Raw genomic sequence first — 222,309 nt, forward strand, 5'->3', positions numbered from 1 at the left:
GCCATCCTCGACCACGGCGATGCCCGGGTTGGTGCAGAACTGGCCCGCGCCCATCGTCAGCGAGCCTGCCCAGCCGGCGCCGATCTCGGCGCCGCGCGCCTTTGCGGCCTCGGGCAGCAGGAACATCGGGTTGACCGAGCCGAGCTCGCCAAAGAACGGGATCGGCTCGGGACGCTGCGCACACAGATCGAACAGCGCACGACCACCGCCCAAGCTACCGGTGAAGCCCACGGCCTTGATCAGCGGATGCTGCACGAGCCCTTGACCCACGTCACGGCGTCCGCCCTGGATCAGGCTGAAGACGCCCTTGGGCATGTTGCATTTCTCGACTGCGGCCTTGATCGCCTCGGCCACGATTTCGCCGGTGCCGGGATGGGCGGAATGGCCCTTCACGACGACCGGGCAGCCTGCGGCCAGCGCGGCGGCGGTGTCGCCGCCGGCCGTCGAAAACGCCAGCGGGAAGTTCGACGCGCCGAAGACCGCGACCGGACCGATCGGACGCTGCATCATCCGCAGATCGGGGCGCGGCAGCGGCTGGCGATCGGGGAGCGCCTCGTCATGGCGGCGGTCGAGATAGTCACCGTTGCGGATGTGGCTCGCAAAGAGACGCAGCTGGCCCACGGTGCGCTCGCGCTCGCCATTCAGGCGCGCCTCGGGCAAACCGCTTTCCTGCGTGCCGATCTCGGTGATCGCCTCGCCGCGTGCGTCGATCTCGTCGGCGATAGTCTCGAGGAATTTGGCGCGGGTCTCACGGCTCGAATAGCCGTAGTCCCAGAACGCCTCTTCGGCTGCCTCGCAGGCGGCGTTCACCATCTCGACCGTGCCGACGCAGAACTCATGGCTCGGCCCATGGGCTGGTTCGGAAGAGAACGTTTTGTCGGTGCCGATCCATTCGCCGGCGATCAGGTGTTGTCCGTGCGTGGTGAAGGTCATGATGTCTCCTTGTTAATTCGTCACCGGGCCCGACGCAGAACGGCGTCGCAGAGACCCTTCGTTCAATGCGCGCGGTTTCAAAGAACCGCCGTCATGCCGCCGTCGATGTAGAGGATTTGTCCGTTCACGAAATCCGAGGCCGACGAGGCGAGAAATACCACCGCGCCCTGCAATTCCTCGGGCTTTCCCCAGCGCCCGGCGGGTGTGCGCCCGCGGACCCAGCTGTCGAAATCCTGATCTTCCTGAAGCGGGCGCGTCATGTCGGTCATCATGTAGCCGGGTCCGATGGCGTTCGCTTGAATGTTCGAGCCGGCCCACTCCGCCGCCATCGACCGCGTCAGCATTTTGACGCCCCCTTTGGCGACCGTGTAGGGCGCGACCGTGACGCGGGCGAGGTCGCTCATCAGCGAGCCGATATTGATGATCTTGCCGCCCCCTTTCGCGATCATCCGCGAAGCTGCTTCGCGGCCACAAAGGAATGCAGAGGTCAGGTTGGTATCGAGCACGCGCTGCCAGTCCGCCGCGCTCAGTTCCAACATCGGACGGCGCAACTGGATACCGGCATTGTTCACCAGAATGTCCGGGGTGCGCCCCTCCGCGTCGAGCCTCTCGAACGCCGCGCGCACGGCGGCCTCGTCGGAGACGTCGAAGGCCGCGGCGCTCACGTCGTAGCCTTGTTCGATCATTTCCTTTCGAGTCTGCTCGAGCCGTGCGGCATCAAGCCCGTTGAGCACCACGTGCGCGCCCGCGGCCGCCAGCGCCTCCGCGAAGGTTCTGCCCAGACCGCGAGACGAGCCGGTGACCAGTGCGGTTTTGCCTGAGAGATCGAATGTGTTCATCGCCCTATCCTCGTGTCCGTGTCGTGACCAAAAAGGGAGAGGCGGGCCGGAGGACATGGCCCGCCTCTTGATCCGCCCGAGGGAATGGGCGGATCAGCTTGAGACTACATTACGCAGCCTCAGTTGCTGCTCGCTTTCTTCTCGGAGCGAAGCCCGTCGATCGTCTTCTGCACCCGATCGATGACGTCGCCACCGATTTCGTCGCGGTGCTTGTCGTAGACGACCTGCGACTTCTCACGCATGCGAGCCAGCTCTTCAGGCGAGACTTTGTTGAACTTGATCCCGGCCTTTTCCATCTTCTCGAGCGATTTCTTGTTGAGATCCTGGATCACGTTGCGCTCGACTGAGCCGCCCTTGACTGCACAGGTGCGCAGCGCATCCTGTTCGTCGGGATCGAACGTATCGAAGATCGGCTTCGAGAACAGGAAGAGGAAGGGCGTATACGCGTGCTTCGTCTCGCTGATATATTTCTGCACTTCGTAGAACTTCGAAGTGTCGATCGTGACATAGGGGTTTTCCTGTGCATCGATCGCGCCGGTCTCCAGTGCAGAGAACACTTCGCCGAAGGCCATCGGCGTCGCGTTGGCACCGAGATTGTCGAAGGTGTCAAGGAAGATATTGTTCTGCATCACGCGGATCTTGATGCCCTTGAGGTCTTCCCACTTGGTGATCGGACGCTTCGAGTTCGACACGTTACGGAACCCGTTCTCCCAATAGGCGAGGTTGACCAGCCCTTTGTCGGCCAGCTTGTCATTCAGGAACTTGCCGAAATCGCCATCCATGACGGCGTAGGCTTCCTCGTTGGTCTGGAACAGGAACGGCAGATCAAACACACCGAGCGCTGGTTCGATCCCGACAAGCGGCGAGGACGAGGTCACCACCGCGTCGAGCGTGCCCGAGCGAAGCGCCTGGGTCGCCTGAAGGTCGCCGCCAAGCGAACCGCTCCAGTAAGCCTGAAGCTTCATCTTGCCGCCGGTCTTGTCGTCAAGACACTGCTGCATCGCATCGACGCCATTATGCACCGGGTGGTTCTCAGCGACACCGTTGGAAATCCGGATCGTGCGGTCGTGGAATTCGGCTGCGGCAGGGCTTGCGACCGCTACCATCGTGCCAAGCAGAAGCGCTGCTTTAATTGCCTTGGTTTTCATTGTTTCCTCCCTTTGGAAATTAACGTTGGCAAATGTTGACCCGTGACCGGTCAGTAGAACCAATGTGCCGGAACGAGCACGATCTGCGGAAAGGCCACGAGAACGAAGAGCACCAGGATCTCGGCCACGAGGAAGGGCCAGACACCGATGATCACACGGCCAAGGGGGATCCTCCCGACCCCGCTGACCACGTTGAGGACGACACCGACAGGCGGCGTCAGAAGTCCGATGCAGCAGTTCATGATGAACATCACACCGAAGTAGATCGGATCGATCCCCGCCTTCTGCACCAGCGGCAAGAGCACCGGGGTCAGGATCAGGATCGTCGGCGTGAGATCGAGGGCGGTGCCGACCATAATAATCAGCACCATGATGAAGGCCATGAGCAGCTTCGGATGCTCGATCAGCGGTTCGATGATGCTGCCGAGCTCGGCGGGGATATTCGCCATCGTGATGAGCCAAGCCGAGACCAGCGCGGCACAGACAAGGAACATGATCGCCGCCGTTGTGCGACCTGCCGCGATGAACACGCCCGGCAGGGACTTCAAGGTGAGTTCGCGATAGACGAAGAGCCCGACGAAGAGCGCATAGAAGGTCGCGATCACCGCAGCCTCGGTCGGGGTGACGACACCGAACTTGATACCGCCGAGAATGATCACCGGCATGCCAAGCGCCCAGATTGCGCGCATCCCTGCCCGGCCTTTCTCGCCCCAGCTGGCACGCGGCAACGTCTCGGCCTTGTCCTTCCGGGCAACGAAGAGCCAAGTGACGATCAGCACGGTCCCCATCAGGACACCAGGTGCGATGCCAGCCATGAACAGCTTGGAGATCGAAAGGTTGCTCGCGACGCCGAAGATAATGAAGGCCATCGAGGGCGGGATGACCGGCGCGATCACGCCACCTGCGGCGATCAGGCCGGCGGAACGCGGCACGTCATAGCCGGCGCGGCTCATCATCGGCAGCAAGATCGCAGCGAGTGCGGCACTATCGGCGGCAGCCGAGCCAGAGATCGAGGCGAGGATCACCGCCGCCATGATGGCGACGATGCCCAGACCGCCGCGGATATGCCCGACGCAGGCGATCGCGAAGTCGATGATCCGGCGCGAGAGCCCGCCGGCATTCATCAGTTCGCCTGCGAGAATGAAGAACGGGATCGCGAGAAGGGTGAAGGTATTCGCGCCGATCGCCATATTCTGGGCGATGATCTGGGTGTTGAACATCCCCAGATATTCCATCAGCGCGATGCCACAGAAGATCAGAGCGAAGGCAACAGGAACCCCGATGGCCATGGCGCCGATGAGCGCGACAAGAAAGACAACGAGGGTCATGATGCACGCCCCTCGATATCTTCAGCGTCATGATGTTGGCCTGCGAAGCGGGCGAACTCGGCGTCGCTCATACGACCGGTCAGCAACCGGAAGAGCCGCTCGAGCGAGATGAGGATGATCCCGGCACCCGTGAACAGCCCGGTGCCGTAGACAAAGCCCATCGGCATCATCGTTACCGGAGCGCCCATCGTCATGTTGATCGGCAGCTGCTTCCATGTGCCGATAAAGAGCACCGCCGAACAGCCGATGATCACGATCTCGCTCAGCCCCATCAGGACCATGCGTCCGCGACGACCGAAGGCCGCGACCACCGTCTCCATGCCCATATGCATATGGTGATGGTGTGCGACGACGGCGCCGATGAAGGTCAGCCAGACGAAGAAGAAGCGCGACATTTCCTCCGAGACGGCAATGCCGCTATCGAACGCGTAGCGCAGGATGACATTGAGAAAGACCATCAGAGCCATCCCGGCGAGCAAAAGCGCCAGCAGGATGTCGAGGCCACGGTAGAAGAGTGCGATAAGTTTCTGCATCCGCTTACACCCTGTCGCCGAGGCCGCGGGCGACCAGGTTGGCAATCAGCGCGCGGCTGCCAAAGACCCATTCGGGACAGGCATCACAGCGAGCGACGCGGTTCACCAGAGCCCCGAGCCGCGGCGAAGCAATCTCGACCTCGTCGCCGGTCTCGTGGGTGAAGCCCTGCCCCGGCGCACGGCGATCCTGCACCGGCGCGAAAAGCGTGCCGAGGAACAGGACCGCGCCGTCGGGATATTGGTGGCTGCGATTGAGCATCTGCCGGGCGAGCTCGGCGGGCGACCGGCTGATCGCCTCCATGCGGCTCTCACCCGCCATCTCGAACCCGTCGGTGCCGCGCACGCGCAGAGTGACGACCGCGGTCTCGACATCGGCGAGCGTGAAATTGTCGTCGAAAATCCGCAGGAATGGCCCGATCGCGCAGGAGGCATTGTTATCCTTGGCCTTGCCGAGCAGGAGCGCCGAGCGGCCTTCGACGTCGCGCAGGTTTACGTCATTGCCCAACGTCGCACCGAGGATCGTGCCATCCGAGCGGATCGCCAGCACAATCTCGGGCTCGGGATTGTTCCAGTCCGAAATCGGGTGGATGCCGATCTCGGCACCGCATCCGACAGATGACATGGGCTGGGCCTTCGTGAAGATCTCTGCGTCCGGACCAATGCCGACCTCGAGATATTGCGACCAGAGGCCCATCTCCTGCAGCAGTGCCTTCACTTTCGCAGCAGCTTCCGATCCGGCAGAGATATCGCGCAGGTTCTCACCGATCACCGGAGCAAGCTTGGCGCGAATGTCCTGCGCGGCCTGAAGGTCGCCGCCGGCGCGTTCTTCGATCACGCGCTCCAGCATACTTTCAGCGAAGGTGACGCCCGCGGCCTTCACCGCCTGAAGATCGATCGGGGCCAAGAGATGACCGGCCGCCCCGGACAGAAAATCCTTGAGTGAGCCGAGCACCGGCAGATCGTCGCGCCGCAGAATTGCGTGCAAATCGTCGCATTCCAGAAGCCCGGAAACCGTCGCTGCGATATGCGTAAGATCGTACAGGATTCCGTTGCGCAGAACGGTTACGCAGGGCCCGCCTTCCGCCTTCGACCAGACCCGGCCGACCAGCAGGGCGCGTGCGTCATCCTCGGGCAAAATACGGCCCGTTTCCAAATTGAGCATAGGTGCCAATTCCCCCTCCATGTTGTCGGGCGCAGTATCTCCTCATACCGCACTGACATATGATGTCAGACAACACTACAACCTAAAATACAACCCCTATTCTGCGCCGCCTATGCGGCTCAAGCGTATGTGATGCTCAGCTTACTCGACGAATTCGAACTGCAGGCCGACACGTTCCGCGGAGTTGACCAGATGGCGCTGCATCGCGGCCCGTGCCGCGGCGGGATTGCGCGCTCGAATGGCCTCGCAAATCGCCCCGTGCTCTTCGATCGTCCACGCGATCACATCGTCGAGCTGCCCCTCGGCGCGCGCAATCGTAATGACATGGCTGATCCGCTCCGAGATCGCGGTGACGAATTGCACGAAATAGTCATTGCCCGTCGCCTCGGCGATGATGCGGTGGAAATCGAGGTCGGCGGTGACGCCCGACTTGCCCCAATCACGAATACCCGACAGCCCCATCATCGCGGCGTCGAGCGCCGCCATCTGGGCCTCGGTGTGGTTCACTGCTGCGAGTGCAGCCGCTTCCATCTCCAGCGGCACGCGCACCTGATAGAGATCGTTGAAGGCGTGCCGGTCCATCTTCTTGCCATCCTCGAGACGGATCTGGCGTGCTTTGCGCTCCACCACGAAGGCACCGACACCCTGTCGCGTCTCGACCAGCCCTTCGTTGCGCAGTTGCGCAATCGCTTCGCGCACGACGGTGCGGCTCACGCCGAAGGTCTTGGACATCGCATGCTCTGTCGGCAGCTTGTCACCGGCTTTCAGCACGCCATCATAAATCCGCTTGGCGAACTGCGTGGCGATCCGCGTTGGCAGGTGATCCGCGCGGGCAATCTGCTCGAACTCATTATCCATCACTCATTCCTCGTCTCGTCCCAAGTCCGTCAACTTTCGAGGTCGATCAGACACCCAGGGTTCATCGTCAAATTTGGATCGATCGCCCGCTTGATCCGCCCCAGCAGATCATGCTGAACCGAAGACGCGCGCGCGGCGAAGTCGGCCTTCTTGAGACGTCCGACCCCGTGCTCTGCGCTGATCGAACCGTCATAGCGATCCAGGACCCCGTTGAGAACTGTTTTAGCTCGAAAAATCTGCTGATCGAGCGCCTCCATGCCCTCCGGGTCTGGCAGCACGTTCAGATGCACATTGCCATCCCCCACGTGACCGTAAGAGACGCAGACCGCCCCGGGCAAGGCTTCTCCGACCGCCGCCTCGGCCTCAGCAACGAACGCAGCCAGTTCTGAAAGCGGCACCGAGAGATCCGTGCGCAGATGTTTTCCGCGCCGCGCCTGCCCCTCGTTCATCCCCTCACGCACCAGCCAGATATTCCGCGCCTGAGCTTCCGACTGCGCGACCACGCCGTCGCGCACGAGCCCCTCTTCCATCGCCAGTTCGAGGAATTGAGAAAGAAGAGCCTCGATATCGACGAGACCCGAGCCCGAAAGCTCAACCAGCGCATAGGCGCGATGTGCGGGCTCAAGCGGCAGCGAAAGATCGGGAATACCCTCGCGTGCGAGCGTGAATGCCTCGGCGGGCAGGAATTCGAAGGCCGACATGAGGTCACAGCACTGGCGACGGGCGAGACGGTAAAGCTCGATCGCATCTTCTAGCGAGTCGAGCGCCAGCAACGCGGTCGAGACTTGGTCGGGTGCGGGCATCAGCTTGAAGGACACGGCCGTGACGATGCCCAGCACCCCTTCGGCTCCGATGAAAAGCTGCTTGAGATCGATCCCGCGATTATCCTTGCGCAGCCGACTGAGCCGATCGAGCACGCGACCGTCCGGCAGGACGACCTCAAGCCCGAGCACCAGCTCGCGCGTCATTCCATAGCGCAGGACGTTCACCCCGCCCGCATTGGTCGAGACATTGCCACCGATCTGGCAGGTGCCTTGCGCGCCGAGCGCGAGCGGGAAGTAGAGACCGGCCTCGGCCACTTCTTCCTTGAACGACTCGAGCACGACACCAGCTTCGACAACCGCCGTGAAATCCTGTGCGCTCAGGCTGCGGACCCGGTCCATACGCTCGAGCGACAACACGACCTGAGACTCAGGCGCATCGGGCACCGCGCCCAGAGCAAGTCCGCTACGCCCCCCCTGTGGCACAACGCCGAGCCCGAGCTTTGCACAGGCTCGCACGGCGCGGGATACGTCTTCGGTGCTCCGCGGTCGCAAAAGCGCAATGGCAGAACTGGTGATGTCGCCGTGCCAGTCCTGGCAATGGCGCGCGATCAGCCCGGCATCGGTCGAGACCATGTCGCCGCCCAGCATCGTGCAAAGTTCCTTCGCCGCCTCACCTTTCTGCATGCCTATCTCCCCCACTCTTGTTCTTCGTGCTCGCCCGTCGCCCCATCTCGACCAGCTGGACAAAAATGATTTGCATCCCGCATATATCTGGTTATCAGACAACATTACAACATCTTTGATGCTGGACTGCGAATTTCTCAGGGAGGAGACACGTTATGCACGCACTCATTGTCGGCGCGGCGGGAATGGTTGGCCGAAAACTCACCGATCGAATCGTCCGAGGAGCGCCCCTTCAGGGCAAAGCGGTCGGCCACCTGTCGCTGGTCGACGTAATCGCCCCGGAAACGCCGGAGGGATACTCAGGCACCACCGATTGCCTTCAAGCCGACCTGTCCGAAGCAGGCACGGCAGAGAAACTGATCGCCGCGCGGCCTGATGTGATCTTCCACCTAGCCGCGATCGTTTCGGGCGAGGCCGAGAAAGATTTCGAAAAGGGCTACCGGATCAATCTCGACGGCAGCCGCGCACTCTTCGAGGCAATCCGTCACGCGAACCTCGCCGATGGCTATCGTCCGCGGGTGGTCTTCGCCTCTTCCATCGCGGTGGTGGGCGCGCCCCTGCCCTATCCGATCCCCGACGAGTTCCACGCGACGCCCCTGACCAGCTACGGCACCCAGAAGGCGATCTGCGAATTACTGCTGTCGGACTATTCGCGCCATGGTTTCTTCGACGGGATCGGCATCCGCCTGCCCACGATCTGCATCCGTCCGGGCAAACCGAATGCCGCAGCGTCAGGCTTCTTCTCGAACATCCTGCGCGAACCCCTGGTGGGTCAGGAAGCCGTGCTTCCGGTGCCCGAGACGATCCGGCACTGGCACACCTCGCCGCGCTCGGCAGTGGGTTTCATGCTGCACGCAGCCGATATCGATCTGGATGAGGTCGGGCCGCGCCGCAACCTTTCGATGCCGGGTGTCAGCGCCACAGTCGGCGAGCAGATCGAAGCCTTGCGCCGAGTTGCAGGACAAAACGCTGTCGCCCTGATCCGGCGCGAGCCAGACGCGATGATCACCAAGATGTGCGAGAGCTGGGCCGCAGGCTTCGACGCGACCCGCGCCCGCCGGCTCGGCTTCACCTCGGAAGACAGCTTTGACGCGATCATCCAAGCGCATATCGAGGATGAACTGGAAGGTGCCGCGTGACACAGCCGCTCCCCAATATTGCATTTCTGGGCACAGGTCTAATGGGGACGCCGATGGTTCGGCGTCTCCTCGGGGCGGGCTATTCCGTCACCGTCTGGAACCGCGCCGCCGAAAAGGCCCGCGCGCTGGTCGCCGCCGGGGCCGAGCAGGCGGGGAGCCCCGCCGAGGCCGTCGCGAAGGCGGATATCACCTTCACTATGCTTTCTGATGGCGCAGCGGTGGCCGACGTGCTGTTTGCGCAAGGCACAGCCGAAGCCCTGCGCCCGGGCAGCGTGCTGATCGACACCTCGTCGATCGCGCCGGACGTGGCGCGCGATCATGCCGCCCGGCTCGAAGAGCTTGGCGTGACACAGATCGACTGCCCTGTCTCGGGCGGCACTGCGGGCGCCGAGAGCGGAACGCTCGCTTTGATGGCGGGTGGGCCGAAAGAGACGATCGCGCGGATCGCGCCCGTGCTCGAACCACTTGGGCGAATGACCCATGTCGGCCCTACGGGCGCCGGTCAGGTCTGCAAACTGGCCAATCAGCAGATCGTCGCGATCACCATCGGCGCGCTCGCCGAGGCGATGATCCTCGTGAGAGCGGGCGGCGCAGATCCCGCGAGATTCCGCGACGCGATCCGCGGTGGCTTTGCCGAAAGCCGCATCCTCGAACTGCATGGCGCGCGGATGATCGCCCGCGATTTCACCCCAGGCGGCCCGTCGCGACTGCAGCTGAAAGACCTTCGCGGCGTCGAGACGCTTGCGAACGCGAACCATCTCGAGCTCCCGCTGACCGATACCGTGCGTGCGGCCTACGAGGCCTTCGTCGCCGCTGGAAACGGCGACGTCGATCACTCCGGGCTGCTGCTTCATCTTGAGACGCTCAACAGCGCGTCCCTTCTCGAGGAAAGATCATGACCAAAACCGAACGCCGCCTGCGCTCGCAAGACTGGTTCGACAATCCCGATCATGCCGACCTGACTGCGCTTTATCTCGAACGCTTCATGAATTACGGCACGACGCCTGAAGAGTTGCGCGCGGGCAAGCCGATCATCGGGATCGCCCAGTCGGGCAGCGACCTGAACCCATGCAACCGCCACCATCTGGATCTCGCCAAGCGCGTGCGCGACGGGATCCGCGATGCAGGCGGCATCCCGATCGAATTCCCGACGCATACGCTCTTTGAGAACTGCAAGCGTCCGACCGCCGCGCTCGATCGCAACCTCGCCTATCTGGGTCTTGTCGAACTGCTTTACGGCTACCCGTTCGACGGTGTCGTGCTGACCACGGGTTGCGACAAGACCACCCCGTCGGCCCTGATGGCCGCGGCGACGGTCGACCTACCCGCGATCGTTCTGTCCGGCGGGCCGATGCTCGACGGCTGGCACGAGGGAGAACTCGTGGGCTCGGGCACGGTGATCTGGCGTTCACGCCGCAAATACGCCGCGGGCGAAATCACCCGCGACGAGTTTCTCGAAACCGCGCTCGACAGCGCCCCCTCGATTGGCCACTGCAACACGATGGGCACGGCCTCTACCATGAACGCCATCGCGGAGGCGCTGGGTATGTCGCTCACCGGCTGTGCGGCGATACCGGCGGCCTATCGCGCCCGCGGCCAGATGGCCTATCGCACCGGGCGCCGTGCCGTTGAACTGGTTCACGAGGACATCCGGCCCTCGAACATCCTTACCCGCGAGGCCTTCCTGAACGCGATTAAACTGAACGCGGCGATCGGCGGCTCGACTAATGCCCAGCCGCATATCATGGCAATGGCGAAACATGCGGGCGTGACGCTCGATCCGTCGGACTGGCAAACGCATGGCTACGACATCCCGCTGCTGGCCAATGTGCAGCCCGCCGGGAAATATCTGGGCGAACGGTTCCACCGCGCGGGCGGTGTCCCTGCGATCCTGTGGGAACTGCTGGAGGCGGGACAGCTGAACGGCGATTGTCCCACCGTCACCGGTCACAGCATGGCGGAGAACTTAGACGGGCACGAGAGCACCGATCGCGAGGTGATCTACCGTTTCGAGAAGCCGATGATGGAGCGCGCGGGCTTCTATGTCCTCTCTGGCAATCTCTTCGACTTCGCGATCCTGAAAACCTCGGTGATTTCGCCGGAGTTCCGCGAGCGTTATCTCAGTGAGCCGGGCCGCGAGGGAATTCTCGAGGGCACGGCCTTCGTCTTCGACGGCTCGGAAGACTATCATGCCCGCATCAACGACCCCGCACTCGAGATCGACGAATCCTCGATCCTCGTGATCCGGGGGGCGGGTCCGCTCGGCTGGCCGGGCTCTGCGGAAGTGGTGAACATGCAGCCGCCGGATCGCTTGCTGAAGCGCGGCATCACCAGCCTGCCGACGATCGGTGACGGGCGACAGTCGGGCACCTCGGACAGCCCCTCAATTCTGAACGCCTCACCCGAGAGCGCGTCAGGCGGCGGGCTGGCATGGCTGCGCACGGGCGATACGATCCGGATCGATCTGAACACCGGGCGCTGCGACATGCTCATTGCCGACGACGAACTGGCAGCGCGCAAGGCTGGCGACCTGCCGCCGATCCCGGAGGCAGCGACCCCGTGGCAGAAGCTCTACCGCGAGACCGTCACGCAGATGGCCGACGGTGCGACGATCCGCGACGCCGAGCAATTCCGCCAGCTTGCGAAGAGACTGCCGCGGCACAATCACTGAGGCGCAGGAACGCCCCATGCATGGGCCAATACCGACTCATTTGAAGCCTTTGGCCCATGCAACCGAGCGCGGCGACGCTCAGCCTGCGCGGCGCTGAGATCCGAAGAGAAACGCCGCCAACTGCGAAGTCGGCACTGGCTTGGTGAGCATCTCGACCTGCGCTGCCGCAGCCATCTTGCGCAACTCTTCTGAACGATCCGCAGTAACCAAGCGCATCGGAACGGAGCCGATCTTTTGACGCAAGGCGGCAATCAGCTGCAGTCCATCCATTCCATCGCCGAGTTGATAGTCGATAAGGCAGGCGTCCGGCTCTAGCCCCGTTGCCTCGAGAAGTTCCAGCCCCGCTTCGCCGCTATCGACATCGAGAACCGTCGCTCCCCATTTCTCGAGAAGTTGCGTCATCGCGCGTGAGAGATCCGCGTCGTTCTCGACCAGCAACACGACGATATCGCCACCCTCGGGGTCGCGCACCGGTGTCACCACGTCATTTTCGGCCCGTGCTGCCCCTCCAAGCGCGGGCTTCAGGCCCAAAGTGAAGGTTGAACCGCGCCTCGGTGCCGAGCGCAGCGTCAGCGGGTGCCCCAGGACCGCTGCAGCACGTTCCACGATCGCGAGCCCCAGCCCCATGCCTTCCGACGCGGACGCCTTCGCGTTCAGGCGATGGAATTCGTGGAAGATTTTATCCTGATCATCTTCTGCAATCCCCGGGCCGCTATCGCGCACTTCGATCACAAGCTCATCTCGGCGGTGGCGCAAAGCCATCAATACGCCGCCGGTCTCTGTGTAACGGATCGCATTCGAAATCAGGTTCTGCAGAATTCGCCGTAGATAAGCGCGATCCGAGACAACGACAGCGTCAGTCGACACGATACGGAAATCGAGCCCCTTGAGACGGGCATGCATGGCGAATTCATCGCGCAGCGCCGCGAATATCGGGCCCAGCGCAACGGGCCCCAGATCGACCGAGACGTGGCCCGATTCCAGCCGAGAAATATCGAGCAATGCGCCGAGAATGCCTTCCACCGACAAGAGTGCGTTTTGTGCCTTCTCGACGGTTCTCGCTGCGATATCTGACGTTTTCTCTTCGCCCAGCGATGCGAGATAGAGTTTTGCTGCCGACAAGGGTTGGAGAAGGTCGTGGCTTGCGGCGGCCACGAACCGGGCGCGCGATGCGTTGGCGCGTTCGGCACTGGCAAGCGCATCCTCCAACTCCAGCGTGCGCTCGGTCACGCGCGCCTCCAGCGTCTCGTTCACGCGGCTCAGCCCTTCGATCGCGTGCCGCTCCGCCGAGACATCGGAGAGCGACATGACAAAGCCACCGTCAGGCAATTCCTGCGCAAAGATCTCGAAGACCTTGCCGCCCTCCCGCGTCACCTCGACCTCGAACTGGTCGCGGCGCAGCGCACGCCGCACCCAATCCCCGAGACGATGCGCAGAGAGTCCGTTGGGAAAGGTGAACTGGTCGCGAACCTGTTCCAGGATCGCGTCGAAATGCATCCCTTCGCGCAGCCGGTTGCGCGGCAGAAGAAGAAATTCGCCAAGCCGCGCGTTCCAGCCCAGAAGCTGCAACCGCGAGTCGAAGATGCAGACGCCGAGTTTCAGGTGCTCCAGCGTCGCGCGCAGGATTTTCGCCTGATCGTCGAGGAGCCGCCCCCGTTTCTCCCTTTCGGCGCGGATCAGATCCGTCACCTCCGTCTGCAAGATAACCGTCCCGCCATCATGCGTGCGATGTTCGCTGACCTGCATCCAGCGGTCGTCTCCCATCCGCTGGTTCAAAATGAAGTGGTGCTCGGCATGGCGCGCGCAGCGCATTGCGATCCAGTCGCCACGGCTCATCCCGTCGGACATGTGCAGATGCGTCGATCCCGCCACGAGTTCGAGGTAGTCGTCAAACTGCATCCCCGGCACGATCTCGTCACGCACGTCATCAAGAAGCGCGTTGAAACGCGAATTGGCCATCACGAGCACGTCCTGGGCGTCGAATAGCGCAAACCCATCCTGAACGGTCTCGATCGCCGCGGCGAGGTTTTGCCGCGCGGTTTCGGTCTCGCGGTTCGCATCGGCCAATCGCGCATTCGAAACGTTGAGAAGATCGAGCGCCCGTTCCAGATCACGCGTGCGCGCGCGGACCTGTTCTTCGAGCATTGCGGCGCGCTGGAACTGGGCGAAGGCGGCTCCCCGGTCCTCGTTCATCTCCTCGGAATGTTGGATCAGCGCCTCAGCGATGGTCAGAAGTTTCGCGTTCTGACGCTCCAACGTATCGCCGGGATCGAGCAGCGAAGCGGCCAGGGACTGCCTCATGGCTCCATCCCCGATGGTTCAGGCGGGAAGAAAGCCACGCCAGTCATGGTCTGGTTCACATGCATTGCGCCGATCTGTTCGCCATAGGTCGAAAAACCGACCACGCCATGGCGCGCCAGCGTATCGGAAACTGCGCGGGCGCATTGCTTGCCCTCAGCTTCGAAGCGGCGAAAGATGCAATCAAATCCCAGCACGGCCGAAGGTCTGCGACTGGCCGAGAGCGCGTCAAGTTCGCGCGCCAAATGAGCGGAGATATCGTCAGGGCGGCCCAGGGTCAGGACCAAGCCGGCATCGATCGCGGCGAAGAATATCAGCGATTCTCCCGGCCCGACTTGCTGGATCGAACGCGCGTGATAACGCCCGCCGACGCGCACGAGGATCGGGTTCGCGGCAAAGACTGTCGGCGAAAGGTCGGCGACGCTGAGCCCCAGCAGCCTCGCGTATTCGCGGGCTGCCGGTTCGTCATTGATCCGCAGCACCGAACGCGCGCCGGGATCGGCCATTGTCACCACCATTCGCGAGGAGGTGGGCTGCAAGTGGTTAAATGAAAACAGCTTCACCTCGCAGGCGGAACGGACAAGCGTCAGGATTCCTGCATTCTCGAAACGCCGTCCGCGGGCAAACAACTCGGCACGCTCGAACTTGTTGCCGTCCCCCGCCGACCCCCCGAACACTGGCACCGGCCCGAGCCCACCGGACAGTGCGGAAACCAGCTGGTCCTCCTGCCCCGAAAGGCCGTCAACCAACAGGATCGCGAATTCATTCGCCCGCTCGAACGCGAGACGCCCGAGGCTTTGCCGGGCGCGCAACAGCTCGGACACCAGCGCTTTCGTATCAAGCCGGTCTAGATCTTCGATGATCAAAGTCTCAGTGGAAAATCCCTTCACCGGTAGCGCGAAGCCCACTATCTGGCCTTCATCGTAGCCGTTCCCGGTGATCTCTCCGGCAGTGGTGCAGCCGACGACTTCAGCGCCAGGGAAGAGCGCGCGACCTTCTTGCACGAGACTGTCGAGATCGGCGCCGGGATCAACGAAGAGAAAAACCTGAGCAAACGGGCCTTCACCCAGGTCTTCCGCGATCCGGCGCAGTGAATCCGGCGCCTGCGCAGGCGCATAGGCAGAGCGCGGACAGCCTGGGCCGGCGCGCGAGTCGTGAATATCCAGCATATCTCCTCCCTGAACGGAAAGATTAGCCTGCCCTCCAGCCTTCGGGCAATCCCGTCATACTCTGCGCCTCGCGCGCGATCAGGACTGCCTGCGTGCGCGAGCAAACGCCGAGCTTGCGCATGATCGCGGTCACATGCGCTTTCACGGTGGTCTCGGCAATATCGAGGTCGAAGGCGATCTGCTTGTTCATTTTGCCTTCGCAGATCTGCTCGAGGATATTCGCCTGTTGCCGGGTGAGCTGGCTGAGACGTCGGATCGCCTCGTCCTGAGGAGAAATACCGTTGCCCCCGGCCAGCGCCTCGCCACTCGTCTCCGGCACGAAGACCTCACCGCGGCTGATTGCGGCGAAAGCGGCCCTGAACAACTCGCGCCGCGAATGTTTGGGCACGAAACCTGCCGCACCCGCGAGGATCGCCGAGCGGATCACCCGCGGTTCGTCGAGCGAGGAAACGACGACGATCGGTTTGTCCGGGGCAGCCTGTTTGAGCCGCATCAACCCGTCGAGCCCGTTAACGTCCGGCAGGTTCAGGTCGAGCACGATAACGTCCAGTGCGGCCCCCTCTTCAATCATTTGTATCGCGTCGCCCAGACGCTCCGCCTGTGCGACTGTCTCGATTCCCGCAACGGCCTGCAGGGTCATAGCCAGCGCGTCGCAGAATAACGGATGATCTTCGACGATCATCGCCGCATTGAATTCGACCCTCTTCGGACTGACAGCGCGATCCTTCATAATGCGTCCTTCGGCATGGCGTGGCGGAACCTCGCCCGCCTTTTCTTTAGCTTATCGCGCCCCTCTGACCTGTCATACTGGCAAAAAGTCTTATCCCGCCGAAACGCGCGACAGAGTCGGCATGGAACGTGAAAGGGCGCGAAGGTTTCCCTTCGCGCCCAGGCATTTCGTTGATGATCAAGCAATCAGTTAGCCGAGGCCAACTGCTTGGGCAGGCGGAACGTCCAGACCATGCCGCCTTGATTGAGATAGTTCACATGCTTGGCCACCTCGCCACCCCAGAGCGGCACCGCGCCGCCCCAGCCGGACATGACGGAAACATATTGCTCGCCATCTTCTTCCCAGGTGATCGGCTGACCGACAATCCCAGAGCCGGTCTGGAACGACCAAAGCTCTTCGCCGGTCTCGTCGTCGAGAGCCATGAACTTGCCCTCGGGGGTGCCGAAGAACACGAGACCGCCCGCGGTGGCCATCGTGCCACCCCAGAGCGGCGCGTCATTCTTGTATTCCCACTTCACCTCACCGGTCGCGGGGTCCATCGCCTTGAGCGAACCGATGTAATCCTCGAAGAGCGGCTTGATCGTGAAGCCCGCACCCAGATAGGCCGCGCCCTTCTTGTAGGAGATCGGCTCGTTCCAGATATCCATGCCCCATTCGTTCGAGGGCACATAGAACAGGCCGGTCTTCTGGCTGTAGCTCATCGGCATCCAGTTCTTGCCACCGAGGAACGAAGGCACCGCGAAGACCTGCTGACCTTTGCCATCCTCCGAGCTGGTGTTCGGCGCACCGGGGCGCATTTCCTCATTATAGATCGGGCGACCGTTCTCATCGATGCCCTTCGCCCAGTTGATATCCTTCACGAAAGGATAGGCCGCAATAAATTTACCATCGTCGCGGTTCAGCACGTAGAAGAAGCCGTTGCGATCGGCGGTGGCGAAACGCTTGTTGCCGTCCTTGTCCGTGAAGGCCACGACTTCGTTCACGCCGTCGAAATCCCAACCCTCGCGCGGAGTGGTCTGGAAGTGCCATTTGATTTCGCCGGTCTTTGGGTCGATGCCCAGACGCGAAGCCGCATACAGGTTGTCGCCGCTGCCGTCATTCTTCTCGCCAGCATTGCGCAGCCAGGAGTTCCAAGGCGCCGGGTTGCCCGCCCCGAAGATGAGCGTATCGGTGTCGGCGTCATAGGAACCGCCAAGCCAGGTCGCGCCGCCGCCGGTTTTCCACATGTCGCCCGGCCAGGACGCGTTGAGCGTGCCGGTCATGGTGCTCTCTTCACCATTGAGCGTGCCCATGTGGCCTTCGATTGTCGGACGCGTCCAGACCAGCTCGCCGGTCTCGGCGTCTCGTGCCTGCACCTCACCGACGATGCCGAACTCGCCGCCAGAATTGCCGGTGATGACCATTCCGTTAACGATCAAGGGCGCGGCGGTGTAGGAATACCCTTCCTTGTAATCGGCGATCTTCTTGTTCCAGACCGTCTTGCCGGTCTTGCGGTCGAGCGCCACGATGCGCGCGTCGAGCGTGCCGAAATAAATGTTGTCGCCATAGATCGCGGCGCCGCGGTTGATCACGTCACAGCATGGCAGGATGCCTTCGGGGAGGCGCGCGTCATATTGCCAGATCTCCTCGCCGGATTTCAGGTCGATCGCCCACATACGCGAATAGGAACCCGTTACATACATGACCCCGTCATAAACGAGCGGCTGGCTTTCCTGACCGCGCTGCTTCTCGCCGCCAAGGCTGAAGGCCCAGGCCGGAACGAGGTTCTTCACGTTGTCCTTGTTGAGGGTTTCCAACGGCGAATAACGCTGCAGATGGCGCCCCATCCCGTTGGTGAGCACGTTATCGGTGCTGGTCTGGTCATTGGCCAGATCCTCCTCGGTCACACCGGCGATCACAGCCGTTCCGAGACAGGAAATGGCAACGACGGCTGCCAATACAAATCTGTTCATCATGTCCTCCCTTTGGTCTCCCGCCCGTGGTGCGACGCGGGGGTCACGCGCACTCACGATGCATCACGGCTCAAGTATCGACGGCGGGATCGCGGCGTATATTGTCCATTGGTCTTACGCCCTGTGCGACCCCGCCCGGACCGAACCGGACCGTCAAAGCCACCGCGCGGCCGGGAGGAACGACGACGCGGAAGAGATCAATTCAACGATGTCAGATAGGTGACGATGAAATCCTGCACTGTCGGATCCTCGATCCCGACATGGCGCATCTTGGTGCCGGGGACGAATTTGTCATTGTCCTCCATCCAGGCGCGCAGCGCGCCGGGCGTCCAGACAAAGCCCGCAGCCTTCAGCGCCTCGGAATATGGATAGCCTTTATAGGTGCCCGCACGACGACCGACGACACCGTTCAAGAGCGGGCCGTAGCTCGCCTTGTCGGCATCGACCGAGTGGCAACGCATGCAGGAGGTCTCGAATAGAGCTCCACCAGCATCTGTCTTGACCTTCTTATAGGTCTCGGCAGCGGCCGGAAGGCTCAGGCAGATCAGGACGGTGGCGGCCAGGACGGGGCGAAACATCGGAGAACCTCTTCTTCATTGCGACTGTCTTTCGCCCCGCACAATGCCCCTGTCTCCGAGCGGCGGGCTTGATCCGCATCAAGCTCCCCCCCCTACCTTGGTCGTAGATCACACTGGTTCGGACAGCCGGGTCGCGTATGGGAAGAGGAAGACCCGGCCGCCGCCCGCATCCGGTCAAGAGACCGGCGCGTATTTCCAATTGTCGGCATCGGGCGTGACTTCATCGAGGTCGTAACCCGCTCCCTGAAGCCGCTGCGCCGTGGGAAGACCTGCCTTTGCCGCGCGATCCACGAGTGCCCGCCCCGCCGCCTCGTCGCGCGCGACGCCGCGTCCGCGCATCAGGTCGAGCCCGCGATTGAACATCCCCACCGGGTCGCCCAGATCGGCGGCGCGCTTGTCCCAGTCAGCGGCTGCGCCCGGATCGAGGGGGCCACCCAGACCGTTGTCGTCGAGCTGGCTCATCCACGTCATCGCCCCTGTCCAACCGTCGCGCGAGCATCGCTCGAAGAGCTGACGCGCTTCGGCATGACGGCCCGACTTGGTGATCAGGTAGCCCATCGCGCAATTGGTCATCGAGGTCTCACCTCGCCCGACGTCGCGCAGCGCCCGGTCGAGCGACAACTCCTCGGGGTTCAGGTCCCCGTGGAGATCTCCGCCTTCATCCGATTGCTGGGCCACGGCACCAAGGGGCACGCTCACCACCAGAATAGCCGTGCAGATCATCGCGCGCATCGCATTCCCCTCCTGCTCCGATGAAACCTTCCTTCGCACGATCCTAGCATAGCCGCGGCGAGTGCGCCCGCAGGTGCGGCTTATACCTTGGTCGTATTGCACCTTGCACCTCCGCTTCGCAGCATGGCGTTGCCGGAGGAGTCCGGCATGGGAGGAAATCTTTGCGAATCCAATGGCTCATCGGGGTTTGTGCCGCGCTGCTCCTTGGCGCGCCTGCGTCATCGGAAACGTTGCGCATCGACTGGCTGGAGCATCAGGTCACGCCGCCGCCGATTCTCTCGAACATAGCGGCGGTTCCCGAGAGTCTGGGTCTCGACGGCACGCGGCTTGCGATCGGCGACATCCGCACGACCGGGCGCTTTACCGGGCAGGATTACGCATTGAACGAAACCGTCATCGCCCCCCAAGACGATTTTCTGGGTGCCGCGAAATCCGTGCTGGCTAACGGCGCGAAGGTGCTCGTCGTCAAAGCCCCTGCCCCGGACCTGCTGGCGTTAGCCGACCTGCCCGAAGCAAAGGACGTGCTTATCCTCGATGCCTCGACGCAGGACGATGCGCTGCGTGGTGATGACTGCCGCGGGAACGTGCTGCATACTGCGCCGAGCTATGCGATGCGCGCGGATGCGCTGGCGCAGTTCATCCTTTTCAAGAAATGGCGCAAGCTGGCCCTGATCTCCGGGCAATTGCCCGAGGACCTGGCCTTCACTGCCGCACTGAAACGCGCGCTCACCAAATTCGGCCTGACGCTCGCGGGCGAGAAGGAATGGGCCTTCGATGCCGATATGCGCCGGGCGGCTGCTGCCGAGGTGCCGCTCTTTACGCAGGACCTCCCCGATCACGACCTCCTTCTCGTCTCCGACGAGCCGGGCGATTTCGCGCGTTACATCGCCTATAACAGCTGGCTTCCGCGCCCGTTGGCGGGCTCCGAAGGGCTGAAGCCCGTGGGCTGGTCGGGCGTGGTCGAGCAATATGGCGCGGCGCAGCTGCAAAACCGTTTCCGCGAAGCCGCAGGCCGCGAGATGGCGCAGGGCGATTTCGCCGCTTGGGTCGCGGTTGCGGCTGTGGGTGAGGCTTTCACCCGCACGCAATCGACGGACCCTGCGACCCTGCGCCGCTACCTGCTCTCGGACGAATTTCGCCTCGCGGGTTTCCTCGGCCGACCGCTCTCGTTTCGCAACTGGAACGGTCAGCTGCGTCAGCCGATCCCGTTGGTGACCGAGCGTGCGCTGACCGCGCTCGCCCCGCTCGAGGGCTTTCTGCACCAAACCAACGAGCTCGACACACTGGGCATCGACGCCCCCGAATCCACCTGCGCCGCCTTCGGAGACAGCCAATGATCCGCGCCCTTCTTCTGACGACCCTGCTCGCGAGTCCGGCCTTCGCAGACGAAATCTGGGTCACCAACGAAGCTGACGACACGGTCTCGGTGATCGATGCATCGACCTTCAAGGTGCTGCACACCTACGAGACCGGGGAACGTCCACGCGGGATCACATTCAGCCGCGATTTCAAACGAGTCTATATCTGTGCCTCGGACAGCGACGCGGTGCAGGTGATGGACCCCGATACCGGCGAGATCCTGCACGATCTGCCTTCAGGTGAAGACCCCGAGCAGTTCGTGATCGCCCCGGACGACCGGCTTCTCTACATCGCGAACGAGGATGACGCGATCACCACTGTGGTCGACACCCAAACCCGAAAAGTGGTGGCGCAAATCGATGTCGGCGTCGAACCCGAAGGCATGGGTATTTCGCCCGACGGGAAGGTTCAGGTGACGACCTCGGAAACGACCAACATGGCGCATTGGATCGACACCGAAACGCATAAGATCATCGCCAATTCTCTGGTTGACCCGCGCCCGCGCCATGCCGAGTTCAGCCCTGATGGCGCGCAACTCTGGGTCAGCTCCGAAATCGGCGGCACGGTCGCGATCTTCGATACCTCGGACCACAGTGAGATCGGCAAGATCTCGTTCGCGCTCAAAGGCGTGCGCCCCGAGAAGATCCAGCCCGTCGGCATGCGGTTCTCGCCCGATGCGTCGAAGGTCTTCATTGCGCTCGGGCCGGCGAACCATATCGCGGTGGTCGACGCCAAGACCTTCGAGGTCGAGAAATACATCCTCGTCGGGCGCCGGGTCTGGCATATGGCGATCTCGCCGGATCAGACGAAACTGTTCACGACGAACGGTGTCTCTGGCGATGTGACGGTGATCGATATCGCCACGCTCGAGCCTATCGACACCGTGAAAGTCGGCCGCTTCCCCTGGGGCGCAGCCGCACGCCCGACCTCCAAATGAGGAGGCTTTCCATGTTTTCAAAAATTCTGAAAGTCAGTTTGATCGCCGCGCTCTGCGCCGGTCCCGCCTGGGCCGATGACGATGCGGCCCCGTTGGCGGGCCTTCTGTCGGGTCACAACAAGGAAGACCTCCCCGAAGTGACCCTCTCGGTGGGCGAGCCGCTGGGCGGCCCCTGGACGCTGCAATCGGGTAGATATTACGAGGTCGAGATCACCGCCGACGGGTCAGGCGAAATCGGGCTCGAAAGCGACGGCTTCTTTCGCGCGATCTGGGTCGACGAGGTGGTGATCCGCGGGCTGGAGGTCCGCCCGATGGGTCTTGCCTCCATCGAGTTCGACCGCGCAGGCACGATGGAGATCGGGTTCATCGCGATCAAGCCGGGGCGCTACGACCTGCACATACCCGGCTCGACCGGTGAGGATCAGCGTCTGGAGATCGAGATTGAGTGACGCGCCTGCCCTGCATGTTGCGGGTCTCAGCCATGACTGGGGTCGCAAACCCGCGCTGCGCGATGTGGGGTTCCGCGTCGAGAAGGGGCGCTTCTGCGCACTGCTTGGCCCCAACGGCGCAGGCAAATCGACGCTGATGTCGGTTTTGACCGGACTGATCCGGCCCGCCCCCGGCGTGGTCACGATCTCCGGTCACGACATGGCACGCGCCCGGCGCAAGGCGCTGGCTGAGATCGGCGTCGTCTTCCAGCAGCCGACGCTCGATCTCGATCGCTCGGTGCGCGCAAATCTACGCTATTTCGCAGCGCTACACGGGCTCGGCAGCAAACTCGCCGATCGTCGCATCTCGGAAGCGCTCGACCGTCTGGGCATGGCCGAACGTGCCGAAGAAAAACTACGCGCGCTTAATGGCGGGCACCGGCGCCGGATGGAGATCGCCCGCGCGCTGCTTCATCGGCCCCGGCTCCTTTTGCTCGACGAGCCGACGGTAGGTCTCGACGCGCCTGCCCGCAGCGCGATCACCGCCCATGTCCATCAACTCGCCCAAGACGGAATAGCCGTGCTCTGGGCCACCCATCTCGCCGATGAATTACGCCCGGAGGATCTGGTCGTGGTGCTACAGAAAGGTCAGGTGAAAGAGCAAGGCGACGTCCGGGGCTTGAGCAAGAACAGCCTCCTAGCTGACTGGTTCTCCCAGGCGATGGGCGAAACGGCATGAGCGCGCTCTCCGCCGCCTCCGCCATCGCCTCGCGCGAACTCGCTCGCTTCTTCACGCAACGCGAGCGGTTCCTCGCAGCTCTCGTGCGCCCGCTCGTCTGGCTCTTCATCTTCGCGGCGGGCTTTCGGGCGGCACTGGGCTTGTCGATCATTCCCCCCTACCGGACCTATATTTCCTATGAGACCTATATCCTGCCCGGTCTCTGCGCGATGATCTTGCTGTTCTCCGGAATGCAAAGTTCTCTCAGCCTCGTCCACGATCGCGAGAATGGTGCGATGAGGCTGATGCTGACAGCGCCTCTGCCGCGATGGTTCATGCTTGGCGCGAAACTGCTCGCCGGCGCGCTGGTCGGGATGGTGCAGGTCGCGGCCTTCCTTGCAATAGCGGCGCTCTTCGGATTGCGCGCACCGTCGACGGGATATGTGACCGTCGTCCCCGCGCTTTTGCTTGCGGCAATCATGTTGGGAGCGCTTGGCTTGCTCCTGTCCTCGCGCATCAGACAGCTGGAGAATTTCGCAGGGATCATGAACTTCGTGATCTTCCCGATGTTCTTCTGCTCTTCGGCACTCTACCCGATATGGAAAATACAGGAGAGCTCTCCGCTTCTCGCCAGGTTATGCGAGATCAATCCCTTCACCCAAGCAGTCGAATTGATCCGCTTCGCGCTCTACGGCCAGCTGAACCTCGCAGCTCTCGGTTGGACCGCATTGGCGAGCTTAGTGTTCTTCGCCGTTGCGATCTGGGGTTACGAACCCGCCCGCACCCGCTCTTGAACGAGCCGTGCCGGGCGTCCCTCGACCCGGGCAAACCGTGTGGCCAGCGCATCGAGTTCGCCTGCCGCATGGCTCGCAATCACCACCGCCGCATGGGTTTCCGCGATCAAGCCAGCGGTCAGTTCCAGCAGGCCTTCCACCCTCGCATCGTCAAGCGAGGCAAAGGGCTCGTCCATTAACAGCACATCGGGGCGCATCACGAAGGCCCGGGCCAGCCCCACGCGCCGCGCCTGACCGACCGAAATCTGCCCGGGCCAGTGATCCTCAAGGCCGGCCAGCCCGACCCGATCAAGCATCGCACGCGCCTGTGTCTCGGTGGCTGAAGTCGGCAGCGTCACATTGTCGATCACGCGGCGCCAAGGCATCAGCGTCGGGTTCTGAAACACCATTGCGCGGCGACCCTCCACTCTGAGGCTTCCCTCGAAGCGATGGTCGAGCCCAGCCAGCAGTCGCAACAGGGTTGTCTTGCCTGCACCTGACGCTCCCGATAGCCCCAGCACCTCGCCGCGCGCGACATCGAGCTTCATAGGTCCAAGCACAGGTATGCCACTGAAGGATTTCTCTGTCAGCTCCAGCCGGATCATCTTTGTCTCCAGCGTGCAGCGCGTCGCGCAAGCGGCGCAAGGAGACCCCATTCCACCGCGAGCATCACGGCGACGAAGGCAAGCGCATTCGCGAGCACACCCGCGATATCGAACATCTGAAAATCAAGATGAATGCGGAATCCGATCCCGTTGGATCGGCCGAGAAACTCGACGACAAGCACGATCTTCCAGATCAGTGCCAACCCCGCGCGCGCCGAAGCCATGATATGCGGCGCGAGCTGCGGGATCAAAATGTGGCGCAGCCGGGCGAACCAGCCCATGCAGTGAAGTCGCGCCATGTCCGACAGGTCGGTGTCGCGCGCCACCATCCCTTCGCGCAGCATCACCGCGACCATTGGGATCTTGTTCAGCGACACAGCCGCGATGGCCGCCCACTCATTCAGCCCGATCCAGAGATAGCAAAGCACGATGGTCACCAGCGCCGGAATATTCAGCGCGACCGTCAACCAGGGCCCAAACCAGCGATCCGCACGACGGCTGCCGCCAAGTGCAATCCCGATCGCCACGCCGAAGCCCATCGCCAGCCCGAAGGCTGCCGTCACCCGTGTGAGCGTGGCGCTCAGGTCTGGCCAAAGGTCACCGCTCACCAATGCCGTCCAGAGAGTCGGGAAAACTATCTGTGGTCCGGGAGCAAGCTGCGGATCGGCCAACCACCAAGCGAGACAGGCCCAGAGCAGAACGAGCGCCATGAGCGAGGCAACGACCACAGGAAGGTTGGGCCAGAGCCGGGCGCGGTTTCGCAGAGCGAAGCTGCGCCCGGTCTCCACGCCAGATCTCTTCCCTTGCGTGATCAAAATTGCGCCCATCGCTCAGTTCGTCAGGAATGTGCCCTCGGGCAGCGATGTCGCGCCGCCCACCAGCTTCTCACCGCCCAGTTTCGCCATGAGACGCAGCATCTTGTCGGCAGCCGCCTCATCGACCGGGCCGGGTGCCGGGACGCCAGCGAGCCATCCCGCCTTGAGCGCCGCGAATTGGGCGTTGCTTTTGGCATTCATGATCGGGCGAAGCCGCGCAAAGGCCTCGTCGTCGGTGGCGAGTTTTTCTTTGGCCGCACGCGAGGCGGCGACCAAACCCGAGGCTAGCTCCGGTTTCGACTCCACCAAGTCCCCCGACAGAACATAGCCGAGCAGCGGTGTCTCAGGAGAGAGACCAAGCGCGCGCGCGGCATCGCCGACGCTCACCAATTCGCGCATCCCTGCGGCTTCCATCTTCGCACCGAAATGCCAGAAATTGATCGCGCCATCGACTTCGCCCGAAAGCGCCGCTTTCATGATAAGGGGCGGCGCGCCGAAAACCTGCTCGGTCTTGCCCGCCAGATCAAAGCCATCGGCCTGCTCGGCATAGGCCCGCAGTATGAGCCAACTCTTGTCGAGCGGCCCGCCTGCGATGCCGATTTTCTTTCCGTCGAGATCGGCCAGCGTTTTTGCCGGACTGTCCTGAGCGACCAAAAGCCCGCCCACTGCTTTCGAATAAGGAATGAAGCGGTAATCTTCGCCCGTTGCGCGCATCCGCGCGACCCAGAACCAGTCGGTTACGATGGCATCGACCGCCCCGCCCTGCAGCATGATATCGGAGCCCGACTTCCCTGCGACGGGGACCACCTCGAGAGTGAAGCCGTTCTCTCGGTCCAGACCGTAGTGCTTGATCGTGTCCAGCTCCCAATTCACGGTTCCGCCTTCGAGCGCGGCCACCTTCAGCACTGGCAGGTCCGCCGCCCATGCGCTTGCACTCATTGCGAGAGCTGCAATCGCCGCGCCCGCTGCGCGGCTCAATCCGTCAAAAGCCATCTGTTCCTCCCATCTGCGCCCCCGCCGCTCCTCCGGCGATCACGCATTTGCGACCACAGTATCAGGTCGCGACGGCGCGCCTATTCGACCAAAGGACAATGCCCCTTCCCGCCAGCGGGACCGCGATTGATACCAAGGTCGAATGGTGGCCCGACGCAGCCTCGCGTTATCCAGAAGACAAGCGAGATCTTTTTGGGAGGTTTAGATGCTCTACACCCGTAAGGGCCTGATGGCCGCGCTTCTGGCGCTGGCACTTGCGCCGGTTACCGCCTTTTCGCATGGCGACGTGACCCCACAGCCCGTCAACACCGATGCCCTGCCCGACGTTGGCGAGGAATGGCTCAGCGAGAACCCCTATCGCGCCGCGGCGGCCGGTGATGAGGTGTGGGCCAAGGCCGTCCAGATCGGCGACAGCGGCTTCAATCAGAACTGTGCGCGCTGCCACGGGCTGGGTGCGGTTTCGGGCGGTCTGGCGCCGGACCTGCGCTATCTCGAAGCCGAGGAATATGGCGACGAATGGTTTGTTGAACGCTTCCGCCATGGGATGACCCAGAACGGGACCACCAAGATGCCCGCCTTCGGGGAAATCCTCGGTCAGAAAGCAGCCTGGGCAATCCGCACCTATATCGAGACGCGACCTGACGATGGTGCATTGGAGCCCTACTCGGATGAGCTTCACAAGATCCGCGATCAGCTTGCCGCAGGAGAGGCCGACGTCCCCACCGTGATTGCGACGCTCGAGGATATCTCCGGCAAGGTCGATACCGCTTCCGGAGCACCTGTCGCCGACAGCGCTGCGTCCCGCGCAGCACATGAGCTGGAGAAGGATCCGAGCAAGCAGAAGGAAGCGGCGGATATGCTTTCGATCGGCATATCGGCTGCGGAATGATGAGCGTCATCGCACAGGCCCGCGCGGGGCTTGGCGTGCTGGCATTTCTGGGCGGGATGGTCGGAGCCATTCCCGCCTTTGCCGCATGCGAAGGCGTGGCCCCAGAACAGAAATTGCAGAATACCTCGCCACAGGATATCGGGCGCGATCTCGATAGGATTGCCACGGACGGCTATATCGAATTCGCTGTCTATGACGACTATGCGCCCTGGTCCTTCGAGAACGCCGGAAAAGCCGAAGGGATCGATATCGAGATCGGCAAGATTATCGCGGGAGCTCTGGGCGTCGAGCCGCGCTTCCGGCTCGTCTCCGCAGGTGAAACGCTTGACGCCGATTTGCGCAATTATGTCTACAAGGGCGCTGTCGTAAATGGCCGCGTCTCCGACGTGATGCTGCATGTTCCTTATGATGTGGATTACGCCTGTCGCTTCGATCAGGTCGTTTTCACCGGCATTTACGGCGAGGAACATATCGCCATCGCCTATGACGCCGCGAGCTATCCCGATAAGGGGCCGACCCCGGCGGTCTTCCGTTATGATCCTATCGGTGTCGAGAATGACTCGATTTCCGATTTCTACATGACCGACGTAACCCGTGGACCTTCGGCGGACAAGGTGCATCGCTACCGCAATACCGTGCTCGCGATGAAGGCACTGGCCGATCACGAGGTGATGGCGGTGATGGGCCCGCGTGCCGAGCTGGAAGCCGCGCTTGCGCCCGGCACCGACATCCACGAACCGCCGCTCGGATTGACGCGCTCGAAATGGGCGATCGGCGTGGCGCTCTCGATGCAGCATCGTCGTCTTGGCTATGCGGTCGATGACGCGATCGCAGCTGCGCTGGAAGACGGGCGGATCGCCAAGGCCTTTGCCGATTACGGCGTGGGATTCACCCCACCGACGCGGTGATCTGCGCGTTCGGGCCGCTTTCGATCTCGCGATCAGAGCGGCCCGTAATTCCCATCGAAATCCACCAGATGGACGGCATCGAGGCCAAGACGGGCCGCGCTACGTGCGATCTCGTCGCGCTCCATAAGCACGAATGCAGTCGAGGCCGCATCTGCGAGCGCCGCGCTCTTTGCCTCGACCGTAACCGTTGACCAGCGCGGGAGCTGCCCTTGGGGCCCCAGGATATGCGAGCCACCCGGCAAAGCGAGCGCTCCCGGCGACGAGGTCGCCATCGCCCGCCCGTCGCGCAGCTGCAGGCGCGCAAGCAATCCAGCGCTTGGATCCAACACCCCAAGATCGAACGGACCGCCGATCGCCGCGAACTCGCCCATGTCGACCAGCACGTCGGAATAGCCCCGCGCAACCAAGAGGTCCCGGACACGGTCAGCCGCATATCCCTGCACGATCCCGTTCAACGTCAGGGCTTGCCCCGGTCCGAGTCGAATGTCCGCCGCAACTCTTACGGTCTCAAAGCCGATTTTCGCACGCAGCGAAGCGCCGCTATTGCCATTTGCCAAGGCATCCCAAAGCGGCTGCACCGTAGGATCGAACGCGCCCAACGTCGCCAGATGCACCCGTCGCGAGAGCGCGAGAACCTCCGACATCGCAGCAGACGGTCGGCAGCGGCCTGTCGCGTTGAGGCGCGTCAATTCGCTTTCGCGATACAAGGAGAACGTGTTCTCGATCTCTTGAATTTCGTCCCGGATCGCGCGCATGTCCTGCCGGTTCCTGACCCCGCCCCTGAGATCGAGCGCGATCTCGGCACCAAATGCCTGTCCAGTCCAGGTCCCTGCCTGCGCGCGGGCTCCGGCACATAGCGCCGCCGCCGAAATTTGCAGGAAACGGCGCCGTTTCATTCTGCTGCCTCCCTCAGGCCGGGGCCGCGTTTTCCCTTTTTCGCGGCTAGCACGAGAGGCACGCAAAGCTTTGGATCGTCATGAATTTTCACGCAATCGAGGCATTGGAAACACTCTGAATACCGTATCTGGCCGGTCTTTGCGATTGCCCCGTAATTGCATCGCACCTTGCACAGCTGACACGGCGAGCCGCAGTCGGCCCGACGCGGGATCCAGCTTCGCAGTCGTAAGAGGCCGCCGAGCCGCATCGCGGCCCCCAAGGGGCAGACGGAGCGGCAAAACCCCTTGAACCAGACCATCGAGACCGCGATCCACCCCGCCGCCCAGAGCACATAGGGCCAGGGTCTGGCGAAATGGGTGGTGATAGCAGTCTTGAAAGGTTCGACCTCGACGGCTTTCTCGATGTGATCGGGCGTGACAAGTGCAATGCCGGTCAGCACAGCCAACGCCACCGGCCCGGTCCAAAGGAGCGCTCGGGCAAGTGACCGTGGCGGCTCCCATTTCGGCAAGTTCAGGAAGCGTCCGATGTGATGCGCGAATTCCTGAATTGCCCCGTAAGGGCAAAGCCAGCCGCAGAAAAATCCGCGCCCCCACAGGAGGAAACCGAGGATCGCCGCCGCCCAGATCAGAAGCGAGAACGGGTCATAGAGGAGCACCTCGAGCGAGCCGTTCCCGGTGAGCGCCCGGATCACCGCGATGGGCGTCACGATAGAGAGTTGCCCCTGCCCCCAATAACCGACGAAGCCGATCGTGATCGCGAGAATCGCAAGCCGCACCGGGGTAAAAAGCCTGAGCGCCGCAAGCCGCGATTGCAGCAGCAGCGCCCCAAACAGCAGCACGAGGAACCCGCTGAGAACCCACAAATCCGTTGCCCGATTGCGAAGCGCCTCACGCCATGGCGGCAAGGCCTCCGGCACTTGCGGGAAAACGAAGAACCGCTCGGGTGTCTTCATCGTGAGACTGAATTTCGCCTCTCCCGCTTCGGGCTGAAACATCCCATGTAGACGAACCGCCTGCGCGGTCAGCTCCCAATCGCGGGAGGGATCGAAACCGAGACGGCGATCCAGCCGGACCACCATCTTCGTCGCGTCCTCAAGCGTCGCCGGGGCATCTTTGGCCAGTTGCGCCAGAATGTCCGCATCGCGCAGCGCCAGCGGCAATCCATCTTGCTGCGCAGAGATCCGATCCGGTGCCGTGTTCCGGACGAAGTCTTCGCTCACCAGCCCCTGTCGGCCGGCCTCGATGAGCAGATAGAGCTCGTCATCCGGCGCACGAGACAGGAAGCGTCGCGTTTCGGCATAGGTCTCGGGAGAAAGCGCAGCTTTTGCAATCGAGCCCGGGCCGAGGTCGATAGCATAGAGATCGAGATAAAGCCCGTTCGGGTCGCTATCGACCGTCGCATCATCGGCGGCCCATTTCGTATTGTCGAACGCCGCGTCTTCCTCTGCGTTCGTGACGCGGAGCCGCCCCACCAGTCCCGCCTCGATAAGGCCTTGCCAGTCAAGCTGCTCGCGATGGTCTGGATCAGGCTTCGGCGGCGGACCGGATTGGATTCCCTTCATCTTCTCACGCGCCACCGCGAGCGTCGCCGCCAAGATTGATTCATGCGCGATCCGCACGCTCGCGGTCGCCTTGGTCACACCATCGAGATAAACGAGATCCGAGCCCGACCCGGCACCGCCATAAGGCGTGCCGACGACGATCGGCTCGTTGATGGAGTGGCCGCGATACTGTTCGAGAAATTCCCGAAATGGCGCTTCTCCCAGCCCAGACACGAAAACCGGTTCGTGTTGACTGATCAGTTTCACGTCTATGAAGCGCCCTTCCAGATCGAGCATGACCAGCATGTTGATCGGTTTGCCGGAAAAACCCGGCAACGGCGCCAATTCGCCGGTCTCAAAGACATAACCCGCCTCGCCGCCCCCGGAATTGCGGAGCTGCCAGACGCCCTTTTCATTGATTTCATCGCCCACCGCATAAGGCGCAACGACGATATCGGCCACCTGCTCGCGCGACAGGCTCGCCGCGAAAGCGGGCAACGCCAGAAAGAACCATAGGATGAGCGCGCGCAACATGCGGCGAGTCTAACGATCAGATGGCGCGGCGATATTCGACCTTCGTAGCGAGACGATGAGGTTCCGGTTGCGCTCGGCGCGGCAAGCTCAACCGTCTACCAGGCCGAACTGGTCGCTCGCGACAGATACCGCCCGGTCCTGCCTTGCTCTAGAACCTCTCCGCCGGCGGCGATTGTCTTGCCGCGCAGGATCGTGCGGACCGGCCAGCCTTCAATCTCCATGCCCTCATAGGGCGTGTAATCGGCACCGTGGTTCAGGGTCACTTGAGAAATAACCGCTTTACGTTCCGGATCCCAAAGCGTGATATCGGCATCGGCGCCGATCACGAGCGCGCCTTTTTGCGGGTATAGGCCATAGAGCTTGGCAGGGTTGGTCGAGGTGAGCGCCACAAAACGCTCGATGCTGATCCGCCCCTTTCGCACCCCCTCCGAGAACAGGATCGGCAGCCGCGTCTCCACGCCTGGGATGCCGTTGGGCACCCATTTGAACGAGGTGCGCGCGCGGGGATTGTCCTTGCCGGTCTCGTTGGCGCCCTCGAAATAGAATGGGCAGTGATCGGAGGAAAAGACATCGAAGGTGCCGTCGCGCAGCCCCTCCCAGATCGCGTCTTGGCTGTCTGTGTCGCGCGGCGGCGGCGAGCAGACATATTTCGCGCCCTCGAAATCCATGTTCAGCCCTTTGAGATCGTCTCGGGTCAGGACGATGTATTGCGGGCAGGTTTCGGCGAAGACCTTCATGCCGCGCTTCTTCGCCCATTGGATCTGCTCCATCGGGTCGCGGCCCGAGACATGCACGATCATCACCGGCACGTCAGTCAGCTGCGCGTGGCTTATCGCGCGATGGGTCGCCTCGCGCTCGGCGATCTGGTGATGCGCCAAAGCGTGGTAATAGGGCGCGGTTTTTCCTTCTTCCTCGAGCCTGCGGGTCATGTGCTTGATCGCATCGTGGCCTTCGGCATGGACCATCACCAGCGCGCGCTCGCGCCGGGCCACGTCGAAGACTTCGAGAAGCTCCGCGTCGTTCAGCACCAGATCGTCATACGTCATGAAGACCTTGAACGAGCTGTAGCCGTCGCGCACGAGCGCCGGGAGTTCCTGCCCCAGAACCTGCGGCGTCGGGTCGGATACGATCAGATGAAAAGAGACATCCGTATAGCACGCGCCTTCGGCCTTCTCGTGATAGGCCGTCAGACATTCCCGCAGAGAGCTGCCTTTGACCTGCAGCGCGAAAGGCAAAACCGTGGTATTGCCCCCCGCCGCCGCCGACCGAGTTCCCGTCAGGAAATCATCGGCCATCACCGTGCCATCCGAGGTGGGCTGCGCGAGATGGACATGCGCATCGATCCCGCCCGGCAGCACCATCAGACCGGTCGCGTCGATCTCTTCGCGCGCATCCGTGATCTCCGCCGCGATTTCGACGATCTTGCCGTCACGAATGCCCAGATCGGCGCGGAACTGATCCGAGGCGGTCACCAGCGTGCCGCCCCGGATCGCGAGATCGCAACCAGCCATCACGACGCCATCCGCATCTGGGAGGTGATACTCGCAAGCGCCTCGGTCAGCGCGTCGACCTGCGCCACCGAATTGTAATGAACCATCGAGACGCGCAGGCAGCCGCTCTGCCCGGTTTCATTCAGATCCTCGACCAGACGACGCGAATGGAAGTCGCCAAAGCGGATAGCGATGCCGAACGTGTCCATCTCGCGGGCCACCATCTCCGAGTTCAGATCGTCGAACTTGAAGGCGATCGTGGGAACCCGCCCTTCCTCCATCGCGCGTCCGATTATTCGGCAGTCGTTTCGCGCCTCAAGCCAGGAAATCAGGCGACCGGTCAAGACATCCTCCTGTCGGGAGATACCCGTAAAGGCTGCCTCAAGGCGCACCCGATCACTGCCCTCGCCGCCCAGATGGGTGCCGAGAGCGATCAGGTAATCGACGACGCCGACGGTGCTGTAGGCCAGCTCGTAATTCGGGTTGCCAGGCTCGAGCTTGCCCGGGATTTTGTCCTTGCCATAGAAATAGTGATACTGTCCGTCGAGCTCGCCAAGCAGATCATATTTGCCATACATGATCGCCATATGCGGCCCATAGCACTTGTAGATGCTGAAGATGTAGTAATCGACATCCCAGTCCTGCACGTCGATCGCGCGATGCGGTGCATAGGCGACCCCGTCAACGCAGATGCGCGCGCCGCGCTCATGCACGAAGGCCGCGAACTCCTTCACCGGGTTGATCGAGCCGAGAATGTTCGAGACGTGATGAATGCAGACGAGCTTGGTGCGCGGGCTCATCAACGGCTCGAGATCCTCGAGACGCATCGACATCGACGCCTGATCGAGCGGCCAGTTCTTGATGACGATCCCGAATTCGCGCAGCGCATCCCACGGCCCAATATTGGACTCGTGATCCGCATGACTGACGATGATCTCGTCACCGGGCTGCAACTGGCCGCGCATGGCCGAGGCGAGCGTGCGCACGAGTTGCGTGGTCGAGGGGCCAAAAACGATCTCTTCGGGGCGCGCGGCATTGACGAGGGTCTTCGCGGCTTCGCGCCCCATCATCAGCCCTTCGGCCGCCTCTTTGGAGATCGCGTAACTACCACCGGTCTGCACGTTGCGATGGATCAGGAACTCGCTGATCTTGTCGACCGCGCCCTGAACGATCTGGCTCCCGCCCGCATTGTCGAAAAATACCCAATCGGCGGCGAGCCCCGGAAAATGTCCCCGAACGAAGTCGAGATCGATCGCGTCCTGCGCTGTGTTCATCTTGCTATCCTACTCTTTGATCAATGGCTCAGCACAGCGCTGAGAAAATTCTGTGTGCGGACTTCACGCGGCGCGCCAAGCACCTGTTCGGGCGTGCCGGTCTCAATGACCTCGCCCCCATCCATGAAGATCACCCGGTCGGCGACCTGACGGGCGAAGCCCATCTCATGCGTGACAACGATCATCGTGACACCGGTGCCGGCGAGCGACTTCATCACATCGAGCACCTCGCCCACCATCTCGGGATCGAGCGCCGAGGTCGGCTCGTCGAAGAGTAGCACCTGTGGCTCCATTGCGAGCGCCCGGGCGATTGCCACCCGCTGTTGCTGCCCGCCCGAAAGCTGGCCCGGATACTTCTCCGCCTGCTCGACGATGCCGACCCGGCGCAAAAGGCTCTCAGCCTGCGTCGCGGCATCGGCGCGGGAGGTGCGACGCACGCGGCGCGGTGCCAACATCACGTTCTCGCGGACGGTGAGATGCGGGAAGAGATTGAAGCTCTGGAACACCATACCGACTTCGGCGCGCACCTTCGCCAAGGCCCGCCCCGGAAGAACCGGAATGCCATCGACGCGAATTTCGCTCGCGCGGTCGAAATCCTCCAAGCGGTTGATGCAGCGGATCAGCGTTGACTTGCCCGACCCCGAGGGGCCGATCACGCAGACAACCTCTCCTTTTTCGATCTCCAGATTGATCCCGCGCAGCGCTTCGTAAGTGCCGTAATGCTTGCGCAGATCGCGGATGCTCACATAGCCCGTCATACGCGCCTCCCGGAATTGAAACGGTTTTCCAGACGCGACACCAGCAGCACCGCCGGCCAGAGGAAAACGATATAGATCAGCGCGGCGCCGATCAGCGGCGAGGGGTTCGCCGCGAGCGCCTGCGCCTGTGTCGCCTGTTTCAGAAGGTCCGGCATCGCGACCACGGAGGCGAGCGCGGTGTCCTTCATCACGTTGATCGAATTGTTGGTCAGCGGCGGTATCACGATCCTGATCGCCTGCGGCAAGATCACGTCGACCATCGTCTGGCGGTGGCTCAGGCCCAGCGCCTCGGAGGCTTCGAATTGCCCGTTCGGGATCGCCTCGATACCGGCACGGAAAATCTCGGCCGTATAGGCGCCCGACACCAGGGTCAGCGCCGTCATCGCCGAGGCGAAGGAAGACAGGCGGACGCCAAGGAACGGCAATGCGTAATAAACGACGATCAGCAGCACCAGAAGCGGGATCGAGCGGAAGACGTCGATATAGATCTTCGTCAGAATTCGCACCGGCGCGACCCCATAAAGCCGCAGCATCGAGAGAAACAGGCCGAGGATCAGCCCCGCGACGATGCTCGCTACGCCCAGCTGCAGCGTCAGCCATAGACCGCTGAGCAGCATTGGCAGGCTTCGGCTCAGCACATCGGCGTTGAGGAAGGTATCAAGGAAGGTCATAGGTGTCTTTCGGGCAGCGACGCGCCCCCGACATGCGGAAGCGCGCCCGATTGCGTTACTTCAGCGTGGGCATGTCCATGACGGTAACGGTCGAGGTGTCCGCCTCGGGCGCGACCCCGAACCACTTCTCGTGAAGCTTGGCGATCGTCCCGTCTTCCTTGAGACTGGTGATGATATCGTTCACCTCATTCGCAAGCGGTGCGTCCTTGGCAAACATCATCGAGTATTTCTCGCCCGTCGCGATGCGCTGAACCACTTTCAGGTTCGGCTTGTCCTTGACGTAGTAGAGCAGTGCAGGAATGTCGGAGATATAGCCGTCGATGCGGCCCGCCGCGAGGTCGAGCATCGCAGGCGCCAGCCCTTCGTAGCGCTTGATCTCGGAGAAGCCATATTCTGCATTATGCTCGGTCGCCCACATGTCGCCGGTAGAGCCGGTATCGACGCCGACGATCTTGCCCTTCATTTCGTCCAGCGATTGCGGCCCGCTCGCGAGTGCGGTCAGCGACTGGTCGCTATCGTAATAGGGCTGCGCGAAGGAGACGGATTTCAGACGCTCATCAGTGATGGTGATCGAAGAGATCGCCGCATCGATCCGGCCCGACTGCACGGCCGAGAAGAGACCGTTGAAGGGGATATTCACGATCTCGACGTCGCGCCCGAGTTTCGCGGCCACCGCATCGACCAGATCGACCTCGAAGCCCACGTTCTTGCCGGTCTCGTCCTGAAACTCCCACGGCACGTTTCCGATATTGGCACCGACCGTGAGTGTTTCCGCCCAGGCGCTCGTCCCGAAGGCAGTCACCGCCACGAGGGCCATCGCGGCGATCTTTCCAAATTTTCCAGACATGTTCGTTTTCCCTGTTGATCGTCGTTTTATTTTGCTTAACTGGCATGACCGGTCAGACCGGTCTGACCTTTTGAAACATGCTTTCCCGGATCTGACAAGGAACTTCTTTGATGTTGGCGGGCGCGGAGGGCTATAGACTTGGTAACTGCCAGCTTAAGAGGCGCCAGATGGACTACACGAACGACAAGAGCCCCGTCACACAGACGGTCGCGCGCCAGCTGCAAGAGATGATCCGCACCGGAGCGCTGAAAAAGGACGAGCGCCTCCCCTCGCAGCGCGTGCTGTCAGAGCAGCTTGGCGTGTCGCGAGCATCCCTTCGCGAAGCCCTGCTGACGCTGGAAACGATCGGCCTCGTGCGCACCTACCCCGCCCGCGGCACTTTCGTGACCGGCGCCCAGTCAGGCAAGTCCGCCGCGATGGATCAGTGGCGCTTCGAGGAACAGTATTCGATTCTCGATGTCTTCCAGTCCCGCCTGCTGATCGAAACAGAACTCTGCCGTCTCGCCGCCCCCCATGTGACGCCCGAGATTGCGGATAAACTGCGGCATGCGACTGAGGAATTCGAGCAGGCGTGGCGCAAGGAAGATCTCGTGACCCATGTCGAAGCCGATCTCACCTTCCACAACATCATCGCGCGGACCTGTCCCAACGCCATGCTCCGCCGCCTGCACCAATCTGTGCGCGACCTTCTGACCGAGACCCAGCGCGTGCCGATACCAAACACTGAGGTCGACCGCATGAACACCTCGATCAAAGAGCACCGGGCGATCCTGGAAGCCCTCACCCGGCAGAATGCGAACGACGCGGCGAATGCGATGCGAGAGCATATCCGAAATACCGCGCAATGCGCCGGGGTAGAGATTTAAGGGGGACGAGGCGCCTCTGCCTGCGCTTGCGTTCTTAAATCCGCCCCGTTCGCGGAATCCTGATGCACGTCGGGGTGTCAGCGCCCCCGATTCCTTCCACAAAGCATTGCAAAATATAAGTTCCAGAGGTTCTGGATGTCGCAAATTGAGCACCCCGATGTGGCCGGACACCTGGAGCCAGATGACGCGCCGAGCGCGCCAGGCCTCACGCGCCTTCCAACAGACCGTCGAGATAGGTTCGGATCGCGAGGATCTGCGGCAACCCACCCTCAATGGCTGTCTCGACCGGACGGCGGCCGCCAAACAAGTGACCCGTATTCGGGCGCGTGAACCAGCTTCTCGCCAGCGGCTCGGAAAAATAGAGTTCGAGCGCCTGGTAGATGCCCACCACCGCGCTCAGGCGCAGGAGCTGATCCCGTGTCAGTTCACCCGCGAAATCAGACTTCCTGGCACGCGTCCACTCGCTCTCGGAAATATCCGCGAGGCCGGCGGCCTCTTTCTCGCTGAGACCCCAGGACGCGGCGACGCGTGCAAAAGCTTTCAGCGCGACAGTGGCGATCTTGGCCGGATCTTGAGCTTTGCCATTCGTCTGCATTTCGGCCTCGCTTACTCACCATGAGGATCATAGGGCGCCGCGCCAACGGTCAAAAGCTCCATTTGAGAGCCTCTCCCGGGAAAGGCCATGCGGGTTGGCATGATTCCCCTTGGCGGGCCGAGGGTATCTTGCAGCAAGCGCCCAGGATCACCCCATTCCCGGTCCGTCAAACTCCTCATCGCGCACCGGCTGCAGCGCACCAACGCCGGTCTCTACGGCTTGCACCAGAAGATCCAGAATACCCTGGATCATCCGGTCTTCGTCGCTCTCGCCAAGCGCCTTGAGGCAGTGCGGCAAATCCTCCATCACGACAGCGCCATTCGAAATTTCAGCACGGCCTTCGGTGAGCGCGGTTATGACCTCACCAACGGCGGCCTGCTTTTCCTCGAACGCCCGGCCTCTGCGATCAAGCTCCCTGGATCGTTGATCTACCCGCGACCCGATATCCACGAGCCCACGCATGGGTCGCAAGAGCCCCATTCGCAACTCCTCCGGGAGCGCCCGTAGAAGAGATGCATCCTTCATCATGAGCTTACCCGTCTTTGTGTCGCGCCGCAGGGTTCCACCTGCAATTTCCGCCAGAGCGCCCTCCATCGCCGCAAGCGCGGCACCATAGGTCGACTGAGTTTCCTCGGCCTCAGCGCACGCCGCCTTGACCGCCTCCTCTCGCTTGACAAGTTGGTCTGCGGCTAGAAGGTGCGTCTGTTGCTCCCTGGCAAGATCTGCCTTGTCTTTGATGACACTCGCCTCGCGCCGGTCGAGCCCATCTTCGCGCTTTTGCTGGCTGTCCTCACGCGTCCGAACATCCGCATCCCGCGCATCGAGATCCCGCGCGCGGGCCTCCATTTCCGTTTTATGTGACGCCAAGGCAATCCGCTCGGTGCGTTGCTCCTCGCTCAGACGAGCGAGTTTTTTGCGCCCCTCATCGATCGAGGCCAGCAACTCTGTTTTGGCAACCTCCAACGCCGCGAGTTCTGCTTCCCGCTCTTCGATCTCCCGCGGCAGGTCTTGGTGGAGAGCCCGGACACTCCGATGTAGTGTCTCGACATAATTCGCTCCTGCGGCAAGGCGATCGAGCTTGCGATGCCCACGCTGGATTCCCGGGCAGAAGCACGCGAGCACGCGGTGCGTGAGATCCTGGATCGAGGCGGTGGCATCGCGCTTGATATTGTCGCTGAGCGGGTGGCCGGAATGATCGTAGGCGCGCAGCATGAAATGCGCGTGGATCGTCGTTTCATCGAGATGAACGACCAGTGACTCCACCCTTGTGGCGAACTTCTTGGCGAGGCTCCGGGCGAGCTTTCTAAATGCCCTGTTCTGACGCTTCGGCGAAAGCTTCATGAAATCTCGTGCGGCAAGCACGCCGAAGGCGATCACTCCTATCATGACCACGGCCGCGTTCGATTTCATCTTGCGCTGCCGACCGGCCTGTTCGCGAAGCCGCGCATTCTCGGCGCGCACCTGTGTAACCGGACGCAACCGGATCAGCACGCGGTTGTCGCGCAGTTTCGTCTGGTCGACATAGGCGGGGATGCGCCCTAACCGATAGTCATGCATGCGCTGACTCTTCGCCTTTGAGAGGGTGCAGGTTTGTATATGGGTGGACGCGGCCCGAGGATTGGAGCGCGCCAGATCGGCGGGAGAGTTTGCAAGATCTTTCATGGGACCAGTGTCCCTCGCCGACCTGAAAATTCCGGTCTGAAAATTTCAGGAAAATTCCATGCTCAATGTCGGAGAAAGTTTGGAGTGGCTGACCTACTAGGGATAACTTTCCCAGAGAGGCGAATTTCGCACTGCTCCCTTTGGGAAACGAACCGCCACGATCAGTCCGAGCGCTGGCCGGTCTCCGGTCTCACGCAATCGTTCTGGATGCGCCTGCGCGCGAAGCGCGCGCAGGGCTTTAGATGAGGTCGGCTTTGAGCACTCAGCCGCCGAAGCGCGGCTCCGGCACGCCTTTCACGCCGAGACCGCGGATCGCGAACAGGCTGCCGCGCTGAACACCGTCGTCGGGGAAACGCGGCAGCGGGGGCTTTGCCATCGACGTGACGTAGAGCACGTCGAGATCGGGGCCGCCGAACTGGACGCTCGTGACCTTCTTCACTGGCATAGGGATTTCCATGTCGAGTGTGCCGTCCGGTGCGAAGCGACAGATCCGCCCGTCATAGACCAGCGCCATCCAGTAATAGCCCTCCGCATCGACCGTCGCCCCGTCCGCGGCGCCGCCGTTCGAGGTGTCGGCCTTCGCGAAGGTGCGACGGTTCGAAATGCCGCCGGTCTCGATATCATAGTCATAAGCCCACATCTCACCGGTCCAGGTATCCGTGAAGTAGAAGGTCTTGTCGTCCGGCGAGAAGCAAGGCCCGTTCGAGCAGATGATCCCCTCCTCGAGCTTGGTAACGCTCAGGTCGGGATCGACGCGGTAGAGTGCGCCCAGCGGCCCCTCCTCCTGCATATCCATCGAACCGGCGAAAAACCGACCGCGCCGATCGCATTTGCCGTCATTGATACGGGTCGTGGCGAGGTTGGCCTCCGGGTCGTGCAGCAACTCGCAATCGCCGCTGTCGAAATCGAGCAACCAGAACCCCTTGTCGAGCGAGACAATGGCGCCCTTGCCGTCCTTGCGCACCGCCATCGAGCCGATCTTGCCCGGCACATCCCAAGCGCGTAGCTCGGTGCCGTCCGCAGTGCAGCGAAACACCCGTCCATCCATCGAGTCGATGAAATAGAGCCGCTGGCTTTCGACGTCCCAGACCGGGCCCTCGCCCAGTGTCGTCTTCACGTCGAGCAGAATATCGATCTGCATGTTGGTCTCCTCCCTTGGTATCCGGTTCAGAAGTTCACGGCGTCGCCGCCCTTGAGCGCGAGCATCTCGCGTGCCTCGTCCGGCGTCGCGAGCTCGAGGCCCAGCCCCTCGACGAGGGCGCGCGCCTTGGCGACCTGTTGGGCGTTGCTCTCTGCAAGTTTGCCGCGCGAGATCCAGATGCTGTCCTCGAGACCGACGCGGATATTGCCCCCCATGCTCAGCGCCTGTGTGGCGATGCGGAATTGGTCCTTGCCGGCCCCCAGAACCGACCAGCGGAAATCCTTTCCGAAGAGACGGTCTGCCGTGCGCTTCATGTGCATGACATCCTCGGGATGGGTGCCGATCCCCCCCAGCAGGCCAAAAACGGACTGAACGAAGAACGGCGGCTTCACGAGGCCACGGTCCGCGAAATGCGCGAGGTTGTAGAGATGCGAGATATCGTAGCATTCGAACTCGAACCGGGTGCCGTTGTCGTAACAGGTCTCCAGCACATATTCGATGTCCTTGAACGAATTGCGGAAGACGAGGTCACGCGACCCCTCGAGATGCTCACGCTCCCATGCGTGCTTGAACTCCTTGTATTTCGCGAGAAGCGGGAAAAAGCCGAAATTCATCGACCCCATGTTGAGCGAGGCGACCTCGGGCGCCCATTGCGCCGCGGGCTTCGTGCGCTCGTCCACCGTCATGTAGGGCGAACCGCCGGTGGTGATATTCACCACCGCGTTCGTCGCCTGCTTGATCCGGCCCAGGAACGGCGCGAAGGCCTCGGCCGACTGGTCGGGCTTTCCAGTTTTCGGGTCACGGGCATGCAGGTGCAAGATTGCGGCCCCCGCCTCGGCCGCCCCGATCGCGGCTTCGGCGATCTCGTCGGGCGTGATGGGCAGGTGGTCCGACATCGTCGGCGTATGAATGGCGCCGGTCACGGCGCAGGTGAGGATGACCTTGTCTGGCATTCTATCAATCTCCGATTTCGTCTGTTGCGCGGCGCTTGTGAGCGGCGAGCGCCATGAGGCGCCGGTCTCGCCACGCCTGCCGCTGAGCAAGCTCGTCTGCGGGAAGCGCCGCACGGCGCTCCGCCTCGATCCGGTCCAGCACGGGGCCGCGCCAGTCCGCCGCGGGTTGCCCCGCCATGCCGTCGTAAATGCCGCCATAGCGCGTCACATATTGCCGCACGCCCTCGGGCGCGTTGAGGTCGATGGTCTCGAACGGGCCGATGAAGGACCAGCGAAGCGCCAGCCCTTCGCGCAACCCGATATCGACGTCTTCAGTGCTGGCATATCCATCGGCCACAAGCCGGAACGCCTCATGCAGAAGGGCGCCCTGAAGGCGGTTCATCACGAAGCCGTCGATTTCCTTCTGCATGACGATCGGGCGCATGCCGGCCTCGCGCAGAAGATCCGCTGTGCGCTCAAGAAGCGCGGGATCGGTCCAGGGCGCGGGCACCAACTCTGCGGCGGGCACGAGATAGGCAGGATTGATCGGATGATTGACCATGACCCTGTGACGCCCCGCGAGCCCCTCGGAAATGGCCGAAGGCAGCAGAGCCGACGACGAGGAGGCGAGCACGGTATCGGGCCCGGCAATCGCGTCGAGACGTGCGAAAATTTCGCGCTTCACTCCGATTTCCTCGAAAGTGCTCTCCTGCACGTGCCGCGCGCCCTCGAGCGCCTCTTCGAGCGTGGCGACCGGCTCGATGCGCGCGAGGGCTTCCTCGGCGGTTCCGGGGATGAGGCCCAGACGCTCCAGTTCCGGCAGCATCTCGGCGGCGAAGTCGCGCGCGGCCTTTGGCGCGGCGGGAACCTCGTCCCACAGCCGCACCGGATGACCGGCACGGGCGAACACGATGGCCCAGGCACGCCCGATAAGCCCCGAACCGACGCAGGCGACAGGCTCTTTCATCACAAGGTCTCCACATTGCCATCGACGGGGAAGCTCTGCCCCGACAGGTTGCGCCCGGTCTCAGCGATCAGGAAGGCGGCCATGTCCGCCACGTCCTCGGGCGGGGTCATCCGGCGCAGCGAGACGTTCGACAGATACCGCTCGGTCATCTCTTCATGGCTGATCCCGGTCTGCTTCGCGCGAGCTGCGATCACGCCTTCGATCCGCGGCCCTTCGATAATGCCGGGCAGGATCGCATTGGCACGGATATTCTCGGGACCGAGCTCTTTCGCCAGGCTCTGGGTGAACCCGATCACCCCCCATTTCGCCGAGGCGTAGGGCGTGCGGAACGCATAGCCGAACTTGCCCGCCGAGGAGGAGATGTTGACGATCGCTCCGCCCCCTGCCGCGCGCAGCATCGGCACCGCTTTCCGGGTGCATAGGAACTGACCCGTCAGGCCGATATCGAGGCAGCGCCGCCAATCCTCGGGCGAGATTTCGTCGACCGAGCCGGTGGGCCCCGCAATGCCGGCATTGTTGACCAGCGCATCGAGCCCGCCGAGGGTGTTGCCGATCGCTTCGAAGAAAGATGCCACCGCAGCTTCATCCGAGACGTCGGCGCGCAGGGCCACTTCGGCGCCCAGCTCCTGCGCGGCCCGTTCAAGCGCGGCCTCATCGATGTCGCAGATAGCCATCCGCGCGCCTTGCCGAGCCAGTTCCCGCGCGATGCACAGACCGATGCCGGAAGCGCCCGCCGTGACCGCAACGCGTTTGCCCTCGAGGCCGGGCAATTTCATCCTGGATGTATCACTCATCGAAATCTCCTTGGTTATTTGCGCAATGCGATCACGGCCATCAGGATGACGAGCCCGAAGAACACTGAGCGGAATGCGAAGGGCAGCGCGGTGCCGGCAAGCAGGGTCTGCATCGCGGTCAGCAGCAGTGCGCCCCCCAGCATGCCCGCGTAATGCCCGCGGCCACCGGTGATCAGCGCCCCACCCACGACGACGACCGCGATCGAGGGCAGAAGGTAGTCATCCCCCATCCCGAGGCTCGCCTGTCCGGAAAAGCCCGCCAGCAGAACGCCGACCAGCGCCGCGCAGAGCGCCGAGAGGATGTAGACAGAGATGATGACCCGTCCTGTGCGCACCCCCGAGAGGCGCGCCGCCAGTTCGCTGTTGCCGACCGCGTAGACCCGGCGCCCGAACCCGGTGCGTCCCAAGAGGACGATCGCGAGAGCGACGAAGGCGGCCATGAAGATGATCACCGGGGTCACGCCCATCAGCTTGCCGGTCATCAGCCAACGCAGCGAGGGCGGTGCGAACCCGGCGGGCGTGCCGCCGGACCAGATCAGCGCCGCACCCTGAAGAATGCCGTTCATCGCGAGCGTCACGACGATCGGCGACAGGCCCAGCGCCACGACGCCCAGCCCGTTCGCGAGCCCGATCAGCGCAGCCACCGCGAAGACGACCGGCAGCGCCGTGAGCAACCCCATGTCTTGGCCGCCAACGAGCCCGGTCAGCATCACGCCCGACAGCGCGATGCTCCAGGGCAACGACAGGTCCAGCCCCCCGGTCAGGATCACCGCGCCCTGCCCCAGAGCGAGAATCGCGAGGAAGCTCGAGAGCACAAGGAGCGAGTCCCAGTAGCGCCAGCCGCTGAAGACATTGCCCAGCACCAGCTGCGTCGCGATCAGGACCACCACGAGGCAGATCCAGGCGGGCAGAACGTGGCGCAGCGTATGGCCGTGACGTTGCAGGAAAGTTTGCGCGGGGGCGGTCTCTGCCGGTCGCGTGAAAGCCAACCTGTGATCCTCACCCGAGCGCTGGCCAACAAGCCATCCGCGCCGTCGGGCGCCGATCGCATCGGTGACTTCGCGCAGGCGTTGCGAAAGCGTGCTGTCACGGCGCAGCGAGCCCGCGAGCACCGCGATCAGGAGCACTGCGCTTTCCGCAATGGTCGAATAGTAAGCCGAGACGTTGAGCGACAGCAGAAGGTTCACCACGATCATCAGGATATAGGCCCCGAGGATCGTGCCCAGCACGCCGCCTTTGCCACCGCCAAGACGGGTGCCGCCGATCACCACAGCCGCGAAGGTCGGCAGCAGAAGCGAGTTCCCCACCAGCGGGTCGCCGCTGCCGGTCTGGGCGCTCACGAAAACACCGGCGAGCCCGTAAAGCCCACCTGCGAGCACGTAGGTCGCGAAGGTAACGGTGCGCGCGTGAAGCCCCGTCGCGCGAGCAGCCTCGGCATCGCTGCCCACTGCATAAAGCGTGATCCCGTAGCCCGTGCGCTTGAGCCAGAGCCACAGCGCCACCAGCACCAGCATCAGCGTGATCGGTGCGGGGAGAAGACCAGGGATCGTGTCACCAAGATAGACGGATGCGAGCGAAGGCGCGACGAAGCCGCCCGGCATCGCCATCACAAGGAGCGTCAGCCCTTGCACGATGAACATCACCGCCAAGGTGACCACGATGGGCTGCAGGCGCACCACAGCCACGAAAAAGCCGTTCACCGCGCCCACGGCCATGCCGATACCGATCCCGATCGCGGTCCAGAGCGGCACGGAGGCCTGCATGTTCGCCGGGTCCATCGAGGTCGCAAGCACCGCGTTGACCAGCGAGACCACCGCGCCTGCCGACAGGTCGAAGCCGCCCGACAGGATAACCAGTGTCTGCCCCGCCGCCGCGATCGCGGAGGTCGCCCCGCCACTCGCGAGGAAAGAAATATCGAAATAGCTCAGCGGATAGGGGCTCAGTCCCGCGTTCAACGCCATGAGGCCCGCCAGCACCAGCGCCGCGACGATCACGGCCTGTCCGTGACGCAGGCTGCGTAGCCAGTTGGAGGACTTGCGCCGCGGCGCGGCCCCGGATGATAGGCTTTGGTCACTCATGCCCGGACCTCCTGTTTCGGATGTGTCGTGTCTCCCTTCAGCGGTGCGTTCCCGCCGAGCGTGGCCTGCATGATCGCGTTCTCGCTCAATTCTTCACCCTCGAGCCAACACGACAGCCGACCCTCGTAGAGGACGCCGACACGGTCGCACAGATACACGAGCTCAGGTATTTCGGTGGAATGGAGCAGGACCGATCCGCCTGCATCCGTATAGGCGCGCAGCAGCGCATAGATCTGCTCTTTCGTCCCGACATCGATGCCGCGCGTCGGATCGAAAAGGAGCAGAATCCGGCTCTGCGCCACGAGCCACTTGGCCAGCACGATCTTCTGCTGATTGCCGCCCGAGAACGCGCCCGCGGGCAGATAATGCGCGCGCTCGTCCACCTCCACGGCGGCGAAGGCTCCCGCAGCGGCACGCGCCTCCGCCCCGTCATCGAGGACCGGTCCCCGGTGGAACCGGGAGAGCACGGGCAGGCTGGCATTCTGCCGCCCGCTGAGTTCCAGGAACAAACCTTGCGTCTTGCGTTCCTCGGGCACGAGCCCGATCGCGACCGACGGATGCAGCGCGTCGGCCGGGGCGCGCAGATGGAGGGGCGTCCCGTCCAACTCGATATGGCCCGCGCGCAACCGCTCCTGTCCGAAAAGGGCGGAGAACAGTGCCTCCTGCCCCATACCTTGCAGCCCGGCAATCCCGAGGATTTCTCCCTTATGTAGAGAAATTTCGGCCTTGCGCAGCTTCGGCCCCGCCGACAGCGCGCGAGTGGCGAGAACCGGAACCTGCCCCGCGATCTCCTTCGGGGCGCGGCGCGGCGGGAAGGCGTTCTCGACCGAGCGGCCCACGATCATCTCGACCACTTCGGCATCACTGACATCCGCGACCTTCGCCGAGGTCACGGACCGTCCGTTGCGCAAGATGGTGAGCGTGTCGCAGAAGGCGCGCACTTCGGGCAAGCGGTGCGAGATGAACAGCACGGTAATCCCTTGCGCGGCCGCGTCCGCGATGATCCGGCCGAGCCAATCGACATCGCTGCCAGAGAGCGCCGATGTCGGCTCGTCGAGCAAAAGGATTTCGGGCTGGCGGTAAAGAGCGCGGGCGATCTCGATCTTCTGGCGCACAGCCAGGGTCAGCTCCTCAGCCAACGCATCGAGATCGACTTCGAGGCCCAGCGCCTCGAAATGTGCGATCACCTCGCGCCGCGCACGGCTGCGGTCCAGCGTGCCGATGATCGTCCGGCGCGACCGGCCCAGCAGCATGTTGTCGAGCACGCTCAGGTCCGGCACCAGCGTCAGCTCCTGAAAGGCGGTCTGGATCCCCGCGGCATGGGCATCGCGCGCATTGCGCAAGCTAACGTCGCGGCCGCCTATTCGGATCGTGCCAGAATCTGGCCGCACGAGCCCCGAGAGCAGTTTCATGGTGGTCGACTTGCCGGCGCCGTTTTCGCCGAGCAGGGCGTGGACGCGGCCGCGAGCGACGGAGAAGCTGACCTTGTCATTGGCGACGGTGGGACCGTAGGCCTTCGATAAGTCGTGAACTTCCACCGCAGGCGCTGAATCGGCGATGCGTGACATGCAATTCTCCGGAATGCGTATGTATGGTGCGGTCTGCGCCCGGCGGCGGAAAGCCCCCGCCGCCGGGCGTGTGACCTCAGTTCTCGGGCTGGCCGACGAGCGCGGCGTTCAGACCAAGCTGCGGCAGATCTTCCGAGAAGATCGAGGCGAACCAGCCGGGGTTCGACACCATCGAGGGCTGGAACACATTGCACCCCGCCTTTTGCTCATCCCAGCTGCCCGTCTCGCAAAGCTGCACGGTGTCGTTGGTGACCAGGGGCAGCGGCAAGGTGGTATGCTTCGGGATGTCCTTCCCTTCGAGCTTGTCGACCGCGAGCTTCAGGGCCAGCGCGCCCGAATAGGGCGGCGAGGCGTAGGAAATCCGGGGGGCGCCCATCGGCGCATAGGGCTTGCTCGCCCCTTCGACCGCTGTATCTGCCGGAAGCATCTGGATGCGCCCGCCATTCGATCCCTCACCTGCACAGGGCAGCAGCTCGGAAGGATCGCGTCCCGCTTCGAGCTGCATGGAATCCGCCGTGTAGCAGCCAACCTGCATCCAGAGCCCGTTGATATCGGACCAGTCGCGGGTGGCCATCAGCTTGTTGAGTTCAGTCCGGGCCACCGCCTGGCTCCACATGCCCACGGCCTCGCCGACGATATTGATGCCGTCATGCTGGGCGAAGACTTCTTTGGCCGCCTTGGTCCGGGCGGTATCCACGGACGTGCCGGGCACACCTGTCACCATCACGACATCGCCCTTGCCGCCCATCTTGTCGACCAGCCATTCCGCCGTCTTTCGACCGGCCTCCTCTTGGTCGATCGTCACGTTATAGGCACAGGGCTCCGTGATCTCTGCATCATAGGCGATAACCGTCACACCACGCGAGCAGGCGCTCTTGACGACGCTGTTCAGCGCAGTGGGCGAGATCGGGTAGACGACGATCGCATCCGCACCGGCCTGCACCATCGCGTTGATCTGCTGGATCTGGCGCTGGGCGTTCGGCCCGGCGACCTGAACCTCGAGATCCACCTTGTCGGCGTAGTCCTTTGACGCGGCGAGCGCCTTGACCATGTTCGAGGCCTCGGCCTGCCAATCGTTCCCGATATAGCTCATCGAAAGATAGACTTTGTAAGGCCCGTCGCTCTGCGCTTGGGCGGCTCCAGCCACGAGACCAAGGGCGCAGGCGGCGCCCGCGATATAGCGTTTGATCATTTCTTCCTCCCATGTCCGGCGACTCTCCCCGGTCGCCTCACGGAATTCACGATCCGATATCTTTGATCAAAAGTCAAAACGTGTTTTATTCTTTTTCGAGCCGGCGTAGTTTGGGCCGTGAAATGAAAGGTCTGACCATGTTCGAAAGCGTCACGCCGCTAAAGCGCGAAACCCTGCAGACGCTGGTGCATCAGCGGCTTTGCGATCTGATTCTGCAGGGCGAGATCGCTCCCGGCGAGTCGATCACTGTCGCCAGCATCGCCAAGGCGCTCGACGTCAGTCCGATGCCGGTGCGCGAAGCAATTTCCCGGCTTATGGCCCTCGGAGCCCTGACCATCGTGTCGGGACGATCCATCGGCGTGCCGCGTCTTGGGGCAGACGAACTCGCCGACTTGCGCAAAGTCCGCTCGGAGATCGAGACCACCGCGGTGGCCTGGGCAGTCGAGCGCCGCGATCCCGAGTTCATCGCCCGACTGGAGAAAGTCCTCTACGCGATGGAAGCTGCGGAAGCCGCAGGCCAAGTGCGCGAATTCATTCATGCGAATTACGACTTCCACTTCACGATTTACCGGCAGGCAGGTTCCCCCCTGCTCCTCGAGATCATCGGCAATATCTGGCTGCGGATAAATCCGCAGTTCCACCTGTTGCAACGTCATGGCCACTACCGCGTTTCCAACAAGCAGCACCGCAGGCTGTTCGAAGCGATCCGGGACGGCGACAGTGCAGCGGCCATCGCAGCCCTGCGCGAGGATATCGACAGCGCCTACGAGGTCATCCTCGCCAGCCTCAAGGAGAGCGAAGCCGAGCGCGGGTGAACGGACTGACCGGCGATGCCGGGCGGAGCGGGCAACGCCGGCCCGGAAAAGCTACCTATATGACAGACTATAGGTAGCTTTCTCGAACGGTTGGATTGCGGGACGGCGCGACAGCGCCGTAAAGGGGCGTATGGAAACGCGCGTCTTTATCGCCTCCGCACCATGGTTATGGTCTCACCCTCAGCCACTTTCACCGAGACTGAGACCTCACCACCAGAACCGGACTGTCTCGGCGCGTGCTCTCGCTGGGACGAATATCGTTGGGCGCCTATCGTAACGGGCCGTCACGCGCCGCCAGCCTTTAGACCACCGAACACTCGGACAGGCAGACGTCCACCGGCCTCCTTTCCGCTTCGGTCTTTTCGTCCGCATTCCCTTACTGCGTTGATGAAAAAACTTGCGACTGACGCATCGCGGGCCAACTCACGCGTTTGTGATTGAATCTATGCGTATAGATATGATCAACATGACGGATACAAAAAATCACGACAGGGAAAGACCATGATCACAAGACGCAAGTTTCTGGCGACTTCCGCTCTCGCCTCAGGAGCCCTCGCGATGCCCGGGCTGTCGGGACAGGTTCTGGCGCAAGGCCAAGCCATCACGCTCGCCGTGCCGGTGCCGATCTCGGGCGCCTTCGCGGCCAATGGCAAATACGCCGTGATCGGCGCCAAGCTGGCGGCTGAAGAGGTCGCTGCGGCGAAGGGCATCGAGGTGAACACGCTCGATCTCGACACCGAGGGCAAGCCCGCGACCGCCGTGCGCAAGGTGCAGGACTCGGCCGAGCAGAACGGCGCGAAGCTATTCGCCGGCGGCATCCTGTCCTCCGTCTCGCTGGCGATGGGCAAGGAAGCCGAGCGCGCGGGTGGCGTCTTCATGACCACCGCGGGTGCTGACGAAATCACCGGCAAGGACTGCAACAGCGCGACCTTCCGCTGGTCGGTGCCGACCTATGGCGCGATCAACGAGACTGTGCGCCCGCTGATCGACATGCTGCCCGATGCAAAGAAATGGTATACGATCACCCCGCAATATGTCTTCGGCGAAGGGCTTCTGAGCGCCGCCAAGGACGTATTCGAGGAAAAGGGCATCGAGCATGTCGGCAACAGCTACCATTCGCTGAGCGAACGTGAATTCTCGGGCTACCTGACCAACGCGATGGCCGCGCAGCCCGACGTTCTGCTGCTGCTAAACTTCGGCTCACAATCCTCGGCCACGTTGCGTCAGGCAATCTCCTTCGGGATGAAGCAGCGTATGACTATCGTCATCGCGTGGGCGTCGGGTCTCGAGCAGTTCGAGGAGCTGGGCGCGGATACCTGCGAGGGCGTCTATTTCGGCGCGCAATATTGGCATCAGGCGGACACGCCCGCGAACAAGGCGCTCGTGAAAGCCGTGCAGGAGAAATACGGCTACAACCCGAACTATTCGCTGGCGGGCTCCTACATCATCTCGAAACTTCTGCTCGAAGCTGCCGCCGAGGCTGGCAGCACCGAGGGCGCAGAGGTGGCCAAGGCGCTCGAAGGTCGGAAATACGACGGCCTCACCGGGCCGGAAGAAATCCGCGCCGCCGATCATCAGGTGATCAAGAACTACTACCTCCTGAAGGGCAAGGCGAAGGCGGATATGCAGGACAAGGACGATTACGCCGAGATCATCAATTCCGGCCAGTCCTTCCTCGATCCGGAAGCTGCGGGCTGCAAGTTGCCGGCCTGACCAGCCGACAGACCGTAGCCATGCCGATCCGCCGGGAGCTCCCCCCGTCTCCCGGCGGGTCCCCTCTACTGCCTTACTGGGAGCGTGTGCCCGTGATCTACCTATTCCAGATCCTCAACGGCATCGGGCTGGGAATGCTATATTTCCTGCTCGCCGCCGGGCTGAGCATCATCTTCGGCCTGCTGCAATTCGTGAATTTCGCCCATGGCGCCTTCTATCTGCTGGGCGCCTATCTGACCTATGATCTCGTCGAGCGGGGCGTGAGCTTCTGGATCGCGCTGCCGGTGGCGACACTGATCGTGGCGATCGTCGCTGGCGCGATCGAAGCGCTGCTGCTGCACCGGATCTATAAGCTGCCGCACACGTTCCACATCCTCGTGACGGTGGGCATCGCGTTGGTCTTCCAGGAGCTCGCGATCATCATCTGGGGGCCGATCGGCGGCTCCGTCCCCACGCCTGACGGGCTGGGCGGCGTCGTGATGCTGGGCAACTTCATCTACCCGCAATACCGGCTGTTCACGATCATCGTGACGGCGGTGATGGCCGCGGGGCTGTGGTGGCTGCTGGAGGGCACGCGGCTGGGGGCAATTGTGCGCGCGGGCTCTGAGTCGGCGTCGAACATGGCGCTTCTCGGCTACAACACGATGCGCATCAACACCGCCGTTTTCGCCTTCGGCGCCGGGCTGGCCGGCCTTGCCGGCGCGCTTGCCGCGCCGATCCGCGGCGTCGAACCCTTCATGGGCGCCGAGGCGCTCTCGGTCGCCTTCGTCGTCGTCGTGATCGGCGGCATGGGCAGCTATACCGGGGCGTTGGTGGCGGGGTTGCTGATCGGTATCATCCAGAGCCTGATGACGACGATCTGGCCACAGGGCGCACAGCTCTTCATCTATATCGCGATGGCGGCGGTGATCGCGATCCGCCCACGCGGTCTGTTGGGGAGGGTCTGAGCGATGCATGTCCTCGATACTGCCAAGGTGCAGATCTGCCTCGCGCTGGCGACCGTGTTGATCCTGCCATTCGTGCTCAGCTCGGGCATCCTCGCGACCGAGATCCTGATCTACGCGATGGTCGTCGCGGCCTGTAACCTACTGCTGGGCTATACCGGGCTTCTGTCTTTCGGGCAGGGCATCTTCTTCGGGCTCGGCACCTATGTCGCGGGCGTTCTGACAACGCGTTGGGGTGTTCCGATCCCGCTCGTGCTGCTGGGCGCAGTAGTGCTGGGCGGGCTGGTGGCGACCGTCGTCGGCTGGTTCACGATCCGTCGTCAGGGCGTCTATTTCGTGATGCTGACGCTGGCCTTCGCGCAGATGTTCTATTTTCTCGCCTACACGTTCAGCGACATCACCGGGGGCGATAACGGCCTCCTCGGCGTGCCCCGCCCGCAGATCATGGGACAGGTGCTCGACGGGCCTTGGGCCTATTACACTTTCGTCGCGGTGTTCTTCCTCGTGATCTTCGGGCTGCTGCTGATGGTCACGCGCTCCACTTTCGGGCGCACGCTGCTCGCGATCCGTGAAAACGAAGGTCGCGCCGCTGCGATCGGCTTCCCGGTGCGGCTCTTCAAGATCGAGGCCTTCGCGATCTCGGGTGCGATCACGGCCCTCGGCGGCGCACTGCATGCGCTGCTGATCGGCGTCGCACCGCTCGAGAGCATCAACTACCACACCAGCGAGATGATCCTCGTGATGACGATCATCGGCGGCTCCACGAGCCTCTTCGGGTCGGTCATGGGCGCCGGGTTCTACCTGCTGCTGGCGGATACGCTCTCAGTGATCTGGCCGCGCTGGCTTTTGCTGCTGGGACTTGTGTTGGTCACAGTCGCGCTGTTCTTCCAGCGCGGGCTCTGGGGGCTGGTCGAGCGCGGCTGGGACGCGCTGGTCGAACGACGCAAGGTGACGCGGAAGGAGGCTGGCGATGTCTGATATTGCCCTGCAAACCCACAGGCTCGGCGTCCGCTACGGCACCTTCGATGCGCTGAGCGACGTCGATCTCAGCGTGAAGCGGAACTCCGTTCATTCGATCATCGGGCCGAACGGCGCGGGCAAGACGACGATGTTCCACGCGCTCACCGGCACGGTTGCTGCCAGCAGCGGCCGGATCGAGCTGGAGGGCCGTGATGTGACGCGCGCTTCCGACGATGACCGGGTGCGCCTCGGCATCGCGCGCTCGTTCCAGGTCACCAGCCTCTTTCCGGAACTGAGCCTGCGCGAGAACCTGCGGCTGGCCGCGCAAGGACGCACGCCGTGGCAGGCACTGATCCCGTGGCGCAGCGCGGAGGCCAGCAAGAGCGTGCTAGAGACCGCCGACGCGGTGATCGAACGGCTCTCTCTAAGCCATGTCGCGACCCGCGCGGCGGGGGAGCTGTCACACGGCCAGCAGCGCCGCCTTGAGGTTGGCATGGCGATTGCGGCGCGCCCGCGCGTGATCCTGCTCGACGAGCCGACTTCCGGCATGGGGATCGACGATATCGAGGGGATGAAGACCCTGATCCGCGATCTCGGCCGCGACCACACCGTGCTTTTCATCGAGCACAACATGGGCATCGTGATGAACATCTCGGACACGATCACGGTAATGCGACTCGGCCGCAAACTGGTCGAGGGGTCGCCCGCCGAGGTGCGCGACAATGCAGAGGTCAAGGCGGCCTATTTGGGCAACATGATCACGGGAGACATCGCATGACGGCGGCGCTTCGACTGACGGATCTGCACAGCTATTACGGCAAGAGCCACATTCTTCAGGGCGTCTCGCTGGAACTGGGAGAGGGCGAAATCGTCACGCTTCTGGGCCGCAACGGCGCAGGCAAAAGCACGACATTGAAAACCGCTGTGGGTGCGGTCGCGCCACGCTCGGGCCGGGTAGAGCTGGCCGGGCGTGACGTCACCGGCCAGCCCGCACATCGAATCGCCAAAGCCGGTGTGTCGCTGGTGCCCGAGGATCGCGGTATCTTCCAGTTGCTGAGCGTCGAGGAAAACCTGCGCATCGCGGTCAAACGCGGTTCGCCTTGGGCCATTGCGGATATCTACAAGATCTTTCCGCGGCTCGAAGAGCGCCGGCGCAACGGTGGCGGACAGCTTTCGGGCGGTGAGCAGCAGATGCTGTCCATCGCGCGCGCCTTGCTGGGTGGACCGAAAGTGCTGATGCTCGACGAGCCGGTCGAGGGTCTCGCGCCGATCATTGTCGAGGAGATCGTCTCGCAAATCGGGCTGATCCGCGACGCGGGCGTGCCGATCCTTCTGGTCGAGCAGAACCTCGCCGTGTGCCGCGCTCTGGCCGACCGTCACTACATCCTCGAGATGGGTCGGATCGTCCACGAGGCCAGTGCGACAGAGTTCGCCAGTGATTCCGAGACGATAGATCGCTATCTTGGAGTGAAGGCCTGAAACGGGTCACGGACATAAGGGAACAACGCAGCAGGCGCTTGCGCGCGGCGCAGAGCGTTGGTCAGGGAGCGGATGAACAAGAACGAAACCCGAGCCAGCGGCGGTCGATTGTCGCGGATCAAGCTGTCGGACCAGATCACCGAGGATATCCGCCGACGCATCTCGCGCGAGGGACTGCATCCGGGAGATCGGCTGCCGAACGAACGCAGCTTGATGGAATATTACGGCTGCTCGAAAGGGACGATCCGCGAGGCGCTCAAAGCGCTGGAGGTGGAAGGGCTGTTGCGCATGGTCTCGGGCCCCAATGGCGGACCCGAGGTGCAGGCGGCCTCGATCGACATCGTAACCCAGCAACTGCGCCGCTATCTGCATTTCCAGAAGCTCGATTTCGCGCAGGTCTACGAACTGCGCGAGACGCTGGAGGTGGTTCTGGCGCGCAACGTGACTCCGCGACTGACCGAGGAGCATCTGGCGCGACTGGAGCAGAACATCGCGGATTGCGATGCGGCCAACGCCGCGCAGGACCGCGAGCGGGTGCGCGCGCTCGAGACCGAATTTCACGACATTCTCTGCGAGGCCTCGGACAACGTGATGCTGATCTTCATGTGCCGCTTCCTCAATTCGATGCTGCGCGATCTGGTCAGTTACCGCTCCGAGGCGATGCCCGAGCACGAGGATTTCGGCGAACACAATGTCGATGCGCATCGGCAACTTCTCGCGGCGTTCCGGGCGCGCGATGCCGATGCGGCGGCGCGACTGATGGGCGAGCATATGGCCTGCGCCGCCTCCTTCATGGGCAAGCTCGACGCCTCCTTCCACATGGATCGCATGCTGTCGCGCTGACCGAACCCCGCAGTTTGCATCCCCGCATGGCTTGCCGCTTCGGCACAGCTCCGATGCCCTATTTTTCAAGACTGGAGTTTCCGAAATGAACGACACCGCCGAACCCGCTCTCTGGTCCCTGGGCGCCACGCAAATCGCGGCTCTCGTGCGGTCGCGTCAGGTCAGTGCCCGCGAGGTGGCGCAGGCTGGACTTTCACGGCTTGAGGCGGTGAATCCCGCGATCAACGCCGTCGTCGAATGCCGACCCGAGGAGACGCTGGCCGCGGCAGAGGCGGTCGATGCCCGTATCGCGCGCGGCGAGGATCCGGGGCCGCTGGCCGGGGTGCCGGTGACGATCAAGGTGATCGTGGACCAGCGCGGCTATGCGACGACGAACGGGCTCACCTCGCAGAAGGATCTTATCGCGAAGACCGACAACCCGGTGGTTGCGAACCTGCTGGGCGCGGGGGCGGTCAGCCTCGGGCGCTCCAACACGCCCGCTTTCAGCTATCGCTGGTTCACCAACAACCTGCTGCATGGCCACACTTACAATCCGCGGCGCAAGGATTTGACGCCGGGCGGCTCGTCGGGCGGTGCTGGCGCTGCGGTTGCGGCCGGGATCGGAGCGATCGCGCATGGCACGGATATCGCGGGCTCGGTCCGCTACCCGGCCTATGCCTGCGGCGTGCATGGGTTACGGCCGAGCTTCGGGCGTATCGCGGCGCATAATTCCAGCGGGGCGGAGCGCGATATCGGCGGACAGCTGATGGCGACCTCCGGGCCGCTCGCGCGCTCAGTCGGGGATCTGCGGCTCGCTTTCACCGCGATGGCCAAGCCCGATCCGCGCGACATCTGGTCGGTGCCCGCGCCGCTGCACGGATCTGCGGTGGATCGGCGCGCGGCGCTGTGCCTGCGGCCCGATGGCGCGCGGACCGATCCGGCGCTGGAACAGAGCCTCCTGCAATCCGCCGAGAAGCTTCGCGCCGCTGGCTGGATCGTGGACGAGCTCGACGCGCTGCCGCCGATTGCCGAGGCCGCGCGGATGCAGGTCACGCTTTGGCTGGGCCACGACTATCCCGGCAAGCTTGCGGCGGCGCAAGCCGAGGGTGATCCAGGTGCGCTTCGCGTGCTGGAAGGCCAGGCCGAGTTCATCCGCTCCCTCGCCCCCGATGCGATCCCGCGCGCGCTGATCCGCCGGGCCGAAATCGCGCGGGAATGGGCGCTCTTCCTTGAGCGCTACCCGCTGGTGCTGCTGCCGCCGAGTTCGGAATTGCCCTTCGCCGACAATCTCGACTTGGGGAGCGATGCTGATTTCCGCCGCGTCTGGGACGCACAGAACGCGATGGTGGGCCTGCCAATCACCGGGCTGCCGGCGCTTTCGCTGGCCACTGGGGCCACGCCCGAAGGCGCGCCGCTGGGTATCCAGATGGTGGCAGGGAGGTTCCGCGAAGACGTGCTCTTCGACGCCGCGACAGAGATCGAGGCGCGCTCCGCCCCGGTCGAGATCGCGCTATGTTAACCGCGGGATAGATGGCTCTTTGCGCTGCCGGGCCAGACGGCAGCCTCTTTGGGATATCGACCGGCAAGAGGGGTTCATCGCCCGGCTCGTCGCTCATTCCCGCAGAGCGAGATGACGTATCGAATGGGAAACGCGATCGAGCAGGCCCTGCTCCTCTGCGGGATTCGCGCCTTCCAAGAATGCACGATGGCGAGCTTTGAGCGGGCCGGATGGGAGGAGCTCATCCCCTACCATCAGAGTGTTCGATAACAGCCATTTCGCGGACTGACTAAATATTACCGAACATGCAGCGCCGATGGGCTTCGGGTGCTCGATCTCCCCCTTTCACACGGCGGTGGTCGGATCGCGAGACTGCGTGTCAGTCATCGAACACCCCGACCCGCTCCACCTCATTGGTGTAACTGCAACAATGGTGCCGCTAGTTGCAGCAAAGCGAACACCCCGTTGCTACTTCCATGTCGCAGCCCTCCTAAGACGATACAGATCGTATCCGCGGACGAATGGTGCCTCCGCGTCCGGCGGAGGATGATTGGAAGACTAGAAAACGAGCAGGAACGAACCTACGAAAACTGACGCCAGACCGTGAGGCGAAAAGACCTCTCTGCTGACCATTCTCGTGATGGAAGCGTTGTTTGCAGGCGTCTATCTCGCCTACATCTTCGTCTTCACTTGGGGATACGATACGATCTTTCCCCGCAACACCGTGAACGGATCGCATAACGATTGGAGACAAAGCTGCGGGAGGAGTCCCCCTGCTTTGTCCTGACGTTTTTTGGCCGCCTGTGTCTAACAGGACAAGAGGTTTGAAATGACTAGACGCCATGTGGCGCGGCCAGCGGGCATGGCCCACTGAACACGCGGCCAAAATAGATAAATATTAAATTCGCCAGGGAACCGCAGATGCGCGATAGCGTTGGTCTAAGTCTTCTGACCGCCAGTTGCTCTATCGCAATTGCGTATTGTCCCTGTGTCTCGGCAAAGCGCACCTTCTCCTCAGGCACCAAGGTAATATGATGCGCAACGATGCGACCAAAGTTCTCGTGGTCGAAGACGAGGCCATTATAAGGATGGATCTCGTTCTTGGGCTCGAAGAACTAGGCTATTATGTGCTTGAGGCGAGCTCCGCTGATGCTGCACTCAGCCTACTAGACGCGTGGCAGGAAATTGACCTGCTAATTACCGATATCGACATGCCCGGCAAAATGAACGGAGTGGGGCTCGCGCATGAGGTGCGGCGCAGGTTTCCCGCATGCCAGATCATCATCATGTCGGGGTATTCAGCGCCCGAAACGCTAGACCTCCCCAAGCGCAGTGCTTTTATGCCAAAACCGATCAGCCCTGGCGAACTCGCAGCGACCGTCACCTGACGAAAAGCTCTGAATATCCGCGATTGCGCCTAAGACGTCATCCTCAGCGTGAAGTCGTGCCGGCTGACGCGGTGTCCGGTTCCCGGATTAGAATTCTGACAGCCGAATGACCTATCCGCTAAGAAAGCGAAGCGGCAGGAGTTTCCTCCCGCCGCCTTGCCTCCCGACAAGTCGTGTGGCGCGCGTTGTTAGTTTTTGCGAAACCTCACATCGCTCAGCCCTCTTGCCAGGAACTCCGGTCCCGAATTTCAGGCAAGACTATTCCTGAACACCGCCCGGCAGGGCGCTGCGCTCGTCCGATATCTTTTCTTCGGACAAACTCCGGAAGAAGTGATGCCAAGCAAGAGCAGCATGGCCCTTGGAATGCGCGTGGTCCCTCGTCTGGGACGTCTTGCCCGCAGGCATTTTTTCGACAGCCATATTTCGGCCCTCCCTTTAATCCCCGAGAGATACTCGGGAAATTCCTGTGGATGACCGAAATATCCGGTCAGCGTCGCGGCTTTTTCTCGCGCGGGGACGGTGCCGCAGCACTTTCGTCCGAATTCCGTTCCAAACGCGCCGCGCGCAAACTCGCGGTCAGCTCCGCTCTTTTCGCGGAGTCATCGTCACGGATGAGGCGCACTGCGGCATCCGTCTTGTCCTGAGCCGTCACGGATTTCCGAGGCAGATCACGGAAAAATCCGTCCACATTGTAATTACGGGGCATATGCCCTCCTTGGTTGCGAAATCCGGCCCACCGGGCCGGATATGGAACCTTTGCGTTCAGCCGAGCGCCAGATTGCAGGCGGACTCACGCCCGTCGCGTCCGGTTTCTATCTCGTAGGTGACGGCCTGTCCGTCATCGAGCTGCGAGAGGCCCGCGCGCTCAAGGGCCGTAATATGGACGAAAATGTCACGTCCACCCGTCTTCGCTTCGATAAAGCCGAAGCCTTTGGTCTGGTTGAACCACTTCACGGTGCCATTGGCCATCGTGATGTCTCCTCAAATATTGCGGTCCGCAGAATGCGACAGCCCGGCTCAGTCAATTCAATAAGGCAGACTGAAGCCAAGGAGGGAGACAGGTTGCAGAAGGGAATAACGTAGCTTGTTTGTTCTACGCCGATTTGGCTTATTTAGCAAAGGAAATGCGCGGCGCTCCATCGCGTTGTCCGGCCTCGCCTGACGAAAGCCGATAATATCGGGCACAATCAATCTGTTGTGCGAAAACGCGGGCGCGCGCTGCAATTTCCTCGCAATTGTGGCGCAGATCGCTTATCTGTGAACTCGCATATCTTAATTCTCGGACCCTGTTCCTTTCGGCTCAGCGACGATCTTGAGCTTTGTCGGGCCGCGCGTTTTCGAAGGCGGCATAAGGAAAAGGAGCTTCACCCGGCCCATAGCGCCGTGACGCCGTTCGAGCAGACCAGCCCCTCAGCAACCGCGCCGTGCGGGTTCTGGTCGATTGCACATTTCCCACCTTTGCGCGTTCGCCATGAGCTGCGCACGTCGAAGGTGCCCGATCCCGATAGTGAGCCGCGCGCGTTGACGCGGACGGGTCGCTATCCGAACGCAAAGACATCTCGCGCGCAATACCGCGCGCCGCCCCAATTCACCGCATGGCGCAGGCCTCGCCCGCATCGTGCTTCCGTGATCGCGCGACCGGTCAAACTGGTCCCGTCACGATCTCTTGGAAAGATACGAACCTTGATCGAAATTTACTGGGGCAAACCCATCTCTCTCGTCGTGTCGCCGGAAGGCGACATCAAGAACTTTAGCACTATCGAGCAGGTGCATTACTGGCTTCGCAAGAAGTGGCCCGTCGCCGACACCGCGCAAGACCATGCGATCGGACGCATCGAGGCCGCGATGGACTGCCTGGGTTCCGTGGGCGATGCGCGCAGCGCCTTCCTCGGTGCCGCCGGCACCGCGGGTTTCGTGCCATTTGAACCAGCGGCTCATGCCCTTGCGGCCTGACCGGTTAGCCGCTTTCATGGACCTGATCTTTTCCGATCAGGTCCATTTTCCTGCTTCATCGTGGCCGGTTTCACGGCAAGATCAGTCCCGCCGCCAGAGCCTTCCACTCCACAAGCTGACACCGGACGGACCTTGAGGTCCTCGCTACCGGCCAGATTCTTGAGGTTGATCGCCGCATTGATGTCGCGATCGTGCTGCGCGCCGCAATTGGCGCAGGTCCAGGAGCGGACCGAGAGCGGAAGAACCTCCGCTTTGGTGTGACATGCCGAACAGGTCTTGCTGGATGCAAAGAACCTGTCGGCGGCAACAAGAGTGCCGCCCAGACGTGCGAGCTTGTAGCTCAGCTGCCGACGGAACTCGAAAAACCCCATATCGGAAATGGCGCGGGAAAGATGCCGGTTCGCCATCATGCCGCGGACATTGAGGTCCTCGATGACCACTGTGCTGGCTTCACGCGACAGCTTGGTCGTGAGCTTGTGCAACCCATCCTGGCGGATGTTGCGGATGCGTGCATGGAGCTTTGCAATCCGGGCACGAGACCGTGCCCGATTTTTCCCGCCCTTTTGTTTTCGCGCATGAGATCTCTGCAGTCGTGCGAGCCGCTTCAGGTTGCGACCCAGGGATTTTGAACCGGAGAACTTGCGGCCGTCGCTCAAGGTGGCCAGATCCGTAACGCCGAGATCGACGCCGATGACCGCTCCTTCGGGGCGTGGTGTAAAGCTGTGATCGATCTCAACCGCAATCGCCGCGAACCACCGGCCCGCCTCCCGCGAGATGGTGACGGATTTCAAGGTTGGATTCATTTCGAAACCAAAGCGCAGGGCCTCCCGCATAGACACCCAGCCAATGCGCGGCAGTTTCAGGCGTCGCCCTTCGACACGGAATGTCCCGGGGCCATTGTCCGGCCGAAAGCTTTCACGACAGAGATCTTTTGCTTTGAAGTTGGGATAGCGGGAGCGCCCCTCGAAGAAACCCTTGAACGCGGCACCAAGATTCTTGATCGCCTGCTGTGGAACCGCTTTGGGCGCATGCAGCATCCAGGGGTATTCAGCCCGCTTGATGGCATTGAGTTCGCGTCGCAGCGCAGCCTCGGAAGGCTTGGGCAGGGAATTGTTTTCGCAATGCGCGGTATATTGGGATTTCCATCGGTCGAGAGCCCAGTTCCAGCTGAACCGGGCGATGCCGGCGCATTGAGCAAACAGTGCGTCCTGCGCCTTGTCTACATCGAGGGCGATGCGGTGAACTGTCATGATCCGGGTAGAGATCGCTGCTCCATCAAACGCCATCATCGCCTCCTTCGGCCGCGGCCTTGATGTCTGCGATCAATTTCGCATTCTTGCGGGAGCGCGCACCGTAGAGCCGTGCGCTGAACACCGTGATGATCTCGAGCACATCCCGGGCAAGATCCTCTTCGAAACTGGTGTCTTCGCCCTGGTTCAGGATTACGACCTCAACGTTCTTCGCCTCACAGATCGCGAAGACGAGCTCGGCGCCGAAGCGCAGCAAACGATCCTTGTGAGTGATGACCAGTCGGCCGACGCGATCCTCGACAATGTCTTCGAGTAGGCGCTTGAGGCCCTTCTTGCGATAGTTCATGCCAGAGCCAAGATCGGTGACCACCTCGTAGGTCCAGCCCTGCCCGGCGCAATAGGCCTCGAGAAGCTGCGCCTGGCGCTCCAGGTCAGGTTTCTGGTCATGGGAGGAAACGCGTGCGTAGGCAACCGTGCGCCGGGCAGCTTTATCCTGCTGCCGATGGAGCTCCGGCTGAAGTTTGGCGAGGTTATAGCGGCGCCGCCCACCCTCGGTTACGAGGTCGGGCTTGAGCTTGCCGCTCTCATCCCATCTGCGCAAGGTGAGCGGAGTCACGCCCAGGGCCTTTGCGGCCTCGCCAATACTTACAAGCTTCTTCATCATAAAGATGATATATGATGCGAAAAGCATAAGTCAAATGGAAGATGTTAAAGCCCCAAGGCACCTCGTCCGCAGCGGAGCCCCCCGCGCGAAGCGCAAAAGCTGCAGGCTCTACGATCGAAACTTTTCGACGGCCTGTTCCCTTCACCGCAAACTGACCCTGCCGATCGCGGATAATGGGGGCAATATCTGCCGCAAGGGCACGGGCGCCTACTTTCCGGTGATCCCGCCCGGGCGTCCCGCTGCCGAATAGAGCGCGCAGGGCAAGTCCTTTCTCGATATCGAGAAAGGCCGCCCGCCCTCAGCCCCGAATGCGCATCTGGGTTGAGAGACGCATTTCTCATCTCATTTCTCGGTTGCATCTTGTATCGCCGCCCGCCAACCCCATCTATAAAATGCTTAGTTATTCCGACCGCACCCTGTCTCCCTTATCGGCCTCAGTTTGCTTTTCGATCTGACCGGCCGACCTGCCGCATCCTGCGGGCAGATTTCCAAACAAGGAGACAACACGATGGCCAATGGCACCGTGAAATGGTTCAACCCCGGCAAAGGCTTCGGCTTCATCCAACCCGAGAGCGGTCGCAAGGACGTGTTCCTGCACATCAGCGCGCTCGAACGGGCGGGCCTTTCCCAGATCGACGACGGTCAGAAAGTGACCTTCGAGATCGAAACCGGCCGCGATGGTCGGGAATCCGCCAAGGATCTCGAACTCGCCTGATAAAACCGTTCGCGGACTGGTGTCTTCCGGTCCGCGAACGCGCCCACGTGGCGAGAGTCTTCTCTGCTCGAATACCTTTGCGCAGTCCAGGTTCGAAACATCTGTAGAACCACCCATCCGGCATTGCGGACCAGGATGTGCGGGCGGGTTCAAAATTCACCTGTCTACGCGGAGAACGATCATGGGCTATTCCCCTCAAAAGAAACAACTCGACCTCAAGGATTTCCTGAGCCAACCCGCCAAAAAAGGTTTCCGGAAAGGCGTCGGCTTTCGTCGTGCGCCGACAAATCCGTCCCCTGTCAAAGCCAGCGCAAAACAGGCCACGGCAAAATAAATAGCTGTGCCGGGTTCGTTAATTTCCAGACTCCGCGAATAATCTTGCCTGATGGCGGCTCCCCGAGAGACGAGGCTGATCAGTCGGCGTTCAGCGCGAGCCACTTTCCTGAATGCTTATTGAGACGCCTTGATCCTAGCTTTGGGCCAAGTCTCCCTCATGGGTGGCAGCCTCATCGCGCGCCGCGTTCGCCGTGGGTTCGCTACCGCTTGGCCCCAAATCGGCCGGCCACAGTCACTCACGGCATTTCCACATTGACGTGGATCACGGACTCAAGCTCCCTTCTCGTGGCATCCAACGACAAGTGAACCCATTTCCGCACGCGCTCTGCCTTGCGATGCATCGCTCGCCGAACAGGAAACCTGGATGCCCGATGATCCGTACAAAGTCCTTGGCCTGACCAAGGCCGCGACAGCTGACGAAATCAAGAAGGCGTATCGCAAACTTGTGCGGACAAGCCATCCTGATTTGCACCCGGATGACGCAGGAGCCGAAGCGCGGTTCAAGGCGATATCGGCCGCTTACGATATCCTGAAAGATCCTGAAACCCGTGCGCGCTATGACGCCGGAGAAATCGATGGCCTCGGCGCAGAACGTCCGCAGCGCCAGTATTACCGTGATTTCTCGGGCTCATCCGACAACAGCTATCATCGACAGCGCGGGGTTGGGCCGGATGTCGATCCGGCAGATATTTTCGCTGACATATTGCGCAATCGCGGACGGTCTGGCGGCGACTTCGGCGACCGTGGTTTTTCCGCGCGCGGCGCCGACGCGCGCTACTCGCTCAACGTGCCGTTTCTCGATGCTGCGCGCGGAGCGGAAACCTACATCACGCTGCCCGATGGACAAAGCCTGACAGTCAAGATCCCACGGGGCACTGAAGACGGCCAGACACTTCGGTTACGCGGCAAGGGGGCGCCTGGCTATGGCGATGCTCCTGCGGGTGATGCGTTGATCACCGTTCTGGTGGGGTCTCATCCGGTGTTCGACCGAGACGGCGACGATATCCTGGTCACGCTCCCCATCACCATCGAAGAGGCCGTTCTCGGCGGCAAAGTCACCACACCGACCATTGACGGCCCCGTCGGGCTCACGATCCCAGCGGGCGCGAATTCGGGCCAGGTCTTACGTTTGCGTGGACGTGGCATCGCCAACGCGAAGCGCAAAACCAAGGGTGATCAGCGGGTTGAGCTGAAGATCGTGACACCACCCAGCATTGACGAGGATCTGCGCAATTTCCTCACCGAGTGGCGCAAGACACATCGCTTCGATCCGCGTGTTGATTTGATGAAGAGGGCCAGCGCATGACGGACAGGTTTTCCGAAGAGGACGTGATTTCCAACGTCACCCGGCTCACAAGAAGCCAGCTCTTGAACTTTATCGAAGGCGAACTCGTTCGACCGGCAAAGGGCGAAACTGGTTTTATTTTTCGCCGGGTCGACATCGCGCGGTTGGAGTTACTGTGCGATCTTTCCCATGATCTTGACCTCGACGAAACGGCGCTGGCAATCGTGATGTCGCTCCTTGACCAGTTGCATGCCGCACGACAGGACCTCGCTACCTTTGCGCGCGCGATAGATACCTTGCCATTGGAACTTCAGACGCGTGTCATTGCGGCAATGAAGCAGCCGTAAGCCCAACTCGCCTCTCTTCGTTCGGGAAACAGGCTAGCTTCAAAACGAGGACGTTTCAGGGGAGCATGTCAGAGGTTATTGAGTTATTGCTGCTTTCTTGACCCGCGAGCCTCCCCGGTGCGACGGTGTCAATCCGCATCGCAAAGGTTGAGTCTCTTTGCAGGAGTATGGCGGTTCGTTTCATTAGCTGCCTGAGGGCGGAAACGAGAGGGAGATTGAAAATGGAAGATGCAATTCAGCCCGGCCAAGGCGTTTTTGTGACTGGCGCAGAAAAAACGATCTTCCGGTTTGAAGGACGCGCACGGGATGGCTTCGTGACTATTAGCGGATCAGGCGGCTTCACCTGCGACGTGCCAGAGGATTGTATTCAAGCGGTCAAAAAGCGCACCCGGAAGGAATTCGGAAATATCGACTTTCATCGCGACTGAACGTGCAAAGCACCCATCACCTGATTAACGCCTTGGCAGGTCGTCGAAACTTGCCTCCTCCGCCACGGGCACGGCGGCGCGCCCGCTTTGAACGGAGACCTCAACAGAGAGATCATAGAGCGCGTTGCCAAATCCTGAGAAGCTGCCCGAAATTGGTGAGACCTGATGGATACCTCGACCGACCGCGACCGGTATCAGGTTCTGCGACCCGACGCTGCGATTTGTCGGGTCGAATGCGATCCATCCGGCGCCGGGGACGAATATCTCGACCCATGCGTGGGTCGCCCCTGAGCCAGCCGATCCCACAAGGTTCATTTCGGGATTGAAGAGATATCCCGAGACGATGCGGGATCCGAAACCGAGATGGCGGACGGCCTCGGCAAGCAGGACCGCGAAGTCGCGGCACGAACCCCAGCACCGGTCGAGTGTTTCGGCCGGCGATTGGGTGCCCTCATCCTCCCGGCTCTGGTAGGAAATCTGCGTGAACACCCCGGTGCTGATGTCCTTCAGCAGAGACAATGTGTCAGTCGGGCGCCCCATGACGAAGTTCTCGACCCAGCGGGAAAGGCGGCCTTGGATGTCTTGATATTGCGGGGTGGTCAGCGCCCCCAAGTCCGTCCAGTCGTCCGCAGCGTAGAGAAAAGGATATTGGGCAGCAGAAGAAGCGATGGCGAAGACCGGCCAGGCCGACGCAGTCAGCTCCACGGACGCACGGCTTTCGATTGCCAGATGATCAGTCTGGTCGTCGAACACGGCAGTGGCGATGGCGTTGCCCGCCACATCATGCGCCCATGTTATGTGCGCCGCCGGCGTAATCGAGAGCGCGTGCGAGAGCAGCCGCAATTCGCGCGTCTCGCGCGGGCGCAGCATCAACCTGTGCGGCCCGAGAGAGACGTCTCCCCGGTATCGGTAGGTCGTTTTGTGAAGAATGTCGAGGCAGGCCAAATGACGCTCCAATACGGTCAGATAATAGTGGCAGCCACGCCCACAGCCATGTCGGCTAGCAATGGGGCAGCCAGACGCCTCGTTAAGCCGCTAATTTCTCGGTCGTGTTTCCGGACTCGTCGGCATCCCTTCGTTTTCGGCGGCCAGAATGGAGGCTTCGTAGCGCCGTCTTTCGGGAGCCGGCAGGGGCTCCAGTCTGGATAGATCAGGATCAGGCGATCGGAATACCGAGTAGAGATGGCGCAGATGCGCCTCCGAAACACCATCGGCTTCCATCACGAGGCGCACCATCGGATCCGAAAGCATCTCTTCCACGAAAAAATCCGACAGGGCACGGCCCGTAAGCTTGTCTCTGGCACGCGCGTGATCGAGATCGGCCAGAGAAACGGTCAGCGTCCTTACCAATCCGGGATGTGTGGCTCTGGGATGAAGCTTCACCATGACGGAAGCTTTCCAGATTTCGGGGTCCTTCCGATCCGGAGGCGAGACCAGCTCCGTCTCGATCTCATACTCTCCCGCCGGGAGTGTCTCGGCAAACCCCGGAATGTTGAACGGGCGGGAAAAAACCGCGACGGTCTTGCGTGTAAGTTCTTCCACTGGCCTAATCCTCTCACATGATGAGCGAATGACCCGCGCCCTTGCCAGGGCCGGGGCGCGGGTCTGCGCAGGTCTTAAGAAGTCTTGGATTTAGCCGTCGCTTCCTTGCTGGCGGCCTTAGACTCGCTCTTCTCGGCAGAAGGCTTGGCAGTCTTCTCGGGCGTTGGCTTCAGCGCCGCTGCGGCCCGAGTGGTCAGGTCCTTGAAGGACATGTCATCGATCCTTTTATCGCCCGACGTCAATTCTTGGTCCATGTCGGACCGGGATGCTTGTCGCCGGTTTGATCTATATGGGGACCAGGGACCCAATTTACGAGGGTCAGGCGCCGAGGAATCTGAGATCAGATGAGTCAATCTGCACGCAATCATGGCCGATTTCATGAACGAGACCGGCTCCGCGCCTCTGGGGGAGCGGGAATTGCATTTTCCCAACGCGCGAATGGCAATCATCGCCAGCACGCTCTTGCTTGGCTCTATCGGAATTGCCACCTTCGGCCTGCTGCACGCATCCGTGGCCTTTACCTTGGGAGTTCTGGGCTCGATGCTGCTGCGAACCGTGCCGCCCGGGCAGGTCTACAAGGCCATCGACTGGCCAGTCATCGTCCTGCTGGGATCGCTTATCCCGGAGGCTGGCACGATGCAGACCTCTGGTTCGGCAGATGTTCGGGCGCGTTTTTTGGTCGATACTGTTGCACGCGAGAACACCATCGCGGCTCTGGCGGCAATTCTGATCACCACGATGTTCCCATCGGATTTGATGAAAAATGCGGCCACGGCAGCGGTGCTGAGCCCAGTTGCCCTGGGCATCGCCGCTTCGCTCGACGTGAACCCCGACAGTTTCCTGATGGCGGTGGCGATCGGGGTATCTTGTGCTTTCCTCACGCCGATCGGGCATCAGAACAACACTCTCATCCTCGGGTCGGGCGGCTTTCGCTTCGGCGACTACTGGAAGCTTGGACTGCCGCTCGAGATGATCGTCGTTGCAGTAAGCTTGCCGCTGCTGCTGCAGATCGTCTGGCCGCTATGAGCTTTGGAGATGACGCGCGCCGACCGGCAGATAAGCAATAATCTAAGCCTCCAGTTCTGGCAGTGCGATTGGATTGACCCGAGAAAGGCTAGCGGCGTCTGGCCAAGCCACACTTGCCCCTTCGAACCAATGGCACACCAAGAGTAGCTCACGTATTCCGCCGAAACACAGCCTGCCCCAAGCGCGGACCATAGAGGGACAACGCGATCTCAGGTGAAGTTGTTGGTCTTCATGCCACTATCTATCAAATTGAAGGCCAGTTCAGGTTCAGAGATCACACGCCGGGGGACGCCCCTTCGCCGGCTCTACTCTCAGACGCGCGGTTACCTCGACGGTGGCTCCATCAGTCGGAAACTCAACGGTCGCGCTGGAATGCGCGTGACCGTTCACGGTAATTTCGACGGCGCCAGTGCCAAGGCCCTCCGGGTCATCGATCCGAAGCGAGATGGCGCCGGCTGGACCGCGGAGGCGAGCGCGGAAACGGCCCCAGCCCTTCGGTAGACACGGGGCGATGTGCAAAGCGCCCCCAACAAGTTCCAGCCCGAGGATCGCCTCGACCCCCAGTCGCCAGGACCAGGCGGCGGCGCCCGTATACCAGGTCCAGCCTGCGCGCCCCTCGAATGGCGCCGCGCCCCCGACATCGGCAGGCATCACATAAGGCTCCGCGCGGTAGCGCTCGGCATCTTCCCGAGAGGCACAGCGACGGATCGGGTTGATCAGGTCGAATATCCGGTAGGCTTCCTCTCCATTCCCGAGCTTCGCCTGTGCCATGCCGAGCCAAGTAGCGGCGTGGGTATATTGGCCACCGTTCTCGCGCACGCCGGGTGGATAGGCCCGGATGTAGCCCGGATCGCGGGGCGTGCGGTCGAAGGGTGGCGTGAGGAGACGCACGAGGCGCAACTCTCGGTCGACCAGCCATTCTGAGGCCGATCGCATCGCCTGCCGGCCGCGGTCCCTGTCGAGCCCGCCCGCCAGGACCGACCAGGACTGAGCGATGCTGTCGATACGGCATTCGTCGCATTCCTGCGAGCCCCAGGGCTGCCCGTCATCATCAAAGGCGCGCATATACCATGCCCCATCCCAGGCCGCGTTGTCCGCTGCCTGCTTCAATTCTCTTGCCCGACGTTCCCAATGCTCAACCTGATCCTCGTGCCCGCCTCGCCGGGACAGATCGGCGAAACCTTCGGCGCAATGGGATGCGAACCAAGCCAGCCACACACTTTCTCCTCTGCCGTGATAGCCGACACGATCCATTCCGTCGTTCCAGTCCCCTGCCCCGATCAGCGGCAGGCCGTGCTGTCCCGAGGTGACGCCATGGACCAGCGCCCGACGGCAATGCTCGAAGAGTGGCCAAGCCTCAGCACTGCGCGGGAAGGCGGCGTATCGGTCTTCTTCGTCCTCAGTAAGTGGTGGTGCCGTGAGAAACGGAACCTCCTCGTCGAGAATGCCGACATCTCCGGTGGAGCGCACGTAGCAATGGGTGGCGTAGACAAGCCACAGCATGTCATCCGAGCAGCGCGTCCGCACACCGCGGCCTTCCGGCGGATGCCACCAGTGCAGCACATCGCCCTCCTCGAATTGATGTCCGGCGCAGTCGAGGATATGGGCGCGAACGCGAGCGGGTTCCGAGAAGAGGAAGGCCATCATGTCCTGCAATTGATCGCGAAAGCCGATGCCACCGCCAGCCTGGTTGAACCCGGCGCGTGCCATAATACGGGAGGAGAGCGCCTGATAAGGTAGCCAACGATTCACCATCAGGTCGAAGGCGGGATCGGGCGTCTCGACCGTCACCGCCCCTAACCGCTGGTGCCATGTCGCGAGAGTCACCTCCAAGGCCTGGGCTGCACGCCCGACATCGGCCCATTTTACCGCGAGCGCCTCCGCATCCTCGATATTCGCGCCATCGCCGAGCACGAAAACTACCTCCTCGCCACCCCCCGGGGCTATATCGAGATGGACCTGATATGCCGCGCAGGCATCGCGAATTGCATCGCATTTACCTCCGAGCGACCAACGTCGCAGCCCTTCGGGATTTGTGGCGTCGTTTTCTGGGCCGTAGAACGTGGCCCGATCGCAGGTCAGGCTGTGCGCCGGATGGCTGGCGGTGAGAAACGCGACGCGCGATGCGAATTCCGGCTGCCAGCCGTTGCGGGCGATCAACGCCCGGCTGGCTGCACGATAGGCGCAAGCAACATGCGGCCGCGAGGCACTTGGCAACCCGCCGAGTTGCCATTCGGCGATATAGGTTGCGGTGATGCGGCGCGGACGGTCGGTGGTGTTGCGCAGCCGAAGGTAGGCGAGTTTCACCGACGCTTCGGTAGGCACGAAAACGGTGAGTTGCTGTTCCAGACCTTGGCTTGTCCGCGTCCATTCGGTGCTGCCAGCTCGGTGGGTCACCTCGCAAGGAGCCTCGTGCCCCGCAGGCAATGGCGTCGGCGTCCAGATTCTCGCTGTTTCCTCGTCTCGCAGATATAGGGCTTCGCCCTGAGCATCAGTTACCGGGTCGTTCGACCAAGGCGTCAGTCGGTGCTCGCCGGCATTGAGGCTCCAGGTAAACCCGAGGCCTGCTTCCGAGACGATTGTGCCAAAGTAGTCATTCGCAAGCACGTTGCACCAGGGGGTCGGCGGAACGCGGCTGGCATCGAGGTGAATGACATAGGCGTCGCCATCCTCTGAGAACCCTCCGTAACCATTTTCGAAGCGCAGCACCTGCGCAGGGGCTCGCGGTGGTTGGGTCTCTCTCTCTGGTTGGCCATCAGGCGTGAAAAGAGGCGACTTGTCGCGCAGTTCCTGCACCGATTGTAGCGCCTCTGTCAGCGTCTCGGCAGCTCCGTCGAGCACCACCTGCGCCAATTCCTCGAGTGCGCGGCGCTGGGACGTGGCAATGCAGTCGGCGCTATGCAGATGCACGCCTCCGTCACCGCCGAGCCCCTCTGCCAGCCCCGCATCGCGCAGCGCGTCGCGTAATCGCGCATTGATCGGCTCCTCATAGCTTGATGCCCCTGTGCTCAGGATCACCAGATCTGCCCGCAACCCGTGCCGATGCCACCAGCGATGAGCGCGCACCACCGCGGGTAAAAGCGCCGCGTGGTCGGCATCATCCACCCGCACGAGCACGATCGGCAGATCGCCTGACAATCCCAGCCCCCAGAGGTCGTGCTGACCGGTTAGAAAACCGGCCAGAGACTCGGCCCGCTTGACAGGCGGGCGAACGAGTTCTGAGGCAACCGCCTGAGCTGCGCGCAGGTCGGCACCGGATGCCCCGAGTTGATCCGCCTCGATTGCGATGCTGCGCTTGGTGTCTTCGAATGCCCAATCGAGCGCGTCGCCGCCAGAATAACGGCTAGCGATTTCGATCGCGGTTTCGCGCGAACCAGCGGCGACGGTCATGAATGCCAGCTGCACCCGCGCGCCCGGTGCGAGCCGAGCCGTAGCCCGCAGCGCCGACGCTGGGTCGAGCGTCCAACCCGCGGTCGCCTCCGGTGGGCGGTGCAGCCAGTCCAGTGGTTCGCTGCTACCGTAGCGACCAAGGATCGCACGGCGGTCGCTGTCGAAGCCGCCGAACTGCACCGCGTCAGACCCGGTGAGCAGCCTTTGGAGCATGACTGGCGGTCGGTCGGAGGGGCGACGCGGGCGCCGGGTAAAGAGCAAAGCATCGAGCCCGACCAGCGGCTCGCTCTGCACGAATAGCTTGCTGAAAGCAGGGTGCCGCTCATGGGAGGCGAATGAAGCTAGGGCGACCTCGGCATAACTCGACACCTCGATCTCGCGCGTGCTCTGACTCTCATTGACCAAGGTGACTCGGCGAATCTCGACATCGTCGGCCTGGACGGTAACGATTTCCTGTGTTGCGGCGATCTCGTTCTTATGCAGGTGGAAGCTGGCTCGGTCAGGATAAAAGGTGATATCCACCGCTTGGCTGGACCTGCGACGGAAATCCCAAATCATGCCGTTCTCGGCATCACGCAGGAACAGTCCAGCCCGGGCGGGGCGGCCGATGTCCCCTGACCAGAGCGTTAGCGACTGCCCCTGCCACCACAGAGTGCTGTCTCCACCATCGCTTATCCAGGACGACAGGCGACCGTTGCCGATGACATGGAGATGCGGCACCCCGGTATCGGGCGCTGGCCAGCCATCCAGCGGCGGCACGGCTCGGCGCTCGAGTTCGGGAAGTGGCGGTGGGGCGGCATCGGGTAGCGGCTCGGGGACATATTCCCATGGCACCCTCTCCTGTAGCAGCATCTCCATCGCCGCGATCCGCGGGTCGCGGTTAAAGCGCCGCACGAGGCTATCGCCTGTTAGGGCATTGTCGATAGCGGACAGCAACATCCCCTGATGATGCGCCATGAAGGTCTGCACCGGGGTGAAACGCGCGCTGGGGCTGCGTTCGGCGGTAAAATCGGCAGCGTCATAGAAGCCGTATCGCCCTTGCATCCCCATGGCATCGAGACGTCGCAGGTTGGCAACAGCGGTTGCCGGCGCCACGGCAAGCGCCAGCGCGCTAGCATAGGGCGAAACCACGTAGTCTTCATCGAGCCCGCGCTTCAGGCCCAGCCCGGGGACGCCGAAGGCGCGATACTGGTAACGATGCGAAGCATCGCGCGTGGCGAAGGCGGCTTCCGACACCCCCCAGGGCAGACCCAACCGTTCGCCGTAGCGCTTCTGCACCGCGACGGCCGCCGCTTCGCTTTGCCCGAGAAGCCGGCCCGGACCGCTGCGCAATAGCAGCGCGGGCATGAGATATTCGAACATCGAGCCGTTCCAGGACAGCACGGTCAGGTCGCGACCGGGATGCGCCAGTGGTCGTCCAAGGTGGAACCAGTGCTCCACGGGGACATCTCCCTTGGCGATCGCAAAGTAGCTTGCCAGCCGCGCCTCGGAGGCCAGTAGGTCATAGCGGTGCTGGTCCAGCTGGTCTTGGCTCAGGTTGTAGCCAATGAAGAACGTTCGGGTCTCGCGGTCGTAGAGCAGACCGAATTCCATCGCCAGCGCTAAGCGATGGGCATGCTCGGCGCTGACCGTGAGGCTGTCGCGAAGGGCGCTTCGCGCGGCCAGCCCTTGCGTGAACGCAGCGCGAAGGGTGTCGTGCCAAGGATCGGCCTCCCCGTCTCCAATCAGACCCCGTGCGGTCTCAATTGCGGTCTCAGTGTCCTCGAGGCGAAGATCGGGCGGCAGGACGTCGACAAGCTGAGCGGCGAGTGCCTCCTGCCCAGGTGGCGGCGCGACGACAAGGGGCGTCCACGGGCAAAGCGTCTCTAGATCTCGAATGAAGCTGTTCACATGGTGGATGCTGCGTTCGAGCCAGAGATGGATCTCTCGGGAATCTGTCGCCGGAGCGGCTTCGATCGCGGCCGGAAGCTCCGCCGAGAGCGCGGGCAGCCCCGTGTCCTGCATTGCGCCGGCGCTCGCGGCCCAATCCTCCGGCCGGTCGCGAACCCGCGCCGCTTCGGCGATCAGGTCGTCGAGACGAGCGAGCAGTGGGGCAGAAGGTTGCGACGGCATCGCCGCAAGGGCATCGCGCAGCAGTCCGAAGCTGTCCGCCAGACCATCCCACGAAACAGATGACACCGGCGGACCTTGGGCCGCCTCCCGGCACCCCTCCGTGAGCGTCACCAGGGCCACCGCAAGGTTGCCGCTGTCGACGGTGGAAACATAGCGCGGCTCCAACGGTTCGAGGGTGCGGGTATCGAACCAGTTCAGGATATGACCGTGGTAGCGCTCGAGCCGCTCAAGCGTGGCCAGCACATTGGCGGCTCGCGCGACGAGGGCGGGCAACCCGGAATGACCAAGGTCGAACGCGGAGAGCGTTGAAAGCAACAACATGCCGACATTGGTGGGTGAAGAGCGGTGAGCTATCTCTTCATGCGGCTCGGTTTGATAATTGTCGGGCGGTAGCCAGTTGTCCTCAGGCCCTGCATAGGTCTCGAAATACAACCATGTGCGACGCGCGAGGTGACGCAGGAAACGCTGGTCGTCACAACTCAGAGATTCTTCTGGGCGATGCAGAGGGCGGGCGATCAGCTGCGCGATCTCGGGAGAGATCAGCCATAGGAGCAGAAGCGGCGCTGCACCGGGCAAAGCTTCCGGCGCAAAAGCCATCAGCGTGGCCGCCATAGCCAAGGCCAATATCGGTGCGCCAGCCATCTCCTCCCAGGCACGCCTGCGATCCGCGCTGTCGGCGGTGGCGACATGGGCAGAGGAAGTCCATTCGAGCATCCGCCTGCGCGAGACCATCATTCTCCACAGCGCACGACAAATTGCGTCGAGCGAGACGAACGCTTCATGAGCCATGAAAACGACGGCAAGGGTCCAGCGCCGGGCGTGATCGAGGAACTGGCGCGTCCGCTCGCGCACTACGCCGCGTCTGCGCCCGCGGATAAAGCCCGCAATGGAGTCTGTTACCAGGTAGACTCCCGGAGCGACCACAGTGAGCACGGACCACACAAACGCATCCGACGGCACGAGAAGCCAGCCGATCAGAGCGAGTAGCACCAAAACCGGCGGGATCAAGCTGCGGCGCAGATTGTCGATGATTTTCCAGCGGTCGAGAGGTGAAAGCGGATTCTTGAATTGCTTTTCGCCCCGCCCGGGCACAGTGCGCCGGAGCCAGGGCAACAACTGCCAATCGCCGCGTATCCAGCGGTGCCAGCGGCGGGTGAATTCTGGGTAGTTGCCCGGGAAATTCTCATAGAAAACGATGTCTGACGCGAGCGCGGCCCGCCCGTGCAGGCCTTCGAACAGGTCATGACTGAGTATCGCGTTCTCCGGCACCCGCCCGCGCAGGCTCTGGCTGAATGCTGCGGCGTCATAGGCCCCCTTTCCCGTGAAGACGCCTTCGCCAAAAAGGTCCTGGTAGACGTCCGACACCGCCCGGCTATAGATATCGATCGCCGTGTCGCCAGTATAGAGCCGGGCGAAAAGCGAGGCCGAGCCCGCCTCTGGCGAGATCTCGATCCGCGGCTGGATGAAGGTATAGCCCGAGATCACGCGCTCGCCTGTCGGATCGAATTCCACCCGGTTGAGCGGATGGGCAAGCGTGCCGATCAACCGGTGGATCGTGCCCGGCGGGGCGATGGTGTCTGCATCCAGCGTGACCACAAAGCGCACGACACCAAGGGCGCCGGTATTGCCCTCGGTCAGGGCGAAGGCCGACACTGCATCGCCGTGAAGGAATCCATTGAATTCTTCGAGCTTGCCGCGCTTGCGCTCCCATCCCATCCAAACGCCTTCTGCCGGGTTCCATCGCCGCCGCCGGTGCATCAGAACGAAGGGGTGACCTGGTCCGTATCGTCCATTCAGCTTCCGGATGCCCTCGCTGAGAGCGTCTTCTACGCCCGCGTCTGATGAAAGGGTTTCGCTCGCAGCGTCTGCCAGGTCGCTCAGGATCACGTAGCGCAGGAGCGGGTCGGGGTTGGTCAGCCAGTGCCGCTCGAGTTGGGCGATGAGTCTCGAAACCTCGTCTTGCGCGGCGATGATCACCGGCAGGACGACGGCCGTCTCACAACCTTTCGGCAGGCCATCACGGAAGTCGAGCTTGGGAAGCGTCCGGGGCGGGATCGTCTGAGTTACAAGCCAATTGACAACAGTGACGGCTATGATCGAGGCCGGCATGAGCGACAGGAGCGCGGCAACGATCGACGCAGTGACCGACACGTTGTTCACAGCAAGCATCACCAGCGGCACGGTCATCGCCACCGTCCCCACCGCAATCAACGCGACGGCATAGGAGGCGCCCGCATGAGCCAGGACCCAGCGTCGCCACGCCGCCGCGGGACGTGCGCGAAAGCCCACAAGCTGCTCCAGTTGACGGCGCCCGTCGCCGGCAAGCCACCAGCCGACATGGTTGGCGCGGGACGCCCCGGCATGGGAGGTAGCCAGCAAGATCGCCTGATCGGCAACACGCGTTTCGGACCAGTCCGAGCCCTCGGATAGCTCCTCGACCGCTTTGCGATAGCTGTCGCGTGTGTCGAAATCCATCGCGGCGTAGATACCTGCCGGGTCCTCCCGGAGGATCGCCTCGACCCGGTTCGTCGCCTCGAAGACCTCCTCCCACGGCACGCGCGAGATGGCCGAAAGCGCCATAATGGCACGCGAGACCGCCTCGGTCGGGTCGTGCGCCTCACCGTAAGCAGCTCCTGGCGTTGCTCTGAAAGGAGGATCAATCTTTTCGATCAATTCAGAGAAAGCCACGACGATGGTCTCGAGGCAGGCGAGCCGCAGCATCGCAGGAAAGGCCCAGAGTTCCGCGATCGTCAGGGCCGCGCCGCGCTGGAAAGCGGCCAGGAATCTCTCTGCGGCCTCGATATTTACCTGCATATGCGCAGATGCGAGAAAGCCATGCGCGGCCAGAAATATCCGCGGCAGGCCGCGGCACTCGGGGGTGGCGAGGCTGGGCAGGCGGCGATAGAACTCCGGCGGCATATCTGCCTGAACCTGGCGCACTGCGCGGCGAACATGATACTCGTTGTCGAGCAACCATTCGGCCGCCTTTGTCGCTGCCGGAGGCGGATGTATCGAACTGCGTTGCGCCCTGACAAGCCATTTCGGGATCGCATCGAGTTCGGCCCAGACTGGAGCGGAACGCGGAGCGCCCGCGCAGATCTCGAGGTGGTGGCTCAAGCTCTCGGCTGCGTGATCGAGCAGTTCCTCCGGCCCGGCGCCAGCTTCCCGATCTGGCGCCTCGATCACACCGGCGCCCTAACCATAGGTAATCGCCACGGCGCGGCCTGCGCCGAAGGCCTCGATCCGGCTTCGGGGCGGCGCACCAGAAGCACGGGAACAGTAGCCGCCGAAATCAGGTATTCCGCCGTGCTGCCGATCGGCAGGTCAGGATGCGCCCCCTGCCCGCGCGCGCTGAGCACCACGAGGCTGGCGGCTTCCTCGTTTACAGCTCGGGCGAGCGCCCGACGCGGGTCTTCGCCACTGATAAGGCGCACGCGCGTGCGCAACGCGTCGGCGGGCAACAGTGCCCGGATTCTGTCGAGATAGGCTTGGGCCACGCGTTCGTTGCGGTGGCGCAGGTCGGCACGCAAAGCCTCGTCATGGGCGTCGGGCGGACTGTTTCCCGTAAGGCTGATGTCCGGCACCGCGTGCAACAAGACCAACTCGGCGCTCCGGCTCTGGGCGGCACGCAGGGCAATCGGCAACACCGCCTCCGCCCAGGTCGAACTGTCGAGCGGCACCAGGACACGCCCCCCGGGCGCCTGTCGCGACACGTCATTGGCCGGGGACTCGGGGACGATCAAGACAGAGCCTGCGGCGCGCTCGGCGACCTGACGCACCGTGCTGCCGAGACCCCATTCGGTCCAGCGGTCGCGTCCACCTACACCCAACACTATCAGATCCACCCCGGCCGCATGCGCTTTGCGGCAGATGCAGTCCGCAGACGCTCCGCTCATGACTTCCGTGTGGATGTCTGGCACGGAACAGATTTCGCCAACAAGCCGGCCAAGCTCTGCCTCCTCCTCTCGGCGGCCGAGGTCCCAATCGACGGGATCGACCGGACGTCGCATAGCCTCCGTTCCGGCCTCCATCACCCGAAGCACCGTTAACTCGGCTCCCATGACTTCGGCAATGGCCGCAGCCTCAGCCAGAACCCGACGCGACTGCGGCGAATGGTCGAGACAGGCCATCACGTGACGAAAATGCAAAGAAGTGTCTCTGGGGCGGTTCATCGCCACCAACAAGTCGCGCGCCGAATTTGGATGCAATTCTGGCATCGAAACCTCCTTGGCGAGATATTTTGTGTTAAGGCAACCCCTTATTGGCTTGCGGCTTCCTTTCTACCAGATGCGGGATGCGGCAACATTGACACAACGCAACGCGACGGAGGGGATGGAGCGCGTGATCTGTCACTCGAATGGCGTCTCGTCTCTGTGATTATCCGTCTCGGGTCCTGCAGAAAGGAGTGCCTGTCGTCATCGAACAATGCTCCGATCTGGGCACATCGAGTTCAAGACACCTCTGAAGGAAACTCATGATGCACGGCCGCGAATTTTCGGCTGAGGCACCGACGATGTAGTAAACCCTCTCGTTTCAGTAGAGTTGCCCGAAAATGCAATTTGCCACATGATGATTGCCGAGTTTCTTGCAGACCTGATTGAACCTGACATCTCTTGCGACGCGACAAGGACCCCCATGCCTTCCACGTCCTATCCTCCATCGACAAGCCCGGCGAATCTTCACCCAGTCGACACCCGGCTTCTGGCGGAAGAGCAGCATATCATCTCGAGGCTCCATGCACTGCCCCCAAGTGAAGCCCTTCAGGCGGTCTCAGCCAGGGCGGAAGGACTTAGCAGCGAGGAAGCCGCGCATCGCCGGGTCGCGCACGGTCCCAACCGGCTTCCCGAACCGCCCCGACGAAGCCCGCTGTTGCGCTTCCTGGCGCACTTCCACAACGTGCTGATCTATGTGCTGCTCGCCTCCGCCGCGGTGACGGGGGCTCTTCAGCATTGGCTGGACATGGGTGTGATTCTTGCCGTGGCAATCGTCAACACGGTGATCGGCTATGTCCAAGAAGGTCGCGCCGAGCAAGCAATGGCCGCGATCCGGGATATGCTGGCGCCGCGCGCGGCGGTGCTGCGCGACGGACGCCGACAGACCCTCGAGGCGGCCGATCTGGTGCCCGGCGACATCGTGCTGATCGAGGCGGGTGATCGGGTGACAGCCGATCTTCGGTTGATCTCGGCCCGGGGGCTGAAGGCCGAGGAGGCGATCCTGACCGGCGAATCCGTGCCGGTCGACAAGGGCACCGCATCGGTCGCGGAGGATGCGCCGCTGGGCGACCGGAATTCGATGCTCTTCTCGGGCACGCTGGTGGCCGCCGGGGCGGGACGCGGCGTCGTCGTGGCGACGGGCGCACAGACCCAGATTGGCCGGATTAGCGGCATGCTGAGCCGGGTCGAGACGCTGACGACGCCGCTCGTCGCGCAAATGGACCGCTTCGCCCGCTGGCTGACGGTCTTCATCCTTATGGTGGCGGCGACACTCCTGACCTACGGCTACTTCGTCGGCCACCTGCCGTTTTCCGACCTGTTCATGGCCATCGTCGGCCTCTCGGTAGCTGCGATTCCCGAGGGATTGCCAGCAGTGTTGACGATCACCCTCGCTGTCGGGGTGCAGGCAATGGCCCGACGCAACGCCATCGTTCGCCGCCTGCCGGCGATCGAGACGCTGGGCGCAGTCTCGGTGATCTGCTCGGACAAGACCGGAACGCTGACGCGCAACGAAATGACGGTGGCCTCACTCGCCGCGACCGAGCACGTTTATTCCGTGATGGGCAACGGTTACGCTCCCGAAGGCGCGGTGCGCTGGCGCGATGCCGATATCGACCCGGACGACCACGCGGTGCTGATGGAATTCGCCCGCGCCGCGGCGCTTTGCAACGATGCGCTGCTGCACAGCCATGCCGAAGGCTGGCGTGTCGAGGGCGACCCGATGGAGGGCGCGCTCATGGCGCTCGCCGGCAAGGTCACTCGAGACGGGCCCGAGCCCTTCCGCGAATGGTCCCGTGCCGATGCAATCCCCTTCGATGCCGCGCATCGCTACATGGCCACGCTGCACCGCGACCGCAAAGGCCACGCCTGCATCCACGTCAAGGGCGCCCCCGAAGCGGTGCTTGCACTCTGCGCCGACCAGCGCAGCGCCGACGGCAGCACGGAGCCGCTGCACGTCGATCACTGGCACGCAGCGATCGAGGAGCTCGCTGCCGAAGGCCAGCGGGTGATCGCGATCGCCACACGCGCGGTGTCTGCGGGCCACGCCGAACTGATATCGGCTGACCTGGAGGGGCAGCTGACCTTCGTCGGCCTGATCGGTCTGATCGATCCCCCGCGGGCCGAAGCCATAGACGCCGTCGCCGACTGTCATGCCGCGGGTATCCAAGTGAAGATGATCACCGGCGACCATGCCGCCACGGCGCGCGCCATCGCCGGAAGAATCGGGCTGAAGAACGCCGAGCGCGTTCTCACCGGCGCGGATATCGAAGCGATGGACGACGCCGAACTCGCCGACGCGGCCGTGAAGACCGACATCTTCGCGCGCACCTCTCCGGCCCACAAATTGCGGCTCGTAACAGCCCTGCAATCGCAGGGGCTGACCGTCGCCATGACCGGAGACGGGGTCAATGACGCACCGGCGCTCAAGCGCGCCGATGCCGGGATCGCCATGGGGCGAAAGGGCAGCGAGGCAGCCAAGGAGGCCGCCGAAATCGTGCTCGCCGATGACAATTTCGCGTCTATCGCCGCAGCAGTGCGCGAGGGCCGGACGGTCTATGACAATATCAAAAAGGTCATCAGCTGGACACTACCCACCAATGCTGGCGAGGCAATGACGATTGTCGCAGCGCTCTTTGCCGGCATGACACTGCCGATTTCGGCGGTGCAAATCCTCTGGGTAAACCTGATCACCGCCGTGACGCTGGGCGTCGCGCTCGCCTTCGAACCGTCCGAGCCCGGCACCATGCGCCGGCCGCCTCGCCTGCGCGCCGCGCTGCTGCTGACGGGTCAACTAATCTGGCACATCGTGCCCGTCTCGTCGCTATTCCTGATGGCGGTTTTCGGGGTTTACTTCTACGCCACCGACCGGGGCTACCCGTCCGTCCTGGCGCAGACGATGGCAATGAACACCTTGGTCGTGCTCGAGATTTTCCATCTTTTCTTCATCCGCAACATCCACGGCACCTCACTCACCTGGGCGGCTGCGCGAGGAACGCCGATCATCTGGGGCTGCGTGCTTACCGTCATGGCAGCCCAGCTCGCAATTACCTACGTCCCCCCTTTGCAGAAGGTGTTCGGAACACAAGCCGTGCCGGTCCCCGAAGGCGTATTGATCATCCTGATCGGCGTCGTTTTCTTCGTTTTGATAGAGATCGAGAAGCAGATGCGGCTCGCACTTCGAAGCCTCACGCCCTGACAAGAACCGATTTCAGGAAGATCAAAAGGGCGGACCTCTTCGCATTGTTGCGCTAACTCCGGCTCTCGAAAGAACCCTAAATCCCGGTCAAAGCCTGCGCACGGAATTTCCGCCTGCGACGATTGCGCGGATCAGCTCTGCCGTGGCCAGGTGCGCCTCCCCTGCGAGAGATGCGGCAGCCGCGTGTTCATGACTTGCGGCCGCATCTTCGAGCACGCCGACGACCTCGGCCTCCGACAGCAAACCGCGATCGTTCATCGCCAAGAGCAACGCCTCGCAGATCGACAGCGCAGCGATCCCTGCATATTCCGATTTCGAGGACATTGGTTTCGGCCTTTCCTTGTGGGATTTGGGTCGCCACCGGCTGGTAATGGTGCCAACATGCAATATGACAGAAATTCCTTTCGGCTGGACTGATCGAAAGCAGCTTAAGCTTGCGATACCAGGTCTGTGCTGACCGGGACCAATGGAAAGCAAGCCACGGATGGAAGACACACCACTCGCGCGTAAGCTTGCGGCATTCGTCACCCTAACGGATCAGGAACGCACGGCTCTGAAGCTCTTATTTCGCCACCGCCGCTCGTTCGCGTCGGGACGCGATCTGGTTCATCAGGGCCAATCCGAACACGCCACCTATATTCTCTCGAAAGGATGGGTCTCCTCCTACAAGATTCAGCCCGATGGCGGGCGACAGATCGTCGACTTTCAGGTCCCCGGTGACTTCCTGGGCCTGCGCAGCATACTTTTGCGCACCTCCGATCACAGCTTCGAGCCAGTGGTCGAGATCGAGGCGGCAGAAGTGCGGCTGGATGAGTTGCTCGATGTTTTTAAGACCACACCGCGGCTTGCGACCGCCATACTTTGGGCGGCCTCTCGCGACGAGGCGATGGTCGTCGAGCATCTTGTGGGGATTGGCCGTCGCAGCGCGGATAAACGCGTCGCACATTTTCTTCTCGAGCTTGGCGCACGGCTCTCCTTTGTCGGCGTCGCAGACAAGCGCGGCTTCGATTGTCCGCTCACGCAGTATCATCTGGCCGATGCCCTGGGGCTCAGCGCGATACACGTCAACAGAGCGCTGCGCCAGCTGCGCGAGGTTGGGCTGGTCACCTTTCGCTCGGGCCGCGTTTCCTTCCACGATTACGACCGGCTGATCAGCGAGGCAGAGTTCGATCCCTCCTACATGGATCAGGAAGGCCCTTTGCTGACTTGATTGCGCTCGGCACGCTGATCCATGTCAGGACCGATCCTTGTGATTGCGCTTATGTTGACGGGAAGTTTTCAGCGGAGGTCATCAAGACTGACCTGAAAAAACAATTATTTAGGCGAGGTCTACATGCTGCTTGATAGTCAACTCACCTGCGCACCAACATCGACCTGTCTCCAGTTCGTGGAGGATGGAATTGGATTTTTCGGGGAGATTGACGCGTGCGCGGCGAAAGCCTTGGAAATGCGAACACACGTCGCCCGATTCCCTTCGGGCACGACCATCTTTGCCCAGGGCGAACCCGCTGCCTCGATTGGGGTTCTGGCCTCAGGAACGGTGAAGGTTGTCAACCTGACCGTAGACGGCAGAATGCATATTCTGAGCCTGCTCGGCCCTGGGGATATCGTCGGCGACATCGGGGCTGCTGAGAACAAGTTGTCCTGGGAAGCGGCAACGGATGTTACCCTGTGCTGGATGACGCGTTCGAGTTTTGAGACACTGCTGTCAGAGCACGCAACGTTGCAGAAAGGCTATCTCGCCGCGACCGTCCGTCAGCTCGAGAAGGAACGCCTCTGGGCGTCATCCCTGCGCGGCACGGGAACTATTCAACGTGTTGCGGCCCTGTTGTTCGCTCAGCTACCTCCGCAGTCGGGCACGGTCGATACGCATTTGCCGCTTTCGCTCACGCGGCGCGACATCGCCTCGCTGTTGGATATGTCCAGCGAGACGCTTTGCCGCGTTCTTCACGAGATCAAAGATAAGGGGGCAATCCGCATGCCCACGCCCGCTCTGATCGTCGTGCAGCAGCCTGGCACTTTGCTCGCGATCGCAAAAGGCGTGGGGGCCTCGCTCCCCAACGGCATGATGAACAACGGCATGAGGAACCGACCGAAACTCAACGAGTCTTTTCCGATAACGGCCCATGCGTCAAGGCGTATGAAGCCAGTCATGATCAAGGCCATCGAAGATGAAATCGGTTTTCTGCTGCCAATCGGGAGGCCATGAGGAGACGCTGCGAACGCGGATCTGCGCACGAAACCGCTTTGCTGGCAGCATGTTATACGAGAACCCAGTGGTCGAACTGCCGAGATTCTTCTGAGGCGTCGTCGCAACGGATGCTTGCCGCATACAAGGCCCTGACATCGGGACAGCTGAAGGTGAAGGCTACCCGTTCTCTGCTCAGACATCGCGTCACGAGAAAAGGGGGTTCGTTCGGTCAGCGCGAGCATCAGAATCTGGTCGTCGCGGATACGGGTATCTCAATTTCTCTGAGCAAGGCGGGGTGCATGGTTCGCGATGTGACATACCGTTCATTGAGCACCCTCTCTTTGAAAGCTGGCATTTGAGAGTATGCTCGGAAGATCAGAAAACGAGCAGAAACGCATCCTCGAAAACTGATGCCGACACCTGAGGCGAAAAGCTAGCCACAAGATACAAGACAGACTATCGGTAGGTATTTCCAGCCGCTGGATTGCGGGTCGGCGCGACCAGCGTCGAGCCCTGCTTGAAAAGCCAGCCCGCGAGACCCACCATAGGCAGACCCCGCCCCTCCCCCGCCCGAGCACACGGTCTGCACGCTTGACCGCCTGACCTAACGAAGACTTTTCATGCGCAGCACCTTAGACCGTATCCGCCAAGCCGTGAGTTTCGAACTCATTGGCCTCCTCATCGTGACGCCGCTTTTCGCTTGGGCTTTCGGTCATCCCATGGAGGAAATGGGCGTGCTTGTGGTCCTTGGCGCAACAGCGGCCACTGCCTGGAACTACCTATTCAACTTGGCCTTCGATCATCTCTTGCTCTGGCGTCGTGGCGATGTCCGTAAGACTATGCCAATTCGGATCTCTCACGCGGTGCTTTTCGAGCTGACGCTGCTCACCCTGCTTCTGCCGGTTTTCGCATGGTGGCTCGACGCCTCCCTGCTGACCATTCTGGTGATGGAACTGTCATTTGCAGTCTTTTACCTCGTCTACGCCTTCGTTTTCACTTGGGGATACGATACGATCTTTCCGCCTCAGAAACGTGAGCGGATGGCATAAACATGGACGACGATGCTACCGGAGGAGCCTCCGCCTGCTTTGCTCATCTTCTGGTCGACGGGCACCTGGTCGATCCCGAGACAGCACGCGATGTGGCGCGGTTTAGACGGGCGGAGCGCGCCCGGCTTGTGGCCGCGCGGGCCTTGTCGGCAGAAGATCGGGAGCGTGCGACCGACCGGCTGATTGACGGTCTCGACCGGATAGTTCCTCTCGATGCCCGCCTCACCGTGGCTGTCTATTGGCCGATCAGAGGCGAGCCGGATCTGCGGGGCTGGATGGGCAAGGCACATGAGGCCGGGGCCGAAATTCTGTTGCCCGTCGTCATCGAGCGAGATGCGCCGCTCGAATTCCATACGTGGTCCCCGGAGTGCCAGATGGTGCGCGGTATCTGGAACATCCCCGTGCCGGCCGCAGGCGAACCTCGCATGCCCGACATCGTGATTGTCCCTCTTGTCGGGGTCGACACGACCCTCCACCGCCTTGGAAACGGGGGTGGTTATTACGACCGGACGCTCGTTCGTTTTGAGAAAAAACCGCGGATCGTCGGCATAGGTTTTTCGGGCTGCGTCTTGTCGACCATCTACCCGATGCCTTGGGATGTGCCGATGGACGAGATCCTTCTGTCGGATGGAACCCATTTGACGAGATAGCGCAGAGAGGCGCCGTGTCCCTGCCTCGTTGCGCCTCGCCAGGCGTGGTTCCGGCCGCACTCCTCCCGCCGTAACGAGCGCATCAAATACCACGCACAATCTCGAGGCACTGGTTGCCGGCACCCCCAGGACGGCATCGACAGCTTTATCGATATCAGGCAATGCGTTGATGCTCAGGACCTGCGAGGTCACAACCCAACGCGCTACACGGTCCATAAGAATGACCCGTGGTGCATCACTTTCGAGTTCCACGACGGCGATGCTTATGTGCTGGACTAGGATCAATATCACCAAGAGGCAAAGATGAGCCGCAATCCTGCCCGCTGCCCGACGCATCCGGGCGAACTGCTCCGCGAGGACCTGATCCCCGCGACCAGGAAGTCCAAGACCGAGATCGCGCGGATGCTCGGGATCTCGCGCCAGCACCTGCATGACATCCTGGCCGAACGGAAGCCCGTGAGCGCTGAGGTCGCCGTGCGTTTGAGCAAGCTATTCGGAAACGCGCCGCTGATCTGGATCAGGATGCAGGGCGCCTATGATGCCTGGCACGCAGCCCGCGAGGTGGATGTGTCGGCGATTCCGCCGCTCTGTCCGGCGGAATGAACGCCTGTCTCGCGTTTCAGTGACCTTCGATGCTTTCATGAGTTTCTGCCCCTCTGCCAGCCAGGAAAGCTTAGCTGAAAACTCCAGTTTCAAACGGTCCACTTTTTAGGGAGCAGAGCACTCGGCGCGCGCGGCCGCGACGGTCGCCAGGACCTCCGGCGTCTCAGGGCCGATCGTTTTCTCCACGACCCGGTCCCCGATGCGGCGCCTCGACACCCAATAGCCCCGACCGGACTTCTCGATCCGCATGATGGACCCAGGGACGGAGAGGGGTGGCCGGGCCCGGAACCTCTGCATCAGCTCATGATAGGCAGCCTGGATCGGGACCGGGAGGTGTTCCATCAGGCATTCCTACACATTATTTTACTTTGTGTAGGAAATTATGGTTCCCCTGGCCCCGCGGCAAGCTGTCATCGACTGCAGGCAGCGGCGCCCTGCGCAACCCGACGCAAGAAACCATGCCCGGCGCCGAGGTTATGGCCGCCGCCCTCCGCGAAACGGGTATCCCACATGCGCGGCTTCTCCTCGAGACCCGATCGCGCAACACCAGTGAGAACGCGCGCCTCAGCCTCGATCTCGCGCGCCCCAAACCGGGTGAGACCTCGCTGCTCGTCACGAGCGCCTTCCACATGCGACGCGCCATGGCGAGCTTTGAGCGCGCCGGATGGGAGGAGGTAGTCCCCTACCCTGTCGATTATCGCGCAGAGGGGTTTCTCGAATATACTGCCTGGGTTTTCGCGGGCCATCTCGACACGCTGGATCTCGCGATCAAGGAATGGGTCGGGATTTGGGCTTATGCGGCGAGCGGGAGGTAGCTTGTCTGCGAGGCGACGAAAGCAAGGTCGGTTTCATCCTCCGCAGGGAGCACCTATAGACGGGTCGAACAGATTTTTCCTGGGCCAACATTTTCATGAAGATCACCGTCGTCACCGCCGTCTACAACTCTGAAGCCACCGTCGGCGAAGCTATCGAGAGCGTCGGGCGACAAACCCATCCCGATCTTGAGCACCTCATCATCGAGGGGAAATCGAAGGACGGCTCGCTCGCCGCGATCGAACGCGCCGCCCATGACCGGATGGTCCTCGTCAGCGAACCCGACAAGGGGATCTATGATGCGCTCAACAAGGGCGTGATGAAGGCGTCCGGTGACATTGTCGGCTTCGTCCACAGCGACGACTTCCTCGCCCATGACGAAGTGCTTTCCCGCGTCGCAGCCGCGTTTGAGGCCCCGCAGGTCGAAGCGGTCTTCTCCAATCTCGATTATGTCTCGCAGGCCGACACGAGGAAGGTCGTCCGGCATTGGGCGACAGGTCCCTACAGCGCGGCGAAACTCAGACGCGGCTGGATGCCGGCCCACCCCACCCTCTATCTGCGACGCTCGGTCTACGAGCGCCTCGGCGGCTTCGACACCAGCTTTCGGATCGCAGCCGATTACGACTTCATCCTGCGCTATTTCTCACAAGCGACTGGTCGCTCGGTCTACATCCCCGAGGTGCTCTACAAGATGCGCTTGGGCGGTGTGAGCAATCGCAACCTCGCTCGGATCCGCGAGAAGATGGGCGAAGACTGGCGCGCGATCCGCGGCAACAAGGTCGGCGGCGTGATGACGATTGCGAGCAAGAACTTCTCCAAGCTCGGGCAGTTCGTGGAGCGGCAGAAGGGCTGACGCGTCAGTGACGCGTCGCACTGGCGCCAAAGCACCACCACTTACCTTGCGTCAGACCCCAACTCCACAACCTAGAGTTATTTTTTCATTTACTTCAGTGCCTTGATTTCATATCATCTCTCAGCGATCCGGTTGGTGTTCTCTCTTCGGAAGGGCCTTTGCGCCCTCCCGAAAGGAGGATCGACAACGATTAGACACAATTATTCTTCGAGAATTCGACGAAGTTTTGCGTTTGAGAATTGTGCCCCGAAAGGGGAGTGTCCCCCTGCAAAGGGGGATCGAAAAGACTATCGGCAACGATGTCGCTCGGCGCAGCCCGAAGATCTCCCAACTGGGAGATTAACGAGCCGCAAAGTGCAAGACCGGATCGCACCTTATTCCCCCCTGAGATAATCACCCCAAGACAGGTTCGGGTCTATTCCGAATACGCCTCATCCAGGCGTTACGAGCGACCTGCCCATCTCCGCCCAACGTTACCACACCCCCTAGCTATTGCGTCTCGTCCCAGCACCGTCTGCCGAGTTGTCCACATAATTCGACCAAACCGAGAGATTATCGAAATTTTTCAAAACCGATTTTTCACCCGCCTCGGCTAAACTGAGATCACTCAGCAAGCAAAGGACAACATCATGCTCGACATCCTCCCCACCTCGGGCCCGCGTCACGAATTCGCGGTCTTCGCAACAAGTCTGGCCTATACCAGCGCTGAAATCGCGGCGGCGTTTGAATATCTCGACCGTAAAGAACGGCGCACCGACCCTCCGGGAGAGTTCGATCATCGCGGGCGGTTCTTCGCCGCCGAACGCACGCTGGCCGTCACGTTTTGCCGCGCGCCTTCGGCTAGGTGGCCATTCCCCCAAATGCTCGCTGCTCGGACCGCCGATCATTGCGCCGAGCTCTTCGACGTCGTGGAGGCCAAACATGTGAAGCGCCTGGCGCTTGCCTTCGCGCGGTTCCGCGGCGGCGAAACTTTCGAAGATTTGCGCCGCTTGCTCACCCCCGGCATCCGGGCACGTCAAGCAGCCCACTGAGGCAAGTGGCGGCGCATGTCGAACAAGCGACTGGAGACGCTTCTGTTGCGGCGCGCTTGGCGACACCCTCCCGCGACAACCTGCTGGCGCGACGAGCTGCCCTCCAGACAAACCGGGCCCCTTTCCTCATTCGACACCTAAGGCTCCCGCCATACTTCACCGGCCGATCTCCGCTGCCTCCAAGCAGCTTACGATCACACGCCCGTGACCTCCCTTGTCGGATGACTGGATTTGCATAAACACCCTTTTAGCGGGTGCAGCATCCTGCTAAACGCTCAACTTTGAACGATGTCGGATTTTCGACCCAAAGCTCTGAACACCCCTCCCTTCAGGCTGACCCGAGTCAGCGCTGATGCGGTAGCCTGCCAGAATGCGAGCTTCTGATGGCAGGCCAGCGCAGCAAGGTCCAGGAAGATATCCGGTTTCGCATCTTGCGCCTTCTCGAGGAAAACCCGGAAATGTCGCAGCGGGAACTGGCGAACGCGGTCGGCGTGAGCACCGGAAGCGCGAACTACGTGCTCAAGGCGCTCGTTGAGAAGGGCTTCGTGAAGCTCGGGAACTTCAAGGCCGCTGAAGATAAGCGGCGCTATGCCTACCTACTGACGCCGAAAGGCGTGGCGGAGAAGGCGGCGATTACGCAGCGGTTCTTGGCAAGGAAGATGGCGGAGTTTGAGGCATTGAAGGCGGAGATTGAGGCATTAGAATCTGAAGTTAATTCAAACAAGATATAATGATTTCCGCCGATGAAAGCAACATCGCCAAAACTATGAATATCAATACCCCACCTGCACTCATAAAAATAATAACCTTAGCAAAAAGGATGCACATCCTTTTAACTAAGAGAAGGCTTGAAGATGGCTTCTTGATGAGAGGTGCGACCGCAAAGAATTCGCGGCTAGGAGAAAACTCAATTATACACAAAAATTCAAGTATAAACAACTGCAAGATCTCCATTTTCTCGTACATATCCGCAAACTCCTCGATAGCAAACTGCAACATTGGTTCATTTTGTTCAATTGGACCACAATGCAAGATCGGTCTAGCACGACACCCGAGCAAAGTGTTCTGCTCGACCTACCCAGCTTTTTTCTCTCAAGCCAACTCAGGAGCTCGAAAGTCGTTCGTGTCGGAAACTCTATTCGATGAAACACCGCCGCTCACAAAGATCGGACACGACGTATGGATAGGAGCGAACGCAATCGTCCCTGGAGGAGTCACCATCGGAAATGGAAGCATAATTGCGGCCGGATCTATTGTAGTCAAAGATGTACCAGAATTCGCGATTGTAGGAGGCAACCCAGCCAGATTGATCGGCTGGCGTTTCAACCAGGAAGAGCAGAAAGAGCTTTTAAGCATCGCTTGGTGGAATTGGAGCCCGCGGAAAATTGAACGCGCAGCATCATTGGGAGCATTTTCAAGCGTGAGCAAACTCAAGGAATTCTCTCAGTCGACCATTCTTGAGGGCAACGAAAACGAGGTAAGCAGATGACTTCGAGATTTACTCTTCTCAAACGGGCATCTCATATCAAGAGGCGCTGGAAAGATAACCGTTTAGCGCCAATTAACCAGTACGCAAGCGATTATTACTTAGTCGAGTTTCCAAAATCTGGAGTGACATGGTTGAGCGTTCTAATCGCGAATATGCTTGGCTGCGAAGATGAAACGTCCGATCACGCAACATTCTCTTCAATTGGCAGATACGTGCATGATCTTCACTTGGGACGAAATGTTCAGGCCGAGCCAATTGGACGCTCACAAATTCGGCTCTACAAATCACACGGCCTCTGTAATCGAAACTACCGCAAGGTAATTTATATCGCCCGTCACCCCGCAGATGTATTATCTAGCTACTTCCACTTCACGATGTCTCTTCAAAAAAATAATATGACGCTTGAAGAATTTTGCGCCACTCCAACACTGGGCATTGAAGCGTGGCGCAATCATGTGAGATCGTGGCTTAGTAACAGTCTAAACTCCAATAGCTACATACTACATCTAATTCGATATGAAGATTTGATTACGAAACCAACCACTGAGCTGAGAAATTTATGTAAAAACTTTGGCTGGAATGTGCCGGACGAGAGAATTGGAAATGCGGTAGCATTAGCTCAGCGCCAAAGCATGACAGAGCAAGAAAACCTTTATCGCGCACATAATCCAAATCACGGAATGACATTCGTTCGCAAAGAACAAAGACAAGCCATGAATGCAAAGCTAAGGCAACATATTGTCGATCAAACCCGTGACGAACTCACCTTGCTTGGATATGAAAATTGATTATTAAATCATACACTTAACACCTTTGGGCAAGCGCGCGATTTTTTATATTTTTCAGCAGCGTCAAAATATTCAAGCCACGTATCAGAGCTAGGATGTAGTCATCCACCCTAGGAACAGCAATAATTATGGCCATAGCCCGATACTTCATCTCAATCGACAGTCGCAAAAGACAACTCATAAGCCTTACAAGAGGCTTCCAACGATCTGCGCCGCCTAACAATTTTACAATAGATAGTTAAGTCAATGTCGAATCGCGTGAACTTCAATTTCTTCAAAACAGTGGGCCAGGGAGCCATGCTGCGGCTTTGCTCAGCTGTGGTGCTTTTCATTGTCTCGATCGTTCTGACGCGCACACTCGGACCAGAGGGTTATGGCATCTATGCTTTCGCCGACTTTCATCCCGGGATCGTCTACAAGACCCACGGCCTCGCTGAGGAATTGCCCGATCACAGCGGCGCCAAGGTCGTTTTCCTGTTTGGCTCGGCAACCGATGCAGCGCTTTCTGTGTTGTCCTGTGAAACACGGTATGGCCCCGACTGGATCGTCGAACACTTCCGTCACCTTCGTGCCTCCGGCACCATTGACGAACTGGCCCAACGCGACGTGCTGCGTTTTTCCGACCAACTCGACGGCTGGATCGGAAAGACGAGTACGCCGCGAATTATCCTGCGCTACGGCGGCTTGTGGGATTATCAGGACGCCCTGTCGGACTTCACCGGTGTGCGGGTGGCTTTGCCCCCCAAGCGGGCACGCAAGGGGGCCGGGGCAGCCGACGCCGAGACCCGGGGGAGGTTCGTACAGACCTATGCCGCGCTTGATGCCCGGATAGCCGCCTTGCCCGATTGTCAGGTATTGGCATGAGCGAGCGGCCCGATCCGGTATGGGAGGCGCGCGCATGAACCGCGCTTTTCTTCGCGCCGTTGGCCAGTCTTCGGCCGTGCGCCTAGCTTCGGCAGGCGTGCTGTTCGCGTTGTCGATCCTGCTGGCCCGCGCGCTCGGGCCGCAGGGCTTTGGTGCCTATTCCTTCGCCTATGCGCTGATCAGTCTTGCCGTTCTGATTGCGCAGCTCGGCTTTCCCGACCTCATCGTGCGAGAAGTGGCGCGGTTGGCCACGCTGGGCCGCACCCGGCTGCTCGGTCGCTTCCTGCGCCACGCCACCGTGGTGATCGTCGGGCTCAGCCTAGCCTTCATCCTCGTCATCGCGGTGATGCTCCCGCTGTTTGGTCGCTCCGAAGTGTCGTCGTGGAAAGTAATTCTCGCCGGCCTGCCGCTGGCCCTGTTGATGCCGCTTTTGGCGCAGTCGGCGGCGGTGCTGCGCGGCACCGGCAAGGTGGTGCAATCGCTGCTTGGCCAGCAGCTCTACCGCCCGGTGCTGTTCCTCGCGCTGGTCGGCGGGGCGCTGCTTGTCGGGGTAGAGCTGACTGCGGTCACCGCGATGGGGCTACATGCGCTCGCCACCCTGCTCGTGCTGATCGAAGTTCGCCTCCGCGCGAGCCGCGCTCTGCCGCCGCTCGGCCGTCCGGCACGGGTGCCGCCGGCCCGGCTGCTGGCCTGGACGAGCACGGCGGTGATGTTCTCGGGCGTGGCCGTGGTGCGTCTCATCAACACCAAGTTCGATACCGTCGCCATCGGCATGCTGATGAGCGACGCAAACGTCGGCCTCTATGCCGCCGGCGCGCAGCTCAGCCAGAGCGCGGCGGCCATGCTGATGATCACTGCCGGCATCGTCACCCCCGCGATCGCGCGCGCCTCGGCCGCCGGCAATGACCTGGAAGTCGAACGCCAATGCCGTCAGAGCGCGCTGATGTCGTTTAGCGGGGCGGTGCTGACGCTGGCGCTCGCCGCGCTCGCCGGCCGTTGGGTGATCGCCACCGCTTTTGGACCCGAGTATGTCGGGGTCTGGCCGGCCCTGATGGTGCTGGTTGCGGGCCAGGCGGTAAATGCCTTTGTCGGCCCCGTTGGGGTGCTCTTGAACATGCGAGGGCAAGAGCGTTCGACCCTTACCGTGACCTTCGTCGCCTCGCTGGCCAACATTGGGCTCAACTTTGCCCTGATCCCGCACTGGGGTATGGTCGGGGCGGCCAGCGCCACCGTCGCCTCGATGGTGATCTGGAACGTGGCCCTCTGGGTCCGTGCCTGGCAGCTCTGGGGCATCAACTCAAGCGCGCTACCGTGGCCAATAATTCCCTCGGGAAGAAAGTGACCCTGTATAAACGGGACATGAAATGATGGAAGATGGCATTATATATTTTCGCACTACGCTTGGGCACAAGTCCTCCTATGCGGATACACTAACTTGGCTCACACGCTTTGAAATAAGGCAAGCGAAGCGCTCTCTATCGCTTATTTTTGATCTCGTAGCTTCGCGACAAGTTATCTTTTCGACCCTCGACGATGATTATTTACTCTTTTTCCTCATAAGTGCGCTACGCAGACTTGCAGCCAAATCGACAATCGGATTATTTCTCAGACCACAAACTTGTTTTGGCACCAAGCGCCCGATCCAAATAGTCAAGCGAACAGCTTTTCGGATCATTCGGAGTCTTAAAATCGCTGACGTGCTTGTAATCGTGCCATTTGAAGTAGCACCCCATTATGCCGAAATTGCGAGTGACTGGGTGCATGACCCAGAATTCTGGGACCTAGATATTAAGGTCGGAGGCCCGAACCTGCCGTCGACACCTTTAGCCGAAAACATCGTTATAAGCGCAAATGGGCGCAAAGTGATCTGTCTACCAGGCACAGTGCTCCGGCGAAAAGGCTTGAGTATGATCACGCGCATTCTCGAGACAGATCGAGATGCCGCATCTCGTATTCTTTTTGTCTGCGCAGGTCGCGTCCCAGAGGCAGAGCAGGAGGAAGTCGATCGGCTAGAAATGCTTGGCGGCCTGGTAATCCCAAGAATGATTTCTGATCAAGAGCTATTTAGCCTTTACCGGGTCGCGGATATTATATGGGCAGCCTATGCACCGGAGTATGACCAATCATCTGGAATTTTTGGAAGAGCACTACAAACAGGCTGTCCGGTGGCAGTGCGTCACGGTTCATTACTTGAACGGATGGCTTTATCTGAAAAAGTTCCTTATGTTTCGATTGACTTTAATGCGCCAGAGGTAGCACTGAAGGCGCTGAACTCGGCACTCGCTAAAGAAAGTCTCGCGACCCGCCAAGTCGATATTGCAGGAAACTTAGCGCGCCGTCAGAGGTTCGTGGAAAAAATTACTCCTAACCGAAAAGCCGAACGCAAATGACTGCGAAGCGCACTGTCGTCATTTGGGATCGCCTTGGCGAATACCATCATGCTCGCCTAAGCGAAGCATCTCGACAATTACCACTCGCAGCCATCGAAGTATTCAAACGCGACAACACATATGCATGGGGTTTCGCTAGAGCTCGTGAAGGCTATTCAGTAAAAACGTTGGCCGAGGACCCTAAGCTTACCAATATCGAACTTAGAGAACGCATGGCACGCGCGCTGACCACACTCAACGCTCAGATTGTGGCTGTGCCAGGTTGGTCTGAGCCCTATTCATTGTTTGCAATTGAATGGGCGCATCAAAACAATGCTCGTGTTGTTATTATGTCTGACAGCAACTGGTTCGACGCCCCCCGCAATGCGTTAGCCGAACGCGCAAAACGCGCCGTAGTCGCTCATTCTGGCGCAGGCCTGACGGCGGGTCGGCATTCACAGGCCTACCTCGAAAGGCTTGGACTAAACAAAACTAGAATTGAGCTTGGCTATGACGTAGTGGACAATCAACATTTTTCCCGACCGGAAAATAAACCGCGCCCAGGTGAGTTGGGTGCCCAGCGGTTCTTGGCAGTAGCTCGCTTCATTTCGCGAAAGAACCTAGACGGGCTGATTAATGCTTACGAGCGTTACCGCTCTTTAGTTGTCAATGACGAGGCCGCTTGGCCACTGATGTTGGTAGGCGATGGCGTGGAACGCGAAGTATTAAAAGGCCTAGTGGCGTCGGCGGGTCTCAATGATAAGGTCATTTTTACTGGCTTTCGTGAGTATAACGAAATGCCAGAGCTATACCATGCTTCTGGCGCACTTATTTTGCCTAGCCATGTTGAGCAATGGGGCCTTGTCGTCAACGAGGCAATGGCTGCTGGGTTGCCGGTTTTAGTTAGCAAAAACGCTGGAGCCGCTGGTGACCTTGTTCATAAGGGAGAAAATGGTGCTTGTTTCGCGCCAAAAGATTTCAACGGGCTTGCCAAACTTATGACCCAACTCTCCAGCTCAAATAGTTTTGCGGCGCAGATGGGCGCGGCGTCGGCTCAGATCATAGAGAATTGGGGCCTTCAACGTTTTGCGACGGGACTAAAGAACGCAGCCCGCATAGCTGAAAAGGCGCCCGCTCGTGTCAGTTACGCGGACCGTCTAATATTCAAATCACTGCTCGCGAAGTCGACTCGATGAAAATCACTCAGCTCACCAACTATGCGGATAATCGTGGCGGCGGTGTTTCAGAAGTAGTTTTTGAGCTAGCGGCTTCCTTCGCAGCACGCGGTCACGAAACTCGCATCATCGGCCGACTTCTGTCCGACCAGGCAACTTCGATGTCGGCCCGTGCTCCCTACATTGAGGCGTGCTCGACGCGAACAGCTGTATCTCGAGCGATTTCTCTCACCCGGGGACACATCCTTCACGTTCATGGCATATGGGCTCCTTACCTCGCCGCAGGACAACGCACAGCGCGTCGCGCCGGTATTCCAATCGTAATTTCACCGCACGGAATGCTCGACCCTTGGGCACTCACACAGGGAAAATTAAAAAAGAGGATCGCGCTAGCTAGCTATGAGGGAAAGAACCTAGCGAACGCCTCTTGTATCCATGCACTAAATTCTGCCGAAGCCGATGCCGTGCGTAATCTGTTACCGGCGGCGCGGATAGCAGTCATACCAAATGGCGTGAGCCTACCTTCGGTCCAAAGATCAGATGAGAAGGCAGATAAGGTTCTCCTCTTCCTCGGTCGCATTCATCCGAAGAAGGGCATTCTGGACCTAGTCGAAGGCTTCAGCCTTGCCGGAAGTTTTGCTGACGGATGGCGGCTCATAATCGCTGGATGGGATGACGGCGGCCATCGCAAAGACGTTGAGGAGCGCGTCAAGGCTCTTGGGCTTGAGGACCGCATAAGCGTCCCCGGACCAGCATTTGGGAAACAAAAATCGCAATTGCTTTCAAACGCGACAGCCTTTGCGCTTACGTCTTATTCCGAGGGACTGCCTATGAGCATTCTGGAAGCTTGGTCCTATTCTCTTCCAGTGCTGATGACGCCTGAATGTAACTTATCTATAGGCGGCCCCGCAGGAGCCGCAGTGCTATGCAACGCGGGTCCCCGAGCCGTGGCGAACGGCCTCGTTAAGCTTTTTTCAATGAACCACACAGCCCGCGTGAGGATGGGAGAAGCTGGACGAAAGCTGGTTGAACAGCAGTTCAGTTGGCCAAACATCACAAGTCAATTCGAAAGTCTTTACGCATGGCTAAATGGAGTCGAAGAAAAGCCGGACTTTGTTTGGTAAATAAGTATTAGGAGCCTTGAACCGTTGTTAATAAGACGAGCAAAACACAGCTTTCGCCGCGTTTACGCGCGAGTAAGCCAACCTCGCATAGTGTTTCAGGAACGAATAGTCACTACTCACGACGAAAATAGATGTGAAAATCCAATATTTTTGATCGGCTTGCATCGCTCGGGCACATCGCTAATGCGAAGAGTTTTCAATTCTCACCCCGAAATCGCCTGCCCACCAGAGACGTTTTTCTTGGAGCACTACGCACGTATGCTTCGGGATCCAATGGTATTAGCTGGATATCGATCTTTTGGACATGACGCAGAGAGCATGCGCCGAGACCTAGTCGCGAAAGCGTCGCAACTACACGAAGGATTTCGAAAGACACATGGAAAACGGCGCTGGGCCGACAAAACACCGCAATACGTGAGCATTCTCGAAGAGCTCAACGCGATGTTTGGACCCCAAGCGCAATTTGTAATGATCTACCGGAACCCGCTTGATGTCGCTCACTCAGTTATTTCGAGAGGATGGGATCTCTCGGGCGCTGGAGAAGAAGCGGACCCTGCGAATCAATTTGAAGCTACTCTCGCGCATATGGCAAGAATGTATGATAAGCAGATGACATTTGAAGCAGAGCATCCTGAACTCTGTGTCAGAGCTTACTATGAAGAAGTCGTCGCGCGGCCAGAAGAAGTGATGGCTGACATAATGGCAGGGCTTGGTGAGAAATTTCACCCATTGATGCTGCGTCACCACGAAGTTTCGCACAATTTTGGAACTGAGGACCCCATGGTTCGTGGCCTCAAAGGCTTCCAAGCAAGTCATGGAAACTGGACAAGTTGGAACTCTGGTCAAATTAGCCGAGCAACTGAAATACTAGGTCCATTTGCGAAGCGCCTCGGTTACTCTCTCGACAAGAAATTGGCCGCTAAAGGGGGAAGACTGTGAGTGAACAGGTTTGCCTTTCAGCAACGCAACCAGTCCTCCTTATCGGAGCTGGTCGTTCCGGCACCAACCTAATCGCGATGGCGCTAGGCCACTCAGAGGAACTGTTTAACGTTTACGAACAGCGATACGTGTGGACCAAGGGTATCCGGTCAATGAAGACTGACGTGCGAGGTCCGGAAGAAGCCACCGACGAGGTGGCAGGATATATTCGCGCTCATTTTGAAAGACAAGCTGGCGCGCAGACCAAACAGGTGCGGCTCGTCGACAAAACACCATCCAATGCACTTCGACTCGCGTTCTGTCTAAGAGTCTTCCCCAAGGCCAAAGTAATCAACGTTATCCGAAATCCGCTCGACAACATCGCAAGCCGGATTGTTGAACTGCAGAAAGCGGGGCAAGAAGTTGGCGGAGGTGACGGTGCTCCGGCATCTCGTGGGCAAGTTCTACTCGGTCGCATAAATCATGCGCGCGATCTAATCAAACGTGGCAACATCCCGCTCGATCGCATTCCCGCAGCCGTGTTCGATCAGGCGCCCGAGAAGGTCCGCATCGCATTGTTCGGCGGCTCGACTCGTTACGCTGAACGCGTGCCTGGCTTGCGAGAAATCGTAATGGCTCATGGCCCGATCGCGGGCCTTTGTCATCAGTGGCGCGAATTGGTCATGACCTCAGTGCGCGATGGTAGAAAACTAGGCGATGATCGCTATTTCGAAGTTTTCTATGACGACGTAGTCCAAAAACCTGAAGAAACGGGTCGTATGATGACTGACTTCTTAGAGTTGGGGCGGCCAGAGCCAGTAATCGATTGGCTGTCAAATAATGCCATTCCTGAAACAGTAGGAAATTGGCGCCGGCGACTTACGCCTGTTCAGCGGCTTGAAATAATAGAACGTTTAGACAGCGACATTCATTTCCTCAATATTCAAATCCCGAAATGATTGAAGCATATCTTACCAATGACGCCGTACTTTTTTTGACACTTGGGGTTCTTGTTTATATTGGCGCGGTGATCCGAGTCCTTATTTATGATCAAGTTGGCGTTCTATCGCTACATTTCTCGTTTATGACGTCAATTGCAATCGGATATCTTTTCAACCCGTTATGGCAACTACTTTTCGGCGGTTGGGAACATCGATTTCTTCGCCCAGAATACATAGAGACAGAAATCCTAAACGCCACACTAGTGATGATAGCATTCTGGCTCGGTTATAGCATCTTTGGACCTCGCGGCGCACGGCAGAAGAGGAAACTCTCTAGCATCAATGCCAGTGCCGCAGGGCTCAAAAAGCTTCGATACTACCACCTTGTGATTATCGCCACGTTGTCATTGACGCTATTACTACTTTCTCTAGGCGGACTAGGACCATTGCTAGATTCGAATATACAGCGCGGCTCCCAACAATGGGGAAATAGCGGTGGATTAGCGGCTCGCCTTCTCGCAATTGCGAGAATCCTCTCAATTTTATTTGGCGTTTTCGGTGCAGCATTATCTGCACTTTACCTGCGCAGCAGCAAGACCAACATTGCCCTTTCGCTATTAAGCGTTCTCCCGCTTGTTTTTATTTTTTCACTGCCATTCATGCAGTCATTTAGCCGGATGTCCGGTGGCCCAGTAGCTGTGTTTGCTATAATAAGCATGTCGCTACGCATACGTTGGTCAGCACTTTGGGGAGGGGCCTTGATCGCACTCGGGATATCGTTGTGCCTTACCGGCTTCTTCCTTCGGAGCCTATATTCACCTGGGATTGAAAATTTTTTTGACGCGTACATTAATGGACTACCAAAAGCACCAATCTTCTCCGGGCACATCAATCCGAATTACATCAACATCCTCAATTCGGCCGATCGCTTCACCCTCAAGGCCTCTTTTCTCAAAAATGAAGCAGTCCAAGGGTGGAGTAACTTCATGAACTTTCTTGGCATCTTGCAGCCGCTACCTTCAAAACTAGTCGGAATGCCAACCGTAGCGGGAACATCTTTAACCTCAGATCTTGGTACCGAGGGCGTCCTTTCAGTCACCACGCCGGCACTGGGAGAGATTTTTTACCTTTTCGGATACTCCGGGGCGGTCGTATTTCTTTTGTACGGCGCTTTGTGCGGCCGCCTCGACAAGGCCTTTCTTCGAAATCGAGCGTTGGTTTTCCAAATCATGCGCATCCTTATTATGCTAGGGTTTGTCAGTGGACTTCACAAAGGATTCCGTGCAATGACGAGACCAATCGTCTATGCAGCAGCAATTTACTTCGTCAAGCGTCTATTTGATGATTGGAAGAAGTTCGAAAACCGCAAACATAATACGGCTCGCTCGGTCAAGAGGCCACCTCTAAAATGAACCCGATTACTATTCGCAAATTAGGAACTAGAAACAAAACCCTCCGAGCTCTTTGGGGTTTTGCGAGGCTTCTTCTTTTCGCCCCTAGTCCGCGCACCGCCCACCGGTGGCGACGCATGCTATTGCGAGTGTTCGGAGCACACATCGAGAGAGGCTGCCTAATTTACCCATCGGCCCGCATTTGGGCACCTTGGAATCTTGAAATGGCGACGGGCTCTGTTATAGGAGACGGCGCTGAAATCTATAACGTGGCGACAGTCCGACTTTGTCGCGGGACAGTCATCAGTCAGCGCGCTTTTCTTTGCACAGCCAGCCACGATTACTCTCAAGAAGAATTCAATTTAGTTGCAGGGGAAATTAGGCTTAACGAAGGCGCTTGGGTTGCAGCCGAGGCTTTTGTAGGACCAGGTGTTGAGATCGGCGCTTTTGCCATTCTTGGAGCCCGCGCCGTAGCCACTCGAGATATTTCGGCCAACGTTATCGCCGGAGGCATACCCGCTCGATCATTAAGCCACCGGCCTTCGGTGACCACGCCTCCAGGCATAATACTCTCAGGGCTTTCGCACACCTCTTAAACGGCCGTTCATCTTCTTTCCCGAGGCTTCAATTTACGGTCAAATATAGCTTTAGATTTAAAAATTTAGCATAACGAAAATCATCGATTATTTCGATCTTTAGCAAACCGGCCCGCCGAACAGCTCCTGCCTTCCAGAAATCGAATTAGAGGCAACATTCGCTTATTTTTCCCGCCAATATTAGCACAGTTTTCAACCTACACGGTGGCTCAAACAACCAGTCAAACTTGTGCTATGTCCCTCCAGAAAACTGAAGGATAGTTAATGAAGAAAGCGCTCATCACAGGCATCACCGGCCAAGACGGCTCCTATCTCGCCGAATTCCTCCTTCAGAAAGGCTACGAAGTCCACGGCATCAAGCGCCGCGCCTCGCTATTCAACACCCAGCGGATCGACCATATCTACGAGGATCCGCACAGCAACCACGCCCAAATGAAGCTCCATTACGGCGATCTCTCTGACACCTCGAACCTCACCCGCCTGATCCGCGATATCCAACCGGACGAGGTCTACAACCTCGGGGCGCAGTCCCATGTGGCTGTCTCCTTTGAGGCGCCAGAATATACCGCTGATGTCGACGCGATCGGGACACTGCGCATGCTCGAAGCGATCCGCTTCCTCGGCCTCGAGAAGACAACCCGCTTTTACCAGGCGTCGACCTCGGAGCTCTACGGTCTCGTCCAAGAAACCCCGCAGAAAGAAACCACGCCTTTCCATCCGCGCTCACCCTATGCGGTCGCCAAGCTCTACGCCTACTGGATCGCGGTGAACTATCGCGAGGCCTATGGGATGTATGCCTGCAATGGCATTCTGTTTAACCATGAGTCCCCCCGTCGCGGCGAAACCTTTGTGACGCGCAAGATCACGCGCGGCTTGTCGAACATTGCTTTGGGTTTGGAACCCTGCCTCTACATGGGCAACATCGATAGCTTGCGCGATTGGGGCCATGCGAAAGACTACGTTCGGATGCAGTGGATGATGCTGCAGCAGGACACGCCCGAAGACTTCGTGATTGCCACCGGAAAGCAGTATTCCGTGCGTGAATTCATCACCTGGAGTGCGCGGGAATTGGGGATCGAGCTGGAATTCTCGGGCTCCGGCACCGAGGAGATCGCCACGGTTGCAGCTATCGCGGGCGACAAGGCGCCTGCCCTGGAGGTCGGGGATGTCGTTATGCGGATCGATCCGCGTTACTTCCGTCCCGCCGAGGTGGACACCCTTCTGGGTGACCCATCCAAGGCCAAGGAAAAGCTCGGCTGGGTGCCCGAAATCACCGCGCAGGAGATGTGCGCCGAGATGGTCGCGGAAGACCACAAGGCCGCGCGGCGTTACGCGCTCCTCAAGGAACACGGGCTGGACCTACCGGTCTCGCTCGAAGGCTGAGGCGAAGACGATGACCAAGATCTATATCGCAGGCCATCGCGGGATGGTGGGCGGCGCAATTCTGCGCCAGCTGGAGACGCGCAAGACCAAGGGTGAGACGCTGGAGCTGATCACCCGCACGCATTCTGAACTCGACCTGACCAATCAGGCGGCGGTGCGCAAGTTTATGCAGGTGGAGCGACCTGACGTGGTGATCCTCGCCGCGGCCAAGGTCGGCGGGATCCACGCGAACAACACCTATCCGGCCGAGTTCATCTACGAGAACCTCATGATCGAGGCCAACGTGATCCATCAGGCCTTTGCCGCTGGGGTCATGAAACTCCTGCAGCTCGGCTCTTCCTGCATCTACCCCAAGGCCGCCCCGCAACCGATGGCGGAGGACGCGCTACTGACCGGGCCGCTCGAGCCCACGAACGAGCCCTATGCGATCGCGAAGATCGCGGGGATCAAGCTTTGCGAGAGCTACAATCGCCAGCATGGCGTCGATTACCGCTCGGTGATGCCCACGAACCTCTACGGGCCGGGCGACAACTTCCACCCGGAGAACAGCCATGTGCTTCCCGCCCTGATCCGGCGCTTCCACGAGGCCGCGCGGGATGGGCTGGAAGAGGTCACGATCTGGGGCACCGGCACGCCGCGGCGCGAGTTCCTACATGTCGATGATATGGCCGAGGCCTCGCTCTTCGTGCTCGACCTGCCCAAGGCGGAGTATGACGCGAATACCGATCCGATGCTGAGCCATATCAACGTAGGCTCGGGCAGCGACATCTCGATCCTGGAGCTGGCGCAAATGGTCGCGAAGGTGACCGGTTTCGAAGGGCGGATCACGACCGACACCTCCAAGCCCGATGGCACAATGCGCAAGCTGATGGATGTCAGCCGCCTGAAAGCGATGGGCTGGCAGGCGCGCATCGGCCTCGAAGACGGGATCGCCGAGACTTATCGCTGGTTCCTCGCGAACTACGACACTGCCAGAACCTGAGAGGGATTTATGAGCAAGACGATCCACCCCGTCCTCCTCTGCGGCGGCTCGGGCACGCGCCTCTGGCCGCTCTCGCGCAAGAGCTACCCCAAACAATTCGTCAACCTGATGGGCGAAGAGAGCCTGTTCCAGGCCTCCGCCAAACGGCTCGCAGGCGAAGGGTTCGCATCACCTTCCGTAATCACCGGCGCGGATTTCCGCTTCGTGGTGATCGAACAACTGGCCGCGCTCGAAATCGCCCCCGCCGATATCCTGATCGAGCCGTCCGCTCGCAACACCGCCGCCGCGATCTGCGCCGGCGCGCTGGTGCTCGAAGTCCGCGAGCCCGGCGCGCTGATGCTGATAGCGCCCTCGGATCACGTCATCCCCGATCCTACGCGTTTCCGTGCAGCGGTCGAGGCCGCCGCCCCGGCAGCCGAGGCCGGACAGCTGGTCACCTTCGGCATCCGCCCCGATCGCCCCGAGACCGGCTACGGATGGTTGGAGTTGAGCGAAGCCCCGGACCCGGAATTCTCCGCAACCCCACAACCGCTGAAATCCTTCGTCGAAAAGCCCGATCTGGCCAAGGCCGAGACGCTGCTCGAGGGTGGCATGCATCTCTGGAATGCGGGCATCTTCCTGTTCTCTACTTCGACGATCCTTGAGGCCTTCGCCAAACACGCACCCGAAACGCTGGCGCAGACCAAGGCCGCGGTGGAGGTCGCCGAGCGCGATCTGGGCTTCACCCGGCTCGCGCCCGAGCCCTGGGCGCAGCTCGAGGACATCTCGATCGACTACGCGGTGATGGAGCGCGCCGACAACCTGACAGTCGTGCCCTATGGCGGCGCGTGGTCGGACTTAGGCGACTGGCAGGCGGTCTGGCGCGAGCGGAGCCCGAACGAGCACGGCATCGTCGCGACCGGCCCCGCCACTGCAATCGACTGTCGCGATACGCTTCTGCACTCGACGGACACCGCTCAGGAGCTGGTCGGGATCGGGCTTGAGGATATCATCGCCGTCGCCATGCCCGATGCGGTTCTTGTCGCCCATAAGGACCGTGCGCAGGACGTGAAGAAGGCCGTTGCCGAGCTGAAGGCCAAGGGGGCTACGCAAGCCGAGACCCTACCCCGCGACTTCCGCCCCTGGGGTTGGTATGAGAGCCTCGTTGTCGGTGAACGTTTCCAGGTGAAACGGATCCACGTTCACCCGGGCGCCGCGTTGAGCCTGCAAAGCCACCACCACCGCGCTGAGCACTGGATCGTTGTCGAGGGCACCGCTAAGGTGACCATTGATGACGAGGTGAAACTCGTGACCGAGAACCAGTCTGTCTATATACCGCTCGGTGCCGTCCATCGCATGGAGAACCCGGGGAAAGTTCCGCTGACGTTGATCGAAGTGCAGACCGGCAGCTATCTCGGCGAGGACGACATCATCCGCTACGAAGATGTCTATGCGCGTGGGCAAGGCGCGAAAGGGTAAGGGCCTCGCTGCGTCCTTGGGAGGGTCGGCTTCGAAGCCTCAAGATATTTACAGAAAGCGAGAGCCACGACACCAAAGTCGTGGCTCTCTTTGTTTGAAGATCTTTCTATCGCGTCGCGACAGAAGGAAAGAAAAACTGACACTCTGTCTGTGGATGCAGCCCTACTGCCCTCCTCGCGAGAACACTTACGGGAGTTCGGACGAGTCGAAGGATACGATAGCAGCCCCAACTCGATCGGCACTATCCGCCCCGGACCAATACGCGCGAGCTTCCATCCAATCCGCCTCAGAAACCGGGTCACTGAAACCAGGATCCGAAAGTTGACGAAGCCCGTAGTCCAGATGGATCAGGCGGCCTAAGACGTTCATATCGTCGAAATCGATCGCGACCTCCAGCACATCTCGGCCCACCACGATACCAGAACCGGTGTCGACAACGAGATAGCGCCGAATAGCCTTCAGCAGGGACTCCGCCGGATCGAGATCCGGCTCAGGCCCCTCCGCTCTCCCGAAGAGCCAGCGATGGGCATAGCTGCAAGCCTCATCCGTCAGCAGGACATACTGCAACTCTTCTTCCTTGAACGGGCCTCGCCGCGCGATCATCGACCGCGTCTCGAGGAAACCGCGCCCTTTGAGTTTGAGCGCGCCTTCGTAGCTCGTCGCACCATTCTCCAACAGCTCGAGGAGCGGACGTAGCAAGGGGTCCGCCAGCATGTTCTTAATACGGCGATAGACAAACCCATCCCCGAGTGATCCGGCAAGACTGCGATCACGATGAGTATACATTTCTCGATCGGAAATGAGCAGAAAACTGGGGTCGATTTCAGTTGCGTCCATCGAGGTGGTCCCTTTGCAAAGATGTATCAGCGAGCGCACGAATGTCTCTTATAACCGGTAGAGCTAAAACCAACATTGCGCGATTGCAAGGGGGTGAAACGGACGCCGAAAAGCCCTCTGCGCGACACGCTCGCAAGCAACCTCAGATCACTGCGCGCAGAGCGTGGATGGTCGCAGGAACGTCTAGCGCTCGAATCTGGCCTCAACAGAACCTATTTGAGCGCCGTGGAGCGTAGCGAGCAGAATATCTCCATCGACAACGTCTGGCGCCTCGCACAGGCGCTCGATATCGACCCGGCGTCCCTGATAAAGGTGAAACTGCGGAGCTGACCGCTCTTCCGGCTTAGAATGCGATCGGCTCGAGAAGCCCTGCGATCACCGCAAGTCGCCCGCCCTCCCCGTAGCGCTCACGCCCCAGCGCATGCCCCATCACGTCGCGCCGGATCCGCTCATCGATCTCAGCTGCAAGCATCCGATCCTCAAACGCATGTCGCAGGCTGTAGAGAGAATGCCTATCGCTCTCGAGGAGACCAGCATCCCGCAGATAGGTGTTCACCGTGGCGCTAAGCGTGGCAGAGCTCTCGCGATAACGCGAAAACCCATTCGGGAACGCTCGCATAGCCTCGAGCGACACCCCGTGAAGCGGCATCACCCGCTCCGCATTCTGCGTCTTCAGAACCCGTCCGATCGGCTGCAACAGCAAATGCGGAATCGGATCATCGAGCCGGATCTCCTCAGGCCGTAGCGCTGCGATCTCACTCGGTCGGAGCCCAGTATTCACCATCACCAGCAAGATCGCCCGCGCCTGCGGCTCCAACTCATCGAGCACACCGGGGGCCAGCAAGCGGCCCCGGGTCCATTCGTCCGAGAAGGAAGGTCGCCGCGCCGCTTTCCCCTGCCGGAAGCCAAGATCTTCGAGCGGCAGCTCGAGCCCAAGCCGCTTGTCGCGGTTCACGCGCCTCAAGACCGCACTGAGATGCGTCATATCCTTGTTCGCGGAATTCGCCGTGAGCCCTTCGCACGCCATTCGCTCTGCCCACCAATCGCGAAAATCGAGGAAATCATCGCGCGTCAGATCATCAAGCGGCTTGTCACCGACAACCGCGATGAAATTCTGCACCGCTTTGATATGCGGGTAACGCCACCGCCGAACCTGATCCGCACTCTTGCCTAGGGTCTTGTCTCGCGCGAGCCCCCAGAACAGCTCGAGCGCCCGCGACACGGTGATCAACGGCAGCTCTGCCCCACCTAGGAGCGAATCCGCCCCAAGCGGATCGCGCATCTCGTCACTGGCAACCAGGTCGATACGCGCGAGTAGCTCTTGCACAGGCAGACGCGCCACTTTGCGCGCATCGAGAAACCGGTAGCCTCGCGCCTTAGCAAATCGCTTGGCCGCAGCGAACCGCGCCTCCGCGTCCTCCGTGTCGCCATCGAGCATCGCCTCCCAGGCCTCGACCTGCTCGGCCCAGAGCACCGGGGCCTTCTCTCGCGCCAATGTCTCAGACCCCGTCCGAAGGCTGATCACCACTTCGCGGCGCGGATCGACCGAGGCATATTCCTTGGGAACCCGCCGACGCAGATGCCAAATTTCGCCGCGCTTGGTGATATTCATCGCACACCTCCGGGAAAGAGCCTTGTGTATCACCATGTGTAGCAAGAAAGCCTTCCCTGGGGAATCAAATTCAACATAAATAACTGATTTATTTATGATTAGTTACGAGTCCTACTTGAAAATCGAGATAGATATGTCGGAGAGGAATTCCGCCAAAAAGCCCCGAGAAGGGAACATGAGATCACGCCGCGCCTACGTCAGACGCGCCGGGCGTGATCGATCACCTGAGCAAGCACACCAGCGGCCATTTCCTGCGCGGACCGGGCATGTGCGACATATCCGAAGGGTTCGACAAGCCGCGCAATTCCCGCGTCCTCCACCCCGGCGGCACTCAAGGCCGCTTCGCGCAATTGACGCGCCCGAAGGCTTCCCTGCGCCCCGATATAGAAAGCGCGAGTCTCCAAGGCATGCGTCAAAAGTGCGGTTTCGCGCTCATGGTCGTGGAAGAAAAGCGTGACGGCCGTGCGATAATCGACATGGGCCGTATCGGGCCAGGTCTTGCCGGAAAACGCGCATGCGCCTGCAATGCCATCGCGCGTCTCCTCGGCTCCGGCATATAGCGTGACCGGCAATCCCGCAGCCTGCGCAAGCGCGGAAAAGCCCCGAGGCTCGGGACCGTCGCCAAAGACCAGAACCCGCACTTTGGGGCGCAAGGTCATCGTCAGACCGCCGCGCGTCGCGCCGTTTTCGATCTGGCCATCCGGCAGCACCGTCAGCGTCGCATTTTCACGCGCGACCAGACGGCGATGCACCACGTCCAGAACCTCACGATCCGGGGCTGGCAGCAAGGTTACTTCCAGCCCTCCCCCACAAGGCAGTTGAATATCCATGAAAGGCGACCCGCGCCCGTAACGCAGCACCGTCGGAGCGCCGGTTTTCAACGCCTCCACCGCGTGAAGCGCGACATCCTCGTCGATACATCCCGACGACAAATTGCCGAACCGCCGCCCGGCACCATCGACTGCCATGCCAGAGCCGAGCGGGCGATATGACGGCCCCTCGACATGGCTGATGAAACACAGACACATTGGCCCCGGCCCCAAGAACCGAGCCAAGGGCCATTCGGTCTCGCATAGAACTGTCGTTGACTGATCCATGCCATTTACCCTCTTAGAAAGATGTCCGTTTCTCTGCATATCTCGAACTCGGATCGGCGTCCCAAAGTCGCCCCGCCTCCTTGCGACGAAGCTCATCCAATCCCGTTGCGTGCGGCCAACGCGACTCGCCGCGACGTCTTCGGACGGTTTCGCTTCGCAGGTTCAAATCTCGCGCTCTCTCCCGGACCTACGCGCCGCGCTTTGACCCGAGAGAGAGGAGTAGATCGATCACAGCGCCTGGGATCTCTTAACCGATAATCAGCACTGGAAAGGAGGCCACGAGGATCAGCACACCCAGCATCACGCCGACATAGGGCAGCGCACCGGCAAAGATGGATTCCAGGGAGACGCTCCGGTCTCCAAGCGTCGAATGCACCGTGAAGATCGAAATCCCGAAGGGCGGTGTGAGCAACCCGACCTCGACCGCAATCACCGTGATGATGCCGAACTGGATCAAGTCGTAACCAAGGTGCTGCGCGATCGGAGCTGCGATAGGAACCACGATCAGCAGGATCGAACTGCTATCCAGGATCATACCGAGAAGCAGCACCAGCAGCACATAGACGATCAGGAACCCGACCGGGCCAAAGCCGCTGCCGCTCACAAAGGCGCCGATAGCGGCCGGGATACCTGCGACGGCAAGCATCTGGCTGTAGAAGCCAGCGGCCACCAGCAGCGCGAGGATGCCGACCGAGATGGTGCCGGTCTGGCTCAGCACCGCCCAGCAACCGCGCAGGTTCAGGCTACGCCGGAAGATCGCAATGATCAGCGCCGCGAAGGCTCCGACGCCCCCGGCTTCCGTCGGGGTGAAGAACCCGGAATAGAGCCCGCCGAGAACGAAGGTCACCAGCACGATGATCGGGACGATCTTGCGCAGGAGCTCGCCCGTCGACAGGTCATCATAGGCCTGCGCCTCGGGGTCGGTCTCTTGGGCCTTGGGAGAGGCAAAGACGATGCCGGGCGCGAATTTCGCGGCCAACAGGATCCACAGCACGAAGCCCGTCGCCAGCAGCGCGCCAGGCACCAGCCCCGCAATGAACATCCGGCCGATGGATTGCTCGGCCAACACACCGTAGATGATCAGAAGCAGGCTCGGTGGGATGAGCATGCCGAGAACCGAACTGCCCGCGACGGTGCCCGCGGAAAACGAGGGCGAATAGCCGTGGCGCGTCATCTCAGGCACGGCGACCTTGGTGAAAACCGCTGCCGAGGCGATGGAAACGCCGGTCACGGCGGCAAAGACAGTGTTGGCGGCCACGGTGGCGATGCCGAGGCCGCCAAGCAGGCGGCGCAGCAGCGCCTCGGCGACGTCGAACGTATCCTTGCCCACATTCGAGATGCTGACGAGGTGCCCCATCAGAACAAAGAGCGGGATCGTCGCGAAGAGATAGTTGGCAACCCCATTGTAGGCGGCGATGGACATGAGCCGCATGGAAAGGTCGAAATTGCCGCGAATGATCCAGACCCCGGCAAAGGCCACGACCAGAAGCGCCACGGCGATGCGCATCCCCAAGAGCACGAGCGCGAAGAGCACGCCAATGAGGATCAGTCCTATGGTGATGCTGCTCATGTCAGAAGTGCTCCTCAGTCGGGCGGTTCAGCAGGGTCTCGACGGCCGAAAAGATGCAGGCGAGACTGGTGACAGAGGCCCCCAGCACCACCAACAGGTGGAAAGGGAAGGTCGGCAGCGTCCAGACGCCGCGCACCCCGAAAAACTCCGAGCTGACCCAGGCGTCATGCGTATCGGGCCAGGCGGCCAGCGCCACCAGTCCGAAGATGCCCCCCCCGGCAAGCGCAAACAGGCTGTCCAGTAGCCGCACCGACCGGGGCGAAAAACGCTGGAGCCCACGCATCAGGAAATCCGACCGGATCAGGGTGCCGTTCAGCGCGGCAGCCGGCAGCAGCAGGAAGACGATGGCCACGACCGAGCGGGCCGCGATCTCGGCGACGCCGATGATCGGCGCGGCCAGAAAATTGCGACCGACCACGTCGGCGACGATCAGCAACATGATGGCAAAAATCCACAGCACGCCCACCGCCGCCATCGCGTTCAGGGCAAGCTGTAGCCCGCGCCGAAGCGCGGGCAGGCTTGTAGCCAGGAGACTGGCGCGTTGCATAGAGGCTCCCTCAGTTGCGCGCGGGATCGAAGCCATGGCTTCAGATCCCGGCGGTCCAGTCACGGGCAGGTTTGATGCCACGAGCTTCCAGTTCGCCAAAATACGCTTTGGCCACCGTTGCCGCCGCCGCGCCATTGGCCTCAAGCCAAGGCTTCGCGACGTCGGGGAGCGTCTCGGCCCAGCGTTCGCGCTCTGCAGGGGCCATTTCGGTGATCTGCAGCCCGGCGCCCTTCATCTCGGTGATCGCCTCGGTCGTGCGTTTCGTGATGTAGTCGCCATGCGCGCGCGAGGTGATACGTCCCGCTTCTTTCAGCGCGGCCTGCACGGGCTCGGGCAGCCGGTCGTAGAAGCCCTTGTTCACCGCGATCCCGCCGAAATACATCGAGCCGAAGCCGACCCGCGTCAGATGCGGCGCAACCTCGTAGACTCGAGTGGGCTGGATGCCGCTGGCGAAGGAGAGCGTGCCCTCGGAAACGCCGGTCTGGATGTCGGTGTAATAGGTGGTCAGCGCGCCATCCACCGGCGTGCAGCCGGTCTCCGCCAGCCAGTTGGCCGAGGTGCCCGGCGCGTTGAGGCGGCGGTTCCGGATGTCATCGACCGAGGTGATGGGGAATTTGGCGTAGACGTCGTAGCTGTCGGTCACCAGCGAGGACAGATGCACCATGTTCTGGTCGGTCCACCCTGCGCGCAGCTCCGGCAGCTCGTCGGTCAGCTTGTCGAAGATGTCGATGGTGACGTTATGATCGACATTCGCGAAGGGGGTGAAATAGGTCACGTTCTGCAGCGGCATCGCCGAGCCTTCCCAGACCGTCCCCACCATGCCGACATCGACGATGCCGTCGCGCACCGCCGTGCGGGTGTCCTTGAACTTGTAGAGCGTGCCGCCGTAGTTCTCGTTCCAGCTCACGGAATACTCGCCGCCCGCATCCGCCAGCAGCTTTTCGAGCGCCGGTTGCAGTGCGTTCTGCATGGCGTAGACCCAGATATTGTTGGTCGGGTGGCTCGACCCGATCTGAATCGAGATGTTCTGAGCCGCGATGCTGCGGGTGTTCAGAAAGGGCAGCGCCAAGGCTGCCGAGGACATGGCCACAAAGGCCCTGCGTGTGGTTGTCATTAGTATCCTCCTCCCAAGGATGGTTCTTGTTATACGCGCTTTTTTTCGTGTCTGGCCTGACCTCGCTGCGCGCCAGCGGATCAGGTCGGCCCAGCCTCCTCCGGTTGGGCCAACGCATCGGAAAAATTGGTAAAAAAGGCGTCGGTCAGCTTCTGCGCCGTGGCGCCGATCAGCCGGTTGCCGAGAGAGGCGAGCTTCCCGCCCACCGCGATATCGGCGTCATAGCAAAGCCACGTGCCGTCCGCCTCGGGCGCCAGCGTCACCTGCGCCGCCCCCTTGGCGAACCCCGCGACCCCACCCGAGCCTTTGCCGGACAACGTGCAGGATTGGCCGGGCACGATATCGCTCAGCGTGACCGCGCCCTTGAAGCGGGCCGAAACCGGGCCGATCTTGAGCTTCACCACAGCAGTGAATTCGGTTTCGCTTAGCTGTTCGAGGCTTTCGCAGCCGGGAATGGCTTCGGCCAGCACGTCACGGTCGAAGAGTGCCGCCCAGACGGTCTGGGGGTCGGCGCTCAGGAGCTGCTCTCCTTCAAGCTTCATGGATCGGTCCTTTGCTTTCGGGCCGCGTCGAGCGCATCAAGGATGCGCAGCGGCGTCATGGGTGTCTGGGTGAGCCGTGCGCCAAAGGGGCGCAGCGCGTCATTCACCGCGTTCATCGCGGCGGCGCCGGCAGCGGCGGTTCCCGCTTCGCCCACGCCCTTGGCGCCAAGGATCGTGTCCTCGGTGGGCGTCTCGATATGGGCGATTTCGATATCGGGCATCTCGCAGGCCATGGGCACGAGATAATCGGCGAGCGACCCGTTGGTGAGCTGGCCGTCGGCGTCGTACTGGCATTCCTCGAAGAAGGCGGGGCCAAGCCCCTGCACGACGCCGCCGCGGATCTGTTCGTCGACCAGAAGCGGGTTGATGATGCGACCGCAATCCTCGACGACCCAATGTTTCAGGATCCGCACGATGCCGGTCTCCACATCGACCTCGACCAGACTGCCCTGAATGCCGTTGGTGAAATCGAACGGGTAGCCGGAGGGCGCGAAATGATGCGCGACGGTCAGCGAATGATCGACCCCGTCGGGCAGCGTGTCGGGCCGGTAGGTGGCGACGCGGCCAATCTCTTCGAGCGTGATGCGCGCCTCGCCCGTGGCGACATCGACAACCGCGCCATCTTCGAGCCGCAGTGTCGCCGGATCGGCCTGCAGTAGCGCGCCCGCCAAAGTCAAAATCCGCTCGCGCAACTTGCGTCCGGCGCGCAGCGCCGTCTCGCCGCCGATGCCGGCGCCCCGGCAAGCCCAGGTGGCGCCGCCGCTTGGCGTGGTCGCGGTGTCGCCCGTGGTGACGCTCACCCGTTCGGGTGAAACACCCAGCTGATCGGCGACCACCTGCGCGATGATCGTCTCGGTGCCCTGCCCTTGCTCGGTGACCGAGATGGCACAATGGATGTCGCCAGAGGGCGTCATCCGCACCACTGCACCGTCCTGCGCGGAGATCCGCGCCCCGCCGACGCCGTAGAAGGCCGCGCCGGGATTGGTGATCTCGACAAAGGAGGCGATGCCGAACCCGCGATAGATGCCCTGTTCGCGCAGCCGAGCCTGATCGGCACGTAGCGCGTCGGGATCCATCATCTCGCGCAGCTTGGCCAGACTGGCCTGATGCGAGAGATTCTCGAACTGATAGCCGGTGGCCGACACATGCGGATAGGCATCGTCGGCAATCAGGTTGCGGGCACGGATCTCGAACGGATCGAGGCCCGTGACCTCCGCCGCCCGTTCAACCAGCGCCTCGGTCACCGCACAGGCGATGGGATGCCCCACCGCGCGATACTGGCTTGTCTGCACCTTGTTCTGAAAGGCGACCTGCAGCCGGCCGCGATAATCAGGCATGTTGTAGGGAGCGCCCATGAGGCGGATCACCTGATTGCCCTCGGCAGCGCTGGTGCGCGGATAGGCCGAAACCGCGCCGACCGGCGCCAGATCATCGACGTCCATCGCGAGGATCTTGCCCTCCGCGTCCAGCGCCATGCGGCCTTTCACGATATGATCGCGAGCGTGGATGTCGGAAAGAAAGCTCTCCAGCCGGTCGGCCACGTAGCGCACCGGGCGCTCGAGGATCATGCTCGCCGCGACGGCGCCCATCTCTTCGTTATAGACATGCAGCTTCATGCCGAACGAGCCGCCCACATCAGGCGCGATGACGCGGACCTTGCCCTCGGGCAGACCGAAGTGGCGCGCATAGACGTCCTGGAACTGATAGGGTGTCTGCGTCCCGTGATGCACGGTGAGCGCGCCACTCGACGGGTCGAAATCGGCGATCACCGCGCGCGGCTCGAGCGTGACGGCGGTGTGGCGGCCGAAGGTGAAACTGGCCTCGACCACGTGCGCGGCATCGGCAAAGGCCTCGTCCACCGCTGGCGTCTCCAACAGCGCCTCGTAACAAAGATTGTCCCGCGCGCCACTGTTCGCCAAGGGCGCGCCGTCCTGCAGAGCCGCAGCGCCATCGGTCACCGGCTCGGAATCCTCGATATCCACCATCACCAAGTCGGCGGCATCCTCGGCCTCGGACCGGCTCTTGGCGATGATCATCGCCACTGGCTGGCCGGTCCACAGCACTTCCTCCTCGGCGAGGATGTTCATTGGCGGGCTCTGCATGCCTGCGAAATGATCGAGCGTGCCGACCCACGGCTTGCAACGCGCGTTCAGCTCGGCGGCTGTCAGGAGCCGCACAACGCCGGGGGATTGTTCGGCTTCGCGCGTGTCGATCTCGACCAGCCGACCCTTTGCCATCGGGCTACGGACGAAGACCGCGTGCAGCATGCGCGGCAGAGCGAGATCGCTGACAAAGCGACCCCGACCTGCGAGGTGGCGACGCGCATTCTCGCGGCGCTGCGACTGGCCGATATGCAGGGTCATTTCGCCGCCTCCGTCCGGGCTGCGCGGTCGCGGGCTGTGGTGTCGATAGCGTCCACGATGGCCTCGTAGCCTGTGCAGCGGCAGTAATTACCCGACAGCGCGTCGCGGATTTCGTCTCGCGTCGGCACCGGGTTCGCCTCCAGCAACGCCTGCGCGCTCATCAGCATTCCATTCGTGCAAAAACCGCATTGCAGCGCGTTGCGGTCGTGGAAATGCGCCTGAAGATCGGCCGCAGCACCGGTCTCATTCAGCCCCTCGATCGTCTCGACCGTGCTACCTTCCGCCTGCACCGCCAGCACGAGGCAGGCATGCACCGGAACGCCGTCCATAAGCACGAGACAGGCCCCGCAGGCGCCCATTTCGCAGCCCAGATGCGTGCCCGTCAGGCCCAGATCCTCGCGCAAGAAATCAGCGAGACTGGTGCGGGGGAGAACGGCTTCCTGAACCTGTTCGCCATTCACGGTCGTGCTCAACAAAACCTTCATTGAACAGCCTCCATCCGGGTCAACACCCGCCCGAGAAGGACGCGCGCGAGTTGCAGGCGACGCTCTGCCGGAAAACCGGGATCGTCGGGTGGGTCGAGATCGGTGGCCAAGGCGGCCTGAGCGCGGGCAATGGAGTCCGAAGAAAGCGGGGCGCCTTCCAGCGCGTCTTGCGCCGCGGTGGCGCGCGTCGGGGCGACACCCACTGAAAACAGCGTCACCGACGCATCGGAAACCACGCCATCGGACACATCGGCCTGTGCGGCAACGCCCACCATGGCGTAATCGCCCCGGCGACGCGCGATCTCGTCGAAGCCGAACAGCCGTCCTTCGGGAGGGAGCGGCACGTGAATGGCGGTCAGCACTTCGCCGGGGATGAGGGCTGTTTCGTAAAGGTCGAGAAAGAAATCGTCGGCGGCGATCATGCGCTGGCCTTCGGGCCCCATGACCTCAAGCTCCGCCCGCATGGCCAGCACAGCAGCCGGGAATTCAGATGCCGGATCGGCAAGCGCCAGATTGCCGCCTATCGTGCCACGATTGCGAATTGCAGGGTGCGCGACATGGGGGGCAGCGCGGGAAAGCAGCGGCGCATGGCGCGCGATCAACGGATTGGCCAGCACCTCCGCATGACGGGTCATCGCACCGATGCGCAGCGTTTGGTCCTGCAGCTCGACACCATGCAGTTCGGCAATTTGCGAGATGTCGATCAGCCGCGACGGCGCCTGCAGACGCAGCGCCATCGAGGGCACGACACTGTGCCCGCCCGACAGGTAGACGGCGTCGCCTCCCGCGTCGGAATGCAGCGCCCATGCCTCAGCAAGACTGCGCGCACGCAGGTATTCGAACGATGGTAATTTCACTTATCCTCCTCCGGCCCGCAGCTCTCCCCAGCTACAAAGTGACCATTTGGTAACTTCTATAATGCAGGACAATTGGGACCGGTCAAGAAAAAATGACCAGTTGGTTACAACAATGGTTTGCATTAGGCTCGGGATAAGAGAAGAGAGACAGGCATGACCTCGGAGAAAAAGACCGAAAATCAACGGCCGCGCCGCAAGAACATGCGCGGGGAAGAACGCGAAAAACTGATCGTCAGCGAGGCGGTCCGGTTCTTCGCCGAATCGGGATTTGAGGGCCAGACACGCGAATTGGCCAAGCGTATGGGCGTGTCCCACGCGGTCATCTACCGGCACTTCGAAAGCAAAGACGCACTGATCGAACGCGTCTACGAGCATGTTTTTCTAGAGCGCTGGAACCCGGACTGGGACACGCTCGTGCTCGAAGGCGACCGTTCTCTTCAAGATCGCCTTACGCAGTTCTACATCGAATACTCTGAACGGGTGTTTGACTATGACTGGGTTCGAATCTTCGTATCATCCGGTCTGAAGTCCTACGGCCTGACCGAACGCTACCTCGATATCATTCGAACGAAGATCATCGAGCCGGCTGCGATAGAATTGCGTGCTTCCCGGCACAACCCGCAAGACCGCGACGCGCCAGACACTGATGAGGTCGAGCTCCTCTGGGGGTTACACGGGGCGGTGTTCTATATCGCTATTCGGAAATACGTCTACAACATGCCCGTGGAAATCGATGTCGAGGCAACTGTGCGCGCTACTGTAAAAAACTTCTTCGAGGGCGCTCTTAACGACGGCTCATCGCACTGAAACGCCCCGGCGCTGCGCCTCACTAATTTGAGGCCTAACACTCCTACGAATTTCGTAGTTCATGCATGGCTATCACTACATCGTATCAGACCCCGCAATGCCGGCGGCATTCCTTGTCGTATAGCCCCTGCGAATTGCGAGCGCGGAGTAAACACGCCAATGCACCAACAATCCGCCCGCTACTACACTATCAATCAAGTCACCGAAATCTGCCGCGTTATCCACGCCACAATCGATCGCAGACACCGAGATCGAGCCGACTTTCCGCGAAGACTTCTACTGGGCAACAATTGCGCGCCGTTCAGCGTGACAGACATCGCGGCTTGGCTCGAACGCTTCGAGGCTCAGGCCTGTGTGGGGTGACAAGTCGAAGGCCCTACGAGCCTCAGGCGTTGGAACAAAAACCAGATAGGAAAGCAGCCAGTGCGTCGACCGCCGCCCCCATATCCCCGGCACTCGCATATTCGGCCGGGTTGTGGCTGATCCCGCCTTTGCAGCGCACAAACAGCATTGCGATCGGGCAGAGATCGGCCATCGCGGAGGCGTCATGCGTCGCCCCCGACGGCAGCTCGGGCGCGGGCGCTCCGGTCGCGGTGCGAACGGCTGCGGCGAGCCCCTCTCGCAGCCCTGCATCGCAGGCTTGGGCGGGTTGGGCATAGGTCTTCTCAATCTCGATCTGCGTCGCCGTGGCCTCGGCGATCTGCGCACAAAGCGGGCTGAGCGCCGCGCCCATCGCGGTGCGGGCCGGGTCTTCGGCGGCGCGGATCTCGATGGTCAGATCGATCCGCGCGGGGATCGCGTTGACCACGTTGGGCGAGACATCGAGCTGCCCGACCGTCGCCCGGATACCGTGATCGCGCGCCATGTCATGCACCCCGCGCACCAGGTCCGAGGCTGCCAGCAGCGCGTCATGGCGCATCTCCATCGGCACGGTGCCCGCATGGCCCGCCTCGCCGGTGATCGTGACCTGGTGCCGCTCTATCCCGGAAATCGCGGTGACGACGCCGAGCGGCTTGTCCGCGGCCTCAAGCACCGGGCCTTGCTCGATATGCAGCTCCAGATAGCCTGCGATCGTGGCAGGGTCGCGCGCCAACGCCGCCGTGCCTTCTGGATCGCCGCCAAAGGCCTCGAGCGCGGCACCGAGGCTTACGCCCGCCTTGTCCACCATCGCGAAAACGCCTTGGTCGAGCGTGCCCGCCAACGCGCGCGGCCCGATCAGCGCGGTCGGGAAGCGCACGCCCTCCTCATCGGCGAATGCCAGCACCTCCACGGCAAACGGCAGCGTGCGGTCGCCAAGCGCTTCGAGTGCAAGGCATCCCAGCGCCACCCCCATGATCCCGTCGAACGCACCGCCATGACGCACGCTGTCCTGATGCGAGCCGATCAGGAGCGTGGGCGCGCCCGCAGGCCCCGCGCGCCGCCCTATCAGCGTGCCCGCCGCATCGCGCGTAACCGTGCAGTCCGCCTGGTCCATCCATCCGGTGATGATCTCCAGTGCAGCCTCGTGCTCGGGACCGAACGGCAGCCGGGTCACGCCGGGACCGGGCTCGGAGGCTTTCGCGATCGTCTTCAGCCGCTCTTGCGCAACTGCACTCCAGTCCTGCATGGCATCACCTCTATTTATCATGATAAATAGCTGTCTACTCTTTTGATGCGAATTGGTCTAGGAGAAACGCCAGTGAGTTTCCCCTCAAGAGATCCGATGCCCCGCAAACCCGCCACCGAACCCAAGCGCTCTCGCCCCGCCCGCGTGGCCGATCAGATCAAGGACTGGGTGGTCGCGCAGCGCTTGAAGAAGGGCGACCGCCTGCCCGGCGAGACCGAGATGATCGAACGGTTCGGTATGGCGAAGGGCACGATCCGCGAGGCGATGCGGCTGCTGGAGGCGCAGGGGCTGGTGACCACGCGCACAGGGCCGGGCGGCGGGTCCTTCGTGGGCGAGGTCAGCGAGGAGCGCGCCCGGGCGCTATTGGGAAACTACTTCTATTTCAAGGATCTGACGGTCGCCGACATCTACCAGATCCGCCGCGCGCTGGAGCCCGAAGTGGCCGCGAGCCTTGCCGGAAAGCTCTCAGAGGCGGATCTGGCCGAGCTGGAGGCGCTGGTCTCGCAATATGCCGCCCCCGCCGCCACGCCCGAGGAAGAGCGCGAACAGCATGTGGATTCCCTGAAATTCCACGCGGTGCTGGCGCGGCATTCCGACAATGCGCTGCTGGCCTTCCTGATCCGCTTCATGGCGCAGATCCTGTCGGACCTGACGGTCTATCGAAAACTCTACGCGCCCCATAATCGCGAGCTGTGGGAGAGCGGGCGCAACCACCAGATCGCCCTGATCGCCGCGCTGCGTGAGGGCCGTGCCGAGGATGCCCGCACGATCATGGCCGACCACATGGCCACCGCCCAGCGCTTCATGGAAGCGCAGGAGGCCGAGGTGATGAAACGCTTCATCGCCGAGTGACACGGGCTTTCGCGCCGAGGGCCGCGCCCGAGCCTCGGGCGGGCGCTTCGCAACGCGTGTGGCTTAGCGATTTATCTCGCAAACCCGAAAATCGGTGATGCATGCGCCGACGCCGCCAATGCGCCCTCCCGTGGGGAAGGGTAAGCCGGGAAAGAGGGGCTTTCCAGTGGAAGGGCACCCCGGCGAACGCCTGAGCCTTGCGAAGGCCGGACGGGCGCGGCCTGGGGCTGGTCGCCCCGCGCCAAGTTCCGAGCTACTCCGTCCCGGCCTCGGGCAGCGGGAGCGCTTCGGGCTCCACCAGATCGGGGGCACGATAGGGATCGTCGAGCGTCGGCACGACGCGGGTCCAGCCGTAATAGGGCTCGGCCCGGGCGGCGGCGAGCAGGTCGGTCAGATCCTCGAGCGGCTTGGCGGAGCGGTCGATGCGCAAAGTGAGCGGCGTCGTCGCGCGCGATGCTACCAGAAGCGCCGCTGAGAGCAGCCCGCGACTGTCGCCTCCCGCACGCGCGCCTGCCACCAGCGCGGCCATCAGCCGGTCGGGCATCGCGCCGAGCGTGGAGAGGTAGGTATCGCGCACCGCCTCGATCACCGACCAATCGGCAAGCATATTGCCCGACACCACAACGCCCGGACCTTCCAGCGCGCCGCAGACCGGCACCGACATCTCGCCGGTGAAATGGCCCGTGCGCCCGCGAAGGTCGATGGCGGCGAGTTGGCGGTGGGCGCGTCCGGTATCCGGGCCTGTCACCTCGGCCACGGCGTCAGGCGCGGACATGCCCGCCTTCATCTTCGCCAGCACATCCTCGCCCCAAAGCGTCGAAGGCGCGGTGCCCTGACTGGCCGACAATCCCGATTCGGCGCCGCCGCGCAGCACCCAGCCGCCGACGCAGAGGCTGCCGGTCATGGCCGCCCCGCCAAAGACGCCTGTTTTTTCGTCATATGCCAGAATTGATACCGTCACGGCGGAACTCCGTTAATCTGCGCCCTTGCATTTATCATGATAATTTGCCCTCATGCAATCATCACCAATAAAAATCAGCCATGCTGAACAGGAGAGGTACTATGGCAAAACTCACCCTTACGCGGCGCGGTCTTCTGATCTCGGGCGTGGCGACGGGCGTCCTGATGGGAACCGGTCTGCCTTCGATGGCGGCGACCCCGCCCGGCGTTCTGGTCGTCGGCCAGATCGCGGAGCCCAAAGCGCTCGACCCGGCGGCGGTCACCGCCGTGAACGACTTCCGCATTCTGATGAATCTCTATGACGGGCTGGTGCGCTACAAATCCGGCACGCTCGAAGTCGAACCGGCCCTCGCCGAGAGCTGGGACATCTCGGATGACGGCAAGACCTACACCTTCCACCTGCGTCAGGGTGTGAAGTTCCATGACGGGTCCGATTTCGACGCCGAGGCGGTGAAGTTCAACTTCGAGCGGATGCTCGACGAGAACCACCCCTATTACCACACCGGCCCCTTCCCGCTCGCCTTCTTCTTCTCGAGCGTGGACACGATCGACGCGAAAGACCCGAAAACCGTGGTCTTCACGCTGAAAGAACCCTATGCGCCTTTCCTGTCGAACCTCGCCTATCCGACGGGGCTGATCGTCTCGCCGACGGCGGTGAAGAAATTCGACAAGGATTTCGGCCGCAACCCGGTCGGCACCGGCCCCTTCACCTTCAAGGAATGGCGCCCGAACGAGGCCGTCGTGGTCGAGGGCAACCCGGATTACTGGGACACGCCCACCTCGCTCAAGGCGGTGATCTTCCGCCCGATCACGGACGCCAATACCCGCGTGGCCGAGATGCTCGCGGGCGGGATCGACCTGATGGTCGAGGTGCCCCCGGTGGCGCTCAAGGAGTTCCAGAACGACAGCTACAACCTCGTCGAACAGGCGGGCCCGCATCTGTGGTTCCTGATCCTCGATTGCGCCAAGGGGCCGTTCAAGGACAAGAAGGCCCGTCAGGCCGCGAACTACGCGATCAACAAGGAAGCGATCGTCAACGATGTGCTCGAAGGGACGGCGACCGTGGCCAACGGCCCGACGCCCGCGGCCTTCGCCTGGGCGCATGACGACAGCCTCGCCCCCTACCCCTACGACCCGGAAAAGGCCAAGGCGCTGCTGAAAGAGGCCGGCGTGGCCGAGGGCACGGAAGTGACCTTCTACGTCACCGATGGCGGCTCGGGGATGCTCGACCCGGTGGCGATGGGCACAGCGATTCAGGCCGACCTGAAAGCCGTGGGACTGAACGCCAAAATCGAGACCTTCGAGTGGAACACCTTCCTCGGCAAGGTGAACCCGGGGCTCGACTCGAACGGCCAGCATGTCGACATGGCCGAGATGGCGTGGATGACGAACGATCCCGACACCCTGCCCTATCTCGCGCTGCGCACCGATGCCTGGCCCGACAAGGGCGGCTTCAACTCGGGCTATTACTCGAACCCCGAGGTCGACAAGCTGCTCGAAGAGGCGCGCACCGCGACCGATCAGTCCAAGCGCGCCGAGCTCTACAAGAAGATGCAGCAGATCGTGCATGACGACGCGCCTTGGGTCTTCGTGGCGAACTGGAAGCAGAACGCGGTGACGAACGACAAAGTGTCGGACTTCACGCTGCAGCCCTCGTTCTTCCTGCTCCTCAAGGACGTGACGAAGGCCTGATCCTTCCGGGTGCGCGGGCCGCGACAGGCCCGCGCACTCTTTTTTTCATCATTTGCGCGTCACCCAAAGGGAGACCAATGGGCAGCTATATCCTCAAACGGCTCTTGCTGGCGGTGCCGGTGATCCTTGGGATCACGGTGATCGTCTTCCTGATCATGGCGATGATCCCGGGCGACCCGGCAACCGCGATCTTGGGCAGCTATGCCACGCCCGAGAACGTGGCGCGTCTGAACCGCGATCTAGGTCTCGATCAGCCGCTGGTGGCGCGCTATTTCATCTGGCTGGGGAACATGCTCCACGGCGATTTCGGCCAGAGCTTCTCGCTCAATCGCCCCGTGATCGACGAGGTGCTGGAGCGGTTCAACAACACGCTGATCCTTGCGGGCACCTCCTTCGTTCTTTGCACGGTGTTCGGCATTCTCGCGGGCGTGGTCTCGGCCGCACGTCAATATGGCTTCGCCGACAAGGCGATCACCTTCGTGGTGCTGCTGGGCATCTCGATCCCGTCCTTCTTCCTCGGGATGATGATGATCCTGATCTTCGCGGTGGACCTGCAATGGCTGCCGGTTTCCGGGATGTATGCGATCTATGGCGGCGGCGATCTGCCCGACTTGATCCACCACCTCACGATGCCCGCGCTGGCGCTCGCCGTGGTGGCGACCGGCGTGGTGGCGCGGCTGTCGCGCTCGGCCATGCTGGAGGTGCTGCGACAGGATTTCATCCGCACCGCGCGAGCCAAGGGCGTGAAAGAGGGCCGCGTGATCTGGGGCCATGCGCTGCGCGCGGCGATGGTCTCGATCATCCCCGTGCTCGGCATTCAGGCGGGCTTCGTGCTCTCGGGCGCGGTCTATATCGAGATCGTGTTCCAATGGCCCGGCATCGGGCGGATGCTGGTCGATGCGATCTTGCAGCGTGACATCCTGCTCGTCCAAGGCGGCGTCGTCTTCGTCGCGGCCTGCTACGTCATTTTCAACATCATCGTCGATGTCGCCCAGAGCCTTCTCGACCCGAGGATCAAGACATGAGCGCGTTCTTCAAACTTCTCGCGCGCAACCGGCTGGCGCTGGGTGGGCTGATCGTGATGGGGTTGGTGGTGGCTCTGGCGCTGATCACGCCGCTGCTGCCGCTCGTCGATCCGGATGCGACGAACACCGCGAACCGCTTCCTGCCGCCGTTTTCCGATGGCGCGCTGCTGGGCACCGATGCGCTGGGGCGCGATCTGCTCTCGCGGCTTCTGTGGGGCACGCGGCTGTCGCTCGCCGTGGGCTTTGCCGCCGCTCTCTTCGCCGCCGTCGCGGGCGCGGCAGTCGGCATCATCGCGGGCTTCTATGGCGGGCGGGCGGACAACATCATCATGCGCGCCGTCGATATGCTGATGGCCTTCCCTTATATCCTGCTGGCACTCGCGATCGTCGCCGCTCTCGGCCCCGGTCTCGTGAATGCGCTGATCGCGGTGTCGGTGGTCAACATCCCCTTCTTCGCACGCAACATTCGCGGCATCACCGTGGGACTTGCCAACAAGGAATTCGTGGATGCGGCGAAGCTCGCGGGCATGTCCAATGCGCGCATCATCACCTCGGAAATCCTGCCCAATGTGGTACCCGTCATCGTGATCGCGATGTCCACCACGATCGGCTGGATGATCCTCGAGACGGCGGGTCTGAGCTTCCTCGGCCTCGGCTCGCAGCCGCCGCAGGCCGATCTCGGGAGCATGCTGGGTGAGGCGCGCTCGGCGCTGATCACCAACCCGCATACCTCGGTCATTCCCGGCATCATGATCCTGATCATCGTGATGAGCATCAACCTGCTGGGCGACGGCGTGCGCGATGCGCTGGATCCGCGGCTGAAATCGGGCGCGCTGAGCCGTCCGATGGCCGCGACCCGCGTGGATCGCAAACACACCCCCGCGCCGGAAGTCGCGACTGACGGCATTCTCAGCCTCGAGAACCTGCGCACAGAATTCCACGTCAAGGACCGGATCTACAAGGCGGTGTCTGGTGTCTCTCTGTCGGTCAAACCCGGCGAATGTCTCGGCGTGATCGGCGAGTCCGGCTCGGGCAAATCGGTCACGGCACTGTCGATTATGGGCCTCGTCGCCTCCCCGCCCGGCGTCATCACCGGCGGGGCCGCGCGCCTTGAGGGCCGCGATATGATCGGTGCGCGCTATGGCGATCTGAGAACCCTGCGCGGTCGCCGCGTCGCCTATATCTTCCAGGACCCGCTGGCGACGCTACACCCGCTCTACAAGGTCGGCGATCAACTGGTGGAGGCGATCTCCAGCCATCGCTCGATCTCGAAATCCGAAGGTCGTGCAAAGGCCATCGAGCTGCTGAAATCCGTGCGCATCCCCAATTCCGAGGAGCGCGTGGACAGCTACCCACACGAGATGTCGGGGGGCATGCGTCAGCGCGTCGGCATCGCGATGGCGTTGGCCAACGATCCCGACGTGATCATCGCGGACGAGCCCACCACCGCGCTCGACGTGACGGTGCAGGCGCAGATCCTCTCGCTGCTCGACGATCTGCGGCGCGAACGCGGGCTCGCCATCATCTTCATCACCCATGATTTCGGCGTTGTGGCCCAGCTGTGCGACCGCGTGGCGGTGATGTATGCGGGTCGGATCGTCGAGGAAGGTCCGACGATGGAGATCCTGCGCGCGCCCGCCCATCCCTACACCGCGCGGCTAATCGCCTGCGTGCCCGAACTCGGCGCGGGCAAACGCAAGCTGGAGGCGATCCCGGGTCTGCCGCCTTCGGTCGATGCGCTGCCCGCAGGCTGCGCTTTTGCCGATCGCTGCCTGAAGGCACAACCGTCGTGCAAAGAAGGCGAGATACTGCTCGAAGGGACTGGATCGCGCGCCGTGCGCTGCCTCTACCCCGAGCTCTCTCTCGCGGAGGAAACCGCATGAGCATCGCCCTGCAAATCACCGACCTGTCGAAAACCTTTCCCGTTGGCAAGAAGCTGTCCGGCGGCGCCACCGGCGGGGTGAAAGCAGTTCATCCGATGACGCTCTCGGTCCAGACGGGCGAGACGCTGGGAATCGTAGGGGAATCCGGCTGCGGCAAGTCCACGCTGGCGCGGATGCTGGTGGGCCTCCTGCCCGCGACGACCGGCACGATCGAAATCGAGGGTTCGGCGCTCGACAACGCCGACCCGGCCGAGTTCGGCAAGCGCATCCAATATGTGTTTCAGGACCCGATCTCTTCGCTGAACCCGCGCAAGACGATCCGGCAGATCATGGATGCGCCCTTGAAGCTGCTGCACGGAATGGACCGCAAGGCACGCGAGAAGCGCATCCTCGAGATCTTTGACAGCGTGAACCTGCGCGCCGATTTCCTCGACCGCTACCCGCATGAGTTCTCGGGTGGTCAGGCGCAGCGCATCGGCATCGCGCGGGCGCTGGCGGCGCAGGCGCGCATCCTGATCCTCGACGAACCCGTCTCGGCGCTCGATGTGTCGGTGCAGGCGCAGGTGCTGAACTTGCTCGCCGATCTGAAACGCGAATTCGGCCTGACTTACCTCTTCATCAGCCACGATCTGGCGGTGGTCGAGGCAGTCTCTGACCGGATCGCAGTGCTGTATTTCGGCTCGGTGGTCGAGGAAGGGCGGGCCGAGGAAATCTTCGCCCATCCGCGCCACCCCTACACGAAGCTGCTGGCCGAAAGCGCGCCGGTCGTGGGGCGTGCGCTGTCCGACCCCGAAGACGGGCACGCGGAATTGCCGAACCCGCTCGACCCGCCACCCGGGTGCGCATTCGCGATGCGGTGCCCCTACGCGACCGATACATGCCGGGACGCAGCTCCCGCGCTCGAACAGATCGGTGACGATCAACGGGTCGCCTGCTTCCACCCCTTGCCTGCCGGGCCCCTCTGACAATTGCCCGGAGCTTGGTGCGGCTACGGCGAAAGCCCGACTCCCGGCTCGAAGCCTCAAACTGTTCGAACGGCTGCGGGTAGGCGGAGACCGGAGCAATCCGCCTACCCGCAGCCTTGCCCCTTTTCCCCGCCCGAGCAGGCGGCTATTGCTGGCAACCCGACCGCATCAGGAGACAGCCTTGGCCCAAACCGATTCCGCCCCCGTTCAAGCCCGCATCGCGCAGACCATCGCCACGGATATCGCGGCGAAGCCCGCACAGGTGACCGCAGCGATCGGACTTCTAGATGGCGGGGCGACCGTGCCCTTCGTGGCGCGCTACCGCAAAGAGGTCACCGGCGGGCTCGACGATACGCAGCTGCGGCAGCTTTCGGATCGACTGGGCTATCTGCGCGAGATGGAGGCGCGGCGCGAGACGATCCTCAATTCGATCCGCGAGCAGGGCAAGCTGACCGACGATCTGGCACGGTCCATCGCGCGGGCCGAAAGCAAGGCCACGCTCGAAGACATCTATCTGCCGTTCAAACCCAAGCGCCGCACCAAGGCGATGATCGCGCGCGAGAACGGACTCGAGCCGCTGTTGCGCGCCATTCAGGAAGACCGGAGCGCCACGCCCGAGGCACTGGCGGAGGGCTACGTCACCGAGGCCGTGCCGACGACCAAGGATGCTCTGAACGGCGCGCGCGACATTCTGACCGAGGAACTGTCGGAAAACGCCGAACTGCTCGGCACCCTGCGCGACTTCATGCGCGCCGAGGCCTTCATCGCCGCTCGGGTCGTGCCCGGTAAGGAAGAGGCAGGCGCGAAGTTCTCGGATTATTTCGACCACCGCGAGAAATGGGCCGACATTCCCGGCCACCGGGCGCTCGCCATTCTGCGCGCCGCGAAGGAAGAGATCGTGACGATGGAAATCGCGCCCGATCCCGAGACCGGTGAAGACCGCGCGATCGGCCAGATCGCAGCGACCCTCGACACTCAGGCCGGGCGTCCCGGTGATCTCTGGCTGCGCGACGTGGCGCGATGGGCGTGGCGCGTGAAATTCTCGGTCTCGCTCTATGTCGACCTGCTGGGCGAGCTGCGCCAGCGCGCCCATGACGAGGCGATCAAGGTCTTCGCGCGCAACCTGCATGACCTGCTGCTGGCAGCCCCCGCCGGTCCGCGCGCCACGCTGGGCCTCGATCCCGGCATCCGCACCGGGGTGAAGGCCGCCGTGGTGGACGCGACTGGCAAGCTCTTGGAGACCGCGACCCTTTACCCCTTCCAGCCGAAGATGGACCTGCGCGGAGCCGAGACGAAGATCATCGACATGGTCAAGCGCCACGGCGTCGAGCTGATCGCCATCGGCAACGGCACCGCCAGCCGCGAGACCGAACGGATGGTCGCCGACACGCTGAAGCTGCTGCCGCCGGGGGTGCGGGCGCCGACGAAAGTGGTCGTCTCGGAAGCGGGTGCCTCGGTCTATTCGGCCTCGGAACTGGCCGCGCGCGAATTCCCCGATCTGGACGTGAGCTTGCGCGGGGCGGTCTCGATCGCGCGGCGCCTGCAGGACCCACTGGCGGAACTGGTGAAGATCGAGCCGCAGAGCATCGGCGTCGGACAATATCAGCACGACGTGGATCAGCGTCGCCTGTCGCAGGCGCTGGAGGCGGTCGTCGAAGATGCCGTGAACGCGGTGGGCGTCGATCTGAACATGGCCTCCGCGCCGCTTCTGGCGCAGGTCGCGGGGCTTGGGCCCGCACTGGCGCAGGCCATCGTCGCGCATCGCGACGCGCATGGCGCCTTCCCCTCGCGCCGCGCGCTGATGGAGGTGGCCGGGCTCGGCCCCAAGGCCTTCGAGCAATGCGCGGGCTTCCTGCGTATCCGCGATGGCGAAGAACCGCTCGATGCTTCCTCGGTTCACCCCGAAGCCTACGCGGTCGCACGCAAGATCGTGGAAAGCTGCGGCCGCGACATCCGCGAGATCATGGGCCAGCCGACCGCGCTGAAAGACCTGCGCGCGGAGCAATTCGTCACCGGCGATTTCGGTCTGCCCACCATTCGCGACATCTTCGCGGAACTGGAAAAACCCGGCCGCGACCCGCGCCCCACCTTCAAGACCGCGCAGTTCACCGATGGCGTGGAGGACATCAAAGACCTCAAGCCGGGGATGAGCCTGGAGGGCACCGTGACCAACGTGGCCGCCTTCGGTGCTTTCGTGGATATCGGCGTGCATCAGGACGGTCTGGTGCATGTCAGCCAGCTTGCAGATCGCTTCGTGAAGGATCCGCATGAGGTGGTAAAAGCGGGCGACGTGGTGCGCGTGCGCGTGACCGAGGTCGATATTCCGCGCAAACGGATCGGCCTGTCGATGCGCAAGCAATCCGAGGGCGGCGCGCCTGCGCGGGGAAAAGGCCCGGCGCGGCAGGACAAGGGTCAGGATCGCGGCAAACCCGGCCCGCAAGGCCCCCGTGGAAAAGGGACCGGCAAGGGCCAAGGCAAGGCGCCGGCGAAGGACAGCAGCAATGGCGCGTTCGGCGCAGCGCTTCGCGATGCGATGAACCGGCGCTGAAGCCAGCCAAGCGGGTTGAACGATCGGGGATCTACCAGAGGTGAGCTGCGACACAGGAACAGCGCCACAACTTGCCTTCCCCGGCCCCCGCCGATAGCGTCACGCGAAACCACATAGGCGGGGGAGGCGGACCATGGCGCTTTGCAGCGATGCGGCGATGGTGCTGTTCTATGACATCGACGGTGACACCGCCGACCACGACCACTGGCACAGCCATGAGCACCTGCATGAGCGCCTCTCGGTTCCCGGCTTTCTACGGGCGACGCGCTGGATCGCGACCGAGAGCGGGCCACGCTACATGGTCACCTATGAAGTCAGCGGGACCGACGTGGCGACGTCGCAGGGCTACCTCGACCGCCTGAACGACCCCACATCCTGGACCGGTGCGGTCATGCCGCGGTTTCGCGGCATGATGCGCGGTTTCTGCACGATTCCGGCGAGCGAGGGCTATGGCTTGGGCGGTTTCGCCACAGCCTTCCGCTTTCAACCCGGCCCCGGACACGAAGACGCTGCGGCGTCCTGGATCGCGCAGGAGGTGCTGCAGGAGATCGCCTATCGCCCGGGTGTCGCCAGCGTCCAGCTGCTCCGTCCGACAGCACCGCCGCCGATGACGCGCGAGCAAGCACTGCGCGGTGCCGACACACCACTGCCGTGGCTACTCATCGCCACCGGCTATGACGCGGCGCTGCTGGGTCAGGCAGTGGAGCGCGGTTTCGATCCGGCTTCCGAAGCCGCTGCCGGGCTGATCGGCGACGTCGTCGCGACGCATTACGTGCTGAATCACACCGCGACTGCTGACGAGGTCGCGCGCACGCCCAAGCCGCAGTTTCCGCGGTAGGTTATTCCTTCGGGGCGGAAGACGAGCTTTCACCGACACAGAACCGTTTGCGGCCACTCAATAAATGGAGCGCATCCAGTCCAAAACGTGTTTCTATTTCGAGGATTTTGTGGTGCCCGGAGGCGGACTCGAACCACCGACACGCGAATTTTCAATCCGCTGCTCTACCAACTGAGCTATCCGGGCACTGCGACCTTTCGGTCTTGGTGGAGCGGTTACTAGACGAGGGCGCGGGGGGTGTCCAGAGGGATTTCGCAGAAATTTACGCGAACTTGCGAAACGTCTCAGTGCGGCTTGCCGGGGGGGGTATCATCGCCTGCGGGACCGGTCGGCGCGCGCTCTTCTTCCTCGGCGATATCGCCGGGAATGACGTAGGAACCATTCAGCCAGCGCGCCAGATCAACGTCGGCGCAACGCTTCGAACAGAAGGGGCGATATTTCGGGTCGGCATCCTTGCCGCAGATCGGACAGCTCATTTCGCCTCCCTGTTTTGGCCCCGCAGCAGGCGCACGAGCGGGACGCGGTCGCGCTTGCGTTGCATCTCGAAATTGCCCAGCGGCGTCCAGCCTGCCAGCGATGTCTCGGGCTCGCCTTTGACGGCGCGGCGCAGCTGCTGCTCCAGCGCCTGACGGTCGCGCTTGGGCATCGGAGCGAAGTCGATCACGACCTGGCCTCCAAGGCCGCGCAGACGCAGCTGCCGGGGCAATTCGCGGGCCGCGGCGATATTCGCCTTCAGCGCCGCGGCGGGCGTCGTGTCGTTGCCGGTATTGACGTCGACCGCAATCAGGGCGCGGGTCGGCTCGATCATCAGATGCGCGCCGCCCGGCAGGTCGACGCGCGGATGCAGAAGCGCTTCGATCGCGTCGGTGACGCCGTGGTCGTCGAACCCGCCTTCGATCACCTCGTCGGGCAGGGGTTCGGCCCAGTCGCGCCAGGCTTCTTCATGCGGATCGGGCGCGTCGACGAGCAGTTCCGGCCCGCCCTCAACGTCGCTCGTCACGGCCTCGGCCAGCTCGCGCATCGCGGCGACATCCTCGGCCACTTCTTCGAGCGGCACATGGGCCGCGGCAGAGCGCAGGATCACGCCCATATCCGAGCTTTCCATCACCGCCTCGGCTGCTGCCTGCAGATCGGCGCGCAAGCCCTCTTCATGGATCCGGCGCGAGACGTTGATGCCGGGCGCGCCGGGGGTGACGATGGCGTAGCGCGATTTGAACAGAACGCGCAGCGTCACGGGCAGCGCCTTGCCGGGCTCGGTGCCGCCCGAGACCATGCAGATCACGGTCTGGCCGGGAGCGAGCCCCTTCACTTCTTTCAGAAAGCCACGCGTGGCTTCGGGCAGATCGACGAAGACGCCACCCTGCCCTTTCATCTGGCGGCCGATCGTGCCGCGCAGAATCGCACCGGGGGCGAAGCTGATCTCTTCGGAGGTGTCGATAATCAGGTCTTCGAGTTGCCCGTCGACCATCAGCGCCGCGGCCTCGCGACCGGCGATCTCGTCCAGCAGAACCAAGCGCCCCTGCATTATACGTCCCCTCGAATGCCCGCGCTTGCGAGCAGCGTTGCGGTTTCTGCGAGCGGCAGCCCCACGACTGCGGTGAAGGACCCTTGAATCCACGGGACGAAAGCGCCGCCGCGTCCCTGGATCGCGTAGCCGCCCGCCTTGCCATGCCACTCGCCCGAGGCGAGATAGCCGTTCACGTCCTCGTCGCTGAGCGGCTTGAACTTCACCACCGTATCGACGAGCCGCTCGCGCAGACCCTGCGCCGTGCGCATCGCGACAGCGGTGAACACATGGTGCCGACGTCCGGACAACAGCCAGAGAAACTCCGCCGCTTCCTTCTCGTCTTCGGGTTTACCCAAGATACGGCGCCCGCAGGTCACCGTGGTATCGGCGCTCAGCAGCACTTCGTCGTCGGCCACATTGAGCGCCATCGCTTTTTCGCGGGCCATGCGGGCGACATAGTCACGCGCCGCCTCGCCCTTGAAAGGCGTCTCGTCGATATCGGCGGGGCGCACGTCAAAAGGCTCCAGCCCGAGCTGGGCCAGAAGCTCTCGCCGTCGCGGGCTCGCCGAGCCGAGGATCAGCTTCACTTGAAGCGGTAGTTGATACGACCCTTCGTGAGGTCGTAGGTGTTCATTTCCACCTGAACCTTGTCGCCTGCCAGAACACGGATGCGGTTCTTACGCATCTTGCCTGCCATATGCGCGATGATCTCATGGCCGTTTTCCAGCTCGACCCGAAACGTCGCGTTAGGCAGGAGTTCCTTCACGACACCGGGAAATTCGAGCATTTCTTCCTTGGCCATGGTCACTCCATAAATGGTTACCCGCGTCATCTGCGGGCGAGCGTTTAAATGCGCCCCTAGGCCGCGAAATTCAAGCAGAATATGAACCTGCCCCCACGATCTACCGAGATTCGCGGGAGTTTCGGGTCAGATCGAGACCTGATCCGCGACCGTCCCGGCCGCTTTGTCTACGTCGCCGCCCAGAGATTTCAGCCGAGCCTCTTCAGTCAGGCCCCATTGAAGAAGCACACGCGCGGCGGCTTCGTCGCGGCTGAGCGAACATCCGCATTCGCAAATATGCTGCCGCTCCGAGAGCGCTTTTCGCTTTTGGGCCCCGCAATCTGGGCAACGTTGCGAAGGTCTGAGCTTGCGTGTCGGCGCCTCAAGAAACTCCACACCAGCTTCTTCCGCTTTGTATCGGAGCATTTTCAAAAAATTTGACGGAGCCGCATCAAGAATCGCTCGGTTCAAGCCAGACTTCTGAGCAACGTTCTTGCCGGGACACTGCTTACTGCCTTTCGCCGAACGGGTCATGTTTCCCACATCGAGCCGCTCAGTCGCAATTAAGCGGTGGCGGGCCACCAGGCCGGCAGAAACCTTGTGAAGAAAATCTTTTCTTCTAGACGCAATTTTTGCGTGGCGACGCGCGAGTTGCTTTCGATGACGTTGAAGCGAGCGCAACGAAACCTTTTTCGCCTTGGCGGCAGAAGAGAGGCGTCGCTGCGCCTCTACCAGCTCCTCCATCTCACCTCGGAGATGGCGCGGGTTTGCCACCGCTTCATATTCGCCATTCTCGTTCGCAAGAGTTGCGAAATCGGAGACACCCCAGTCAAGTCCGGCGGCCGGCCCGTGTGCCTCTTCACGCTGCGCGCAATCGGTTTCCACCACCACGTTGAGCATCCACCCACGCGCAGAACGGAAAACATCAGCCTTCAGAATGCGCCCCGGCGTCCTTGCGACGCCTCGCATGCGCATCCGCCCAACACCAAACAGAGTCACGTGCCCGTGCCTCCCCCCAGGGCCCAGCTCAACCTTAAAGCCATTACAGTGCTGCTTATACCCCCAGCCGCGAAACCGTTGCCGCGAACGGAAACGGGGAAAGCCCGAACGCTCTCCGGCCCGCACTCGCTTAAAGAAGTTCTGAAACGCGCGATCGAGCCGCTTCAGAACGACCTGAGCTTCGTGAGAATGGACACACCCAGACCAGTTTTCAACATCGACTCGAATGTGTTTAAGCGCCTTTTCCTGATCAGAAAGGCGAAGATGCACACCGTGACGCCAAGCCCCAATACGCTCCTCAAGCGCCGCATTCCAAAGATCAACGAGGAGGCAGTGCTTTTGCCAAAGCCTGTCGCGTTGCGCGCGACTGGGGTAGAGCTTGAATGAAAGAGATCTGATCGAACTCATGATATGGATAATATTGGTTCAGACATGAAAAATCAATACTACATCAATGAAAACAATTGTTTTTTTGACATCTCATACAAAATGGTTCTGGCAACAAAAGGACGTCAATCAACCCTGTCACGTGAGATGCATAGAGTCGCGAAACATGTGACCCTTGAACGCTGCCGCGCTCGCAACGGCGACCTTCTCGAGTTTTCAGGCGCAGAGGACCATTTGGAAATTTCTTTTTCCCTCCCCCCTAGTGAGGCGGTGTCTTCTTTTGCGAATGCAGTAAAGACAAGCATCTCAAGACGTCTTAGGCGGGATTTCCCCGAGCTGAAGCTGCTCGGCGCAGGGTTATGGGCGCCAAGTTATTTTGTCGCGAGCCTCGGCAACCCGCCCGAAGCAGCGATACAGCATTACCTACAAAGCGAAGGCGGGTAGTCAGAAGATTCTGCGATGCGGCGAGGCCATGAAGGAAATTCCGTAAACGACATCGGCCCCGCTTTGCAGAACCTACCTCGGAACGATTAGAGGAAACGCAACCACCTGAATCTGCTCGGACCAATGTTTGTAGGGCAAAACAGTCCCTGCAGTCCGGCTTTCTGCGACGCGATCCAAGTCCACCGTCGCGAAGGTCCAGCCGGGTGAGTCGGGCGCTCCTTCGGCCACGATCCCGCTTTCCGGCCAGAGCCCGTCGGGCGGCGCGAAGATCGCAGCCGTGCCGCGGTTCTGGTCCACCGCCGGGCACCAGAGCGCATCGCCTACGGTCGGGGCCTGGACGGTCACGCATTGGTTTTCCAGCGCGCGCGCCATCGCACCTATCCGCACCCGGTTATAGCCCGCGAGCGTGTCGGTGCAGGAGGGCACGAGGATGATCTCCGCCCCGGCCTCGGCCAGCGCACGCGCCAGCAGGGGGAATTCGCTGTCGTAGCAGATCGTCACGCCGATCTTGCCAAGCGCGGTGTTGAAGAGCACCAGCCCCTCGCCTGCATCGACATGCCAGATCTCACGCTCGAACCGCGTCATGATCGCCTTGTCCTGATGCCCGATCAGCCCGCCGGGGCCGAACAGGCTCGCCCGGTTCACGCGCTTGGTGCCGTCGATGACGGGTCCGGAGGGGGCGAGAATATGCACGCCATGCTCCACCGCGAGACCTGCGAACAGCGATTCCATGTCCACTCGCAGCCCGGCCACATGGACCAGCGCGGCTTCCAGATCGACCGCGACCTCGGCGCCGCCGAGGCTCGCCAGCTCCATCGCGCCGTATTCGGGAAAGACCAGAAGCTGCGCGCCCTGCCCTGCGGCCTCGGCCACCCAAGCCGTAACCTTCGCCGTGTAGCCCGCCCAGTCCTCGAACCAGTCGAGCGGATAGGCCGCCGCCGCGATCATCACCTCGCGGCTCACAGCTTGCGCCCCCAGAATTGCAGCGCCTTCTCGGTCTGCTCATCCTCACCCAGGTCGGTCCATTTGAACCGCGCGATTACGCCCTCCATCGGCGCATAGCCCCGCTTGCGCCAAAACCCGTCGAGCGGGCGGTAATCGGCGGGCTTCAAGGGATGATCGTCGGGCCGGATCACCGAGCAGAAGACCGAATGACCGCGCCCCAGCTCGCGCGCATGGGCCTCTCGGTGATCGAAGAAGGCGTGACCGAGCCCCTGCCCGCGATAGTCAGGCAGAAGGACCGACTCGGCGCAGTAGAACACGTCCTGAAGCTTCAACCCGGTGCCCGCGAAAGGTGCCGCGAAATCGCCCGCGTGATCTTCCAGCGGCGTCCCGGTCGCAGCGCCCACCAGTCGCGCCCCGTCGAACGCACCGACGACCACCGCCGCATCGCTTTCCCGATAGCTCTGGATATAGCGCCGCTCATAGTCGAGCGACCCGTCATAGATATAAGGCCAGTCGCGGAACACCGCGATCCGCAGCCGCGCCACGTCGTCGAGCGCTGCGTCCAGCGTCTCTCCGGTCAGCCGCCGCACCTCCATCACGAGACCTGCGCGATCCAGTCGGCGAGGTTGTAATAGGTGACGACGCGGGTGATCTTGCCCTCGTCGAGAGTGAAGAACGCCCCCGCCGGCAGGACATAGCTTTGCCCATGCGCCTCGGGCAGACCGTCATCGGTCTCCAGATAGACACCGTTCACGATGAACTCCGCCGCCGCCCGCGTGCCTGAGTCATTGGCCATGATGACCATGTCGGTCAGCTGCTCGCGATAGCAGCGGCTCATATGCTTGTTGAATTCGCGGAACGCCTCGATCCCGTGGCGGATCTTTCCCTCGTTCACGTGATGCGCGAAGGGCTCGCCCAGTTGGGCCTCCATCCCTGCCGTATCGCCCGCGTTGAAGGCATCGTAGTAACGCGAGATCGTATCGAGAGTGCGGGCGCGCGGCATGGCCATTCTCCGTAAAGCAGTCTGGCCTTGAGTGCCACGCGCCACGCGTCGCGTCAAACGCGGTCATAGGCGCCATCGCAGGTCACCCCAATGCGGCGCGCACGATCTCGGCCAGCGGCGTGGTCGGGCGGCCGATCAGCCGCGACAGGTCGTGGCTGTCATCGAACAGCGCACCATTGGCGGCCTGCGCATCCGAATCCGCGATGATCGCGGCGAAGGGGCCGGGCAGGCCCATCGTCTCGAGCAACGCGCGATACTCGGCCTCGGCGAGGTGCGAGACCTCGACCGCCCGACCGGCCTGTGCGGCGATCTCGGCGGCCAGCTCGTCGAGGGTGAAACTCGCATCGCCCGCCAGCTCATAGGTTTTGCCCTGCAAGCCGGGATCGAGCGCCACGGCGGCCAGCGCCTCGGCATAATCACTGCGCGCGGCTGCCGCGATCCGGCCTGCGCCCGACGCCCCAGCGATCGTGCCCGACTGCGCGGCATAGACGATCGCGCTGTCGTAATTCTCGCCATACCAGCCATTGCGCAGCAGCGTATGGCTCAGCCCCGATGCGGCCAGCGCCGCCTCGGTCGCCACGTGCTCCTCGGCCAGCTGCATCTTCGAACGGTCGGCATGCAGCAGCGACGTGTAAAGGATATGGCCGACCCCATGCGCCTTGGCGGCCTCGATCACGTTGCCATGTTGCGGCGCGCGCTGGCCGACCTCGCTCGACGAGATCAGGATCAGCGTGTCGACACCTGCCAGCGCGTCGAAGCTGCTCGGGTCGGAATAGTCGAAACGCCGCCCGGCGCCCGTCAGCTTCTCAGGGCTGCGTGCCAGCCCGATCACGTCGGTCGCGCCGCGCGCGGCCAATGCGGCAAGGGTGAGTTGGCCAAGATGGCCGGTGGCTCCGGTAACGGCGATGGTCATGGCGACCTCCTTTTGTCTTTCGCTGACGGGAAGCTGCGCTCTTTACTGCGCAAAAGGAAGTACCTACATTTTGGTAAGTGTTCAGCAGCCCCGCACAGGACCTCCGCATTATGCAACAGATCGATCCCGCACTGCCCGTCGCAGATGTGTTCAACGCCGATTGCCCCTCGCGCATGATCCTGTCGCATGTCAGTTCGCGCTGGGGCGGGCTGGTTCTGGTCGCGCTGCGCGACGGGCGGCTGCGCTTTTCCGAGTTGCGTCGCAGGATCGGCGGCATTTCCGAGCGGATGCTGGCCCAGACCTTGCAGGTGCTCGAAGCGGATGGGCTGATCTCGCGGCGCGATCATGGCGAGGTGCCGCCGCGCGTGGACTATTGCCTGACCGAGGCAGGAGAGGCGATCGCGATCCGCTATTTCGAGCTTGCGCATTGGATCGAGGCGAACCTGAGCCGACTTGGCACGCAGCCTGCACAGTCGGGCGACTGATCAGGCGGTCGGCTCTCCGAAACGTTCGATGAGATGGCGACGGATCTGGTCGCGAGTGTCGCGGTAGGCGGCGAGTTTGGCCTCGCGCGTCTCGCCGATCCCGGTCGGGTCGAGGATCGGCCAATATTCCACGTCGAGATGGAAGAACCGCGTCAGCTCCAGCGCCTGACGCTGCGAGGCGGGCGAGAGCGCGATCACCAGATCAAAGGCCGACAGATCGTCGCCCCATTCCTGCAGCTCGGTGAAAGAGCGCGCGCGGTGACGCTCCAGATTGACGCCGATCTCGGCCATCACCGCGATGGTGAAGCCGTCGATCTCCAGATCGGCTTTCACGCCCACCGACTGCACGTAGCATTCGGTTCCGTAGAATTTCTTCATCATCCCCTCGGCCATCGGGGAGCGCGTGGAATTATGATCGCACGCAAAAAGAACGGAGTTGGGGATCTCGCCCATTCCGATTACCTCGGGGCGAGAACGGCAACGAGGGTGAAGAGGCGCCGCGCCGTATCGATGTCGATCTCGGCCTTGCCTTCAAGGCGTTCCTGCAGGATGCGCGCGCCTTCGTTATGGATGCCGCGCCGGGCCATGTCGATCGCCTCGATCTGGCTGGGCGGCAGTTTCTTGACCGCCTCGAAATAGCTCTCGCAGATCTGAAAGTAATCCTTCACCGCCTGCCGGAACGGGCCGAAGGACAGATGGAACTCAGCCACTTTCGAACCGCTCTCGGTCTCGGTGTCGAAAACCAGCCGCCGGTCGCGCACGCCAAGCGTCAGCGCGAACGGCCCTTCTGGTGCAGGTTGCCCGTCGCGGCCCGGGATATTGAAGCTGTTATCCTCGAGCAGATCGTAGATCGCGACCTTGCGCTCCTGCTCAATCTCCGGCGAGGGCGCGGGCAGCCCGCCCGTGTCCAGCTGGATATGAGAAATCCGGGCCATCACCCCTCCCCTTCGTCATTGAGCGCATCGAGCCGCGCACGCACCGACAGCCCATGCGCCTCGAGGCTTTCCGATTTCGCCAGCACCTCTGCCGAAGGGCCGATCGCCTTCAGCGCGCCGGGCGTCATCTTCGCCAGCGTGGTGCGCTTGATGAAGTCCATCACCGAGAGGCCCGAGGAGAAGCGTGCCGAGCGCGCCGTCGGCAGAACGTGGTTCGGCCCGCCGATATAATCGCCGATCGCTTCGGGCGTGTAGGCGCCAAGGAAGATCGCGCCCGCATGGGTGATCGCCTCCGCCAACCAGTCGGGATCGGCGACGCAAAGCTCCAGATGCTCTGGCGCAACCCGGTTCGACAGCTCGGCCGCCTCCATCAGATCGCGCGCCACGATCACCGCCCCGAAGTCGCGCCAGCTCGCGCCTGCAATCGCACGGCGCTCCAGCGTCTCGAGCCGTTTCTCGACTGCCGCAACGACCGCCTTGCCGAAAGCCTCGTCGGTGGTGATCAGGATCGCCTGTGCGCTCTCGTCATGCTCGGCCTGGCTCATCAGGTCGAGCGCGATCCAATCCGGATCGCCCGTGCCATCCGCGATCACGAGGATTTCCGACGGGCCCGCAATCATGTCGATGCCGACGCGCCCGAAGACCCGCCGCTTGGCCGCCGCCACGAAAGCGTTGCCCGGCCCGGTGATCTTGTCGACCGCCGTGATCGTCTCGGTCCCGTAGGCCATCGCGGCAATCGCCTGCGCGCCCCCCATCCGGTAGACCGTATCGACGCCCGCCAATTGCGCGGCCAGCAGCACCAGCGGGTTCACCGCCCCGCCCGGCGTCGGGCACGCCACGACCAACCGCTCCACACCCGCGACCTTCGCCGGGATCGCGTTCATCAGCACCGAAGAGGGATAGCTCGCCAGCCCGCCCGGAACATAGAGCCCTGCGGCTGAAACCGGCCCCCAGCGCCAGCCGAGCTCCGCCCCGCTCGCGTCGATCCAACGCGCGTCATGCGGCATCTGGCGTTCGTGATAGGCGCGGATACGTTCGGCCGCCAGTTCCAGGGCCGCGCGCTCTTCGGCGGGCACTTTTGCGACCTCAGCCTCGATCTCCTCAGCCGAAAAAGCCAGCGTCTCCGGCGTCAGCTCCAGTCGGTCGAATTTCGCGGTCAGCTCAATCAGCGCTGCATCGCCCCGCTTGCGGATATCCGCGATGATCCCGGCCACGACAGCATCCACATCGGGGCTGTCCTCGCGCTTCATCCCCAGAAGTTCGACAAACCGGGCCTCAAAGCCCTCTTCGCGCGTGTCCAGAAAGTGCGGCATCGACAGTCTCCTATTCCGCTCTTCGGATTAGAGACTCCCGCCCTGCCCCGCAAGCACGACGCTGCCCCCAAGGGCAATTCCAATTCGACTTGGCGTAAATATCCCCGCCGGAGGCATCCCCGGCGGCAAAGAGCGGCTTACTCGGGATGATGCGGCACTTTGCCGGAAGGCGCGCGATAGGGACGCTCGACGTCGCGCAGATCTACATCGAGACATTCGACATCCGCCGCCAGCGCGCCGTCGCCCGCCAGCGTCAGGGTCACGCGACCCGCGCCGTCTTCGGTCTCTTCAAAGGTGATATCGAGGATCGAGAGCACCACGTCGCGATCCGAACGATCGATCCCCATGCTCGAAACATGGGTGACATCCGAGATCACCAGCAGCGACCGCACGCGCTCATAGGGACGCTTCTCGGCCTCGGCCTGCGCCTTGTCTTCCCAGCGGAAGCGGTTGATCAGCAGCGCGAGACGCCGGGATTTCGCCTCCCAGGCGATCTCGGTGATCGGCAGCACGGCGTCCTGCACCAGCGCCGCGATCACGGGGAGGTCATCCTTGGTCTCGGCGCGCAGCGCGATCGCGCCTTCGCCACCATCTTCGAATTTCGCATCACGGGTCATTGGGTCACCTCTGCATCCGATATGGGGAAGACGGCGGGAATTGCCAGCCGATCAACTCGCTTTCACGCGCTCGATATGCGCACCGACGCCCGCCAGTTTCTCCTCGACGCGTTCATAGCCGCGATCGAGGTGATAGACACGGCTGACGACGGTCTCGCCTTCCGCGGCCAGCCCTGCAAGGATCAGCGACACGGAGGCCCGCAGATCGGTCGCCATCACGGGCGCCCCTTTCAGCTTCTCGACGCCGTGGACCGTCGCATGACCACCATGGACGTCTATATTCGCCCCCATCCGCACCAGCTCGGGCGCGTGCATGAAGCGATTCTCGAAAATCTTCTCTTCCAGAACGCTGGTGCCCTCGGCGGTGCACAGAAGCGCCATCATCTGCGCCTGCAGGTCGGTCGGGAAGCCGGGGAACGGCTCGGTCGTGACGTCGACCGCGCGGATGCGGCCATTCTTGCGCGCCACCTTGAGGCCGGTATGGGTCTGCTCGACCGAGATGCCCGCCGCGTCGAGCTTCTCGCAGAAGCTCTCCAGCAGATCGATTCGACCGCCCAAACACTCCACCTCGCCGCCGCAGATCGCGGGTGCGAGCATATAGGTGCCGAGTTCGATCCGATCCGCCACGACCGGGTGGGTCGCGCCGTGCAGGCGGTCCTTGCCCTCGATCACGATTTCGGAGGTGCCGTCGCCCTCGATCTGCGCGCCCATCGCGCGCAGGCATTTCGCCAGATCGACGATTTCCGGCTCGCGGGCTGCATTCTTCAGCACCGAAGTGCCTTTTGCGAGCGAGGCGGCCATCAGGAAGTTCTCGGTCGCGCCAACGGAAGCGAAGCGCATCTCGTGGGTGGCGCCTTTCAGCCCGCCCTTCGCTTCGGCATGCAGATAGCCGTCCTTCAGCTCGATCTCCGCCCCGAGCGCTGCGAGCGCATCGACATGGATATCCATCGGGCGCGCACCGATCGCACAGCCGCCGGGCAGCGACACGACCGCATGGCCCAGACGCGCCAAGAGCGGCCCCAGCACCAGATTCGAAGCGCGCATCTTGCGCACGATTTCATAATCCGCGACCGGGTTGATCTCGCCGTGACAGGACGTGGCAAGCACCTTGCCCTCCTGCAGCGCGGTCACTTCCGCGCCGAGGCTCGCCAGCAATTCGGTCATCGTGCGGATGTCCGACAGGCGCGGCGCATTGGTCAGGGTCAGCGGCTCATCGCTCAAGAGCGTGGCCGGCATCAGCGCGAGACAGGCGTTTTTCGCCCCCGCGATCGGGATTTGGCCGGAAAGTGGCCCGTTGCCGCGTACGACGATGCTGTCCATGTCAACTGCCCTCGGATTCGTTGTTATTCGGCGGCTTGGATTCGGATTTGCGGGCGCGCGCCTGCGCCTTGCGCCGCTGCAGATTCGCGCGCAGCGCCTGCGCCCGACGCTCTTCGCGGCTCAATTCCGCATCGCGGGACGTGCCCGATCCATCTTTCTTTCCGCCTGTCATGGCGCCTCGTTTAACCCGCCTGTGAAATCCTGTCGAGAGAGAGCAAGATTTGCCCTTGCACCCTCGAGCGATTGCGTCTAAATCCCCGCCACGGTCGAAGCGACGGACCGAAACCGGCGCTGCTGTAGCTCAGCGGTAGAGCACTCCCTTGGTAAGGGAGAGGTCGAGAGTTCAAGTCTCTCCAGCAGCACCACTCAACCACATGAAAACTAACGCATTTGCATCGCACAACGGGCACGACTTATGTGCAGAACGCGGAGTGAACACGCGTCGTTATGTGGCAAGTTTTTGGCAAGCTCGCGGATTTTCGCGCTGTCTAGCCGATCCTGTCGTCGTTCCTCATGAATAATGCCAATCCGTCCGTAGGTCGCTTCATTTCGTCTCTCGTGCAGAGAGATGGTTCAGGAGCGTCTTCACGGTGAGCGATTCCAAGCACTTGGATTTCCTAAAGTGCCGGACAGGTCATGAACGGAGCGTGAATTTTGAAACGGGTAAATGAGAAAAGGAGTCCACAATGAAGGAGCCTTGCGAACATCTGCACGGTGGCCATGTAGCTCTCGTAGATGGGTGGGTCTGTGGCAAGTGCTGGACCATCCTAGGGGATCGCCCGGTGAAGTATGGCAAGCCGAAACCAACGCGCCAGCCTGCGTCGGACGCAGTGGCCCGTATCCTCAACCGGCAGAAAACCAACGCGGTCGACGGCGATACCGCGTCTTTGGACGGCCTAACCTTGCATGAGCATCTGAAGGAACCGAAAGTCTACCTCTCGGATGTCCCGCGCACCCCGCCTCAGGTCATTGTCTGGCAGGCTGAGGCGCGCGTGCTAGGGCCACCGCTTTACCCAGTGAAGGTGACCGTCGATACCTTCCTTATGGGGATGGTCCGTCGCTACAAGATGCGCGGTCTATTGGGTGATAACGACGCCATAGAGGCGGCTCTTGCGTTCATGCAATCCTCGGATGAAGAATTTGGCGGCGGTGACTTTGACTGGTCCGATGCTGGAGCCGCTGAGCTTGCAGACAAAGACATGTCATATTGGGATCACGACGAAGGCGGCGGCAGGAACGCCTAACGGTGCAGGAAAACTGGCAGTCCCGGCAGGACAGCCGCTTTCCACACGAAATCAACGCGCTGCGCCGGGAATGTCCAACTGTGGAACGCATAAGGAATCAATTGGTTGGGTGAAGGATGTCCAACTCGAAACAGTAGAAGAAGGGAAAAGCATGCCAAACCACATTGTAAACGAAATCCGTCTGCACTCAGTAAATCATGAAGATGTCCGCGCTATCGCCTCTAGCGAAGATCGGGTGATCGACTTTGAGAAACTTCTGCCGCTTCCGCTGAACTTTTGGCTGGGCAGTGCGGGCCTTGACCATCAACGAGCGTCCCCCGGAACACATCTCGATTCAGCAAGGGCGACGTGGGGTACGGAATGGAATGCCTATGCTCTGAACGACGATAGCCTGCGCCAAGACGGCGGTGATACCGTGCTCACCTTCGAGACTGCATGGTCTCCGCCGCGCGGCTGGGTTGTCGCTGTGTTCAACACGCTGAAATGCGACATTACTCACCACTGGCAAGACGAGGGTAGCGATGACGTTCACCGAGAGCGATACATATTCACCGGCGACAACAGCATGTTCTTCCCGAAGTGGGAGCGCGAAGTTGTTGATCGCGATAGCGATGATTACAGACGCCTTTACAAGCTCCAATGGGGCTTCGAAACGCCACAGCAACTGCACGAGGAGGTCATGGGGAAAAGTCCAAGCGCCTAGCAGATCAATCGCTTGGCGGCTGTCCAACTCGAAAGGAGAGAGATATGGCGGACGATGAACGTGAGCAAATAGATGGTAACTCACCACAACTCTATGAACGCGGTAGGCTTGTCGCTCACTGCTCTGACGACTCAGGAATGGCAGATTGCGGAATTAGCGTAGGGCTGGGAAACGGTCAAATGCTTTATGCTGGAGATCTGCCTGATCCATTTTCCACTGGCATCAAGCTGTATTCTCAGGGCGCATCAATTCTGGTCGCTGACCGTGTAGACTATGAGGTAGCGCGCGCAATGATTGAGGTTATTGCGGAAGCTATAAATGGAGAAAGCGAGAGCGAAGAGGCTGCCGAATATCGCAAGCAAAGCCAGTTTAGGCAGATGATGCGTGACGTCGGGATGCTTAGCTTCTAATGTTAGGAGCTAATGTTAGGAGCAATGAAGAGATGGCTATAGGTATTACGATGGCCAAACGCCTAACCCCCTGTGCGACGAGCTCATCCCCGTCGCACACGCTCCCTAGACAGACGCGCCTCCGAGACGCTATCACGGCTGAATTGAACGGTTATTTTCAGGAGGTGCGCGGATGCTTATCGCCGCATATGTGTTGATCGCATTGGTTATTGCTATCGTTGCGTGGGATTTCGTACCGCACGCCTATCGGTCTGTGAGAAAGCGTGTGATGCGCGAGGTCGTGCTGTAGAAGCATGAGCGCAGGAAGTGATTACCGCAGCGCCTATGATATGTCGCAGATCAGGTCAATCATGCCTTGAAAAGGTCCAGCATTTGTGCGATAGTGTGGGTTCCACAATCTACGGGCATTACATAGGCCGCCCGGCAATATTAGTTGAAGTCTATGAAAAGCCAGACCCAAAGGGCCTGGCTTTTCTATCACCGCAGCGCCTGCGCCACCTGATAGATCAGCTCACCAAGCTGCGCACGCGGGATAACCGCCACACACACGCCCGCCTGATACACGCGCAGCCCATCAGCGCCAACGTGCCATGTGCGGGCCTCTGTGGCCTCTGGTAGGATCGCGACGGGGGTGCGGTTCTGGTATATGTGGAGGCTGCTTTTCATTAGACCGCCCTGTCGATTGGATCATGGGCCTGCAGCACAAGCCCCTTGAGGCGGCAGAAAGTCATCGCCTGTAGGCCACGGATGCCGCCGAACATCGCGCCGTAAGCATCCGGCGGGCAGAACGCGCGCAGGGTGTAATGCGTGACGCCTGGGAAGTCCTGCACCTTAAGGTGATGCAAGTGACCGGTCAGGATCACGCGGTGCGTCGTCTCGGACCAATACGGGCATTTGTCGGCGGCAATCATCGCCAGCCGCTCTGGCTTACACTTGTCGCCGTGGTGAATGATAATCAGGCTGTTGCCGTGCCTGATCCAATAGATCTCGGACTTGTCCCACTGGTCGAGCGTCGGGAAGTCAATCTGGTCGTCTTGGCGATACCGCTGCTTGAGCGCAGCCTTCAGAACAACATGGCTGTCTTCGTCATGGTTGCCTCGGATCACATACACGCTGACTTTGGCATGGCGCGATGCAAGCAACTCAATCGCATCCGTGATCGCCTCGATGGTCATGTCTATGATCTTCTCATAGCGCCCATCTGCATCCATCTTATGACCTGATCCGGGTGTCTCATTCTTCGCGTCGTTGACGTGGATCGTATCTCCGCCGAAGATGACGACTGCATGATCGCTCGGCGGTGACATGGCAGACACGCGGTCGATTGAGCGCACAAGGTCAGCCTTCATCAGCTTTAGGTCATAGTCCTGCGATCTCGTCTCTCGGCCCCATGCAAACATCCCGGCATGCATGTCATAGAGTGGGTAGACCGTGCAGAAGTCGCCGCCGATCTTCTCAGCATGCGCGGGAGTGTATGGTGTGATGCTTTCGAAAGCTGTGGCCACGTCATCAAGCAGAGACGTCGTGTCGGTCACGTTATTGCTGATGAACGCGGAGACAGTGCGCCCATTCTCGAGCGGCACTTTGTCCCAGTAGTGCTTAAGCCGGGACACATCAACAAGCCCGACCTGTTTTGCCGTGTCGCGGATTGCCGGGTCTGCATCGTTCCACTTGTCATAGGCCTTGAGCCTGCGCTGAACCGCTGGACGGGTAAGCCCCATGCGCTCCGCTATCTCATACTGGCTGAGGCCTTCCGCGCGGAGCTTTGCAGCCTCTATGCGCTCTTGCTCCACCTTCTCGGCATCAACCGTCTCGATCGGCATACTCTTCACTCACGATTGCCTCTAGGAAAGTTCGTTGCATCGCCATGATCTGGTTCATCGCATCGATACCTTTCGCGACGAGGTGGAGCTGGCGTTGCGTGGCCCATCGATCGCTGGGCAAACCCTTTCTGGCCCGGCGCGAAAATTCGGACGCAGCATCAAGGGCCTCCGCGTGCTCTTCGCGGAAGTCGTCTAGGTTGATCATGTGCAGGTGCTTTCGCTTGCGATTTATGGGATGCAGGCCGGATTAACTGCGGAACGAGCGCACGACGCGCGCTGTGGCAGCCGATCCGAAGTAGAACCCGACGATCAGGCTCTGCACGGTCATCAGGTTGTCGCTGAGGGGGTCAGTGACGCCCCAGCCAAGCATCTTGTCCCAGATGATGAGCTTGGCATTGAATGCGATGAACGGAGCCGCCCAGAGGAACTGCACAACGCTGGTGAAGCGACCGCCAAGCGCAAGGTTCGCCTGCCGCTGGCGTAGCTGCTCGATCTCAACCTGCGCCGCAATCCGCTCTTGCTCGGTCTGTGCGTCTTTGCTCTTGGCGTAGGCTTCGATCACCTTGTCCACGACGCCGCCTGTGAGCCATGAGAAGACCTTGGCCCAGATCACGTTGCCCACCCCTTCTTCTTCGCAATCGCATACAGTGCCTCAACAAGCGCGCCGATAGCCATAGCGAGGACGGTGACGAGATCAGGATCGCCCGCCAGCATGTCAGCTTGCGCAGCCCCGATGATGCCGCCGATAACGTAGCGCAGGGCTATTCTAGCTATCGGCGCATACTGGTTATTCATTTTTATTTCCTTTCTTGCGTATCGAAGTATAATGGACACATGGAACAAATATGCTCTGTGGCTGGGTGCAGCCGCCCTAAGGACCGACTAGGTTTCTGCACGATGCATTATATGCGAAATCGCAGAAACGGATCTCCAACTGCAGGCAGGACTCCTACAGGTTTGCCATTAAACTTTGTCAAGGATGCCGTTAAATCGAACAGCGACGAATGCATCATTTGGCCATTCAACGCTTCGCAAGTCAGCGGATATGGTCTGGTAAGATATAAAGGAAGGAATACAACCCCTCATAGGTTGTCGCTTTCATTAAAAACTGGTGTCTGGCCTAGAAACAAAGTTCATGCAGCGCATGACCCTGTAAAATGCAAAAGCAGATTATGCATAAACCCTAATCACTTGCGGTGGGCTTGCGCTAAAGAAAATGAAAAAGACAAGACGGTAGCCGGAACTCTGTGCAGTGGGAGTAGAAATGGGAACTCATTTCTGAGCGAAGAACAGGTCAGAGTAATCAGGGGAATGCCCGGTCCAGCATGGGCTATAGCTTTATCTTTTGGCATCGCGCAGGGCGTCATAGAAAACATCAGGTCTGGCAGAACCTACAGAAACCAGTAACGACGGGTGCCCAGTTGGTCATTTCTTGCCTCCGAAGAATGCGACGAGTGCCTTGATGATTTCTGCGATGATGGCGCCGAGGCCGCTATCGTGCGCCTTGGGGATATCCGCTTCGACTTGCTTGTAGTCGCCCGCCTTCAGAGCGACCGCAAATGCGTGCGCATAGCCTGCGATCATCACTGCACGGTCTTTTCCGTTCACGACGCGCCGCGCGCCCACACAATCGTCGGGCAGGTAGTCCTTCAGCTTCTTTCCGGTGAAGATGCCAGACTCGCATCCATCCACGAGGATTTTCGCGGCTACGGTGGGCTGCATGGCGCGGTTAGGATTGCTGAGAAGATTGACGCCGGTCAGGTCGCTGGCCTTCTTGTAGTTGGCCTTGTGCGTGAGTTGCACATAGCCCCGGCCCAGCCACGTTTTGCCGTCAGAGTCTCGGCGCCAGTAGGGCTTGCTCACCCAGCTCAGCTTGCCCGCCTTCCACGCGGACTCGAGACGCGCAATCGCTTCGTCGTCCGTCTTGGCCAGCGTCTCGCGCACGGGGCGCATCGTGTGCGCTGTCTCGTGGTAGGCGGTTGCCAGAAGATAGGCGACATGGCTGATCGGAAGGCCAGCCGCTGCAGCAAGGATCGTCTCGATCCCGTCCACCTGCCCTTGCGTGAGAGACGTGCCGAAGACCCCGCTTCCGCGTGTGCGGAGCGAGGCGTAGAATGCCTTCTTGTTCATTAGTTACTTCCCCTGTTCAATCCGCTCTAGGCGCGCATCAATCCGCGTGAGATACCCGAGGATGTTGTTGAATTTCTCGTCCTGGCGCGCCTGTTGCGTCTCAATGGCGCGGATGCGGATCTCATTCGCTCTGGAAAGGGTCTTATTGTCGTCTGATGTCTTCTCAAGCCCAGCAAGATTCATGCCGATGAAAATGCCCGCGCCGACAAGGCTGCCGAGAATGCTCCAAGCTAGGGACTTGTTCAGCGTAATCCCCCTGTCGCTGTTCTCAATGCGGGGGCGGAAGTCTTCGTGTGTCACAATTGCCCCCGCGTGATCTGTTGCTCTCCGGGGCGAATCCCCATCTCTTTGCTCATAGCCATCCGTCAGACCTCGTTCTGGCTGGTGGTTAGGCTCCGGGGCGAGTGTCCGCTCACCTCGGGGCCGCTGGTAATTAGGTTCCGGTCAAGCTGCGCGCTTCAACCCAATCAGTATTGAGAACATTTCCCCTGCCATTGGTGATCCTGCGCCATCTGTCGATAATGTACTGACTTCCTGACGTCCCGAGTACGCTAGGTGCAGTATTGATGATCGTATCGCCAATGCGGTAATACCCGGATGCTGGGAGAGATGACCGCCATTCGACGCGATATCCACCCATCAAAGCAGACCCGCTCTCTCCAATGTGGTCAACCCGCGTTGCACTGTCAGCGGCCAAGATAGCCTTTGCATATGCCCGGGCAGCCAATACACTACCAAGTTGGTTAGGATGTAAGTTATCAAAGGTAGTACTGCGAACAGAGTCGATAATGCCAAACTCAGACTGCATGTCTGCTACGACCAAATTGTTTTCCGCAGCAATCCGCAAAAGCTCTGTGCGATACCTACCGCCTAGGGCGTAGTTCAGTGCGTTGAACCCAGCGCCTGTAATTGCAGTGCTTGAGTACATAGGCGGGATACCGATGATGGGCACAGCCCCATCAGCTTGCACCGAAGAAATGATACTCTCGACGCTCGTGCGGAAGCTAGAAATTGAAGTTTGCGCCTGAATATCATTCGTACCGACCATAACTAGAGCATAGTCAGACGTTGAGAAATCAGCAGAGGCAGCAGCCGTGGCTTGATTTGCAGCCTTGTCGCCGGGATATGCGATATTCTGAACGACGGTTACATCTGCATACCCATACCCCTTGATCAGATAAGGTAGCAAATCAGGGAACGGTAAAGTTTGTGCTGCGCCAAAGGTAATGCTATCACCGATATAGCTCAGCTTGAGCTTTTTCCCTGATGGCATCCAGTCTGCACGAGCTACTGTCCCGTTATTAATTGAGGAAGCGACAGAGTTCGTCGAGTTGCTAAGTACAAAGCCAACACCAAATGCGGCATTGCCCGGATTGGACTGAACAGAAGCTACCTTCCACCCATTCACGTAGAACTCAAAATTCTCTGCCGTCACAAATCTAACACCAACCGTAGGTACAGACAGAGATTGGATACCGTAACCTGCTACGGGAACCGAAATATTCCCCGTAATGTTAGTGTATGTTGATCCATCCCACTGGTATACGTTTACATAGCGTATTGCAGTTGCCGTGTTATAAAGAGCAAATCTAAAAACATAGGTGCCACACTGCACAATCACTCCCGCGACTGCTGAGCCAGGATCAGCTCCAGTAACGGGAACATCAAAGGAAGCGCTGTAATACTTCCCGACTTCTGGGTTTCCAAAAATACCATCGAAGGGGCTAGTAACAGCGCCTATGGCATAAGACACTGACGTAGAGTCTACAGTGCCAGTTGTCGAAGATGACCAAACATTACTGGGCCACGTCGCGTATTTACGCTGTTCCCAAGTTGTGAAGTCGATTGCCTCAGGGGAAGTTATGCCGTCATTAATACCGAGAGATGACGCCAGCGTAATAAGCTGATGCTCAGTAGCAGTATTCGGGAGGAGATACTGGTGAACATTGCGAGATTGGACATATAGATCGAGTTCAGTTTCCAGTTGCCATGCCTTGTAGTTAACAAATGCAATGTCATACACTGACAACACGACACCCGGATCAGCCGCAAGTCTAACTCCAAATAGGTCAGGCGAGGACTGTGATGCCTGAGCGATAAAATACGTTCCGCTTGATGCGCCAAGAGGCAATCGCAGAGTGCAAGAGTTCGCTATTGCGGCAGATTTTGCTGCGGACAAAGCCGCCCAGCAATCGGAGACACCATCAGACGGTGCGCCGAACCAAGGCAATAGAAGCTCACCACCTTTCGGTACGACATCAAACTCTTGACCGCCTGCATTCGTCTGTCCGAGGTTGCCAGATGTGGCCACAGTGGAGTAAGTTGCGTCAATACTCGGAATGGTTAGCGTCGTCCCAGCCGCGAACGTGCGGGGGTCCTGATTAACCATCTCGTCAAAAGACGCAAACTCACGCCGATAGCTAACCCACTGCCCGCTGATGCCGGTGAGATCGCGCACAAGCGATCCGTCTGCGGTGTAGGTGGATGCAGGGACGATCAGGCCATTCTCGCGCTGCCCATTGAAGCCATCAGCCACGGAGACGATCTGCCCGCTGATGATGTCGGTTGCGGCGTCGAGCGCGGTGAACGTGTCCTTGTGGACGTCAGCCGTGAGGGCGGCGGCTTCGGCAGCCGTGGCGCTGTCGCTCGCCTTCGCAGCGTAGTGCAGCGCGGAATAGAGCCCGCCGCTAACCTCGGTGTCTTCGGGGTTGGCTGCCCACTTCTGGGCCGTAGTTGCGGAGTCTGCCGCGTTTCCAGCGCTAGTGGACGCCTCGCCAGCCTTCGTCGTCGCGGTATCCGCAGCAGCTTCAGCATCTTCCTTATAACCAAGCACCGCCCCGGAGATCGTATCGCTCAGTTCCGGGATCAGCTCGACGCACTCATAAAACGAAATCGTGGAGACATTCGGCACGCCGACAAGAAACTGCCACGTCCGCTCAACGCCCTCTGCCGTCGCACGATAGCTACCATAGGTCAGCGTCGTATTGATCTCGCCCGCACTGTTGGTCGTGGCTTTCACCTTTTCCGGGATCACGACATAGGAATCGCTGCCATCAGTCATCGATCCCACGCCAGACTGGCGATAAAACGTAATCGTGCCATTCTTGAAAAGTGCGCCGTCCGGGGTGCGAACAATGCCGGTAATGTTGCAGGTCATGCTTGCCTCATAAAAAAGCCCGCGCGCGGCGGGTTCGTGGTCTTCAGAATTTCGGGATAGGTCAGGCGATCTTTTCGATGATTACTTCGCCATAGATGTCATATGTGCCGTAACCAGATGAGTGACCGAAGGCATTTCCGGTCCTGGTCGCACCTGCAGCGACTTGGTGCGCGATCGCTGCGGTTCCTGCCAGCGCAAACTGACCTTCAACCCATGAGTTCGAGTCACAAAGGTCGTTGGAATACGTCGAAGACCCTTCAAGCAGCGTAACTGCATTCGTCACGTCGTAGATCCGCGAGGTGTTTTGATTTACTCGGAACATCGGGGAGCGGGCGCGAACATTGTAAGTTCCGGCTGGGAGCGTAATTTGATTGCTCGCGAGAGAGGCGCCAGTGATTGTGTTCGTGATGACCGTGGTGAGCGGTCGCGTCGTCCAGACGCCGCCGCCCGCATAATCGCCACTCGCCGTTCCAGCCGCGACGCGGTGCTGCACATGGATCGTCTCGGTCGTGATAGCCGAAACCGCAGAGGCTACATCGCTGATATTGGCAACAGTTGCCCAGCTTCCCCACGTTGACGATGACATTTCTCGGTGATGAATGATGGATTCGCCATTCTTGATCAGCGTCATATGCGCTGCAGATGCCGTCTCGCGAACGATGTAGACCACGCCACCATCTGCTGCCGCAACGCCGCTCGGGAATGTCCCGCTTGCCCCCGTCTCGAAGCGATAGAAGCCGCTCGCGATGTTGGTGGCGTCAATGTCCGCAAGCGTATCTGCGTTGCCAGTGACACCAATGCCATAGTCGGCGAGAGGCGCGACAATGTTCGCCTGCACCTTCTCGATGGCAGCCTGTACGTTGGTCGATGGAATATCTGTCGTCGGGTTGAAGCTGATCGCCGCCGCGCCAGTGCCGCCTGCCGGGACCATCAGAGCCGGATCGATCGGGAACCCATCAACTGCAGCACCGCTAGAGTCAGTCACGTTTACCTTGACCGTCTGCGTGGAGAACACCTGCGGGAACACCCCGGCAGAGTCAGCCACTACCGGGGAGGCATGCGGCACGGTGCCTGCAGCGTCCTGATAGACCGTTACCGAGATGTTGGTTCCGGTCTTGTAGAAATACGCCTTGGCGCCCGGAACCGGCGTTGCATTCGCGTCCATTACGCGCTGAGGCGCGAAGCTCAGTTGATCTGCCATTGTACCACCAGAGAATATTGCGCGGCATCTTTCAAAAGATCGGCGCAGGTGCCATATTCAAGCGATGGACATGTCATCGCCGTTCGCGTTCCCGTTTGCTATCGGGTCAACACTTCTGATCGCCATCGTTTGGGCGATAGGTTTTCATTTTCATCGGAAAGAGGTCCGAACAGGGCGCCTGGGGATGAATGGGGCCCTGTTCTATATGATGATTGTCGCCCTCGGCGCCGTCCTGCTATACCTCGCCTCTGTCAGCTCTCTCGCGGCTGATTTCACAGGAATACTCGTTGGGAACTTTATGGGCTTGGGGCTAGCCTATTACGGAGCACGCTTTGCGTTTCGTATGAAAGTGGTGCAGTCGCCGTCGCGGCGGGGGCAACCCGAGTAATCTGCTGCGGGCGAACAAATCCTGCCACAGAATCCTTGATTGCCTCTGCGCCACGAAGTGCGGATTTTTCCGCCGCCTTTTTCGATGCAGAGCCGAGCGCCATGAATGGGATGGTTGCGCCATTCGTCCCGACGCCAGCAAGGATGTGCAGCGTCATCATGAGGCCATTCCCGCTGGGCGACATTTTCCCCACCAGGCGCTTGATATTCTCGTCGCGCGAACCGCGAATGAAAGCACGCATAAGCTCAATCTCGCTGTCCGAGAAGAAGCGCGCCTTTTTCGGGTCATTGACGATGGAAGTCACAACCTGACGATACTTGTTCACGGTGTTCCCGCCGGAGCCCGTCGAGGCAACTTGATCGTCAGCCTTCTTAAATGCCTTATCCAGCATCTCCGCCTTCGAAAAGCGCTTGTTCGCAGCGCGAGCAGTCGCCATTAGCTCAGACGTCCCAGCCTTTGACTCCATCAAGTCATCAATTGCATGGATTGCGTCGAGAATGTGCGGCTGGTCTTTCGCGGCATTGTATCGCGCCCAGAGTCCTTGGCGGATCTTGTCGAGCTTGCTGACGCTCAACTCTTTCCCCGCGTTTTTGTCTAGGATCGACAGAACGGCGCGCGACGCATTGTCAACTTCCGGGACATAGTTTGCATCGTTGAAGGCAGACGAAACGGTATCATAAAGCTTCTTCGTTTCTGCTCCGGAGAATTTCTCACCGGACTGATCTACTGCACTATATGCAGCATTCTTCGCAGCACGAAGGTTCTCGACTGTCGGTCGCTTGTCCGCCCTTCCGAACGCAGTTTTTACCATCGTTGGGACTTTGCTCAGCCCAGCAACAGCACCAGAGGCAGCACCGCCAAACAGAGATCCGGCTGCAGCAGACCACCCAGCATCCTTGATGCGATTTGCGACTCCGCCCTCGCCCTCCATAAAGCCATAAGTCGCACCTGAGCCAGCGCCGATAAGGGCACCGCGAAGCATTGCGCTTCCGACGCTAGCCGCCTTGCCAACGGCGCCAATAGCGCCCATGCCTGGAAGGAAGGCTGGGGCTACCTGTGCTGCGAATGACAGCTTCGGATTTTCCTTGCTGAACTGCTTTTCATCTTGGCGGTACTTGTCCCGCCGCGAGGCGTAGTCGCCGCGACCGATAAGAGAGTCCGCTGCTGCAGCAGCTTCATCTCCGACAACACCAAGCGTCATGCTCTCGCCACCCATGTTTAGGGCCGTAGCAAGCTTTTCTCCGGGCGACATGATGCCATCGTTCACACCGATGACGTTATCCTTTACGCGCCCCCAAAAGGACATATCAGCCTGTGGTACTGCATCCTGCTGTTGGGCGGCGCCTTTACGATCAAGGGCGATCTTCGCAAGCCGCTTTGCACCAGCGACATCACCAGAACCGTATAGCTCTTTCGACTTCGCCATAATTTCTTCGTAGGTCGATGCCATTACTCAAGCCCCAGCGTTTTGAGAAATTCTTCATCCGACATGTTTGTCACGTCACCTTGCGGCGCACTCTGCGTCTTCTGCCCACCTTGCGGCTCTGCTGACTGCCCCATAGCACCTTGCTGCTCAGCCCAACCCTTCGGTCGCTGCGAACCCTTCACGAGAATATCACGAAGCTCGGTTAGTGCGGCTCGATAGTCATCTGCGCTCTGTGCGGTATCGAGGCGACCGATTGCTTGCGTTGCCTTCTGGCCTTCAATCTCGGTGATTTGACCGCCGCCTTTGAGACTGCTGAATGCTTGCAGGAACGCTTGCCCTTCAAGCTGCTTGGCGCGTGCGCCGAAACGCTTCATTGGGGTGCCGGGAATATTCTGAAGCGGTGCGAAGATGCCGGTAGAGCTGTCAAGCGCTGGATCGTTCAGAATTCCATCGATGCTCGAGATCATGGACTCTGGAGACGATGGGCTTAGGGCTGAATTGGCATCAGCCCCACCACCGAAGGAAATTGTCGTGCCGTCCGGCGTCGTATAGCTGAAGCCCTTGCCCTTCTTCGCCTGCTCGAACTCAAGGCGCGTGAGAGGCTTGCGGCCTGCCGCATTCTCCTCTTGCACATAGCGCCCGTAATCATCCGCAGGTTTCGTCTGATAGCCGGGAATTTGCGAGACGCCTGCCCGCGGATTTTTCGGGTCATTCCACATGTAGCCGCTCGGGGCATTTTTCGTCGGGTCAGGCCCCTGCTGCTGCTTGAGAATGTCGGCCAGCGTCATGTAGCGATTTCCCAGCATCTCGCGCTGATCGAACTTCCCGACAAGATCCGGGGCCATCTTGCCCATCAGCGCATCCCATTGCTGCGGGTCTTGCGCGGCCATGCCCATCTTAACCGCCGTCTCGATCTTAGTTGCCTCCTCCTCGCGCTGCGCTTTAGACAGCCCCGCCGCGTATTCAGCAGCTGCGCGCTTCTCCTGCGCGCTCAGCACGTCCATGCGCTTCTGCGATAGCTGCATGTCCTGCTGCGTGGCTTTCGCCTGCATCGCCGCCTGCGGATCATAGGCTGCAAGTGCGTTGAGCGCGCGCGGATCACCATTCGCAATCCCGGCGCCCTGCTGCTGATACAGGTTCGCCAGCGCATTCTGCCGAGATATTTGGTTCTGCGCACCAGCTGCCTGAATGCCACGCCCGATCGAGCTAGCGAAATCGACGGGCTGACCCGCAAGGATGATGCCGGAATTCATCGAAGCCATGTGCTTACCCCATGTATTTCGCGAGTTGGTTGAAGCGCGGATTCTGCACCGGCTGAATGGCCAGAGCGTTCTGCGTCATCTGATAGCCTTGGAGTGGCTTGAATTGCGGAGCCTGCATCTGGTTGGGCTGCGGAACCTGGCCCATTTGCGGCTGGCCTTGCTGTTGTGGCATGTCTTGCTGGGGCGCTTGTTGCGGAGCCTGTTCGCCGCCGTATCCAGCCAGAAGGCGCTCTGCATTTGCGCGATGCGCGGCCATCTGGTTGTTGACCTTATCGGCCACGGTTCCCGGCGCTCCGCCATTGTTCGCATCGGATGCATTGTAGCGGCCCGGTGCGCCCGCATTCACGACGCTGTAGGCGTCAAGCATGGACATTCCGGGCTGCCAGCCATGCGCGCGGAAGTATTGCGCCACAGCACCATCAGGGCCGAGCTGCGAAGCGACAGGGTTCTGCCAATCCACGCCGTATTGCTGCGCCTGCGGCTCACCGAATTGGATTAGCCCACGATGCTGCCCCCATTGCGTCGTCGGACCTGCTTTGGTCGGGTCAAAAGTCCCTGCCGTCTCGTATGACATGATGGTCGCGAGATCGACCGGCGACATGCCAAGTGCATTGGCCGTGTTCACGATACCTGCGGCGAGTGCGTTCTGGCTCATATTACCAGATCCCCTGCCCTGCCGTGCCGCTCGAGTAGTAGCTTGACTGCGGCTTATTCAGGTTGCTCAGATAGCCATAGCTCGAGATCGCATTTCCGATGCCTTGGTTGATCGCATTCGCGCTGCCGATGTAGCCAGCCGATTGCGCGTTGCCCATGTTGGCGAGCGCGTTGGAGGCATTTGCGACATAGTTCGCGGAGTTGGTCGCATTCATGCTGGCCGCGTTAGCACCCATGTCGGAGAGCCCGGCCAGACGGTTCAGATAGGTATTGTACCCTTGGTTCGCGATGCCCATGGCATTCTCTTGCAGTGCCTGACGGGTTGCACCGCTGTCCAGACCACCACGAGAGCCAGCAAGGGCGTTCACGCTGTCTGCACCCTTCTGAAGAAGGTACTGCGTGCCGGGCGTCTCTTGATACCCGCCATATGTAGAGCCGCCGGTCGGGTTCGCCGCAGCATAATCTTGCGCGGCCTTCAGGGAGTCGAACAGCTGCCCATTCACACTGTATCGCGTAGTGGTATTGGACTTGTCTTTTTTGCCCCAGTTCGCAAATGCCTGATCGATCGACCCGAAAATGCCAACTGGTGCCGGTGCCGTGTCTTTGATCGTCGTGATGTCAGCCGGATTGCCGCCAAAGGTTGGTGCATTCCCTAAGCCAAGCTCATAGAGATACGCCTGTGTACCGAGCCCACCGGCATCACGGAATTGCGCGAGGTCATTGCGGGTCGTGTTGTATTGCTCGCGAGCAAGGGCAATCTGCTTGTCTGCCGCCGCGCTTTGAGCATCCGCAGCCTTGCCTGCCGCAGACGAACTTAGAAGGCCGCCAGCAACACTGCCGACAGCTCCAACTACTGCACCAATAGGCATTATGGCCTCCAACTTTGCATCAGAACCGCGCCATCAGGCAGGTTCAGTTTTCCGTCCACGACGAAGCCAGCACGGCGAGCCATAGCGACTGCCGCACGATTGCTTTCCTTCGTCCATCCGATGATCAGGTCAGGCGATTTCTCGCCCCAGACATGCAGCAGAAGTTCTCTCGCGAGGATTGCTGCGCTTCCCCAGGCTTTTGGCCTGCATCCATGGTGAGCCATCAGCACGCCCGGCCAGTGCGCCGCGTGGAAGGCTGCGCACATCGGCCCGTTAGCCCAATATTCAATTCCGTTGTCGTGCAGATCGGCAGGGTCGATCATCCCGGCGCGGCGTTGCGTCGGGTGGTCGAAGTAAGGGCGCGCCTCAGCCGCCGTTATTTTGCGGATCACGGCTTTTGCGAGAGCCGGTTTGTAAAGAAGCGACCGATGGACCCGCCGCCATTCGCAGACGTCTGCTTTGCTATGTTTACCGCTGCGTCTACCGACCCATAGCGCGGTAAGCGAACGCCAAACATGCGCTCAAGAAGGATCATGTTCTTCAATGCTTCTTCGGGCGGGAGTTCGACGTATTGATCGCCCCTCTTCCATAGAGACGGATAGTTCATCACCCCGCCATCAGGAGATTGGTCGGTCATCAATATTTCCGTCGAATAAGACCCATCATGATTATTTCTTCGCTCGCCCGGAACAAGTGGGCGCAAAGCAAGCGCATTGAACCTATCAAGCGGCGTCATTGCCGCGAGAGCATTCGATTGGGCGAGGGCGTTTTTACGATCTGTCATGGTTCTAGCGCGGTAATTCTTGCTTCATGGTCTGCGACAGTCGCCTGCAGATCTTTCACGGCCTCGTGCAGACGCTGGATGACCTCGATCAGCTCCTGCGAAGCCCGGTCGCCCTGCTGCGTGGCTGGCTCTTGCGGCGTGAGAGGCTTCGTTATCATTTCAGAATCTTTTCAGCCTTCTTGAGCATTTCGGCTCCGCTTGCATGTGAGCCATATTCACAGAACCAGCACTCATTTTGAGCGATTGCCTGCTCCATCGTCGTGATGCTTTTGGTTTCCTTCCAAAACATCACGCCGTTTTCGCCATCCTTGACGTAGTTTTCTGCTTTGATCGTCATGTTCTAACCCTCGCAGATGTCTCTAATCCTGTATCGTATGGGTCCGACCACCGAACCCGCGCCGTCAGGCTGTCGAACTGGCCTAGAGGACCAAATTTGCAGCGCCGCCCGTAATTTCCCACCGGGCCGATGCCAGTTGTGCGCTCACGGCCCCACGTCTCCCCCTCATCTGGCGAGAGAAAGAGGCTGATCGTGCCATTGCTGCGGCCCTTCTTCGGATAGAACTCAATTTCCCAAGCCGTGAAGCGCGTGCCTTCGACGTAAAGCGTGCGGCTCGTTGCCTCGCGTACCATCGGCTCATCACGATCCGCATTCGTGCGGCCAAGCTGAGACAGACCGCCATCATCACGGCCAACCGTCCACGCGCCATAGGCATAGACGGAAACGCGTGCAGTCCATGGATCTAGGTTCTGCCCCTCGGCGCGCTCATGCCATTCCTGCGTGGCGAGGTCATAGACCCATGCGGGCCGGTCGCGAAAGCTGATTGCACAGAACGAATGGCCCTCGTCTTCGAACGTGAAGCACGAAGCCACCTCACCCTGCGCAATGGCAGTGTTCACGGCAGGCGTTGACACTGCGCTGCGCTGCCCGTCACCCGTCAGGTAAGCTTTCCCGTCCGACCCGATGAAGAACGCGCCGTTTTCCACCCGGCAAATTTGGTCGTGCCCCGCCAGACCAACATCAATCACGCCGCCAACGGTACGCGCGAATGCATTGGCACCGGTATCGCCGGTCACATACCAGACCTCGAAGCTGCGCTCCTTGAAGATGTAGAGGCGCCCACCGATCGCCATGCAGCGAATGCAAAGATCGTCCTTCCCGTCTGCGGTCGAAAAGTTCAGCGCGGGAAGCGTCGTCGGGTCAGCAATATCTGACCAGAGAAAACGGCGCCCGCCTGCCTCAGTGACCACGGTGTAGTTGCTGATCGTGTCGATCGATCCGACAGAGAAGCTGGTGAGCGGGATCGTGGGCTGCGAGAGGGTAGAGCTATCCCAGACCCAATATTCGCCACCGCTCGCGAAACACGCGTAGCTGTTGTTTCCCGTAATCGTTGCGTTGCCATAGACGCCGCCGCCGAGACGCACGAAAGAGCCGTCGGAGCCGAAGCTGTAGAAGTCACCGCCCGCAACTGCGTATCCGTCACCGTCAACCGTCTCGAGCGCGCGCACGAACACCTCGGGGAAGTTCAGAAACTCCGTCTCCCCCAGGACAGACTTGAGCGCATATTTAGAGCGCCCGCCCATCAGCGGCTCGCGATAGCAGTTGATCAGCCGCGACGGGTCCGCCTGCACGTTGTCAGCATCGCGCGCAGATTGGCCGACAAACTCAAGCATCGGCATCGGTAGAACCCCAGCGGATTTGCGACGGCATCTCGAGAATTGTTTCCGGCAGATCCGCTTCCTTGATTGTCAGGAATGCACCGCGCAGATACATGAAGTCCTTGCGCGTATCGGGTCCTGTTCGGCCAAACATCGGAGCGATTTCCGCTGCAACGATGTTGACGACGAAATTGTGGCATTCGTCCACCATAGGGAACGTGCTGTCATGCGTCAGATTCGCGTGATAGTAGCCAACGCCACGTGCAGCGAGCGAGGACATGGCATCATTGAAGCCATCTAGCGCTGCATCTGCCATATTGGCATCTGGCGTCTCATCAATCGCGAGAACGCCGATCTTACGAAGGCTGCGGGTGTAGATGTCTCGGACAGTTGCCATATCAGCCTCCCGAAGAAGAAGGCGGGGCCACTACAGCCCCGCCCATTGTCATTACGAAGTCAGGCGAGCGCCGAGACGATCATCGATCGTTGCAACGCCAAACAGCATATCAAGGCGCACCGTCTTATCGAGGGTATTGCCGTCTGCGAATTCGGTGACGGAAATCGTCACGCGGTTACCAGACTTCGTAGAAGTACGAAGGCCAGCACCGTTGGGAATATCAAGCGGGCGGGTAACCAGCGTGAATGCCTTCGGGTGCAGAAGCAGCGACTGCTTGTGAGAGGCGTTTGCCGCCCCAGACTTGACGGTGATCGCGGCGTTGTCAGCCGGAGCCGCAGAGACGGTCTGATAGGCACCAGAGGTGATAATTGCCGGGGCAATCGTCAGGGTTGAGTTGCCGGTGCCATCAGAGTCTGCGTCTGCCTTAACAACAAACGTCTGCAGACGACCCGTGGACTGCTTGGAGATCGGATTTACTGCGAACACGCCAGCGATAGTGAACACATCACCTTTCTTCAGAAGACCAGTCTTCGAAGCCGTCCAGCCATCCGTTACCAGGGTCTGCGTGCCAGTATCCTTTGAGGCCGCATAGGTCACGTTTTGGCTGGCGCCCTTAACAAGGGGGGTGCCGCCATAATCACCGACAGTATGAGTCGGCGCATGCACAGACTCGTAGTTGTCGAACTTGGCATAGCGACCGATTTTTGCCTCTTCAAAAGCAGTCTTTGCAGTGCCCTGGACATAAACACCCTTCAACCCATCAGCCAGTTCAAGGGATGCGTCAGTACCATGCACGGCAAAGCGGCCTGCATTAGGTACGCCGCCATCAGTCATAATCGCGCCACCCTCACCAAGCGCCTTGAAGGTCGCAGGCACAGTTCCTGGAGTGCCGGTGAAGTAGTAGAGATCAGAATAAAGGCTTGCCAGCTCGGTCTCGATGCGGTCGCGCATCTTGATAACGGCAGGCTGGATCACATCTTCATTCCAACGATCGAAATCAAGCGTGCGCTCAAGAGCACCAATCTTGATAGGAATCGTCACAGTGCGGTTCATCTTCACAGGCAGAGTGGCCTGCTCAATGTCTTCGCGATACCCGGTGATATCCAGATTATCATCTTGTCCGCTGTATTGAGTCGGACGGCGCACCTGGATGGTATTGCCAACAGTGACAAACTCATTCGAGAAGTCAGTGTGGACCTTGTTCCCCATGACCAGCTCATTCTCGAGCTGCATGATGGTTTCCTGCGCAATCGCAGAAGGAGTGCGAAAATCGTTCGCCATTTCTTACTTCCTTTTCAGAACGTGCCGCCCGCTTCACGCCATGCGCGATATTCGTCGGAACTCATTTTGTCCGGGTCCTTGGTCGCGCTTGCCGCAGGGCGAACAGGCGTGATGGGTTCGGGGGCTTTCGATTGGGTTCTCGGCTTCGGCGCGCTCATCTGGGCCTCGATGCGGCCAAGTTCACGTGCTGCAGCCAGCGGGGGCATCTGGGCAATCTGCCGGGCAACCACTGGATTTTTCCCGAGGTGATAAGCGACGTCTGCTGCCTGATCGCTTTCGATCATCATTTCCGCGACGTGCTGCGGAATATGGGCAGAATAAAACACTTGATCGAAGTCAGCGTAACGCTCACGGGCAGCGATTTTCTGCTCGTTGAGGCTTTCTATACGCTCCTGCATGATTTGCTGCTGGAGGGCGCGTTCCGCCTCTTCGCGACGGTCCATTTCAGCCTTGGACCGTTGACTATCGCGCGCGGCCAACGCTTGCATCGCCTTATGTGCGGCGAGGTCAGCCTGATACTGCCCGTAGTCGTCGTAGTCGCTCTCTTTCGGGGGGTCGCCAAATCCAGAATCGAGCTCTGCCTGCTGACGCAAGCGCTCGTTTTCCTCTTTCAGCTTTTGATGTTCTTCCCTTAGCCGTTGTTCGTGTGCCTTCTTGCGCTCACGGCGCTTCTGGCTTTCAGATTTCTCCTCGGCTTCCGCTTCACCATCAGGATCTGCGTTTTCCTCGGCGGTCTGATCCTCTTGGGTCTGACCTTCTGTGTTTTCCACCGCTTCCGGCGCTTCCTGTTCGGAAGTATCCAAGACTTCAGGGGCCGCCCATTCTTGGGCAGCCTGCTCTTGCTCGCTCATTTGTCCCTCTTAGGGTTGGATAACCGGGCTAGCCCCCGGAGGCATTGATCCCATCATCTGGGCCAATTCGAACTGGGCCTTCTGCGCATTCGCGATGGCCTCCTCAGCGTCGGCTTGTGCCTTCACTGCATCATCTGCTGCCTTCTTGGCGTCCGCCTCAGCTTTGGCTGCATCTGCTTCAGCCTTACGGGTGTTGGCGTCTTCCTTTCGCATTTCCATCTGCTGCCTGAGCTGCGCCATCTGAGCCGCCTGCTGCTGTTGCTGCATGGCCTGCGGGTCTTGCTGCTCTTTGTCGCTCGGCTCTTGAAGCTGCGGCGGGAGAGCCTTGCGAAGACGCTCTGCAACGCGGTCGGCTTCGGGCCAATCCTGCATGCCCGCTACAAGGTCGCCAATGAGCGGCGCGGCCTGCGGGTTGGTGCGCATGAATTCCATCATGGCGTCGCTCGATTCCTGACGCTTCGTCGTATAGCTCGGGCCAACAGCGATGCGGACGTCATAGCGACCGACCGTCATGTCGTTCATCGCCATCTCACCATTTTCCGTCTGCATTACTTGGTTGATCTGAACCAGCGTCTCCTGATCATCCTCGCCAAGGATGCGGATCGTGCGCTGCGTGTCGTAAACCTTCGGGATCATGCCAACGATGATGCGGCCCGTATGGGTTACCGACTTCACCATGTTGTCGGCATAGATCGAATTGCCGTTCTGAGCTTCCGCCTGACGCGCCTTGATACCCACGCCTGACGTCTCGTTCGAGCGCGCACCGAGGCTGGCATCATAAATGCCCGTCGTGCGCTTCATATCCTCGCCTGCGATCTGGATGGACTGCAGGACTGCCGAGGACGGCACAGGAGGCGCGATGCGTTGCGGAACATAGCCGGAGTCATCCGGGTTGAACGGCAGGTAGGGCCGGTTGGTCTTGTTCGCGTCGGTCCAGAACTGCTCAAGCCCAGCGACGTTCTCAGTCGTGACCAGATACGGCGCCTTCGGCTGCAGCGTCATGATTTCCGCCGACATGGACTGCGCGAGGTTGTAAAGCCGCTGCGGGTCACGCGCGAAGCGGATCACCGACGAGCGATAGATCCCCTCGCCCATGTGCAGCTCTTCGCCAACCACGGACACAACCGGGATGAACTCGCCAGCGACGTCCTGCGGGCCTTCCAGCACTTCGTTTCCGGTGATCTTGGCCCATTTCACGCGCGGCATATTCACCATGCGCTCCTTGACGTACTGCATGGGCGGGCGCGGGTTTTCAATGATCCGGCCATCTTCGAGCAGGCCGATTTTCACCTTCTCGTGCTCGATCCAGTAGTATTCTGCGACCGTGACAGTATCGCCCGAGAAAAAGTACTGCATCCCTGCGGGCTTGTTGTCCTCGCTCAGGGACTCCCAAGAAGCCTTGGGATATACCTTCTTGAACTCCTCGCGCTTCATTTCATCGAGGATGAAGCAGTATTGCGCGTCCTTTCGGGTCGGGTCCTTTGCGCACGGGTCCCAGATGACTGCGAACGGGTTGTGAATGCGCTCGATCAGGATTTCCTGATCAAAGCTCAAGCCCGGGACATAGTCGGTGCGAATGCGCCAGTGACCAATGCCACACTGCGCCGCGCTCTCTGCGGCTCCTTCGTAGACGTCAGCCGCATCGCACTGATACTCGATGTGGCGGATCAAGCCCTCGTTGATCTCTGCAATCTCTTTAGTTGCAGAGCCATCCGCAGGCATTACGCGAATTGCCGGGTTAAGGTCACGGATCTGCCCAGTCACCTGCCGCACAAACTGCGACATGGCATTGATGGTGATAACGGGCTTCTTGGCTAGCTCACGCTCGCGGCGGTCGTCTTCGTCCCAATGGTCGCCTGCAGCGAACCGCAGGTCAGTCTCGGCCTCTTCGCGGTTGATCAGGTCAGCGGACATGGCCGCATCGACCCTCTCGCGGGCTTCGTGAATGATGTCGTCGTCTTTCATCATACGCCCATCCAACTTCCACCGGCAGCCGCCGGGATTTCAAATCTGCTCGGGTCAACGACCTTTCGGGTCATCGACGGGAATATCTCGGTAAGCCCCCACACCAACGCATCCACGCGGTCTGGGGAGTAGCCAGCCTCTTTGCGATCGAAGCCCAGCGTGAAGCTGCACATCTGGTCTTCCAGCTCTTGCAGCGGCTCTGCGTGTCGGACCTTGTTCTGCTCGTAGAGGCCTGCGATCGGCTCGGCCCTCACGTCCTTGCCGCGGGTTGCCCGAACCTTCTTCACCTTGGCTGTGCGACCCTTTGCCTGCGCCATCAGCACAGACTCGACCATATCCCCGCCTTGGTTCACCTCGGCAACGAACAGGTCAGCATCGTATGTGTCGAACAGCGACCATGCGCGGCGCCCCCATTCCTCGGGGCGGAACTTCCCGCTGCCATCTGCGAGCACGTAGCCTTTTCCGTCCACGCCTTCGCCAACCACGATCAGGCCCGTCTCGTCGCTTCCGGCTGCGTTCGTCACTGCAGGGTCGATCGCGACCAGAACCCGTTTCATCTCGGGCGGGTCTTCGTGCTTGATGTAATCCCGGCGCCAGAGAGCATTGTCGTCGTCTGCCGTGAACCTGCCTTCGAAGAAGCGGCGTTTCATCCGCTCCGGCATGTTGCTCAGCGCCGTGATGTATTCTTCCGGTAGGTTTTCCGCATTGTCCTTCGGGTTGACCACAATATGAGCGTAATTCGCCTCATGGTCCGGTATCTTGAAGTCGCCGTCCGGGTGCGTGCCATTAACCCAAATTCTGTATGTCCAGTGCGCCGATGTCGTCGGATTGAGGTCAACGTACAGCTTCAGCTTGAGCGGCTTTCCGTCTACCTGCTTCACCTTCTGGGCGAGGCGCGTTTTGACCACCTCGAAAGCCTCGAGCGTAATCTGCGATGCCTCGTTGAGATAGATGGTCGCGAATTCACGGCCCAGAACCTTATCGAGCCGCGCCTTGTCCTTCAGGCCAGCGATCCAAATCTCCGAGCCATTCGGCAGCTCAAAGTATCCGTCCTGCTCTTTCCACGTGAGAGGAAGGTCAGGGAATGCTAGCCCTACCACCTTTGGCAGTGTGTCCTTGGCGATTGCTTGCTTTGCATCCACCCCATCGTTGCGGAAGATGCCATGCCGCGATCCTGGCGCCTTCATTGCCCGAACTACGATCGAGTAGATGATGAAGAATGTCTTACCGCTGCGGCTGCCCCCGTAGACGAGGAGGTAGGTATAGGCCTTTGAGAAGATCGCTCGCACTTCCTTTTGCTTGGGCGTCAGTTCAAAGGACATCAGAGTTCGCCATCATCACCGGAGATCGTGACGTTGAACGTCTTTGCCTCGATTTCCTTCTTGTCACGCCACTCATCAGGGCGGCGGTTCTTGAGCCAGAAGATTGCTGCAGTCGTGTCTGGCGCATACTTCGCTCGGAATGGTGCATAGACGGGCGCCTCAGCACCAGCAGGCATGAAGATCTTCACCTCTTCCTGCTCATATCCCGTAGCCTTCTGGAACAGGCTGCGCTCGACGCGATCGTCCGCAGTCTCCTTGCCCGCCTTTAAGGCCTGACAAAAGGCGTCATGATCGTTCTTCCAGCGATAGACAGTCCGCACATCGACCTCAAAGAAATCCGCGATCTCTTGGTCTGTAGCCCCAAGCAAGCAAAGCTTTTCGGCCTGCTTGGCATACTTATCTTGATACTTAGGCGGCCTGCCCATCATACCCTCCATGGTCCGCCCGGTTGGGCAGCGCTCATTTAGGCTTCAGTTAATATGAAAAACCCGCCGCGATTGCGACGGGCTGGCTCACTGTCTTGTGAGCGGTGTTGTGTGCGCATTATGCACAGAAGTCGGAGTCGCAGGAGGTTGCCTTAGCCGTGTCCTGCGGACCTTGCTTTAACCCGCTGAGCATGTCGCGGGCCACGTTTACTGTTAACGTCCTTGCGCTCCATTTCAGGCGCATCGAGAAGTGCAGAACGGATAACTCCATTCTTCCCGCCATGCCTCTTTCGCATACGGTTAATCCAGCGCCTGTATTCCCTTGATGCTCTCATGTTCTTTGCGCTTTCTGCAAAGAAGTGCGGTTTCTTGATCCACTCTTGATTGCGCGTTGGTGCACATTGACTCTGTCCGGGCCTCCAATCGGTAGACCTATTATCCTCCGGGCAGAGCCTTGAGGCGAACCAGAGCCAATGTTCATAAAGAGGGCGACCAATCTAGCCGCCCTAAGCAAGACCTACACCTCCCCTACGAAAGGTTCAGCCTCGCGTTCCGCCCTGTGCGATCTCTCGCACGACTAGGTGAGCGCGGGCCGTTCGCTACTCCGACTATTGTTTCAGGTTACAACAAATATTTACGCTATTCCTAGTGTGGAGAGGGGATTGCCTGACAACATCATCCACAATTCGGGAAATCACGTAGCGTGTCTGCTTTCCACGCCGCCGCGCTCAGGAAGTGCATCGGAAATTACGGGGCGACTAACCACTCCTAAATCCACCGGTCAAGGCTTCATGGTCATTGTGCGATGCACCGCCAAAGAGCGGAATCAAAAAGGCGCAACCGTTCTCCAGTCGCGCCTCTGGCGATTGTCTTGAAGATACGGACATTTCTGTTCCGCGTCAAGCATCACCTATATCTTGCGCACCTTTCGCATCGCATCCATCACATCTGCGATTTCATCCAGCCCGCGCTGAAGCCTGTCTAGGTGCCGTTCATGCGCAGTTCCGGGCCAGAGCGGCTGATCCTCGATCACGACACGCTCGATCACCGGGCGAGCATAATCCGGGATCATCGCGTCGATGCGATGAAACGCGCGCCGCTGGTCGAATGCCGCCGCCTGTGCGTCGTCGCAGGCCATACCACGATCAATGAACAGCGCTCGCAGCGGGTCATCGGAGAGCTTCCCGAGGCTTGCCCGGTGGATCTGGTCAGCCGTGTTGAATTGCCGTTCGCTTAGCTTCCCCTTGCGTCGATAGATCGAGATCCAGCTATGGCGGCGCATCCGCTTCACGCCGTTGGGGTTGTGCTCCTTGCCTGTGTCACGGTCGATCGTCGGCGCGCCCTCCTCGATAAGGTTCTGCCGGTTCGCTGGCCCGCTGGCTCCCATATCCCAAGGCATCATCGCAACGGTCGGCTTTGCCCTTCCGAATGTGCCTTTGCGCGTTCCGTTGCGCAGCTTTGCTTTCCGCTTTGTCTTGCTCACTGTCCCTGCTCCTGCTTTTTACATTCACCTCTCCAAGCAAAATCTCCGCTACTCGGACAGTAGGTCGCGAAGCCTCGAGAGATTGCCTCGTACTGCCACTCTGGTGCCGTTGCCCACGACCAGACCACATAGATCAGCAGAACTATGCACCCTATGACTGCAGCAACTGACACCCAAAACATTGCTGCGATTGCCTCTCCAAGCCCTCTAAATGCACTTCCATCCATCATCCCTGCTCCTTGAATATCGCCCGCGCCATTGCCGCCAGGTCTGCCTGCTTGCGGTATTGCTCGATCGTGTGCGCCTGCTTCTCGATGATGCGGAGGTGCGCCGCCTCGCGGTTGCGGTAGCGGGCAAGCTCCGTGTTTAGACGGCTGATCGTCTCGGCCTGTGTTTCGATCTGCGTCTGGAGGGTCATTTAATCATGCCTTTCGTAGCGGCTTCCCACTCCGAGATCGCCTCTTTCAAAGACTGATCTTCACCTGCCGTTCCGCCCGATGTCTGCGCCGCAAACGAAAGGTCATCGCCAGCTTTCCGCAGCTGGTACATGCGGGCCTCGGCCTTCTCTGCGCGGCCCTCCCAGTGCTGCATGTATTCCATCACTGATGGGTTGCGCGATGCCAGTTCTGTCACTCCTGCCCTTGCCAAGAAATCGCGCTCCTCAATGAGCCTTTCGATAACTCCGCGCCACGGATCCGGGACAGCTGCGAGAACTACTGAAACTTTGCGCTCTGCGTTTTGTTGCTCGTTGTTCATTCCGCAGCCTCCAGGTTCATATCCTCGCGCCATCCCCATTGCTGGGCCATGGCTTCTCCGATGCCAGGGAATGTGCGGCTGCGCTCTTTCCAGCGATCCGGTCCAGGCGGCATTCGGTGAACGCGCGCCTCTCGGCCCTCAACGATTTTCGTCGGGCGAAGCAGCGGCAGGCCCTTGAGCCAGAGGCAGGTTGCCTTCGTCTCACCGTGGCCGAACTGCCAAGGCTGGATCGTCTGATCCGGCTTCCGGTAGAGGCTCGACATGATGCAGACCGGGTTCTCAATCGCGATGCGCGGGATGTCTGCCTTTGCCAGCATCATGAAGAAGCTGACCGCTGCCTGCTGGCGCCCGTCCATGCGCTTTGCTTCGAAGTGCCGCGCACCGCTGACGCTGAGATGCGTGCAAGGCGGATGAGCCACCATCATATCCCACGGATAATCCAGCACGTCGCGCACATCCCCCTTGTAATGCGGCCCGGGGACTTCAGTATCAAGCAGGTCGCAGCTCATGGCCTCATGCCCCATGCGCAGGAACGCATCGCGGACCACGCCAGAATATTCGCAAGCTACCAATACCCTCATTCCGCAGCCTCCTGGCTTCTGGTGGTGACGCCCATCGAAACTTGGCAGCCTTGCGCCGTGGGTCGTGCCTTGTCGGATGTCAGGAACCGCATCACGGCGTCTGGGTTGTGCGTGATGCCTGCCGTCTCGCAGACCTCGCGCCAGTCGCGCCCGTTGAAATAACGTGTATGGTAGTCGATGGCGATTTCGCGGTCTTTGCCATGAGAGCGGGTGATTTCCCGGGCGGCGTCCGTGATGGCCCCAGCGGCGACAGCGCGCCACATGCGGAGCATTGCGAGTGACTCGTGTGGGATGCGGCCTTCGATCATTGCGCGTGCCCCTGTCTGTGCCGCGAAACAAAACCAGCCATGATTTCCTCGGCAGCTTTCCGGCGTGCTTCCACGTCCTCGGGGAGCGGGCGTGCCTCAGGTTCTGGCGGCTTGGGGAGCGCTGCTCTGCGTTCGGCGCGATCGGCAACGACAAGCGCCGAGATGTCACCGAAGTTAGGCTTGCGGCGAGGGTTTGCGGAAACCCAGCTGCGACATGCTGCGGTGATCTCCTCGCGGGTGAAGTGATCCAGCTCGTCAATCCAGTCCTGATAGATCATCTCAAGCGTGGCTTCGCTCGGCTTGGTCTGCCAGTAGTTTTCCAGCAAGGCAGAGACACGAACACCGATCCACGCACGGTGCTTAGAACGATCCTGCGGCTCGAGCGATTGCCCGTAGCACCGGATCATCTGCGGCCCCTGCTGTTTTGCGATCTCGGTTGTCATAGTTACCTTCCATCAACTTGGTGAAATTCTGAGACTTGATGAGCCAATCGAACCCGAACCCGGTCCAAGGCTTCGCCGTGCGTCCGCACAGAAAGTCGCTTTCTCGCGCCCTGCTGAGAGCAACAGCCCACCCCTCAAGCCCGCCGCAATCGCGGAGCCTAGCCCGTATTTGCGTAGAGCGGTTGGGGGTCATCTTCTGAACCTGAGGCCATCCAGTGGATGCTGCAGTTTCGTTGTATGCAGAGACAGCCTGCGAAACCTCATTCGCTGGAGTCGGCACCGCAGGTTCCGACAATGATACGTTAGTATCATCTCTTAATACTGGTTCTGGTTCTGGTTCTGGTTGCTTGAGCTTTGCTTTAGCATTGCTAGAGTCGTTATCGTTTGAATTCAGTGCCTTAGCTTTTCCACCCTTTGCCCCAGCGATTTTCCGCTTTTCATGAGCGTCGTGTGCCTCCACCCAAATCTTGAGCAGCTTAGCATTGCTATATCTGCCTCCCTCTAGGTCGAAGAACTCACTCAGGACGGACTTCACCGCCTCTTTGTCAGCATCTGCGAATGCCCGAACGCGGCGCATGATCCATGCTTCGTCGGAAGGGATCGTGCATCCCGGCGTCATCCAGCAAATGCGCAGAAGCCTATTGTATGCCCCATCCTCGGCCATCGTCAGATGAGAGGTTTTTGCCTCAAAGTCTGACGGGAACATGGGGAAGTATGGGAGGCTCACTCTGGCGCCCTCCGTTTTTCCTCGCGCTGAATTGCGACGATGATTGTAGAGTGGTCGCGGTCCAGCTCACGCCCGATCTGCGAGGCGGAAAGGCCCATGCGTTTTGCGGCATAGATCACCATGTCTCGGGCGCGCACATGCTCCTTCAGACGGGACGGTCCTAGGATAGCAGAGAGCTTCACGCCGGACGCGTAGCTAACCTCTCGAGCGATGTCGCGAACAATCCCGCCGTTGATGTACGACGCGGCGACAACCTCTTTATCGGTGAGATATTTCTGATTATTGTTTGCAGACTCGCGTCCGCTTCCTATATTGGCATCAAAGGCCACTCCACGATCCTCCATTGATCGGGTTTTGGTTAGAGCCGGGTTAGCGTTGGCGCGCTGCTCGGCTCGCTTCATTCTAGCGCCATGCACCTGTGAAACAAAGGATTTTTCCGGCGCATCCACATATTTATGCTGCATCTGTTGATCCTTTGGGGATGATTTTCGCGTGCAGATCGGCATAATCGTTCGCCATCCAGGCATCGGCCATCATCTCGCGACAGAGCGCACAGAACGCCGGGAAGCTGATCTCTGCCCACGCATCGCCGGGGTCTGCCGAAAGCTGCGAAAGCATCGCGCGAACCGGAAGCGACACGCGGATCTGCGTTGCCCCGTCGAACCGGAACAGCACCGCCGGGAACTTGCCGACGCTCTCTGCGCTCTCCGCTGCCTGTGCCTGCCACACAGGACGGCAGCCCGCCCCTGAGCCATACCGCTTGCACTCCAGCGAGAACGGGAAGCGCTCGTGATCCGTCGTTAGGTCTCCGTGGCCGCTTGTCTGATACTGGCGAAGGTTGCGCGAGAAGGTTAGGCCAAGCTCTGCGTGCAGTGCAGATGCGCACTCACGCTCGAAGGTTGCGCCCTTGTTGCGAGACATCTTGCCCATCACGCATCCTCCCGCACTGGCTGAGGGTAAGCGGCGATCTCTTGCAGGATCGTCAGGCCGCGAAGCTTGCGGATGCGGTAGCGGACGATCGGAACGAGGGGCTCCCCGTAACTATTACGCCCCGACGTTGAGCTGTAGCGGAGGTCACCCCACACCCACGAGCCACTGCCCTCGACGTTGGCTATTATCTCGAGCCCGTCCCGCCAAACCAAATGGCATATAGTCCCTACCGGGACCGGGCAGCCCTTCCCATCGTGCTCGATCCACGGGCCCCAAATGTCAGCCATGCGGCACCCCCTTCCGCAGCGCAGCCGTGGTGATCCGCTTCTGCTCGGCGAGGATTTCCCCGCGCCGCGTGGTGTTGCCCTCCACAGACAGGCGGGCTTCGTTCTCGTTGCGGAGCGCCGTGATAGGGTCAACGACAGGCTCAGGCTTCGGCCCGAGCTTTGCGATGATGCTGATGAATCCGTTCATCCCCGTGCCTCCAGCTTTGCCAGACCAGCGCACAGAGCCTTGCGACGCTGAATACCGACCGTGGACTTCGGCGCCTTGCACGGGCATTCCTCCAGAGAGACGCGCAGGTTATGCACCTCGCTCATGGGGATGCTGATAACGGCAGTGTCGCCCTCGCGTTTGATGCTGCTGGTCATTCTGCGGCCTCCTACTGTCCGCCGGGCCAGCGCAGGACATCCGCGCGCCCCGTGAAGACTTCCCACGCCAGATGGAGGCGGCTCTTTATGGAATGCAGGCCCTCGGGTCGCGCGGGATACCAAGTATTTCCGATGCCAGCGCTGCATCCGCTTTTCAGAACGGATTGCAGCGAGGAAAGGGTGTATGCGCTCGGAGCACGTTTCATGCGCGTACCTCCGGAGCGAATGGGATCTCGTCGTCGAAGTCACCACCGGGTCGCCCGCCTGCGCCGTAGCCGCTGCCCTGCTGCTCGCCATAGCCGCCAGAGGATTGCCCGTTGCCCTGACCGACGCCCTGAGGCCCGTCGAGCATGACCAACTCGCTTCGATAGGGGCGCAGAACAACTTCCGTGCTGTAGCGGTCCTGACCGTTAGCATCGCTCCATTTGCGGGTTTCCAACTGGCCCTCGATGTAGACCTTTGACCCTTTGCGGAGATACTGCTCAGCCACCTTTGCCAGCGGCTCGGACATAATGGATACGCTATGCCAAGACGTCCGCTCTTTGCGTTCACCAGAGCTTTTATCGCGCCACGTCTCAGACGTTGCTACCCGAAGGTTGCAGACCTTCCCGCCATTGGAAAAGCTGCGCACCTCAGGGGCAGCGCCAAGCCGAGCAATGAGAATTACTTTATTGACCGATCCCGACATAGGACTTCCCTTCTCTGATTTTTCTGACAGTTTCGCTGTTCGCATCGAGGGCGCGCGCAATCAGCAGATCTGGCTCACCAGTTCGAATGCGACGGCGGATTTCCTGAACCGTTTTCTCGGTGAGGTGCTTTCTGTTTCCGCCAGCAGTTCGGCCCTTAACCATCGCGTCGGTCATGTTCTCCGCGCGAGTACCTAGGAAAAGATGGTTCGGGTTTACGCAGGCCCGGTTGTCGCAAGAATGGCAAACATCAAAGCCGCTTGGGATCTCTCCATAGAAAAGGATGAACGCCCTTCTGTGCGCACCCATGCTGCGACCGTTTACCGTCGTATGGCCGTAACCATTTCCTTTTCCCGCGCCGATCCAGTTCCAGCACTCAGTGTCGGAGCTGAAGTCATCCACGAGGCGTAGAAACTGCATCAAGCTGTAGTTGACGCTGCTCATTGGGATAGCTCCATGCTGGTGCGCTCTTGGCGGATGCGCTGCATCCACTGGCGAACGGATTGTTCGTTGATGCCGGTCTGCTTCGCGATCTCGGCTACGGTGTTTGCGCCTGCGTCCATTGCGCGCTTGACGCGGGTGTAGAATGCCTTGGCGCGCGGATGCAGTTGGCAGGTCCGGGCGTTGCCGAACTCATCCCAGATGCCGCTTACGCCGGGGCGAATGCGCTTGATGCTCACGCCGGGTTTGACAGTGGCCCCGTAGCGGGCTGCGATTTGTGCGGGTGTCTCGGTCATCACGCCAACCCCGTAAGAATGGCGATGACGGCACCGGCCATGCACAGGAGAGCGAGGCCACCGAGGGAGAAGATTACGAGGGTCATGCTGCACCGCCTTTCAGGGCGCGGCGAGCAGTCATGCAGCACAGATTGCCCTCGTATCCGCATGCGTGCGTCTCAGTCGCATCACAGCCATTAGCATAGAGTTGAAGGGCTTCTCGCAGCCGATCATTCTCAGCTCTCAGCGTATCCAGCTCATCTTCCTTCTGGACGCGCACGTATACCTCGCACGGGTCACCGACGCAGACAGGCTCAAATGCAGGCAGGCACGGCCACTTCCTATGCCACTGAGACAGGGCATTGAGCGGGATATAAAGACGGTCAGGATAGCCTTCCCGCGCATACGTCTCGTTGGCTAGGCGTAGTCCTTTGGGATGGGTCATTCCAACACCTCCGGCACATCCGCATTTTGGAAGACGGCATCGACGTGGAAGCCAAGCTCGTGAGCAATCTCTCCAATCGTCCGAAGCGTCAGTTCCTCCTCATCAAGAATGTATCCCCACACCTCTTTGGTCGGTTCAACGTTGCGAAGTGCATACATCCGCGCGATCATGCCGCGGCATCTGATTTCGAAAAGGACGCCAGCAGTTTCTACAGTCATGTCAGTCATATCAGGCTCCAGAAGATGATCGCCGCAAACGCCACGCCGCTCAGGAGAAAGGCGATGGTGAGGAAAAGGGCTTCGCGGAGGGTCATGCGGTGGCCTCCTGCTTCGAGCGTTCTTCGCGGACAACCTGCCAGAAGAAATCAACGGGTATCCCGTCCATCACTTTGACGTCTTCAGCGCCGTAGCCTTCAGAAAGCCGAGAAAGGACGATTGCCCTATCAAGGCGATCCTTGCTCGCGCCCCTAGGAGGCATCAGGAACGTTTGCTGGCTTTCGAGAACCCTTTCGCGGCGCTTGGTGTAAGCGAGAGCCGCCTTGGCCTCTGCAATGCTCGTGATCTTCCTTCCGCAAGATGACAGATCGTCAAATCTATCCGTCACGTCCAAGGCGGGTGTGACGCGGTCCAGCAAGTTATCAAGGTGACCGTCAACGACGACCCACTCACCACGATCGCGATACCGATTTGCGCTGGTGATGACGCACCGCTCATGAGCGTATGCCACGGCGTCACTGTCGATCAGCAGAAGGCGACGGAACTTCATCTCATGAGGCGCTGTCGTGCCAATGGCATACAGGCGATGCTTTGGCTGGCATGTAACCCCAACCTTCGCGTAACCAGCATCAACGGCTTCGATGCAATACAGATAAGCGGTCATTTCGCACCGCCTTCTTGAACTGCGTCGTCTCCGCCCACATGTGAAATGTCACACGGTTCTTTTTCGGAGGCTTCGCTTTGCATATCCACGAGACGTTGACGGACCTTCACAGCGGTTTCGGGCCATACCCTGACGGGCTTCCCTTTGACGCCTTTCGTAAGCCGTTCGTAAAATTTCCCTCCCTGCCCGGCGCGCTCGCCTACCGTGCTGGGGGAGATGCCGAGCATCTTGGCGACGGCCTCGATCTCGGACGCAAGTTGTTGGGTGTCGGTGCTCATGTCCGACAAGGTAATGTGATTTTTCACAGATCGCAACGCGAAACTTCACATTCGCCAGCAGAAGCTGACTACGGTAAATTTCTCACCATGGATGAAGGTGAGATTTTCCGGCGCAACATGTTGCGCGTCATGAAAGAGTTGGACCTCAATGAGGCGCAACTCTCAAAGAAGGCTGGGCTAAACGCCAGAGCCGTAACGGACATACGCGAACGCCGGGTTGCTAGCCCTAAGCTTTCAACCGTATTTGCCCTATGTAAGGCGCTTAATCGCGATCCTGGGGAGATGCTTGGGATAGGTAAGAGGCACAACTTGCGTCCCGAACTTGCTGAGTTTCTTGAGAAATTATCGGCAGAAGAGCAATCGCGCTTTCTAGCCGCTCTTGAGGCGATTCCCCGCGAGCCCGGCTAATAGCCAGCAATCCGACGAGAATCTGATAGTCTGAAAAGGCGCTGAGTCTGTGCATGCTCACAGATTAGCGTCTTTTTATTTTGCTGCCTAATGTGATTTTTCCCAAATGTCCTATTGACGGCATGTGAAACTTCACATACCTTCATCCCATAGCCGCCGAAGAACCAACCCCGGCAATCGCGGCTCAGATGGAGAACCCAATGACCAACAGCCCCGTATATTACGTTTCCCCGCGTCTGCGGGGCGCGATGTTGGAGGAGCATGCCGATGCTCTCCACATCTACACGACGATCATTCGCCCTCAGCATGTGAGCCTTCCTGCACCGATTGGTGCTGGTGAAGTGCCTGCGCTGATGTGCGGCCAGTAACCGGAGGATCACCGATGATCAGCATGGATAAGGAATATCGCTACCGGAACGGCGGTCCCGCGCGCGTTCTTTGCGTCGATGCATCCGGCACGCAGCCAGTCATTACGCTTACAAAGGATGGGATCGTTCGGCGCCATTACCCGGATGGGAAATGGACTGACAGCGACGAGATGCCTTACGACCTGATCGAGGTCAAGCCGCGCATCAAGCGTGAGTATTGGTGCAACCTGTACCCAAACGGGAACGCAGCAATGTATATGGTTCGTGAAAATGCTGACCATGTTTACACACCGGAGCGCCTCGCCTGCGTCAAAGTCACCATCGACTGCGAAGAAGGGGAGGGCCTGTGATGACCTTCGACAGCTTCTACGAAAACGCCACGGTTGACTTCGAGTTCGACAGCACCGTGCAGGAACTGAACGACAGCGACTGCAGCGTCACTGCTTGCTCTGATCAATGCGGCTTCAAGATCGACGGGGCCACGATCCTCGGGAAGTGGTTCTCCAGCGAAGACCTGATTGAGTGGCTCGGCTCTCAGCAAATCGACCAGTGGAGCATCGAGGCTGAGACGCATTGGCAAGATCATGCCGCGCGCGATGCCTATGACCGCGACGTCGAAAGCCTCGCTGAGTTCCGCGCAGCCTGACCTCCCCCACCGCCGCGATTTGTCCTCCCCTGTTGGGCGCGGCGCAACTGCCCGGCTTCGGCCTTCTTCTCCTCCCAAGCTGGAGCCGGGCGCTTTCTTTCGGAGAACACACATATGGCAAAGACCGAAGACGAGATCGCCCGCGAAAAAGAGCAGGTTCAGAAGATGATCGGCGCGAAGGGCGCAATGGAGGCCGCGATCAAGCGTATTGAGCGCCTTGAGAAAGCTATCAGCCACGCAGAATGCATCCTCTCTGATATGCGAGGGAAGGTCGGAGAAGGCCTCTATGTGAAGACCTTCTATCACGGACGCACGATAGGAGACGGCGAGCAGACGATCAGCCTGCGAGATCAGATTTCGTATGCGCAAAGCGTTCTCGAGGATGTGAAATGACCCTCCACCCCACCGACCTGCGCCACGACATCAGCCCCGAGCAATCCGCCCGCATGGCTGAGCACTTCGAAGCGCTGGAGCCGCCGCCGCACGAAGGCTTCTGGGCGCGCAACAAGGTAGCCGTTTTGACCGTCGTTGGCACCGTCATTCTTTCCATCGGCCTTCTGATCATCTTCGACCCGATGGGTCATGCGGCAGAGGTCCGTTACCAGCAGGAGAAGAGCCAATGAGCCCGCGTGACCATGCACTGCAAATGATCCGCGAGCGCCGCGCATATCCTGTCGGTTCATCTGACTGGGAATGGCGCACGTCCGCAGCCCGCAAATACATCTGGATGTCGTTTGGCATCCCCGTGAACAAGTGGAGGACCGCATGAAGATCGACACCGGACACGTCCGCAACATGGCAGAGCATATCCGCGCCATGTGTGGCGACGACGAGGATCTGTTTCTCGACATGATCGAGGGCGAGACAGACGCACTTGAACTGATGGACCGCATGATTGCCGAGGAACAGGGCGACGAGGCTCTGGCCGAGGCCATCAAGGCGCAGATCACGGAACTCAAGGCACGCATGGACCGCATCAGCGCCCGTGCGAAGGCCAAGAAGGGCGCAATGCTGATGCTTCTTGATGCCATCGGGCAGAAGAAGCTGGAGCGCCCGCGGGCCACGGTTTCCAAGATGGCTGGCCGCGTCTCTGTGCAGATCACCGACGAGACGTCGATCCCGTCGCAGCTCTGCACAGTGAAGACGATCACCACACCGGACAAGAACGCAATCAAGGCACAGATCGAGGCGGGGGAAACCGTTCCAGGCGCTGAGCTAGTGCGCGGTGACGACACAATCACGATGAGGACACGGTAATGAATATCAAAGACCTCGCGAAACCCTTCCCGAATGAGGCAGTTCACTGGCGCGTCCAAGGGCAGCCATTCGAGCGCAACGGCACCCATTCCGCAATGGCGCTCGCCTACATCGACGCGAGGGACGTGATGGACCGCCTTGATGAAGTCTGCGGCGCTGGTGGGTGGAAAGACAGCTACACCGAAACCGCCTCTGGCCGCGTGATCTGCACTCTTAGCATCAAGATCGGTGACGAGTGGGTCAGCAAGTCTGATGGCGCTGGAGGAACGCAGGTTGAGGCTGAGAAGGGTGGCATTTCTGATGCCCTCAAGCGCGCCGCCGTGAAGTGGGGAATTGGGCGCTACCTCTACCGCCTCGATAGCCCTTGGGTGCGCTGCGAAGTGCGCGAGAAAGGTGGTCGCAAATACTGGAAAGCATGGGCCGAAGACCCGTGGAGCAAGGTCAAGAACGTCCCCTATCACCAGCACGACAAGGCAGCAAAAGGACCGCCCGACGAGGACGAGGCGCAGCGGATTATCGACCGCATCGAAAGCGCGGAATCTATGGCCGAACTCGGCACGATTTGGAAGTCGGAGTCCGACGCCCTCGTGAAGCTGAAAGGCACGGATGAACTAGCCCGCGTCGAAGCGATCAAAGATGACCTGAAGAAGCAATTCGAGGCCAAGCAGGCCGCATAAGCGCCGTGTGGAGATAAGGAGAAGCTTATGAGATGCGATGAATGCAAGTTTTTTGCTAAGCCAGATGACCAGTTCGATGAGACATGGCGCGGTGATTTTGGCCTGTGCTCTCGAACCCCGCATGCCGAGGACGTTGGCGAATGGGATGCAGGTATGAATTGGGCCATGAACGCTGAGCACAAGGACCGGACGGCTGTCGTTCAGGACGCCAGCGGATACCACGCATCGCTCTACAGCCTTCCGTCGCATTTCTGCGCGATGTTTGAATCTGCCGAGAAGGTTTCCCAGAAATGACCCGCCCCACGCTTGAGCAAGCCCGCGATGCCATCAAGACAGCCAGCGGCACAAACTGGCCCTCTGAGGCGGTGCGTGACACGGCGTTCCTCATTCTTGTGCTGGATGGCTTCGACCGCGCCGCAGCCTCAAAGGCTGTTGACCGGGCATTCGCTGACATGCAGCGGGAGGACGCGAACTGATGCAATACCGCGCCAGATACTTCGCCGGAACGCTGCGGCTGGAAACCAACACTCTGCCACAACTGGCAGAGGGTGAGCCTGTGACGGTAGAGATCGAGCGCGGGCGCAGCGATGCCACACACCGCCACCAGTTCGCATGGGTCAATGACGCATGGGCTACCCTGCCTGAGACAGTCGCTTGGGAGCCATGGGCGCAAACGCCTGAAATGCTCCGCAAGCACGCGCTGATTATGACCGGCTTTTACCAGCAGGAAGTGATTGACTGCGGCGATGGCAAGGTCGCGAAGGACGTAGCGACGAAGCTGAAAGCTGCCCATTCCAAGGGCCACGGATACGCGCTTGCGATCGTCCGTGATGGTGTCGCCGTGGTGCGCTACCCGGAGAGCCAGAGCCGGAAGGCAATGGGCGCCAAGCGGTTTCAGGAGAGCAAAACGGCCATCTTGGAATGGATTGCGGCACAGATCGGCGTGGAGCCAAGACAGCTTATGAGAAACGCATCATGAGCATCGTCCCGAACATGCGGGGCCCGCTCGGCCTCAAAGCGGAGAAGCCCGCCAACGGCACAGCTGCGGGGATACGGCATATGAACCGCGTCAAGCAACTCCCCTGCGTGATCTGCGGGAAACCCGGACCTTCCGACGCTCACCACGTCATTTGCGGGCGTTACAGCCAAGCCAAGGCCAGCGACTTCCAGACAATTCCGCTGTGCAAGGAATGTCACCAGTGGGGGCCGCTCGCCATCCATAATGGCAAGGCAAGCTGGATCGAACGCAACGGGCCAGACACCGATTATCTGCCGATCGTCGCTGACATGCTGGCGGGAGAGTTCAACTATTGGAGAAAATGATGGGCTGGAACTTCAACATGGACGAGGCCCCGCGTGGGCATACCGAGATCAGGCAGCGCACGGTGAAGAACGGCGCAGTTGCGGAATACGAGCACCACGTTCCGGCGCGGATCATCGCAGCAGGCAACGATGGTGTTGTTACCGTCTCCAGATGGCTCCCGAAAGAGGGTCGCTGGAACATGTACAGCAAAGACACGCCGCCGATGGCTTGGCAGCCGTGGCCCGATCACCCGGAGAAAACCAATGACTGACCACAAGGAACTGATCGAGCGGCTTCGCTCAACAGGAAGCATGTCACCAGCAGAGGTCTGGGAGACATTGCAAGACGCTGCCGACGCCCTCGAAGCCGCGCAGGCCCAGATGCAAGGGGCAGTTGAGAGGGTAAAGGCGAAAGAACGCGAGGAATGCGCGCATATCGCAAAGGGCCGTTGGAAATACTGGACCAATGAGGGCAGCGTTGAGTGCGACGTGACGGCCTGCGAGGACATCGCCGCCGCCATCCGCGCAGGAGGTGAGCAATGAGCGCGCCGGAACTTCTGCCGTGTCCGTTTTGTGGCGGGCCTGCTGAGTTGTGGCAGGCGCAGGATAACCGCCCAGCATGGATTGCCTGCATGGGGAGATGCGTTGTCTTGATTTCGAAAGAGCACGCAACGAACGAAGACGCGATCAAGACGTGGAACACCCGCGCCATCCTCTCAGACCCGCGCGTGAAGGCGATGCAGTCCGAGTTGGAGCTTCTACGCGAGTATTACGCAGCGCATGAAGCAATCAGGAAGGTTGGTATTCTTAACGCTTCATATGAGTCGCTACAGCGGCAAGGTAATGCCCGCGCCGCCCTCGCCGCACTTCAGGAGGCTAAAGATGACTGACCGCAAGAAGGCGCTGGAGGTGTCAGGGCTAAAGGTGGCCCACCTGAATTGGTATGGAGACAGTGAATATTGCCAAGGTAGAGGGTTAGGAAGCCACTATGATATTTATCGTGATGGGAAAAAGTGGCGTGTTTGGCTTATGCACCAATCAAAGTGCAGCTACTTCAAGTCGATTAGCGATGCAAAAAATGCGTGCCAAAATGAGTATGATGAGCGAGTTCTCTGCGCCCTGATCGAGCAGGAAGGGGGCGAGTGATGGCATGGCGTGCAAGAAGCGCATCAGAAAAGACCGATGATTGGCCGTTCTGGTACGTCACAGACGACAAGCCGAATGACTACAATAAGACGGCGGAAGCATTTGAACTTGCTACGGGCGAGAGGTTCCCGCCAGTTCTCCCATTTGTCAGCAAAGATGGCGCAGAGGCAATTGCCCATGCATTGAATGGAGGCTCCGATGGGTAGACACGACGCACAACAGCCTAGCTGGCTTGTCGAGCCTGCGTCTATGGACCTCGCCGCAAGCGCGCTCGGCATTTCTCGCCGCACGCTGTCAGACCTGCTAAAAGAGCACCCGCACTATGAGCGCCGAGGAAAGAAGTACGTTTTCTACCCTGAGCACATCAAGCGCCTGCGCAAGGAGATTCACGAATGCGCCTCAAGATCAAATGGATCAACGGTTGGGCTCACCTGCACGGGACCGGACCCACTGGCAAGCGCATCCGACAATCTCTCAAAACTCGCGATCCTAAGCAGGCGGAAGAAAAGCGAGCGGCGGTAGAGTCGAAGCTTTGGAAGGCCGATCTATACGGCCCGGAAGAGATCGTGACATTCGACGCCGCAGCCGTGGCCTATGCAGAGGACGGTGGCGAGATCCGTTTCCTGATGAAGATGGCGCAGCAATTCGAAGGCATCCGCCTGCGGGACATCAAACCGCGCGACATCCGTGAAGCCGCGAAGCGGGCCTATCCCAAGGCCAACGCCGCAACGTGGAACCGGCAGGGCATCACACCTGCGCAGTCCGTCATCAACTGGAGCCACGAGCAGGGGTGGTGCGCACCTATCAAGGTGAGACGCTTCAAGGTCGAGAAGCCAAAGCGCAAGGCCGTTGGACCAGAGTATCTGGATGCTCTAGAGCCATACATGCCTGACCGCTTGTTCGCGCTGATGCTATTCCTGCAAGTGACGGGCCGTCGCGTTGGTGAGGCGGTTCGGATGGAGCCGCACTGGATCAGCGGTAACCATGTCCACATTCCGAAGACGAAGAACGGGGAAGCCGCTGACGTGGTGATGCCCACTGTGCTCTCGCGCCTTGTTCATGCGATTGAGCCGCGTCACGGGTTGGTCTTCGGCTACGTCCATCGATCGAGCGTCTACAACACGCTGCGGAGAGCCTGCAAGAAGGCTGGCGTCGAGTATCTCGGCACCCACCAGCCAGGGCGCCACAGCTTCGCCACGCAGCTTCTAAATCAGGGCTGGCAGTCGTCGCGGATCGCGAAGGCAGGGGGATGGAAATCGGTCGCTCTCGTAGCGCAAATCTATGAACACCCGGAGAACGCGCCCAGCGAGGCATCTGAGATTTTTGGCAAGATCTGGGCAAGTCGTGATGATGATGACGTGACAAGCAAGTCAAACATCCATAAACTACAACAACTTAAGGATGGAGCGTAGTCACATGACTATCCCCTTGGTAAGGGAGAGGTCGAGAGTTCAAGTCTCTCCAGCAGCACCACTTCCCTTTTCAATCTCGATAGTCTGGCGTCGACCACGGGTCGCTAACGAATGCGTTGGACCTCATTTCGTCGGTTGATCAGAGGCTTTTGTTTAAAAGTCTCTTGCGGTGGGTGACCGGAAAGCCACAGACCCTCGATCGTTCACAAAACACCTCTCGAGAACGCGAGCGTTATTTTCCCAAGCAACCTTGGCAGCAACACAGTCAATCTAAGGTTTACCATAGGTTGTAGGAAATTCCCCAATTTCGCCACTTACCGACTGCGCGCCAACTTCGGCTCGCATGGGAAATTAGGGAAAATTAATGTCTTATAAACTTTCGATTACCGCGACCGCCGTGTGTTTTGCACTTGCAGGCTGCATGGGCAGCGGGGACGGCAGCAACTCCTTCAGCGCAGCTGAGGTGGCGCAAGACAAAGCCACCTACGACAGCCTTGTGAAGCGAGTGGACGACGGCGATCTCTTGGTCGCTCAAGATCCCGCCGGCACCGCACGCCTGGCTGGGACCATGACTTTCGATCCGCCTGAAGCAACCGACAACCTTACGGTCGGGCGCCTGACGATGGACGTCAATTTCGACGAACAAAAGGTCAGCGGCACCGCAGACCAATTCGCAAGTTACACTCGGGATATGAGCCAGAAAAACATGGACCTCAAAGGTTCGCTCGACATTACCGGCACGATTGATAGCGCGAGCGCGATGACTGCGAACGCACATGGGACCGTGAGCGACGATGAAGGCAGCATAACTGCAGATTTGCAGATGTCGGGCGACGTCTACGACGACAGCGGGAAATACGTTGCCCTTGGTGATTTCACTGGAACCGGCACTAGCTCCGGTACCACTGAACAGTTTACCGGCACGTTCCACGCAGAGCAGCAGTAAACTTCGGACACAGACGCTGGAGGCCAATAGCCTCCAGCGTTTCGATTTTCCAACGATGAGTTTTTCATGAGCTTTTCTAAAAAGCTGCTGACTGTGACGGTGGCTTTTCTTGCGTGTGCCACCCCTCTTTCCGCCGCGCCTCAAGAACACAGCCTCGCGGATTGGACGCGGATCGGCGCGCGCCTCAGCGGCAAGGGCGACACGCTCACCGCGATCACCATTCTCGGAACGATCGCGGCGAAGGCGCCCAACTACTCGCCGGCGCAATTCGCGCTCGAGCGAAGCCTCGACCAGATTGGCTCCGCGAAACGCGCGGATCGGGTGTTGCGCTATGTGTCGGATCGTGCGCCGGACCGCGAACTGGCTTTCAACGCGGCTTTGCGGCGGCTCGACCAGTCGCATCCCTGGCGGATCTCGGGGCAGGTCTCGCTTCTGCCGACGAGCAATCTCGGCCACGTCTCCTCGCAGACGGTTTTCGTGACCAAGGCGGGGCGCTTCCAGATCACGGATGGAGGTCGGGAGAGTTCGGGGCTGGGGCTCGGCGCCAGCGCGAGTGTCGACTATTACATCCACCCCGCGCTCGATTGGCGGCTTCGCCTGCGCGGCGCGGTATCGGGAAACTGGTATTCGCCGAAGGAGCTGCGCTTCGTGAAGCCGAGCCTTTCGGTGCGCTACGACCGTCTCATCGCAGGGGCGCCCTGGGGCGCGACCATCGAGGTCGGGCGCAGCTTCTATGCCGCGGCACCCGGGCAAACGCGATCTGATGCGACCGATACGAGCCTCAGTCTCGACCGCCACTGGCGGCTCGCACATGACGCCAACCTCACGGTCATCGGCTCCGTCACGCAAAGCCGTTTCGAAGAAAAGCGCTACCTTAACGGGCCGCGCTACGCGCTCAATCTGGGCTACGACCGGGCCATCTGGCGAAGGTCGCGCATCGACCTCGGGTTGCGGCTCGAGCGCGCGGATGTGCGCAGCGACTATCAAAGCTACACGCGCGCGGCTCTGACCGTCGGAGCCAGCCGGCGCCTCACGAAAACGCTCAGCGTGAAGCTCTCCGCAACCGTGGGCGTGCGCGATTTCGATGGCGACTTTCCGTTGTTCGGGAAGCCGCGCATGGATCGCGATATCTCCCTCACCGCCTCGGTCGGCCTGGACCGCTTCAAGGTGATGGGCACGACGCCGCAACTGAGCTGCACCGCGCGCCGCAACCGGTCGAACGTCTCGCTTTACAGCTATCGCTCGCTCGATTGCGGCGTGCATTTCATAAGCCGGTTCTGAGAGGGGCTTCTTCGCAGAGACCCAACTCCACGACCCGTGCGACGACGGCATTGGTCGTGCGAAGGCCGAACTTCTCGCGCAGGTTCCGCAGATGCATATCCACCGTCGAGACCGAAAGACCCAATGCGAAGGCTACTTGTTCCCGGCGCTCGCCACGCACGGCGCGGGCGAGAATCTGGCGTTCGCGGCATGTGATGTGTGGCGTATCTTCTTCCCAAACGGTCTCTGGCGCGTTCAAAAACAAGATACAGCGCGCGCGTCCGGGAGCCAGCGGCAGCAGATTGATCTGTCGCAGGCTCGGCAGGCGCTTGAGTCGAGGCCGCAGCACGGCGGCTTGCGCCTCCCAACGCGCGGTCGCCGACAGGACCGGCGCCCTAAGAAGGCGTCCGCCCGGCACCATTGACAGGCTGAGCGGCTCGCGCGCGGTGATCCCGAGGTCTCGTTTTATGAAGCGCTGCATCGGGATATTGGGGCCGGCGACTACCCCGGATGAAAAAATATCGCAGGCGGCCTCCAGCGCAGCGCACTGGCTAACCCCTGCGCCGTTTTGAAACGGATAGGTCATGAAATCTCTGAATGAATACAAGTATCTATATATGATTCATTCGTAGCCGATTTCTGACTCCGATCACAATCGAATTCACTAATACTCACAAAAAAATATCGATGTGAGGGAAGAAAAACTCAATCTAAATCTAATCGCCCTTCGCCCCGTCGCAGGGCGCGATATGGATCGGGGCTTCGCGGTCGGCACCGATGGTTTCGCAGCCTTTCGAGCAGAGCGTCCAGCCCGAGATCGTGGCGCCAGAGGCCGCGAGGTTCAGCGCGGGGACGTCCGGCCCGTCCGTCGTCCAGACCCACCAGCCATCCTCGAAATGACCGCCCGGGCCCGGCTCCATCCCCGCGCCCGAGCCTTTGACCGCCGCGCCGACGAGGCGCAGCGTGTCATGGTCGGTCACCTGCCAATGTTCGCGCCAGCCTTCGTGCTCAACCGAATGCATCCATTGCAGCGAGAACTGACCGTTACTCGCGAGCGCCATCATCGTAGCGCCGACCATCAGACACGAGGCGCTCATGCCGCGGCTCGCTTGCGGCCCAGCCAGAGCGCCGCCGCGAAGGCCGCGACAAGGGCGAAGCCGATTTCATCTGTCAGCGGCAATGCCGCGATCAGGGTGAAGCCCGCAACCATGGCGAGTGCCCGCTCCCAAAGCGCCAGCGGACGGCCCAGCCAGCCGATCACCGCGACACCCCAGAGCGACAGCGCCAGCAGCGCCTTGATCACGATATAGGCCACGGCTGGCCAGTAGCCGATCGCGGCCGCCAGCGGCCCGCCATCCTGCAGCATCAGCGCGGGCGTGTAGACCGCCATGAAGGGCACGACGAAACCCGCGGCGGCGACCTTGATCGCCTCGAAACTGATCTTCAGCCCGCTTTCCTTCGCGATGGGCGCGGCGGCGAAACAGGCCAGCGCCACAGGCGGCGTCAGGTCCGCAAGGATGCCGAAATAGAAGACGAACATGTGGCTGACGATCAGCGGCACGCCGAGGTCCAGAAGCGCCGGGCCCGCAATCGAGGAGGTGATGATGTAGTTCGGGATCGTCGGGATCCCCATCCCCAGCACGATGCAGGTGATCATGGTCAGGATCAGCGACAGGAACAGGCTGGACTTGCCGACGCCCACGATGAATTGGCCGAAGGTGGTCGCGGCCCCGGTCAGGGTCATCACGCCAATGATCACGCCGACCAGCGCGCAGGCGATCCCCACGGGAAGCGCGGTGCGTGCGCCATCGGCGAGGCTGTCCCGGCACAGCGCCAAGGTCTCGCGCCCGCCCTTCGAGAAGACGTTGATCGCGATCAGCACGGCGATGGCAAGCAGCACGGCCCAGATGCCGAACTCGAAGAACGCGCCCGCGACCAGCGCGAGCACGACCCAGAAGATCACGCGCAGCACCTGATTGGGCAGCCCCAGCGCGACCGAGCCGCCAAGGATCAGAAGCCCCGTCAGCGACAGGCCGACGGTGCCAGCGAACAGCGGCGTGTAGCCGGTGAACAGCAGGTAGACGAGCACGGCGAGCGGTAGCAGCAGATACCAGCCCTCTTTCAGCGCCTTGCGTGGGGAGGGCAGCTCGGATTTCGCGAGGCCGCGCAGGTCGCGCTTGCCGGCCTCCAGATGGACCATCCAGAAGGCGCCCGCGAAATAGAGGATCGCCGGGATCAACGCCGCCTTCACCACCTCGACGTAATCGACGCCCAGCGTCTCGGCCATGATGAAGGCCACGGCCCCCATGACCGGCGGCATGATCTGCCCGCCCATCGAAGACGTCGCCTCGACGCCGCCCGCAAAGGCGGAACGATAGCCGAAGCTCTTCATCAGGGGGATCGTGAATTGCCCGGTGGTTACGACATTGGCCACACCCGAGCCGGAGATCGTGCCCATCAACCCCGAGGACAGAACCGAGACCTTCGCAGCCCCGCCCATCTTGTGCCCGACCATCCCGAGCGAGACATCCGTGAACAGTTTGATCATCCCGGCTTTCTCGAGAAACGCGCCGAAGAGGATGAACAGGAAGATATAGGTCGCCGACACATAGGTCGGGATCCCGTAGATGCCTTCGGTGCCGAAACTCATCTGTTCGATCACCTGCTCGAAGGCGTAGCCGCGGTGGTTCAGCGGTGAGGGCAGATGCTCACCGAACATGGCATAAAGGAAGAACGTGCCCGCGATGATCGGCAGCGCCGGGCCCATCAGCATCCAGGCGGCGGTGAAGACCGTGACCAGCAGCACCACGCCGACCACCAGATCGAGCGTGTTCGGATCGCCCGCGCGCAGCAGAAGCGGCGTGTATTCGATCCACTGATAGGCGGCGACAGCGACCCCGGCTGCGGCCAGCAGATAGGCGAGCGCGCGCCCGAGCGGGCCAAAACCCTTGGCGATGGCAAGCAGCGGAAAGCCGAGCGCGAGCAGGAAGCCCACATGGACCGCCCGCGCAATCTGGCTCGAGGGGTTGATGACATGGGCGGCGAAAGCGATTTGCCAGACCGAGAAAGCGACCGCGAGCCAGAACAATGCGCGCCCTTCGCGCGACTTCGGGAAGCCCCCCGCCAGCGGATCGTGCACTGCCGCGTCGACCGCAGCTTCTTCCTTGGTGTCCATGCCTGTCTCCTCCCCCCGGTATGGGCGCGTTGGCCCGATTGATCAGGGGCGACCCGAATTGCGCGCCGCCCCTGACCTGAACTCTAGCGGCTTATTTCAGCACGCCCTGTTCCTTGTAGTATTTCTCCGCACCCGGATGCAGCGGGATCGGCAGACCCTGCACCGCCGCCTCGAGCGAAATACCGTTCGCGGCCGAATGCGCGGCTTTGAGCGTGTCGAGGTGCTCGAAGAGCTGCTTGGTCATCTCGTAGGCTTCCTCGTCCGAGACACCTTCGCGCGTGACGAGGATGTTCGTGATCGCGACCGTCGGCACATCCGCGTCCTGACCCGGATAGGTACCTGCCGGGATCACGCCTGCCTTGTAGGGCGCGCCAAGCTTCTCGGCGATGTCGGCGGGGATCTGAACGAAGGTCACATCCTGCGTGGTCGAGAGATCCTTGAGTGCCGCGTTCCCCAGCCCCGAGGACTGGAAGGTCGCGTCGAGCTGACGGTTCTTCATCAGTTCGACCGATTCCGAGAAGGGAAGATACTCGACCTTGCCGAGATCGTCATAGCTCATGCCCGCCGCGTCGAAGATCTTGCGTGCGTTCAGCTCGGTGCCCGACTTGGCCGCACCGACCGACAGGCTCTTGCCCTTCAGATCGGTGATCGTCGTCGCACCGGCATCCTTGAGCGCGGCGAGCTGGATGTAGTTCGGGTAGATCGCGGCAATCGCGCGCAGCTTGCCGAGCTTGGCCTTGAAGCCCGCATCCGCATTGCCTTCCCACGCATCCTTCACCGAGTCGCCCAGTGCGAAGGCCAGCTCCCCCCGGCCTTGCTGCAGCAGGTTCAGGTTCTCGACCGACGCCTTCGTCGATTGAACCTGAACGCGCACGTCCTTCATGTTCTCGCCATAGACTTCGGACAGCGCAACGCCGAGCGGATAATACACGCCCGAGGTGCCCCCGGTCAGGATGTTAATGAAGGTTTCGGCCTTGGCGACGGGTGCGCTCAATGCAATCGCCCCGGCGACGAGCGCGCCGAGCTTGATGTGTTGGAACATCGTAATCCTCCCATATGTCATTGCCCGCAAAGAGATGCGGGACCGCCTCCAACGTGACGCGTTTTTCGCGGGGATCAATTCAATTCACGTCGATGAAACCAGAAAGCGGAGAATTCTCCGCTTGACGTGAAGGCGGGCGATCCTGCCCGAAATTTGCTTTACTGAGCGGAAGTTGCGGATTTCGCTATGCGCTTGACGTAGCGAGCCCTATCTGCTCGGAAACACCTGATTTCCGTCTTCAAAGCCCCCATGCGCTCTTTCCCTCCCTTTCGATACGCCCCCGACCGCTGGCCCCCTGCATTGCGCTGGGTCGTCCTGCTCGCGGGCTCCGCGCTTCTGGCCTTTGCACTGAGCCTCGCGCATCTCTCGGCGGCGCTTCTGCTGGGGCCGATGGCGGTTGCGATCGCCCTCGCCGCAAGCGGCGGGGCGGTGCGGCTGCCCCCTCTGGGCTTCATCGCGGCACAGGGTGTCGTGGGGGTGATGATCGCCTCAAAGCTTCCCGCCTCGATCCTGCCCGAGATCGCCCGCGACTGGCCGATCTTCCTTGCCGGGACGCTCTCCACCGTGCTCGGCGCGAGCGCGCTCGGCTGGGTGATGGCGCGGGCGGGCGGCTTGCCCGGCACGACGGCGATCTGGGGCTCCTCCCCCGGCGCGGCGACCGCGATGACGTTGATGTCGGACGATTACGGGGCCGACATGCGCCTTGTCGCCGTGATGCAATATACCCGCGTCGCCTGCTGTGCGATCGCCGCGACCGCAGTCGTGCAGATTTTCGGCGTGGCGCAGGCCAGGGATGTCGGCGCGGCACTCGCCGAGCAAGACCCGATGGACCTCTTCGCCGCGGTCGAGACGCTCGCGCTCGGGGTCGGGGCTGCCTTTCTGGGCGTGCGGCTGCGCATTCCGGGCGGCGGGCTGCTGCTGCCGATGGCCTTCGGCTTGATCGCGAGCGCCACCGGCCTTCTGGAGATCACCCTGCCCCAGACCGTGCTCGCGATCAGCTATGCGGTCGTAGGCTGGGGGATCGGGATGCGCTTCACACGCGCCGTGCTGCGCCATGCCGCAAGACTGCTGCCGCGCATCCTCGGCTCGATCATCGCCTTGATCGCACTCTGCGCTGCCTTCGCGATGGGATTGGTCTATTTCGCCGGGATCGAGCCTGTGACCGCTTATCTCGCCACCAGCCCGGGCGGGGCGGATTCGGTCGCGATCATCGCGGCGGGCACGCAGGTCGATGTGCCCTTCGTCATGGCGATGCAGATCGCCCGCTTCCTGCTGGTGCTGGTGGCGGGTCCCGCACTCGCCCGCGCATTGTCACGCAGGCGAGGCGATGTCTGAAGGCCCGTTCACTCTCTGAACTGGGTGTCGCCGTGGTTGTAGGGCTGCTGCTGGATCATCAGCACGCCGGAATTGTCATCGGGATCGTTGTCGTAGTGATCCTTCTCGGTCACGCCCGGCAACTGCCCGAACGCCTTCGACAATTTCAGCGGCGAGAAGGTGAAGGGCACCTTGTCGTGCAGCCACGGCATGTCGCGCAGCGCGCTCGAGACCGAATCCGCGCACATCATCTTGTTGACCGAGCCGTTGCGCTCCACGCGAGCCATCAGCTGATCGGCCTGCGCCATCGTGATCGGAAGCTTCTGGGCGCGGACATACCAGCTCTCGCGGGCATGGTAGTCGATGTAGAATTTCCGCATCTTCTCGGTAATGCCGAAATGCACATCGTGGCGCTCGGGCGCCCAGGGATGGTTCCAGGTGCCTGCCGGATCGAAGATGATCCGCTCACGCCCATTGATCAGCAACGACGAATGACCGCCCGACCCGGTATTGGTCGAGATCACGGTATAGAGCGTAACCGAGGGCGGTTCGTCGGAAACATAGCGATATTTGGCGACCTCGGCATCCGAGGCATAAATGTTATCCGCCCCGCAGCCAGCCAGCAAAAGCGGCAGCATCAGGCAGACAAGAAGCACGCGCATCATCTGCCCGATCTCCCGTTCCCAAGCGTGTCTCTTTCAGCTGCCGCCGGTCGCGTCAGCCGCCTACAAGGGCGAGAAACACCAGAAAGCAGATGATCACAATCACCGAAACCGTAACGAAGCGAACAAATCCGTTGAATGTTCTCTCCTGGTCACGAATGTCCATGTTGCCCGGTTTATACTCGGCCATTGCGCGTTCTCCCTTTTGCGCTGTCTCCCAAAGGGGAAACTAGCCGAGCCGCGACAAGCTGTCACGCCTCGTCTTGAGGCTTCGCGTCGTCAGACGCATTTTCTTCCTCCAGCGCGCGGGCGAGCCGGAAGCCGATCCGGCGCGGCGCTTCGTCCGCGACCGGTTTCGGCTGCGCGATCAGCATCACGTTGAGCTGGTTCACATGCTGGATAAGCTGCGTGCGCGCGCCGTATTCGTCGGTGCCGTAGAAAGTGAGGATGTCGGGATCGAAAAAGCCGATCCCCTCGATCTGAAGCACCCCCGCCTCGCCGCCGGTGAGACCAAGCACGACCTCCTCGTCTTCCTGCAACTGCTCTTCGAAGTTCTGGATATAGAGCAGAACCCGCTCATAGGCCCATTGCGCCGGGCTCTTATCCTCGGGCCGTCCGCGGGCCAGCTCGGGCGGAAGCGGTTTGACCTCGGCGGTCTTCGGCGCGTTCTCCGAGGTATGCACCACCTTCGCATTCGGAAGGGCGGCTTCCTCATGGGCTTCGGCGGTGGTGCGTATCTCGGTCATTTCAGGCTCCAGAGCCAGGCGCCGTCCTCTCGCAAGGTGCGGCTCACCTCCCCTTTGTGCCAAAGATGGTTGAGATGCGCCATCGCTTCGACCATCGCGAGCCCGTGGGTGCTCTCGTCGATCTGGCGTTTGAACAGCGGCGGGAAGCACTCGCAGGCGGTGCGCGGGGTGTCGAGATGCTTGCACAGTCGTTTCAGCGCGCCCTCGTGGTTCTCGATCATCTGGCGCAGCCGCAGCGGCAGCCCGGTGAAGGGCAGCTTGTGGCCGGGCAACACGAGGTGACGATCCTCCGCGATCTCGGCAAACCGCGCGCAGGAGGTCAGCCAATCGGCTAGCGGATCGGCCTCGGGTTCGGTCGCATAGACGCCGAGATTGGCCGAAATCGACGGCAGAAGCTGATCGCCGCCCAGAACCAGATCGTCGTCCAAGCTCCACAGCGTCGCGTGTTCGGGCGCGTGCCCGTCACCCATCTTCACCGCCCAACGCCGCCCGCCGAGGGTGATTTCGTCGCCCTCCACGATCCGGGTGAAGCCAAGCGGCAGCGCATGAACGCAATCGGCGAAATTGAAGGGCCGTTCGTTGGCGCGTTTCTCAAGAAGCGCCGGATCCATCCCGGCGCGCCGGTAGTAATCAAGCGTCTCGGCCACGGGCCGATCCTGCGGATCGAGCTGCAGCATCCGCGCGAACAGCCACGAGGTGCGCGTCGTGATCAGCTCGGCCCCCTGCTCCTGCAGCCAGCCCGCCAGCCCGATGTGATCGGGGTGGTAATGCGTTACCAAGACCTTGGTGACCGGCTTGCCACCCAGCGGCCCATCGAGCGCCGCCTGCAGCGCTGCGCGGCATTTTCGCGTGTCGATCCCGGGATCGACCAGCGCCCAACCGTCGCCCTCATCGAGCGCGAAGCAATTGACGTGATCGAGTGCCATCGGCAGCGGCAGGCGCACCCACATCACCCCAGGCGCAACCTCGATTGCCCCGCCCGGCTCGGGCGGTTCCCCCCAAGGATAGCGGATGCCATTCATCGACACGCGGGCGTCCTCGCCCCTCATGCCTCGAGGTCTTCGACGCTCAGCGCGTAGAGCCCTTCCGCCCCTTCCTTCGCCTCGGCCAGCGAGGCCGAATAGGCGGGCATCAGGCGACGAATATAGACGGCAGCCAGGTGGCCACGCGCGGAATCACGCCCCTCGGCCATCGCGGCGCGCAGGTGGTAATAGCCGCCCAGAACCCGTGCGAAGGCGTCGAGATAGGGCACGGCCCCCGCGAAGCGGTCCTGCATGCCTTGGCTGACCATCCATTCGGTGTGCTCGCGCAGTTCCTCGGCGGCCTGCCAGACGTCTTCGGCCAGCACCGGGAAATCGCCCCGCGCGCCCTGCGCCTCGTCCTCGATCTCCTGCAGCAGACGGAAAGCGGCCTTGCCCTCGTCCATCATCTTGCGGCCCACAAGGTCCATCGCCTGAATGCCGTTGGTGCCCTCGTAGATCGTGGTGATCCGCACATCGCGGAGATATTGCGCTGCACCGGTCTCTTCGATGAAGCCCATGCCGCCATGCACCTGCACGCCGGTCGACGCCACGCGGATGCCCATATCGGTGCCGTAAGCCTTCGCGATCGGCGTCAGCAGCGCCGCGCGGGCCTGCCAGTTCGCATCACCCGTCGCGCGCCCCATGTCGATTGCGACCGCACAGGCCAGCGCGATCGAACGCGCCGCGAAAATCTCGGCCTTCATGCACGCCAGCATCCGGCGCACATCGGCATGCTCAACGATCGGCGCAAACTGCACCCTGTCCTTCGCATAGGCCAGCGCCTGCTGATAGGCGGCCTCGGCCACGCCGATGCCTTGTGCACCGACGTTCAGACGCGCGTTGTTCATCATCGTGAACATCGCGGCCATGCCCTTGTTCTCTTCGCCGACGAGCCAGCCGGTCGCACCCTCATAGCTCATCACACAGGTGGGCGAGCCGTGGATGCCCAGCTTGTGCTCCAGCGAGACCACTTTGAGCGAGTTGGCGACGCCCGGCTTGCCGTCGGCATCCGGGATCAGCTTCGGCACCATGAAGAGGCTGATGCCCTTCGTGCCGGGGGCCGCATCGGGAAGACGCGCCAACACCAGATGGCAGGTGTTCTCGACGCAGTCATTGTCGCCCCAGGTGATGAAAATCTTCTGCCCCGAGATCGCATAGGTGCCGTCATCGTTCGGCACCGCCTTCGTCTTCAGCGCGCCCACATCCGAGCCCGCCCCCGGTTCGGTCAGGTTCATCGTGCCCGACCACTCGCCGGAGATCAGCTTGGGCAGATACAGTGCCTTGATCTCGTCGGAGGCATGATGCTCCAACGCCTCGATCTGGCCCTGCGTCAGCAGCGGGTTGAGCTGCAGCGAAAGGTTCGCGCCCGAGAGCATGTCGTTGAAACCGACGTTCAGCGCCTGCGGCAGGCCCATCCCGCCATGCTCCGGGTCCGCCGCGATACCGATCCAGCCGCCCTCGGCCAGCGCCGCGAAGGCCTCCTTGAAGCCGGCGGGCGAGCGCACCACCCCGTTCTCCAGTTTCGCGGGCGTCAGATCGCCGTCGCGATTGGTCGGCGCGATCACCTCGTCGCACAGTTTGCCGCCTTCGGTGAGGATCGCCTCGACCATATCAGGGGTCGCCTCAGCAAACATCTCGGTAGCCGCGACAGGTGCGAGCGGCACGACGTGGTCGAGAATGAAGCGAATATCGGTGACGGGGGAACGGTAAGTCATGGGTCTCCTCCGGGCAGCTTGGCAATTGCCGCGCGCGCGTCTATGTCCTGTCGGGTTGCCGATACCCTACCGCAAGGGCAGCCCCCTTCAACTCCAACGCTGCGTCACGACTGCATGAGCCAAGACACGAAACTCCTTTCCGCCGATGCCGAGGGCTATGCGCAGGCAGCCGCCCTTCTACGTAAAGGCGAGCTGGTCGCGATGCCGACCGAGACGGTCTACGGGCTTGCAGGCGACGCGCGCAACGACCGCGCGGTGGCCGCGATCTTCGCGGCAAAGGGGCGTCCGAAGTTCAATCCGCTGATCGTGCATCTGCCCTCGATCGAGGCTGCGGAAGAGATCGCCGTTTTCTCCGACGCCGCACGCCAGATCGCCGCGCGCTACTGGCCGGGACCGCTGACGCTGGTCCTGCCTCTGCGCCCCGAGGCCGGGCTCTCCGATCTGGTGACCGCCGGGCATGACACGGTCGCGATCCGCCTGCCCGCGCATCCCGTCGCCCGCGCGCTGCTGACCGAATTCGGCGGGCCGCTGGCCGCGCCCTCGGCCAACCCATCAGGCAAGATCAGCCCGACCACAGCCCAGCATGTGATGGACGGGCTTAGCGGCAAGATCGCGGCGGTGATCGATGGCGGCCCCTGCGAGGTCGGGGTGGAATCCACCATTCTCGCGCTCGATCCGCCCGCGCTGCTGCGCCCCGGCGGGGTCGCCGCCGAAGAGATCGAGGCACTGATCGGCCAGCCCCTGCCCACCGGCGGCGACGCGGCCAAGCCCAACGCGCCGGGGCAACTCAAATCGCATTACGCGCCGGGCGCCGCCGTGCTGCTGGATGTGACCGCCCCGCGCCCGGATGCGGTCTGGATCGGCTTCGGCGGCGATTGCCCGACCGCCGATCTGAACCTCTCACCCTCGGGCGATCTGACAGAGGCGGCGGCGAACCTCTTCGCGATGCTGCGCAAGGGCGATGCGCTCGCCCGGACGCGCGGCCTTTCCACACTCGCCTTCGCCCCGATCCCGGAAACCGGCCTCGGGCGTGCGATCAACGACCGCCTGCGCCGCGCGGCTGCCCCGCGCGACTGATCGCCTCTTCGTGTTGGCTTAAATATCCCGGGGGGCGCATCAGCGCGGGGGCAGAGCCCCCTCTCCCGTTCACCCCTTACGCATGCCCCGCCGCTGCGGAAAGCGTTCGCGGGTCGATCCCCATACCTTCGAGCGCGCGCACCCATTTGGTCTCATGCTCGGCATCGAGCGCGAGATCGGCGTCGCTGTCGGCGGTGAGCCAGCCATTGTCGAGGATTTCCTCCTCCAGCTGACCCGGCCCCCAGCCCGCATAGCCCAGCGCCATCAGCGCCTGGTTCGGGCCGCGCCCCATCGCGATATCTTCGAGAATGTCGCGCGTGCCGGTCATCCGCAGCCGGTCGGTGACTTCCATCTGCCCCTCGCCGGTCGTCCAGTCGGGCGAATGCAGCACGAAGCCGCGCCCGGTCTCGACCGGACCGCCGAAGAGGATCGGCTGATCGAAGCGGATATCCGCTCCGGGCCGTTCGATATCGAGGCTTTCGAGAAGGTCCGAGAAGGCGGGCGTCGGCAAGGGTTTGTTGATGATCAAGCCCATCGCACCCTCGTCGGAATGGGCGCAGACGGCGATCACCGAATGCTCGAATCGCGGATCGCCCATACCGGGCATCGCGATCAGAAACTTGCCTGTCAGGTCCATCTCGCTCCCCTTCGCAGTTGCATCCCATCTCTTTTCAAGGTGGCGCGAGCGGCGCGTCTATTCAAGCCAGACGCAGGAATTGTTTCGCATTGCCGCGCGCCGGGACAAAATGTTGCACGCTTCTGTCGCGTTTGTGACTTCTGAACGTGCAGGGAAGCGACTAGGTAAAACATATGACACGTTTGTTACCAGTCATGGGGATCCTGCTTGGCTGCTGCCCGCTCGGCGTGGCGGCGCAGGAAGCTGTCGCGCAGATCGCCGCGCAAGAGCAGGTCACGCCGCAAGACGCGTCCATGCCCGCACTGCCGACGCCCCCGGGGCTGGAGCAAGCGCAGCTGCGCGCAGGCGGAAAAGGCGCGAACGGCACCCGCATGGCGGCGCTGGAGATTGCGCTCGCGCCCGGCTGGAAAACCTATTGGCGCTCGCCGGGCGATGCGGGCATCCCGCCGCAAATCCAGTTCACCGGGTCGAGCAATCTCGCCTCGGCCGTGGTCCACTGGCCCGCGCCGGAAGTCTTCCTGTCCTCCGGCATGCGCACCGTCGGCTATCACGACGGCGTCGTGCTGCCGATTTCGGTGACGCCGAAAGATCCGGGCAAGCCGGTGCAGTTGGAAGCCGATGTGATGATCGGGATCTGCGACAATATCTGCGTGCCGGTCAGCCTTCACCTGCAGACCGAGATCACCGGAGACGGCAAGCCCGATCCGAAAATTCAGGCGGCGCTCGCACGTGAGCCGCGCAAGATCGCCCCGCAGACACGCTGCGAGACGGAGCCGATGAAGGATGGGGTTCGGTTGACGGCGCGGGTCGATTTGCCGCCCGCGATCGGCACGGAAAACGCGCTTCTGGAACTCGCCTCGCGCCCGGTCTGGGTGTCCGAGGCCGACAGCCACCGCGAGGGCGACACGCTCGTGACCAGCGCCGACTTCGTGCCGCCGGACGCGAAGCCTTTCGACCTCGACCCCAGCGATCTGCGCATCACCGTGCTCTCGGATCGCGGCGCGGTCGAGATCATGGGCTGCACCGAATAATCAGCTCTCTCAGAGATCAGGCGTGTCAGGCTTCCGGCGGCGGCCTGTGGCGGATATGGCCGCGCAGCAGCCGGGGCGCGATCAGCCCCGCCCCCATCGCCACCATCCCTGCGATCAACGCAAAGCCTCCGAAGGCGGGCATCAGCGCCTGCCCCTCCCACATCGCGCGGCCCAGCGTGAGCGCGAAGCCCACGGCCATCAACGCCGCGACACCGGCCAGCACAGCGCGCAGCCGCACGACGCGCACGCCGTGACGCACCGCCTGCACCTGCCGCCCGAAATCGAGCTGCACCGCGAGCACCGCGGGCACGACCAGCAGCACGATGATCATTCCGAAGCCCAGACCGTAGACCAGCGTGATGACGGTGGATTTCAGGAACAGGGCCGAGCTGGATTGTTCGTAGAGAAGCGGCGCGAGACCCAGAACCGTCGTCAGCGTCGTCAGCAGCACCGGGCGCAGGCGATCCGAGACCGCATCGACGATGGCGGGCACGATCCCGCGCTTCTCGGCATATTCATCCACCGTCGAGATCAGAACGATCGCATCGTTGATGATGATCCCGATCATCCCGATCCCGCCGACTACGGCAAACATCGACATCGGCAGGTTCCAGACATAGTGGCCCCAGATCGCGCCGACCGCGCCGAAGGGGATCACCGACATCACCACGATCGGCCGCGTCCAGCTCGCGAAGATCCACGCGAGCACGATGTAAATGCCGATCAGGCACATGATCAGACCGATCATCGCGTCGTTCATGAAGTCGCGTTCCTGCTCGGCCTGCCCGGTGAGCGTATAGGCCACGCCGCGTTCTTCGGAGATCCGCGGTAGGATCTCGTCGGAGATGCGCGCCAGGATTTCGTTGGCCCGCGCGGGATCGTCTTCCGAGACATCGCCCGTGACCGAAACCTGCCGTACGCCATCCTCGCGCCGGATCGTCGAGAAGCCCGTCTGGCTGCGCACCGAGACGATATCGGCCAGCGGCACCCATTCGCCGCCGGGCGCGCGCAGCTGCATCCGGTCGATGAAATCGGCGGCCAGCTCTTCCTCGGGCAGTTCCACACGGATCGTGGCCGAGCGCACCCCATCGGGGAAGCTCGCAGCCTCGGTGCCGTTCAGACGCGCGCGCAATTCGCGGCCCAGCGTCGCAATGTCGAAGCCCAGCGCCTCGCCCTGCGGGGTGAGATCGAGGATCAGCTCCTGCTTGTCATAGGCGAGGTTGTCCTCCACCGCCGAAACCTCGGGGAATTGCGCAAGCTGCGTCTTCAGGTCTTCGGCGGCGTCTTTCAGTATGCGCGTCTCGTTGCCCGAGAACTGCACCGCGATCCCGTCCCCGGCGCCGCCGGAGCGGAAGCGGCGGAAGCTGATCTCTTCGACCAGCGGCAGGCGCGGGGTTTCGGCCTGCAGCCGCGAGACGAAATCGAAGCTGGAATAGGGGCGGTAATCGGGGTCGATCACCTCAATCGAAAGCGAGCCGAGAAGATCGGCATCCTTGGTATCGGCAGAGGCCAGCCCCCGCCCCGACGCGCCGCCGATTTGCCCGATCGCGTATTCGACGGGGTTCACGCCGTATTCGTCCTCGAATTCCTTGGCGACCTTGGTCACGGTCGCCTGCATCGTGCGCATCATCTCTTCGGTATCGGCCCGGGTCGCGCCTTCAACCATCGAGAAGGCGCCGTTCACCGTCGATTGCTCGGGCGGGTTGAAGAAGCGCCACTGCACCTTGCCCGACATCACGAAGCTGACCTGCCATAGCAAAAGCGCGATCGCCGCCGCGATCACCGGGTAGCGCCCGATGACGATGAGCCGGGTGAGCGGCTTCATCACCACGCGGCGGAACCAGTCGAGCCCGCGGTTCACCTGCCGCGAGGGCCAATCGTACCACTTGCCCTCAGACGTGTGGCGCAGCGCGTGGCTCATGTGGTTGGGCAGGATCACGAAACATTCGATCAGAGAGGCGGCGAGCACCGCGATCACCGTATAGGGAATGTCGACGATCATATTGCCCATGCGCCCGCCGATCACGGTCAGCCCTGCGAAGGCGATCACGGTCGTCAGGGTCGAGGCGAAGACCGGCGCCGCCATGCGCCGCGCGCCGTTCTCGGCGGCGAGCGTGGGATGCTCGCCCAGATGGCGCGCGCGGAAATCGGCGTGCTCGCCCACCACGATCGCATCATCGACCACGATCCCCAGCGTCAGGATGAGCGCGAAGATCGAGATCATGTTCAGCGTCATGCCGGTGAAATACATCACCGCCAGCGCCGCAGCCATCGAGGTCGGAATCCCCATCGCCACCCAGAAAGCCGTGCGCGCATTGAGGAACAGGAACAGCAGCACCAGCACGAGGCTCAGCCCCAGCACCCCGTTGCCCACCAGCAGGTCGAGGCGCTGTGTGATTGCGTCGGACCGCGTGCGCACCAGATCCATCGAGGTGCCCGCAGGCAGGGTCGGCTGCATCTGGTCGATCACGCCTTCGACCTTGTGCTGGATCGCGATCGCATCGCCCGCCGCCGAGCGCGCGACATTGATCACCACCGCCGCGTTGTCGCCGACGAAATAGGCGCGGTTCCGGTCGCCGCCTTCGACGCGGATATTGGCCACGTCGCCCACGGTCAGCTGCGAGCCGTCCGGTTCGGTGCGGATCACGAGGTTCTCGATCTCGGGCGCGGAGCGGCGTTCTTCGCCCGTGCGCACCCGTGTTGCCCCGCCCGCCACTTCGCCTGCCGGATCGGTATTCGCCTCGGCCGAGATCACGTCGATGATCTGGGTCAGCGTCACGTCATGCGCCATCATCGAAACGGTCGGCACTTCGACCACCGTCTCCGGCGCCGCGATCCCGGCAAGCGAGGTGCGCGTGACGCCCTGCTGATAGAGCCGCACCACCGCCTCGTCGCCCAAGCGGCCAAGCTGCTCGGGCGAAAGCGGCCCGGTGATCACCAGGTCGGTTACCGTGTCGCGCCAGACGCCGCGCGCCACTTCGGGCTCCTCCGCGCCCTCGGGCAGATCGCCCGCCGAGGCCAGCGCGTTCTCGACATCATTGACCGCGCGGGACATGTCCCAGTCGGGTTCGAAATCGAGACTGATCCGCGCCGAGCCTTCTGAGGCGCGGCTGTCCGAGGCTTCCACCCCCTCGACCGAAATCAGTGAGGGTTCCAGCACCTGAACAATCGCCCGGTCGACCTCCTCCGCGCCTGCGCCGTCCCATTTCACCGAGACGGTGATCGATTCCTCGACCGAGTCGGGGAAGAACTGCGCGCGCATCCGCGGCAGGGCGACGAGCCCGGCGCAGATCATCACCACCAGCACGATATTCGCCAGCGTCGCGTGGCGGGTGAAGAGGCCGATCAGCCCGCGGCCGGGCGGCAGCTCTCTGGGATCGAGGCCAGACGCCATCTCAGCCTCCGATCCGGGATTCGAGCTTCTCGACGGTAGCGACGGGCACCTCCTCCTGCTTCAGCTCGGCAAGGAAACGTTGCTTGGCATTGTCCGGCATCGCGGTGTTCGTCTCGACGAAACTGACCAGCTTGGCGCGGCGCTCGGGATCAAGATTGATCGTCTCGGGCTCGGTGGCCGCCTGCGGCTGACCGGGGCGCATCGGGCGTAGCTTGATCCCGCGACCCAGAAGCGGCGTGCGCTCGGCCACGATCTCGGTGCCGGGCGCGAATTTGGCGCGGATGATGACCGCATCGCCCTGACGGCGCAGCACGGTGACATCGGCGCTTTCCAGACGGTCTTCCGGGCTGAGCACGAGAACCGTACTATACGCATCGACAGCTGCGGCGGGGATCTCCGCGACATTCTCGAGCGCGGGCTCTTTCAGGCGGACGGTCACGAAATCGCCCGGACGCAGATTGCCCAGGCCGTCGGTGACGCGTGCAAACAGCAGGCGCCCCGTCACCCCGTCATCGACCGCCGCCGAGACGCGCGACAGCTCGGCCTTGGCGGTCAGCGTCTCCTCTCCCGCGACCAGCTCCACGCCCACGGGCAGATCGCGCAGCGCGCCGCGATCGTCGGTCAGGCGCGCGAATTGCGCGGTGGAGACACGGAAGGCGATTTCCAGCGCGTTGGGGTCGATCAGCTTGCCCAGCATCTCGTTATTCGACACCAGCCCGCCCGCGACCGCGTTCACCTCGGCCAGCCGCCCCGGAAACTCGGCGCGAATTTCGGTATCGGCCAGTTTGCGATCGGCTTCGGTCAGGCTGATCTTGGCGCGGGTCAGCGAGGTGCGCGCAGTATCGAGCTGCGCCTGCGCGGTCGACAATGCCGAGCGGCGGTTCAGCACCGCCTGATCGGCCGCCGAGGCCGCCAGCTCCGAGGTCTCCAGATTGGCCGCCGAGCCGACGCCCCGCTCCGAGAGCGAGCGCTGCCGGTCGAGCGCCTTGAGCCGCAGGTCCGCCTGCCGCTGCGCCGCTGTTACATCGTCCTTCGATATGGCCAAAGCGCGTTCCGCCTGCGCAAGCGCGGCCTCTGCCTCGGCCACGGTCGCCGCGGCGCTGTCGCGCGCCGCCTGCGCCTCCGCTGGGTCCAGCTTGACCAGAAGCTCGCCTTTCTCGACCTCCGCGCCATCCTCGAAATCGGGGGCAAGTTCGACAATCGTACCTGCCGCCGACGCGCGCAGCTCCAGCTCGCGGGTCGAGCGCACCTCGCCATAGGCGGTCAGCACCGGCGACATTGTCTTGAAGGTGACCGGGATCACATTGGCCGCGAAAACCCGTTCGCGCGCCGTGGGCGCACGCCCATTCTCGGCATTGCGGGCCTGCATCGCCTGAAAGATCGAGAAGCCGCCCATCGCCAGCAGGCCGACGGTCAGCGCCAGAAGAAACAGCCCCATCAGGGAGCGGGTGAGAAAGCGCATGGCGTCTCCGATCTGTCGTCAGTGCTGCGGGCGCTCGCAATTGCCCACGGTCGCGCGATTTCCATGTTACCTTGCCGAAATAGGTGCAGGGAATGGTTATCTCTACGCGTCACGGCGCCGCGTCCGTCACTTTTTCACGAAAGCGCGACCGTTTGGCGCGGTTTACGCTTGATCGAGACGGGCCCGAATTTGCAGAAGATCGGCCCAGGCTTCGCGCTTGGCGGCCGGATTGCGCAGCAGATAGGCCGGGTGCGTCATCGGCAGCGTGGGCCGCCCGAAGGCCTCGGCCCAGGTCCCGCGCAAGCGCAGGATGCCCCGCTTGCCCAGCGCCGCCGCACAGGCGGCATTGCCCATCAGAACGATCAGGTCGGGATCGGCCAGATCGACATGGCGGGCGAGGAAGGGCAGCATCTGCGCGATCTCGGCAGGCGAGGGATCGCGATTGCCCGGCGGACGCCAAGGCAGGACATTGGTGATATAGAGTGCCGCCTCGGCATCGGGCGATTGCCGCGAGAGACCGATCGCGCCGAACATCTTGTCGAGAAGCTGACCGGCGCGGCCCACGAATGGCAGGCCTTTCTGGTCCTCCTCGCGCCCCGGCGCCTCGCCGATGATCATTACCCGCGCGGCGGGCTTGCCATCGGCAAAGACCGTGTTGCGCGCCCCGAGCTTCAGATCGCACATATCGTAGGAGTCGATGGCGGCGCGCAGTGCTTCGAGCGTGTCGGCCTTACCCGCCGCATCGCGTGCGACGACGACCGGATCGGGACCCTCGATCTTCGCCATCTGCGCGACCGGAGGCAATTCCCGGTCCGCCACGGGCGCGGCCTCGGGCGCCTTCGCCTTGGCCTGCGCCGATTTGTCCGGCAACTCGTAGCAATCGACCGGCGTATCACCGATGACCGTATCGACGCCCATTTCCAGCTGCCATTCGAGGGCGGCCAGAGCAGCGTGATAGTCGAGTTCCGGTGTCGGCTGAGTCTCCATTGCGCAACCCTACCTCATGGGCGCTGCGACGGTAAAGCGGCTGGACGCCCGCCCCCCCGTTTGCCATAAGCATCGAAGTCTAACCGGAGCATCGCGCAATGGCTTTTCGCCCAAGGCACCTGCTGGGGATCGAACATCTGAGCCCCGAGGATATCCTCACCGTTCTCGACCTCGCCGAAAAATACGTGGATCTGAACCGTCGCACGGTGAAAAAGACCGACGCGTTGGCCGGGATGACCGCGATCAACATGTTCTTCGAGAATTCGACGCGGACCCAATCCAGTTTCGAGCTTGCGGGCAAGCGGCTCGGGGCGGATGTGATGAATATGTCGATGCAGACCTCGTCGGTGAAGAAGGGCGAGACCCTGATCGACACCGCACTGACGCTGAACGCGATGCATCCCGATCTGCTGGTGGTGCGGCACGGTTCGTCCGGCGCGGTCGATCTTCTCGCGCAGAAGGTCGAATGCGCGGTGATCAATGCGGGCGACGGCAAGCACGAACATCCCACGCAGGCGCTTCTGGATGCGCTGACGATCCGGCGCGAGAAGGGCCGGATCAAACGCCTGACCGTCGCGATCTGCGGCGACGTCGCCCATAGCCGCGTCGCGCGCTCCAACCTGATCCTGCTGGGCAAGATGGAAAACCGCGTGCGCCTGATCGCGCCGCCGACCCTGATGCCCTCGGGCGTTCAGGAGTTCGGCTGCGAGGTCTATCACGACATGCGCGAAGGCCTGCGCGACGCCGATGTCGTCATGATGCTCCGGCTTCAGAAAGAGCGCATGGATGGCGGCTTCATCCCCTCCGAGCGCGAATATTTCCACCGTTACGGGCTCGATGCCGAGAAGCTCGCCTTCGCCAAGGAAGACGCGATCGTCATGCATCCCGGCCCGATGAACCGCGGCGTCGAAATCGACGGCACCATCGCCGACGACATCAACCGCTCGGTCATTCAGGAACAGGTCGAGATGGGCGTGGCGGTGCGGATGGCGGTGATGGATCTTCTGGCGCGCAACCTGCGGGCCGAGCGCGGGCGCGCTCTCACGGAGGGCACCTATGTCTAAGATCGAGCGGGACGAAGTTCTCAACTATCGCCCCGGCCCCGAAAGCGAATTGCCGCTCGATGAGGGCGAGAAGGTTCTGGCTGTCTTCACGGCAGACAAGAAACGCTACTGGACCGATCACGCGGTGCTGGCCGTGATCGGCGCGGTGCTGATCTCGACGGTGCTGTTCTGGCTCGGCAAGCCCAATCAGGTGGTGATCGCAAGCTTCGCCGTCGTGGTCGGCATGGCGGCGCGCGGGCTCTATTTCCGCTCGGAGGCCTTCGCGCGGCGCTGGCAGCTGACGGACAAGCGGCTGATCGGGCCGCAGGGCAAGCAGGTGATGCTGCTGCAAATCTCCGGCGTGCGCTCGCTGATGGGCGATGTGCAGGTCGTGACGACGGCGGGCGACAAGCATCTGATCCGCCACCTCGCCGATGCGGGCCCGGTGGTGCGTGAGATCGAGAGCGCGCAGGCCGCGCGCAAACTGGTGGCGAAGTGAGGCACGACGCATGACCCTTTTCCTCGAAAACGCCAAGCTGATCGATCCCGAGGCGCTGACCGAAACCACCGGAAACGTGGTGATCGACGGAGGCCTGATCGCGGCGATCGGCGATATGTCCGCCCCCGCCGATGCCGAGGTGATCGATTGCGGCGGCAAATACCTCGCGCCGGGGATCGTCGATCTGGGCGTGAAGATCGGTGAGCCGGGCGAGCGCCACATGGAAAGCTTCCGCACGGCGGCGCTGGCCGCCGCAGCCGGGGGCGTGACCACCATCATCGCCCGTCCCGACACGCAGCCAGCCATCGACAATCCCGAGACGCTGGAATTCGTCACCCGCCGTGCGGCGGATGCGCCGGTGCGCATCCTGCATATGGCGGCGCTGACCAAGGGCCGCGACGGGCAGGAAATGACCGAGATCGGCTTTCTGAAAGACGCGGGCGCGGTGGCCTTCACCGATGTCACCCGCGTCTCGGATCAGACCAAGGTGTTGCAACGCGCCTTTACCTATGCGGCCCATCTGGGCGCTCTGGTGATCGGCCATCCGCAAGAGCCGGTCCTGTCGAAAGGCACCGCGGTGACTTCGGGCAAATTCGCCTCGCTGCGGGGTTTGCCGGGCGTATCCCCGATGGCCGAGCGGATGGGGCTCGACCGCGATCTGGCTCTGGTGGAGATGACGGGCCTCGCCTATCACGCCGACCAGATCACCACCGCGAAAGCCCTGCCCGCGCTGGCGCGCGCGAAAGAAGCCGGGCTCGATGTGACCGCCGGGGTCTCGATCCATCACCTGACGCTGAACGCGCTCGACGTGGGCGATTACCGGACCTTCTTCAAACTGACGCCGCCGCTGCGCGACGAGGAAGACCGGCTTGCGGTGATCGAGGCGGTGGCCGACGGCACGATCGACGTGATCTGCTCGCTGCACACCCCCGCCGACGAGGAATCCAAGCGTCTGCCCTTCGAGGAAGCGGCCTCCGGCGCGGTCGGCCTCGAGACGATCCTGCCCGCCGCGATGCGCCTTTACCATGCCGGTCAGCTGACCCTGCCACAGCTCTTCCGGGCGATGTCGCTGAACCCGGCGAAGCGTCTGGGACTGCCGCAGGGACGGCTTTCCGAAGGGGCTCCGGCAGACCTCGTGCTCTTCGATCCGGACGCGCCGTTCGTGCTCGACAGGTTTAAATTGCGCTCAAAATCAAAGAATACCCCCTTCGATACTGCTCGAATGGAAGGCAAAACGCTTGCCACATTCGTCGCAGGGGTGCAGGTTTATAACAACAATAACGACTCATAAACGAGGCGAGGGCAGGCATATGCCGGGAATTGAGAACGGGTCAGCATGGCTCGGGCTGGTGGCTGCACTGGGCTACCTGCTCGGATCTGTGCCGTTTGGGCTCGTTATCACCAAGCTTTTCAAATTGGGCGACCTGCGCAAAATCGGCTCCGGAAATATCGGCGCGACGAACGTTCTGCGCACCGGCAGCAAGAGCGCGGCCCTTGCGACCCTGCTCCTCGACAGCGGTAAAGGCGCGATTGCGGTTCTCATCGCACGCTACACGCTGGGCGAAACCGCCGCACAAGTGGCGGGCGCGGCCGCCTTCATCGGTCACATCTACCCGGTCTGGCTGCGCTTTCAGGGCGGCAAAGGGGTTGCGACTTTCCTCGGCACGATGATCGCGCTGGCTTGGCCCGTCGGCCTTGCGACCTGCGCCGTCTGGCTGGTCACGGCGCTGCTGACGCGGATTTCCTCGCTCGCGGCGCTGGTCTCGGCGGCGGCGACGGTGCCTCTGGCCTATTTCCTCGGCTATCGCGAGTTGATGATGCTGGCGGCGGGCCTTTCGGTGCTGATCTTCTGGCGGCACCGCACCAATATCGCGCGCCTCGCGATGGGCACGGAGCCGAAGATCGGCAAGAAGACCTGAGCCACTTCAGACGTGCTGGCCCGCGTTCACCTCGATCTCGGTGCCAGTGACGTAGCTCGACGCATCCGAGCACAGGAACCAGATCACATCCGCCACTTCCGAGGGTTGCCCAAGGCGGCGCAGCGGCAGTTTCTCGACGATCTTCTCGGTGCCCGGGCTGAGAATCGAGGTTTCGATCTCGCCCGGCGCGATGGCGTTCACGCGCACCCCCAGCGGCCCGAAATCATGCGCCATCTCGCGGGTCAGCGCCTTCAGCGCCGCCTTCGAGGTCGAATAGGCGGCCCCCGCGAAAGGATGCACCCGCAGCCCCGCGATGGAGGTCACGTTGACCACGGCCCCCTGCGCGGCCGACAGCTCCTCGACCAGCCCGCGCGCAAGCACGATGGAGGCGAAGAAATTGACGTGGAACACCTGCCCCCAGGTGCGCAGATCGGTGTCGAGCGTATTGAGCCGCTCACCCTCCGGCCCTTTCGGCGAGATGCCTGCATTGTTCACCAGCGCATGAAGCCGCCCGTCGATCCGGCTGCGAATGTCTGCAATCGCGTCGATCACCTCGTCGGGCTTGGCGAGATCGACCTGGATGTGATCCTCGCGTCCGCCGCCCCACGGGCATTGCTCGGGGAAAGGCTGGCGCGAGCAGGTGATGACGCGCCACCCTTCGGCTGCGAAGCGTTTCACCGTGGCGTGGCCGATACCCCGGCTCGCCCCCGTCAGCAGCATTACTTTGCGATCATCCATTACTCGAACTCCCCGTCAGCGCGCTCCCGACCCTAGTCGGTTTTGTTCCGAGCGCAACGGCCCCGATTGCGCCCTTCCAAACCCGGCGCGAACGGTCTAGCAAGATGAGACCACCCTGCCCGAGGACCAGCCAGATGAGAAAGCAGACCATGGATCGTGACTGGATCGCCACCGCCCGCACCCTCTCGGAAGCCTTGCCCTACCTGCAACGCTATTCCGGCGCCGTGGTCGTGGTGAAATTCGGCGGCAACGCGATGGGCGACGAAGAGGCGATGGCCGATTTCGCCCGCGATATCGTGCTGATGCGTCAGGTCGGCATTTTCCCGGTCGTGGTGCATGGCGGCGGGCCGATGATCAACGAGATGCTGGGCAAGCTCGGCATCGAGAGCCAATGGGTGCGCGGCAAGCGCGTCACCGACAAGGCCACCGTCGAGGTGGTCGAGATGATCCTCTCGGGCCTCGTCAACAAGCGCATCGTGCAGGCGATCAACGACCAAGGCGGCCGCGCGGTCGGCATCTCGGGCAAGGATGACGACCTTATGGTCTGCGAGGCGGACGATCCCGAACTGGGCTTCGTCGGTCGCCCGGTCGAGATGAACGTACAGGTGATCCGCGACCTCTATAACGCCGGCATGATCCCGGTGATCGCGCCGGTCGCGACCGGCATGGCCGATAACGAGACCTTCAACGTCAATGGCGACACCGCAGCCGGTGCGATCGCGGGCGCGCTGCGCGCCGATCGCCTGCTTCTGCTGACCGATGTGGCGGGCGTGAAGAACAAGGCGGGCGAGGTCATGACCCAGCTCACCCCCGAGGACGTGACCGCCCTGATCGAAGACGGCACCATCGCGGGCGGCATGATCCCGAAGGTCGAGACCGCGCTGAAAGCGGTCGACGAGGGCGTGCGCGCGGTGGTCATCGTCGACGGGCGCGTCGCCAATGCCTGCCTGCTGGAGCTGTTCACCGAACATGGGGCGGGCTCGATGATCCGCTCGACCGAGCCGCGCGTGAAACCGCGCAGTGAGTGAGACGCCGCCGGTAATCTCCGGCCTCGCCGCGGCGCTGACCCCGCACCGGCTCTTCGTGTCGGGGCTGCTGCATGAGGATGGCGAGACGATCGCGCTGATCTCGCCCAATGAGCCCGGCTTCTGGGATCACGTCACCGCTCAGCCGGAATTCGCCGAGGACGCGCCCGATCCGCTGGACCGCTGGTCTGCGCGGGTGATCGGCGACCTCGCACGGCAATTTGAAGCCCGCGCGCTTTTCCCCTTCACCGGCCCGCCCTGGCAGCCTTTCGTGAGCTGGGCCGTGAAAAGCGGACAGAGCTTCGCCTCGCCCGTCCACCTGATGTGCCATGCGCATATGGGCCTCTGGGCTTCGGTGCGGGGCGCGCTGGCCCTGCCTGGCTTGCTTCCCCTGCCCGCGCCCGCCGCCAATCTCTGCACCGGCTGCCCCGCGCCCTGCGCCACCGCCTGCCCGGTCGATGCGCTCAAACCCGACGGTTACGACACGGAAAGCTGTCACGCGCATCTCGACCGCCCCGAAGGCGCGGCCTGTCGCGATCACGGCTGTCTTGCAAGACGCGCTTGCCCGGCAGGTGAAAGCTATGGCAGGCTGCCTCAGCAATCCGCATGGCATATGAGGCAGTTCCACCCATGACACCGCTCGGCTATCGCCGCCTGATCCTGACCCGCCATGCCAAATCCAGCTGGGACGACCCGGCGATGGAAGATCGTGATCGCCCGCTCAATGCGCGCGGACGCGCGGCCGCGCTCGAACTGGGCGATTTCCTCGCCTCGCGCGGGCTGGAGCCGGAAGAGGTGCTCTGCTCCTCGGCGACTCGCACCCGCGAGACATGGGACCGGGTAGAGCGCGCGGTGATCGAGACGCGGCCGGAGGTGAGCTATGTCGAGGATCTCTACCACGCAGCCCCCGAGATGATGCTTCAGGTCCTGCGGACCGCCTCCGCGCCGACGGTGATGATGCTGGGCCATAACCCGGGCATCGCGGAATTCGCACATCGTCTGCCCGCACGCGCGCTGCATGATCCCGATTTCCGCCGCTTCCCGACCTGCGCCACGCTGATCGTCGATTTCCAGATCGACAGCTGGGACGAGGTGCAGCCGGGACAGGGATCGGTGCTCGATTTCTTCACGCCGACCCGGCGCGGCTGAACACAGCTTTTCCCTCCCAAGATCGTGACGTTAGGGCACGGTTTTCTATGGCCAGCCGCGCGCCTGTGCCCTATCTCTCTGGCGTAATCATCACAGGAGGGTTTCCATGTCCGCTCAAACGCCCAAACGCATCGCCGTCACCGGGGCTGCCGGCCAGATCTGCTACGCGCTGCTGTTCCGCATCGCCAAGGGGGATGTCTACGGTCCCGATCAGCCGGTGATCTTGCAGCTTCTGGACCTGCCGCAGGCGCTCGACGCGGTGCGTGGCGTGGTGATGGAGCTGGAAGACTGCGCTTTCCCGCTGCTCGCCGGCACCGTTGTGACCGATGACCCGGTGACCGCCTTCACCGATATCGATGCCGCCTTCTTCGTGGGCTCGCGCCCCCGCACCAAAGGCATGGAGCGCCGCGATCTGCTGTCGGCCAATGCCGAGATCTTCCGCGTGCAGGGTGAAGCCCTCGACAAGGCTGCCAAGCGCGACGCGAAATGTGTGGTCGTCGGCAACCCGGCCAACACCAACGCGATGATCCTCGCGGCCAACGCGCCGAACTTCCCGACCGAGAACATCACCGCGATGATCCGGCTCGACCACAACCGCGCGCTGACGCAATTCGCGTCGAAGGCCGATCTGCATGTCGACGACATCGAGCGTTTCGTGGTCTGGGGCAACCACTCGCCTACCATGTTCGCCGACTGGACCGAAGCCGAAGCGAAGGGCCGCAAGCTCTCCGAGATCATCGGCGACGAGACCTGGTATCGCGAGACGTTGATCCCGCAGGTTGCCACCCGTGGCGCTGCGATCATCGAAGCGCGTGGCGCGTCCTCGGCTGCCTCCGCCGCCAATGCCGCGATCGATCACATGTATGACTGGATCCACGGGACCGACGGCAAATGGGTGTCGATGGCCGTGCCGTCGACCGGCCTCTACGACATCCCCGAGGGGCTGATGGTCGGCCTGCCGGTGATCTGCAAGGACGGTCATTACGAGCGCGTCGAAGGTCTGGAATTCAACGATTTCCAGAAAGAGATGATGGCCCGCACCGTCGGCGAACTGGAAGAAGAGCGCGAAGCGGTTTCCGACCTTCTTTAAATCAGACGCGAATATAGAAAAGGGGCGGCACGAGTATTCGCGCCGCCCCTTTTTTAATTCTACGCCTTGGCGGAATATCCCACGGGGGTCTGGGGTGTGAAACCCCCAGCCTGTCCCCCAGCCTTTTCTCAGTGCCCGAGGATCTGGCTCAGGAACTGCTGGGTCCGCTCGGATTTCGGGTTGTTGAAGAAGTCATGCGGGTTGTTCTGCTCGACGATCTGACCGTCGGCCATGAAGATCACCCGGTTCGCCACCGCCTGCGCGAAGCCCATCTCGTGGGTCACGCAGAGCATGGTCATCCCCTCTTCGGCCAGCTCGATCATCGTGTCGAGCACTTCCTTGATCATCTCCGGATCGAGCGCCGAGGTCGGCTCGTCGAACAGCATGATCCGCGGCTTCATGCACAGCGAGCGCGCGATCGCCACACGCTGCTGCTGACCGCCCGAAAGCTGGCCGGGATACTTGTCGGCCTGCTCGGGGATTTTCACCTTCTCGAGGTAGTGCATCGCCGTCGCTTCGGCTTCCTTCTTGGGCGTCTTGCGCACCCAGATCGGGGCCAGCGTCAGGTTCTCGAGAATGGTCAGATGCGGGAACAGGTTGAAGTGCTGGAACACCATGCCGACTTCGCGGCGGACCTTGTCGATGTTCTTCAGGTCGTTCGTCAGCTCGATCCCGTCGACGACGATCTTGCCCGCCTGGTGTTCCTCCAGACGGTTGATGCAGCGGATCAGCGTAGATTTCCCCGAGCCCGAGGGCCCGGCGATCACGATACGCTCGCCACGCTGCACGGTCAGATCGATGTCGCGCAGGACGTGGAACTGTCCATACCACTTGTTCATGTTCTCGATCTGGATCGCGACCTCGTCGGAGACCTGCATATGGCTGCGGTCGACCTGACGTTCGAATTGCGGTTCGGTCATTGTGTCTAGTCCCCGATTAATGGTTATCACGCTGCAGTCGACGCTCGAGAGACATCGAGTAGCGCGACATGGCGAAGTTCAGGATAAAGAAGATGGCGCCGACGAAGATGAAGGGCTCCCAGTAGATGCCTTTCCAGTTGAAGTCGGCGCGGATGAAGTCCGGGATGCCCTTGAGCGGGTCGAAGAGACCCACGAACACGACCAGCGTCGTATCCTTGAACATGCCGATGAAGGTGGAGACGATGCCCGGGATCGAGATCTTCAGCGCCTGCGGCAGGATGATCAGCCGCTGCGCCTTCCAGTAATCGAGCCCCAGCGCATCCGCCGCCTCGTATTGGCCACGCGGGAGTGCCGCGAGACCGCCGCGGATCACCTCGGCGATGTAGGCCGCAGCGAAGAAGGTCACGAGGATCATCACCCGCAGGATGATGTCGAAATTCGTGCCCGGCGGCAGGAAGTAGTTCAGCAGCAGCGAGGCCACGAACAGGAGCGTGATCAGAGGCACGCCGCGGATGAACTCGATGAAGACCACCGAGAAGCCTTTGACCAGCGGCATGTCCGATTGCCGCCCGAGCGCGAGCACGATCCCCAGCGGCAGCGACATCATGATGCCGCCCACGCCCAGCGTGATCGCCAGCAGGAAGCCCCCGAACTTGGCGGAGTCCACCGATTCCAGCCCCCAGGGCAGGATCGCCTGCAACCCGTCGATGAGCGGGCCCACCACGAAGAGGAAGTAGAGGATCGCGACGAAAGCGCCGATCGAGAACGCCATGATCGAGCCAAGCCGCGGTGACAGCAGCAACAGGATCGCCGCGCCCAGCACGAAGCCTGCGAAGATCATGATCGGCGTCCAGCCCGAGCCGCCCCAGAGCAGCCAGACGGCGAGGAACGGGTAGACCGGCGTGAACCAGGCCAGCACACGCGGCACCCAGGTGAAGAGAAGCGGGCCGACCGCCACGAAGAGCAGCAGGAAGGTCAGGATCGGGCGCCAGTACAGTTCCGGCGGGTAGAAGCCGAAGATGAACTGGTGCCAACGCTCGCGGATCACCGCCCAGCAGGCGCCGGTCGCGCCTTCGCCGTAACGGTCGGTGATGATCGTGCGGCATTCCTTGATCGAGTTGGCGTCCCAGACGCCATGCAGGAACCAAGGCAGGAAATGCATGACCAGCGTGTAGATCAAGGCCACACCCAGAAGGGTCAGCAGGGTGTTCAGCCAGCCCGAGAACAGGTTCTCGCGCAGCCATTGGACCGCACCGGACTGCCCTGCGGGGGCAGGCTGCTGCGGCAGCATCGTGTCGCGGACATAGGCGACGGAATGGGCTTGTGTATCGCTCATCTCACCGCTCCTTCAGCTTCACGCGATTGTTGTAGACGTTCATCACGCCCGAGATCGACAGCGAGATCGCGAGGTAGATCAGCATCATCAGCGTGATCGCCTCAAGCTCGCGCCCGGTCTGGTTCAGGGTGATGCCACCCAACGTGCCGCGCAGTTCCAGATAGCCCACGGCGATCGCGAGCGAGGAGTTCTTCGTCAGGTTCAGATATTGCGAGATCAGCGGCGGGATGATGACCCGCAGCGCCTGCGGCAGGATCACGAGGCTCATCGTGCGATTGGCCCGCAGACCCAGCGCGAAGGCGGCCTCGGTCTGACCTTTCGAGATGGCGAGGATACCGGCGCGGACGATCTCGGCGATGAAGGCCGCCGTATAGAGCGACAGGCCGAGCCAGAGCGCCACGAAGGAGTTCGACACGTTCGTGCCGCCGGTGAAGTTGAAGCCCTTGATCTGCGGCTCTTCGGGATTGATCCCGAGCGCAATGGCGAGGATCACGACGGGCGCGATCAGCACGAGCGCGCTCTTCCACCACATTGTAGGTCGTACCCCGGTCGCCTCCTGCACCTTGGCGGCGTGGGTCAGCATCCGCTTGTTCACCCAGATCGAGGCGATCAGCACGATCACCAGCGCAAGGAAGTTGAGCGAGATCGGTGCAAGCGCCGTGTCGAGCGAGCCGAGCGAGCGATCGAAATGCACCGAGGGGATCGCGGTGTAGCGATTGGTGAAAGCGACCGAGTCGAGCAGCATCGAAGCCTGTGCCTCGCCCGTCTGCTGGTTCACCTTATAGGCGTTGGGCGACGGGGCCACGTCGGTCAGCAGCGCGATCGCCACGAGGATCCACAGCAGCACCGGAATGTTGCGGAAGACCTCGACATAGACGGTCATCAGCCGCGCCACGAGCCAGTTCTTCGACAGGCGCAGCACGCCCACGAAGATCCCGATGATCGTCGCGGCGACGCAGCCCAGGAAGGACACCCAGAGCGTGTTGATGAGGCCGACAAGCAGCGCACGTCCGTGGCTCATGTCGTTGTTATACGGGATGATCGCATTGCCGATATCGTAACCGGCCCTCTGCCCGAGGAAGGAGAAATTGAAATCCTTCCCGAGGTCGTTGAGGTTCTGGATCACATTGTCCACCAGCCATGCCGCGCCGCCCATCACGAGGATGAAGACGATCGCCTGAATCGTCAGGGAGCGATAACGCGTGTCATAGATAAGCTGGCTGAGCCGGAAGCCCTGCTCCGGCGCGTCGGGCGCGCTTGTCATTCTTATTTCCCCTGTTGCCGCGTCGTTATTTTTGTCTGGCCATTCTTGCGGGCCTTAGTGGGGATGTCTCCCCTACGCACGGTCTCTTGAAAACGGAACAGGGGCGCGGATTGAACCGCGCCCCTGCCGGGCCCTTCTTAGCGGAAGGGAGGAGCGTACATCAGACCGCCTTGGGTCCACTGAGCGTTCAGGCCACGGGCCAGACCGATCGGGGTCTGCTCGCCAATGGTCGCGGCGAAGATTTCACCGTAGTTGCCGTTGGCCTTGATGGCTTTGACGGCCCAGTCCTTGTCGAGGCCGATCATCGCGCCGAGGTCACCCTCGGTGCCGAGCAGGCGGTTGACTTCCGGGTTGTCGGTGCCTTTGGCCAGCTCGTCGATATTCGCCGAGGTCACGCCGTATTCTTCAGCGCCGATCAGCGCGAAGACGGTCCAGCGGACGATGTCGGTCCACTGATCGTCGCCCTGACGGACGGCCGGAGCCAGCGGCTCTTTCGAGATGATTTCCGGCAGGATCACGTAGTCGGAAGGGTTCGCGAAAGCGGCGCGGGTCGCGGCGAGGCCGGACGCGTCGGTGGTGTAGGCGTCACAAGCGCCGGCGAGGAACTGCTGTTCGCCCTCGGCGTTCGAATCAACCGTAATCGGCTGATAGGACATGTTGTTGGCCTTGAAGTAGTCGGCGAGGTTCAGCTCGGTCGTGGTGCCGGTCTGGATACAGATCGACGCACCGTCGAGTTCCTTGGCCGAGGTCACGCCCGAATCCTTGCGGACCATGAAGCCCTGACCGTCGTAGTAGTTGGTCGCGGTGAACTGAAGCTTCAGGTCGGTGTCGCGCGAGAAGGTCCAGGTGGTGTTGCGTGCGAGCAGGTCCACTTCGCCCGAACCGAGCGCGGTGAAGCGCGTCTGGCCCGAGGTGGGGACGTATTTAACCTTCGAGGGGTCGCCCAGCACAGCGGCGGCGACGGCCTGGCAGACCGCGACGTCGAAGCCGGACCAGTTACCGTTGGCATCCGGCGCGGCGAAGCCCACGAGACCGGTGTTCACGCCGCAGATCAGCTCTCCGCGCGATTTCACGTCATCGAGCGTGGCCGCGCCAGCCAGACCGGCAGTCAGCGTCGCAGCCGTCAGCGCGCCGAAAAAGACGGATTTCTTCATTTTTACCTCTTCCTGTTGTCGCCGCTCTGACAGAGCGGTTCTTGGTCCCTCACGGACCTGGTCGATCGTGTCTCCATGACACGGAGTAACGAAAGTTTGGTCCATCCGATCAAAGAAGGTCAAGGCTAGTTTCCGGAATTCGTGAGGGCCCCTGCGTAAATCGTCAGCAAGTGATGATGCTTTTGGCAGGTCAATAAGCGGCGTGAGAATCCGCGGCGGTCACCTTTCGGTGAGCGTCCAGATTCGAGCCGCGTCACACAACGCCTCGCGCTTGTGTGCGGCGATCTCCGCCGCCTCTTCATCGTCGCCCCATTGGGCAATTTGCCAGTCCTCGTCGAGTCGCGAAATCTCCCATGCTTCTTCAGCCGAGAGCCTGCCGCGGGTGACCGCCAGCCCCAGCACGAGGGAGCCGGTGATGCCCACGAGATCATGCAGAGCTGCCAGCGCGAAGGGGTCGAGGTTTGCCACCTCCGCCTCCAGCCGCGCCAGATGGTCGGCAGGCTGATCCACCGGAAGAATTCCCGTCGTGACCTTCAGCTCCGCGCCATAGGTTTGCGCCGCCCATTCCAGCAGCGGGTCCCATTTCGCGGCCTGAAGCTCGACCAGTTCCGTCGGAGCCTCGGCACGGTAGCACAGAAGATCGGTGCCGCCGAATTCGCAGACATGGGTGACGACCTCGGGATGCTGATGCGCCACCTTGTCGATCGCCGCATTGGCAGAGCGGGTGACGGGCATCGTATGGGGCTTGATCGCGCCGTCCTGCGCGTCCCATTCCGCCGCGATAGCCTCGGCATAGGCGCGCGTCGGCACGGTCAGCGCGGCTTTTGCCGGCGTCTTCACCGCACGCCCGTCCAGCGCCACGCCGAACCCCTCGGGGTGCTCGGTGACGGTGGTTTCCGTCCAGAACCGCTTGGCCGCCCATTCGCTCATGCGCTCATCTCCCACAGATCCAGAAGTGTCGTTTCCAGCCCGTCGAAATCATCGACCATCTGATGCGCGCCCGCCGCTTCGAGCAGGTGCGGCGCGTGATAGCCCCAGCGTACGCCGATCGTCGCGACGCCCGCGCTGCGGCCCATCTCGATATCGAAGCTGGTATCGCCGATCATCACCGCGTCGCGTGCGTCCACGCCCGCCTCGCTCAACGCCGCGCCGATCATCGACGGGTGCGGCTTCGAGGGGTGATCGTCGGCGGTCTGTTGGCTGACGAAGAGCCCGTCCAGACCGTGATGCTCGATCAGCGCGCGAAGGCCGCGGCGGGATTTACCCGTGGCGACCGCCAGAAGCATGTCGTCGCGCGCGGCGAGCTTGCGCAGTAGCGCCTCGGCCCCTGGATAGAGCGGCGCGGGCGAGGCCGCGCGCGCGGTCTTGTAGCTTTGCTTGTATCCCTCGACGATGCGCGTCTGCGTCTCGGCATCGTGCTCCGGCGCAAGCCGCGCCACCGCGAGCGGCAGCGACAGACCCACGATCTGCAACACGGCAGAGGCCGACGGGGCCGGCAGGCCTGCCGCCTCGAACCCAATCGTCATCGCGTGGGTGATGTGGTTCTGGCTATCCGAGATCGTGCCATCGACGTCGAAGATCGCGAGCTTCATTTCAGATCCTCGAACGGATCGGCGGGCACGTCTTTTTCGTGCCAATCCAGCAGGTCCCAGGTCCGCTTCATGTGCTCGGGCAGCGGCGCGGTCAGCGTGATACGCTTGCCGCTGATCGGATGGTCGAAGCTGATCTGGCGGGCATGCAGGTGCAGCTTGCGGGAAATCTCGCCGCCCAGTTGCGCGCCCCAGCCGTCGCCCATGTTCTCCTGGCTCGAGCCACCATATTTGCCGTCGCCGATGATCGGGTTGCCGATCTCGGCCATATGCGCGCGCAGCTGGTGGGTCCGCCCGGTGATCGGCACCAGCGCGACCCAGCTGACCCGCTGACCGAGGATGTGCAGCGTGAAGTAATCGGTCGTGGCGCGCTTGGCGCCCTCGGTCTTGTCGACCTTGGCGGGATGGATGCAGATCATCTTCTCGCCTTCGCCGCCGCGCCCGTGACCCGGCGCTTTCACGAGACCGAAGCGGATCGTGCCGGTCTTCGGTTCGGGCGCGCCTGCGACGGCCGCCCAATAGATCTTGCGCGTGGTCTTGCCGCGGAACGCCTCGGACAGGCGGCGCGCGACGCGGTCGGTGCGCGCGAGCAGCAGAACGCCGGAGGTGTCCTTGTCGAGGCGATGGACCAGCTTCGGCTTGTCCTTGTAGCCGAATGTCAGCGCCTCGCTCAGCCCGTCGACATGGCGATTGCCCTGCCCCGAGCCGCCCTGCGAGGGCAGCCCCGGCGGCTTGTTGAGCGCGATGATATGCTCGTCCTTCCAGAGCACGCAGCTCTGGATGAATTTCGCATCCTCCTCCGAGATACCCTCGGTCCTCGGCGCGGGCGCGGAATCCGGGATCGGCGGCACCCGGATTTCCTGCCCCGGCGCGACGCGCGAATTGGCCTTCACCCGACCCTTGTCCACGCGCAGATCGCCTTTGCGGCAGAACTTTTCGATCATGCCCTGAGACAGATGCGGGAAACGCTTTTTCAGGAACCGGTCGAGGCGCTGTTCGCCCTCGTCTTCGGTGACAGTGATATGCTGGACGCCGCTCATAGCATGGCCCTCATCAATATAACGCCAGCGACGAGGCCCAGAAGCCCCGCGCTGACCGACAGTCCGATATAGCTGACTGCCAGTGTGACATCGCCTTTCTCGATCAAGCGATAGGCTTCGAGCGAGAAAGAGGAGAAAGTGGTGAAGCCGCCGAGAAAGCCGGTCGCGAGGAAGGCGTTCCAATGGGTCAGCTGCTTATCACCCAGAAACACCACGAGCGCGCCCATCAGGAACGAGCCGAGGATGTTCACCGTGATGACGCCCAGCGGGAAAGGCTGCGCGCCGAAGCTGCGCATCATTCCGACGCCGACGAGGTAACGCCCCGATGCACCCATCGCGCCGCCAAGCGCGACCTGCAAAATCGTAGAAAGCATCGCTGTCTCCTTTGGCGCCCTAAGAGCGTTCACAGGCCTGAATGTCAAGATTTGCGCTGTTCGCGCAGCTTGGCAAACCAGTCGACCCGCTTTTTCAACTCGCGCTCGAAGCCACGCTCGACGGGCTGATAGAGGACCGGGCGCTTCATCGTGTCGGGGAAGTAGTTCTGCCCCGAGAAGCCGTCCTCTGCGTCGTGGTCATAAGCGTAGCCCGCGCCGTAGCCCTGTTCCGACATCAGTTTGGTCGGGGCATTGAGAATATGCTTGGGCGGCGGCTCCGATCCGGTCTTCTGCGCCTGCGCCCGCGCGCCTTTATAGGCGACGTAACCTGCGTTGGATTTCGGCGCGAGCGCGAGATAGATCACCGTCTGCGCCAAAGCCAGCTCCCCCTCGGGCGAGCCGATGCGCTCGTAGATTTCCCACGCATGCAGCGCATGGGTCTGGGCCTGTGGGTCGGCCAGCCCGATATCCTCGACCGCCATGCGTACGAAGCGCCGCGCGAGATAGCGCGGGTCCTCGCCGCCCTCCAGCATCCGCGCGAACCAATAGAGCGCCGCGTCCGGGTCCGAGCCCCGCACGGATTTATGGAGCGCCGAGATCAGGTTGTAATGCTCATCGCCGGATTTGTCGTATTTCGCCGCACGGCGCATCAGCCGGGTCGACAGCGCGTCGGTGTCGAGCGTGCCGGTCACTTTCCACGCCGCCACCTGCTCGATCAGGTTCAGAAGCGCGCGGCCGTCGCCATCCGCCATTTCCAGCAGCGCCTCGCGTGCCTTGCCGGTCAGCGGCAGCGGACGATCGAGCGCCTTCTCAGCGCGCTGCGCGAGGCGTTCGAGATCGGCGAGGTCGAGCCGCTCCAGCACCATGACCTGCGCCCGGCTGAGCACAGCGGCGTTCAGCTCGAAGCTCGGGTTCTCCGTGGTGGCGCCCACCAACATGATCGTGCCGTCTTCCATATGCGGCAGGAAGCTGTCCTGCTGCGCCTTGTTGAAGCGGTGGATCTCGTCGACGAAGAGGAGCGTTCCCCTGCCCTGCCCGCGCCGCAGCTTGGCGGCCTCGAAGACTTTGCGCAGCTCCGGCACGCCGGTGAAGATTGCGGAAATCTGGACGAAGGCGCGATCGGAGGCATCGGCCAGCAGTCTCGCGATGGTGGTCTTGCCGACACCCGGCGGCCCCCAGAGGATCAGCGATCCGAGCGAGCCTGCAGCCAGCATTGCCCCCAAAGGCCCGTCGGGTCCGAGTACCTGTTCCTGACCGATCACCTCACCCAGAGTTTTCGGGCGGATGCGATCAGCGAGCGGGCGCGGCGCTTCGGGCGCAGGCGCATTGGGATCGGGGGGCGTGTCGAATAGGTCGGCCATGATGGCGTGAACCTAGTGTCTAGCTCCGCCAACGAAAAGCCCCCGCGCGTGTGGGGCGCACGGGGGCTCTAATCTTTCCCATCCCTTTAATGAAGGTTTTGGGAAAAGTTCATCGATACGACCTGGTTCTTGATCCCGTCGATCTCCAGCACCGGTCCCATCGCAGTCATGTCCACGCCAACCCGACCCGCCCAACGCGGCCAATTCGCGTTCAGAAGGGTAAGGGCGGAACTTGCGCCGAGTTCACGCGCCGAATTGCCGATTTCCTGCACGAGACGCGCATGAACTTTGCGGCGCATCGCCATCGGAACGTCATGGGACACGAACAGACGCGAGCTTTCCCAGACGGTCTCGCTGACCGGAGCTTCGTCATAGAGAAGGTTGGACGGGATCGTCGCGAGCAGCCCCCGCTGCGCATCGCGGATCATGTAGCTATAGATCCCGCAGGTCGTCGTCGTGGGCGTCAGACGGTTGCCTGCCAGCACCTTGCCCAGCTCGTCATGGACGACGACCCAGCGGCTCGCCGGGGTGTCATACTGGTCATATTCCATGCCCATCGCTTCTGGGAGATCCCATTTATTCTGGACAATGAAGAGCTCGCGCCTGGCGCGCAGCATGTTTGCGAAAAGCTCACCGTGATTATGAAAATTGGTGAACGAAAGCGTAGTGGTCTGCATGTCTTCCTCCTGCAGGTTAGTCACAGTACAGCCGTGCGGAGGGTCAACAACACTATAACAGGCGGAAATCCTTTGCGCGCTGAATAGCTTCGGCGGTCGTCCGAGCCATCAGTCTTGCGCGCGCAGAATTCAGCCGCGCCTTGAGCGCGCTTTCCGAAATTCCAAGTTTCGCGGCCGCCGCCGCGTGTCGGTCACCCCCAGCAACACAGCGCAGGGCTTCGATCTGAGCTCTCGTGAGTTCCTCAGGCGGTTGAGTCATGTCGTGCAATTCGCGCACGATAAGCTCAAAGGTCTCGATCTCGGGTAGGTCGAATTCCCGATCATCGCGCGCCATGCTTGCGATAGTACGGGACCGGATCGGGCCGCATGAGACTGTCGCCCCGTAGACCAGACCATAGTGTTTGGCCTCATCGAAGAGACGGAAAGGATCGGGTAACCGCGGGTCGCTCCACCGGATTGAGCCGGTCTCGCTAAACCCCCAAGCAGTCATAGGGTCACGGAGCACATAGCCGTTTGCGGTATAATGATCGAGCCAGGCTTTGTCGTAAGTCTGGAACGTCATCAAAGGCGCCGTAAAACGAATATGCAGTCCAACAAAATAACCGCTTGGAGCTAAACGATCCAAGTCACGAAGTTTCAAATCGATTCTGCTCTGTATCGACATATCTTTTTAGACAGTTTGGAATTAACCCGGTCAACTTAAAAGTGTTCGCGCCGTGCGGAGTTCGCTCCGACAGTGACATTACGTCCCTACCCGCCCACGCGCTTACACTCGCGAATGCGCATCATCTGCGCAATAACCTTTTGCGTGAGAAATGCGGGAAAATGCAGGCGGAAATAAGAAAATCCCGCCTAATAGGCGGGATTTCGCAATTCTCATTGATTTCGCGGGGAAATCGGTCGCGAGGATCAATCCTCGGCAGCCTCTTCGGCTTCGACGCGTGCCTTATCTGCCGCACCTTTTGCGTCCAGATCGCGCTCGACGAATTCGATGATCGCCATCGGAGCCATGTCGCCGTAACGGAAACCGGCTTTCATAATGCGAACGTAGCCGCCCTGACGGTCCTTGTAGCGCGGGCCGAGGATGTCGAAGAGTTTCGCGACATACTGGTCCTGCTTGAGCTGCGAGGCCGCCTGACGGCGTGCGTGCAGATCGCCGCGCTTGGCGAGCGTGATCAGCTTCTCGATGACCGGGCGCAGTTCTTTCGCCTTCGGCAGGGTCGTCTTGATCTGCTCGTGCTCGATCAGCGAGCCAGCCATGTTGGCGAAGAGCGCCTTGCGGTGCTCATGGGTACGGTTGAGGCGGCGGTAGCCACGTGCGTGACGCATTGTCTATCTCCAATCTTGCGTTTTGCTTTGTCAGGCCAGCGATGCGTGTCACCGGCTCACCTTGGGGTCTTGTGACCCAGATCGTCCCCGGCAGTCCGGGCATTGGAGGGGCGTTTAGCCAACGCCCCTCAATTCGTCAATCAGAACTGGTCTTCGAAACGCTTGGCCAGATCTTCGATGTTCTCCGGCGGCCAATCTTCGACTTCCATGCCGAGATGCAGGCCCATGCCCGAGAGCACTTCCTTGATCTCGTTCAGCGACTTGCGGCCGAAGTTCGGGGTGCGGAGCATCTCGGCTTCGGTCTTCTGGATCAGGTCGCCGATATAGACGATGTTGTCGTTCTTCAGGCAGTTCGCCGAACGCACGGACAGTTCCAGCTCGTCCACTTTCTTCAGCAGAAGCGGGTTGAACTCGAGACCGTCGTCCTGGTCCTGCTTGCCAGCCGATTCCGGCTCTTCGAAGTTCACGAAGATCGACAGCTGGTCCTGCAGGATGCGGGCTGCGAAAGCCACCGCGTCCTCGGCCGAGAGCGACCCGTCGGTCTCGACCTTCATGGTCAGCTTGTCATAGTCCAGAACCTGACCTTCACGGGTCGGCTGCACTTCGTAGGCGACTTTCTTGACCGGCGAGTAGATCGCGTCGACCGGGATCAGGCCAATCGGCGCATCCTCGGGACGGTTCTTGTCGGCGGCGACGTAGCCCTTGCCGGTATTCACGGTCAATTCCATGAACAGGTCGGCACCATCGTCGAGGTGGCAGATCACGTGATCCTTGTTCAGGACCTCGATGCCCGCGGTCTCGGTGATGTCGCCAGCGGTCACGACGCCCGGGCCCTTGGCCGAGATCGAGAGGCGCTTCGGACCTTCAACGTCCATACGCAGAGCCACGCCCTTGAGGTTCAGGACGATGTCGGTCACGTCTTCACGAACGCCTGCGACCGAGGAGAACTCGTGCAGCACGTTGTCGATCTGTACGCTGGTGATCGCGGCGCCCTGAAGCGACGAGAGCAGCACGCGGCGCAGTGCGTTGCCGAGCGTCAGGCCAAAGCCACGCTCGAGCGGTTCAGCGACGATCGTCGCCTGACGCAGCGGGTCGTTGCCGGGCTTGATTTCAAGCTGCGTCGGCTTGATGAGTTCAGCCCAATTCTTGTGGATCATGCGTTTGCCTCCATACCTGTCCCAGACCCATGCCCAAAGTCGGGGACGCCCGAGGATAAAACCGAAAAATGCGGGCGGGCCGCACGGGAAATCCGCACGGCCCGACCGTCGTAATCTTGATTAGACGCGGCGACGCTTCGGCGGGCGGCAGCCGTTATGGGCGATCGGGGTCACGTCACGGATCGAGGTGACGGTCAGACCGACCGCAGCCAGCGCGCGCAGCGCCGATTCACGACCCGAACCGGGGCCCTGAACTTCGACGTCCACGGTGCGCAGACCGTGATCCTGAGCCTTCTTGGCCGCATCTTCTGCAGCCATCTGAGCGGCGTAGGGGGTCGACTTACGCGAGCCCTTGAAGCCCATCGTGCCAGCCGACGACCACGAGATCGCGTTGCCCTGCACGTCAGAGATCAGGATTTTGGTGTTGTTGAACGAGGAGTTCACATGAACGACGCCAGCGGCGATGTTCTTGCGTTCCTTGCGCTTAGCGCGAACCTTATCACGAGCCATTTGTCCTGCCTCCCCTTACTTCTTCTTGCCAGCGATGGGTTTCGCCGGACCTTTGCGCGTACGCGCATTCGTATGGGTGCGCTGACCGCGCACGGGCAGGTTGCGACGGTGACGCAGGCCACGGTAGCAGCCGAGATCCATCAGGCGCTTGACGTTCATCTGAACTTCACGGCGCAGGTCGCCCTCGACGGTGTAATTGGCGTCGATATGTTCGCGGATGGCGAGCACTTCGGAATCCGAAAGCTCGTTGACGCGACGGGTCACGTCGACACCGGTAGCTTCGCAGATCTGCTTAGCCGAGTGAGGACCGATCCCGGTGATGTAGGTAAGTGCGATCGGGACGCGTTTCCCGGTCGGAATGTTGACGCCAGCAATACGTGCCAAAGCGTGTATCCTTTCGTTGCGAGCCCGTAACCCCAGGCCCTTTTTTCACAACACGAGGCCCGAAACTGGCGCTTCGGACCCCACGATTAACTCCCTCGAGAATCTTCCCTTCTCGGAAACGATTCCCGTCGGAGACGCCGTGACCTAGAGGTAAACGCCTTCCGGGTCAAGGCTTCATTTACGATTACTCTTGCTGATCGAGAATTCGTGCGATCGAGGTCGCCACGGTCTCGATTTCGGCCAGCCCGTCGATCGTGAACAGATCGCCCGCGTGGTAGTAGTAGCCGATCAGCGGAGAAGTCTTCTTGTAATACTCCATCAACCGGGTGCGCAGGCTGTCTTCGTTGTCGTCCGCGCGGCGCTTCACGTCGGTGCTGCCGCACTTTTCGCATTTGCCGTCTGCGGGCCAGGGCTTGGTCTGGTCGTGATAGACCTCACCGCAGCCGCCGCAGGTCGAGCGACCGGTGATACGGGCGACGAGCGCCTCGTCATCCACCTGCATCTCGATCACCGCGTCGAGCTTGGTGCCCATCTTGGCGAGCAGCTTGCCCAGAGCGTCGGCCTGCCCCAGCGTGCGCGGGAAGCCGTCGAAGATGAATCCCTCGCCGCCGGCGGCGAGCTTTTCCTCGATCAGACCGATGACGATCTCGTCGGTCACGAGCTGACCCTTGGCCATGACATCGGCGACGAGATTGCCCATCTCGGTGCCCGAGTCCTTCGCTTCACGCAGCATGTCGCCGGTGGAGAGTTGGACCATGCCGCGCTCTTCGACGAGACGGCGGGCCTGGGTGCCCTTGCCCGCGCCGGGCGGGCCGAGAAGAATGATATTTGCCATGTCGGCTCCCCCTGAAAACGCTTGGCGGATTTAGCGGCGCGCGGGCGGCTTGCGCGGCCCCTTCTTCTTCTTGCCCGAACGGCCGCGAAGCTGCGAGCGTTCGATCAGACCCTCGTATTGGTGGGCCAGAAGATGCGACTGAATTTGGTTGATGGTGTCCATCGAAACGGTGACCACGATCAGAACCGAGGTGCCGCCGAAGTAGAACGGAATGGACAGCTGCGAACGCAGGATCTCGGGCAGAAGGCAGACCGCGGCGAGATAGGCGGAACCGATCACGAGAATGCGGCTGACGACGTAGTCGAGATATTCTTCGGTCTTCTTGCCGGGCCGGATGCCGGGCACGAAGCCGCCTTGGCTCTTCAGGTTATCCGCGACTTCGTCCGACTTGAACGACACGTTCGCGGTGTAGAAGTAGGCGAAGAACACGATCATCGCGACGTAGAACAGCAGGTAGAGCGGCTGACCCGGCCCGAAATAGGCGAGGATCGTCGACATCACCGGACCGGTGTTCTGGCCCGAGAAGGTCGCGATGGTGGTCGGCAGCAGCAGCAGCGACGAGGCGAAGATCGCCGGGATGACGCCCGCCGGGTTCACCTTGATCGGCAGGTGGCTGGAGCCGCCATCATAGACCTTCATCCCCACCTGACGGCGCGGATACTGGATATGGATCTTGCGCAGCGCGCGTTCCATGAAGACGACGAAGGTGATCACGACCGCGATCATCAGGATCACGCCCAGGATCACCGGAGTGGAGATCGCACCGGCGCGGCCCTGCTCCAGGAAGCGGGCCAGAGCCGCCGGGATTTCCGCGACGATACCGACGAAGATGATCAGCGAGATGCCGTTGCCGATGCCGCGTGCGGTGATCTGCTCACCCAGCCACATCAGGAACATCGTGCCGCCGACGAGCGTGATGACCACGGCAGCGACGAAGAACAGGCCCGGATCATGCGCCAGATCGCCCTTCTCGAGCGAGACGGCCAGACCCCATGCCTGGAAGGTCGCCAGAGCAACGGTCGCATAGCGCGTGATCTGGTTGATCTTCTTGCGGCCCTGCTCGCCTTCCTTCTTCATCTGCTCGAGTGCGGGCACCAGAGCGGTCAGAAGCTGGATGATGATCGAGGCCGAGATGTAGGGCATGATGCCGAGCGCGAAGACGCCCATCCGGCCGAGCGCACCGCCCGTGAACATCGACAACACGCCGCCGAGGCCAGAGCCCGCGCTTTGCATGAATTCGCGCAGTGCCTGCGCGTCGATGCCCGGAACCGGAATATAGGTCCCGAGGCGGTAGATGATCAGCAAACCAATGGTGAAGAAGATGCGCTGGCGCAGCTCGGTGGCTTTGCCCAGGGCGTCCCAGCTGAGGTTCGCCGCCATTTGCTCTGCAGCAGATGCCATATGCTCGTCTCTTTCATGTAAAGCGCCGCCCAACCGGTTCCCGGTCGGCGGCGCCTAGAAAACCTTCGCCTATGTAATCGGGCCGAGGCCCGCTCACAACAGCTTATTCAGCGGCCTGCGCCACCGTGACCGAACCGCCAGCCTTCTCGACAGCCTCAACGGCCGATTTCGAAGCACCGGTGACGTTCAGGGTCACTTTCGACTTGATGTCGCCCTTTGCGAGGACACGCACGCCATCGAGCTTGCGGCGCACGACACCGGCCGCGACCAGCGCGTCTTCGGTGATGTCCGACTTCGCGTCGAGCTTGCCGGCTTCGATGAATTTCTCGATCTGGCCGAGGTTCACGACGTTGAACTTCTTCGCGTTCGGCTTGGTGAAGCCACGCTTCGGCAGACGACGATAGAGCGGCATCTGGCCGCCTTCGTAACCGTTCAGGGCCACACCCGAACGCGACTTCTGACCTTTGATACCACGGCCAGCCATCTTGCCTTTGCCCGAGCCGGGACCGCGGGCGACGCGTTTTTTCTTCTGGGCCGCGCCTTCGTTGTCGCGCAGTTCATTGAGTTTCATATCGCTTCTCCTTGCCGGAACACCTTCCCGAAGCGAGTGCGGAAGGGACACGGCTTTTCGTGTTGATTCTGATGCGGCCGTCGGG

Annotated in this window: 239 protein-coding genes and 2 tRNA genes; 98 read left to right on the forward strand and 143 right to left on the reverse strand. The window is 61.5% G+C overall.

Annotated elements, in window-relative coordinates; genetic code table 11:
* From BMI85_RS15270 to BMI85_RS15305, 8 genes are all read right to left on the reverse strand, one after another.
* Positions 1-933, reverse strand: a 933-nt coding sequence (locus BMI85_RS15270; RefSeq protein ID WP_143595100.1) for an aldehyde dehydrogenase family protein, incomplete at its 3' end; no start/stop codon positions are given.
* A gap of 77 nt (positions 934-1,010) precedes the next feature.
* Complete coding sequence (locus BMI85_RS15275; protein WP_078601892.1) at positions 1,011-1,772, reverse strand: SDR family oxidoreductase; 762 nt, start codon at positions 1,770-1,772, stop codon at positions 1,011-1,013.
* Positions 1,773-1,891: 119 nt separating this feature from the next.
* Positions 1,892-2,920 (reverse strand): TRAP transporter substrate-binding protein, encoded by a 1,029-nt coding sequence (locus tag BMI85_RS15280; protein ID WP_078545523.1) that lies wholly within the window; start codon positions 2,918-2,920, stop codon positions 1,892-1,894.
* Positions 2,921-2,970: 50 nt separating this feature from the next.
* Entirely contained in the window at positions 2,971-4,248 is a 1,278-nt protein-coding gene (locus tag BMI85_RS15285) for a TRAP transporter large permease subunit (protein ID WP_078545521.1), read from the reverse strand.
* The gene (locus tag BMI85_RS15290) at positions 4,245-4,781 is read right to left on the reverse strand and encodes a TRAP transporter small permease (RefSeq protein ID WP_078601893.1); all 537 of its coding nucleotides are present in this window, start codon (positions 4,779-4,781) and stop codon (positions 4,245-4,247) included. The genes BMI85_RS15285 and BMI85_RS15290 overlap by 4 nt, the downstream gene beginning before the upstream one ends.
* A gap of 4 nt (positions 4,782-4,785) precedes the next feature.
* The gene (locus tag BMI85_RS15295) at positions 4,786-5,943 is read right to left on the reverse strand and encodes a fumarylacetoacetate hydrolase family protein (protein ID WP_143595102.1); all 1,158 of its coding nucleotides are present in this window, start codon (positions 5,941-5,943) and stop codon (positions 4,786-4,788) included.
* Positions 5,944-6,084: 141 nt separating this feature from the next.
* Entirely contained in the window at positions 6,085-6,801 is a 717-nt protein-coding gene (locus BMI85_RS15300; protein WP_078601895.1) for a FadR/GntR family transcriptional regulator, read from the reverse strand.
* 29 nt (positions 6,802-6,830) lie between these two features.
* Complete coding sequence (locus BMI85_RS15305; RefSeq protein ID WP_078601896.1) at positions 6,831-8,249, reverse strand: FAD-binding oxidoreductase; 1,419 nt, start codon at positions 8,247-8,249, stop codon at positions 6,831-6,833.
* A gap of 155 nt (positions 8,250-8,404) precedes the next feature.
* Between BMI85_RS15305 and denD the strand changes: the two genes are divergently transcribed.
* From denD to BMI85_RS15320, 3 genes are read left to right on the forward strand one after another with little or no spacing between them, the layout of a single operon-like run.
* Positions 8,405-9,388: a D-erythronate dehydrogenase gene (denD, locus tag BMI85_RS15310; RefSeq protein ID WP_078601897.1), complete on the forward strand. Its 984-nt coding sequence runs from the start codon at positions 8,405-8,407 to the stop codon at positions 9,386-9,388.
* Positions 9,385-10,287: an NAD(P)-dependent oxidoreductase gene (locus tag BMI85_RS15315; protein ID WP_281481323.1), complete on the forward strand. Its 903-nt coding sequence runs from the start codon at positions 9,385-9,387 to the stop codon at positions 10,285-10,287. Before denD ends, BMI85_RS15315 begins: the two co-directional genes overlap by 4 nt.
* Positions 10,284-12,059, forward strand: a complete 1,776-nt coding sequence (locus tag BMI85_RS15320; protein ID WP_078601899.1) for an IlvD/Edd family dehydratase — start codon at positions 10,284-10,286, stop codon at positions 12,057-12,059. The genes BMI85_RS15315 and BMI85_RS15320 overlap by 4 nt, the downstream gene beginning before the upstream one ends.
* A 78-nt stretch (positions 12,060-12,137) precedes the next feature.
* Here the strand turns inward: BMI85_RS15320 and BMI85_RS15325 are convergent, their stop codons facing one another.
* The 6 genes from BMI85_RS15325 to BMI85_RS15350 form a co-directional block, all read right to left on the reverse strand.
* Entirely contained in the window at positions 12,138-14,360 is a 2,223-nt protein-coding gene (locus BMI85_RS15325) for a PAS-domain containing protein (RefSeq protein ID WP_078601900.1), read from the reverse strand.
* Positions 14,357-15,526: an FIST N-terminal domain-containing protein gene (locus tag BMI85_RS15330; RefSeq protein WP_078545503.1), complete on the reverse strand. Its 1,170-nt coding sequence runs from the start codon at positions 15,524-15,526 to the stop codon at positions 14,357-14,359. Before BMI85_RS15330 ends, BMI85_RS15325 begins: the two co-directional genes overlap by 4 nt.
* 22 nt (positions 15,527-15,548) lie before the next feature.
* A complete protein-coding gene (locus tag BMI85_RS15335) occupies positions 15,549-16,256 on the reverse strand; it encodes a response regulator transcription factor (RefSeq protein ID WP_078545501.1) in 708 nt (235 codons plus the stop codon).
* A 185-nt stretch (positions 16,257-16,441) separates the two neighbouring features.
* The gene (locus BMI85_RS15340; RefSeq protein WP_078601901.1) at positions 16,442-18,208 is read right to left on the reverse strand and encodes a PQQ-dependent methanol/ethanol family dehydrogenase; all 1,767 of its coding nucleotides are present in this window, start codon (positions 18,206-18,208) and stop codon (positions 16,442-16,444) included.
* A 197-nt stretch (positions 18,209-18,405) separates the two neighbouring features.
* Positions 18,406-18,786, reverse strand: coding sequence for a c-type cytochrome (locus BMI85_RS15345; RefSeq protein ID WP_078601902.1), 381 nt, complete (start codon positions 18,784-18,786; stop codon positions 18,406-18,408).
* Positions 18,787-18,960: 174 nt separating this feature from the next.
* Positions 18,961-19,518 (reverse strand): sel1 repeat family protein, encoded by a 558-nt coding sequence (locus tag BMI85_RS15350; protein ID WP_078601903.1) that lies wholly within the window; start codon positions 19,516-19,518, stop codon positions 18,961-18,963.
* A gap of 230 nt (positions 19,519-19,748) precedes the next feature.
* Here BMI85_RS15350 and BMI85_RS15355 point away from each other — a divergent pair, with 230 nt between their 5' ends.
* Genes BMI85_RS15355 through BMI85_RS15375 form a run of 5 tightly spaced genes read left to right on the forward strand, consistent with a single transcriptional unit; the run spans position 19,749 to position 23,754 of the window.
* On the forward strand, positions 19,749-20,855 hold the full coding sequence (locus BMI85_RS15355) for an ABC transporter substrate-binding protein (protein ID WP_246832574.1): 1,107 nt from the start codon (positions 19,749-19,751) through the stop codon (positions 20,853-20,855).
* Positions 20,852-21,814, forward strand: coding sequence for a YVTN family beta-propeller repeat protein (locus BMI85_RS15360; RefSeq protein ID WP_078601904.1), 963 nt, complete (start codon positions 20,852-20,854; stop codon positions 21,812-21,814). The genes BMI85_RS15355 and BMI85_RS15360 overlap by 4 nt, the downstream gene beginning before the upstream one ends.
* Positions 21,815-21,825: 11 nt before the next feature.
* Positions 21,826-22,263, forward strand: a complete 438-nt coding sequence (locus tag BMI85_RS15365) for a hypothetical protein (RefSeq protein WP_078601905.1) — start codon at positions 21,826-21,828, stop codon at positions 22,261-22,263.
* A complete protein-coding gene (locus tag BMI85_RS15370) occupies positions 22,256-22,981 on the forward strand; it encodes an ATP-binding cassette domain-containing protein (RefSeq protein WP_078601906.1) in 726 nt (241 codons plus the stop codon). The genes BMI85_RS15365 and BMI85_RS15370 overlap by 8 nt, the downstream gene beginning before the upstream one ends.
* Entirely contained in the window at positions 22,978-23,754 is a 777-nt protein-coding gene (locus BMI85_RS15375) for an ABC transporter permease (RefSeq protein WP_078601907.1), read from the forward strand. The genes BMI85_RS15370 and BMI85_RS15375 overlap by 4 nt, the downstream gene beginning before the upstream one ends.
* Here the strand turns inward: BMI85_RS15375 and BMI85_RS15380 are convergent.
* The 3 genes from BMI85_RS15380 to BMI85_RS15390 form a co-directional block, all read right to left on the reverse strand.
* Positions 23,727-24,338: an ATP-binding cassette domain-containing protein gene (locus BMI85_RS15380; protein WP_078601908.1), complete on the reverse strand. Its 612-nt coding sequence runs from the start codon at positions 24,336-24,338 to the stop codon at positions 23,727-23,729. The two genes, BMI85_RS15375 and BMI85_RS15380, sit on opposite strands and share 28 nt — an antisense overlap.
* The gene (locus tag BMI85_RS15385) at positions 24,335-24,946 is read right to left on the reverse strand and encodes an ABC transporter permease subunit (RefSeq protein WP_348638980.1); all 612 of its coding nucleotides are present in this window, start codon (positions 24,944-24,946) and stop codon (positions 24,335-24,337) included. The genes BMI85_RS15380 and BMI85_RS15385 overlap by 4 nt, the downstream gene beginning before the upstream one ends.
* 222 nt (positions 24,947-25,168) lie before the next feature.
* Positions 25,169-26,146: an ABC transporter substrate-binding protein gene (locus BMI85_RS15390; protein ID WP_078601910.1), complete on the reverse strand. Its 978-nt coding sequence runs from the start codon at positions 26,144-26,146 to the stop codon at positions 25,169-25,171.
* Between the two features lie 229 nt (positions 26,147-26,375).
* On the opposite strand from BMI85_RS15390, the gene pedF reads away from it, so the two are divergent.
* Together pedF and BMI85_RS15400 are read left to right on the forward strand one after the other, a co-directional pair.
* Complete coding sequence (gene pedF / locus BMI85_RS15395; protein WP_208607963.1) at positions 26,376-27,035, forward strand: cytochrome c-550 PedF; 660 nt, start codon at positions 26,376-26,378, stop codon at positions 27,033-27,035.
* Positions 27,032-27,943, forward strand: a complete 912-nt coding sequence (locus tag BMI85_RS15400) for a transporter substrate-binding domain-containing protein (protein WP_246832575.1) — start codon at positions 27,032-27,034, stop codon at positions 27,941-27,943. The genes pedF and BMI85_RS15400 overlap by 4 nt, the downstream gene beginning before the upstream one ends.
* Before the next feature lie 32 nt (positions 27,944-27,975).
* Here BMI85_RS15400 and BMI85_RS15405 read toward each other — a convergent pair whose 3' ends face one another.
* From BMI85_RS15405 to BMI85_RS15435, 7 genes are all read right to left on the reverse strand, one after another.
* Complete coding sequence (locus BMI85_RS15405; protein WP_078601911.1) at positions 27,976-28,839, reverse strand: FAD:protein FMN transferase; 864 nt, start codon at positions 28,837-28,839, stop codon at positions 27,976-27,978.
* Positions 28,836-30,914 (reverse strand): 4Fe-4S binding protein, encoded by a 2,079-nt coding sequence (locus tag BMI85_RS15410; RefSeq protein WP_078601912.1) that lies wholly within the window; start codon positions 30,912-30,914, stop codon positions 28,836-28,838. Before BMI85_RS15410 ends, BMI85_RS15405 begins: the two co-directional genes overlap by 4 nt.
* 95 nt (positions 30,915-31,009) lie before the next feature.
* On the reverse strand, positions 31,010-32,425 hold the full coding sequence (gene hydA / locus BMI85_RS15415) for a dihydropyrimidinase (RefSeq protein ID WP_078601913.1): 1,416 nt from the start codon (positions 32,423-32,425) through the stop codon (positions 31,010-31,012).
* Complete coding sequence (locus BMI85_RS15420; RefSeq protein WP_078601914.1) at positions 32,425-33,678, reverse strand: cysteine desulfurase-like protein; 1,254 nt, start codon at positions 33,676-33,678, stop codon at positions 32,425-32,427. Before BMI85_RS15420 ends, hydA begins: the two co-directional genes overlap by 1 nt.
* 20 nt (positions 33,679-33,698) lie before the next feature.
* The gene (locus BMI85_RS15425) at positions 33,699-34,436 is read right to left on the reverse strand and encodes an amino acid ABC transporter ATP-binding protein (RefSeq protein ID WP_078601915.1); all 738 of its coding nucleotides are present in this window, start codon (positions 34,434-34,436) and stop codon (positions 33,699-33,701) included.
* Positions 34,433-35,107: an amino acid ABC transporter permease gene (locus tag BMI85_RS15430; protein WP_078601916.1), complete on the reverse strand. Its 675-nt coding sequence runs from the start codon at positions 35,105-35,107 to the stop codon at positions 34,433-34,435. Before BMI85_RS15430 ends, BMI85_RS15425 begins: the two co-directional genes overlap by 4 nt.
* Before the next feature lie 55 nt (positions 35,108-35,162).
* Positions 35,163-35,954: an ABC transporter substrate-binding protein gene (locus tag BMI85_RS15435; protein WP_078601917.1), complete on the reverse strand. Its 792-nt coding sequence runs from the start codon at positions 35,952-35,954 to the stop codon at positions 35,163-35,165.
* Positions 35,955-36,121: 167 nt separating this feature from the next.
* On the opposite strand from BMI85_RS15435, the gene BMI85_RS15440 reads away from it, so the two are divergent.
* On the forward strand, positions 36,122-36,820 hold the full coding sequence (locus tag BMI85_RS15440; RefSeq protein WP_078601918.1) for a FadR/GntR family transcriptional regulator: 699 nt from the start codon (positions 36,122-36,124) through the stop codon (positions 36,818-36,820).
* A gap of 205 nt (positions 36,821-37,025) precedes the next feature.
* Here BMI85_RS15440 and BMI85_RS15445 read toward each other — a convergent pair whose 3' ends face one another.
* From BMI85_RS15445 to BMI85_RS15485, 9 genes are all read right to left on the reverse strand, one after another.
* Positions 37,026-37,415: an antitoxin Xre-like helix-turn-helix domain-containing protein gene (locus BMI85_RS15445; protein WP_078601919.1), complete on the reverse strand. Its 390-nt coding sequence runs from the start codon at positions 37,413-37,415 to the stop codon at positions 37,026-37,028.
* 147 nt (positions 37,416-37,562) lie between these two features.
* Positions 37,563-39,077 (reverse strand): plasmid recombination protein, encoded by a 1,515-nt coding sequence (locus BMI85_RS15450; RefSeq protein ID WP_143595107.1) that lies wholly within the window; start codon positions 39,075-39,077, stop codon positions 37,563-37,565.
* Positions 39,078-39,339: 262 nt separating this feature from the next.
* Positions 39,340-40,218 carry an SMP-30/gluconolactonase/LRE family protein gene (locus BMI85_RS15455; protein ID WP_078540081.1) on the reverse strand — a complete coding sequence of 293 codons (879 nt, stop codon included), beginning with the start codon at positions 40,216-40,218 and terminating at the stop codon, positions 39,340-39,342.
* A 26-nt stretch (positions 40,219-40,244) separates the two neighbouring features.
* On the reverse strand, positions 40,245-41,171 hold the full coding sequence (locus tag BMI85_RS15460) for a 3-keto-5-aminohexanoate cleavage protein (protein ID WP_078540082.1): 927 nt from the start codon (positions 41,169-41,171) through the stop codon (positions 40,245-40,247).
* A gap of 4 nt (positions 41,172-41,175) precedes the next feature.
* Positions 41,176-42,117 carry a 3-hydroxyacyl-CoA dehydrogenase gene (locus tag BMI85_RS15465; protein WP_078601921.1) on the reverse strand — a complete coding sequence of 314 codons (942 nt, stop codon included), beginning with the start codon at positions 42,115-42,117 and terminating at the stop codon, positions 41,176-41,178.
* The gene (locus BMI85_RS15470) at positions 42,117-42,911 is read right to left on the reverse strand and encodes an SDR family oxidoreductase (protein WP_078601922.1); all 795 of its coding nucleotides are present in this window, start codon (positions 42,909-42,911) and stop codon (positions 42,117-42,119) included. The genes BMI85_RS15465 and BMI85_RS15470 overlap by 1 nt, the downstream gene beginning before the upstream one ends.
* Before the next feature lie 14 nt (positions 42,912-42,925).
* Positions 42,926-44,989 (reverse strand): ABC transporter permease, encoded by a 2,064-nt coding sequence (locus tag BMI85_RS15475; protein WP_078540085.1) that lies wholly within the window; start codon positions 44,987-44,989, stop codon positions 42,926-42,928.
* Positions 44,986-46,557, reverse strand: coding sequence for a sugar ABC transporter ATP-binding protein (locus tag BMI85_RS15480; protein ID WP_078601923.1), 1,572 nt, complete (start codon positions 46,555-46,557; stop codon positions 44,986-44,988). Before BMI85_RS15480 ends, BMI85_RS15475 begins: the two co-directional genes overlap by 4 nt.
* A 76-nt stretch (positions 46,558-46,633) precedes the next feature.
* A complete protein-coding gene (locus tag BMI85_RS15485; protein WP_078601924.1) occupies positions 46,634-47,749 on the reverse strand; it encodes a sugar ABC transporter substrate-binding protein in 1,116 nt (371 codons plus the stop codon).
* Positions 47,750-47,811: 62 nt separating this feature from the next.
* Here BMI85_RS15485 and BMI85_RS15490 point away from each other — a divergent pair, with 62 nt between their 5' ends.
* The 10 genes from BMI85_RS15490 (at position 47,812) to BMI85_RS15530 (ending at position 57,368) form a co-directional block, all read left to right on the forward strand.
* A complete protein-coding gene (locus tag BMI85_RS15490) occupies positions 47,812-48,564 on the forward strand; it encodes a GntR family transcriptional regulator (protein ID WP_246832576.1) in 753 nt (250 codons plus the stop codon).
* A 558-nt stretch (positions 48,565-49,122) separates the two neighbouring features.
* The gene (locus BMI85_RS15495) at positions 49,123-50,277 is read left to right on the forward strand and encodes an ABC transporter substrate-binding protein (protein ID WP_246831799.1); all 1,155 of its coding nucleotides are present in this window, start codon (positions 49,123-49,125) and stop codon (positions 50,275-50,277) included.
* Between the two features lie 92 nt (positions 50,278-50,369).
* Positions 50,370-51,224, forward strand: a complete 855-nt coding sequence (locus tag BMI85_RS15500; RefSeq protein WP_246831798.1) for a branched-chain amino acid ABC transporter permease — start codon at positions 50,370-50,372, stop codon at positions 51,222-51,224.
* Positions 51,225-51,227: 3 nt separating this feature from the next.
* Positions 51,228-52,199, forward strand: coding sequence for a branched-chain amino acid ABC transporter permease (locus tag BMI85_RS15505; protein ID WP_078529577.1), 972 nt, complete (start codon positions 51,228-51,230; stop codon positions 52,197-52,199).
* Entirely contained in the window at positions 52,192-52,959 is a 768-nt protein-coding gene (locus BMI85_RS15510) for an ABC transporter ATP-binding protein (RefSeq protein WP_078601926.1), read from the forward strand. Before BMI85_RS15505 ends, BMI85_RS15510 begins: the two co-directional genes overlap by 8 nt.
* Positions 52,956-53,660, forward strand: a complete 705-nt coding sequence (locus BMI85_RS15515) for an ABC transporter ATP-binding protein (RefSeq protein ID WP_078601927.1) — start codon at positions 52,956-52,958, stop codon at positions 53,658-53,660. Before BMI85_RS15510 ends, BMI85_RS15515 begins: the two co-directional genes overlap by 4 nt.
* 72 nt (positions 53,661-53,732) lie before the next feature.
* A complete protein-coding gene (locus BMI85_RS15520) occupies positions 53,733-54,503 on the forward strand; it encodes an FCD domain-containing protein (RefSeq protein ID WP_078572443.1) in 771 nt (256 codons plus the stop codon).
* 85 nt (positions 54,504-54,588) lie between these two features.
* Complete coding sequence (locus BMI85_RS15525) at positions 54,589-56,001, forward strand: amidase family protein (RefSeq protein WP_078601928.1); 1,413 nt, start codon at positions 54,589-54,591, stop codon at positions 55,999-56,001.
* A gap of 604 nt (positions 56,002-56,605) precedes the next feature.
* The gene (locus tag BMI85_RS21160) at positions 56,606-56,767 is read left to right on the forward strand and encodes a hypothetical protein (protein WP_274962001.1); all 162 of its coding nucleotides are present in this window, start codon (positions 56,606-56,608) and stop codon (positions 56,765-56,767) included.
* A 247-nt stretch (positions 56,768-57,014) separates the two neighbouring features.
* Positions 57,015-57,368, forward strand: coding sequence for a response regulator (locus BMI85_RS15530; protein ID WP_078602198.1), 354 nt, complete (start codon positions 57,015-57,017; stop codon positions 57,366-57,368).
* Positions 57,369-58,130: 762 nt separating this feature from the next.
* Here the strand turns inward: BMI85_RS15530 and BMI85_RS15535 are convergent.
* Positions 58,131-58,337 carry a cold-shock protein gene (locus BMI85_RS15535; RefSeq protein WP_078601929.1) on the reverse strand — a complete coding sequence of 69 codons (207 nt, stop codon included), beginning with the start codon at positions 58,335-58,337 and terminating at the stop codon, positions 58,131-58,133.
* A gap of 714 nt (positions 58,338-59,051) precedes the next feature.
* Here BMI85_RS15535 and BMI85_RS15540 point away from each other — a divergent pair.
* A complete protein-coding gene (locus BMI85_RS15540; RefSeq protein ID WP_078572439.1) occupies positions 59,052-59,321 on the forward strand; it encodes a DUF982 domain-containing protein in 270 nt (89 codons plus the stop codon).
* Positions 59,322-59,335: 14 nt separating this feature from the next.
* Here BMI85_RS15540 and BMI85_RS15545 read toward each other — a convergent pair whose 3' ends face one another.
* On the reverse strand, positions 59,336-60,607 hold the full coding sequence (locus BMI85_RS15545) for an RNA-guided endonuclease TnpB family protein (RefSeq protein WP_210402366.1): 1,272 nt from the start codon (positions 60,605-60,607) through the stop codon (positions 59,336-59,338).
* On the reverse strand, positions 60,597-61,232 hold the full coding sequence (locus BMI85_RS15550; RefSeq protein WP_078602200.1) for an IS607 family transposase: 636 nt from the start codon (positions 61,230-61,232) through the stop codon (positions 60,597-60,599). Before BMI85_RS15550 ends, BMI85_RS15545 begins: the two co-directional genes overlap by 11 nt.
* Positions 61,233-61,743: 511 nt before the next feature.
* Here BMI85_RS15550 and BMI85_RS15555 point away from each other — a divergent pair.
* From BMI85_RS15555 to BMI85_RS15570, 5 genes are all read left to right on the forward strand, one after another.
* Positions 61,744-61,950 (forward strand): cold-shock protein, encoded by a 207-nt coding sequence (locus tag BMI85_RS15555; protein ID WP_078572559.1) that lies wholly within the window; start codon positions 61,744-61,746, stop codon positions 61,948-61,950.
* Between the two features lie 181 nt (positions 61,951-62,131).
* Entirely contained in the window at positions 62,132-62,284 is a 153-nt protein-coding gene (locus tag BMI85_RS21460; RefSeq protein WP_168174797.1) for a hypothetical protein, read from the forward strand.
* A 366-nt stretch (positions 62,285-62,650) separates the two neighbouring features.
* Positions 62,651-63,592: a J domain-containing protein gene (locus BMI85_RS15560; protein WP_078601930.1), complete on the forward strand. Its 942-nt coding sequence runs from the start codon at positions 62,651-62,653 to the stop codon at positions 63,590-63,592.
* Positions 63,589-63,918 carry a chaperone modulator CbpM gene (locus BMI85_RS15565; RefSeq protein ID WP_078601931.1) on the forward strand — a complete coding sequence of 110 codons (330 nt, stop codon included), beginning with the start codon at positions 63,589-63,591 and terminating at the stop codon, positions 63,916-63,918. The genes BMI85_RS15560 and BMI85_RS15565 overlap by 4 nt, the downstream gene beginning before the upstream one ends.
* A gap of 221 nt (positions 63,919-64,139) precedes the next feature.
* Positions 64,140-64,346 carry a hypothetical protein gene (locus tag BMI85_RS15570; RefSeq protein ID WP_078572562.1) on the forward strand — a complete coding sequence of 69 codons (207 nt, stop codon included), beginning with the start codon at positions 64,140-64,142 and terminating at the stop codon, positions 64,344-64,346.
* 24 nt (positions 64,347-64,370) lie between these two features.
* Here the strand turns inward: BMI85_RS15570 and BMI85_RS15575 are convergent, their stop codons facing one another.
* The 3 genes from BMI85_RS15575 to BMI85_RS21465 all read right to left on the reverse strand — a co-directional run bounded on the left by BMI85_RS15575 (position 64,371) and on the right by BMI85_RS21465 (position 66,142).
* Positions 64,371-65,291, reverse strand: a complete 921-nt coding sequence (locus BMI85_RS15575) for a transglutaminase family protein (RefSeq protein ID WP_143595113.1) — start codon at positions 65,289-65,291, stop codon at positions 64,371-64,373.
* A gap of 90 nt (positions 65,292-65,381) precedes the next feature.
* Entirely contained in the window at positions 65,382-65,888 is a 507-nt protein-coding gene (locus BMI85_RS15580; RefSeq protein ID WP_078572564.1) for a hypothetical protein, read from the reverse strand.
* Between the two features lie 74 nt (positions 65,889-65,962).
* Positions 65,963-66,142 (reverse strand): hypothetical protein, encoded by a 180-nt coding sequence (locus tag BMI85_RS21465; protein WP_078572565.1) that lies wholly within the window; start codon positions 66,140-66,142, stop codon positions 65,963-65,965.
* A 112-nt stretch (positions 66,143-66,254) separates the two neighbouring features.
* On the opposite strand from BMI85_RS21465, the gene BMI85_RS15590 reads away from it, so the two are divergent.
* Positions 66,255-66,914, forward strand: a complete 660-nt coding sequence (locus tag BMI85_RS15590; RefSeq protein ID WP_078601933.1) for an SLC13 family permease — start codon at positions 66,255-66,257, stop codon at positions 66,912-66,914.
* 267 nt (positions 66,915-67,181) lie between these two features.
* On the opposite strand, the gene BMI85_RS15595 is transcribed toward BMI85_RS15590, so the two are convergent.
* The gene (locus tag BMI85_RS15595; RefSeq protein WP_246832577.1) at positions 67,182-75,602 is read right to left on the reverse strand and encodes a glucoamylase family protein; all 8,421 of its coding nucleotides are present in this window, start codon (positions 75,600-75,602) and stop codon (positions 67,182-67,184) included.
* Positions 75,599-76,633: a universal stress protein gene (locus BMI85_RS15600; RefSeq protein ID WP_078601934.1), complete on the reverse strand. Its 1,035-nt coding sequence runs from the start codon at positions 76,631-76,633 to the stop codon at positions 75,599-75,601. Before BMI85_RS15600 ends, BMI85_RS15595 begins: the two co-directional genes overlap by 4 nt.
* 349 nt (positions 76,634-76,982) lie before the next feature.
* Here BMI85_RS15600 and BMI85_RS15605 point away from each other — a divergent pair, with 349 nt between their 5' ends.
* A complete protein-coding gene (locus tag BMI85_RS15605) occupies positions 76,983-79,826 on the forward strand; it encodes a cation-transporting P-type ATPase (RefSeq protein ID WP_246832578.1) in 2,844 nt (947 codons plus the stop codon).
* Between the two features lie 87 nt (positions 79,827-79,913).
* On the opposite strand, the gene BMI85_RS15610 is transcribed toward BMI85_RS15605, so the two are convergent.
* Positions 79,914-80,150 carry a hypothetical protein gene (locus tag BMI85_RS15610; RefSeq protein ID WP_078572569.1) on the reverse strand — a complete coding sequence of 79 codons (237 nt, stop codon included), beginning with the start codon at positions 80,148-80,150 and terminating at the stop codon, positions 79,914-79,916.
* Positions 80,151-80,310: 160 nt separating this feature from the next.
* Between BMI85_RS15610 and BMI85_RS15615 the strand changes: the two genes are divergently transcribed.
* From BMI85_RS15615 to BMI85_RS15725, 22 genes are all read left to right on the forward strand, one after another.
* Positions 80,311-81,036, forward strand: coding sequence for a Crp/Fnr family transcriptional regulator (locus tag BMI85_RS15615; RefSeq protein ID WP_078601935.1), 726 nt, complete (start codon positions 80,311-80,313; stop codon positions 81,034-81,036).
* Positions 81,037-81,159: 123 nt separating this feature from the next.
* A complete protein-coding gene (locus tag BMI85_RS15620) occupies positions 81,160-82,035 on the forward strand; it encodes a Crp/Fnr family transcriptional regulator (protein ID WP_078601936.1) in 876 nt (291 codons plus the stop codon).
* A 602-nt stretch (positions 82,036-82,637) separates the two neighbouring features.
* Positions 82,638-83,066: a PACE efflux transporter gene (locus BMI85_RS15625; protein WP_078572572.1), complete on the forward strand. Its 429-nt coding sequence runs from the start codon at positions 82,638-82,640 to the stop codon at positions 83,064-83,066.
* A gap of 2 nt (positions 83,067-83,068) precedes the next feature.
* The gene (locus tag BMI85_RS15630) at positions 83,069-83,716 is read left to right on the forward strand and encodes a 5-formyltetrahydrofolate cyclo-ligase (protein WP_078572573.1); all 648 of its coding nucleotides are present in this window, start codon (positions 83,069-83,071) and stop codon (positions 83,714-83,716) included.
* A 303-nt stretch (positions 83,717-84,019) separates the two neighbouring features.
* The gene (locus BMI85_RS15640; protein WP_078601937.1) at positions 84,020-84,319 is read left to right on the forward strand and encodes a HigA family addiction module antitoxin; all 300 of its coding nucleotides are present in this window, start codon (positions 84,020-84,022) and stop codon (positions 84,317-84,319) included.
* Between the two features lie 272 nt (positions 84,320-84,591).
* A complete protein-coding gene (locus BMI85_RS15650) occupies positions 84,592-85,134 on the forward strand; it encodes a YdcF family protein (RefSeq protein WP_281481358.1) in 543 nt (180 codons plus the stop codon).
* 95 nt (positions 85,135-85,229) lie between these two features.
* Positions 85,230-85,985 (forward strand): glycosyltransferase family 2 protein, encoded by a 756-nt coding sequence (locus BMI85_RS15655; protein WP_078601940.1) that lies wholly within the window; start codon positions 85,230-85,232, stop codon positions 85,983-85,985.
* Positions 85,986-86,614: 629 nt separating this feature from the next.
* Complete coding sequence (locus tag BMI85_RS15660) at positions 86,615-87,016, forward strand: hypothetical protein (protein WP_078572524.1); 402 nt, start codon at positions 86,615-86,617, stop codon at positions 87,014-87,016.
* Between the two features lie 383 nt (positions 87,017-87,399).
* Positions 87,400-87,747, forward strand: a complete 348-nt coding sequence (locus BMI85_RS15665) for a MarR family EPS-associated transcriptional regulator (protein ID WP_078601941.1) — start codon at positions 87,400-87,402, stop codon at positions 87,745-87,747.
* Between the two features lie 35 nt (positions 87,748-87,782).
* Complete coding sequence (locus tag BMI85_RS15670) at positions 87,783-88,505, forward strand: DapH/DapD/GlmU-related protein (protein WP_210402367.1); 723 nt, start codon at positions 87,783-87,785, stop codon at positions 88,503-88,505.
* Complete coding sequence (locus tag BMI85_RS15675; RefSeq protein ID WP_078572521.1) at positions 88,502-89,293, forward strand: sulfotransferase domain-containing protein; 792 nt, start codon at positions 88,502-88,504, stop codon at positions 89,291-89,293. Before BMI85_RS15670 ends, BMI85_RS15675 begins: the two co-directional genes overlap by 4 nt.
* A 246-nt stretch (positions 89,294-89,539) precedes the next feature.
* Positions 89,540-90,157, forward strand: coding sequence for a hypothetical protein (locus tag BMI85_RS15680; RefSeq protein ID WP_078572520.1), 618 nt, complete (start codon positions 89,540-89,542; stop codon positions 90,155-90,157).
* Between the two features lie 34 nt (positions 90,158-90,191).
* The gene (locus BMI85_RS15685) at positions 90,192-91,499 is read left to right on the forward strand and encodes a flippase (protein WP_168174799.1); all 1,308 of its coding nucleotides are present in this window, start codon (positions 90,192-90,194) and stop codon (positions 91,497-91,499) included.
* Between the two features lie 25 nt (positions 91,500-91,524).
* Positions 91,525-92,547, forward strand: coding sequence for a glycosyltransferase (locus BMI85_RS21170; protein WP_143595115.1), 1,023 nt, complete (start codon positions 91,525-91,527; stop codon positions 92,545-92,547).
* Positions 92,544-93,722: a glycosyltransferase family 4 protein gene (locus tag BMI85_RS15690; RefSeq protein ID WP_078572518.1), complete on the forward strand. Its 1,179-nt coding sequence runs from the start codon at positions 92,544-92,546 to the stop codon at positions 93,720-93,722. Before BMI85_RS21170 ends, BMI85_RS15690 begins: the two co-directional genes overlap by 4 nt.
* Complete coding sequence (locus BMI85_RS15695; RefSeq protein WP_078572517.1) at positions 93,719-94,825, forward strand: glycosyltransferase; 1,107 nt, start codon at positions 93,719-93,721, stop codon at positions 94,823-94,825. Before BMI85_RS15690 ends, BMI85_RS15695 begins: the two co-directional genes overlap by 4 nt.
* 90 nt (positions 94,826-94,915) lie before the next feature.
* Entirely contained in the window at positions 94,916-95,764 is an 849-nt protein-coding gene (locus tag BMI85_RS15700) for a sulfotransferase (RefSeq protein WP_281478361.1), read from the forward strand.
* Complete coding sequence (locus tag BMI85_RS15705) at positions 95,761-96,702, forward strand: sulfotransferase (RefSeq protein ID WP_078572515.1); 942 nt, start codon at positions 95,761-95,763, stop codon at positions 96,700-96,702. The genes BMI85_RS15700 and BMI85_RS15705 overlap by 4 nt, the downstream gene beginning before the upstream one ends.
* On the forward strand, positions 96,699-98,096 hold the full coding sequence (locus tag BMI85_RS21175) for a hypothetical protein (protein WP_143593979.1): 1,398 nt from the start codon (positions 96,699-96,701) through the stop codon (positions 98,094-98,096). The genes BMI85_RS15705 and BMI85_RS21175 overlap by 4 nt, the downstream gene beginning before the upstream one ends.
* Before the next feature lie 839 nt (positions 98,097-98,935).
* A complete protein-coding gene (gene gmd / locus BMI85_RS15715) occupies positions 98,936-100,054 on the forward strand; it encodes a GDP-mannose 4,6-dehydratase (RefSeq protein ID WP_078572513.1) in 1,119 nt (372 codons plus the stop codon).
* 10 nt (positions 100,055-100,064) lie between these two features.
* Entirely contained in the window at positions 100,065-101,036 is a 972-nt protein-coding gene (locus tag BMI85_RS15720) for a GDP-L-fucose synthase (protein WP_078572512.1), read from the forward strand.
* Positions 101,037-101,045: 9 nt separating this feature from the next.
* Positions 101,046-102,494 (forward strand): mannose-1-phosphate guanylyltransferase/mannose-6-phosphate isomerase, encoded by a 1,449-nt coding sequence (locus BMI85_RS15725; protein ID WP_078572511.1) that lies wholly within the window; start codon positions 101,046-101,048, stop codon positions 102,492-102,494.
* Positions 102,495-102,680: 186 nt separating this feature from the next.
* Here BMI85_RS15725 and BMI85_RS15730 read toward each other — a convergent pair whose 3' ends face one another.
* A complete protein-coding gene (locus tag BMI85_RS15730) occupies positions 102,681-103,331 on the reverse strand; it encodes a hypothetical protein (RefSeq protein WP_143593978.1) in 651 nt (216 codons plus the stop codon).
* A 93-nt stretch (positions 103,332-103,424) separates the two neighbouring features.
* Between BMI85_RS15730 and BMI85_RS15735 the strand changes: the two genes are divergently transcribed.
* The gene (locus BMI85_RS15735; protein ID WP_078572529.1) at positions 103,425-103,661 is read left to right on the forward strand and encodes a helix-turn-helix transcriptional regulator; all 237 of its coding nucleotides are present in this window, start codon (positions 103,425-103,427) and stop codon (positions 103,659-103,661) included.
* 13 nt (positions 103,662-103,674) lie between these two features.
* Here the strand turns inward: BMI85_RS15735 and BMI85_RS15740 are convergent, their stop codons facing one another.
* The 9 genes from BMI85_RS15740 to BMI85_RS15780 all read right to left on the reverse strand — a co-directional run bounded on the left by BMI85_RS15740 (position 103,675) and on the right by BMI85_RS15780 (position 113,518).
* Positions 103,675-104,943 carry a DUF6538 domain-containing protein gene (locus tag BMI85_RS15740; RefSeq protein WP_078601943.1) on the reverse strand — a complete coding sequence of 423 codons (1,269 nt, stop codon included), beginning with the start codon at positions 104,941-104,943 and terminating at the stop codon, positions 103,675-103,677.
* 197 nt (positions 104,944-105,140) lie between these two features.
* Positions 105,141-106,136, reverse strand: a complete 996-nt coding sequence (locus BMI85_RS15745; protein ID WP_078601944.1) for an XdhC family protein — start codon at positions 106,134-106,136, stop codon at positions 105,141-105,143.
* 151 nt (positions 106,137-106,287) lie between these two features.
* Complete coding sequence (locus tag BMI85_RS15750) at positions 106,288-107,610, reverse strand: TRAP transporter large permease (protein ID WP_078572507.1); 1,323 nt, start codon at positions 107,608-107,610, stop codon at positions 106,288-106,290.
* A 1-nt stretch (position 107,611) separates the two neighbouring features.
* Positions 107,612-108,157, reverse strand: a complete 546-nt coding sequence (locus BMI85_RS15755; RefSeq protein WP_168174801.1) for a TRAP transporter small permease — start codon at positions 108,155-108,157, stop codon at positions 107,612-107,614.
* A 40-nt stretch (positions 108,158-108,197) separates the two neighbouring features.
* Positions 108,198-109,271: a C4-dicarboxylate TRAP transporter substrate-binding protein gene (locus BMI85_RS15760; RefSeq protein ID WP_078601945.1), complete on the reverse strand. Its 1,074-nt coding sequence runs from the start codon at positions 109,269-109,271 to the stop codon at positions 108,198-108,200.
* An 80-nt stretch (positions 109,272-109,351) separates the two neighbouring features.
* The gene (locus tag BMI85_RS15765) at positions 109,352-109,813 is read right to left on the reverse strand and encodes a carbon monoxide dehydrogenase subunit G (RefSeq protein ID WP_078601946.1); all 462 of its coding nucleotides are present in this window, start codon (positions 109,811-109,813) and stop codon (positions 109,352-109,354) included.
* A complete protein-coding gene (locus BMI85_RS15770; protein WP_078601947.1) occupies positions 109,810-112,176 on the reverse strand; it encodes a xanthine dehydrogenase family protein molybdopterin-binding subunit in 2,367 nt (788 codons plus the stop codon). Before BMI85_RS15770 ends, BMI85_RS15765 begins: the two co-directional genes overlap by 4 nt.
* A complete protein-coding gene (locus BMI85_RS15775; RefSeq protein ID WP_078601948.1) occupies positions 112,173-112,661 on the reverse strand; it encodes a (2Fe-2S)-binding protein in 489 nt (162 codons plus the stop codon). The genes BMI85_RS15770 and BMI85_RS15775 overlap by 4 nt, the downstream gene beginning before the upstream one ends.
* A complete protein-coding gene (locus BMI85_RS15780; RefSeq protein ID WP_078601949.1) occupies positions 112,658-113,518 on the reverse strand; it encodes a xanthine dehydrogenase family protein subunit M in 861 nt (286 codons plus the stop codon). The genes BMI85_RS15775 and BMI85_RS15780 overlap by 4 nt, the downstream gene beginning before the upstream one ends.
* Before the next feature lie 153 nt (positions 113,519-113,671).
* Between BMI85_RS15780 and BMI85_RS15785 the strand changes: the two genes are divergently transcribed.
* Positions 113,672-114,325 (forward strand): TetR/AcrR family transcriptional regulator, encoded by a 654-nt coding sequence (locus tag BMI85_RS15785; RefSeq protein WP_210402184.1) that lies wholly within the window; start codon positions 113,672-113,674, stop codon positions 114,323-114,325.
* A 385-nt stretch (positions 114,326-114,710) separates the two neighbouring features.
* On the opposite strand, the gene BMI85_RS15790 is transcribed toward BMI85_RS15785, so the two are convergent.
* A complete protein-coding gene (locus BMI85_RS15790; protein WP_078601950.1) occupies positions 114,711-115,931 on the reverse strand; it encodes a M20 family metallo-hydrolase in 1,221 nt (406 codons plus the stop codon).
* Between the two features lie 96 nt (positions 115,932-116,027).
* Between BMI85_RS15790 and BMI85_RS15795 the strand changes: the two genes are divergently transcribed.
* Positions 116,028-116,783 carry an FCD domain-containing protein gene (locus BMI85_RS15795; RefSeq protein WP_078521711.1) on the forward strand — a complete coding sequence of 252 codons (756 nt, stop codon included), beginning with the start codon at positions 116,028-116,030 and terminating at the stop codon, positions 116,781-116,783.
* 253 nt (positions 116,784-117,036) lie between these two features.
* Here BMI85_RS15795 and BMI85_RS15800 read toward each other — a convergent pair whose 3' ends face one another.
* Positions 117,037-117,744 carry a DUF1028 domain-containing protein gene (locus tag BMI85_RS15800; RefSeq protein ID WP_078601951.1) on the reverse strand — a complete coding sequence of 236 codons (708 nt, stop codon included), beginning with the start codon at positions 117,742-117,744 and terminating at the stop codon, positions 117,037-117,039.
* Positions 117,745-117,845: 101 nt separating this feature from the next.
* On the opposite strand from BMI85_RS15800, the gene BMI85_RS15805 reads away from it, so the two are divergent.
* From BMI85_RS15805 to BMI85_RS15830, 6 genes are all read left to right on the forward strand, one after another.
* Entirely contained in the window at positions 117,846-119,435 is a 1,590-nt protein-coding gene (locus BMI85_RS15805; protein ID WP_078601952.1) for an ABC transporter substrate-binding protein, read from the forward strand.
* Between the two features lie 77 nt (positions 119,436-119,512).
* Positions 119,513-120,460 carry an ABC transporter permease gene (locus BMI85_RS15810; RefSeq protein ID WP_078521715.1) on the forward strand — a complete coding sequence of 316 codons (948 nt, stop codon included), beginning with the start codon at positions 119,513-119,515 and terminating at the stop codon, positions 120,458-120,460.
* Complete coding sequence (locus BMI85_RS15815) at positions 120,457-122,343, forward strand: dipeptide/oligopeptide/nickel ABC transporter permease/ATP-binding protein (protein ID WP_078601953.1); 1,887 nt, start codon at positions 120,457-120,459, stop codon at positions 122,341-122,343. Before BMI85_RS15810 ends, BMI85_RS15815 begins: the two co-directional genes overlap by 4 nt.
* On the forward strand, positions 122,340-123,308 hold the full coding sequence (locus BMI85_RS15820) for an oligopeptide/dipeptide ABC transporter ATP-binding protein (protein WP_078601954.1): 969 nt from the start codon (positions 122,340-122,342) through the stop codon (positions 123,306-123,308). The genes BMI85_RS15815 and BMI85_RS15820 overlap by 4 nt, the downstream gene beginning before the upstream one ends.
* 181 nt (positions 123,309-123,489) lie before the next feature.
* The gene (locus BMI85_RS15825; protein WP_078601955.1) at positions 123,490-125,856 is read left to right on the forward strand and encodes a Tex family protein; all 2,367 of its coding nucleotides are present in this window, start codon (positions 123,490-123,492) and stop codon (positions 125,854-125,856) included.
* A gap of 133 nt (positions 125,857-125,989) precedes the next feature.
* Positions 125,990-126,694, forward strand: coding sequence for a hypothetical protein (locus BMI85_RS15830; protein WP_078601956.1), 705 nt, complete (start codon positions 125,990-125,992; stop codon positions 126,692-126,694).
* 110 nt (positions 126,695-126,804) lie between these two features.
* On the opposite strand, the gene BMI85_RS15835 is transcribed toward BMI85_RS15830, so the two are convergent.
* The 6 genes from BMI85_RS15835 to BMI85_RS15860 form a co-directional block, all read right to left on the reverse strand.
* Positions 126,805-126,880 (reverse strand) — tRNA-Phe (locus BMI85_RS15835).
* Positions 126,881-126,978: 98 nt separating this feature from the next.
* Complete coding sequence (gene yacG, locus BMI85_RS15840) at positions 126,979-127,170, reverse strand: DNA gyrase inhibitor YacG (RefSeq protein ID WP_078545394.1); 192 nt, start codon at positions 127,168-127,170, stop codon at positions 126,979-126,981.
* The gene (locus BMI85_RS15845; RefSeq protein WP_078601957.1) at positions 127,167-128,219 is read right to left on the reverse strand and encodes a ribonuclease E/G; all 1,053 of its coding nucleotides are present in this window, start codon (positions 128,217-128,219) and stop codon (positions 127,167-127,169) included. The genes yacG and BMI85_RS15845 overlap by 4 nt, the downstream gene beginning before the upstream one ends.
* Complete coding sequence (locus BMI85_RS15850; protein ID WP_078601958.1) at positions 128,219-128,788, reverse strand: Maf family protein; 570 nt, start codon at positions 128,786-128,788, stop codon at positions 128,219-128,221. Before BMI85_RS15850 ends, BMI85_RS15845 begins: the two co-directional genes overlap by 1 nt.
* Positions 128,785-129,003, reverse strand: a complete 219-nt coding sequence (infA, locus tag BMI85_RS15855; protein ID WP_010397442.1) for a translation initiation factor IF-1 — start codon at positions 129,001-129,003, stop codon at positions 128,785-128,787. Before infA ends, BMI85_RS15850 begins: the two co-directional genes overlap by 4 nt.
* Before the next feature lie 126 nt (positions 129,004-129,129).
* Entirely contained in the window at positions 129,130-130,389 is a 1,260-nt protein-coding gene (locus BMI85_RS15860) for an RNA-guided endonuclease TnpB family protein (RefSeq protein WP_078601959.1), read from the reverse strand.
* A gap of 3 nt (positions 130,390-130,392) precedes the next feature.
* On the opposite strand from BMI85_RS15860, the gene tnpA reads away from it, so the two are divergent.
* Positions 130,393-130,812 carry an IS200/IS605 family transposase gene (gene tnpA, locus BMI85_RS15865; protein WP_078601960.1) on the forward strand — a complete coding sequence of 140 codons (420 nt, stop codon included), beginning with the start codon at positions 130,393-130,395 and terminating at the stop codon, positions 130,810-130,812.
* 72 nt (positions 130,813-130,884) lie between these two features.
* On the opposite strand, the gene BMI85_RS15870 is transcribed toward tnpA, so the two are convergent.
* The 4 genes from BMI85_RS15870 to BMI85_RS15885 all read right to left on the reverse strand — a co-directional run bounded on the left by BMI85_RS15870 (position 130,885) and on the right by BMI85_RS15885 (position 133,673).
* A complete protein-coding gene (locus BMI85_RS15870) occupies positions 130,885-131,763 on the reverse strand; it encodes a carbon-nitrogen hydrolase family protein (protein ID WP_078602203.1) in 879 nt (292 codons plus the stop codon).
* Between the two features lie 8 nt (positions 131,764-131,771).
* Positions 131,772-132,353 (reverse strand): GNAT family N-acetyltransferase, encoded by a 582-nt coding sequence (locus tag BMI85_RS15875; RefSeq protein WP_078601961.1) that lies wholly within the window; start codon positions 132,351-132,353, stop codon positions 131,772-131,774.
* The gene (locus BMI85_RS15880) at positions 132,353-132,760 is read right to left on the reverse strand and encodes a ketosteroid isomerase-related protein (RefSeq protein ID WP_078521731.1); all 408 of its coding nucleotides are present in this window, start codon (positions 132,758-132,760) and stop codon (positions 132,353-132,355) included. Before BMI85_RS15880 ends, BMI85_RS15875 begins: the two co-directional genes overlap by 1 nt.
* An 82-nt stretch (positions 132,761-132,842) precedes the next feature.
* Positions 132,843-133,673 (reverse strand): NAD(P)H-binding protein, encoded by an 831-nt coding sequence (locus tag BMI85_RS15885; protein WP_078601962.1) that lies wholly within the window; start codon positions 133,671-133,673, stop codon positions 132,843-132,845.
* A gap of 110 nt (positions 133,674-133,783) precedes the next feature.
* Between BMI85_RS15885 and BMI85_RS15890 the strand changes: the two genes are divergently transcribed.
* Entirely contained in the window at positions 133,784-134,158 is a 375-nt protein-coding gene (locus BMI85_RS15890) for a helix-turn-helix domain-containing protein (RefSeq protein ID WP_078601963.1), read from the forward strand.
* On the opposite strand, the gene BMI85_RS15895 is transcribed toward BMI85_RS15890, so the two are convergent.
* From BMI85_RS15895 to BMI85_RS21470, 6 genes are all read right to left on the reverse strand, one after another.
* Positions 134,159-134,611: a low molecular weight phosphatase family protein gene (locus tag BMI85_RS15895; RefSeq protein WP_078571357.1), complete on the reverse strand. Its 453-nt coding sequence runs from the start codon at positions 134,609-134,611 to the stop codon at positions 134,159-134,161. It lies immediately after the preceding gene.
* Between the two features lie 5 nt (positions 134,612-134,616).
* The gene (locus BMI85_RS15900) at positions 134,617-135,093 is read right to left on the reverse strand and encodes a UPF0262 family protein (protein WP_078601964.1); all 477 of its coding nucleotides are present in this window, start codon (positions 135,091-135,093) and stop codon (positions 134,617-134,619) included.
* Entirely contained in the window at positions 135,093-136,406 is a 1,314-nt protein-coding gene (gene hisD / locus BMI85_RS15905) for a histidinol dehydrogenase (protein ID WP_078601965.1), read from the reverse strand. Before hisD ends, BMI85_RS15900 begins: the two co-directional genes overlap by 1 nt.
* 137 nt (positions 136,407-136,543) lie before the next feature.
* Positions 136,544-137,023: a DUF2948 family protein gene (locus BMI85_RS15910; protein ID WP_078601966.1), complete on the reverse strand. Its 480-nt coding sequence runs from the start codon at positions 137,021-137,023 to the stop codon at positions 136,544-136,546.
* 51 nt (positions 137,024-137,074) lie between these two features.
* Positions 137,075-138,343, reverse strand: coding sequence for a UDP-N-acetylglucosamine 1-carboxyvinyltransferase (murA, locus tag BMI85_RS15915; protein WP_078521738.1), 1,269 nt, complete (start codon positions 138,341-138,343; stop codon positions 137,075-137,077).
* Between the two features lies 1 nt (position 138,344).
* Complete coding sequence (locus BMI85_RS21470) at positions 138,345-138,515, reverse strand: hypothetical protein (RefSeq protein ID WP_165756964.1); 171 nt, start codon at positions 138,513-138,515, stop codon at positions 138,345-138,347.
* Positions 138,516-138,633: 118 nt separating this feature from the next.
* Between BMI85_RS21470 and BMI85_RS15920 the strand changes: the two genes are divergently transcribed.
* The 4 genes from BMI85_RS15920 (at position 138,634) to BMI85_RS21185 (ending at position 140,700) form a co-directional block, all read left to right on the forward strand.
* Positions 138,634-138,708: transfer RNA gene (locus BMI85_RS15920), tRNA-Thr, on the forward strand.
* A 465-nt stretch (positions 138,709-139,173) separates the two neighbouring features.
* The gene (locus tag BMI85_RS15925) at positions 139,174-139,587 is read left to right on the forward strand and encodes a hypothetical protein (protein ID WP_210402368.1); all 414 of its coding nucleotides are present in this window, start codon (positions 139,174-139,176) and stop codon (positions 139,585-139,587) included.
* Positions 139,588-139,657: 70 nt separating this feature from the next.
* A complete protein-coding gene (locus tag BMI85_RS15930) occupies positions 139,658-140,290 on the forward strand; it encodes a hypothetical protein (RefSeq protein WP_210402369.1) in 633 nt (210 codons plus the stop codon).
* A gap of 44 nt (positions 140,291-140,334) precedes the next feature.
* Positions 140,335-140,700, forward strand: coding sequence for a hypothetical protein (locus BMI85_RS21185; RefSeq protein ID WP_143595122.1), 366 nt, complete (start codon positions 140,335-140,337; stop codon positions 140,698-140,700).
* A 477-nt stretch (positions 140,701-141,177) separates the two neighbouring features.
* On the opposite strand, the gene BMI85_RS15940 is transcribed toward BMI85_RS21185, so the two are convergent.
* The 41 genes from BMI85_RS15940 to BMI85_RS21570 form a co-directional block, all read right to left on the reverse strand.
* Positions 141,178-141,366, reverse strand: coding sequence for a hypothetical protein (locus BMI85_RS15940; RefSeq protein WP_078601970.1), 189 nt, complete (start codon positions 141,364-141,366; stop codon positions 141,178-141,180).
* Positions 141,366-142,523, reverse strand: coding sequence for a helix-turn-helix domain-containing protein (locus tag BMI85_RS15945; protein ID WP_078601971.1), 1,158 nt, complete (start codon positions 142,521-142,523; stop codon positions 141,366-141,368). The genes BMI85_RS15940 and BMI85_RS15945 overlap by 1 nt, the downstream gene beginning before the upstream one ends.
* Positions 142,504-142,728: a hypothetical protein gene (locus tag BMI85_RS15950; protein WP_078601972.1), complete on the reverse strand. Its 225-nt coding sequence runs from the start codon at positions 142,726-142,728 to the stop codon at positions 142,504-142,506. Before BMI85_RS15950 ends, BMI85_RS15945 begins: the two co-directional genes overlap by 20 nt.
* A 42-nt stretch (positions 142,729-142,770) precedes the next feature.
* Entirely contained in the window at positions 142,771-143,145 is a 375-nt protein-coding gene (locus tag BMI85_RS15955; RefSeq protein ID WP_078601973.1) for a hypothetical protein, read from the reverse strand.
* Positions 143,133-143,318 carry a hypothetical protein gene (locus BMI85_RS15960; RefSeq protein ID WP_078601974.1) on the reverse strand — a complete coding sequence of 62 codons (186 nt, stop codon included), beginning with the start codon at positions 143,316-143,318 and terminating at the stop codon, positions 143,133-143,135. Before BMI85_RS15960 ends, BMI85_RS15955 begins: the two co-directional genes overlap by 13 nt.
* Positions 143,319-143,948: 630 nt before the next feature.
* A complete protein-coding gene (locus BMI85_RS15965; protein WP_143595123.1) occupies positions 143,949-144,653 on the reverse strand; it encodes a hypothetical protein in 705 nt (234 codons plus the stop codon).
* Between the two features lie 3 nt (positions 144,654-144,656).
* Positions 144,657-144,953, reverse strand: coding sequence for a hypothetical protein (locus BMI85_RS15970; protein WP_246832580.1), 297 nt, complete (start codon positions 144,951-144,953; stop codon positions 144,657-144,659).
* A 133-nt stretch (positions 144,954-145,086) separates the two neighbouring features.
* A complete protein-coding gene (locus tag BMI85_RS15975) occupies positions 145,087-147,810 on the reverse strand; it encodes an SGNH/GDSL hydrolase family protein (RefSeq protein ID WP_078601975.1) in 2,724 nt (907 codons plus the stop codon).
* Positions 147,811-147,871: 61 nt separating this feature from the next.
* Complete coding sequence (locus tag BMI85_RS15980) at positions 147,872-149,011, reverse strand: hypothetical protein (RefSeq protein WP_078601976.1); 1,140 nt, start codon at positions 149,009-149,011, stop codon at positions 147,872-147,874.
* A 296-nt stretch (positions 149,012-149,307) separates the two neighbouring features.
* On the reverse strand, positions 149,308-150,849 hold the full coding sequence (locus tag BMI85_RS15985; protein ID WP_078601977.1) for a hypothetical protein: 1,542 nt from the start codon (positions 150,847-150,849) through the stop codon (positions 149,308-149,310).
* Positions 150,849-152,087, reverse strand: a complete 1,239-nt coding sequence (locus BMI85_RS15990) for a hypothetical protein (protein ID WP_078601978.1) — start codon at positions 152,085-152,087, stop codon at positions 150,849-150,851. Before BMI85_RS15990 ends, BMI85_RS15985 begins: the two co-directional genes overlap by 1 nt.
* Positions 152,088-152,091: 4 nt before the next feature.
* Positions 152,092-152,742 carry a hypothetical protein gene (locus BMI85_RS15995; protein ID WP_078601979.1) on the reverse strand — a complete coding sequence of 217 codons (651 nt, stop codon included), beginning with the start codon at positions 152,740-152,742 and terminating at the stop codon, positions 152,092-152,094.
* A 1-nt stretch (position 152,743) separates the two neighbouring features.
* Positions 152,744-153,610 carry a hypothetical protein gene (locus tag BMI85_RS21190; RefSeq protein WP_143595126.1) on the reverse strand — a complete coding sequence of 289 codons (867 nt, stop codon included), beginning with the start codon at positions 153,608-153,610 and terminating at the stop codon, positions 152,744-152,746.
* Positions 153,610-154,002, reverse strand: coding sequence for a hypothetical protein (locus BMI85_RS16005; RefSeq protein ID WP_078601981.1), 393 nt, complete (start codon positions 154,000-154,002; stop codon positions 153,610-153,612). Before BMI85_RS16005 ends, BMI85_RS21190 begins: the two co-directional genes overlap by 1 nt.
* Positions 153,999-154,394 carry a hypothetical protein gene (locus BMI85_RS21195; protein ID WP_143595127.1) on the reverse strand — a complete coding sequence of 132 codons (396 nt, stop codon included), beginning with the start codon at positions 154,392-154,394 and terminating at the stop codon, positions 153,999-154,001. Before BMI85_RS21195 ends, BMI85_RS16005 begins: the two co-directional genes overlap by 4 nt.
* On the reverse strand, positions 154,391-154,552 hold the full coding sequence (locus BMI85_RS21475; RefSeq protein WP_168174802.1) for a hypothetical protein: 162 nt from the start codon (positions 154,550-154,552) through the stop codon (positions 154,391-154,393). Before BMI85_RS21475 ends, BMI85_RS21195 begins: the two co-directional genes overlap by 4 nt.
* Entirely contained in the window at positions 154,549-154,731 is a 183-nt protein-coding gene (locus BMI85_RS16015; RefSeq protein ID WP_078601983.1) for a hypothetical protein, read from the reverse strand. Before BMI85_RS16015 ends, BMI85_RS21475 begins: the two co-directional genes overlap by 4 nt.
* The gene (locus BMI85_RS16020) at positions 154,728-156,071 is read right to left on the reverse strand and encodes a hypothetical protein (RefSeq protein ID WP_078601984.1); all 1,344 of its coding nucleotides are present in this window, start codon (positions 156,069-156,071) and stop codon (positions 154,728-154,730) included. Before BMI85_RS16020 ends, BMI85_RS16015 begins: the two co-directional genes overlap by 4 nt.
* Positions 156,058-156,447: a hypothetical protein gene (locus BMI85_RS16025; protein WP_078601985.1), complete on the reverse strand. Its 390-nt coding sequence runs from the start codon at positions 156,445-156,447 to the stop codon at positions 156,058-156,060. Before BMI85_RS16025 ends, BMI85_RS16020 begins: the two co-directional genes overlap by 14 nt.
* Before the next feature lie 51 nt (positions 156,448-156,498).
* On the reverse strand, positions 156,499-157,728 hold the full coding sequence (locus BMI85_RS16030) for a P22 phage major capsid protein family protein (RefSeq protein WP_078601986.1): 1,230 nt from the start codon (positions 157,726-157,728) through the stop codon (positions 156,499-156,501).
* Between the two features lie 14 nt (positions 157,729-157,742).
* Positions 157,743-158,579 (reverse strand): hypothetical protein, encoded by an 837-nt coding sequence (locus BMI85_RS16035; RefSeq protein ID WP_078601987.1) that lies wholly within the window; start codon positions 158,577-158,579, stop codon positions 157,743-157,745.
* Between the two features lie 9 nt (positions 158,580-158,588).
* Positions 158,589-160,544 (reverse strand): portal protein, encoded by a 1,956-nt coding sequence (locus BMI85_RS16040; RefSeq protein ID WP_168174803.1) that lies wholly within the window; start codon positions 160,542-160,544, stop codon positions 158,589-158,591.
* Positions 160,544-161,866, reverse strand: coding sequence for a phage terminase large subunit (locus BMI85_RS21685; RefSeq protein ID WP_078601989.1), 1,323 nt, complete (start codon positions 161,864-161,866; stop codon positions 160,544-160,546). Before BMI85_RS21685 ends, BMI85_RS16040 begins: the two co-directional genes overlap by 1 nt.
* Entirely contained in the window at positions 161,866-162,291 is a 426-nt protein-coding gene (locus BMI85_RS16050; RefSeq protein WP_078601990.1) for a hypothetical protein, read from the reverse strand. The genes BMI85_RS21685 and BMI85_RS16050 overlap by 1 nt, the downstream gene beginning before the upstream one ends.
* 910 nt (positions 162,292-163,201) lie before the next feature.
* Positions 163,202-163,774 carry a hypothetical protein gene (locus BMI85_RS16055; RefSeq protein WP_078601991.1) on the reverse strand — a complete coding sequence of 191 codons (573 nt, stop codon included), beginning with the start codon at positions 163,772-163,774 and terminating at the stop codon, positions 163,202-163,204.
* Positions 163,775-164,000: 226 nt separating this feature from the next.
* On the reverse strand, positions 164,001-164,192 hold the full coding sequence (locus BMI85_RS16060) for a hypothetical protein (protein ID WP_078601992.1): 192 nt from the start codon (positions 164,190-164,192) through the stop codon (positions 164,001-164,003).
* Positions 164,189-164,530 (reverse strand): hypothetical protein, encoded by a 342-nt coding sequence (locus BMI85_RS16065; RefSeq protein WP_078601993.1) that lies wholly within the window; start codon positions 164,528-164,530, stop codon positions 164,189-164,191. The genes BMI85_RS16060 and BMI85_RS16065 overlap by 4 nt, the downstream gene beginning before the upstream one ends.
* A complete protein-coding gene (locus tag BMI85_RS16070) occupies positions 164,527-165,111 on the reverse strand; it encodes a hypothetical protein (protein ID WP_078601994.1) in 585 nt (194 codons plus the stop codon). Before BMI85_RS16070 ends, BMI85_RS16065 begins: the two co-directional genes overlap by 4 nt.
* The gene (locus tag BMI85_RS16075; protein WP_143595129.1) at positions 165,108-165,419 is read right to left on the reverse strand and encodes a hypothetical protein; all 312 of its coding nucleotides are present in this window, start codon (positions 165,417-165,419) and stop codon (positions 165,108-165,110) included. Before BMI85_RS16075 ends, BMI85_RS16070 begins: the two co-directional genes overlap by 4 nt.
* A complete protein-coding gene (locus tag BMI85_RS16080) occupies positions 165,416-165,862 on the reverse strand; it encodes a hypothetical protein (RefSeq protein ID WP_143595131.1) in 447 nt (148 codons plus the stop codon). Before BMI85_RS16080 ends, BMI85_RS16075 begins: the two co-directional genes overlap by 4 nt.
* A gap of 723 nt (positions 165,863-166,585) precedes the next feature.
* The gene (locus tag BMI85_RS16090; RefSeq protein ID WP_168174804.1) at positions 166,586-167,053 is read right to left on the reverse strand and encodes a helix-turn-helix domain-containing protein; all 468 of its coding nucleotides are present in this window, start codon (positions 167,051-167,053) and stop codon (positions 166,586-166,588) included.
* On the reverse strand, positions 167,043-167,519 hold the full coding sequence (locus tag BMI85_RS16095) for a hypothetical protein (RefSeq protein WP_078601999.1): 477 nt from the start codon (positions 167,517-167,519) through the stop codon (positions 167,043-167,045). Before BMI85_RS16095 ends, BMI85_RS16090 begins: the two co-directional genes overlap by 11 nt.
* A 279-nt stretch (positions 167,520-167,798) precedes the next feature.
* On the reverse strand, positions 167,799-167,993 hold the full coding sequence (locus BMI85_RS16105; protein WP_078602001.1) for a hypothetical protein: 195 nt from the start codon (positions 167,991-167,993) through the stop codon (positions 167,799-167,801).
* On the reverse strand, positions 167,990-168,169 hold the full coding sequence (locus tag BMI85_RS16110) for a hypothetical protein (RefSeq protein ID WP_078602002.1): 180 nt from the start codon (positions 168,167-168,169) through the stop codon (positions 167,990-167,992). The genes BMI85_RS16105 and BMI85_RS16110 overlap by 4 nt, the downstream gene beginning before the upstream one ends.
* A gap of 202 nt (positions 168,170-168,371) precedes the next feature.
* Positions 168,372-168,857 (reverse strand): single-stranded DNA-binding protein, encoded by a 486-nt coding sequence (gene ssb, locus BMI85_RS16115; protein WP_078602003.1) that lies wholly within the window; start codon positions 168,855-168,857, stop codon positions 168,372-168,374.
* Complete coding sequence (locus BMI85_RS16120; RefSeq protein ID WP_078602004.1) at positions 168,838-169,299, reverse strand: HNH endonuclease signature motif containing protein; 462 nt, start codon at positions 169,297-169,299, stop codon at positions 168,838-168,840. The genes ssb and BMI85_RS16120 overlap by 20 nt, the downstream gene beginning before the upstream one ends.
* Positions 169,296-169,592 carry a helix-turn-helix domain-containing protein gene (locus BMI85_RS16125; RefSeq protein ID WP_078602005.1) on the reverse strand — a complete coding sequence of 99 codons (297 nt, stop codon included), beginning with the start codon at positions 169,590-169,592 and terminating at the stop codon, positions 169,296-169,298. The genes BMI85_RS16120 and BMI85_RS16125 overlap by 4 nt, the downstream gene beginning before the upstream one ends.
* A gap of 82 nt (positions 169,593-169,674) precedes the next feature.
* Complete coding sequence (locus BMI85_RS21200) at positions 169,675-170,016, reverse strand: hypothetical protein (protein ID WP_143595133.1); 342 nt, start codon at positions 170,014-170,016, stop codon at positions 169,675-169,677.
* On the reverse strand, positions 170,013-170,243 hold the full coding sequence (locus BMI85_RS16135; protein WP_078602007.1) for a hypothetical protein: 231 nt from the start codon (positions 170,241-170,243) through the stop codon (positions 170,013-170,015). The genes BMI85_RS21200 and BMI85_RS16135 overlap by 4 nt, the downstream gene beginning before the upstream one ends.
* 82 nt (positions 170,244-170,325) lie before the next feature.
* Complete coding sequence (locus BMI85_RS16140; protein WP_078602008.1) at positions 170,326-170,895, reverse strand: hypothetical protein; 570 nt, start codon at positions 170,893-170,895, stop codon at positions 170,326-170,328.
* Positions 170,892-171,173, reverse strand: coding sequence for a hypothetical protein (locus BMI85_RS21570; protein WP_078602009.1), 282 nt, complete (start codon positions 171,171-171,173; stop codon positions 170,892-170,894). Before BMI85_RS21570 ends, BMI85_RS16140 begins: the two co-directional genes overlap by 4 nt.
* Positions 171,174-171,260: 87 nt before the next feature.
* On the opposite strand from BMI85_RS21570, the gene BMI85_RS21575 reads away from it, so the two are divergent.
* From BMI85_RS21575 to BMI85_RS16235, 21 genes are all read left to right on the forward strand, one after another.
* On the forward strand, positions 171,261-171,581 hold the full coding sequence (locus tag BMI85_RS21575) for a helix-turn-helix transcriptional regulator (RefSeq protein WP_078602010.1): 321 nt from the start codon (positions 171,261-171,263) through the stop codon (positions 171,579-171,581).
* Between the two features lie 200 nt (positions 171,582-171,781).
* A complete protein-coding gene (locus tag BMI85_RS21480) occupies positions 171,782-171,949 on the forward strand; it encodes a hypothetical protein (protein ID WP_168174805.1) in 168 nt (55 codons plus the stop codon).
* A 14-nt stretch (positions 171,950-171,963) separates the two neighbouring features.
* A complete protein-coding gene (locus BMI85_RS16155) occupies positions 171,964-172,299 on the forward strand; it encodes a hypothetical protein (protein WP_078602011.1) in 336 nt (111 codons plus the stop codon).
* The gene (locus BMI85_RS16160; protein WP_078602012.1) at positions 172,299-172,595 is read left to right on the forward strand and encodes a hypothetical protein; all 297 of its coding nucleotides are present in this window, start codon (positions 172,299-172,301) and stop codon (positions 172,593-172,595) included. The genes BMI85_RS16155 and BMI85_RS16160 overlap by 1 nt, the downstream gene beginning before the upstream one ends.
* 114 nt (positions 172,596-172,709) lie before the next feature.
* Positions 172,710-172,988 (forward strand): hypothetical protein, encoded by a 279-nt coding sequence (locus BMI85_RS16165; protein WP_078602013.1) that lies wholly within the window; start codon positions 172,710-172,712, stop codon positions 172,986-172,988.
* Positions 172,985-173,218, forward strand: a complete 234-nt coding sequence (locus BMI85_RS16170; RefSeq protein ID WP_078602014.1) for a hypothetical protein — start codon at positions 172,985-172,987, stop codon at positions 173,216-173,218. Before BMI85_RS16165 ends, BMI85_RS16170 begins: the two co-directional genes overlap by 4 nt.
* A complete protein-coding gene (locus BMI85_RS21580; protein WP_210402370.1) occupies positions 173,215-173,364 on the forward strand; it encodes a hypothetical protein in 150 nt (49 codons plus the stop codon). Before BMI85_RS16170 ends, BMI85_RS21580 begins: the two co-directional genes overlap by 4 nt.
* The gene (locus BMI85_RS16175) at positions 173,361-173,852 is read left to right on the forward strand and encodes a siphovirus Gp157 family protein (RefSeq protein WP_168174806.1); all 492 of its coding nucleotides are present in this window, start codon (positions 173,361-173,363) and stop codon (positions 173,850-173,852) included. Before BMI85_RS21580 ends, BMI85_RS16175 begins: the two co-directional genes overlap by 4 nt.
* Positions 173,852-174,529 carry a Rad52/Rad22 family DNA repair protein gene (locus tag BMI85_RS16180; RefSeq protein ID WP_078602016.1) on the forward strand — a complete coding sequence of 226 codons (678 nt, stop codon included), beginning with the start codon at positions 173,852-173,854 and terminating at the stop codon, positions 174,527-174,529. Before BMI85_RS16175 ends, BMI85_RS16180 begins: the two co-directional genes overlap by 1 nt.
* A 27-nt stretch (positions 174,530-174,556) precedes the next feature.
* Positions 174,557-174,823, forward strand: a complete 267-nt coding sequence (locus tag BMI85_RS16185; RefSeq protein WP_078602017.1) for a hypothetical protein — start codon at positions 174,557-174,559, stop codon at positions 174,821-174,823.
* A complete protein-coding gene (locus BMI85_RS16190) occupies positions 174,820-175,005 on the forward strand; it encodes a hypothetical protein (RefSeq protein WP_078602018.1) in 186 nt (61 codons plus the stop codon). The genes BMI85_RS16185 and BMI85_RS16190 overlap by 4 nt, the downstream gene beginning before the upstream one ends.
* Positions 175,005-175,508: a hypothetical protein gene (locus BMI85_RS16195; RefSeq protein ID WP_078602019.1), complete on the forward strand. Its 504-nt coding sequence runs from the start codon at positions 175,005-175,007 to the stop codon at positions 175,506-175,508. The genes BMI85_RS16190 and BMI85_RS16195 overlap by 1 nt, the downstream gene beginning before the upstream one ends.
* Complete coding sequence (locus tag BMI85_RS16200) at positions 175,505-175,852, forward strand: DUF968 domain-containing protein (protein WP_168174807.1); 348 nt, start codon at positions 175,505-175,507, stop codon at positions 175,850-175,852. Before BMI85_RS16195 ends, BMI85_RS16200 begins: the two co-directional genes overlap by 4 nt.
* Complete coding sequence (locus BMI85_RS16205) at positions 175,840-176,103, forward strand: hypothetical protein (RefSeq protein ID WP_143595139.1); 264 nt, start codon at positions 175,840-175,842, stop codon at positions 176,101-176,103. The genes BMI85_RS16200 and BMI85_RS16205 overlap by 13 nt, the downstream gene beginning before the upstream one ends.
* A complete protein-coding gene (locus BMI85_RS16210; RefSeq protein WP_078602021.1) occupies positions 176,096-176,374 on the forward strand; it encodes a hypothetical protein in 279 nt (92 codons plus the stop codon). The genes BMI85_RS16205 and BMI85_RS16210 overlap by 8 nt, the downstream gene beginning before the upstream one ends.
* Positions 176,371-176,721, forward strand: coding sequence for a Lar family restriction alleviation protein (locus BMI85_RS16215; protein WP_078602022.1), 351 nt, complete (start codon positions 176,371-176,373; stop codon positions 176,719-176,721). The genes BMI85_RS16210 and BMI85_RS16215 overlap by 4 nt, the downstream gene beginning before the upstream one ends.
* Positions 176,714-176,977, forward strand: coding sequence for a hypothetical protein (locus tag BMI85_RS16220; RefSeq protein WP_078602023.1), 264 nt, complete (start codon positions 176,714-176,716; stop codon positions 176,975-176,977). Before BMI85_RS16215 ends, BMI85_RS16220 begins: the two co-directional genes overlap by 8 nt.
* On the forward strand, positions 176,977-177,183 hold the full coding sequence (locus BMI85_RS21210; protein WP_143595141.1) for a hypothetical protein: 207 nt from the start codon (positions 176,977-176,979) through the stop codon (positions 177,181-177,183). Before BMI85_RS16220 ends, BMI85_RS21210 begins: the two co-directional genes overlap by 1 nt.
* Positions 177,184-177,369: 186 nt before the next feature.
* On the forward strand, positions 177,370-178,389 hold the full coding sequence (locus tag BMI85_RS16225) for a tyrosine-type recombinase/integrase (RefSeq protein ID WP_078602024.1): 1,020 nt from the start codon (positions 177,370-177,372) through the stop codon (positions 178,387-178,389).
* Between the two features lie 364 nt (positions 178,390-178,753).
* The gene (locus BMI85_RS16230) at positions 178,754-179,335 is read left to right on the forward strand and encodes a hypothetical protein (RefSeq protein WP_078602025.1); all 582 of its coding nucleotides are present in this window, start codon (positions 178,754-178,756) and stop codon (positions 179,333-179,335) included.
* A 66-nt stretch (positions 179,336-179,401) separates the two neighbouring features.
* Complete coding sequence (locus BMI85_RS16235; RefSeq protein WP_078602026.1) at positions 179,402-180,616, forward strand: surface lipoprotein assembly modifier; 1,215 nt, start codon at positions 179,402-179,404, stop codon at positions 180,614-180,616.
* Here the strand turns inward: BMI85_RS16235 and BMI85_RS16240 are convergent.
* The 4 genes from BMI85_RS16240 to BMI85_RS16255 form a co-directional block, all read right to left on the reverse strand.
* Positions 180,600-181,181 (reverse strand): helix-turn-helix transcriptional regulator, encoded by a 582-nt coding sequence (locus tag BMI85_RS16240; protein WP_078545370.1) that lies wholly within the window; start codon positions 181,179-181,181, stop codon positions 180,600-180,602. The genes BMI85_RS16235 and BMI85_RS16240 overlap by 17 nt on opposite strands.
* Before the next feature lie 130 nt (positions 181,182-181,311).
* A complete protein-coding gene (locus BMI85_RS16245; protein ID WP_078602027.1) occupies positions 181,312-181,692 on the reverse strand; it encodes a DUF1850 domain-containing protein in 381 nt (126 codons plus the stop codon).
* The gene (locus BMI85_RS16250) at positions 181,689-183,770 is read right to left on the reverse strand and encodes a TRAP transporter permease (RefSeq protein WP_078602028.1); all 2,082 of its coding nucleotides are present in this window, start codon (positions 183,768-183,770) and stop codon (positions 181,689-181,691) included. The genes BMI85_RS16245 and BMI85_RS16250 overlap by 4 nt, the downstream gene beginning before the upstream one ends.
* 91 nt (positions 183,771-183,861) lie before the next feature.
* Positions 183,862-184,812: a TAXI family TRAP transporter solute-binding subunit gene (locus tag BMI85_RS16255; RefSeq protein WP_078602029.1), complete on the reverse strand. Its 951-nt coding sequence runs from the start codon at positions 184,810-184,812 to the stop codon at positions 183,862-183,864.
* Between the two features lie 249 nt (positions 184,813-185,061).
* On the opposite strand from BMI85_RS16255, the gene BMI85_RS16260 reads away from it, so the two are divergent.
* Positions 185,062-186,147: an AbrB family transcriptional regulator gene (locus tag BMI85_RS16260; RefSeq protein ID WP_078602030.1), complete on the forward strand. Its 1,086-nt coding sequence runs from the start codon at positions 185,062-185,064 to the stop codon at positions 186,145-186,147.
* Between the two features lie 8 nt (positions 186,148-186,155).
* On the opposite strand, the gene BMI85_RS16265 is transcribed toward BMI85_RS16260, so the two are convergent.
* From BMI85_RS16265 to BMI85_RS16285, 5 genes are all read right to left on the reverse strand, one after another.
* Entirely contained in the window at positions 186,156-186,791 is a 636-nt protein-coding gene (locus BMI85_RS16265; RefSeq protein ID WP_244176559.1) for a hypothetical protein, read from the reverse strand.
* Between the two features lie 52 nt (positions 186,792-186,843).
* Complete coding sequence (locus tag BMI85_RS16270; RefSeq protein ID WP_078545360.1) at positions 186,844-186,978, reverse strand: aa3-type cytochrome c oxidase subunit IV; 135 nt, start codon at positions 186,976-186,978, stop codon at positions 186,844-186,846.
* Between the two features lie 61 nt (positions 186,979-187,039).
* Positions 187,040-187,534, reverse strand: a complete 495-nt coding sequence (locus BMI85_RS16275; RefSeq protein ID WP_078602031.1) for a DUF6173 family protein — start codon at positions 187,532-187,534, stop codon at positions 187,040-187,042.
* The gene (locus BMI85_RS16280) at positions 187,531-188,583 is read right to left on the reverse strand and encodes an MBL fold metallo-hydrolase (RefSeq protein ID WP_246832581.1); all 1,053 of its coding nucleotides are present in this window, start codon (positions 188,581-188,583) and stop codon (positions 187,531-187,533) included. The genes BMI85_RS16275 and BMI85_RS16280 overlap by 4 nt, the downstream gene beginning before the upstream one ends.
* A complete protein-coding gene (locus BMI85_RS16285; RefSeq protein ID WP_078602032.1) occupies positions 188,580-190,271 on the reverse strand; it encodes an acyl-CoA dehydrogenase in 1,692 nt (563 codons plus the stop codon). Before BMI85_RS16285 ends, BMI85_RS16280 begins: the two co-directional genes overlap by 4 nt.
* 114 nt (positions 190,272-190,385) lie before the next feature.
* On the opposite strand from BMI85_RS16285, the gene BMI85_RS16290 reads away from it, so the two are divergent.
* Positions 190,386-191,348, forward strand: coding sequence for an L-threonylcarbamoyladenylate synthase (locus BMI85_RS16290; protein WP_078602033.1), 963 nt, complete (start codon positions 190,386-190,388; stop codon positions 191,346-191,348).
* A 76-nt stretch (positions 191,349-191,424) separates the two neighbouring features.
* Here BMI85_RS16290 and BMI85_RS16295 read toward each other — a convergent pair whose 3' ends face one another.
* Positions 191,425-191,985, reverse strand: coding sequence for a YqgE/AlgH family protein (locus tag BMI85_RS16295; RefSeq protein ID WP_078521749.1), 561 nt, complete (start codon positions 191,983-191,985; stop codon positions 191,425-191,427).
* A gap of 173 nt (positions 191,986-192,158) precedes the next feature.
* Between BMI85_RS16295 and BMI85_RS16300 the strand changes: the two genes are divergently transcribed.
* The gene (locus tag BMI85_RS16300; protein WP_078602034.1) at positions 192,159-193,016 is read left to right on the forward strand and encodes a protein-disulfide reductase DsbD domain-containing protein; all 858 of its coding nucleotides are present in this window, start codon (positions 192,159-192,161) and stop codon (positions 193,014-193,016) included.
* A 25-nt stretch (positions 193,017-193,041) separates the two neighbouring features.
* Here BMI85_RS16300 and BMI85_RS16305 read toward each other — a convergent pair whose 3' ends face one another.
* The 3 genes from BMI85_RS16305 to BMI85_RS16315 form a co-directional block, all read right to left on the reverse strand.
* The gene (locus BMI85_RS16305) at positions 193,042-196,410 is read right to left on the reverse strand and encodes an efflux RND transporter permease subunit (RefSeq protein WP_078602035.1); all 3,369 of its coding nucleotides are present in this window, start codon (positions 196,408-196,410) and stop codon (positions 193,042-193,044) included.
* 1 nt (position 196,411) lies between these two features.
* Positions 196,412-197,872 (reverse strand): efflux RND transporter periplasmic adaptor subunit, encoded by a 1,461-nt coding sequence (locus BMI85_RS16310; RefSeq protein WP_078602036.1) that lies wholly within the window; start codon positions 197,870-197,872, stop codon positions 196,412-196,414.
* Between the two features lie 162 nt (positions 197,873-198,034).
* Positions 198,035-198,859: a uracil-DNA glycosylase gene (locus BMI85_RS16315; RefSeq protein WP_078602037.1), complete on the reverse strand. Its 825-nt coding sequence runs from the start codon at positions 198,857-198,859 to the stop codon at positions 198,035-198,037.
* A 98-nt stretch (positions 198,860-198,957) separates the two neighbouring features.
* On the opposite strand from BMI85_RS16315, the gene BMI85_RS16320 reads away from it, so the two are divergent.
* The 4 genes from BMI85_RS16320 to plsY are packed head-to-tail and all read left to right on the forward strand — an operon-like array spanning position 198,958 to position 202,320.
* On the forward strand, positions 198,958-199,923 hold the full coding sequence (locus tag BMI85_RS16320; protein WP_078521754.1) for an aspartate carbamoyltransferase catalytic subunit: 966 nt from the start codon (positions 198,958-198,960) through the stop codon (positions 199,921-199,923).
* On the forward strand, positions 199,916-200,401 hold the full coding sequence (locus tag BMI85_RS16325) for a hypothetical protein (protein WP_078602038.1): 486 nt from the start codon (positions 199,916-199,918) through the stop codon (positions 200,399-200,401). The genes BMI85_RS16320 and BMI85_RS16325 overlap by 8 nt, the downstream gene beginning before the upstream one ends.
* Positions 200,402-200,411: 10 nt before the next feature.
* A complete protein-coding gene (gene pyrC, locus BMI85_RS16330; protein ID WP_078602039.1) occupies positions 200,412-201,692 on the forward strand; it encodes a dihydroorotase in 1,281 nt (426 codons plus the stop codon).
* Between the two features lie 19 nt (positions 201,693-201,711).
* Positions 201,712-202,320 carry a glycerol-3-phosphate 1-O-acyltransferase PlsY gene (gene plsY / locus BMI85_RS16335; protein ID WP_078521757.1) on the forward strand — a complete coding sequence of 203 codons (609 nt, stop codon included), beginning with the start codon at positions 201,712-201,714 and terminating at the stop codon, positions 202,318-202,320.
* Positions 202,321-202,326: 6 nt separating this feature from the next.
* Here plsY and BMI85_RS16340 read toward each other — a convergent pair whose 3' ends face one another.
* Positions 202,327-203,058: an SDR family oxidoreductase gene (locus tag BMI85_RS16340; RefSeq protein WP_078521758.1), complete on the reverse strand. Its 732-nt coding sequence runs from the start codon at positions 203,056-203,058 to the stop codon at positions 202,327-202,329.
* Positions 203,059-203,207: 149 nt separating this feature from the next.
* On the opposite strand from BMI85_RS16340, the gene argB reads away from it, so the two are divergent.
* From argB to BMI85_RS16360, 4 genes are all read left to right on the forward strand, one after another.
* Complete coding sequence (argB, locus tag BMI85_RS16345) at positions 203,208-204,086, forward strand: acetylglutamate kinase (RefSeq protein ID WP_078521759.1); 879 nt, start codon at positions 203,208-203,210, stop codon at positions 204,084-204,086.
* A complete protein-coding gene (locus tag BMI85_RS16350; RefSeq protein ID WP_078602040.1) occupies positions 204,079-204,717 on the forward strand; it encodes a ferredoxin in 639 nt (212 codons plus the stop codon). The genes argB and BMI85_RS16350 overlap by 8 nt, the downstream gene beginning before the upstream one ends.
* Positions 204,714-205,232, forward strand: coding sequence for a histidine phosphatase family protein (locus BMI85_RS16355; RefSeq protein WP_078521763.1), 519 nt, complete (start codon positions 204,714-204,716; stop codon positions 205,230-205,232). The genes BMI85_RS16350 and BMI85_RS16355 overlap by 4 nt, the downstream gene beginning before the upstream one ends.
* Positions 205,233-205,338: 106 nt before the next feature.
* Positions 205,339-206,322: a malate dehydrogenase gene (locus BMI85_RS16360; protein WP_078540190.1), complete on the forward strand. Its 984-nt coding sequence runs from the start codon at positions 205,339-205,341 to the stop codon at positions 206,320-206,322.
* A gap of 128 nt (positions 206,323-206,450) precedes the next feature.
* Here BMI85_RS16360 and BMI85_RS16365 read toward each other — a convergent pair whose 3' ends face one another.
* The 18 genes from BMI85_RS16365 to rplO all read right to left on the reverse strand — a co-directional run bounded on the left by BMI85_RS16365 (position 206,451) and on the right by rplO (position 222,224).
* Entirely contained in the window at positions 206,451-207,242 is a 792-nt protein-coding gene (locus tag BMI85_RS16365) for an amino acid ABC transporter ATP-binding protein (protein ID WP_078540191.1), read from the reverse strand.
* Between the two features lie 16 nt (positions 207,243-207,258).
* Complete coding sequence (locus tag BMI85_RS16370) at positions 207,259-208,578, reverse strand: amino acid ABC transporter permease (RefSeq protein ID WP_078602041.1); 1,320 nt, start codon at positions 208,576-208,578, stop codon at positions 207,259-207,261.
* A 1-nt stretch (position 208,579) separates the two neighbouring features.
* Positions 208,580-209,842, reverse strand: a complete 1,263-nt coding sequence (locus tag BMI85_RS16375) for an ABC transporter permease subunit (protein WP_078521770.1) — start codon at positions 209,840-209,842, stop codon at positions 208,580-208,582.
* Positions 209,843-209,979: 137 nt separating this feature from the next.
* Positions 209,980-210,996: an amino acid ABC transporter substrate-binding protein gene (locus tag BMI85_RS16380; protein WP_078521773.1), complete on the reverse strand. Its 1,017-nt coding sequence runs from the start codon at positions 210,994-210,996 to the stop codon at positions 209,980-209,982.
* A 219-nt stretch (positions 210,997-211,215) separates the two neighbouring features.
* The gene (locus BMI85_RS16385) at positions 211,216-211,926 is read right to left on the reverse strand and encodes an ATP12 family protein (protein ID WP_078602042.1); all 711 of its coding nucleotides are present in this window, start codon (positions 211,924-211,926) and stop codon (positions 211,216-211,218) included.
* Positions 211,923-212,588, reverse strand: coding sequence for an HAD-IA family hydrolase (locus BMI85_RS16390; RefSeq protein WP_078602043.1), 666 nt, complete (start codon positions 212,586-212,588; stop codon positions 211,923-211,925). The genes BMI85_RS16385 and BMI85_RS16390 overlap by 4 nt, the downstream gene beginning before the upstream one ends.
* Positions 212,585-213,625 carry an RluA family pseudouridine synthase gene (locus BMI85_RS16395; RefSeq protein WP_078602044.1) on the reverse strand — a complete coding sequence of 347 codons (1,041 nt, stop codon included), beginning with the start codon at positions 213,623-213,625 and terminating at the stop codon, positions 212,585-212,587. The genes BMI85_RS16390 and BMI85_RS16395 overlap by 4 nt, the downstream gene beginning before the upstream one ends.
* The gene (crcB, locus tag BMI85_RS16400; protein ID WP_078602045.1) at positions 213,622-213,999 is read right to left on the reverse strand and encodes a fluoride efflux transporter CrcB; all 378 of its coding nucleotides are present in this window, start codon (positions 213,997-213,999) and stop codon (positions 213,622-213,624) included. Before crcB ends, BMI85_RS16395 begins: the two co-directional genes overlap by 4 nt.
* 44 nt (positions 214,000-214,043) lie before the next feature.
* Complete coding sequence (locus BMI85_RS16405) at positions 214,044-215,360, reverse strand: replication-associated recombination protein A (RefSeq protein ID WP_078571386.1); 1,317 nt, start codon at positions 215,358-215,360, stop codon at positions 214,044-214,046.
* Positions 215,361-215,446: 86 nt separating this feature from the next.
* Positions 215,447-216,037 (reverse strand): acyl-homoserine-lactone synthase, encoded by a 591-nt coding sequence (locus BMI85_RS16410; RefSeq protein WP_078545313.1) that lies wholly within the window; start codon positions 216,035-216,037, stop codon positions 215,447-215,449.
* 52 nt (positions 216,038-216,089) lie between these two features.
* Positions 216,090-216,701 carry an autoinducer binding domain-containing protein gene (locus tag BMI85_RS16415; RefSeq protein ID WP_078602046.1) on the reverse strand — a complete coding sequence of 204 codons (612 nt, stop codon included), beginning with the start codon at positions 216,699-216,701 and terminating at the stop codon, positions 216,090-216,092.
* Positions 216,702-216,946: 245 nt separating this feature from the next.
* Entirely contained in the window at positions 216,947-217,366 is a 420-nt protein-coding gene (gene rplQ, locus BMI85_RS16420) for a 50S ribosomal protein L17 (RefSeq protein WP_078521789.1), read from the reverse strand.
* 140 nt (positions 217,367-217,506) lie between these two features.
* Positions 217,507-218,523, reverse strand: coding sequence for a DNA-directed RNA polymerase subunit alpha (locus BMI85_RS16425; RefSeq protein ID WP_075775948.1), 1,017 nt, complete (start codon positions 218,521-218,523; stop codon positions 217,507-217,509).
* A 120-nt stretch (positions 218,524-218,643) separates the two neighbouring features.
* Positions 218,644-219,033 carry a 30S ribosomal protein S11 gene (gene rpsK / locus BMI85_RS16430; RefSeq protein WP_078521791.1) on the reverse strand — a complete coding sequence of 130 codons (390 nt, stop codon included), beginning with the start codon at positions 219,031-219,033 and terminating at the stop codon, positions 218,644-218,646.
* Between the two features lie 15 nt (positions 219,034-219,048).
* Positions 219,049-219,417: a 30S ribosomal protein S13 gene (gene rpsM / locus BMI85_RS16435; protein WP_078521793.1), complete on the reverse strand. Its 369-nt coding sequence runs from the start codon at positions 219,415-219,417 to the stop codon at positions 219,049-219,051.
* Between the two features lie 184 nt (positions 219,418-219,601).
* Positions 219,602-220,252 (reverse strand): adenylate kinase, encoded by a 651-nt coding sequence (locus BMI85_RS16440; RefSeq protein ID WP_078521795.1) that lies wholly within the window; start codon positions 220,250-220,252, stop codon positions 219,602-219,604.
* A gap of 30 nt (positions 220,253-220,282) precedes the next feature.
* Complete coding sequence (gene secY, locus BMI85_RS16445) at positions 220,283-221,653, reverse strand: preprotein translocase subunit SecY (protein WP_078602047.1); 1,371 nt, start codon at positions 221,651-221,653, stop codon at positions 220,283-220,285.
* Between the two features lie 103 nt (positions 221,654-221,756).
* A complete protein-coding gene (gene rplO, locus BMI85_RS16450) occupies positions 221,757-222,224 on the reverse strand; it encodes a 50S ribosomal protein L15 (protein ID WP_078540200.1) in 468 nt (155 codons plus the stop codon).
* Positions 222,225-222,309 lie beyond the last annotated feature (85 nt).

The organism is Thioclava sp. DLFJ4-1 (assembly GCF_002020145.1).
GTDB lineage: Bacteria > Pseudomonadota > Alphaproteobacteria > Rhodobacterales > Rhodobacteraceae > Thioclava > Thioclava sediminum.

What these genes read in the sequence shown, in the direction of transcription:
- pedF (WP_208607963.1), top strand. Translation starts at nt 26,376, where the DNA reads ATGGCCGCGCTTCTGGCGCTGGCACTTGCGCCGGTTACCGCCTTTTCG.
- BMI85_RS15900 (WP_078601964.1), bottom strand. Translation starts at nt 135,093, where the DNA reads ATGGCCCGGATTTCTCATATCCAGCTGGACACGGGCGGGCTGCCCGCG.
- pyrC (WP_078602039.1), top strand. Translation starts at nt 200,412, where the DNA reads ATGACCCTTTTCCTCGAAAACGCCAAGCTGATCGATCCCGAGGCGCTG.
- BMI85_RS16395 (WP_078602044.1), bottom strand. Translation starts at nt 213,625, where the DNA reads ATGAGCGGCGTCCAGCATATCACTGTCACCGAAGACGAGGGCGAACAG.
- BMI85_RS16190 (WP_078602018.1), top strand. Translation starts at nt 174,820, where the DNA reads ATGACCCGCCCCACGCTTGAGCAAGCCCGCGATGCCATCAAGACAGCC.
- BMI85_RS15375 (WP_078601907.1), top strand. Translation starts at nt 22,978, where the DNA reads ATGAGCGCGCTCTCCGCCGCCTCCGCCATCGCCTCGCGCGAACTCGCT.
- BMI85_RS15545 (WP_210402366.1), bottom strand. Translation starts at nt 60,607, where the DNA reads ATGGCGTTTGATGGAGCAGCGATCTCTACCCGGATCATGACAGTTCAC.
- BMI85_RS16160 (WP_078602012.1), top strand. Translation starts at nt 172,299, where the DNA reads ATGACCTTCGACAGCTTCTACGAAAACGCCACGGTTGACTTCGAGTTC.
- BMI85_RS15485 (WP_078601924.1), bottom strand. Translation starts at nt 47,749, where the DNA reads ATGATCAAACGCTATATCGCGGGCGCCGCCTGCGCCCTTGGTCTCGTG.
- BMI85_RS16225 (WP_078602024.1), top strand. Translation starts at nt 177,370, where the DNA reads ATGCGCCTCAAGATCAAATGGATCAACGGTTGGGCTCACCTGCACGGG.
- BMI85_RS15880 (WP_078521731.1), bottom strand. Translation starts at nt 132,760, where the DNA reads ATGCCGCGCGCCCGCACTCTCGATACGATCTCGCGTTACTACGATGCC.
- BMI85_RS15770 (WP_078601947.1), bottom strand. Translation starts at nt 112,176, where the DNA reads ATGACCCTGCATATCGGCCAGTCGCAGCGCCGCGAGAATGCGCGTCGC.
- BMI85_RS16365 (WP_078540191.1), bottom strand. Translation starts at nt 207,242, where the DNA reads ATGACCGAACCGCAATTCGAACGTCAGGTCGACCGCAGCCATATGCAG.
- BMI85_RS16370 (WP_078602041.1), bottom strand. Translation starts at nt 208,578, where the DNA reads ATGAGCGATACACAAGCCCATTCCGTCGCCTATGTCCGCGACACGATG.
- BMI85_RS16200 (WP_168174807.1), top strand. Translation starts at nt 175,505, where the DNA reads ATGAGCATCGTCCCGAACATGCGGGGCCCGCTCGGCCTCAAAGCGGAG.
- gmd (WP_078572513.1), top strand. Translation starts at nt 98,936, where the DNA reads ATGAAGAAAGCGCTCATCACAGGCATCACCGGCCAAGACGGCTCCTAT.
- BMI85_RS16080 (WP_143595131.1), bottom strand. Translation starts at nt 165,862, where the DNA reads ATGACAACCGAGATCGCAAAACAGCAGGGGCCGCAGATGATCCGGTGC.
- BMI85_RS16315 (WP_078602037.1), bottom strand. Translation starts at nt 198,859, where the DNA reads ATGGAGACTCAGCCGACACCGGAACTCGACTATCACGCTGCTCTGGCC.
- BMI85_RS16285 (WP_078602032.1), bottom strand. Translation starts at nt 190,271, where the DNA reads ATGACTTACCGTTCCCCCGTCACCGATATTCGCTTCATTCTCGACCAC.
- tnpA (WP_078601960.1), top strand. Translation starts at nt 130,393, where the DNA reads ATGGATAATATTGGTTCAGACATGAAAAATCAATACTACATCAATGAA.
- BMI85_RS16095 (WP_078601999.1), bottom strand. Translation starts at nt 167,519, where the DNA reads ATGGGCAAGATGTCTCGCAACAAGGGCGCAACCTTCGAGCGTGAGTGC.
- BMI85_RS15815 (WP_078601953.1), top strand. Translation starts at nt 120,457, where the DNA reads ATGAGCGCGTTCTTCAAACTTCTCGCGCGCAACCGGCTGGCGCTGGGT.
- BMI85_RS15765 (WP_078601946.1), bottom strand. Translation starts at nt 109,813, where the DNA reads ATGAAGCTTGAAGGAGAGCAGCTCCTGAGCGCCGACCCCCAGACCGTC.
- BMI85_RS15665 (WP_078601941.1), top strand. Translation starts at nt 87,400, where the DNA reads ATGGCAGGCCAGCGCAGCAAGGTCCAGGAAGATATCCGGTTTCGCATC.
- BMI85_RS15740 (WP_078601943.1), bottom strand. Translation starts at nt 104,943, where the DNA reads ATGAATATCACCAAGCGCGGCGAAATTTGGCATCTGCGTCGGCGGGTT.
- BMI85_RS16110 (WP_078602002.1), bottom strand. Translation starts at nt 168,169, where the DNA reads ATGACCAGCAGCATCAAACGCGAGGGCGACACTGCCGTTATCAGCATC.
- BMI85_RS16240 (WP_078545370.1), bottom strand. Translation starts at nt 181,181, where the DNA reads ATGACCTATCCGTTTCAAAACGGCGCAGGGGTTAGCCAGTGCGCTGCG.
- BMI85_RS21195 (WP_143595127.1), bottom strand. Translation starts at nt 154,394, where the DNA reads ATGACAGATCGTAAAAACGCCCTCGCCCAATCGAATGCTCTCGCGGCA.
- BMI85_RS15565 (WP_078601931.1), top strand. Translation starts at nt 63,589, where the DNA reads ATGACGGACAGGTTTTCCGAAGAGGACGTGATTTCCAACGTCACCCGG.
- BMI85_RS15910 (WP_078601966.1), bottom strand. Translation starts at nt 137,023, where the DNA reads ATGACCCGTGATGCGAAATTCGAAGATGGTGGCGAAGGCGCGATCGCG.
- BMI85_RS15690 (WP_078572518.1), top strand. Translation starts at nt 92,544, where the DNA reads ATGACTGCGAAGCGCACTGTCGTCATTTGGGATCGCCTTGGCGAATAC.
- BMI85_RS21570 (WP_078602009.1), bottom strand. Translation starts at nt 171,173, where the DNA reads ATGAGCACCGACACCCAACAACTTGCGTCCGAGATCGAGGCCGTCGCC.
- BMI85_RS15960 (WP_078601974.1), bottom strand. Translation starts at nt 143,318, where the DNA reads ATGAATAACCAGTATGCGCCGATAGCTAGAATAGCCCTGCGCTACGTT.
- BMI85_RS16170 (WP_078602014.1), top strand. Translation starts at nt 172,985, where the DNA reads ATGACCCTCCACCCCACCGACCTGCGCCACGACATCAGCCCCGAGCAA.
- BMI85_RS15660 (WP_078572524.1), top strand. Translation starts at nt 86,615, where the DNA reads ATGCTCGACATCCTCCCCACCTCGGGCCCGCGTCACGAATTCGCGGTC.
- BMI85_RS15350 (WP_078601903.1), bottom strand. Translation starts at nt 19,518, where the DNA reads ATGCGCGCGATGATCTGCACGGCTATTCTGGTGGTGAGCGTGCCCCTT.
- BMI85_RS16305 (WP_078602035.1), bottom strand. Translation starts at nt 196,410, where the DNA reads ATGGCGTCTGGCCTCGATCCCAGAGAGCTGCCGCCCGGCCGCGGGCTG.
- BMI85_RS16125 (WP_078602005.1), bottom strand. Translation starts at nt 169,592, where the DNA reads ATGACCGAGACACCCGCACAAATCGCAGCCCGCTACGGGGCCACTGTC.
- BMI85_RS15405 (WP_078601911.1), bottom strand. Translation starts at nt 28,839, where the DNA reads ATGAAACGGCGCCGTTTCCTGCAAATTTCGGCGGCGGCGCTATGTGCC.
- ssb (WP_078602003.1), bottom strand. Translation starts at nt 168,857, where the DNA reads ATGTCGGGATCGGTCAATAAAGTAATTCTCATTGCTCGGCTTGGCGCT.
- BMI85_RS15330 (WP_078545503.1), bottom strand. Translation starts at nt 15,526, where the DNA reads ATGCTGGATATTCACGACTCGCGCGCCGGCCCAGGCTGTCCGCGCTCT.
- BMI85_RS21480 (WP_168174805.1), top strand. Translation starts at nt 171,782, where the DNA reads ATGACCAACAGCCCCGTATATTACGTTTCCCCGCGTCTGCGGGGCGCG.
- BMI85_RS15760 (WP_078601945.1), bottom strand. Translation starts at nt 109,271, where the DNA reads ATGACAACCACACGCAGGGCCTTTGTGGCCATGTCCTCGGCAGCCTTG.
- BMI85_RS15670 (WP_210402367.1), top strand. Translation starts at nt 87,783, where the DNA reads ATGAATATCAATACCCCACCTGCACTCATAAAAATAATAACCTTAGCA.
- BMI85_RS16065 (WP_078601993.1), bottom strand. Translation starts at nt 164,530, where the DNA reads ATGAACAACGAGCAACAAAACGCAGAGCGCAAAGTTTCAGTAGTTCTC.
- BMI85_RS16235 (WP_078602026.1), top strand. Translation starts at nt 179,402, where the DNA reads ATGAGCTTTTCTAAAAAGCTGCTGACTGTGACGGTGGCTTTTCTTGCG.
- BMI85_RS21685 (WP_078601989.1), bottom strand. Translation starts at nt 161,866, where the DNA reads ATGTCCTTTGAACTGACGCCCAAGCAAAAGGAAGTGCGAGCGATCTTC.
- BMI85_RS15480 (WP_078601923.1), bottom strand. Translation starts at nt 46,557, where the DNA reads ATGTCACGCATCGCCGATTCAGCGCCTGCGGTGGAAGTTCACGACTTA.
- BMI85_RS16215 (WP_078602022.1), top strand. Translation starts at nt 176,371, where the DNA reads ATGAGCGCGCCGGAACTTCTGCCGTGTCCGTTTTGTGGCGGGCCTGCT.
- secY (WP_078602047.1), bottom strand. Translation starts at nt 221,653, where the DNA reads ATGGCATCTGCTGCAGAGCAAATGGCGGCGAACCTCAGCTGGGACGCC.
- crcB (WP_078602045.1), bottom strand. Translation starts at nt 213,999, where the DNA reads ATGCTTTCTACGATTTTGCAGGTCGCGCTTGGCGGCGCGATGGGTGCA.
- BMI85_RS15965 (WP_143595123.1), bottom strand. Translation starts at nt 144,653, where the DNA reads ATGAACAAGAAGGCATTCTACGCCTCGCTCCGCACACGCGGAAGCGGG.
- BMI85_RS15695 (WP_078572517.1), top strand. Translation starts at nt 93,719, where the DNA reads ATGAAAATCACTCAGCTCACCAACTATGCGGATAATCGTGGCGGCGGT.
- BMI85_RS16230 (WP_078602025.1), top strand. Translation starts at nt 178,754, where the DNA reads ATGTCTTATAAACTTTCGATTACCGCGACCGCCGTGTGTTTTGCACTT.
- BMI85_RS16295 (WP_078521749.1), bottom strand. Translation starts at nt 191,985, where the DNA reads ATGGACCTGACAGGCAAGTTTCTGATCGCGATGCCCGGTATGGGCGAT.
- BMI85_RS15750 (WP_078572507.1), bottom strand. Translation starts at nt 107,610, where the DNA reads ATGAGCAGCATCACCATAGGACTGATCCTCATTGGCGTGCTCTTCGCG.
- BMI85_RS15560 (WP_078601930.1), top strand. Translation starts at nt 62,651, where the DNA reads ATGCCCGATGATCCGTACAAAGTCCTTGGCCTGACCAAGGCCGCGACA.
- BMI85_RS15295 (WP_143595102.1), bottom strand. Translation starts at nt 5,943, where the DNA reads ATGCTCAATTTGGAAACGGGCCGTATTTTGCCCGAGGATGACGCACGC.
- BMI85_RS15725 (WP_078572511.1), top strand. Translation starts at nt 101,046, where the DNA reads ATGAGCAAGACGATCCACCCCGTCCTCCTCTGCGGCGGCTCGGGCACG.
- BMI85_RS15430 (WP_078601916.1), bottom strand. Translation starts at nt 35,107, where the DNA reads ATGACCTTCCTTGATACCTTCCTCAACGCCGATGTGCTGAGCCGAAGC.
- BMI85_RS15675 (WP_078572521.1), top strand. Translation starts at nt 88,502, where the DNA reads ATGACTTCGAGATTTACTCTTCTCAAACGGGCATCTCATATCAAGAGG.
- BMI85_RS16275 (WP_078602031.1), bottom strand. Translation starts at nt 187,534, where the DNA reads ATGACCGAGATACGCACCACCGCCGAAGCCCATGAGGAAGCCGCCCTT.
- BMI85_RS15805 (WP_078601952.1), top strand. Translation starts at nt 117,846, where the DNA reads ATGGCAAAACTCACCCTTACGCGGCGCGGTCTTCTGATCTCGGGCGTG.
- BMI85_RS15460 (WP_078540082.1), bottom strand. Translation starts at nt 41,171, where the DNA reads ATGCCAGACAAGGTCATCCTCACCTGCGCCGTGACCGGCGCCATTCAT.
- BMI85_RS15550 (WP_078602200.1), bottom strand. Translation starts at nt 61,232, where the DNA reads ATGAAGAAGCTTGTAAGTATTGGCGAGGCCGCAAAGGCCCTGGGCGTG.
- BMI85_RS16410 (WP_078545313.1), bottom strand. Translation starts at nt 216,037, where the DNA reads ATGCAGACCACTACGCTTTCGTTCACCAATTTTCATAATCACGGTGAG.
- BMI85_RS15275 (WP_078601892.1), bottom strand. Translation starts at nt 1,772, where the DNA reads ATGAACACATTCGATCTCTCAGGCAAAACCGCACTGGTCACCGGCTCG.
- BMI85_RS16180 (WP_078602016.1), top strand. Translation starts at nt 173,852, where the DNA reads ATGAATATCAAAGACCTCGCGAAACCCTTCCCGAATGAGGCAGTTCAC.
- BMI85_RS16165 (WP_078602013.1), top strand. Translation starts at nt 172,710, where the DNA reads ATGGCAAAGACCGAAGACGAGATCGCCCGCGAAAAAGAGCAGGTTCAG.
- BMI85_RS15510 (WP_078601926.1), top strand. Translation starts at nt 52,192, where the DNA reads ATGTCTGATATTGCCCTGCAAACCCACAGGCTCGGCGTCCGCTACGGC.
- BMI85_RS15305 (WP_078601896.1), bottom strand. Translation starts at nt 8,249, where the DNA reads ATGCAGAAAGGTGAGGCGGCGAAGGAACTTTGCACGATGCTGGGCGGC.
- BMI85_RS15895 (WP_078571357.1), bottom strand. Translation starts at nt 134,611, where the DNA reads ATGGGCGAGATCCCCAACTCCGTTCTTTTTGCGTGCGATCATAATTCC.
- BMI85_RS16300 (WP_078602034.1), top strand. Translation starts at nt 192,159, where the DNA reads ATGACACGTTTGTTACCAGTCATGGGGATCCTGCTTGGCTGCTGCCCG.
- BMI85_RS15365 (WP_078601905.1), top strand. Translation starts at nt 21,826, where the DNA reads ATGTTTTCAAAAATTCTGAAAGTCAGTTTGATCGCCGCGCTCTGCGCC.
- BMI85_RS15505 (WP_078529577.1), top strand. Translation starts at nt 51,228, where the DNA reads ATGCATGTCCTCGATACTGCCAAGGTGCAGATCTGCCTCGCGCTGGCG.
- BMI85_RS16440 (WP_078521795.1), bottom strand. Translation starts at nt 220,252, where the DNA reads ATGGCAAATATCATTCTTCTCGGCCCGCCCGGCGCGGGCAAGGGCACC.
- BMI85_RS16415 (WP_078602046.1), bottom strand. Translation starts at nt 216,701, where the DNA reads ATGTCGATACAGAGCAGAATCGATTTGAAACTTCGTGACTTGGATCGT.
- BMI85_RS15525 (WP_078601928.1), top strand. Translation starts at nt 54,589, where the DNA reads ATGAACGACACCGCCGAACCCGCTCTCTGGTCCCTGGGCGCCACGCAA.
- BMI85_RS15930 (WP_210402369.1), top strand. Translation starts at nt 139,658, where the DNA reads ATGTCCAACTGTGGAACGCATAAGGAATCAATTGGTTGGGTGAAGGAT.
- BMI85_RS15730 (WP_143593978.1), bottom strand. Translation starts at nt 103,331, where the DNA reads ATGGACGCAACTGAAATCGACCCCAGTTTTCTGCTCATTTCCGATCGA.
- BMI85_RS15360 (WP_078601904.1), top strand. Translation starts at nt 20,852, where the DNA reads ATGATCCGCGCCCTTCTTCTGACGACCCTGCTCGCGAGTCCGGCCTTC.
- BMI85_RS21580 (WP_210402370.1), top strand. Translation starts at nt 173,215, where the DNA reads ATGAGCCCGCGTGACCATGCACTGCAAATGATCCGCGAGCGCCGCGCA.
- BMI85_RS15470 (WP_078601922.1), bottom strand. Translation starts at nt 42,911, where the DNA reads ATGAGTGATACATCCAGGATGAAATTGCCCGGCCTCGAGGGCAAACGC.
- BMI85_RS16360 (WP_078540190.1), top strand. Translation starts at nt 205,339, where the DNA reads ATGTCCGCTCAAACGCCCAAACGCATCGCCGTCACCGGGGCTGCCGGC.
- BMI85_RS15290 (WP_078601893.1), bottom strand. Translation starts at nt 4,781, where the DNA reads ATGCAGAAACTTATCGCACTCTTCTACCGTGGCCTCGACATCCTGCTG.
- BMI85_RS16260 (WP_078602030.1), top strand. Translation starts at nt 185,062, where the DNA reads ATGCGCTCTTTCCCTCCCTTTCGATACGCCCCCGACCGCTGGCCCCCT.
- BMI85_RS15340 (WP_078601901.1), bottom strand. Translation starts at nt 18,208, where the DNA reads ATGAACAGATTTGTATTGGCAGCCGTCGTTGCCATTTCCTGTCTCGGA.
- rplO (WP_078540200.1), bottom strand. Translation starts at nt 222,224, where the DNA reads ATGAAACTCAATGAACTGCGCGACAACGAAGGCGCGGCCCAGAAGAAA.
- BMI85_RS16320 (WP_078521754.1), top strand. Translation starts at nt 198,958, where the DNA reads ATGGCTTTTCGCCCAAGGCACCTGCTGGGGATCGAACATCTGAGCCCC.
- BMI85_RS15875 (WP_078601961.1), bottom strand. Translation starts at nt 132,353, where the DNA reads ATGGAGGTGCGGCGGCTGACCGGAGAGACGCTGGACGCAGCGCTCGAC.
- BMI85_RS15610 (WP_078572569.1), bottom strand. Translation starts at nt 80,150, where the DNA reads ATGTCCTCGAAATCGGAATATGCAGGGATCGCTGCGCTGTCGATCTGC.
- BMI85_RS15280 (WP_078545523.1), bottom strand. Translation starts at nt 2,920, where the DNA reads ATGAAAACCAAGGCAATTAAAGCAGCGCTTCTGCTTGGCACGATGGTA.
- BMI85_RS16035 (WP_078601987.1), bottom strand. Translation starts at nt 158,579, where the DNA reads ATGAGCGAGCAAGAGCAGGCTGCCCAAGAATGGGCGGCCCCTGAAGTC.
- BMI85_RS15995 (WP_078601979.1), bottom strand. Translation starts at nt 152,742, where the DNA reads ATGAGCCAGAACGCACTCGCCGCAGGTATCGTGAACACGGCCAATGCA.
- BMI85_RS21460 (WP_168174797.1), top strand. Translation starts at nt 62,132, where the DNA reads ATGGGCTATTCCCCTCAAAAGAAACAACTCGACCTCAAGGATTTCCTG.
- BMI85_RS15455 (WP_078540081.1), bottom strand. Translation starts at nt 40,218, where the DNA reads ATGCAGATCGATATTCTGCTCGACGTGAAGACGACACTGGGCGAGGGC.
- BMI85_RS15590 (WP_078601933.1), top strand. Translation starts at nt 66,255, where the DNA reads ATGGCCGATTTCATGAACGAGACCGGCTCCGCGCCTCTGGGGGAGCGG.
- BMI85_RS16210 (WP_078602021.1), top strand. Translation starts at nt 176,096, where the DNA reads ATGACTGACCACAAGGAACTGATCGAGCGGCTTCGCTCAACAGGAAGC.
- BMI85_RS15615 (WP_078601935.1), top strand. Translation starts at nt 80,311, where the DNA reads ATGGAAGACACACCACTCGCGCGTAAGCTTGCGGCATTCGTCACCCTA.
- BMI85_RS16340 (WP_078521758.1), bottom strand. Translation starts at nt 203,058, where the DNA reads ATGGATGATCGCAAAGTAATGCTGCTGACGGGGGCGAGCCGGGGTATC.
- BMI85_RS15465 (WP_078601921.1), bottom strand. Translation starts at nt 42,117, where the DNA reads ATGAAAGAGCCTGTCGCCTGCGTCGGTTCGGGGCTTATCGGGCGTGCC.
- rpsK (WP_078521791.1), bottom strand. Translation starts at nt 219,033, where the DNA reads ATGGCTCGTGATAAGGTTCGCGCTAAGCGCAAGGAACGCAAGAACATC.
- BMI85_RS16195 (WP_078602019.1), top strand. Translation starts at nt 175,005, where the DNA reads ATGCAATACCGCGCCAGATACTTCGCCGGAACGCTGCGGCTGGAAACC.
- BMI85_RS15845 (WP_078601957.1), bottom strand. Translation starts at nt 128,219, where the DNA reads ATGCAGGGGCGCTTGGTTCTGCTGGACGAGATCGCCGGTCGCGAGGCC.
- BMI85_RS15390 (WP_078601910.1), bottom strand. Translation starts at nt 26,146, where the DNA reads ATGGCTTTTGACGGATTGAGCCGCGCAGCGGGCGCGGCGATTGCAGCT.
- BMI85_RS15600 (WP_078601934.1), bottom strand. Translation starts at nt 76,633, where the DNA reads ATGCCAGAATTGCATCCAAATTCGGCGCGCGACTTGTTGGTGGCGATG.
- BMI85_RS16105 (WP_078602001.1), bottom strand. Translation starts at nt 167,993, where the DNA reads ATGAACGGATTCATCAGCATCATCGCAAAGCTCGGGCCGAAGCCTGAG.
- BMI85_RS16070 (WP_078601994.1), bottom strand. Translation starts at nt 165,111, where the DNA reads ATGAGGGTATTGGTAGCTTGCGAATATTCTGGCGTGGTCCGCGATGCG.
- BMI85_RS15320 (WP_078601899.1), top strand. Translation starts at nt 10,284, where the DNA reads ATGACCAAAACCGAACGCCGCCTGCGCTCGCAAGACTGGTTCGACAAT.
- BMI85_RS15495 (WP_246831799.1), top strand. Translation starts at nt 49,123, where the DNA reads ATGCCCGGGCTGTCGGGACAGGTTCTGGCGCAAGGCCAAGCCATCACG.
- BMI85_RS16060 (WP_078601992.1), bottom strand. Translation starts at nt 164,192, where the DNA reads ATGACCCTCCAGACGCAGATCGAAACACAGGCCGAGACGATCAGCCGT.
- BMI85_RS15685 (WP_168174799.1), top strand. Translation starts at nt 90,192, where the DNA reads ATGAACCGCGCTTTTCTTCGCGCCGTTGGCCAGTCTTCGGCCGTGCGC.
- BMI85_RS15950 (WP_078601972.1), bottom strand. Translation starts at nt 142,728, where the DNA reads ATGATCAACCTAGACGACTTCCGCGAAGAGCACGCGGAGGCCCTTGAT.
- BMI85_RS15335 (WP_078545501.1), bottom strand. Translation starts at nt 16,256, where the DNA reads ATGAAGGATCGCGCTGTCAGTCCGAAGAGGGTCGAATTCAATGCGGCG.
- BMI85_RS21175 (WP_143593979.1), top strand. Translation starts at nt 96,699, where the DNA reads ATGATTGAAGCATATCTTACCAATGACGCCGTACTTTTTTTGACACTT.
- BMI85_RS15535 (WP_078601929.1), bottom strand. Translation starts at nt 58,337, where the DNA reads ATGGCCAATGGCACCGTGAAGTGGTTCAACCAGACCAAAGGCTTCGGC.
- BMI85_RS16375 (WP_078521770.1), bottom strand. Translation starts at nt 209,842, where the DNA reads ATGACAAGCGCGCCCGACGCGCCGGAGCAGGGCTTCCGGCTCAGCCAG.
- BMI85_RS15775 (WP_078601948.1), bottom strand. Translation starts at nt 112,661, where the DNA reads ATGAAGGTTTTGTTGAGCACGACCGTGAATGGCGAACAGGTTCAGGAA.
- BMI85_RS16380 (WP_078521773.1), bottom strand. Translation starts at nt 210,996, where the DNA reads ATGAAGAAATCCGTCTTTTTCGGCGCGCTGACGGCTGCGACGCTGACT.
- BMI85_RS16140 (WP_078602008.1), bottom strand. Translation starts at nt 170,895, where the DNA reads ATGACCGCTTATCTGTATTGCATCGAAGCCGTTGATGCTGGTTACGCG.
- BMI85_RS16030 (WP_078601986.1), bottom strand. Translation starts at nt 157,728, where the DNA reads ATGGCGAACGATTTTCGCACTCCTTCTGCGATTGCGCAGGAAACCATC.
- BMI85_RS16245 (WP_078602027.1), bottom strand. Translation starts at nt 181,692, where the DNA reads ATGAGCGCCTCGTGTCTGATGGTCGGCGCTACGATGATGGCGCTCGCG.
- BMI85_RS15945 (WP_078601971.1), bottom strand. Translation starts at nt 142,523, where the DNA reads ATGCCGATCGAGACGGTTGATGCCGAGAAGGTGGAGCAAGAGCGCATA.
- BMI85_RS15785 (WP_210402184.1), top strand. Translation starts at nt 113,672, where the DNA reads ATGACCTCGGAGAAAAAGACCGAAAATCAACGGCCGCGCCGCAAGAAC.
- BMI85_RS16280 (WP_246832581.1), bottom strand. Translation starts at nt 188,583, where the DNA reads ATGAGGGGCGAGGACGCCCGCGTGTCGATGAATGGCATCCGCTATCCT.
- BMI85_RS15530 (WP_078602198.1), top strand. Translation starts at nt 57,015, where the DNA reads ATGCGCAACGATGCGACCAAAGTTCTCGTGGTCGAAGACGAGGCCATT.
- BMI85_RS16270 (WP_078545360.1), bottom strand. Translation starts at nt 186,978, where the DNA reads ATGGCCGAGTATAAACCGGGCAACATGGACATTCGTGACCAGGAGAGA.
- BMI85_RS15400 (WP_246832575.1), top strand. Translation starts at nt 27,032, where the DNA reads ATGATGAGCGTCATCGCACAGGCCCGCGCGGGGCTTGGCGTGCTGGCA.
- BMI85_RS16025 (WP_078601985.1), bottom strand. Translation starts at nt 156,447, where the DNA reads ATGGCAACTGTCCGAGACATCTACACCCGCAGCCTTCGTAAGATCGGC.
- hisD (WP_078601965.1), bottom strand. Translation starts at nt 136,406, where the DNA reads ATGCCGCACTTTCTGGACACGCGCGAAGAGGGCTTTGAGGCCCGGTTT.
- BMI85_RS16015 (WP_078601983.1), bottom strand. Translation starts at nt 154,731, where the DNA reads ATGACGATCAAAGCAGAAAACTACGTCAAGGATGGCGAAAACGGCGTG.
- BMI85_RS21470 (WP_165756964.1), bottom strand. Translation starts at nt 138,515, where the DNA reads ATGACAGGCGGAAAGAAAGATGGATCGGGCACGTCCCGCGATGCGGAA.
- BMI85_RS21575 (WP_078602010.1), top strand. Translation starts at nt 171,261, where the DNA reads ATGGATGAAGGTGAGATTTTCCGGCGCAACATGTTGCGCGTCATGAAA.
- BMI85_RS16355 (WP_078521763.1), top strand. Translation starts at nt 204,714, where the DNA reads ATGACACCGCTCGGCTATCGCCGCCTGATCCTGACCCGCCATGCCAAA.
- BMI85_RS15975 (WP_078601975.1), bottom strand. Translation starts at nt 147,810, where the DNA reads ATGACCTGCAACATTACCGGCATTGTTCGCACCCCGGACGGCGCACTT.
- BMI85_RS15990 (WP_078601978.1), bottom strand. Translation starts at nt 152,087, where the DNA reads ATGGCTTCGATGAATTCCGGCATCATCCTTGCGGGTCAGCCCGTCGAT.
- BMI85_RS15680 (WP_078572520.1), top strand. Translation starts at nt 89,540, where the DNA reads ATGTCGAATCGCGTGAACTTCAATTTCTTCAAAACAGTGGGCCAGGGA.
- BMI85_RS15630 (WP_078572573.1), top strand. Translation starts at nt 83,069, where the DNA reads ATGGACGACGATGCTACCGGAGGAGCCTCCGCCTGCTTTGCTCATCTT.
- BMI85_RS15450 (WP_143595107.1), bottom strand. Translation starts at nt 39,077, where the DNA reads ATGAAAGATCTTGCAAACTCTCCCGCCGATCTGGCGCGCTCCAATCCT.
- BMI85_RS15300 (WP_078601895.1), bottom strand. Translation starts at nt 6,801, where the DNA reads ATGGATAATGAGTTCGAGCAGATTGCCCGCGCGGATCACCTGCCAACG.
- BMI85_RS15980 (WP_078601976.1), bottom strand. Translation starts at nt 149,011, where the DNA reads ATGGCAGATCAACTGAGCTTCGCGCCTCAGCGCGTAATGGACGCGAAT.
- BMI85_RS15515 (WP_078601927.1), top strand. Translation starts at nt 52,956, where the DNA reads ATGACGGCGGCGCTTCGACTGACGGATCTGCACAGCTATTACGGCAAG.
- BMI85_RS16075 (WP_143595129.1), bottom strand. Translation starts at nt 165,419, where the DNA reads ATGATCGAAGGCCGCATCCCACACGAGTCACTCGCAATGCTCCGCATG.
- BMI85_RS15285 (WP_078545521.1), bottom strand. Translation starts at nt 4,248, where the DNA reads ATGACCCTCGTTGTCTTTCTTGTCGCGCTCATCGGCGCCATGGCCATC.
- BMI85_RS15555 (WP_078572559.1), top strand. Translation starts at nt 61,744, where the DNA reads ATGGCCAATGGCACCGTGAAATGGTTCAACCCCGGCAAAGGCTTCGGC.
- BMI85_RS16020 (WP_078601984.1), bottom strand. Translation starts at nt 156,071, where the DNA reads ATGCCGATGCTTGAGTTTGTCGGCCAATCTGCGCGCGATGCTGACAAC.
- BMI85_RS15440 (WP_078601918.1), top strand. Translation starts at nt 36,122, where the DNA reads ATGGACTACACGAACGACAAGAGCCCCGTCACACAGACGGTCGCGCGC.
- BMI85_RS15810 (WP_078521715.1), top strand. Translation starts at nt 119,513, where the DNA reads ATGGGCAGCTATATCCTCAAACGGCTCTTGCTGGCGGTGCCGGTGATC.
- argB (WP_078521759.1), top strand. Translation starts at nt 203,208, where the DNA reads ATGGATCGTGACTGGATCGCCACCGCCCGCACCCTCTCGGAAGCCTTG.
- denD (WP_078601897.1), top strand. Translation starts at nt 8,405, where the DNA reads ATGCACGCACTCATTGTCGGCGCGGCGGGAATGGTTGGCCGAAAACTC.
- BMI85_RS16040 (WP_168174803.1), bottom strand. Translation starts at nt 160,544, where the DNA reads ATGAAAGACGACGACATCATTCACGAAGCCCGCGAGAGGGTCGATGCG.
- BMI85_RS21200 (WP_143595133.1), bottom strand. Translation starts at nt 170,016, where the DNA reads ATGACCCATCCCAAAGGACTACGCCTAGCCAACGAGACGTATGCGCGG.
- BMI85_RS21190 (WP_143595126.1), bottom strand. Translation starts at nt 153,610, where the DNA reads ATGCCTATTGGTGCAGTAGTTGGAGCTGTCGGCAGTGTTGCTGGCGGC.
- BMI85_RS15820 (WP_078601954.1), top strand. Translation starts at nt 122,340, where the DNA reads ATGAGCATCGCCCTGCAAATCACCGACCTGTCGAAAACCTTTCCCGTT.
- BMI85_RS15475 (WP_078540085.1), bottom strand. Translation starts at nt 44,989, where the DNA reads ATGAGTGACCAAAGCCTATCATCCGGGGCCGCGCCGCGGCGCAAGTCC.
- BMI85_RS16185 (WP_078602017.1), top strand. Translation starts at nt 174,557, where the DNA reads ATGAGATGCGATGAATGCAAGTTTTTTGCTAAGCCAGATGACCAGTTC.
- BMI85_RS16325 (WP_078602038.1), top strand. Translation starts at nt 199,916, where the DNA reads ATGTCTAAGATCGAGCGGGACGAAGTTCTCAACTATCGCCCCGGCCCC.
- BMI85_RS15620 (WP_078601936.1), top strand. Translation starts at nt 81,160, where the DNA reads ATGCTGCTTGATAGTCAACTCACCTGCGCACCAACATCGACCTGTCTC.
- BMI85_RS21465 (WP_078572565.1), bottom strand. Translation starts at nt 66,142, where the DNA reads ATGGACCAAGAATTGACGTCGGGCGATAAAAGGATCGATGACATGTCC.
- BMI85_RS15940 (WP_078601970.1), bottom strand. Translation starts at nt 141,366, where the DNA reads ATGAAAAGCAGCCTCCACATATACCAGAACCGCACCCCCGTCGCGATC.
- BMI85_RS15640 (WP_078601937.1), top strand. Translation starts at nt 84,020, where the DNA reads ATGAGCCGCAATCCTGCCCGCTGCCCGACGCATCCGGGCGAACTGCTC.
- BMI85_RS15655 (WP_078601940.1), top strand. Translation starts at nt 85,230, where the DNA reads ATGAAGATCACCGTCGTCACCGCCGTCTACAACTCTGAAGCCACCGTC.
- BMI85_RS15790 (WP_078601950.1), bottom strand. Translation starts at nt 115,931, where the DNA reads ATGCAGGACTGGAGTGCAGTTGCGCAAGAGCGGCTGAAGACGATCGCG.
- BMI85_RS16050 (WP_078601990.1), bottom strand. Translation starts at nt 162,291, where the DNA reads ATGGGCAGGCCGCCTAAGTATCAAGATAAGTATGCCAAGCAGGCCGAA.
- BMI85_RS15345 (WP_078601902.1), bottom strand. Translation starts at nt 18,786, where the DNA reads ATGTTTCGCCCCGTCCTGGCCGCCACCGTCCTGATCTGCCTGAGCCTT.
- BMI85_RS16120 (WP_078602004.1), bottom strand. Translation starts at nt 169,299, where the DNA reads ATGAGCAGCGTCAACTACAGCTTGATGCAGTTTCTACGCCTCGTGGAT.
- BMI85_RS16090 (WP_168174804.1), bottom strand. Translation starts at nt 167,053, where the DNA reads ATGCAGCATAAATATGTGGATGCGCCGGAAAAATCCTTTGTTTCACAG.
- BMI85_RS16135 (WP_078602007.1), bottom strand. Translation starts at nt 170,243, where the DNA reads ATGACTGACATGACTGTAGAAACTGCTGGCGTCCTTTTCGAAATCAGA.
- BMI85_RS15795 (WP_078521711.1), top strand. Translation starts at nt 116,028, where the DNA reads ATGCCCCGCAAACCCGCCACCGAACCCAAGCGCTCTCGCCCCGCCCGC.
- BMI85_RS15570 (WP_078572562.1), top strand. Translation starts at nt 64,140, where the DNA reads ATGGAAGATGCAATTCAGCCCGGCCAAGGCGTTTTTGTGACTGGCGCA.
- BMI85_RS16255 (WP_078602029.1), bottom strand. Translation starts at nt 184,812, where the DNA reads ATGTTCCAACACATCAAGCTCGGCGCGCTCGTCGCCGGGGCGATTGCA.
- murA (WP_078521738.1), bottom strand. Translation starts at nt 138,343, where the DNA reads ATGGACAGCATCGTCGTACGCGGCAACGGGCCACTTTCCGGCCAAATC.
- BMI85_RS15885 (WP_078601962.1), bottom strand. Translation starts at nt 133,673, where the DNA reads ATGACCATCGCCGTTACCGGAGCCACCGGCCATCTTGGCCAACTCACC.
- BMI85_RS15420 (WP_078601914.1), bottom strand. Translation starts at nt 33,678, where the DNA reads ATGAACACAGCGCAGGACGCGATCGATCTCGACTTCGTTCGGGGACAT.
- rplQ (WP_078521789.1), bottom strand. Translation starts at nt 217,366, where the DNA reads ATGCGTCACGCACGTGGCTACCGCCGCCTCAACCGTACCCATGAGCAC.
- BMI85_RS16310 (WP_078602036.1), bottom strand. Translation starts at nt 197,872, where the DNA reads ATGCGCTTTCTCACCCGCTCCCTGATGGGGCTGTTTCTTCTGGCGCTG.
- BMI85_RS15830 (WP_078601956.1), top strand. Translation starts at nt 125,990, where the DNA reads ATGGCGCTTTGCAGCGATGCGGCGATGGTGCTGTTCTATGACATCGAC.
- BMI85_RS15755 (WP_168174801.1), bottom strand. Translation starts at nt 108,157, where the DNA reads ATGCAACGCGCCAGTCTCCTGGCTACAAGCCTGCCCGCGCTTCGGCGC.
- infA (WP_010397442.1), bottom strand. Translation starts at nt 129,003, where the DNA reads ATGGCCAAGGAAGAAATGCTCGAATTTCCCGGTGTCGTGAAGGAACTC.
- BMI85_RS15410 (WP_078601912.1), bottom strand. Translation starts at nt 30,914, where the DNA reads ATGTTGCGCGCGCTCATCCTATGGTTCTTTCTGGCGTTGCCCGCTTTC.
- BMI85_RS15890 (WP_078601963.1), top strand. Translation starts at nt 133,784, where the DNA reads ATGCAACAGATCGATCCCGCACTGCCCGTCGCAGATGTGTTCAACGCC.
- BMI85_RS16265 (WP_244176559.1), bottom strand. Translation starts at nt 186,791, where the DNA reads ATGATGCGCGTGCTTCTTGTCTGCCTGATGCTGCCGCTTTTGCTGGCT.
- BMI85_RS15425 (WP_078601915.1), bottom strand. Translation starts at nt 34,436, where the DNA reads ATGACGGGCTATGTGAGCATCCGCGATCTGCGCAAGCATTACGGCACT.
- BMI85_RS16425 (WP_075775948.1), bottom strand. Translation starts at nt 218,523, where the DNA reads ATGATCCACAAGAATTGGGCTGAACTCATCAAGCCGACGCAGCTTGAA.
- BMI85_RS15745 (WP_078601944.1), bottom strand. Translation starts at nt 106,136, where the DNA reads ATGAGCTTCGTCGCAAGGAGGCGGGGCGACTTTGGGACGCCGATCCGA.
- plsY (WP_078521757.1), top strand. Translation starts at nt 201,712, where the DNA reads ATGCCGGGAATTGAGAACGGGTCAGCATGGCTCGGGCTGGTGGCTGCA.
- BMI85_RS21185 (WP_143595122.1), top strand. Translation starts at nt 140,335, where the DNA reads ATGGCGGACGATGAACGTGAGCAAATAGATGGTAACTCACCACAACTC.
- BMI85_RS15435 (WP_078601917.1), bottom strand. Translation starts at nt 35,954, where the DNA reads ATGTCTGGAAAATTTGGAAAGATCGCCGCGATGGCCCTCGTGGCGGTG.
- BMI85_RS15605 (WP_246832578.1), top strand. Translation starts at nt 76,983, where the DNA reads ATGATGATTGCCGAGTTTCTTGCAGACCTGATTGAACCTGACATCTCT.
- BMI85_RS21170 (WP_143595115.1), top strand. Translation starts at nt 91,525, where the DNA reads ATGGAAGATGGCATTATATATTTTCGCACTACGCTTGGGCACAAGTCC.
- BMI85_RS15625 (WP_078572572.1), top strand. Translation starts at nt 82,638, where the DNA reads ATGCGCAGCACCTTAGACCGTATCCGCCAAGCCGTGAGTTTCGAACTC.
- BMI85_RS16220 (WP_078602023.1), top strand. Translation starts at nt 176,714, where the DNA reads ATGACTGACCGCAAGAAGGCGCTGGAGGTGTCAGGGCTAAAGGTGGCC.
- BMI85_RS15720 (WP_078572512.1), top strand. Translation starts at nt 100,065, where the DNA reads ATGACCAAGATCTATATCGCAGGCCATCGCGGGATGGTGGGCGGCGCA.
- BMI85_RS16250 (WP_078602028.1), bottom strand. Translation starts at nt 183,770, where the DNA reads ATGGACACCAAGGAAGAAGCTGCGGTCGACGCGGCAGTGCACGATCCG.
- BMI85_RS16390 (WP_078602043.1), bottom strand. Translation starts at nt 212,588, where the DNA reads ATGAAGCTCGCGATCTTCGACGTCGATGGCACGATCTCGGATAGCCAG.
- BMI85_RS16405 (WP_078571386.1), bottom strand. Translation starts at nt 215,360, where the DNA reads ATGGCCGACCTATTCGACACGCCCCCCGATCCCAATGCGCCTGCGCCC.
- BMI85_RS16175 (WP_168174806.1), top strand. Translation starts at nt 173,361, where the DNA reads ATGAAGATCGACACCGGACACGTCCGCAACATGGCAGAGCATATCCGC.
- BMI85_RS15520 (WP_078572443.1), top strand. Translation starts at nt 53,733, where the DNA reads ATGAACAAGAACGAAACCCGAGCCAGCGGCGGTCGATTGTCGCGGATC.
- BMI85_RS16290 (WP_078602033.1), top strand. Translation starts at nt 190,386, where the DNA reads ATGAGCCAAGACACGAAACTCCTTTCCGCCGATGCCGAGGGCTATGCG.
- BMI85_RS21475 (WP_168174802.1), bottom strand. Translation starts at nt 154,552, where the DNA reads ATGATAACGAAGCCTCTCACGCCGCAAGAGCCAGCCACGCAGCAGGGC.
- hydA (WP_078601913.1), bottom strand. Translation starts at nt 32,425, where the DNA reads ATGGCTGGTTGCGATCTCGCGATCCGGGGCGGCACGCTGGTGACCGCC.
- yacG (WP_078545394.1), bottom strand. Translation starts at nt 127,170, where the DNA reads ATGAGCTGTCCGATCTGCGGCAAGGATGCCGACCCGAAATATCGCCCC.
- BMI85_RS15860 (WP_078601959.1), bottom strand. Translation starts at nt 130,389, where the DNA reads ATGAGTTCGATCAGATCTCTTTCATTCAAGCTCTACCCCAGTCGCGCG.
- BMI85_RS15380 (WP_078601908.1), bottom strand. Translation starts at nt 24,338, where the DNA reads ATGATCCGGCTGGAGCTGACAGAGAAATCCTTCAGTGGCATACCTGTG.
- BMI85_RS15325 (WP_078601900.1), bottom strand. Translation starts at nt 14,360, where the DNA reads ATGAGGCAGTCCCTGGCCGCTTCGCTGCTCGATCCCGGCGATACGTTG.
- BMI85_RS15445 (WP_078601919.1), bottom strand. Translation starts at nt 37,415, where the DNA reads ATGCAGACGAATGGCAAAGCTCAAGATCCGGCCAAGATCGCCACTGTC.
- BMI85_RS21210 (WP_143595141.1), top strand. Translation starts at nt 176,977, where the DNA reads ATGGCATGGCGTGCAAGAAGCGCATCAGAAAAGACCGATGATTGGCCG.
- BMI85_RS16385 (WP_078602042.1), bottom strand. Translation starts at nt 211,926, where the DNA reads ATGAGCGAATGGGCGGCCAAGCGGTTCTGGACGGAAACCACCGTCACC.
- BMI85_RS16155 (WP_078602011.1), top strand. Translation starts at nt 171,964, where the DNA reads ATGATCAGCATGGATAAGGAATATCGCTACCGGAACGGCGGTCCCGCG.
- BMI85_RS15985 (WP_078601977.1), bottom strand. Translation starts at nt 150,849, where the DNA reads ATGGCATCGACCTACGAAGAAATTATGGCGAAGTCGAAAGAGCTATAC.